The sequence below is a fragment of the Lacihabitans sp. CS3-21 genome (assembly GCF_024343675.1).
In the GTDB taxonomy this organism is placed as follows: domain Bacteria; phylum Bacteroidota; class Bacteroidia; order Cytophagales; family Spirosomataceae; genus Leadbetterella.
Map to the genome: position 1 here is coordinate 57,672 of NZ_RJUD01000001.1, position 230,686 is coordinate 288,357.

The window sequence follows — 230,686 nt, forward strand, 5'->3', positions numbered from 1 at the left end:
TTAGGTTTGGCCGTTTCGGTCGGGCCTTATTTTCTTTTTTTGGTGAATACGAGCTTAGTTGAAGGAAAATCTTCTGCAAGTTATCTTGCAACGGGCGTGGCATTGAATGATTTGGTATTTTTGACGGTAGCATTTTTAAGTGTAAATTTTCTAATTCAAAATGTCACTTTTATAGAAAGTGCTAAAGGCTATGCTGGTTTCTTTATATTGGCATACGGATTTTTTACGATTCTTAAAAAACCATCTGAGAAATCGGAAAAGCCAGTTAAACTCAATCCCAAAGAAAAACTAAAAAACATACTTAAAGGATTTGCTTTCAATGGGTTAAATCCTAGCGTATTTGTGTTTTGGTTTGCTACGGTAGGCATTTTAATAAGCAAAACAAATTTTACCAGAAACCAAACTTTGGCGGTATTTCTGAGCATCGTTTGCACTACCTACACGAGTGATCTCATCAAAGTTCGACTGGCTGAGTTTTTTTCTCATTACTTCACCGAAAGTGTCATTAAAAATGTGAACAGAATCGTCGGCTCTCTTTTGATTGTTGGTGCTTGTTATTTGTTGGTAAAGGCGTTTGTTCTTTGACCCCTATATTATCCCCAATTCCTTCTTCAAAAAATATCCCGTATAACTCCCTTTTACTTTAGCAACTTGTTCTGGAGTGCCTTCGGCTACTATTTTGCCGCCTTTGTTTCCACCTTCGGGGCCGATATCTATTACGTGATCGGAAATTTTTATAACGTCTAGGTTGTGCTCAATAATCAAAATTGTGTTGCCTTTGTCTGCGAGTTTTTGAATGACGTCCAAGAGCTTTTTGATGTCTTGAAAATGCAAACCCGTGGTAGGCTCATCAAGAATATAAAGCGTTTTGCCTGTATCTTTTTTTGAAAGCTCTTCCGAAAGTTTTACCCTTTGTGCTTCTCCTCCTGAAAGTGTGGTGGCGTGCTGTCCAAGTGTAATATACCCAAGGCCCACATCGTTCAAAATCTGTACTTTACGATTAATTCTGGGTTGCACTTCGAAAAACGGAATCGCTTCCTCAACCGTCATATCCAACACATCTGAGATAGATTTTCCTTTAAACCTTACTTCTAGGGTTTCTCTATTAAACCGCTTTCCTTTACAGGTTTCACATTCTACATGTACATCTGGCAAGAAATCCATCTCTATCTTTTTCATACCAGCACCTTCGCAAGTTTCACAGCGGCCACCTTTTACATTAAAAGAAAAACGTCCAGGTTTATACCCTCTAATTTTGGATTCAGGAAGTTCAGCATACAATGTCCGAATGTCAGAAAACATGCCTGTATAAGTAGCAGGATTACTCCTTGGTGTGCGACCGATTGGCGACTGATCTACCTCAATTACCTTGTCTATATGCTCAAGTCCTTCTACTTTTTTGTATTCTAATGGCTCTTTTTTTGCTCTGAAAAAATAGTGATTGAGGATAGGAAATAGTGTTTCATGGATCAATGAGGACTTTCCACTACCGCTTACGCCTGTTACACTGGTTATTTTTCCCAGTGGCAACTTAAGATTTACGTTTTTCAGATTGTGCCCAACTGCTCCCTTTATACTAAGGAAATTTCCGTTTCCTTCTCTTCGTTTTTTGGGAACTTCTATTTTAACCCTATCACTCAGATAATCTGCCGTTATGCCTCCTTTGGCTATAAACTCCTCTGGTGTTCCGTAGCTCACTACCTTGCCCCCATGGCGGCCAGCACCGGGACCTATGTCTAAAATATAATCTGACTCCAACATCATGTCTTTGTCGTGTTCAACAACTAAAACTGTATTTCCAAGGTCACGAAGATCTTTGAGAGCAGTAATGAGTTTTACGTTGTCTCTTTGGTGCAAACCTATACTCGGCTCATCCATGATATAGAGAACGCCTACTAGCTGAGTCCCTATTTGGGTTGCCAATCTGATACGCTGAGCTTCACCACCGGAAAGGGTTTTTAGTGGCCTGTTCAAAGTCAAATAATCCAAGCCAATTCCGAACAAAAAGCCTATACGCTTCTTTATTTCTTTTAAAATTTCGGTAGCAATCTGATTTTGACGATCGTTTAATCTTTTCTCCAAAGATCCAAACCATTCTGACAAATCAGCAATGTCCATTTCAGATAGCTCGGCAATGTTTTTGTCATCAATCAAAAAATGAAGCGACTCTTTTCTTAACCTTTGACCATTACATTCAGGGCATTTTTTGATAAGCATAAAGTCTTTTATCCAGTCCTGTATTTTGTCTGAATCCGAATCTTGTTGTTTTTTAAGGAAATTCATTATTCCCTCAAAATTGGTATTCCAATCTGTTCCTGGATATTTTTTTGAAGGTACTGCAACTGGTTCTTCACTGCCGTAAAGAATGGTTTTTAGAGCCTCCTCAGGTATTTTCTCTATCGGAACACTGATGGAAGACTTATAACTTTTAAGAATTATTTCTATTTGTTTAAAAATCCACAAGTCGCGATATTCGCCCAAAGGAGCTATTCCTCCACGAGTAATAGACAGTGTTCGGTCTGGAATGATTGACTCTTCGGTGATTTCCTCCACCACACCCATGCCGTTACAGCTTGGACAAGCTCCATAAGGTGAATTAAATGAGAAGGAATTGGGAGAAGGGTCTTCGTAACTTATGCCTGCCTCCGGATCTGTAAGGTTTTGCGAAAGATATTGCACATTGCCTTTTTCATCCAATAAAAGCACCGAACCCTTTCCGAGTTTTAGGGCTGTTCCCACCGACTGACTAATTCTAAATCTATCTTCAGCTTTAGGTAAAACTCTGTCAACAACGATTTCAATATCATGTATTTTATATCGGTCGAGCTGCATTTTTGGTGAAACGTCCAATACCTCATTATCTACCCTAACTTTCTGATATCCCATTTTGGATATTTGAACAAAAAGCTCTCGGTAATGACCTTTTCTTCCTTTAACCAAAGGAGCCAAAATACTCACTTTTTTACCTGTATATTGGTCAAATATTTGCTCAATGATCTGGTCTTGAGTTTGTTTAACCATCGGCTTGCCCGTTTCATAACTATAGGCTATCCCCACCCTCGCAAACAAAAGACGAAGGAAATCGTAAATTTCAGTAGTAGTGCCGACAGTAGAACGTGGATTTTTAGAAGTCGTTTTTTGCTCAATACTGATTACCGGAGAAAGTCCATTGATTTTGTCCACATCTGGTCTTTCCATGTCACCAATAAAACTTCGTGCGTAGGCAGAGAAACTCTCCATGTAGCGACGCTGACCCTCGGCGTATATTGTATCAAATGCTAAGGAAGATTTGCCACTGCCGCTAATGCCTGTAATAACTACCAATTTATTACGCGGAATAACTACATCAATGTTTTTGAGGTTGTGTTCACGAGCACCGAAAACTTCTATTTGTTCGTGTCCTGTAAGTTCTACGTCGTTGAGTTTTTTATCTACCACCTTAAAGTTTTTGCTGAAAATTGTAAGAACCTCAAAATTAAACAAAAATAAGGCAGAATGGTTTTTTGGGTTTGAAATAAAGACGGAATTGCTAAAAAAGGTGGAGTATTTGTTTCCTTCAATTTTTTAACTGTAAATATTGGTGTCGATGTCTTTCGCCCTTTCAGGGCTCATTTGTATTCAATTCTATATCCTCTCTCTCAGGCCATTCGGCCTGAGCTAAAACATTTCGCCCTTTCAGGGCTTTTGGAATAGATTACTTAATTTTCATACTAAAGGGCTAAAGGCCCGAAATATTCTAGAATTGTGCTTCGCCCAATTAATTTGTCCCCAAAAGAACATACACTAGCCCTGAAAGGGCGAAAGATAATGCTCATTTAGTTTAATGGTTTTTTCAATGGAAGTCGGTGAAGATTTATGAATTGTAATCTCAATCCCAAACATATTTTTCATCATACACAATATCATACTTTTTTAATATTATACGATATTCATCTTCAAACGACTTTTTTTCGTGATGCTGCTTTTGGTTGGCAATATAATCTACAACTCTTTGAAGTTGACTTGGATTGACACTGAATGAACCATAACCATTTTGCCAATAAAAATCCTGAAATGCTTCCCCCTTAGTTTTTATCCATTTTGAGGAATTAGCTTTTACTATTTCTAAAAGCTTAGCTAGTGCTATCTTTTTAGAAAGAGAACACAAAATGTGTACGTGATTTCTATATCCACCTACTTTTATCGGGATACAATCTAGGGAATTACAAATGCCTCCTATATAGGCAAATAGGTCAACCTCAATTTCATCATTAATAAAATTTTGTTGATTTTTTGTGCCGAAAACGATGTGGACATAGTTTTTAATTAAGGTTTGTCCCATGTGAAATTTATTTTTCCAAAAATATGAAATAAACTTATTTCTTCAAACCCTTCCTCCGTTCTGCCACCATCAAATCTATCACCAAATCGTAGCTTCGTGAGCCTTGTTCCTGACCGTTGGACTTTAAAAACAAATCGTAAAAAGGACTAACCACATAAACTTGGATAGGATTTCTGAATTTTTTCCAAACTTGTCTTTCTTTTTCTCGGTCGGCTTTTACTTCTGGACTTAATTTATCAAAAAGCTTTTTTGAATAGGTGCTATCTATTTCCCAAACTTTATTCAATGCCCTGAAAACTGTTCCATAATAGGCCGAATATTGAAAAACCAGGTCTGGGTTGTTTTTACAGGATAAATAGGCCAAATAATTAGCTTCTTCTTCAGAAGCAAAACCCATTTGGTGTGCCATTTCATGTGTGGTTACATACGGTGTGTCGTAAATCATGTTGTTTGTATTGACGTTCGCCTCGCCAGTTGGGAACATATACACACCACTCGTACTCATATAGGCCAAAAGGTTGCTCCCTGAAGCCATTTTAATGGATGGGGTTGTGTAAGTCAGAAAAGGATAACGGACCTGTAAATTTCTATACCCGATTGGTGCGAACTCAAATACTTTTTCGAAAGTCAGGTCCCTTAGATTTGATTCTAAAATCCTTGATCTGGTGACATTTGTTGAGTCTATTAATTCTTTACAAAGACCTATAACTTCTTGATTTATAATATTTTTAGTATTCAAATTTAAAATTCTTTCTAGAGGCTTTTTGTGATAGGCCAAACCCCAAGTGAGCATAAAAAATAAATAAATTGGGGAAATGTATGCCAAAAAGTTTATTACGATTTGCTTAATTGAAACTTCCTTTTCTCTTATTCTAAAAATGGTTTTGATAATAAAATAAACAAAAAAAGCACTTAAACCATAGACCAAAATTAAGCCAATGGAAATACTTGTCCAACTGGTTATTATTCTTAAAAACCGAGAGACTATCTTAAAAAAACCTCTTGAATAATAGTATTCTACCCATTCTTCATTGGAGGTAATAATTTTAAAAAGAATAAATTGTATGGGCAGCAATATAATACTGATAATTTTCCAGCTGAGATTTTTCATGGTTTTTTTAAAACAACTTTACAATACCATAAAAACAAAACGAAAGGATGGCAATAATGCTTATCCAAAGCAAAATATTATATAGGGTGGTTGATTTTTCGACGTCATTTTTTCTAAAATATTTATTAAAAATTACTGCCCAAATAACCAAAATGAGCAGAAATGAACCTACAATTCCACCCGAAATAACCATAATCATGGGCAACTTGATGTACACAAACAAAAACGCCCACAGAAATGGAAGTATCCAAGCTAGGCGAGTAATAAGTTTTTTCCGTTGAGCCATATCGCTAAAATCTATCCAGCCCATTTGACCAAAAATATCAGCAAACTGACGTGTCCAAGCTGCTAAAGCCGCAAAAACCGTAGAAAACAAAATTGTAAAAGAACCCGCTAAAAAGAAAGTTTTTGACCATGACCCAAGGCTTTCTGTAAACATAGACGAAAGTACTTCTATCATTTGGTAGCCCTCTGGAAGGTTGGCTTGGTGATGCAAAACTGCTGCTCCCAATAGGTAAAAAGCTGCTGTTACTGTTGTATAAATTAACATCGCCAAAAAAGCGTCGAGCTGCATTACTTTTACCCATCCTTTTACTCTGTCTTTCCAGGCGGCAGAGTCATCTCTCGGCCCTACAAACGATGCATACCCCTTTTCGAGACACCAATAGTTATAATGTATAATTTCATCGGCACCCACCCCTGTAATACCAAATGCACCGAATGCAAACGCCAAAGCAGCCTTGGGTAACTTCAAGGATAAGCCTTCTAGGATATTACCAAAGGAGATTTGGTAATGGGTATATTTCAAAAAATACAAAGAAGAAAATGTAAAAACAGTAAAGAAGGCAATCATTACCAAGGAGAGTTTTTCCAGGCTTTGATAATAACCTTGATAAACCAAAACGGCTCCTAATGCCGCCACCAAAAATGCAAAAACTGAAACAGATATTACAGGAAAAACCATGTTGAGGGTAATGGCTACACCGCCCACAATTCCGCCAACTTGTAGCAGTTTGAATATCATTATCACAAAAACTAACCAAACGCTCCACCTCGTATTTCGGATTTTTGGTCCTGGAAGTTTTGACATGATTTGCATTGACGTTTCGCCTGTACTGACCGTATGTTTGCCAAACTCTAACTGAATCATCACTTTGACCACACAACTGATCAATATGATCCAAAAACACACAAAACCTGCTTTTGCACCAAGTGTTGTTGTGGCTATGAGTTCACCAGACCCTACAATAGCCGCAGACAAAATCAAACTTGGGCCAAGATGTTTGAGTCTTTCCCTGAATGTTTCAGGAGCAAACTTAATTTTTTCTATACTTAAATGGTAAGGGTCGTTTTGCATTTTATAGGGTTGAATATTTTATAAAAATAGAAATATCTTAGCAAAACTCAACTCCATGACCAATAAATACATCAAAAAGCCCGAAGATAAAAATCTTCGGGCTTTGATTTCATTTCAATATTTTCAGAACCAATTTATCGAGAAGCTTACTCTACAGGAATTCCCACACAATAATTTCTAGAAGTACTTCCCTCATAAACACCACAAATCAATACACCTTCTTCACCATTTTTCTTGGCAGCGTTTATTTGGTCTTTTACTTCTTTTGTAGAATTAACTCTCACGTTACCAACTCTTGTAATTATAAACCCTTCCTCTATATTGGTTTGTTCTCCAAAGAAACCATCCTTTTCGATTTCCGATATTCTTACGCCATTTCTTAAACCAATCTTCTCTTTATCTTTGGCAGAAATGTCCTCTAGCGTAATTCCCAATTTACCATAAGCCGAAGCCAATTCAGGATCTTTCTTTACTATTCCTTCTCCGCCCTTGTTATTTCTAAGCGTTAATACATAATCTTTCTCCTTACCGCTTCTATTTACCGTTAGCGTCACTTTTTCGCCTGGCCTTTTTCTACCAATCAACTCTCTAAACTTAGGCTCTGATTTAGTTTCAATACCATCAACACGAACAATAACATCTCCTTTTTTGATACCTGCATCATTGGCTGCACCGTCTTCCGGCACTTCGGCAACGTATATACCTTCGTCCAAATCGGAGTCAAATTCTTTCGCGTTTTTGTTGTTTAATTCCACTGGAGCAAGGCCAATGAATCCTCTTTGAACATTACCGAACTTAATCAAATCTGTAGACACTTTCTTTACAATACTCGAAGGGACTGCGAAAGCATATCCTGCATAAGCACCGTTTGGTGACGCTATGGCCGTATTGATACCTATTAAATGTCCACGGAGATTTACCAATGCACCTCCACTATTCCCTGGATTTACGGCAGCATCAGTTTGTATAAATGATTCAATCGGAGTATCTGATCCTTTGGAGCTTTGTCCACCTCTCTGATTCTGACCTAAAATGTTGATATTTCTGCCAATAGCACTAATGATACCAGCCGTAACTGTCGATTCTAAGTTAAATGGATTACCAACGGCCAGAACCCACTCTCCTACTTTTACTTCGTCAGAATTTCCAAAAGTGATGGTGGGCAATTTTCTCTCTTCGATTTTGATAACCGCAATGTCCGTAGATGGATCTTTGCCGACTACAGTGGCATCATAAGATTTCTTGTTATAAGTCACTACTTCCAACTCACTTGCTCCATCCACTACATGATTGTTGGTCACGATGTAGCCATCCTCTGAGATGATAACACCTGAGCCTGACGACTCTTGATTTTGGGTACGTGGCCCTCCAAACATGTCATCATCCATGCCAAAAAATTGATCAAAAATAGAAGGCATTTGACGTACAGTTCTAGAACTTTTGGCCTTGATATGTACCACTGCTGGAGCCGATGCTCCTGCCGCAAAAGTAAAATCACCCGGCTGACCTGCTGGCAAATTGGCGAATTTCATCACAGAGCCGTTTGACCCAGCTTCGTTGATTACCACGTCGTTGCGATATCCATCGATGGCTCTGTAGCCAGCGATAGTTGCCACACTAGCCGAAACGGCGATGAGGGCAGTTTTCCAAGAGTTATTCAATGTCATTTTTTTAATAGCTTTGTTTTTATTGAATTTAAAACCTATAGAATTACAAATTTATTTTCAAGTAAAGCAATAACGCAAATTATTGAAATAAAATTTATTTCGCGTTCATTTGTTTAACAATTATTAACTAAAAAGCACCTTTTGGTAAATCCAAAAGATGCTGAGTTCCACTTTTCAACGCTTAATTTATCGAAATCAATTTTGGTTCTTTTGGTTTTGCTTCTTCTTTTTTAGGAATGGTCACTTGCATAACGCCGTCTTCATAAGTAGCCTCTATTTTGTCTGAATCAACGGTATTTGGCAATCTGAATGATCTGGTAAAAGATCCAAAGCTATATTCTTTTCTCAAAAACGTCTCTGTTTTTTCTTCAGTCTCGTTCTTTTCTTCTGCTGAAATGGTCAAGTTACGCTCATGAACTTCCACCTTAAAAGCTTCTTTCTTGAACCCCGGAGCTACCAACTCTATACCGAAACTATCTTCTGTTTCTTTGATGTTCGCAGCTGGAACATTCTTGTTAAATTTAGCAGCAGATTGTTCACCAAAAAGCTCATTGAAAAAAGCGGGAAAAGAATTCAAATTGTCATAGTTTCTTAAAACGGTTTTCATAATTATTGTTTGTTTTATGTTTTACAAATTTTATTTGGATGACAATGAACAAAACTTATTCCAATTGATTTTTCAAGACAAAATGGCCGAAATGCTGGTTTTGCTATAAATTTATTATGACAAAACGGCCGATTTTGAGTTTTATCATTATGACATTTTTTCTTGAGGAGCCAAAGCTGACTAATCATTTTGTTCCTAAACAATCTCTTTCAAATTTGTAAGGGCTCAAAATTGGGCGGGGAAAATACAAAATGGAATGTGGTGGAATGTTTGTGCTAACACAAACATTGGCACAAAAAAAACCTACAAGACACATCTTGCAGGTTTTTGATATATGAAGATTTCTACTCGAAATCGATATGTTACAAGTGAATTACCTCACCGTAAGCAGCAGCGGCTGCTTCCATGATGGCTTCTGACATAGTTGGATGTGGGTGAACCGACTTCACGATTTCCATACCTGTTGTTTCTAAGTTACGAGCAACAACGGCTTCTGCTATCATTTCAGTTACATTGGCACCAATCATATGACAGCCTAACCACTCACCATATTTCGCATCAAAAATTACTTTTACAAAACCTTCAGGCACACCACCAGCCTTGGCTTTGCCCGATGCTGAAAATGGAAACTTGCCTACTTTTATTTCATAACCAGCTTCTTTGGCCGCTTTTTCGGTATAACCTACAGAAGCAATTTCAGGAGAACAATACGTACATCCCGGAATATTTCCATAGTTCAAAGGCTGTGGATGATGTCCAGCCAACTTCTCCACACAAATAATACCTTCTGCACTTGCAACATGAGCCAATGCTTGTCCTGGAACCACATCACCGATGGCGAAATATCCTGGAACGTTAGTTTGATAATATTTATCAACTAAAATCTTGCCTCTATCTGTAGCAATGCCGACATCTTCTAAGCCAATGTTCTCAATGTTGGCTACTATACCTGCCGCCGAAAGTACGATGTCAGACTCAATTGTGATTTCGCCTTTAGGGGTTTTTACTGTAGAAACGCATCCAGCTCCAGAAATATCTACTTTCTCTACGCTTGAGTCTGTGTAGATTTCGATACCCATTTTTTTGTATTGCTTGGCCAATTCCTTCGAGACGTCCTCGTCTTCTACAGGAACAATATTAGGCAAAAACTCAACTATTGTAACTTTGGTACCCATGCTAGCATAGACATACGCAAACTCTACTCCTATCGCACCTGATCCTATGACTACCAATGATTTAGGTTGTTTTTCGAGCGTCATGGCTTTGCGATATTCAATCACTTTTTCGCCGTCTATAGGTACATTTGGCAAAGCTCTTGCTCTTGCACCAGTGGCAATAATGATATTTTTTCCTTCAACAATAGTTTTGGTACCATCTGCAGCAGTGACTTCTACTTTTTTGCCAGGCTGTACTTTCCCATATCCGTCTATTACGTCTATTTTGTTTTTCTTCATCAAAAACTGCACACCTTTGCTCATGCCGTCAGCTACGCTTCTTGAGCGACCAATCACTGCTGAAAAGTCTGCACTCGCTTCGCCCACGGTAATACCGTAGTCTTTGGCATGCTTAATATATTGAAACACTTGTGCCGATTTTAACAGAGCCTTGGTAGGAATACAACCCCAGTTGAGGCAGATACCGCCCAGATTTTCCTTCTCTATAACCGCTACTTTCATTCCCAACTGAGAAGCTCTAATAGCGGTAACGTAACCACCAGGGCCGCTTCCGAGAATCACAACATCATACTGTGCCATAAGAAATTTGATTTTTGGTATAATTTGGGTGCAAATTTAGTGAATAAAATCGAAAGCTAAATTCTGTGTACAACTTTTGCGACTTTATTAAACAAATAGTAAAAGTTTTGGGTGGGAAAGTACAAGTAAGATTAGGTGATACGTTGTTTCTAAACTAAGATAATACTTTATCTCAAACATCAAAGTTGGCTTTAAACCAAAATGGTTCATCAAACCACAATAGCAGATATTTTGCTAATACAAGAAATCTCGAAATCCGAGCATGATTCTGGAATTAAAAAGAGAGCACAAAAGTAGTACCTTCGTCTTGGTTGGATTTTACGGAAATATTACAACTTATAGCCTTGGCGAGGTCACGGATAAGGTGTAAACCGAGGCCAGATTTGATGCCAATAACTTCAGAATCATTAAATAAAGCCTTTATTTGATCTTCTGTGGCACCGGGGCCGTTGTCTGTGACGGAAATAAACTTCTTCCCTTGCACTTCCCATGCTTTCCAAGTTATTGTTGGATTTTCTGTCAAAGATAAAGCTCCGATAGCATTACCCGTTAAATTCCGAATTATCGTTTTTAGGTAGTTTTCGTCGGTATGTAATGTTAAATTTTCGGGACTTAGAAAATTTATTTTTATATGCTCTTGACTTTCGAAATGCCTTTGGGTGTCTTCAAAAATTGATTTTATCTCAATTTTTTTGAGAAAAGGCATAAAGTTTTGCATTTGCCCTTTGCTCCAAAGCAAGAGATCTTCCATAGAAACCAATAGGTTTTCTACACTCGTAATGGTCTTATTTTGGAGTCTTTTTTTGTTGGTTTCATCTAATAGATCTGGGCTTTCTTGCTGCAGTTGCAAAAACTGCAATAAACTGGCTACTGGACTTCGTAAATCGTGGTTTAGGATTCCCATGAATCGTATTTTGGCTTTATTGGCCTCCTCCAGCTCTGTGTTTAATGTTTGTAGTTTCTTATTGGCTTTTTGGCTGGTATTTCGTTGGTAAAACAACAAGCCTCCGATTATGCTCAAAAGAAGTAACCCACTGACATAAAACCATTTTTGGGTTTCTTTGGCGGCCAAATTGAGATTGGCAATCTCCACTTCCGTTTTCTTCAATTTCACCTCGTTTTCGGCGGCCGACAATTGTTTTTTATTCGAAATACCCAGAATCTGTTCGGCTTTTAAGTCGGCTTGGGTTTTTAAATAGTTAAGTTTTACCAAGTCTCGTTCTTTGTTGCTAACGCTCAGTTTAGCGTTGTTTAGGGCCAGCAACAATTGACCTTGTTTTAAGCTTTCGGTATCCAAAAGCTGCTGATTTTTATATTTTTCTTCCTTGTTATCAAACTCATACTGAATTTCAAGCCTGGCTAATTGCTTTTGATTATTTTCGTTGTCAATACTTTCTTTTATGTCAACGTATTTTTTGAAATACAAATAGGCACTGTCTACTATTCCCTTTTTTTCGTAGATATCGCTAAGTCCAAGGTAGGCGTCTCTTAGCACATCTCGGGTTCCTATTTCCAGAGCAATGTCCTTTGATTTCATCATAAAAGGCAAAGCCTCATCTAGCCTGTTTTTTTGTAGATAATATTCACCAACACCTGCATTGTTGATGGCCATTCCCTTTTTATTTCCTACCTCTTCAGATAGTTTAAGTGCCTTGCTATGGTTTTCAAATGACGCCTCAAAAATCTTTTGCCTTGCATATACAAGGCCCAAATTGCCATAATCGCGTGCCATACCCAGCTTATTATTCATTTCAATGTCTCTGGCTAAGGCTTTACTAAAAAATTCTAATGCTTTTTCGTAGTTTTTGGTATCCAAATACACCGAAGCGATGTTGTTGTAGCCTGCGGCCATTCCGTCTGTTGAGTTGGCGGTTGTATTGATTGTAAGGGCATCTTGAAAGTGTTTAAGGGCTAAATCATACTTTTTTTGTGTGGTATAAATAATCCCAATGTTGCTGTAGGCCAATCCTGCAAGTTTAGGTAATTTAGATTTTTCGGCCACTCTAATAGAGTTTTGAAAATAAAACAATGCCTCTGGATATTTATTTTGAACCAGGGCTACTGACCCTAAATTATTATTACAAATGATGATTCCAGAATATATTTTTGATTCTTCAAATAACTTTAGCGAGGTTTGGAAATTAGCTTCGGCTTTTTGATAATCACCGACCGATACGTACTTTGCTCCCAGCAACTTATAGCCTTCGGCCTGGCCTTTTTTAAAGTATAGTTTATTAGATAACTGAATAGCTTCTTCCGCATGCAACTGCATATTACTTGGATTTACGCCATAGTTTGCAACTGAAATTTTTAGCAATAACATTACCCTCGAAGTATCTGGAGTTGTATTTTTTTGGAGTTCGGCAGTGAGGTCTTCAATGGCTTTGTTTGACTGCGAAAATAATAATCTACTCCAAAGGAGCAAAAAGAAAAATAAAAATTTAGTCTTCATTGTAGTTGTAACAGATTTTCTCTAAAACTCCTTCCAATAGGTACTAGAAACTCATTCCGCAACATAACATCGTTGGTCTGAATTTTTAATACGTAGTGTTTCTGAATGGCGTAGCTGCGATGAACACGCACAAAACTACTAAAATATTGATCTTTGATAAGCACTCCTAAACTCGATAACACGCAATGTTGCTTGGTTTCTGTTACTATTTTGGTGTAGTCTTTAAGTGCTTCAAGATATAAAATATCATGAAGCTTTATTTTAACTTGGACTGTGCCTTCTTTAATATAAATTACATCACCACCCAAGCTCGCTTCAAAAAGATTGGCCTTTTGCTTAAGTTCCAAATAATCTCGAATACGATCAACCGTCTTGGTGAACCTATCAAATTTGAGTGGCTTTACTATAAAATCGAGCGTGTCCAAATCAAAACTTTCAACAGCAAATTCAGGATGTGATGTAATGAAAATGCAAATTGGAACATCCTTGGCAATTTTCCTGAAGTCAATCCCATTCATATTGGGCATATCAATATCCAAAAAAAGAACCTCCACTTTTTCGTTCTCCAAAACAGGAATGGCATCGAAGGCATTTTCAAAAACACCAACTACATGGAACGCCCCGCATCTGTTTACAAAAGAGCTTACGGTGAGTCTATCAATCTCTTCGTCGTCAATGATTATGCAAGTTATTGGCTTCATAAAACAAACATACCGATAATTTTCAAGCCTTGAAAACCTTGAATCGATATTTCTCAGTGTCGTTCGTCTATTTGTTGGGTTGTTTATCTATTGGCTATTTCAAGGAGCGACGCTTTCATGCAACTTTGGAAACTATTGAAGACCGAATTGATGTGAAAAATTATATAAAACAATGTAAAACGATTCTTCATCAAAAGATAAACAGGATTTAAACAAAGTGAAAATTAATCTCGAAACACACCATGAACAACAACATTATACCCATTGGCAGTCGTAAAAAAGTGCCCTCTGAAGATATTTTATATCTACAGTCAGACCTCAACTACACCAAAGTGTTTTTGGTAAATGGCCAAATGATTTTTTCGTCCACTACACTAAAAATCATCGAAAGTCGCCTTGCCGAAAACCCTGAGTTTTTAAGAATAAACCGCGGCGTGGTCATCAATCGACAACACGTAAAAACCTACCAAGAAGCCAGGGTGGAGCTTTCAAACAATCTGAGTTTCGTGGTTTCGAGGAGGCGTAAGGCGTTTTTAAATGTTATTTAAATTGTTAATTATTAATTGATTGTGATATGAAAAAAGTGTTGATTTTATTGATGTTTGTAAGTTTAGGATTGGTTGGCCAAACACCGAAAATGGAGATTGTGGTAGGTACTACCGAAAACGTTGATGGTATTAAAGTTACTTCAAAAAACACTTCTCCGAATGCCCACAACTATTCAATTTATGGTTTAAACAAATCCACAACTTATAATGGCATAGGCGTATATGGTGGCCACGAAGGCTCTGGCACTGGAGTGCATGGCTATTCCAAAAACGGCACTGGTGTATCCGGCTTTTCCCAAATGGGCACCTTTGGATCTGGCGTCTATGGATTAGCGTATGGAGCCGGAAAAAGTGGGGTAAAAGGATATTCCGAAAACGGTTACGGAAACGGTATTCTTGGTGAGGCAGAGTCAGGTATTGGTGTAAAAGGATATGCTCTGAATTTTTTCAGTACAACTGGTATAGGAGGGCATTTTTCTAATGCTTCACCAACAGGATATGCCCTTATAACGGGTACCGGTTTAGTAGGCATAGGAACAGAAACTCCAGCTGCCAAAATGGACATAAAGGGAACATCCTATTTAAGTCATTTTTATTATGACTCTGCCGAAGACACATATATAAGGGGGGGGAAAGCCGGCTCAAAAGTTTTAATTAATGACATTTCGGGTATGGGAAGTGTAGGAATTGGTTTGTCAAATCCAAATGAGTTATTGGATGTAAACGGTAGAATGAGAATCCGACACAATGTAAATACATCTGGTATCTGGATGAGTAATTCCACAAACAGCCTAAACGGAGCTGATGGGGCTTTTTATGGCATGATTACTGATACCCAAGCAGGAATTTATATTGGCAATGCTTGGCGATTTGCAGTAAATAGTAATGGAAATGTAGTAAATACTGGTTTTACACAACTAGGCAATACAGTACCCGCTGGTGCTGCCGCTGGTGCTACGGCACCCACAATCAAAGTCTTGAAGCTCATTGGAACAACCGCCGCTACCCAAGGTACGAGTGTTTCAGTAAATCATGGAATACCCGGAAATAAAATTTTAGATTATCAAGTAATTGTCAATCAAGCAGGTACCAATGGAGTTCCGCCAAATTATACTGTTTTAGCTGGTTTTCTATACAATATTGGAAGTGATTCAGGTGCAATATATGTTGCTAATGCTGCTGGCAATAGTGCAAATATTTTGAGTAAACCATTTAGAGTTTACATAACCTACGAAGAATAACATAAATCTAAAACTATTTTTCATATACATCAAAACAATAATCATAACTCTCTCATTATAAATGCTTATCACCATGAAAAAAATCTTATTTCTCTTACTATTTATTAGCCTCAAAATTTGCGGACAGTCAATTACTATTGCTCCTTCCAATATTGGAGGAACTCCAAATGGTGTTATCAAGACCGCTACTTCAAAAATAGGACTGGAACATACCGATGGAACAATACGATTGAATACTTATATCGGAACGGCAAGCCAAATAGGTGGCTGGCTACAAACCTATACTGACCACCCGCTGGTTTTTTCCACATCTAATGGAAGTGCTCAATTGTTTTTGAATAATGATGGAAATATTGTTTTGAATCCAAGTGATGGAAAAACAGGAAATGTAGGAATTGGAATTGAAAAACTTGGCATCCCCAACTATAAACTTGATATAAATGGTCGAAGCAGAATTCGACATAATGGATCAACAGCAGGTTTATGGTTTAATAAATCTGACAATACCGAAGGAGCATTTGCGGGAATGTACGACAACAATATTTTTGGTTTTTTCGGAATGGGTACCATTGCAAACTGGAGATTTGCCTTTGATTTGGTCAATACAAAAATGGGAATTGGCTCATTTTCGCCAAAACACCCACTTACTTTTTCAAGTAATATAGGTGATAAAATATCTTTTTGGGGAGGTGAAACAGCCGCATCAGACAACCACTATGGCATCGGAATACAAGCCTCTGCACTGCAACTATTTGTGCCTAGTGCAACCGAAAACATTATATTTGGAACAGGAAGAAGTGCCTTATTCACCGAAAACATGAGAATAAATGGCGGCGGAAACGTAGGAATTGGCACCAATAACCCACAAGAAAAACTACACGTTAATGGAAAAATAAGAGCTTCAAATCTGGTAGGTTCGGGCAATAGGTCAGTATCGGCTGATGCCAACGGAAATTTATTTATTTCGACTGAAAGGTTTGCTTTTTCAGCAAAAAAAGTGGGAGCAAGTAACTTGAGTGTTCTTTCTAATACTTCATATACTATACCGTTTTCGATTGAGGAATATGATTACCAAAGCAATTTCAATAATTCCACAGGTGAGTTCACCGCACCTCTTAGCGGGGTTTATCACTTTGATGCCTCTATTCAATGGGGTACCTCGGCTGTCAGCAATGGAGAAGGGTTCATGTTTTTGATGTTGAACAACGGTTTTCATCAAAGTGTTGCTACTCCGATTAATTTAAACAAATCTTTTACTACTCAAATAAGCCGGGATATTCAATTAACTAGTGGTGATGTAGTGAAAATTGACATTTTTCAGACTTCTTTAACAACCCAACTCATTACGAATACTGACTATTATGTTCGGTTTTCTGGTCATTTAGTTTTCCGTTTTTAAAAGTTCACCACCAGAAGAAAATGTTTGAAATACCAAGTATAGTACAATTTCCCCCCTCAAAACAACCCCAAAAACAAAGTCGGCACCTCCGTCTCAAAACGCATGGCTTCTTTTGTAACTGGGTGGGTAAATGATAAAACCCATGCGTGCAGCCCTAGGCGTTTGATGGGATTGGTCGTGGCTCCGTATTTGTCGTCACCTATCACCGAGTGGCCGAGGTCTTTCATGTGTACACGGATCTGGTTTTTGCGGCCGGTTTCAAGGTTCACCTGTAGCAAACTGTGCTTTTTTGAGGTTTTGGTTACTTCGTAATAGGTTACGGCTTTTTGCCCATGTTCGGGATTTTGTGATGAATACATGATCAAAGCTTTACTCTCTGTCAAATAGGAAATAATTTTACCCACAGGCTTCGCCACAATTCCTTCCACAACCGCTAAATAGGTACGTTCCAGAATGTTGTCATTCCAGTTTTCTTGCAGAGCCTTTTGGATTCTTTGGCTTTTGGCATACATCATAATGCCTGAAGTGTCTTTATCAAGGCGGTGAACTACAAATATTTTGTTGGCAGGATCCTGCCTTTTTACATATTCGCTTAATACGCTATAAGCCGTGTTTTCTTTTTGTTTTTCAGTGGCTATCGAAAGCAAGCCAGCCTCCTTGTCAATTACAATCAAATATTGGTCTTCAAAAATGATTTTCAACCCTCTAAATTTAATTTCTTCAGGCTGTTTTTCCCAACGGATTTCAACTTTTTGCCCTGGCACCAAAGGCTGATTAAACTGGCTGATGGCTTCTCCTTCAACAAAAACCTTCTTGTCTCTCAGCAAAACCTTCACATCGTTTCGGCTCTTTTGAGGCATTTTTTCCAACAAAAAAACCAGAAGTTCAGAATCCTGCTCAACTTCAAACTTGAGGTCGTTCGGCTTACCTTTTTTCTTTTGTGAAAATGTTCTTTTGATTTCTTTGGGTTGCCTCATTTACACTATATTTTAAAAAATCAAGCCCTATCCAAGTCGCTTGAATAGGGCTCAAAACTTATTTCTTAATTTTGTTTATTTCAAAGTCTCCACAGCCGACTTTATTCTCGCTACGGCTTCTTTCAAGGCCTCGTCTGATGCTGCAGTAGAAATACGAATACAGTTAGGAGCACCAAATGATCCACCCCCAACTGTGGCCACAAATACCTTTTCTAACAACCACATTGAAAGGTCGTCAGAGTTGTTTATGGTTACTTCACCGTCTGTTTTTCCAAAATAATAACTTACATCAGGGAATGCGTAAAACGCTCCTTCTGGTACGTTTACTTTGAATCCTTCTATTTCCTTCAACAAACCTATCACCAAATCTCTTCTTACCAAATACGCCCTTTTCATGGTTTCAGGGGCAGTCATATCGTCCCAAGCTACCACTGAGGCTCTTTGAGCGATGCTGTTGGTTCCTGATGTAACCTGACCTTGTAGTTTGTCGATACCATCCACAATCCACTTGGCTGCACCAATGAAACCAATCCTCCATCCTGTCATGGCAAATCCTTTGGCCATACCATTCACGGTAATTACCCTCTCTTTGATGGCAGGAATAGACCCGATACTGAAATGTCCTTCCTCACGGAAGTTGATATATTCATAGATTTCGTCAGCAAGGACGAATACATTTTCGTGTTTTTCGATAACCGCTGCAATCGCCCTTAACTCGGCTTCACTATAAACCGACCCAGTTGGGTTGTTCGGCGATGCATACATAACCACTTTCGTTCTGTCCGTGATGGCAGCTTCTAATTGCTCTGGCGTTACTTTAAAGTCATTATCAAAAGCTCCTTCCAAAATCACAGAAGTTCCTTCGGCCAATTTCACCATTTCAGAGTAACTTACCCAATATGGAGCAAAAATGATCACCTCATCACCCGGATTTACCATCACGGCCAAGGCATTGGCCAAAGAATGTTTGGCACCAGTAGAAACAATTACGTTCTCTGGTTTCCAGTCTATATTGTTGTCACGTTTAAATTTCTCAGCTATTACCTTTCTCAATTCTGGAATTCCAGCCACAGGTGTGTATGCGTGGAATCCATTGTCAATAGCCTGTTTTGCAGCCTCACAGATGTGCTTTGGCGTTTTGAAATCAGGCTCACCTATTGAAAGATTGATTACTTTGTGGCCTTGTGCAGCCAACTCTCTCGATTTTTTTGACATTGCAAGCGTTGCAGATTCTTCCAAATTGTTGATTCTGTCAGCGAGCAAATTTGCGGTTTCAACCATTACAGACATTTTTTAGATTTTTTTGTTTCCCAAAACTTATTGATTTTCAAAAAACTAAGTGTTTCTAGAAATCGGGTGCAAAATTACACAATAGCTTTTTAAATGCCTTGGGTTTTTTTATTTAATGTGACACTCTTAAAACTAAAATGTCATTTTATAATAACTACTAAAATCAAAATTTGCATTTCAAAAAAGAAATACAAAAAGACTCAAAATGTAATTATTTTTCTAAAATTTCATTAATCAGGTCTATTGCAGTGTCGTTGGTCGAGCTACTTAGAATGATTACCGTTGTTTTGGATTTCATGTTTCTAGAAATAAAATTTTCGAAACCTACCCAACTACCCGTATGTGAGATATTTTTGTTGTTTCCCTCAATTTCCCAACCAAATCCATATCCAAACTCTTCTCCATTTAAAAGTTTTCCGCTCGTAAAAGCCTCTTTCATGGTGGCCGCCGAAACCAACTTTGTGGTATACAATGCCTGATCCCATTTCAATAAATCCTCCATAGAAGAATAAATATTGCCATCGCCCACCACGCCATCCATATTGGTTAAATCATTAAGGTATTTTTTGCCATTTTTTACTTCAAATCCATAAACTCTTTGGTGGCCGATACTCGTATTATTCTTCATGTTTTTATAAAATACATAGGAATCTCTAAAACCTAGCGGGGCTGATATTTTAGTCTTGAAATAGTCTTCAATAGGTATTTTGGATGTTTTTTCTATAATATTGGCCAATAGTGCATAGCCAGTATTGCAATATTCCCATTGGGTGCCAGGTTCAAAAATGAGCTTTGGCTTTTTTGCAGATAACAAGAACAGCAATTTTTTGTTGGTCAAAATTTCGTCCTCGTCTAGATATTGTTCAACAAAATCGAAATACTCTGGCAATCCAGAAGTATGGTTGAGCAGGTGACGAATGGTCATTTTTTTATACGGAAACTCCGGGAAATATTGCGTCAATTTATCATCGTAATCAAGCTTTCCCGCTTCTTTAAGTTGCATGATCATCATCGCAAAAAACTGTTTTGAAACCGAAGCAAGATTAAACGTTGAATTGAACTTTAAGGCTTCATTGGTTTTAAAATTGGCTACTCCAAAGACTTTTTTATAGATTGGATTACCATTTTGAGCAATCAAAACTGCTCCGTTGAATTTGCCTTTTTTATACAAACCTTGCAGCTCAATATCAATTTCTTTTATCTGATAGGCAGAAGGTTGTGCATAAATTTCAACCGAAAACAGGAGTACAAGCGAAAGTTTAAAAATACTTTTCATGGTTTATAATTTATAAATTCGGCTAAGCTGGAAAACCCAGACAGATTGTAAAAAATTCATTTCTTTGAGTATCGACCCTTTTTACTTAAAACAAGGCAATATTAAGCAGTTAAATTGCCAATTTTAAGATTTAATGACTAATACCTTAAATTCTTTTTTAATTTTGAATTCGGTATAACTTTAGATGAATGGAAATCAATATAATTGGAGGTGGAATTGGTGGCCTTACAGCGGCTTTATGTCTGCACGAAGCTGGATTTGAAGTAAAAGTATTTGAATCTGTAAAAGAAATCAGGCCACTGGGTGTTGGAATCAACATTTTACCGCACTGCGTAAGGGTATTGACCAACCTTGGTTTGCAAGAAAAAATTGCCCAAAGTGCCATAGAAACCTCCGATTTGGTATATTTTAATAAATTTGGACAACAGTTTTGGACCGAGCCACGCGGCAGATTTGCCGGCTATAGGTGGCCGCAGTTTTCAGTTCATCGCGGGGTTTTACAAATGATTTTGTTGGATGCCGTAAAGGAGCGAATTGGGGAAAAATGCTTATTTCTTAATCACCATCTTTCGCATTTCGATCAGTTAGAAGGTCAAGTGACCGCTCATTTTATAGATAAAGAAACTGGCGAAAAAATATTAGAATCCACCTCTGACATCCTCATTGGTGCTGATGGCATAAATTCTGAAGTCAGAAAACAACTCAATCCGGAAGAGGGATTACCTGTGTATTCTGAGAATGTTTTGTACCGTGGAGCTAGCAAAATGAAGGGCTTTCTGAATAGCACATCTATGGTAATGGTGGGGCATTTGGGGCAAAAAATGGTGGCTTATCCTATCGCCAACCAACCTGACGAAGACGGAAATTATTTGATAAATTGGGTAGCGAACCTTAGAGAAGGAAAATCTAAACTCACTGCACGAGATTGGAATAGAGAAGCCGACAAACAACGACTGGTGGATATTTATAAAAACTGGAATTTTGATTGGCTAAATGTTCCTGAAATGATAGATAAAGCCGAAAAAGTATATGAGTTTCCGATGTCTGACCGCAATCCTCTGGAGAAATGGACAGAAGGTAGAGTGACCTTGTTGGGAGATGCAGCACACCCAATGTACCCCATCGGCTCCAACGGTGCTTCCCAGGCAATATTGGATGCTGATGCACTTTGCGAAGCTTTAAAAAGTGAAAAAACTGCCGAATTGGCACTTTTTGTTTACGAAGCAGAGAGATTGCCTGCTACTACAAGTGTAGTTTTGCAAAATCGTGCCAAAGGCCCAGACCAAATCATGGACATGATGGAAGAATGGTTTCCAGATGGTTTCACGAAAGAACAAATACCGCATGAGGCACTCAAAGAGGTAATGGACAACTACAAAAAAATAGCTGGTTTTGATATCAATACACTAAATCTAAAAAAATGAAAAGACATCTACTAATCATCTTGGTTCTAATTACCATACTGGCAAAAGCTCAACAACCGCCCGTTAAAATTAACGGCATACCGCAGCTTTTGTATTGGGAAAACTCACCCAACAGTGTTTCACTAAAAGCGGGCGTTTTGGAAATAGAAGCTGGAGCCAAAACCGACATGTTTCGTGACCCAAACGTGACTTACAACACCGATAATGCCCCAAAACTGATGTTTGTTCCAGACAAAAATTTTGTGCTAACGGCCACTATAGAGCAAAGTTTTGTCAACAAATGGGACGCTGGAGCTTTGGTGCTCAAAGCCGATAGCCTCAACTGGATAAAGTTCTGTTTTGAAAGGGACTACTTGGGTTACAGAAGGATAGTTTCGGTGGTAACAAAAGACGTGTCTGACGATGCCAATGCACAAAGTGTAAACGAAAACTTTGCTCATTTCAAGATAGCTAAAGCCGACAATGTGGTCACACTTTATGTTTCTACTGACGGAAAAAAGTGGCTATTAATCAGGCACTTACAGTTCAACACCGACGAAGAGGTAAAAGTGGGTTTCTTGGCACAATCGCCGCTGGGACAACGATGCAAAGTAAAGTTTTCGAACATAAAATATGAGGCCAAGAAAATAAAAGACCCTTATGCGGGGAATTGAGAGAATTATGAATCCAAGTTTCTAACATTTGAACTACTAATTCTACTTTCACACTCAAATGCTGCGGCAGGGATGGAGCCTTTGTTTGAGCTCCTTTGGTGGGCTGGCCAAGGCCAGCCCACCAAAGAGCGAGTGGCGACAGCCCGACCTTCGGGGCCGCCCAAAATATAATGATTACAAAAGAACCTTAATAAAACCTCAACCTATGAAAAAAAGAGAATTCTTAAAATCGGCTTCCGTTTTGGCTGCCGGAGCGGCATTTCCAGAATTAATGTCTTGCACTAGTAATACTTCTGAATCCACCCAAACCACTGAGACGGTGCATGTGGGCAGGACCAATTGGGCGGGAAATTATACGTACAGCACCGACAATTTGGTGGCTCCGAAAACTGTGGAAGAGCTACAAGAACTCATAAAATCATACAAAAAAGTCAAAGGGCTGGGTACAATGCACTGCTTCAATGGCATAGCAGATAGCAAGTTTAACCAGATTTCGACAGCGGCTTTAAACAAGGTGATTTCGTTAGACAAAGAGAACGAGACCATTACGGTGGAATCAGGCATTAAATATGGCGAGTTTTGTGAGTATCTTGATAAAAACGGTTTTGCCTTGCACAATTTGGCCTCTTTGCCACACATTTCTGTTGCCGGGGCCTGTTCCACCTCCACACACGGCTCGGGCATAAGCAACGGCAGTCTTGCCACGGCGGCAATTGCCCTCGAAATGGTAAATGGCAAAGGTGAAGTAGTGAGGCTCACCAAAGAAAAAAACCGTGAGGAATTTCTGATGGCCATAGTGAGTTTGGGTGCTTTGGGCATTATCACAAAGGTGACATTGAAAGTGCAGCCGACTTTTAAAATGAAGCAAGTGGTGTACCAAAACATGCCTATGGCCGCACTGGAGAAGGATTTTGAGAAAATAATGGCCAGTGGTTATAGCGTAAGTTTATTTACCGACTGGAAAAATAAAAACGTGAGTGAGGTTTGGATAAAAGTAAAATCTGACGACGTGAAGGAGTTTGCTCCCGAGTTTTATGGGGCAAAATTGGCCAATAAAAACCTGCACCCCATAGCGTCTGCCGACCCGGTGAATTGCACCGACCAAATGGGTGTGGACGGGACTTGGTTTGAACGCATGCCGCACTTCAAAATGGGTTTTACGCCGAGCAGTGGCAAAGAACTGCAAGCGGAGTATTTTGTAAATATCAAAGATGCTTATCAGGCATTTATGGCTGTAGAAAAACTGAATGAGAAAGTGTCTCCGCTCCTATTCATCACCGAAATTCGTACCATAGCGGGCGACGAAATACCGATGAGTCCATTTTATAAAAAGACTTGTTTGGCTATACATTTTACGTGGAAACAGGAAGTAAATGCCGTAATGGCACTGTTGCCGGAAGTCGAAAAGGCACTAGAACCGTTTGGAGCGAGACCACACTGGGGCAAGGTTTTTACACTTCAACCCTTTGTTTTACAAGGAAGAATCGAAAAACTCAATGAATTTAAGGCTTTGATGATCAAACATGATCCAGAGGGTAAATTCAGAAATGACTTTATCGAGACCAATTTGTTCGGTTAAAAAATTATTCTCAAAAACATTATTGAATAAACAATTGGATAAAGAACCCCCTTACCAAACGCTCAAAAATCTTATTGATAACAAACCGATGAGTGGCTTCCAAATTTTGATGGTCGCCATTTGTTTTGTGTTGAACATGAACGACGGCATAGACGTACTCATCGTGTCGTTTTCTAGTAGCGACATCGCCGCCGAAATGTCACTTTCGAAAGTGCAGTTGGGCTATATATTTAGTGCTGGCTTGGCAGGAATGACCATCGGAGCATTGGGCATAGCACCCATGGCCGATACTTTGGGCAGAAGAAAAATATTTATAATTTCATTGTTTCTCATTACTATGGGAATGCTATTGGTTTGGTTTTGTGACAGTTACAGCCAACTCTTGCTTCTTAGGCTAGTCACTGGCCTTGGTATCGGAGGTATTTTGCCTGCCATGGCGGCTACTGCTTCGGAATTTTCGAATACCAAGAATCGAGATTTCAATGTCGGCTTGGTACAGGCAGGTTGGCCTGTCGGTGCCATTTTTACAGGACTTTTCTGTGCTTATACCATTCCTGAGTTTGGCTGGCGTTATGCTTTTCTGTTTGCGGGTTTCGTGTCATTTGTTATGCTTATTGCCGTCATTATTTTCATGACCGACTCAGTGGAATATTTGGTGAAAAAACAACCCGAAGATGCGTTAGAAAAAATGAATGCCTTATTGACCAAGATGAAACTGGCAGCTGTGAATTTAATGCCAGAAAAACCCTTAGAAACGGCCACGAAACCATTCAGGAGTCTTTTTACTAAAGAATTCCAAGCGGATACCATCAAACTCTGGGTGGCTATATTTTTTGGTTTTCTTACGCTTTACACCATTATGAGTTGGGTGCCAAACATCGCCAAAGAGTCGGGTTTACCATTCCAAATGGCTACCTATGTGGGCATTGCACTAAACATTGGTGCGGCAATTGGCACCATAAGCCTTGGCTTGGTAGCCAAAAAACTTGGACTCCGTATAACTGTATTTACTTATATGCTTAGTGCATTCGTTATCATGATTATCTATGGTAACGTTGCCTTGTCTCCTTATTTGATTTTTGCCTTAATTTTCCTCATTGGCATATTTGTTCAGGGCGGCTTTAACGGCATATACCCCACACTTTCTAGGGTTTATCCAACAGAGATTCGATCTACTGGAGTGGGATTTGCTGTAGGCATCGGCCGTTTTGGAGCCATTTTAGGGCCATCGCTTTTTGGATTACTTTCAGATCAAAAACTCGGTATAGGGTTACTGTTCACGGTATTTTCTATCCCACTTATCCTAATGGGTGTCAGCGTTTATAGCCTTAAATCCAAACGTTTAGATTAAATTTTTTATGAAAGCTGCATTTTTAAAAAAACCTTTAGAAATAGATTTTCAAGAAATAGAAATACCCGAGCCGGGTTTTGGAGAAGTTAGGGTAAAACTTCAAAAAGTGGGTATTTGTGGCTCAGATGTTCACTTATTTTTTGGACACCGCTCATTGGAAAAACCGACTATCATCGGCCATGAAGGCATAGGTATAATAGATAAAATTGGTGCTGGTGTAGAAAACCGAAAAATGGGAGAAAGGGTAGCTGTTGAACCTAATATTCCTTGCCAAAAGTGTAAATTTTGTCAACAAGGCAGAGGAAATATTTGTGTGAATAAACGAGTAAAAGGACTTAATGAAAGTGGTTGCTTTGCCGAATATGTAGTACTTCCAGAAGCATTTGCCTGGAAAATCCCTAATGAAATAAGCGATGAAGATGCTGTGGTATTGGAACCAACCGCAGTGGCAGTACATGCGTTATTTAACAGTAATACCAAACCTGGAGATACGATAGCCATTATTGGCCTCGGAGCTATAGGTTTGTTAATTAACCATTTGGCCTTAGCCTTAGGATATAAAGTACTAGTTTGCGAGCCACAGCAAGAAAAGTTAAATTTGGCCATAAAAGAAGGAGCCATAGGTATAAAACCAGACGGAAATGCTGATAATCAAGTAGCTCAACTTTCAGAAGCCTGGGAAAAGCACGAAGTAGCGGCTGTGTTTGAATGTGCAGGGGTATCACAAACCGCATCGTTGGCAACGGCTGCGGCTCCGAGAGGTTCTGAAATTATATTGGTGGGACTTTCGGGAGGACTTTCGACATTTACTCCACTCAAAATCGCCCGAGAAGGCATTCATATCGTACCATCCATCATATATGATCATCCTGCCGATTTTAGAAGGGCGATTCAGCTAATCAAATCTGGAATTATCTCTCCAGGTAAAATCATTTCAAGAACATTGACTTTTGATGATTTGCAATCTGCATTGGAATTGGCCACGAAAGGCGATGAAAGCAAAATCATAATTGAATTTAATTGAACAAAAACTTCTTTTTTTAAATTATTCTCAACAGTTCGGAAGACAAAAAGAGTAAATATGACTCAAAAAATATTAAAAAAAGAAACGCCAGAAAGCAAGAAATCTAAACTCCAACAAAAATACGAGAGCTTACTAAAGGAAATTGAAAAACGAAAAAAGCAGCACAAAAACCTAACTGAAGGCTTGCGTGTGGCAATTCCGCGTGTCATAAATGAACTCCAGCCTTTGGCAAAAAATGAAAGCGAATGGCATATAAAGAAATTATATCGTTTAGATGAAATTGTAGACGAAATAGTAATCTCAAAAACAAAAAAAGAAATATTTGTCACCTATATTTTAGATGAAATTTGTTTGTTTTTAACCTCCTCGCATCCTGATAATGAAGAATTACAATATCTATATCAAAAATACGCCAAAGAAGCATTTAACTTTAACAACACTCCAAGACCGTTCGATTTGGAAGAAAATAAACAACCAACTTCAGAAGAAATAATTGATAAAAAGGAGGATAATAATTCGTTTGAAACAAATGGAAAAAATTCTAGCGAGAAGTTTAACAAAAAAGAAAAGCAACCAAACAAAAAGCAAAAGAAAGAATTAGAGGAACAAAAAATTCTTGCTCTTGATGCCAAAGCCATATATTTCAGGCTTATAAAAAAATATCATCCTGACCGCCAGCAGGACCTCGAAAAACAAAAAGAGTACACCGAAATTTCAAAACTGGTCACCAAGGCGTACAAAGAAAATGACTTTATGGCCTTATTGAGACTTCAGGTAGAATATATCGATGAAAACGAAAATGATGCACACGCTCTAGCCGATGATATGATTGAGCGATATAACAAAATATTGCTTGGCCAACTAACCGAACTCAACTTAACGGTTCTTCAAGCCAAAAGAAACGCTCACGGTTTGTTTGAAGACTTTTTCGATGAAAATTATACTTTTTCAGAAAAGCTATTTGAAAAAAAGAAAAGGGATATTGAAATTAGTATCTCCAAAATCAAACAAAATATTGAAGAATCTCATTTACAAAAAAAGGGCTGGTTTAAACAATGGCTCAGGGAGTTACAGGAACTTAATGACAAGAAAGCTTTGGATATATTTTATAATGGATTTTGATAATCTAGCTCAAGAACTTTAACCAAATAGAGATTGATATTTCGAAACTTTAGCGTCAACACTGAGTTGTACTTCTTGAGCACTATTTATATACTTTGATAACAGAATATTTTAACAGTTTTTGTCGTTTTCTTAAAAGCATTTAGGTTATTTTTGACCAATACAATAAAAACCACCCGATAACTATCGGGATTCCGTTAACCTTTGGGACATAAACAGCGTATTTGTAAGCACATAAGCGAAGCTTTACTATGAGAAAAACCTTTCACTTTCTTTTTATATTGATATTGGCCTGTCCATTTTGGAGTTATGCCACCCACTTGCGTGCCGGCGAAATTACAGCCAAACGGGTATCTGAAACCCAACTTACCTACAAAGTAACGTTGACCACATTCACGGATCAGGTAAATGGTAGAGCGGCTAACGACGGGCAGGAAACTGTAAGTTTCTATTTTGGTTTTTCTACGAATAAAGTGGAGTCGTATAATGTAACCCGAAAAAAGAAATTTCTGATCAGTCCGACCACCATGTGTAACGTTTATGACACCACATTTACGTTTCCAGCACCAGGCAGATACACCATAAGTTGCGGAATAGTTAACCGAAATGAACGAACCATAAACCTTCCTCAACCTTCCGAAAACATCAGTTTTTTTGTTCAAACTACCATCGTTATCAGTTCGAGTTTCGGTTTAAATAGCACACCCGTTTTGCTCAATATTCCTTTAGATTCCGCTGCAATAGGCAAAAGATTCATTCATAATCCTGGTGCTTTTGACATTGATGGAGACAGCCTTTCATATAAATTAACAACACCTCAACGAGACAAAGGCGTAGACACTGGGATAGGAGAGTTTATTGCGGGATACCTCGACCCTAGCACCGTTGGGCCATCCCCTGTACTCAATCAAGCAGGAACGGGTCCTGCAACTTTTAGAATAGACCCACGAACGGGTGACCTCATTTGGGATGCTCCAAGAGAAATAGGACAGTATAACGTTGCATTTATTATAGAAGAATGGCGAAAAGCTCCAGATGGAACTTATATAAAAATAGGGGAAATAGTCCGAGATATGCAGATAATTGTGGCAGAATCAGACAATAATAGTCCTGAACTCATTCTTCCACCAGATATATGTATAGAAGCAGGTAAAAAGCTGGAGTTTGAAGTAAAAGCAACAGACAAAGACGACCAACCTCTTAAAATAACCTCCACTGGAGGAGTTTATAATCTCGATGCCAATGGACTGTTTTTCAAATACGTAGAACCTGAAGCAGCGAAGTTTAAAGCCGCGGTTACGAAAAAACAAGCCAATGGAACTTTCACGTGGAACACCAACTGTCTGCATGTGCGTGAGCAAGCTTATGACGTACTTTTTAAAGTGGAAGACAATCCCGGACGATTTGATATTCAATTGGTTGATATTAAAACCATTAAAATAAGTGTACTCCCACCCAGGCCCCTAGGACTCACGGCACTTGAAACTGATGCTGGCATAAAGCTCACATGGCAGGCACAAAAAGTATGTAAGACAGCGGGCAAAATATTGGTTTACAGAAAAAGCGGTTGTAGTGGACTAAATCCAGGTGAATGTGCTTCTGGTATTCCGAATGATTGGGGATATTCCCTCGTAGGAGAAGTGAATGTAGCAGACAGCACTTACCTCGACACCAAAGCTGACAAAGGATCAATCTACAGCTACAGATTGGTGACCGAGCTAGCCGTGAATCAATTCTTAAACATGCAAAGTGCTCCTTCAACAGAGTTTTGTATTGGATCCGAAATAAAACAAGGCATGAATGTCATGACGAAGGTATCAGTCACTAAAACCGACCTTACGACAGGCGAAATATTGGTAAACTGGACAAAGCCTTTGGACCTGAAAATAGAGGAAAACAAAGGCCCATATGCGTACAAACTTTACAGAGCAATAGGAATTGGTGGTGAAAACTACACCCTAGTGCATACCCAAAACACGCTATTAAACACAGCAGCAGACACTATTTTTACAGACAAAAACCTCAATACCAAAGAGTTGGTTTACAGATACAAAGTGGAGTTTTATACAGAAACGAGCAAATTGTTCAGTAGTTCTGCAGTGGCTTCAAGTGTGAAGCTGGGTGTGTTGCCAGACGACAAGTCCTTGAAACTCTCTTGGGAAGCCAACGTGCCGTGGTCAAACGAAAACCGTACGCATTTTATCTACAGAGAAGATAAACTCAATTTGGGCAAGTTTAATCTGGTAAAAAAGGTTAATGTAACCCTAGCCAATACTTTTAGTTTTACTGATAATGGGTTAGATGAGGAAAAAGCTGATGGAGACATCTCGTATGACATCCAAAATGGAGAAACACACTGCTATTTTGTGGTTACCTATGGTGCTTATCCCGAGCTTCCACAGTATGGTGTTCTAGAGAACTACTCTCAAATAGCTTGTGGAAGTGCATCTGATAAGTCGCCACCTTGTCCACCTGCTATTGTAAATACACCAGGAGGAAGCGGCTCAGGTTGTGTGGGGCTTACCGCAAAAGATTTTTGTGATGACAATGTATTTGTAAATAAGATAAATTGGAACACCCCAACTACAAACGGCACAGCTGCATGCAGGCAAGATATTGCGTCTTACAGTATATTTTTCGCTAGATATGAAGACGAAAAACCAACTTTAATTGCTGTCCAAGATGCCTCCTCTGGTACTACGTTTTCGCATAGAAGAAATTCAAAAGACGGCTTTGCTGGATGCTATTATATTTCTGCCAAAAATTCGATAGGAATTGAAAGTGAAATTAGCAATAAAATATGCTTTGACAACTGCGAAGACTTGAGTTTCCCGAATGTGTTTTCACCCAACAATGATGGCAAAAATGACACTTTCTCTCCTTTGAATTGTCCTGCTTTCATCAATAATATAAATTTCGACCTTTATTCTTCTCAAGGATTAAAAGTGGCTACAAGCACTGGTGAAAGGCTCGAATGGGATGGTAAAGACCTAAAAGGCAAAGACTTACCTGCTGGCGTCTATTATTATTATATCTCGGTGAATTTTGAAAAGCTAGACAGGGCAGGACTTACCAAGACTTTCAAGGGTTATTTGACATTGATTAAGTAAAAATGAAACTTCATTTTAAAACTAGACTGTGAAACTTTAACATTAAGAAAATTAAGAGGTTAAGAACATTGGGACTAAAAACAACCCTACATGTCCCTTCATATTCTTCATCCCTTCATGTTAAAAAAATCAAAAACACTATAAAACAAAAAAGGGAGCAAAAGCTCCCTTAAATGTTCTTATAAACAATCGATTACATCGAAATCTCTACTACTTCAACCTCCACCATACCAGCAGGGGCTTGAATTTGTGCTTTGTCGCCTACTTTCTTACCTAAAAGACCCTTTGCAAAAGGTGAGTTGATGGAGATTTTGCCTTGTTTCAGGTCAGCCTCTTCCTCCGCCACCAAAATATAGGTCATTATAGCACCGTTTTTGGCGTTTTTGATTTTCACTTTGTTCATCAAAGAAACTGAAGAAATGTCTATCGTAGACTCATCCAAAATTCTTGCGTTCGAAAACAATATTTCTAACTTCGAAATCTCTCCTTCCATCAAACCTTGAGCATCTTTGGCAGCATCGTATTCTGCATTTTCAGATAAGTCTCCTTTGTCTTTGGCCTCAGCTATGGCTTTTGATATTTCTCTACGTCCACGCGTTTTGAGGTCGTTGAGTTTGTTTTTCAAATTATCATATCCTTCCTGTGTATAATATTGAAATGACATGTTTTTTTAAGTTTTAATGTTAATACTACTAAAAAAAATAACCCGCCCTCTCAGGCTGGGTAGAAAAAAAAAGAACGGCGAAAATCGACCGTTCCTGATATTAAATAAAATCAGAAACTCGGCTAAGTTTTGCTAGAAAATGTAAATTTCGTTTTTTGCATTCTTTTCATATAGGCAACAAAGATAACACTTTTTTTTGGTGTGTCAAGCTAATTTTTCACCTACCGTATCCAAGGCCCCTAACCACCATCCAGCCACCTATTTTACAAACTTACCGACGACAAAGGCCAATTAAACGTTGTTAAAAAGTAGTTTACGTTTATTTTGTCGAAATAAGTATCTATCAAAAATAAGCCGGCATGAGCTAAACTCCTCAGAAGTTTGCCGTCTGCAATGGGTACCAGAAGAACTTTCGAAAAAAAACACCTAGGAGCATAATCAGGCCTTTTGGCGAATGACATAGTTAACTGCTGTGGTGAAAAAATTACGCAAACATAGAATGCCCTATAGAATGCCGAACTGTCACCTCGGCTTAAGTCCAAACATATACCTGTACATGGTTCCGATGAGATAATGATGATTTTCAAGAATCTCGAAATTGTGTTCCAAACCAATCTCTCAAACTTTTCGGGTGTGATTTGGGTCTTCTTAGAGGCCTTTATGAAGCCAAAAGAGTCTTTTTCCCAACGTTTAATTATGCCGTAATAAATGAAATTAGGCAACTTGTGGAAGTAAGGTAATCGTGACCAAAGTTTGCTCTTCAGTACTTGTTGGTGACCACCAAAGGGATTTTACCAAGGTGGAAAACCGAATTATATCACTCATCTTGGCTACAAAATGTATTTGAAATTGCTGATCATCTCCTCATGACCATAAACGCGTTCTATTACATCCTTGAGTACAATTATATCAAACTTGGCCGACTGATTGTCTTTATTTTCGGCAATAAAGTCTTGCACATCTTTTACAAAAAACTGGCTTTACCTTGTTTTATATCTTCTGTATATATTTGCTGGGCACTTTCTACAGGGCCTCGGTCATGGTCGAAGCCTGTCACTATGCATCCTCACTTTATAAACGGCAATAACACGCCACCGTCACGACAGCCGATTTCCAACACTTTCATACCCGCATTAATAGGTTTTTGCATTTCTATCCAAGGTATAATATTGTCCTTGATGTAGTTGTACTAAAGTTTGAAGTAAATCGCTGGGTCAGAATGAAAATCGAAGGCCATCTTTTTATAATAGGTTTTGCAAAAGTAATATATTTTAGCTTTGCAAATGTCAAGCCAAAAGTATTATGCTTAATTGAACCAGCCAAAAACGCCAAAATTTTAGAAGCGGAAAGAGCTTTTTAGCAGAAAAAGGAAAGGATTTACTTAGAAGAATCCAATTAAGTCGATGGTAATTAGACTACTTAGTCAATTGGTACTTAAAATTCAAAGGAAAAGACCAAATAAGGATGTCCTTAAGTTGTAAATAAGAAAATGACAAACCAACTATTGCATTTTTTGAAATTGAATACTGACAATTTATATTTGCAGAAGGGCCAACAATTGTAGTTTTTAGTTTATCTTCAAAATAGATTTGATATATAGGTAAAGAGAAATCCGTAATATCAGGAAAAACAATAGAATATTCTTTCGGACTTGTTGTTATCAATCGTGAAACCGAGCCTGCAACACCAAGTGCAACTTTAATTTTTTTATTTACTAAAATGTAATTAACACCTAAATCTAGATGATTAATTAGAACTAAATGTCTAAATTCTGCTAATTGATCAAACGAACCCAAAGGAGTTGCTTTATAATAATATTCATCTGATTTAGAAAATTGATAACTTCCTAGCATTAAACTAGCTTCAAAGTTTTTTGACATTCTTTTCTGAAGACCAATTTGAAAATCATTTCCCCTAAAGTCACCTTTTGAATAAAAAGAGCGACCATATTTAGTATTTATGGAAATTTGAGAAAAAGAGGATATGGGAGAAAACGCCAGAAAAACTAGAAGTATACCATTTCTAAACATAACTACTTTATTAAAAAAAGTTTAACATTTTTTTGTTGAAAACAAGTAGGCAGATTACTTGTTTCTCATTTTATTGGTTTTCTAATTTATAAAAAATCCTATCATCACCTACCGTAGTTGGTGCAGAATCTAAATAATTAATTAGTCTTCCAGCCAAAACCTTATCCTGAGCCTTATATGTTATATTATACGAGGCTGTAATTCCTTGAGTCGAAGTTCCATTCACTCCAACAGTTAATGATTGGGTAGACCCAGCATCATCAATTTCAAAAGGATTTACTACATAATTTTGACCATGTGAAGTATTGAAATACCAATTAAACAAATTAAGATAAGCAGAATACCCCCCAGAAGCTTGATTTCTCGATGGAGTTGACCAAAGCGGATTTGGAGAAAATGCGGTTGAATACGAAACATTATAAACTACTACATTAAATCGTAATTCTGGCCCACCAAAGTACCACGACTCAATATCACTAAGGTTCGGGCATTGAATGTAGTTAATTATTTCTGCATTCCCCAAATTTCTCGCATAAGCAACTTTCGCTCCTTTTTTATCTAATTTATTAACATCTAAACCAATTCTTTCGTTATTACCAATTACTATTACAGGTTGATCCGGTTGTATTTTTGCATCAATTAAATACGTTTTTCCCTTGCTATCAAATGCTTTCAATTGCTTCGTTTCATTTTCAATTGCACCATTTGCAACCACAACTAAAACCTCTTTAGAAATTTCATTCCACTTTTCTATATTTAAAGGAATACTAATGTTTAATTTTTCATTTCCACTAATTAGTGATTCAATAGTCTCTCCTTCTTTATTTCTGTTATAAATATTTTTAAAGCTATCGTTTGAGAGATTTATTGATAAAAAAGTCTTCGCTAAAATATCAAAATCACCATCAAATTTTTTATTGGCTTCTGATTTAATAATTTGTCGTACTTCTTTGTCTTTCAATATTTTGGCAAGTGATTTAGCGAACTGCTCATATTGAAAATTTCCTTCCAAATAACTTAATTTAGCACCCTTTCCATCATAGAGCTTTGCTGTAGAGGGTATTAAAATTTTATTAGAATTTAGAGATTCAACTGGGGTTAAATCTTCTTGAATACTATTTTTGCATGAAAAAAATAGTCCTGTTAAAAATAAAATCATTGACAAATGTTTCATATTTTTACATGTTTAATTGTTAAAAAATTAAATATCCAAAGCCCCCTGCGTCTGCCAAGATCTTCGGGGGCTTTGTTGCTTGTAAAGTTCTGAAAGGTTTTTGAGACGAACAATTGCGAAATGACAAGAAATGGCTTGTCATTTTGCAATTCATGTAGCAACATTATTTTTTAAGTCTCCGTTTGCTGCGTACTTTGCTCAGGTGGCTGGGGGTGGTGTTCAGAAAAGAGGCTATCATCCACTGTGGTACTTGGTTAGCAAGGCCGGGCTGTAGTGCTTCAAACATAGCTAGGCGGTCTTCTACTTTACGCAGTTGGTGCAAGCGGTTACGGAACTCCAACTGCAAGAGGTAGTTTCGGTAGATTTTAAGAATCTGCAAAAGAACTTCCAAGCCTGATATGGCCAGTGCTTCAAAGGCCGCCTTTTTGATGTAGCGGGCTTTGGTTTTGGTTACCGCTTGTATATTGCTCTTAGACTTTATGCCTAATTCAAAACTCTCTACTTGGTAAATCCATTCCGAGTCTGTCAATATCCAATGTGTTATTTCAGATTCAGATTCAATATACGAAAATTCACGGAGAATTCCACTTTCTACAAAGTATATTTTGTCTGAAGTGTCTCCTTCTTTCAATAGAAACTCGTTTGGTTCAAAAATTACTCTTTCAAAGAGTGTATCAATGTTTTGGAGCAATTCGGTTGGTAAATTGTGATTTTGTTGGAAATATTCTATTAACTGCATTTTTGGTTGGGTGGTTTATAAAGATTTTGTGGAACACAAATATAAAACAAGAATTGGTAGATTTACAAAGGATTGAATATACAACCAATTCTACATCTGAGTTTATTTTTTAAACAGAATCTTTATACGTGTCTAAACCAAAATCACCATTTTTAGGTTATGAAATTATAACCACGACTATTTTGTCGCATTACGGATTTTAAAACTTCGATGTCGAAACTCGCTCCTGAGGACAAATTTATTGATTTTTCGGATTATGGTCGGCCTATTGCTAGAGGAATAGCAACCTTCTTAAAAAACACCCAGGTCACGCCTATTCATATTACATTGGCATTTGGGGTATCTGGTTTGTTGGCCATTTACCTGATTTTTGAAGAATATTATTGGGCTGCTGCATTTTTTCTTATTCTAAAATCGATACTAGACGCTGCTGACGGCGAACTTTCTCGCCAAAAAAATACGCCTTCGTATGTGGGTAGATATTTGGATAGCATTTTTGATATTGTACTAAATTTTCTTTTACTTTTTTCTATTGGATTTCTGAGCCATTCGCCTATTTGGATTACATTTTTGGCTTTCATTTGTATACAGTTACAAGGTACTTTGTACAACTATTACTACGTCATTCTCCGAAATATCAGCATCGGAGGAGACAACACCAGCAAGGTTTTTGAGCAAAAAGCACCAATAGCTTTTGCAGGTGAAAATCAGAAAACCGTAAACGTCATGTTTATGATATTCAATTTTTTATATGGGTTTTTTGATAGATTTATCCAAATGTTGGATGTCAATGCTCACCGCTCCAAAAACTACCCCAACTGGTTTATGAGCTTCGTTTCTGTATATGGTTTGGGCTTTCAGCTGATGCTTATTTCTGTATTATTAATATTGGGTTATTTGCACTTTATCCTTCTGTTTTTTGTTGCTTATACCGTTTTGTTACCCATTATGATTACCATAAGAAAGGCCTTGAATCAATATTCGAAAAGAAACGGGTGATTGAAGTTTTCAAGAGCTAATTTTTCAATACTTTAGTGAAAATAGTATAAATATTTTTAAATTGCAGTCGTTGTAAATTAAAGACCAAAAACTACAGCCCTTTAGGGCCAAGTTTGGTTTCCTTTTTTCAATTAAACACTTATAAAAATGGGAAAAGCACAAGACGCCAAAAAAGCTGTAAAAAAAGAACCTGCCAAAACAGCTAAAGAAAAAAAGCAGGAAAAACAAGAAAAGAAAAACAGAAAAGACTATTGAAAAACACCCTTTTGAGGTGTTTTTTTTATTAAAAAAGATGGCAATCAATAAAATTGAAATCGAGGAATTTGTTGCAATATTTAGGGAAAACTTGGTTTTAGATGTAAGAAGTCCTGGTGAATATGCTCATGCCCACATACCTACCGCTCATAGTTTACCCCTATTTACCAACGAAGAACGAAAAGTTGTAGGCACGGCATACAAGCAAGAAAGCAAAGAAAAAGCTATAAAAATAGGATTAGACTACTTCGGCCCAAAAATGAGAGCCCTGGTAGAAGAGGTAGAAGAATTAGTGAAAACCAAAAACACAAAAATACTGGTGCATTGTTGGCGTGGCGGTATGCGAAGTGGTGGTGTTGCTTGGCTATTAGATCTATATGGATTCGAAGTATATCAGTTGATTGGTGGCTATAAAGCATATCGCAATTGGGTTCTGAGCCAATTTGAAAGGCCTTATGATATTACCATTTTAAGCGGAAATACGGGAAGTGGAAAAACGCCTTTGCTTCATGAATTAGAGAAGTCAGGAATGCAAATGGTTGATTTAGAAGCCCTTGCCAATCATAAAGGCTCAGCTTTAGGTGGCATCAATCAACCTCCACAACCTAGCCAAGAGATGTTTGAGAACCTACTTGCACAAAAATTCTCCCTTAAAAATTTAGCGGAAATCATTCTCCTGGAAGACGAAAGTCAACGAATTGGTAATGTAAATATTCCAAATATTTTATGGCAAAAAATGAAAGAAAGCAATCTGATTTATCTCCAAATTCCGTTTGACGAACGCCTTAAATATTTGGTAGATGAATACGGAAAACTTCCATTTGGCGAACTGAAAAGTGCAATTTTAAGAATACAAAAAAGACTTGGCGGACTCGAAACCAAGAATGCCCTACAACATTTAGAGAGTCAAAATCTGAGTGCCTGTTTTGGTATTTTACTGCGATATTATGATAAATGGTACGAAAAAGGCCTTCATGCCAAAGAAAATGGAGAGGTTATTAAAATAGAAGGAGAAAGCGTGAATGTTGAAGCAAACGCAAAAAAAATCATAGAACAACAATGGAAGAAATTAGACTAACGCAATATTCGCACGGTGCAGGTTGTGGCTGCAAAATATCACCTCAAGTATTAGACGTGATTTTGAAAGGAAACATAGCCCTACCTAATAACGAAAATCTCATCGTAGGTAATCATAGCAAAGACGACGCCGCAGTACTGAATCTTGGCAATGGCTCCGCCCTAATTTCTACCACGGATTTCTTTATGCCCATCGTTGACGACCCCTATAACTTTGGTCGAATTGCCTCCTGCAATGCCATCAGCGACGTGTACGCCATGGGAGGTAAACCCGTTTTGGCCATTGCCATTCTGGGTTGGCCTATCAATAAACTTTCAGCAGAAGTGGCTCAAAAAGTAATAGATGGCAGCCGAAGCATCTGCCTTGAAGCGGGAATTTCTCTTGCAGGTGGACACAGTATTGACTCACCAGAACCCATATTTGGCTTGGCCGTAAACGGAATAGTCCCATTAGAAAATATCAAACAAAACAACCAAGCAAAAGAGGGCGATGTGTTGTTTCTGACCAAACCACTTGGCGTGGGAATTTTGACAACGGCCGAGAAAAAGGCCATCTTAAAACCCGCACATAAAGACCTGGCACCCCATCAAATGATGCGATTGAATAAAGTTGGCGAAGAGTTAGGAAAATTGGCTTGTGTTTCGGCCATGACAGACGTAACTGGATTTGGTTTACTCGGACATTTAACCGAAATGGCCGAAGGCTCAGGTTTGAGTGCAGTTATTGATTTTGAAAAAATACCCGTAATTACGCCTGAAATATATGATTATATAGCCCAAGGTTCAGTTCCTGGCGGAACCAACAGAAATATGGATAGTTATGGACACAAAATTGCCCCATTGACGGATCAGCAAAGAGCAATTTTGGCCGATCCACAGACCAGCGGTGGTTTGTTGATTGCTGTGGCTAAAGACCAAGCTTCGGAAGTTGTTAAAGTTTTGACAGAAAATGGATTAGCCGATTTCTGTGAACCGATGGGATATTTGACTGAAACTTCGGAATTTGTGGTGAATATTGGTGGCACAATTTTTTAAATTGTGTTATCTTTAAAGGCAATTTGATAAATTGCTCCACTGTATGAACAGAAAAACTTTCCTTCAAACCAGCCTTGGTTTTTTGATAGGCTCACAGGCTTTTTCAAAACCTAAAAACAAACGAAAGCTTTGTTTTAATACTTTGGCTTGCCCCGATTGGAGCTTAAAAGAAATTTTTGAAAATGCCCAAAAGTATGGCTTCAAAGCCATAGAAATCAGAGGAATAAAGGGCGATGTGGATATTTTGAACAGTCCTGCATTCGAACCAAGTAAATTATCTGAAATCAAACGAATGTCTAAAGATTTTGATGTAAAAATCTTAAATCTCAACTCCTCTGTCGTACTGCACGAATATGAATCTGAAAAACGCAACAAAAATCTAGATATAGCCAAAAAATACATAGACTTAGCACAAGAATTAGGGTGTCCTTTTATAAGAGTTTTTCCTGATAAATTCCCGAAAGAGAAACCCAAGGAATTTGCCTTAGATACTATAAAGTCTAATTACGAAACACTCATCGATTATTGCAAAGGTTCAAAAGTAAAAGTGCTGCTCGATGCCCACGGTGATTTGGTTTGGTCAGAAGACCTCCTTAAAATGATGCAAGGCTTTGATAAAAAGCACATTGGACTTATCTGGGATTTTTTTAATATGCATTTGATAACCAAAGAAAGTCCACAAAAAATGTATGAAACGCTCAAAAATTACATAGAAATCGTACAGATAAAAGACGGTTTTTTTAAATCCAATAATACCTACGAATATACCCTCACGGGCAAAGGCGAAGCACCTATTGCAGAAATCCTTAGCATAATTGAAAGCGAAAAGTATAAAGGCTTCATCAGTTTCGAATGGGAAAAACGCTGGCATCCTGAGCTACCCAATCCTGAGGAGGCTTTGCCAAAATTTGTAGAATTCATGAAAAATAGTTTTTGAAATAGTTTTATATTCCTAATTTTAGGGGTATTTCAAAACCCTAAAACACTATCAATCATGGATTTAAACATCAATTATTTGGCAATTACCATTGCCGTAGTAGCCCATTTTGTGCTTGGTTTTCTTTGGTACACGCCACTTTTCGGTAAAGCTTGGGCCAAAGAACTCAAAATGGATACAACTCAAACGCCTGACCCGAAAGTGATGATAAAAGGCATGGTCTTTAATCTCATCGGAAACTTCTTTATGGCTTATGTGTTGGCTCATAACAACGCCGCATGGAGTTTTGTGCCGGGGATGGATCAGATGGGAAAAGTTGGGACTATCCTCAATTCTGCCATTTTTACTTGGTTGGGTTTTTATGTTCCCTACCATCTTGGAGCCATCGTGTGGGAAAGCCGCTCTTGGAAACTGTTCTTTATCAACACGGGCTATGCTTTGGCTTCTTTATTGTTGGTTTCAGGAATTCTGACTTTCATGGGCTAAACTATAAATGATAATAAAATTGCCACAGATTCACTATTGTTTAAACTATTAACTTGTGAATCTGTGGCAAAAAAAATGACCCCATCAAAATCAACGGAGCCATTTAACCCTAACCATTATAATTTCCTACTTACACACTTCCAAATCCATTATTACCCCGAAAGCACTCCAATTCATCTTGAGGCTAGTTTCTGAAAAGGTCTCAATATCGTATTCCCAACCAGTTTTTGATTTCTTGTTATTGTCTAATACATTGCTGATTACAATTTTCTTTTTATTGGCAGACAAAGCCCACTTGCCCGTGTCGTTAAACCGACCGCCTTTAGAGCCTTGTTCCCAAGTACCGTCTGCTTTAAAATATTGCGAAGAAATGGTACCCGTACCAGCTTTTGCACACCACCATTTATTGGTTATTTGAGACGTGGGGTCAGGGCTTGTATCTTCATTTGTGCAAGAGTTTAAAAGTGCCGAGCATACCAGAAGAATTAGAATAAAATTTGTTCTCATTTAATTGAAATTTTAATTATTTTTCACGAATTAATAAATTGATAATCAGCATTTAAAATGTAAAAACCGTAAAGTTAAAAGAGGTCATCGGAAGGCTAATAGTAGATGTTGAAGTGTTGGTAAACCTTACTTCGATCCAATCATCACTCGAAACCATGGCTGATGCTATGCTCAGGCCTAATGGTAGAGCAACATTTGGTGAGACCATCACAGTGTTTCTTGCCTTTGTTATATTGGTTAAATTAAACAACACGGTTTGGGTTACTCCACTTGGGAGGTTCGAAAAAGTGGTTACTCTATCATAGTTTGTGATAGCAGTTATTTTATTACCTGTAGTTCCAATTTTTGCGGTACCATTTACTTCAAGCGAGTGGCTAACGTTGGCAGTGCTTGCAATACCGATAGAAACTGAATTGGGCGTAATTCGAGTTTCACCACCATTATAAAATGAGCGAATATCTTTTTCAAGAAAAATGAAATCGCCTTGACTATATGGATCCTTGTTCTCAAAAACTGTGTTTCCTGCTAAGCTATAACCACCCATAGAATAAGTACTCCTGGAGGGATATCTTTTGATTGAAAACTCTGATTGCGAAATATAACCTTGGGTTTGTAACCTTAAGCCCACGGTATTATTACGACTAATCGCTTCGAGGTTATAACTCACAAGATTGTCTAAAGTATTGGTGGTGTCATCTACGACAATTCGTTTATAGGAAACAATCGACCTATTGGTACTTAATTCTTCTCGAAACCTATAAAGGCTGTTTCCAAATGTACCAGACTCATTTAAATTTATCAAAAACTCAGAGTTGAGTTTTTTATTATTTAAGAAAGCTTTACCCGAATTGTCAATTCCAAACCAAAGGCCATTGTTGGCATTTGTACCAGTGGCTCCATTGGTAAACTGGATTTCTGAATTCACATTACCTGCCCGATTAATTTGAAGCTCGGAGTTGGGCTCAACCACATTGATTCCAACTTTATTTGCCGTGGTATTTAGAGCATTGCTAGTGGCATTGTTTGGTAAAATCGTAAAACTTTGTGCATTTACTATACTCTGCACAGCCATTAATAATATAAAAAGTTTAGTTTTCATGTATATAAAGTTTAATTATCTAAACAATGTGCATGTCAAAGTCCACCGCACTTCTGACAAGTTTCCCGATAATTTCTCCAGAAACTGACAAAGCCTCAGCACCTTCTTGATCCTCTTCAATTCCGAAAGTTTTCATTAAATCTAACCAACCTACAGGATCGTGAATATTCAGCCATTTGTTGGGTAGATTGCTGGGATTAGAAAATGTATGAACCGTGTTTGGCGGTATATTTACAAAGTCATTTTGCTTTAATAACTTCTTCTCACCAGCAAGTATAAAGTCCATTTCGCCCTCTAAAACCATAAAAAACTCCGTAAGTCCGGCATGATAATGTGGAGGAGGCCCAGAAGTCTCTCCGATAACCATATCATAATTTTCAGTGGTCATTATGGGTGAAATAAGATGACCAATTAACCAATATTTTTTTGACATTTCCATACAATTTGTATATTTGTGAGAAAATTTTCTCACAAATATAAACTAGAGAAAAAATAAATTCCAAATAATTATGAGAAAAATTTCTCACAAAAGCAAAAACCAACTGTCACTAAGTGTTGGTCGAGTAGATCAAAAGAAAAGAACACGCCAGCTTCTTTTAGATGCCGCCAATCAACTCTTGAGTGAAGGCATCGTATTTAATATTGACGACGTGGCCCAAAGAGCACAAATATCCACGGCCACAGCCTACCGGTATTTCTCCAACCCTGAGACCCTCAAACAAGAGGCAATACTGGCCATGAACACCAAAGACCCAGAAGAGATTTTCGCAAACTTCAAAAGTGCCAGCCTGGCTGATCGAATGTCAGAAGCCATAGATTATCATCTAAATATGACCCAGACTAACGAGGACAGGTTTCGAATATTCTTGAGCACCTCGCTTCAAGAATCTATAAAATCTCCTAAAACCAAACTCCGTGGTGCGAGACGAATTCCGATCATCAAAAAAGCTCTTGAGCCCTTCCAGAATGAAATTTCGATTGACCAATACGAACACCTCATAAACACTCTTTCAGTACTCATAGGATTGGAATCTTATTTGGTTCTTAAAGACATTTGTGGACTCAACCCTGAACAAATACGAGAAACCACACATTGGGCAATTCGTAATCTAATAAAATCTGTGTTGAACTATAAGGGTTAAATTCCCCTTTCCAGTCAAAACTTTTTGTCCATAAAATGTATCAAATATTTAATCCCCAAATAAACGAGTAGTAGGTCCTACCAGCCAACGAATGACCTTTTGCGGAAATAAAGGCACATCTGCCACCCAAGTGTCAAATTTGAGTCCCAAACTAGCCAACTTCAAAAGCACTTTGGGTGATTTAGTACCATGCTGATCCATGACTGGGTAGAGCTGACTTAGACCATAAGCGAAATGTGATGGCATGGTAGGATGAATATCTGAACTATCGTTCAAGATAACCATTTGGCCAGTTTCATTAAATGGTTTATGCGGTGTACCTTTCGGAATCAAAATACTATCACCGGCCTTTAAGGTCCGTTTTTGGCCATGGATGAGTAAACTCAGCGTTCCCTTCTCTACTGCAAAAAACTCATCGAACTCCTGGTGAATGTGTCCGGGAGGCCCTGCTGCATAAGGCTCAAGCGACACCTTCAGATAAACTTTTTTCTCGTCAAGCTTTTTTATGCTTAATTGCATTCCCTCTTCTTTACTTGCAAACTGTTGGTGTTTCTCGAAATATGCTGCGTAATCAATCGGTTTTGGTGGGAAAACATGGTTAAACAAAATACCTCCACCAACCAAATAAAGAATGAGAAAGCCGAGAATGTAAATTATTGTTTTTTGAATCATGGCTATAAAATTGTAATGATTATGTTACAAAGCTACGGACCACAAAAACTCAAAAATTGTATAAAATGAACCTCACAAATAAATAACCCGCGAAGTGATCGGAAGCGAAAGTTTTTTGAATTCTTTGGGTGTAAAACCCGTCATTTTTTTGATTTGATGTATGAAATGGGCTTGGTCAAAATAGTTTAATTCATGTGCTAAAGCCGTGAAATTCTCAATTTTTGAGTCCCCTTGGAGCATTTGAATAGCCTGACCTACTTTAAAAATATTTTGGAGGCTTTTGATACTTACGCCGGCATAAGACCGCAAGATTTTGTTGACATACTGATGCGAGTAACCTGTTTTGTCAATTATTGCGTTGATGTTAAGTTCGTTTCGGAATTTTACTAAGTTTATAAAATCCTGTGGTAAGGTTAGGCTGTCAAATTTTGAAAGAATATTTGTCAATAATTTTTCAAGGATCAATATCTTAGTTTCGCAAGATTCCTCTTCCCCCAAATCGTGATAGATGCTTTCGAAGAGGTTTTTGTTTATCAAATCGGCATCAATAGCTTGATTTTTAAACTCTTCTATCGGAATTTTTATGAAAGGATAGGCTCCTCCAGATTTGAAAATTACCCCAACTTGCTGATGAATTTCCTCTTCTGATTCATATTTCATAGAAATAAAATTGGTAAAAACCCCCGTAAAGACACAACGCTTAATGGGCAAATGTAACTTCCCACTAACGCTGGCGACAGGTTTTCCAAAATTAAAAAGCAACAGACAAGAGCCATCGGGAATAACTCGCTCCTCTTTGAAGTTAGGCTTGCCATTGCTCGCCCAGATAAGGTCAATATATGGCAAAAGAAGGGCGTTGGGCTTCTTAATAAAGAAATCCATGCCTTCGTTTACTTTTATATTGATCGGTATATCCATTCAGAAAAGAATTGAATTTCTGCAAGTTAAAAGAATTTTTGAATATGAAAATTGTAAAAAATGAAACTAACAAATAAATTAACCGGGAAGTGATGGGCAGCGAAAGCTTTTTTGAATTCCTTAGGTGTAAAACCGGTAATTTTTTTGACTTGATGTATGAAATTGGCTATGTCAAAATATTTTAACTAATATGCTAAGGCTATGAAATTGCCGATTTTTTGGCGGCTATTGCATATTTGAAAGGCCTGGCCCACTATAAAAAAATTCCTTTTGCTTTAAATATTTATGCTTAAAAGAGACCTCAAGAATTTGTTGAAGTCCAAGTGGGAGTACCTTATTTCGTCAAATTATTGTGTCATTTTTTTAGATTTGGTCTATGTGACATACACTTTGCTCTCTTTTTTGTTGGAAATTGTCTAAAAATCATAACTTTGTTTATGAAATAGGGTTATATCTCTGACCCTTCAACAAACTAACGCTATATGAAAAAAACTATTCTAAGTGCAGTAATTCTCGGCTGCTCAAGCCTTTTTTTACAAGCACAAAACAATTTACTACTCCGTCAGCCAGCAATCAATAAAGATGGCTCAGTAGTAGCATTTTCATTTCAAGGTGATATTTGGACAGTGCCAAGTTCGGGTGGAAAAGCTACTCGTTTGACCATACACGAAGCTTATGAAAGCAATCCAGTTTTTAGCCCAGATGGCAATCAGATTGCTTTTTCAGGGTCAAGATTTGGTAACAATGATATTTTCGTAATGCCAACTGATGGCGGAATGCCCAAGCGTCTGACTTATCATTCTGGCTCAGATAATATTTCAAGCTGGACTCACGCCGATAAAATTTTATTTTCTACCAACCGAGAATTCAAGCAAATCGAACGTCCAAGTGAAGTTTATACAATCAGCTCGAAAGGCGGTACTGAGTCCCGTTTTTTAGATGCCGTTGGACATGACCCAATATTTTCTCCTGATGGCCGTTTTTTGGCTTTTGTCCGTGGCGATATTAACCCAGTTGCTCGTCAAGACTACAAAGGAAGTTCTGACCGTGACCTTTGGTTGTATGATACTAAAAACAAAACTTATCAGCAACTTCCAAGTTTTGAAACCAACGATGTGTTGCCACAGTGGGGCGGAAACAATTCGCTGTATTTTTTGAGTAGTATTGATGGTGCGTACAATATTTATCGCCTAAAAATTGATACCAATGGCAAAGCTGCCGAAAAAGCTGAAAAATTGACCAATTTTAAAGATGAATCAATTCGTGCGTTTAGTGTGTCGGCTGATGGTAATTCGATAGTTTTCGAGAAAGACATGAACCTATATACGATGAAAACTTCGGGCGGTTCAACTCAAAAGCTCAACGTACAAATCAGTGCCGACGACCGTTTGGATGCCACCGAACAAAAAACATTTACCACAGGAGCAAGCCAATATGCAGTTTCTCCCAATGGAAAAATGTTAGCATACTCGATTCGCGGTGAGGTTTTTCTGAAAGAAGCCGATAAAGAAAAATCAAGAAGTATCAATGTTTCGGAACATGGTTTTCGTGATGTTGAACCAACTTGGTTGAATGATTCAACGCTACTTTTTACGAGCGACCGTGCCAATGGAAATTTTGATATTTACATGGTTCGTTCGGCCGATACAACCCAACGCAATATCTTCAAATCATTGAAGCACGAACTTACGCAAATAACCAAAACTCCAACCGACGAAAATGGTTTGAGTGTGTCGTCCGATGGTAAAAAGATTGCTTACGTGCGTGGAAGAGGGACTTTTGTAGTAGCCGATATTTCGGCCGATGGCAAATTATCAAACGAAAAAATCATGAATGATAGTTGGGCATCGCCAAGCAGTATCGTTTGGAGTCCAGATAATAAATGGTTGGCATATTCGCTCGAAGATTTGTATTTCAACGAAGAAGTTTTCATTCAGGCAGCTGATAATTCCTCAAAACCAGTTAATGTTTCGATGCACCCACGAGGCGATAGCCGTCCGTTTTGGAGTGCCGATGGTTCGAAATTAGGTTTTATTTCACAACGAAGTGTGGGCCGAAGTGCCGATGTTTGGTTTGTATGGCTCAAAAAAGAAGATTGGGAAAAGGAAATCCAAGATTGGCAAGAACGCGAAACGCCAGCCGAAGCTGCTCCAGCAAAACCAAACGACAAAAAAGATAAAACTCCGAAGCCAATCAAGATTGATTTCGATAAAATCTATGAGCGTGTGGTGCAAGTAACCAACTTCCCTGGCGATGAAAGCGACCTTGTAATCTCGAAAGATGGTGAAACTTTTTACTACACAACCACCAGCAGCAATGCCAAAGGTAGAGATTTGTTTAGCATCAAATGGGATGGAAAAGATTTGAAGGAAATCACGAAGGGCGGAGCAAATCCAAATGGCGTGACGATGGACAAAGAGGGAAAATTCTTATACTTTGCTAAACAAGGAGCTTTGGGTAGAATTGACATAAAAACGAGTGCATCCGAAAATCTACCTTTTGTTTCAAAAATGAAAGTTGATTATACCGCTGAACGTACACAAGTTTTTGAAGAAGCATGGCGTACTATTCGTGATGGTTTTTACGACCCTAAATTTCATGGAAATGATTGGATGAAATTACATGATAAATACAAAGAGCGTTGCGTAAATGCCAGCACGGGCAATGATTTTAGAGATATGTTTAACCTGCTTTTGGGTGAACTCAACTCCAGCCACATGGGGCTTACCGTAACCGACCGTGCCGAAACACAACGTGAAGCAACTGGACTGCTGGGTGCTGAAATTTCGCCTGTAATTGGTGGTGTGAAAATCAATCATATTGTGCCAGAAACCCCTGCAGATAAAGAAAAAAGCAAACTCAACGAGGGTGACGTAATTGTGGCGGTAAATGGTGAAAATGTAAGCGAAACTACTAACTTTCATGGTTTATTAAATGGTTTAGTCAACGAAAAAGTATTATTGACCATAAAAGCCGCCGATGGCAAAACTCGTGAAGTAGCTATTAGATTGGCTGCCAGTATTTCGAGCAATTTGTATGAAGAATGGGTAGAAAACCGCAAGAAATTGGTAGAAAAATATTCAAACGGACGTTTGGGTTATATTCATATCAAAGGCATGGATTTCCCGAGTTTTGAAGTAGTAGAGCGTGAATTTACCGCAGCAGGCTACGGAAAAGAAGGCTTGCTGATTGATGTGCGTTATAATGGGGGGGGCTCAACAACCGATTATTTAATGACGATGCTCAATTATAAGCAACATGCCTATACGATTCCAAGAGGAGCGAGTAATGATTTGGAAAAAGATAAGTTGAAGTTTAAAGATTATTATCCAACAGGCGAACGCTTGGTTTATGCCGCTTGGACAAAACCTTCGATTGCACTTTGTAATGAAGGCAGTTACTCAAACGCTGAAATTTTCTCACATGCTTACAAAACGCTCGGGGTCGGCAAATTGGTGGGCGTTCCAACCAATGGTTCGGTAATTTCAACTGGTGGAAAAGCCTTAATGGATGGTTCATTTGTGCGTTTACCATTCCGTGGCTGGTTTACGAAAGCCACTGATAAAAACCAAGAACTTGGGCCCGCCGTGCCAGATATTATCGTAGAAAATCAACCAGATTGGATTTCAAAAGGCACTGACGACCAACTCAAAACCGCAGTTGAAGTGCTTTTGAAAGATATTGATGCTAAGAAATAAAATTTAAGATTATCTTTTTAAAACGTCGGCATGGTTTTTTCAACCATGCCGACGTTTTTTTGCTACATATCGACTGAACCCATCTTTGGTCAATTTTAAACTGATCTACACATAAATTTGCCCAACAACCTCACTTTATTGATTTTATCTCTAAAAGCAAAGTTCAAAAAACTGTGTTTGACCTTTTGTAGATAGACACATTTTCTCTAACTCTGCCATCTTTTTCACGGCTTCACAGGCAAGTTCTATTATGTGTTTAAAATTCGCCGCCATGTGCCATGCCCAAACTTTAACAAACAGAAGAAAGAGCGATAAAATAAAGAGGCTTTGTAGTTTCAAGTGCCTATACTTTCTCAAATATAATGGCGGTACCTCCACCAAGAGAAGATTTTATTTCTAATTTAGCTTCAATCTCCTCTGCACGGGTTTTCATATTGTTGAGTCCATAAGACTCCGTGACTTTATTTTGCTCTAAATCAAAGCCTTTACCATTATCTGTTATTTCTAAAAAATAGTTTTTTTCAGAAAAATCGGCATTAATTTTCACCAAACTCGCCGAAGCATATTTTTGGGTATTATTAAGTGCTTCCTGCACGATCCTGAATAGATTTAGGCCCTGAATCGGAGTTAAAACTACCTCTTCACCTTTTATATAAATTTCAACGTTGAAGCTATTTTCATCACTGAATTTTTTTACAAATTCCTGGATCCTCGACCTCAAATCTGCAACTGAAATTTCAGAATTATACGTGGCCCAAATCGTATCTCGCAAACTCTGAGCAGCCAAGCGTACTTCACCAGAAATATTCTCAAGTTTTTCGGGCAGAAGCTTTTGGTTTTCAAAAAGATAAAAGGCATTGTCAAGACTTGTACTAACAACAGTCAGTTGAGAACCAACGCTATCGTGGAGTTCCTTGGCTATGCGTTGGCGTTCTATTTCTTTGGCAGATAATAGTTTCTTTTGGTTTTCTATTTCAATATTTTTGAGCTTTTCATTTTCTGTGGCTTTCCTTTTTATCGATGAAATCCTCCACAACAGTCCGCCAGAAACCAAAATCCCTAACAAAGCCAAACTCAAACCAATAATCCAATTACGTTTTTGGGCATTTTCAAGTTGTGCGGCTTTCAATTTGGCTTCTTTTTCTGCGGTTTTGTATTTTATGTCAAATTCGGATAATTGTTTGTTTTTTTCGGTGGTGTAAAGAGAATCTCTCATTTTTAGGATTAACTTTTGATATTTATCACCATTCTTGATATCGTTTTTTATATAATAAAATCGCTCTAATGTATAGTATAATTTTAGCATTGAACTATTGTCATTTAATTCCTTTGCCAAATTTTGTGATTCTTCAAAAAACATTGCTGCTTTTTTGAAATCTTTCGTTTCTGTATATAGCATTCCTAAAAATCTTGTACCATCAATTAAGCTCCACTTATCATTTATTTGTTTTTGAATCTTATAGGCTGCTAGTAGTGGTTTTTCAGCATTGTGAGATTCATTGATTTTACGGAATAAATTGCCATAAGTTGATAAATGGCTGGCATAACTCTTTAGGTTTTTCTTTTTTTTATAATAATTTGCGGCCTTCAAATATTGTTCTTGAGCATCTTCATATTTACCCATTGCGATGTAATTATTGGCAACATAAGTATTGATTTCGACAATTCTTTCCTCATCTTTTAAGTATTTAGCAATTGTTAATGCCTCTCTAAAATAATCTATCGATTCTAAGTGATTTCCCATTTCATGTGATAACCAACCCAAACCTTCATACGCTGAAATTTTATAATTTTCATTTTTTATTTGTGTAGCAAAATTCAATGATTCAATGAAATGTCTTTTTGCCTCAGGAAACTTATAAATATTTTTATAGCGATAGCCTAAAATAAGTTTTTCATAAGAAACCGCCTTCAAGTTCTTATTTCTTTTGTAAAAGTCTATTGCTAATTGTGAAAAATAAACAGAAGAATCAATCTGTTTTGCATCGGCATAGAAAGAACCTAAGCTACTCCACAATTTCACTTTTGAAGAATCCGATTTTATTAAAAGTAGTTGATTTTTGAGACTATCAATTTTATTCTTTTGTGAAAAAGATTGATTAGAAAACAAGAAAAAGGACGCAATTATAAGACACTTGACTACAAAATTCATACTAAATCATCATTTTACATTAAAATCATACCCACCTATTCTTTTGTGCCACTGACACAGCCTCCAATTTAGAGTGTACCTGAAGCTTTTGATAAATATTTTCTATATGCTTACGTGCAGTTTTGGCAGAAATAAAAAGTTGGTCAGCTATTTGGTTGTAATTAAGTCCGGCAGCAACTTTCTCAAGTATTTCTATTTCTCTCTTCGATAAATTATAAGATTCTGGGCTTAGATAAGATTCGGTCTTTTGGCCTACCACCTCCTGACTTCTAAGCATTTTAAGGGTTTTCATGGCTATAGTTGGCGACATCGGAGCACCGCCTTCCATCAATTCTTCTATGGCAGCTACAATTTTGGAGGGTTTTTCATCTTTGGTCAAATATCCCGATGCACCAGCTTTTATGGCCTCAAAAATTTTATCCTCGCGATCGAGCACGCTCAGCATCATTATTTTTATTTCAGGAAAAAGCTCTTTTACCCGTCTGGTGGTTTCTATGCCGTCCATTTCGGGCATTTCTATGTCCATCAGGAGCATGTCGGGGTGGTGATTGTTGAGCTTGTCTAAGGCATCATGACCACCATTGGCTTTAAACAACACCTGAACTTCGTCAAAAATCGAGAGATTCTGACTAATGTTTCGCAGCAATGTTGGGTTATCATCAACGAGGCCAATCGTAATCATGGACATTTGTTTTTATACAAATGTAGGATTTTATCATGGCAAAAAACAATAGGGCATTTGACGTATTTTTCAAAATAATCCAAATTCCCAAATTTCTTCTTTTTTTATAAGAATCATTTTTTCATGGCTTTCATTTCTCTTTTCAATGCATCAATTTCCTTTTGTTGCTGAATGGTGTAAAGCGTCAATTCCTCCACTTTTTCGAGAAGTTTGGAGACCATTTCGTCAACTTTAACTCCTTGTTTTACAACCTCTTCTGCAGAAGGAACTCCAGGCAAGTGTTTATTTTGCTGAATAAATTTATCTACTTTGGAAAGGGACATCAACGGGTAGTTTTTCTCAAATACCTTGTCAGACCACAAACCCACATTTTGGTATTTCATTTTGAACGAATTCAGAATAAACTCGCCCTGCTCGTCTAGTTCTAGAAAATTGCGGTCATTGATTTTATAGGCCGGATTACTGTAGGCCACTCTTGTATTGAAAACCCCTTTTACGTCTAATCTGTACTTTGGATTTGACATGCCAATGCCCACTTTTACCAACATAGTATCTCCCAAAACCAATCCGTCATCTACTGATACTTTGGCATTGAAGCCTATGGCCGAGGCTCTTTCCAGTTCAGCCTGATTCAAACCTACGGTACCGGCATATTTGCCAAAATAAGAACCTGATTGAGCCCAGGAATTTGCAACTACACCCAAAAACAGAATAAATAGTACTGATTTCTTCATTTTATAATCTATTAAATATTGTTTAAATAACTCATAATTAAAGGCATTCTTCTTCTCGAAATCCTTATTTGTTTACCGGTTTTTAACAAAATACTTTGGTGGTCTTCCATAAAACTGGCATAATTGACATTAACCAGATATGACCTGTTTGGCCTTACCATGTGTTTGAAATTACCTGATCGTTCTTCTATTTTCCCCAAATTTGTGGAGGTCAGGATTACTTTACCATCATTCATAAAGACTTTGGTATAGTTGGCATCTGAAACACAAAACAACATTTGGGATGCTTCTACTTCCGTTCTGCTTCCTATATTTATTTTCATGGCTATTTTATTTTATTCAAAATTATTGATAGATAGTCCTTCAAAAAATACCTCTTTGGAGGTAGTTGGGTTTATTTCTTAAGGATAAAAAATAGTATTAAGATGATTAACACAACAGCATCAAACAAAGCAAAGAAATTAGGATATTGGGTATAAAAACTCCTTTTGTTAACACAAATAACTTCCTGACTAGTAATATTTTCTGTAAACCAAGGAATCTCGCCATATACTCTACCAAAAGGATCAATAAATGCAGAAATACCACCGTTTGAGCATCGGGCTATGGTACGACGGTTTTCTATGGCTCTTATTTTTGTGAAGCTGCTCAGAAACTTGGCCCCGGTAGTTTTACCAAACCAGGAATCGTTGTTCATCAAAGCAATAAAATCGGCTCCCTGCTTGACCAAAGAAGCTATTTTAGCAGGGTAGGTTTGCTCCCAGCAGATACTCAAAGCCACCTGATGCACTTCTCCATCTTTATCGGCATACTTAAATGTGTAAGGTTCGTTGCCTCTGATAAGTTGCCTTTCCCGCACCGAAGGACAAGAGGCACAATAAGGCATAAATTCCATAAATGGTAGTCCATATTCTTTTTGGTAAACTTTTACGTCTTCTTCCTTAATATGCAAGGAATCCCAAAAAGCGGCCAGCTCCGGAGTAAAGACTACTGCCAGGTTTTTAAAGCCTTTGGTAGAATCCTGAAATTCAGCATAACCAATGGCTACGTTGGTGTTCCAGTTAAGGATATTGTTTCGGGTATAATCCAGAAAGTTTTTGTTTTTGAACAATGAAAATGGGAAAGCTGCCTCAGGTAAAATCAGCAAATCTGGAATTTGAGTTTTAACAGCTGAATCTGAAAGGCTCACCACTTGGTCTAAGGTTTTGGTGACAACCGAGGTATCGCCATCTGCGTAACTGTCAATGTTGGTCTGTATCAGCGAAACTTTGGTTTTTTGATTGCTAGTACCCAAAACTGACTTTGGGTTAATTTTCATCACCCACACTGAATAACTTACTGCCAGAAATATCCAGATTGCGGAAAATACGAAATGTTTTTTTGAGCGATAATTTATTCCAAAAGTGATGAAGACATTGAGTGCAATGACCCAGAAACAAATGCCCCACATGCCGGTAAAATCTGCATATTGAATAACATAAGGCATATTAGCCTGAGAATAAGCTACATAATGAACTTGCAAATTATGAGGTAAGAAATGAGTGGCCCAGTCAAGAGCAGTCCATTGGAACGGAAAAAGTATCAGAGCCCTGTGCCAACCCAGTTTTTTCTGCAAAAAATAATGGGCGATAAATGGAATATATAAAGAAAGAGACTGGGTTATAAAGCAGATAAAGAAAGTGGACCAAGTGTAATAGCTTGTCCACCAATACCCTATTGGACTACTGATTACAAAAACTGGAAAAACCAGCAAAAATGATTCCTTGAGTGTGGAAGTGTTTTTTAAAAGTAACAACAAAGGTACAAGGGCAAACCATGCCAATATTCCAACTGGAAGATTGGGGTAATTGGGGTAAGAGAGCCCCCATAGGATTCCGGAAAGTATAATGGCCAAAGATTTGTTTTTCATTTTATACCCCAGCTAAACTTTGCTTTAGACTTTCCTTTTTTCAATTCTTTTATTTCGAAACCTTCACGGGTTTTCTTTGAAATATACACGCCATTACAATCGCTTTCTAGCTGGATGTTGATAATCAAATCTTCAAAATCATCTCGTGATTTATCAAATTTTATAAATGTTGAGCCATTTTGGAGTTGCCCTTTACCTGAAAAAGTAATTGAAGTCCCTATCCTTGCATTTTGAGAAGCGATACTGGCCACTGGAGTTGTCGTACTTAACATTTGCCAATCTGTTCCATCAAAATAATAAAATCCAGGGGTATTATTTACTTGATAAATCAAAAGGCCTTCGGCGGGATCTTCGGGGCGATTAACTTCGGTGATTCTCGGAATCAATAGACCAAGAGAGTCACTATCAATATCTAAAATAGCAGAAGGATGAGCGTCAGCATCAGAGGTGTTAATTGAAATGCCTTTATTGTCATTATTGAGTTTTAAGTTGCTAGGTGCATTTAACAGGACGGTTGGCACAATTGCCTTAAAACTTAGGTTTTCTAATATGGCATTTTGACCAGTTTGAGAGACAATTTTTGCTTGAAAAAAATGACCCTGCTTAGTCATAAAACCTATACTATTTGAGCTATTTTGCAAAACAAATGCACTGGTTTCATTGGGTCTTTTATAAAATTGAGATTGATAAGTGCCTCTTAGACAGTCATATGTTCCATTTCCCGGAATAGTAAGTGTTCCGTAGGCATCAATAGTGAGTGTAGTAACAGTTCGATAAAGTAATTGGTCAGTTTCATAATCGAACTGATCAATGGTGTTGTTCATTACATCGCCTAAACTGAGCGGTACATCCATAAACTCATAATCGGGTTCATCAAAGGCGTCGTCATCAATGTCAAAATCAAAAGAACGACCTAAGTGATCAACGCTTGAGGCATTAATATTAAAGTGTTCATAAACCTCAAACTCTTCGTCGGTATCGGTTACATAAGTTGATTTTGTAATATTTGTTGCACCAGCTAATTGTAGGGGAACAGGCACACTACTAGGCGAAATAAAATCATCTTGGGTGTAATAGTCGAAAAATTCCTGAAAATTCGTAGGTAAAGACCAGTTTTGAGGACTTATATTATTAGCAACCCCGATATTCATATTCATGGCACTATTTCCACCTCCAAAAACCACCCATGAGTTACCATTAGAAGCGAGTTGAGTTACATCTGCCTGGGTGATTTCAATGGCTGAATTAATACTCACCAAATGATTTGTCTGAGTTTTTATGTTTAATAGATCCCAGTTGAGTGAGATTTTGCTAACATTGTTTTTTATTCTGCTATTCTGTTCTTGGTTTGAACAGCTTTGAACACTGTATGGATCATCAACACAATGTCTAATAGTTGAAGCAAAAGTGTTTTGATTTATTAGGAAGTATAAATAAACAATCCCAATTTTAAAGATTAAATTTTTTTTCAGCTTCATAATATTATTTTATTCAATTTTCCAGTTAAACTTAGCTTTTGATTTCCCCTTTTTCAATTCTTTTATTTCGAAACCTTCCCTTGTTTTCTTTGAAATATAGACGCCATTACAATCGCTTTCGAGCTGGATGTTGATGATCAAATCTTCAAAATCATCTCTTGGTTTATCAAATTTTATGAAAGTGGAGCCTTTTTGGAGCTGCCCTTTACCTGAAGAAATAATTGATGTCCCAATCCTTGCATTTTGAGAGGAAATAGTGGCTACCGGAGATGTGGAACTTAACATTTGCCAGCCAGTTCCATCGAAATAATAAAATCCAGGGGTATTGTCAACCTGATAAATCAATAGCCCTTCGGCGGGGTTTGACGGGCGATTGGCTTCAGTAATTCTTGGGATAAGAATTCCTTTGTTTGTACTGCTAACATCCAAAATGGCAGAGGAGTCAGGATCGGCTTGGTTGGTATTGATACTTACGCCTTGTTGATTGTTATTTAATTCAACTTTTCCACTGGCCGAAAGCATGGCTGTAGGCATAATCGTCTGAAAAGCAATATCTTCCAATGTGGCATTATTGCCGGAAAGACTTACCACCTTTGCATAAAAAAAGTGACCTTGTTTGGTATAAAATCCAATAGAATTTTTGGTGGATTTCAAAACGAAAGGACTAGATTCATTTGGTCGGGTAAAAAAATTCTCTACATATGAACCTCTCAGACAATTAAAATTGCCTTGACTTGGAATATTTATTGTACCAAATGCGTCGACAGTTAAAGTAATCTCTTTTTTAACCAAATTAAGATTAGAAATTGGGTCTTTTTTTTGAATTACAGCGTTGATTACATCTCCCAATTTAAAAGGGACCTTCATATATTCGAAGTCTGGTTCATCAAAAGTGTCATCTACATCGGTTTCCATATCAAAGGACGTCCCTAGGTGTGTTACGGTTGTTGACCCAATATTATAATAATCATAAATATCTATGTCATTGTCGTATTCGTCCAGACCTAAAGATTTGGTAACATGTGTAGCACCACTTATATTTAAACCAGCTGGTGCATTTGCCAGAGAAAGGAAATCATATTGGGAATAATATTCAAAATACTCCATAAAATCTGCTGGAAGTGACCATGTCTGAGCAACACTATTATTGGCTGAACCAATATTCATAACCATCAACTCATTGGCTCCATCAAATCTTACCCAGGAATTTCCCTGAGTAGCTGCATTTAGAATATCAGTTTGATTAATTTCAATAGCTGTCGTTATCAATTTAGCAGAGGTTGTCTGATTTTTCAGGTTTAACAACTCTTTTATTTGATTTAAATCTTTTTGAGGAGTTTTGGAGAGTATTTTTATCCTACCACCTCTGGTATCTCCTGGCTGAACGCAAATGTTGTTACTACCAGTAAGCGTACAAGTTTTTGAACTTGATGCTAACAGAATATTGGTTTTTAAAAAAAATAATGAAATAGCTATTGTCGCTCTAATAAAATTCATGAAAACATTTCCTATAATATATCCACAAAAGTCGATAAGACCATATTCCTAACATATACCTATTTGGAGGTATTTTGATAAATAATTTTATGAGATAGCTTTGTATTAAAATCCGGATAAATATTGAAAGTCGTTCAGGTTGTCATTTTGCTATTGATTCATTTTTATATTTCTGCTCAAAAACCCAAAGTTTTCGAGGTGGATGAAAATTTTCGTTCTGCAGACTTGGTAGGATATGTTTCAAGATTTGACACTGAAAAGGATGAAACAATCGAATATGTTTCTCAGAACACACAATTTAAATTATCGGCAGAAGTACCATCCTTCAAAGCAGATTCACAATACCACTGGCTGAAAATTGAACTGAAAGCTTCGGCCAGGAAGCCTATCGTTATTGAGTTTCAACAGATTTTTGTGGATGATATTTCATTCTTTTTGTTTGAAAATGATTCGCTAAAAGAGCAATTTTCATCTTCCTGGATGCTGCCTTTTGTAAAAAAACCATTTCCGAGCAGGTACCATGCCTTTGAATTTGAAGTCTCCAATAACAAATCATATACCCTATTTTTACGTTGCCATAATTCCCAAATAAAATACTCTAGTCGGGCATTTCTCAAGATTTTTGAGAGGAAAATATATGAAATAGAAAGTGATTCTTACTTACTGCAATACGCTTTTAGTGTAGGCTGTTTATGGTTTGTAACGGTCCTTTCTCTAGGGTTTTTCGGATATTCCCGCAAAAAGATTTATCTTTATTACGGACTCTATCTTATTTCGATGTCCCTCTATTTTTTGGTAGTAAATGGAGTCGTTAATCAATTTTCTAATCCTCAAACTGATTTTTTTGCAAAACCCGAATTTGGATCATTGCTGGTGGTTTTTAATTTAACATTTCATATTTTATATGTTTTCGAATTCTTCAAAATTAATCACAAAGCCTTACTTAGAGGCTACGGCATTTTCATTTTTTTAAGCATTATACAGGTTGGGTTTATAATATTTAATTCTCAAACCCATATGCCTTATAGCATAATTTATTTATATTTTTCGCTCCTGATTATTCTTACAATTCTTTACAATTTTCGCTCAAACAAGAAGGCTGTTCTGCTTTATTTATTAGCTTCTGGACCACTTTTTCTTACTTTTCTGCTGGTTATTTTAGGAGCAATTGGTATTACAAAAATCAACACTTTCTTTTATTACAATGCCCACATTCCGCTAACACTCGAAGGACTTGGTTTAGGTTTGGCGTTGTTATACCAATTTAATGATGACCAAAAAAAGGTTGAGAAAGAATTGGAAAAAAACCGATTGGATACAACGCACAAAATCCTTTTGGCACAAGAAGAAGAGCGGCAACACCTAGCTCGCGACCTTCACGACGACCTTGGTGGTAGCCTTTCTGTACTAAACCGCGAGTTGGACGAATTTAACGAAAATAACGGAAGGAAGATTTCAGACTCTGTAAAATTGACCCAAAAAATCGTGGAAGATTTGAGGCTCATTTCGCACCATCTAATGCCATCTTCTTTTCCTGAAAAGGGACTTACGGCTGTAATAAAAGAAACCGTAGAAATGGCCAACAGGCAAAATAAGTTAAAGTTTGATTTTATCACGAATGGGCAGGAGAAAAGACTTCACCCTGATAGCGAAATTAATATTTATAGAATAGTCAAAGAACTGATAAACAACACCTTAAAGCATTCTGGAGGTACAGCATCTACCATTCAGCTGTTGTTTTATGATGACTTTCTCTATTTCTCCATCGAAGACAATGGCCATGGGTTTGATATAAACCTTTCAAAAAATTGGGGAATTGGTTTCAAAAATATAAATTTACGGGCAAGATTTCTGAAGGCCAAACTCAACACGGAGTCAGGTCCTTCAGGTAGTCTTATTAGCCTTGAAATACCCTATACTGCCTCCTAAAATTAAGATTTTATTGGTTGACGACCACCATCTTTTTAGCGATGGAATAACTGGTTTGCTCCAAAGCGAAGGCTCATTTCAGGTGGTAGGACAAGTGTATGACGGAAACCATGTGCTGCCGACGGTACATCAAAAAAGTCCCGACCTAATTCTACTTGATGCCAATTTACCCAACATTAGCGGAAAAGATTTGGCAGAAAAAATAAAAGCTAATTTTCCCAAAATTAAGATTATGGTATTGACCATGTACGACGAAAGTCAGTTGGTCAGAGAATTTCAAAAAATAGGTGTAGAGGGTTATCTCCTAAAAAATTCCACCAAGAACGAATTGCTTTCGGCCATATTTAGAATTATGGAAGGGGAAACAGTTTTTGACGGTAAATTGTCTCCCGTATCTTCAGTACAGGCATTTGCAGGCGACGAATTTCAAAAGCGTTATTTATTAACTCCCAGAGAATTAGAGATACTTCGTCTAATCAGGAAAGGTCATAGTTCACAAGCCATTGCCGACTTGACGTCATTGAGCCTTATGACCGTAAAAACCCACCGCCGCAACATTCATTTCAAGCTCAAAACCGAAACTACGGCTGATTTGATAAGATTTGCTATGGAGAATAATCTTTAATTAACAAGTCTTCTCCTTTCACAAATTGGGTAAATGCCTTAATTATAGTTATATAGTATGCTCTCAATTTTGTAAGTATTTATTGTTAATTTTCGCTAAAAATTTTTCATGACTAATCTATTTTCGAAAAATACACCGATGGGCTGCTCGTGCTGAATCCTTGACCCACAAAATAAACAGAGACGGTCATTACCATACTTTTATTGCCAGAGGCGTCCCATGCTACATCAATAAAATTAGTAAGGCTTCTTTCACTCGATGTAATTGCTGTAATATACCCATCATAATAAAAAAGGCCAGAGCTTGCGAAAGTATCTTTAGAGGCATTTTGTGAAAGCCCCTTTGTAAGCCATTTGCCATTTTTGTAAAAAAACCCAAAAGCCTCATTACTTTCTGATAAACCTCCCGCTTGAATCATGACCGCCATTTCTCCATTTGGTCCTTGGTCTGCCTGAAAGCTTTGGATTTTGACTCCTGTCTTTTGAATTGAGGCCAAAACATTAGTTTTTCTTGTAGCAACATCGTAATCCCAGATTTGCTCGCTTTCTAAAGTAGAAGCGGGAGGCCTAAAAATGATGTGGTCGTTTCCTTTTTCATCATAAAGGAGTTCCGCTGGATTATTAAATGTGTTTCCTTCTTTATACAATGGGTATTGATATGCGATTTCAGCCTTTGTTCCATTGTATAGAAAAAGCGTTTTGACACCTGACTCGGCAACAAATTCACCAATAAAATGTAGTTTGTTTTGCTTATCATAATAACCGCTAAGATTTTGAAATCCCAAATTAGGAGGTGCCCCACCTGGATATTTGGGTTTGCCTGGAGTAGAATAGTCTTTAAAGTTTCCGAAACTGCCCCCATTTAATGTGGCTTCAGTGATTAAATCGGCATAGTACCAATAAGTATTCCAGCGGTTTTTTAAGGTTTCGTCACTGACTTGTGACCACACCACGTGTACCTTGCCCGCATTGTCAAGTGTCGCAAACCACGAAACCTGCATGAGTTCATTGCTTGCCAGCATAATGGGCTTGCCAAAAGTGCTCCCGTTTAAAACAGCATAGAAAAGTGTGCCCATATTATAGCCTCCAGTACCTTCTAGCGTAGTTTCAGCTATTGGATATTGTGACTTATCACTGCTTCCAAAGCGTTTCCAAATAGCGTAAATGGTACCGCTTCCATCTTGAATCAATTTCGGAATAGAGGCCCCATTTCCAGTACCGTCGTTGCTTACTGTTACAGGAGCAGACCAAGATTTGCCTTTATTGCTTGATGAGCTATAATACACAAAAACTGGTTTACCATAATCGAGGTTTTCAAGAAAAACCGCATGGTAGGTTCCGTCTTTGGCTATGAGTAAATCACAGTAGCCTGCTTTTTCAAATTGGGAGAGCTTTATCTCCTCTGCACCTGATGCCTTAATGGCATCAGGCAAAAGTTTGCAGCTGGATAAGGCTAAGATTAAAAATATTGAAGCTGCTATTTTTGTCAATTTTGTTTTCATGATTAACTGCTTGGTTTACAATACAAAATTGCATGAAAAAGCAAAACTGAAAATCACCTTAAATGGGTATATTGAAAACTACCACAAAAGGTGTAGTTTCACCAAAAAATTCAAAAGAAAAAAGCACTAAATTGTAAAAACTTAGTGCTCTAGGAAAGTTTATTTTCGACAAAAAGTGTTCTAACTGGTGCTACCTTCTAATCTTTTGAGGTGGCTTAGGGGCAATCGCTTTACCGTTAGCTATTCTGGCACCTTTATATTTTTTATAAATAGGGTGCGGTCCAGCAGAAAGTGTAGAAATTAAAAAGATATTGCAAAGAATGAAAATTAGAGCCTTTTTCATGATTATAAATGAGTTTTAGTTACAATTTGAGTAAGAAAATGTTTTGGAATAGGTTTTCTTTTCAACAGCATCAGTGTCGGTTCGCTCAATTACAAAATTATTCGAGTTGTACTTTCGGGTTGCTTTGTAATCATAATAGATGCGTGTTTTGTCAGTTAATTCCGACCAATCTTCATTATACTGAGTGGATAATGTACCAGAGGTAGAAAAAACATCGTTACTGACATTCAATGGGTCGCTATAAATCATATTATAAGTAGATTGTGCGGGATCAAATACATGTCCTTTAAATGCCATTCTATAAGATTTCTTGTTTTTGTCTTGTTCATAACTATTTATTACGAAGCGATCAATAACCTTGCCTTCCCACACTACCTCGCTTTTTGAAAGCAAACCATTTGGACCATTGTATTCGTAAGTGGAGGTTGTCCCGTCTGATTTTACAACAAGTTTTGTTATGCGTTTCTGAGCATCTGTTGTGAACGTAAACTGGTCGTAAAGTTCTCCTTTATCATCTTTAAAATCCATTCTTGATGGAGCTCCGTTTGCATCATAGAACCAGTTTTGGCTCCAACCAAAATTATCAGTTGTCTTAATTAAATTTCCAGTAGCGTTGTATTCATGGGTAGAAACCAAATCCACTAGTTTTCCCTCATCATCATAATTAAAAGTAGTCTCAACCAACCTTTGATTGGCGTCAAATTTGAAGATTTCGTAATATCCACCAGTATCATAAGAAATTTTTTGTATTTGGCATACAGTTTCGACTTGTGCCACTTCCTCCTCTGGTTTTTCACAAGAAATAGTTAGGGTGGCAATGATTAAAAGCAAATAGAGTTTTTTCATGGTTTTTAATTTAATATTCTTTTGCAAATTTCGTACTTTGTATAATGCTGAAAATCAACCAAAAAGAGTATATTAACAACTACCACAAAAGGTGTAGTTTCATTGCTGTGGAAATATGTTTTATTCTGTAAAAGCAAAAAAACCTCTCACAAAAAGTAAGAGGTATATTTTGTTTTGGGGAGAAATTTTTTAGTCTTTTAAATTAAAGGCTCTTTTTACTTCATTGTAATCTTTGAAGTTTATACTGCGTAATCTTGCACCCGAGGCTGGAGGAATTACAACTATACGGAATTCCTCATCTACAAAATACGTTTGAGGGTCTATTGCTTTCGAAAAATTGATGTCAATGATAGCCTTTTTAGGTTGTAGCCTTAGCGAATATGTTATGTGGTTGCTATCATGGTAGTAATCAAAAGGGACCAACCATACTTCAGAAGGTGAGCCAAAAACACGGTTATACGCCAACACTATACCTTCATCAAGTGTTTTTTGGGTAATATTATCGATTGCGGTACCGTTGATACCTATGTTTGTTGAAAATAAACCATCCTCAGTTGAGTAAGAACTTGCAAAAAGTTCTTTTGTTACTTTTATCCAAGCAGTTGATTGAATGTTGACAGTTCCAGCATCGCCTTTCGCACCTGTTTGCCCCGGGGCACCCGTAGACCCAGCTGGTCCGGCCGGACCTGGCTCACCTTGTGGGCCTTCACAAGAATTTAAAAAACTAATAGCAAGAATAGAAAATAGATAGATGATTTTTTTCATGGTATTAAATGATTTGATTTATTTCGCAAATATCTATTAATACATAATACAGAAAATCATCTTAAAAGGGTATATTAAAAACTACTATAAAAGGTGTAGTTTTTTTGTGATGAGAAAAGGGTATTTTTGGGAATTTATTATTCTTTTGTGATGAGAAAAACACTTCTACTTTTTCTTTTGATTTCCATAGTTTCTAAAGCTCAACTCAGAAAAAGTGAAGTGTACTTTTATATTGATACTACATCAAGTAAGGAACTAAAAGATATAACAGGCAACCAACAATTTAAAAAAGCAAGAAACAACATTCCTAGTGTAGGTATAAATTGTTTTCCTGTTTGGACTAAGATGTCTGTTAAAAATACCTCTAAAGATCCACAAAATCTTTATGCACAAATTTTGGTTCCAATCATGGATTCAGTACAATACTTTGTAGTAAAAAATAAGACTATGCTCTCCAAATCTGAAAAAATGGGTTGGTGGGCTGTTTTAAAAAACAAAAAATCTCCCAATCCAAATAATTCTTTTATTTTTAGCATAAAAGGATTGGAAACGATTGAAATCTATGCAAAAATATTAAAGACTCATGGCACGGTAAGAATACCTCTTCAAGTCGAAATAGAAAAAGATCACTACAAAGAAATGACCAAAAAAAGTGAGTTTTGGGGGTGGTTTCTTGGAATGGGCTTTGTGGTCATATTCTTGAATTTATTTCTTTATTCTTTGGTAAAAGAAAAGGTCTATTTATTCTATTCACTCTATGTGTTTTGTCAGATTTTCAATCTCGATAGCAGCGAGGGCGTACATTCAAGCTTATATATGAACGGTCTGTTAAGTATTTCGGGTAGAAGTGTATATTATTTTTCAATGACCTTATTGATTATTTCAAGTATTTTATTCGTTAAATCTTATCTCAAAATAAAAGAACTACAACCCAAAATATTCTCTAAAGTACTCTCTTTTTTGATTTCTGTAGGCTGTATTTATGTGCTACTATTGGCTACCCCTGAATCAATAATGGATTTAATTACGACCAAAAAAGTATTTATTTGGGTTTTCTTTGCTTGGTTTTTTGTGTCTATCACTTTCGGATTTTTTGTGATTTTTTACGCTATTATTAAAAATTTAGAACGAAAAACTGCCTATTTGTATTTAATAGCGGGGATGCCCCTTTTTTTGGTCGGAATTTCACAAATGTTAGGAAACATCACAGTATTGCCGGTTGAATCGTCAGCACAAAGAAGTTATATTTTAATACCCGCAATAATTTTTGAGATACTTGTACTTTGCTGGTGGTTAGCAATTAGATTTAAAATGTATTCTGATGATCGTAAAAATCTTTTACTTGAACGCAATAAACATCAACAAATAGTACTAGAGACCGGGACTAAATTTCAAAATCAAGAGAGAAATAGAATGGCAAAAGAACTGCATGATGGAGTCGGAATAGATATTTCTATAATTAAAATGAAATTAGAGGCTATAAATTTAGATTTACTAAAGAAAGGCCAAACCACTGAAACACATGAAATTGAAGATACCATAAAAAGCATTGATAATGTCGTAACCGAAATCAGAAATTTTTCACATAATCTTGTCCCTCCTGATTTAGAAAACAATGGTTTAGTGCATGTTTTACAAAATTTAATTCATAACCTGCAAAAAGTGATCCGAGCAGTTGAAATAAATTTTACAACCAACATAAAAACTAAAATACCAATTGAAATATCACACCATTTGTTTTTTATCGCCAAAGAGCTTATGAATAATGCCATCAATCATGCAAGTTCATCAATAATAGACATTGAGCTAATGGATTATCCATCGCGATTCGAACTGTGTGTCTCAGATAATGGCAAGCAATATGATTTCAATTCAGCAATAAAAAAAGGAGGACTTGGTCTAAGAAGTATTCAATCCAGAGTCGAACTATTAAATGGGACTTTTGAAGTAATCGCAAAAAAGCCTATGGGTAGTTTTCATCAAATTATTATTCCAAAATAGCGGTTTTTTTACATTACCAGTATCCTTTCCATTTTGTAATTCTACTCACCTAAAAACGAAATTTTACAATTATTTATTCAAACATAAATTATTTTTAAGAAGCATATTAAATTTATTATGCTAAGAAATTTTTCAAGAAAATGGTAAAATAGAATTTCAGTCTTAAATTTTTGCAAAATATAAAACGCTACTTTTATGATTATTTTTCAAAATAATATCTCAGGATAATCACCACAATATTTTACAAGCATTGCAGTGTTTTTGAGGTTAAGTTTTGACAAAACATTCTTACGGTGTGTACTCACAGTAAGCGGACTAAGAAATAACCTTTCGGCTATCAACTCATTGGTAAGGCCATCAATAATTAGTTTTATGACTTCCTTTTCTCGCTTGGTTAAATCGGGCACATAAGCCTGATTGGGTTTTCTCCCTGCCACACCCAATGCCAAGATTGTAGTGATTTCGGGACTCATATAAATCTGACCATTCATGACCGTTTCAATCGCATTTTGTAATTCCGAAATTCCGAGATTTTTCACCACATAGCCATCCATGCCACTCCTCAAAGCTTTTTTTATGGTGTTATAATCATTCAGCATTGTTACAGCCACGATTTTTATGTTCGGAAAGTCTCTTTTGATAATTTCGGTTGCCTCTATTCCACCCATTTGCGGCATCTCCAAATCCATCAGAATCAAGTCTATTTTCTGATTTTGACAATGCTCTATTACTTCCTTGCCATTTTTTGCATCGCCGACGATGTGCACGTCTTCAATTCTCGAAACGAGCATACTGAGCCCTTCGATAAATAAAGTATGGTCGTCGGCGATGAGGAGATTCATATTATTTAATTAATGAATATTTATAATACTACAATTTAACAAAACCTTGACTTATCTTTTTCTAACTTCTGGTTTTGGAGGAAGCGTTTTTCCGCTGGCTACTCTTGCGTTCTTTTGGTTCCTATATTTCGGGTGCGGTATAGCCATAGCCATTGAACCAAAAACCATTATGCAAATTAATAAACTTAGTGTCTTTTTCATGTTTTTGATATTTTTTTAGTTACAGTTTGAGTAAGCGTATGTTTTGATATAGGTCTGTTTTTCTATGGCATCTACAGAGGCTCGTTCTATAGTGAAATTATTGGAATTATACTTTCGGGTAGCCTTGAAGTCATAATAAACACGCAATTTGTTGGTAAAATCAGACCAATTTTCATCAAGCTGAGTGGATACTTTTCCTGCTGTTGCTAAAGAAGTTTTAGGGTTAAAATTAAATGGGGTTGAATAAATGAGATCACTAGTAAAGTAAGAAGGGTCAAAAGGATGTCCTTTAATCATGATTTCATAAGATTTCTTTGTTGCGTCTGTTTCATAACTATTCACTATATATTGGTCTAAGATCTTCCCTTCCAAAGTTGCTTCACTTTTCGAGAATACACCGTTAGGTCCATTATATTCAAAAACCGCTACCACACCATCTCTTTTTTGAACAAATTTTGTTATTCGTTTTTGAGCATCCATGGTTACCGTAAACTGCTCCGTAAGTTGTCCTTTTGGGTCTTTAAAATCAACCCTTGTCAACAAGCCATTGGCATCATAAATATAATCATCTGTATATCCGTCTTCACTAGTGGTTTTTAGCAAATTCCCTGCTGCATTATACTCATATTTTAATGGCACTTCAACGATTTTTCCATTGTCTTCATAAGTAAGAATCGTCGAAGTTAGGCGGTTGTTGGCATCGAATTTATAGACTTCATAAGTGCCGTCATCATAGGAAATTTTTTGAATGAGGCAGTTTGTTTCAACCGGTTCTGCATCCGCGTCAGGCTTTTTACAAGAGATTGATAATGCTATCATTATCAGGACAAATAGTGTTTTTTTCATGGTAATAATCTTGTTTTGATTTATATTACAAAGTTCTATATTTTGATAAAGTCATAAATCAACCTAAAAGTGTATATTTATAAATACCACAAAAGGTGTAGTGTATAGAAGAACTGAGGTTTTTAGTATAAAATATCGATTCGTTCTGTGTCAGGCTTTAGGCTACTTTACTGTATTGAAGTAACGTATCCCTGTTTTTTCTAAGACGGTTTCTGCATTCAATATTTTCGAAAAATCAGGAACAACAGTGTAGAAAATAGCATCCGTAAAATGAATTTCTTTAGAATTTAAAGATTCAAAGTTGAGCTTTTGCCAAAACTGGCAACCAGAAAGAAGTATTCTTTCCACCGAAACATTGTCCATCTCAAAGTCATCTCCGAATTTACTTCCATCAAAAAAGACGCCCTTTTTGAAGCGGCTAAAATTAAAGCTCATAGGCGAGAACGTTTTTTGAAGGGAAAAGTCGATATTTTCTCGAAATTCTGCTTCACGAAATATCGCTTCTCCTTCCCACTTACAGGATTGAAAATATCCAATTTCGTTAAAAATTGATTTATTGAAATAGGCATTTTTTCTAAAAACTGCATTTTGAAAAAACACTTTCCGTCCGAAAATGACATTTGAAAAATTTGCATCATGTCCGATCACTGCGTTTTCTAAGTGTAGTTCACCATGTAATCTACTTTCCGCGAATGCCAAAGAAGTGCCCACAATGGCCCCATTGAGCAATATATCACCATAAAAAGTACAATTATGAAAGCTCAAATTTGTTTCAAAATTCGAAAGGATAACCTTATTTTTGCCTTCGTTGTATCCTTTTATTTTACCTTTGAACTCACAATTCTGAAAATATAAGGGACTAGAGATTTTTACTCTACTCAGCAAGTTTGATTCCTCAAACGCCTGAAGTTTTGTAAAATCAAGGTCTCCTTCTATAGTTACATTTTGAAAAGAAACGGGCTTGTTCTTTCGTATTAATTTTATGATGCTTTCTGCTTTTACTACTCGAAGCTCTTGAGCTATAACAGTGCTTTTACTCAAAAATAAAACTATAAATATTCCACAAAAAACCTTGGTACTATTTTGGATTAATGTCATTGCTTGGGTCCATTTTTGCCTTGTTAAATGCGTCTACTTTCTTTTGAAAATCACCATTTAGTTTATGGCTTTTGATCATACCAAAAATTTCGTCTGTGGAGTAGGCGTTGGGGTTGATCTCGTTAGTAGCTGTGCGAAATTTTAATTTTTGCTCGCTTTGTTTACTATATTTTGTGTTGTTTCTAAAAGAAAAATCGGAGCCGTTGGTGCTCATACGAGCCCCTTGACCATTTTTAAATAAAATCGGGTTTTCTGTGGTATAAAAAAAGTTATCGTCCTCGTCATACTCTTTAAAAATATCGCTGCCGTCAGCAATTAATATCAAATAGTAGTTGCCGTTTAAGGTTGAAGGCAATGTATATTCCACTTGGATATTCTCTGTGCCAAAAAGCATGTTTGCAAAATCACCGTTGGGGGGAATCGTTACATTCAAATCGCATGATTTTTCGCTGCAAACAAATTTATTTTCGGCCACATTCTGATTTGTAAAATTATAATTGAAAATTATCCCATAGTCATTGGCATTGTAGGCATTATAGTATATGTAGAATGCATTCCACGGCTTGTTAACACGAGCTGGTTGTGTGCCATCATTATAAAAATTAAATAACAATTTTCTTGAGGCAGGATTTTTGGTTGTTGAAAAAGTAGAAATGTCTTCATCAACCCATGAAACTAACTCTACGCCAGTAAGTTGTGAATTATTTACTGGTGGAGGGTTGCTAACTTCTGTATTTTTTATGGCAGCATCGCTCATGGTAAGTAAAACACCATTGCCATTAGAATCTCTTTGTAAAAATGTGTTTATAAAAAAGTTATAATCAACCCAAATAAAACCATTATTCCCCCAATTGCTTCCCCAAGAATTTACTACCTTAAATGCTCCGTTTACGCCTTTTTTGTCGTCATATCCAACAATGGCCATGCCATGATAGGCATGTTGACCAACCGAATTAAAAGTAGTTTGCGATGAATAAACATTTGCCGAATTCCAAGACATGAAATTATCAGAAAGTCGAAAGCCCGCGATTACTGGAATTCTATTGGCTATTTGTTGTTTTATAGAAAACACGTCATCATCAATAATTCTATAGTTTTTAATTTTATGCTTTCCTGCTTCGGTCGTCCATGAGGATTGTATGGAAGACGACAAACAAGACCCCAGATTGGAATAAGGAACTGTTGCCATGGTGGCAGCTCCTCTGAACTGTAGCATTTCCATGTTTATCAAATATGAACTTCCATTACAATCGGCCCCTTTAGAGTTGCCTTCGGGTAATGAGGTAAACAAATCTTTGGCACTTATTTGATTGGTTGCCTTAGACAAATCTGATGCTTTGTACCCGAAAGATAGGGCTTCAGTAGCAGTCTTTCCATAATAGCCTGCTGCCCAAGAAATACAAGTTCCATAACTTCCCTGACTTGCCACAGGCGGAAGTAGCTCAGACAAATCAAAAGAGGTTGGTAAATTTGTATTTGAAGCAAAGCCAAACTTTACATTGTTGGGCACCTTTCCAAGGTTTTCGTTTCCAAGCCATCCAAATCCAAAAGCTGGTTTGTCGTCATCAGCCTGATCCGTCGGCGAAATAGTTTCGGCTAACTTACACGAAGACATGAAAATCATGTTCACCATAAAAAAGGCAATTAAAATCGAGGGTTTTTTCATTAGATTAATATTTATAAATGGCTATTTTTAAACATTTTACGAACATTGTTTTAATTATCATTTGCAAAACTCTTAAAAATTAAAACCCTATAAATCAACCAAAAGCAGTATTTTAAAAAATACCACAAAAGGTGTAGATAAGTAGAGCATCGAATGTGTAAATTTGGTTTTTTGTGAGAGATAATTTAAGAAAGGTAGGTTTACTATCTATTTCAATAATTATATCTATTACCATACCAGCCATTTTATAATGAAATCTTTCACCTCAATAGTAGTATTACTTTTTTTTACTTTGCAGCCTCTTTTTGCTCAAAAAAGTCAAAACATTCCTGTTTTTTATTTAAAAGATTCGAACTCCAATTTTAACATTGATAGCCTTGAATCAAAAAGTAAAGCGTTTTTAGTTTTTGAAAATAAGCGACTTAGCTATGGACATGAAAATAAACCCCATTGGCTCAAAATCTCTATAAGTAATAATGACACGATATCTCAAAAGAAATTGCTAGAAGTAGATTATGCTTTTTTAGAAGAAGTAAATCTATTTATTATTCAAAATGGAAAGGTAATCTTCAAGTCTGATACGATTGGTTGGAAATATCCTTATGAAAATCGAGTTTTTAAGCATTATAATCCGGTCTTTCCCATTACAATTGATGCCAAAAGCTCACAAACGGTTTATCTTCGAATTTTCCGTAGATACATTTCTTTAATACCTCCTATTAAAGTTTGGGACGAAGGCGATTTTTACCAAAACGAGATCAATCGTAAATTTATCTGGGGTGGTTTTGGAGGAATTTTGCTTTTAGCTTCTTCATTTGGAATGATCCTTTTTCTTAGTTTGGGCAAGAGGCTTTATCTATTGTATGCTCTTTATGTGACAATGGCATTATTGTATTCTTTAATAGACAGAGGGTTTTTTTTCGAATACTACAATGATGGTTTTTTGGGCTTCTATAAGAAAAACTTTCGTCAACTCTTAATGAATTTAAATATTCTGTTTACGCTACTTTATGTTAGAGCGTATGTATTTCCGAATTATAAACTTACGTTTTGGCTTCTTCAGATTTATAGATTTTGCATTCTTCTATGTTTTTTAGCCATATCGCTATTATGGTTTGAAAAGTATTCAAGTGAGCACCATATTATTATTTCTGATAAAGCAGCTCTACTTTATCCTTTTGCATTTATCACCCCGGCTTTATTTAGTTTTTACTTAGTTTTTTATAGTTATTTTAAAAAAATTGACGTGTTAGCCAGCAAATTCTATATGATTGGTGCTTTACCATTGGTACTCTTTACGGTTTTAACAAATTTAAGGCATTACAATTTAATCCCTAATTATTGGTTTCTCGAAATTGAAGGTGCCATGCTGGCTTATATTTTTGACGTTCTAATATTGGCTCTTGGATTAGGCTATCGTTATAAAATGCTACGGGTCGAAAAGGAAAAATTGGTAGAAGAAAAAAAACAAAATCAGCTATTGGTTTATGAAAAAGGGCTAGAACTGCAAAATCAAGAGCGTAGCAGACTGGCCAAAGAATTGCACGACGGTTTGGGAATTGACATCTCGATTATAAAAATGAAACTAGAAGCCCTGAATATGGACTTTGAAAAAAAAGGAATCAAAGTCAAGGAGTTTTATGAAACTATTGCCAACCTCGACAACGTGGCAAGCAATGTCCGGAGTTTTTCACACAATATTATGCCTCCAGATTTGAAAAAAAACGGCATTGCGATTGTCTTAGAAAACTTAGTTTATAGTCTACAAAAACTAAACGCCAATATTGAGATAAATTTTACGACCAATGTCACCGATAAACTCGATGATAAATTATCACAAAACTTATACTTTATCGCTAAAGAATTAATAAATAACGCCTTAAGGCATTCTAATGCTTCCATAATTGATGTGGAACTAATGAAGGAAAACAACCAAACCGAGCTAAAAGTCTCCGACAATGGTATAGGTTATGATTTTGAAAAGGCCCTAAAAAAAGATGGTTTGGGTTTAGAAAGTATTAATTCAAGAGTAGCTTTAATGAATGCTCAAATAGAAATAACCAAAAAACCTTTAAATGGCATTTCGCATAAAATAATACACCTTGGTAAATCGTGAAAACAGCTCTTCAATGTTAAGGTTTCTAGACTAAAAACCCTTTATTTGTTTTATAAACAACATTTATGTGTTCAAAAAAATGTTGGATTCTGCATGGAAATTCTGCAAAAAAATCATTTTTAATGTGCCGATTCATCGCTAAACTTAATTCTAGATTTATCTATTAATGTTTTTTTAAATATGTATTTCAAAATAAGGTTTGTATAAAATAGGGCAAATGCCTTATTGAGTTCTTTTTTTTTCATGGTCAAATTTGTAACATCATAAAAACAAAAGCCATGAAAAAATTATTGTTGATTCTTGTATTGTTTACTGCATTGACTTCTTGCGAGGAAGAATCAGACCCATCAGTAAAAGAAGTTGCGTGTAGAATACAAAGTCTTAAGATTGAATCTGTTGGAGACATACAGTATGTCTTTGATGCGAGCGATTTTTTAAAGGAAATAATTTTTTTAGCTGCCGATGGCACCAAATCTTCATCTGTTTTTGAATACAACGGCTCAGGAGATGTTACTAAAGCTACAAGCACAGATGGTAGTTATGACATCTATATCTATGACAACGGAAGGAAACTTACTCGAATTGATTTCTTTCAGGCCGACAAGTCTATGTCCAATCAGTTTGTAGTTACGATGGATGACAAACGTAGGATTACCAAAATTGTGTCTGAAACTTGGGGAGCTGAGGCCACCTATGAATACAACCATGCTGGGGGAAAACTTTCTAAGATTGTGGTTAAAGCCGACGGAGTAATATTTGATCAAACTGATGTAATCGCATATGAAACAGACCCAACAAAAAAACATTATGAATTGCATTTTAAAGGTCTAGCTTTTAATCCATCGTTGCCAACAAATGATATGCTATTATATGCTCCACTCAATTACAAACCCTATTCTGATCTTTGGACAGCTTCAAAGTTTTCGGATGAAGTAGACGATGATGGAAACCCAACTGGAAAACTTGAAGTTTATGCCGAAAATGAAGTAACCTATACCTACAACACCAATAACTATTTAAATGGGCTTACCATCAAAAATAAGCTTTCTCCCGATATAGTCAAACAAGTAATAAACTACACGAATTGTAAATAATTTGATATTCAAATTTAATGTTAGTATGAAAACAAATTTTCTAATAGTTTGTATGGTCTTTTTGGCATCATGCAAACTGTTCCCAGATACGCTTAACCCCAACAATACGCCAAAAGAAGTTTTAATTTCTCAATTCGAAAAAGTGGGTTATAGCGATTTGCTGATTGCGAAAAACGGAACATATCATGCTGTTTTTCAGGAAAGTCCTGCTAATGGAAAACCAATTTATATCTATTATTCACAATCTTCTGATAAAGGCAAATCATGGAGTAAACCAATAACTCTGAGCGATGATGGCACAGGCAATGGTAGTGGATATGCCCGAATTATTGAAGATGGTCAAGGGATAATTTATGCTATTTGGAAGAGATACGGCAGTTCAAAAGTCCCTCAGCCAGATGCAAGTCTTGATGGCCCTGGTGGTTACGTGGCCGGCACGCTCATGTACAAGGTACTACAAGGAAACTCCTGGAGTAGTCAAAAACGTCTTGCCGACAACGATTATACGCAGTTTTCTTGGTTTGCCAATGTTGACCCTGCTGGTACACTCCGGGTTGTTTGGTCGCAAATTAGCAATTTGTCTTCGGCTACAAATTGGATCAATTATTGGTACGCCGATTGGGTTCGAGAGGCAAAAATGAACGGTTCCAATTATTCAATTACAGCTTTAAACAACCCTCTTCCCGCAGAATATCCAACTGGGCCGCCAAAAAGAGCTGGGTATAACAATTTGGATGGATACTATGACAGCAATGGCAAGCTTCACTTTGTGGGTGAAACGCTCGACGACGAAGGTGTACAGAACGTTATTTATTTCAATGGAACGGGTGCTTTTTCTGTTTATAAATATCCCAAGTTTTCAACGAATAACACTTTCATGAATCCCCCGCGGTTGGTAGTGGATGATAATAACAGAGACCATGTGGTTTTCCAACCCAGCAGCTCTACGGTAAGTACTGACCAAATCTGGGACATCACTCCACACAATGGCCAAAAGAAAATAATTGGAGAAATAGCTGCAAAAGGGGCTGAAATCCAAGGTTTTCAGGTTAGTCAAGGCCCAGGTGGAAAATATGGTTTAGTTATACAAGCGGGGGGATTGGTAGAATCAAACCAAACCTTGGGGGTCTTTTATTCTAATGGAAAGTTTGAAAATTTAAACCTTTCAAACAACGAAGCCAAAGACTCTTTCTTTACTCAAGAATTTCAGACAATTTCTGGCAAATCCTCGTATCTATCGCTTCTCACTCTATTTCTGACAGACCATACCAGTGTAGAATACGATAATTCGGGAAACCGAAAAATCTTGATGACAATCTCCGAGCAATCTATTGGAGGCGGTTTTAGAATTAGTAGTCCTTCTTTATATTTTATAAATATTGACTAACATGAAAACTTTATCAATTTCAACTATTTTTTACTTATTGGTTTTGGGAATCACTTCACAAAGTTGCAAAATTACTGAAGCCCTTGAACCCGACGATGATGACACAGGCAACGAAACTTCTAGTGCATTGTATAAAACGGGTTGGCTTGGAAACGATAATTTGGCAGAAACTCCAAACAATATCCGTTTTGGTTTTGCATCTTCTACTACATTGCCAAGTTCATTCGATAATTCCAAGCTAATGCCTCCAGTAAAAAGCCAAGGCCAATACGGTACTTGTGTATCATGGGCTACGGGTTACTACGCCAAAACCGCAACAGAAGGTATAAGCTTCAACTATGGAACCGCCGAACTAGCCAACGAAAAAAATCAAATAAGTGCCAAAGACTTATTTACATCACTACCTGAAGGCAACTCAAAAGGTGACAAGTGCGACGGAAGCAGTTATATAGTCAATTTCGAAATGCTACAGAAACGTGGTGCGGCCACTTTGGATGTGGTACCCTATACAAACCTTGGCGACTGCTCTTCTTCAGCTATACAAACATCTTGGACCAAAAGTGCTGAAAATCACAAAATCAAAAACTACAGAACCATAGAAAGTAGTGTGGTGGCCATAAAACAGCAAATTGCAAACAGAGTGCCGGTAGTAATGGGGGCTAAACTTTCTGACAATTTTATGAGTTGGAACAGCGACAATGTCCTGTCTTCCAATACTACATTCAACAACACAGGGCAGCATACTTATCATGCACTTACTATTGTTGGATATGATAATAACAAAGGCCTCAACGGAGCATTTAAAATCATAAACTCTTGGGGCACTGGCTGGGGTAGTAAAGGATTTATATGGATAGATTATAATTTTCTGATAAACACATTTTTGCAGAGAGACCAAAACGGTAATGGCGTTCTGATGGTCATGAGCGACGGTGCCAGCAAGCCTAATGGCGACCCTACTCCTCCCCCACCAACAGAAGTTGACCAAGTGTCAGGTATAGAGTTGGTTTCTTGGGTAGAAGAAGACTATTCTACTGCTACTGAAACAAAAACGCCCAGTTCAAGGTCCGTAGTTTTTGATATTTACAACGACGGAGAGTTTACGGCCACACCTGTAAATCCTTGGAAAGTCTATTATTTATATTATAACTCAAAAAATGCCAACGACTACGGAATCATTTTTAATTACAATTTTACGACAAAAAATCTTGCTCCAAACAAGTATAATTGTGCTTCTGGTAATTCCTGCGACTTTAACCTATCCATTCCTTCGTGGAGTAGTTTTTCGGAGGAATTGTTTGGCTCAGCCGAAGGTGTTTTGGTAAATTATACGATGCCTTCAAATCTTACAGGGTCTTATTATATAGTATTGGTGTCAGATGCAGAAGATGTGTTTCAGGAATACGACGAGGATGATAATTTCTTCTACACCACAGACGACCCAATTATATTCAGAAATGGAGAAGGCGGAAAAATTAGTTTCAAAAGCTCAGGAAAGGTATTTTCGTTTAAAAATACACTTTCAAAGAACAGCCCCACAGAACAAAAAAAACAGTTTTATAGCACCATAACACCCAATAGGTTAAATGATTATTCTCCAGAAGAAATTGGAGACTTTATTGCACAAAAGAAAAAGTCTGGTGAGTTAGACAGAAAAATTAAAGCTTATGAAAACGATCACCGAAACAATATTTCAATTGAGCCCTACCTTAAAAAATAAATATTGGTTTTGGTTGCTAGTTTTGGGTTCATTCTTGAACACAACAGCCCAAAAATTCGAAATAATTGAAGCCAAGAGAATTATATCTCAAATAAAAAAAGGTAAACCCATAAATATCGAAAAAGTAGAAATTAAGGGAGACCTTGACTTTACAAAGGTCGGATATTTCAGAGAAACCAAACAAAACGCAAGGGTGTTTATAGAAACCCCCATATCTTTTAAAAATTGCAAATTTCGAGGTCAAATAATTGGTTTTAAAGAGATTAATGACTTAGCCATTGCTAGTACATTTACCAAAAATTTTACTTTTGTCGATTGTGTATTTTATCAAAATATTAATCTCAACAGCACTTCTATTAATTCTGTAAGTGATTTCTCTAGTTCACAATTTTATGGTGAAGTACATTTTGAGAACTCCATTTTTGACAAATCAAGTATTTTTAACAAAACCATTTTTGCCAAAGAATGCTATTTCCAAAATGCTAGGTTCAGATCTAATCTAGATTTTTCAGAAAGTATATTCAACCATAACGCCAACTTTCAAGGCACTGATTTCTATGATTTGGTTCTATTTAGATTAGCCGAGTTTCGTGAAAGTGTAGATTTCTCACTTTGCACATACTTCAAAAATGCCAGTTATAATTTTTGTAGCATCAAAAACAAAGGTCTATTTAATAACTGTCGTTTCGAAGCTAGGTTAGAATTTGAAAACATAAAAGCAAATAAAATAGAAATGGAAGAATGTGTTTTTGAGAATGAGGTGCTTTTCAATGAGATCGATAGTCCTTTTTTTAGCATAAACAAATCGTTGTTCTACAAAGAACTTCCAACCTTTAGCTTTAAACAAAAAAATTCCACTCTTTTTACATATGATGATGCCAAAAATTTAGGTCAAAAGTTACTGGAAATAAGGTAGATATTGATCTTTTCTATCCTGAGAAAACTAAAACACATTTGAAAATTTTATCTTTGAAAAAACTTACTTTATCGAATATTTAAAAAGTAATCGACCTTATCCCTCCTTTATTTTTTACTGACTTGTGAACAAACGCAACTCCTCTATCTACTATTTCATCAAGATTGAATTTTTGTTAAAGGATGGTTAAAAACATCCAACTTTGAATTTTCAGGATTAATATTGAACTTTGAAAGCCAAACTTTCAAGACCTAGCCATTAAAACCTAAAATTTTTGCATGAAAAAAACCTTCTTCTTCCTGATTCTCTGTGTCTTTATATCTAATATTTCTCATGCCCAGATCTACGTTTTAGAAACCCAAGGACAGGTTTCCCTAAATGGAAAAGCACTAAAAAAAGGAGACGAAGTTTCAGAAAAAGCAATCTTAATTTTCGGAAAAGAGAGCAAACTTAACCTCCTTTCTCCAAGCGGATTTATAAATATTAATAGCAATATCCCTAATATAAACACCACAGAATTAGGCATTTTGATAAAAAACCAAGAGCTTTCAAAAAGTACATCTACCCGCTCTTTTTCTGAATCAGAAAATATACCATTAGAAAAAGAATTGACCAACATGATGGATATTTTGGCAGGAAATGGCCAATCATTTGAACAAAACTATGGCAATTACATAGAACCCTATCTGAAAAGCCGATTCGATGAAAATGCCGTAAAAAAAGCCTTTGATTTTTTACAAAACAATTTCGACAAAAGCCCGCCCACACTCACTGGTTTGATGAGCGACGAAGCTCAATATCAATCCATTCCACAAGTTTCGAGACTCATTAACAGGTCTTACACAAGTCTACCAGAGCGGTTTTCGTTGAAAGAATATTGCCCGAAACCCGGTTTGCAACAATACAGCGACTGCGTAGGCTGGTCTACCACTTACGCCGCCCGAACGATTCTTTACGCCATCAAGAACAACATACAAAACAGACAAACCATTACCGCTGAGACCTTTGCTCCTTCGTTTACTTACAGTCAAATAAAATCTAGCCAAACCGAAGCTGCGTGTAACCAAGGCTCTTACATTCAAGATGCCGTCAAACTTATTAAAGATTTAGGATCCATCAAAAACGTTGACTTTGAGTACAGCTGCTCCCCTGTTATCGAAAATCAAGACGTAAGAATTGCATCAAAATTCAGAATCAAAAACTATAAACGTCTTTCGGGAGATTACAATTCTGACCGCAGCCAAATGATGGAAAACATCAAAAAAAGTCTATCAGAAAAACGCCCCGTAGTGATTGCCATGGAAGTTTATGATTCGTTCCAAAGACCAAGTGCTTCAGCCACCAAAGGGCTTTGGGAAGGCAAAAAGGGCAAAATGGTTAGCCGACATGCCATTACGGTGATTGGATACGACGACACAAAATATGGCGGTGCATTTGAAATCATCAATAGTTGGGGTACGTTTTGGGGAAACGAGGGCTTTATGTGGCTTAAATACAAAGACTTTGCAGCAGTAACCTACGAAGCCTATGAAATGGCTGATTATGAAGCCTCTACACCAAACAATACCAAGGCCGACTTGGCAGGAAGTTTTGAGGTAATATTAGACAATGGCAATAGCATGCCGGTGAGATTAAATAGTTCTACAACCGAAACCGTAAACTACACCGCCACCAAATCATACAGCACAGGCACACAGTTTCGTTTGAGTTTTACCAACAACCAACCCGCTTATGTATATTTACTAAGTTATGGCACCAACACCCAAAAAGTGAGTAATATCTTCCCTTTTGATGGATACAGTGCCCTTTTAGATTATTCCAAAAACGAAATTATGATACCCAACGAAGATTATTGGGTACAGATGGACAATAATATCGGTACGGATTATCTTTGTATATTGTTTTCGAAAGAAGAATTAGACATAAAGGCTATAGCCAAACAAATGCAAAGGCAGTCAGGAAGTTTTGATGCCAAACTAAAGGCCGCCCTTCAAAACAAAATGGTAGAAAACAGAAGCATAAAACTAATAAAAGACAAGATAAGCTTTGATGCCAAACTTAATGACAAAACAGTAATCCCTATTACGCTAGAAATAAAACATGTGAATTAAAACCCATGAATTCAATGAAAAACAAACTTTATATATTGATAATAATATTGCTGCCTTTGCTGAGTTTTGGACAAAGTTCTTACCAAAAAGGTGTAGAATATTACAAAAAAGCAGACTACAAAAATGCCCAGATAGCATTCGATGATGCACTAGATGAAGACATTGAACCGGCATACAATACCCTAACTTACAGAGGATTGTGTAAATATTACCAAAAACAATACAACGAAGCATACGAAGACTATAACCTTGCTGTAAAAGACCTCAACAAACTCGGATACACCAAAATCGGAGAAATGCCCGCCAATATTTTGAAAGCATATGGTTTGACGCTATATGACAGGGCTTTAGCCCAACACAAACGTGGACAATACAACGAAGCCATCAAAGATTTTAACTTTGCTTTGATGTACAAATACAGTTCTGGCGATTGCTACTACCAGATTGCAAACGCCTACTACGCTCTTTCTGATTTTGGTAAAGCTGCAGAGAATTATACGCTCAGTATGCCCTATAAACCAACAGATTACAGTTTGTATTACTGGCGTGGAAATGCGTATCTGAGCAATGGTAAATGGAAACAAAGCATAGCGGACTTTGATTTTTATATCAAGCAAAAACCCAATGATCCTTACGGATACCATTACCGAGGTTTTTCAAAAATCATGTTGGACAACATCGATGAGGCAATAGAAGATACCCAAAAATCTATCGACCTTAATATGAAAGACATCTATTTGGCTTTCAGAAACTTAGGCATGATATATATCAAATTGGAAGATTGTGAAAAAGCCAGAGAGAATTTTGAATATGCCATTAAATTAAATTCAAATGACAATTTCAGCAAAAACAAACTCGAAACCTTAAGTGTCGATTGCGGCGAAACTGAAGAAGAGAAAGTGGTTGTAAAAAATACCCCTAAATATTCAAAACCAACCATCAGCTGGGTATATCCAGCACAAGAAACTATAGAAACTTCAGAAAATGTAGTAACCATAAAAGCCTGTGTAAATAGCTCAGAAAAACCAACCATGAGTTTGTATGCCGACGGCGTTGAGTTAACTTCTAGAGATTTCGTAATTGTGCCGTCCAAACAACCCGACTGCCCATATAGATTTGAAAAACAAGTAACTATACCACCCAACGCCAATCTTACCAGCCTCAGATTTGTGGCTAAAAACTCTGGAGGAAGTGTGGAGTCAAGTCGAAAAATATACAAAATAAAATCGCAAAATCCAGAGGCTGAAGAGCGGAGAATAGCCCTTTTGATAGGCAACGCCGCCTACAAACACAAACCGCTCAACAATACGCTGAACGACGTGGACGACATGGCCAAAAAACTTGAAGGATTGGGTTTTAAGGTAATCAAACACAAAAACCTGAAAGCCGAAGAAATGAGCATGGCCTTCATAAAATTCGGTAGAGAACTGGCCAGTTATGATGTGGGCATGTTTTTCTATGCTGGCCACGGTTTGCAAAACGGCAGCGGCACCAATTTTCTGGTACCCATAGATGCCGAGGCCATCAAAACCGACCAAGATTTCAACAAATATTGTGTAGAAGTGGACGAGCTTTTTGGACAAATGAAAAAAGCCAACTCAAAAGTAAACATCATCATTTTGGATGCATGTCGCGACAATCCGCTAGATGCCAGAAACGCCACCAGAGGCTCAGGTTCACGAGGCCTGTCTGCACCTACCCAAAACCCACAAGGCTCATTTATATTTTATGCTGCATCGGCCAACCAAACGGCCTTAGAAGGCGAAGGAAGCCGAAACGGTATTTTCACGGGAGAATTGCTGAAGTTTATTGACAAACCCAACCTTAAGCTAGAGGAAGTAGTAAAAGAAACCTCAAAAGCCGTAAAACTCAAAACCAACGACCAGCAAAAACCCGCTTGGTATTCCGAGTTTGATGGAGATTTTTATTTTAGGCATTGATATTATTTTGCAAAATAGCTATTCATAGAATAGAGACTGCTTAGGATATTATTTTTTACATATAGAATTGCTACTGAGTTTTTCACAATTGCCTTAAAGTGTAAATTTCATAGGGTGGTTTTAAATCAACAAAGCTTGTCTCAATTTTGCCTAATCACCTTCATCGCTTCTTCAAGAATAGTATCTTTGCCTTTGTCCATATCTCCTTTGGTCATGTCTATTTTGATGTCGGGATCTACCCCATTTTCTATATTAAAACCATTTCGGTCTAAAGTTATTGAACCAGAAACTCGTAAAATCCAACCATTACTTAGCTCAGTGGCTGTAGGTAAGCCTCCGCCACCACCTGTTTTTCCACCAACCAGTGTTACGTTTTTAAGACCTTTCATAAATGCTGCAAACATATTGGTAGCACTGTAACACCCACGGTTTGTCAGAATTACAAGGGGTTTGTCGAGATAGGTTTCAACTTCTTTAGCAGGATAAATTTCAGACTTTTCTTCTACAAAATCATTTTTACCTGGTCCGTTTTTATGAAATTCAGTTCCCAATAACGTCGTATCGCTAATAAATCTGCTTGCCAACTTATCTATATTTATGACGGCACCTCCCCCATTATTCCGCACATCCAATATCAAGCCTTTTTTTGTTTTTGACTTTTCTAAAATATAATCGAGGGCTTCGTCCGAAATGCTATCTATGAACGAATCGTACCTAAAATAAGCCACATCGCCAAAATCAAAATAAGAGAACGGAGACACAATCTGAGTGCGGCCTTTGAAATAGTTTCTGTTCAATAAATCTCCAGAATAATTTTCAGGATAATCCAAAAATACTTCAGGATTTCGTGAGACATTAAACTTGGAAATGAGGTTGGTGTGTTCATCTTTTAGCTCATACAGCATGTCATAACATACTTGAAAAAGCTCTTCGTCAGACATATTATCACTTATCCGAGTCTGGTATTTGTTATAAATTTGCTTCCAATCCACATTTTTAAATTCAAAAAAAGCATACTTCTCATTTACGAAAGTCCATACTTGATCAAAGATTGATTTCGGGGTATTTTCAGGCTGAGGCTTCATGAAAAGGCTCTCGCATGACAACAAAAAAACGGCAAATACTAAAACGATATACTTTTTCATATTTACTTGACTTTATGAAGATTAGCTATTAAATAAATGGTGTGGGTGCCGTTGATTACACTTGGATATTTGCTTGGTTTAAGGGCTTGTAAGTTCCAACCATATCCCAGCATTGGACTTATACTTGTAATACGCTTTTTGTTCGGAAATCTCAACAAAAGCCTGCTATTGATGGCATTGTAAGTGTTTGGAAGAAAGCCGTCAAACTTGTTGTTGGTAAAATTAGAGGTAAAGGTTGGCGTCCAGAATCCTACACTTGCCATTGATGCCGAAAGACTATAATCGATGGCATAATTTCTTCTAAATAACCGAAATTCCCGAACATACTTCATTTTTGGGTTAAGACTTAAAAATACTTCAGATGCGATAGAATTGTTATCGTATTCGGGTCCAAACCTAGCCGATACATTTAAAGACATTTGGGCTCCTATTGCAAAGTTTTTACTCACTTTTCTCAAATAATGCCTTGCCAAAGACATATTTCCGGAGTATGAATTAGCTGTTCCGTTTGCTGATTTATAAAATGGCAAGGCACTAAAATATCGCTCAACTCCCCTTTCATATTTAGTTCTATCCACCACTTTGCTTCCAAAAATAGCCAGTCCAAAACCTCTAAATTGGTTTTGAGAAAAACTCTGCTGTTGTAGGTTTTGTTGAGCTAATCCCAAACCATTATACTTATAAATACTTTCGGAATTCCATTCTTTTTGTCGCCAATTATCCATTTCTTTTTTAATATCTTTTAAAAAATGTTGCGAATAACAATGGGTGGCCAAAAAAAGTAGTATTAACAGCTTCTTCAATTTCAATTATTTTTTTGTAAAAATAACCTTGATTTCAATTCTTCGAAATTCTAAAGCTTATTTTTAAGTATTATTTGTTCAGAAATTCAATCCTATCTCTTTTTGATGGAAAACTCAAATTGATTTAAATATTTGTTTTATATCTTTATAGCAAATTCAACCCCTTGTTTCAATGAAAATCAAATACCTCCTTTTATTTGCCCTTACGCTTTTTATGCTAATTTCTAAGTCTGCCGAATCCAAGAAAAAACCCATAAAAACGCTCATCGTAGATGGTCAGAATAACCATAGCCATTGGCCAAAGATTACCTACATGATGAAGAAATATTTGGAAGAATCGGGTCTTTTCAAAGTGGATGTGCAACGCAGTGCCTACACTTGGGGCGAAGCCGAAGGCCAAATAAATGATTTTGTGATAGCAGGTATGCCCAAAACAGAAGCTGAAAAAAAGCCAAAAGCTGACCCAAATTTTTCGCCAGATTTTAAAAAATATGACTTGGTAATTGTCAACTTTGGTTGGAATGCCGCCGCTTGGCCAGAAAACACCAATCAAGCCTTTGACAATTTCGTGAAAAAAGGTGGCGGAGTGGTAATTATCCATGCCGCAGATAATTCGTTTCCAACTTGGCCGGCTTATAACCAAATGATTGGTTTGGGAGGCTGGGGCGACCGCACCGAAAAAGACGGCCCTTATGTATATTTTGACGATGCTGGCAAATTGGTCAGAGACAACTCGCCAGGAAAAGCTGGCTCACATGGCCCACAGCACGAATACACCATAGAAGTCAGAGAAACCGAGCATCCTATAACCAAAGGTATGCCGATGAAATGGCTCCACGCCAAAGACGAATTGTATGATCGTTTGCGTGGCCCAGCCGAAAACATGAAGGTTTTGGCCACGGCATATTCTTCAAAAGAAAACAGAGGAACAGCTCGCCACGAACCCATGCTCATGACCATAGACTACGGCAAAGGTAGGATTTTCCATACACCGATGGGCCATATCGACTATTCTGTGGAGTGCGTTGGATTTATCACTACCCTACTCCGTGGCTCACAATGGGCAGCTACTGGAAAAGTGACTATTCCGATTCCCTCAGATTTTCCGGCTGTAGATAAGACCAGTTCGAGGGCGTTTGTGAAATAGGCTAAAAACAAATTATAGATTTATCTCCAAAATAATAGATTTAGAACCTAAAATGAAAAACCTAAAACTAGTTCTAACATTTCTCTTCGGTGCGTTTATGGTTTTGGGAGGAGTAAATCACTTTCTAAAACCAGAGATGTACTTTCCTTTTTTTCCTGATTTTTTGCCGAAGGAAATTATAAACTATTTTACTGGAATTGTCGAAATTGCTTTGGGAATTGGAACTTTCATTCCTTCTTTTAGAAAAATGGCAACTTTGGGCATTTTAGTATTGATGTTGTTCTTTCTACCTTTGCACATCTTGGACGTTTTCAAAGAAAGCCCAGCCATAGGTAGTCATCAAGCTAGCTTAATTCGCCTCCCGATACAATTTCTATTTATTGCTTGGGCTTGGTATATCAGCAGAACTAAATAGAAATTAAAACGAATTTTATGAAACGACTGGCTTTCTTGCTTATTCTTCAAGTTTTTTCTTTCCAAACTTTTGCACAAAATCGTGAAAAAGACAAGGCTGAAATATTGGCAGTACTTACAGACTTTTTTGAGACTTTCACTCATCCAGACATGAAGTATTTTGACAGAAATTGTAGTTCTGATTTTCAGCTATTAGAGGTAGGTGAGGTATGGGAAAGAAAGGAAATACAAGCTTATGTGGATAGGATGACCGCCAAACCCTTGACTTTTGAACGCACCAACCAGTTTGATTTTATTAAAGTCAAATTTTACAAAAATATGGCTTGGGTAAGCTACTACAACACCGCCACTATTAGATCTTTACAAGACAATTCTATAAAGAAAAGAGAATGGCTAGAAAGCATAATACTAGAAAAAGTAAAAGGCCGATGGGTTTTGCAACAAATGCACAGTTCGGTTAAAAAATAAAAAGGACAAGTAATTTTCCAGGAATGCACGAATCCAATAATTCGTACATTTCTGGCTTTTAAAACACTACTTTTTCATCGTTTTTAAATACTTCATTAAGTCCAAAATCTCTGGCTCTTCCATGTTGTCAAATAACCCTACTGGCATGAGTGAAGTTGGCATAACTTCTCTAGACTGAATATCTGATTTGTTGATAAATACCTTGTCTTGTCCAACAATCCGCATGGTCAATTGTCTATCATTCTCTGAAATTACGTTGCCAGAATAGGTTCGTCCATCACGGGTAATAACCACCACCAATTTGTAATCATCCTGAATTTCTCCGCTCGGATTCAGTACATTGAATAGTATGTAATCCGTATTCACACGGTTTGAACCTGTTAGTTCTGGTCCGATATTTCCACCCTTCCCATACATTTTATGACAGCTTCCACACACAGTTTGGAAGACTTTCTCTCCCTTTATTGGATTTGCTGTTACCAAAGCTTTATCATTTATCATCCTTTGGTATTTGGCATACGATTTTTCCAAAGAAGGCTCTTGCTCTATCGGCCCCCAAACTTCTATAAATCCACTTCCTACCACTCTCAAGAGTTGTCTGGCAGCATAAGGCGGCACATCACGCTTGGATATTTTTTGAGATTTGATAGCCTGCGTAAGTTCCCAACCATATTTTGATCTCGAAGAAAGCGTTTGAATGGCCTGTTGTTTCTCGGTAGCAGTGAATTCGTTATAATTGGCCACCAATAATTTCCCAAATTCGGGCCTATCGTATTCTGAAATAGCCTTAATCGTCTCTAATCTAAGTTTAGGGTCGTTCAACAAAGTTGGAATTTCAGCTACCAATTCTTCTCTTTTTCTTAAAGAAAGAGACTGAATAGCCTGTTGCCTTTGGAGAATTGGAGCGTTTTTGTTTTTCAATGTAGCCATCTGTTGTTCAGATGCTTGCGTATCACCAAATCGTTGCGAAATTTGGTTGGCCAAAGTCGCGGACTCTCCTTTCGTAGTTTTCAATTTTGTAGAAAGTCCAGCCCAATTTTTAGGAGCTTTTAGGTCAAATCTTCCCTCCAATCCATCTCTCATTCCTTTCAAAATCTCCACTTGGTTCGAAGGGTTTTTTACCAAAGAACTTACGATAGCTTCTGGATTATTAGCATCTACCAATCTTCTAGAAATATAATTTGAAATGAGCGGAATCTTAGCTTGATGTGCCAATGCCATAGCCCGAGCTGGATTTTCTTTTACTAAACCTTCCAGACCAAACCATATCATTTTGGGTAAATTATGATCCTCAGCATCTTCACCATGTAGTGCCAATCCTTCAGATATTTGCCAAGCGGTAGGGTTATCAACTCTCTGGATAGCAGAAGCCAAATACAATCTAACTACAGCCGAAGGGTCCTCTTTCGCCATTTTCACAAACTCCTCTTTGGCATTTTGATCAGCGTTTTTGTCTTCGCAAAGCATCTGAATAGCCCAAGCTCTTATGTGTTCATTTTTGTCTGAAAGCGATTTGTATAGTTCATCTTTGCTAATATTATTGGTGATAAACAAAGCCCAAAATGCCCTTAGTCGGTAGTCTGCATTACTATTAGTTTCAAATATAGTTTTCAAATCTGTCAACGCTGAGGCATCTAACTTACTTTTTAAAGCTCTATTTTGTAAAATCAACCTAGCCCTTCTGGAATGCCAATCACTGGTATTGGTTTGTAAAGCTACCAATTGCTTATCAGACATTTTGTTCAAATCCTCATATCTACCTTCCCAATTGATGGCCTTGTTCTCTTTAGGCATTATTCTGAAAACCCTACCCGTTTCGCCGTTCACCACTTCTTGGCCGCAAATGTCGGCATCGTGCCAATCTAACACATAGAGTCCTCCATCTGGCCCCACCTCCATACTAAAACCTACCCACTGAGCATTGTTGGCTGTCAAGAGTTCGTCGCCATGTTTGGCCACAAAACCAGAGCCTTTTTTCTCCAAAATATCAGACAAAACCGCATGCTCATGGATATTGGCCATAAATATTCTACCTTGATGCTCTGCCGGAAAAGCATCTGATTGATACACCCTGGCACCGCCATGGGCCGAGCGATGACTGTGGTCGGCAATGGTTCTGATGTCGCTGTAGGTATAAGGATTAAAATGCTGTCCACCTTGGCGGTGATAGATGCCTCCTGGTATGATGTGCCACATATGAGGTATCACACAAGCACTTATAAACAGTTGACCCTTAGCGTCATAATCGATTCCCCATGGATTACTAAAACCGTGTGAAACCACCTCAAACTTGTCTTTTGTTGGGTGGTATCTCCACACACCACCGTTAATGTCTACGCCTTCCCCTTGCAAAATATCTTCTGGAAATGGGTCTTTGTGTCGGTAAAGTCTGCCTTTACCTACTGGTTTTCTAACTTTAGATGGTGTAGCAAATCCTTGGCAACCATAAAGCCAGCCATCCGGACCCCAATGCAAACTGTTGAGCGTTTCATGTCGATCCCGAATTCCCCAGCCGGTTAGTCTCACTTCAATGTCGTCCATATCGGCTTGGTCGTCGTGGTTTTTATCTGGCACAAAAAGTAAGTTGGGCGGTGCTCCCAAATACAATCCATCAAATCCCACAGCCATGGCCGCAGGAAAAGCAATACCTTCTAAAAAGACTTTTTTAGAGTCCGCCACACCGTCGTGGTTGGTGTCTTCCAGTATCAATATTCTGCTGTTACCAGCGTTCGAAAATCCTTTGCCCCTTGACTCATAATCTCGGTTTTCAGCTATCCAAAGACGGCCTTTGTCATCCCAACAAAACGCCATTGGTTGCGTAATCATAGGCTCTGCTGCCCATGTGTTTACCTTGAAACCATCTTTTAGAGTCATATTGGTCACAGCTTCCTCTGGCGATAAAAACTTTGCGTCTCTTCCTTCTTTTTGGGCTATTCCCCAAAGTGCCCAAGTCAAATTCTGACCACTGTACTCACCCCACATATTGTTGATTTCGACATCATTAAGCTGACCCGTATATACAATCAACTGATGTTTTATGACCTCAACCTCTCCTTTTTTTATGTTCCAATCAGCTGTTCTGGCACGTGCGGGCCCTATTCCCAACTGACCGTCCACACGCCAGTATTGCGGAAATCCTTTGTTTTCGGGGTGGTCAAACACCGCCACATGAACTCTATCTTTTCTGCCTTCTATAGTCATGCCGGCATCTACCCACATGGCACGCTGCCCTTCGGCTTTTTCATTTTTCTGTCTTGCTGCATTTACTACTTCTCCGTCTATTCCTTCTCGCCATAGCATCCTTACAAACAAGCCACCATAATCATATTTACTTATCGTCACATCGGTTTGAGCATCACCTTCCCAGTCTACATTCAGTACATATTTCCCATCTTTTTCTTGCATAGTCCAAGTTTGGGTTTCTCTCAAAACGGCATTTCCTTTTTCGTCCAAAAGGTCGTAAACCGTTTGCCATTTCACCTCAGCACCCTTGGCTTTGATGATTTTGGCAGAAACTTTTCTCCAATAATCACCCTCTGGATGATGAAAATAATCTCGACCGTTTACTCGGGTATAGCCCCAGTAAATGCCCGTTTGGTGTTTGTGATGGCCAGGGCTATATTCGGTAATGACGCCTTTTCCGTCCGGAGCCATTATGGGGTGTAGGTACGGTCGAAAGTCCTTTTTGGCTACTTGTGTAAGTATCGGCGTAGTTCCTGAAAGCCGAAAAACAGAAATGGTTTGTGCTTTTTCGTCTTGGACAATCCTTAGTTGACTTATTTTTGGAGGAGAAAAAGCCTCTGGTTTATCGTTTTGTACAAAAAACAACAAAAGGCTAAAAATAGCCAAGTGAATGGCCAGAAAGAAGTTCTTCATAAAGGAAAAGGTTGAAATTGACCTAAATTTAGAAAATTTTGGGTAAAATCAAGAGTTTTAGAAAAATCAATCTTATTAGAACATAAAAAAGTGCATCCGAAATATCAGATGCACCTATTCAAAAAATCAAAGTATGTCGGTCTTAAAATCTTATTTCAACTCTTCCTTAAAAAAAGCAATGGTTCTGTCCCAAGCCAATTTGGCGACTTCAGCATTGTAGCGAGCAGGCGACGAATCGTTGTTGAAAGCATGTTGAGCTCCTTCGTAGATATAAAGCTTATAATCAATTTTATTTTCTTTCAAAGCTGCCTCATATGCGGGTATACCCTCGTTTACACGCTCGTCCATTCCAGCGTATTGTAGCATAAGTTTGGCTTTTATTTTAGGAACATCTACTGCAGCAGCTTGTCGGCCATAGTAAGGAACGGCGGCATTGAGCAATGGATCGCTCACAGCCATGGCATTGGCGATAGCTCCACCCCAACAGAAACCTACGCAACCGGTTTTCTTGTTGCTATTTTTCAATGCTCTCAAATAGTCCAAGCCACTTTTTATATTTTCTATATTTTGAGCAGGATCCAATTTTGGAAACATGGCTCTGCCTTCGTCTTCGTTGGCAGGAGTACCACCAAATGGCGAAAGTGCGTCTATGCCCAAAGCTATAAATCCTGCTTTTGCTATTCTTCTTGTAACATCCTTGATATGAGGCGTTAGTCCTCTGTTTTCATGTACTACCAATACCGCCCCAAGTTTACCTTTTGCTTTTTTGGGCATAACCAAATAGCCTTTCATGGTGCAGTTTTTCGAGGCATAACTGATGTCTTCCATCGTTAGGTCTTCATCTTCTTCTGAAACTTGATTGGCCAAGGCATATTTACCCTCTAGCATGGGCAGAATGGCCATTGCAGCAGCTGTGCCACCAGCAAGTTTGGTTAGTTTTGCTAAAAAATCCTCTCTTTTCAGAGGTTTGTGGGTGTATTCGTCAAAAAGGTTGATAATTCTCTGATCCATAGTGTTTTTGGTTTAAGAAATCAATTTAAATATTTTATTTGGCGTATCAACTTATAAATCGACAAAATCCTGTAAATAATCGCTGGATTGGAATTTTCCACTTACCCAAACTTTATGTTTTCAGTTTTTAAGTCTAACTTCACCCCCATATTCAACCATAAAATATGAAAATCACTCTTATTGCTTCTCTGTTTTTATTTTTTTCTATTAGTCTGGAGGCCCAAACCATCCCATTACCGGAGCATCCAAGGCCTGATTTTGAGCGAGTAGATTGGGTCAATTTAAACGGAAAATGGGAGTTCGAATTTGATAGCCTAAGCAAAGGCGAGGCCCAAAATTGGCAAAAAGGAACTGCTAAATTTTCTAAAACCATCCATGTGCCATTCCCTTGGGGAGCACCGCTTTCAGGGGTAAAAGATGAGGCGGATATCGCTTGGTATCAGAAAAGTATCACGGTCCCAGAGTCATTCAAAAACAAAAAATCTTTCGTGACCATCGGAGCTTCTGACTGGGAAACAACCGTTTGGTTGGATGGAAACCTTTTAGGAAAACACCAAGGAGGTTACACGCCGTTTTCTTTCGATATTACTTCCTTCGTAAAACATGGCTCAGCCCAGAAGTTGGTCATAAAAGTAGATGACAAACGCCGTGAATTTACACTTTACGGCAAACAAGGTTATGGCAATGCCAGAGGCATTTGGCAGACGATTTACCTTGAGGCACGTGGAAATAGTTATCTAGATTACGTTCATTTTACACCCGATATTGACCAAAATAAAGTAAAAGTATCAGGCGAAATTATTGGCGGGGATACTAAAGACAACGTATTGAAGATCAAAGTGAAAGACCGTTTGGAAACCCTAACTTTTACTGTTCCGAAAGGTCAAAAAATGTTTGAGTTTACTTTTGATGTTCCCAACGCTAAACTTTGGACATTGGAAAATCCTCATCTTTACGATACAGAGGTTTCTTGGGGAGATGATGTGGTGAAAACCTACTTTGCCATGCGTAAAATATCTGTCACCAAACTGCCTGGCACCGATATTCCTTATGTGGCCTTGAACAATAAACCCATTTATCTTCAACTTACGCTCGACCAATCGTACCATCCAGAAGGTTTCTACACTTTCACGACGGATGAATTTATGAAAAACGAGATTCAACTTTGTAAAAACATAGGCCTCAACGGCCTACGTACACACATTAAAGTGGACGTGCCTCGCAAGCTCTATTGGGCTGACAAACTGGGTCTTTTGGTAATGGCCGACTTACCCAATTTCTGGGGGGAGCCTGATGCACAAGCCCAAAAAGAATCGGAGTTTACACTTCGACAAATGATTAGGCGTGACTACAATCACCCAGCAATATTTTCTTGGATTGTTTTCAACGAAACTTGGGGACTAAGAACCAAAGTGAAAAACGAAACTACCGGAAAAGTGGAAAGTCAATATTTGCCAAAAACCCAAAACTGGGTGGCCTCGATGTATTATTTGGCCAAATCGCTGGACCAAACACGCTTAGCTGAAGACAATTCTATCTGTTGCGGTGCTGGCCATACAGAGACCGATATCAACTCATGGCATGAATATTTACCTGGCTACGAGTGGGAAGCCCACATGCAAAAAATAGACAAAGGCACCTATCCGGGTAGCAGTTTTCATTTCGAAAAAGGCTTTACCCAAGGCAACCAACCTATGATAAACTCGGAGTGCGGCAATGTGTGGGGCTATGATGGCAGTACAGGCGATGTGGATTGGAGCTACGACTACCACCGTATGATGAACACCTTCAGAGTTCACCCAAAAATGTCAGGCTGGCTATATACCGAACACCACGATGTGATAAACGAATGGAATGGATACTGGCGTTTTGACAGAACCATGAAATATACTGGGGTGGGTGATTTGGCAAAAGGCATGACAGACAAAGATTTTCATTCATTGGTATATTTATCTAATGGTCAAGACATTATGCATACGGTAAAAGCAAACGAAGAGGTGTCAGTACCTATTTTTGTATCTGTAATGGAAGATATTAATATGGTGGATAATGTGTTTTTGGTAGAATATTCACTTGAGGGCGTTAATCAAATCGGAAATACGGTAAAAGTGGGTGAAGGTAAACTCAATTTACCTTTTGAACCTTGGATGCAGAAAGCTTTTGATCCTCTAAAAATCAAAATGCCCGAAACCAACGGGGTTTACACGCTCACATTTACACTCAAAGACAGCAAAGGCGGTACGGTTTATCACAAAAACTTTGTGTCGTTTGTCGTGACAGACGGAAAACTTCCAGCGGGCGTTTCCATCATTGAAAAAGCAACAAATGCATATTCAGATGCCAAATGGTCTTTGAAAAAATGGGAGATTATGGGTGGTAAAAAAGTAAACGGTGCCGGTAATGGTAGCTTTACTTACACCTTCGAAGGCAAATCTGTAAAGGCAAAGTCGGGTTACTTGTTGATGGAATTGGGTGCGAAAGAGTTGTTTTTCAAAGATCGCGAAGGATCAGAAATCAAAAATAGCGACTACATGCTAGGAGCTAAAGCCGAGCCAAGTCAGAATCAGAATTCGTATCCAATGACAGATGAGAAGAAATTTCCTTCAAATCTGAAGGTTTTTGTGAATGATGCTTTTGTAAAAACGGTAACTTTAGAAGACGACCCAGCTGACCATAGAGGAATATTGAGCTGGCATAATCAGTTACAAAACAGGAAGTTGTCGGAAGCAGGCAGCTATGGTTACATGGTAAAAATACCTTTGACCAATAGCCAAATAAAATCTCTAGAAAAAACAGGAAAACTAAGCGTGAAACTGAGTGTGGACAACGGTGGAGGCTTGGCCGTTTATGGCAAAGAGTTTGGCAGATATGCTTTTGATCCATCTATTGTGCTGCTGAAGTAATATGAATAAATTTTTAATTGTATTCTTGTTTTCCTCGTTTTGGGCAAATGCACAAACGCCCAAAAACTTTGAATTCATAAAGGCCGACTCCTCATTTAATTGGCCTACTGATGTGTTTTCATTTCTACCTCCAGAAATTAAATTTGGAGGAATTTCAGGTATAGAATTTTACAATAATGCCCTATTTTTGGTATCCGACCGAGCTTTCAAGTCTGATACCAATCAAAATTCTTATCTTTTCAAGATGGACGCTGTCGGCCAAATATCGGCTGCTTTTAAATTTTTTGGCGTAGACAATGCCGAGTCGATTCGTTTTGATAATCTTTCTCAAAAAATGTTTTACGCCTTCGAAAGAGAGGACTCAACAGGTATCGGTTATACCAATGAAAACAATATTCCAACCAATCTGGTGGCATTTTCAATGAAAAACGACACCCTAACCGCTGAAAATCGAGGAATCGAAAGCTTGTGTTTTGATGAAAATAAAAACCTTTGGTTTGCATTTGAGTCGAGTTTGGGTTCGTCTGTTTCATTGTTTCAATGTCCTTATGAAGCAACAACGAACAACTATAATTACAAAAAAAAGAAGGTTTTTCAATACCCATTCGATGCCAGAAGTTGCATAAAATCCGAACAGGTACTCAATGGAAATGTTGGAAATGGAATAACAGAAATATTACCTTTTGAAAACAACAAACTTTTGGTAATGGAGCGGTGCTTTGATGGTAGTTTTATAACCATGCGATTATTTGTTGCAAGTATTCCATCCATCGGGAGTTCTATATCTAAAGAACAAGTGTTTGAATTTAGCATAAAAAACGAACTTCTCGGGCAAGGACACGCCCTAAGACCCGATAATTTCGAAGGAATGGCCTGGGGGAAAGAAGAAGACGGCCGAAGAATCCTTTATGTTATCAGCGACGATAATTTTAGCCCAAAAAGGCAACGGACATTGCTTTTGAAGTTGAGAGAAGTTGATATTCAAAAATCAGATAAATAGCGAAATTATGAATCTTGAAAAAGTAAATATTGCAGAGAAGTTTTCGCTTTTCCATGACCATTGGAACCCGAGAATTGTCGGAGAGCTCAACGGACAACACATTAAATTGGTCAAACTTCAAGGCGAGTTTGTTTGGCACAAACATGATATGGAGGACGAGCTGTTTTTAGTAATCTGTGGTATACTCAAAATGGAATTTAGAGACAAAACTGTCGAAATCCGCCCAAATGAATTTATCATCGTGCCGAGAGGTGTAGAACACAGACCTGTGGCCGACAATGAGGTGGAAATCATGCTTTTTGAGCCTGCATCTACTTTAAATACTGGCGATACGAAAGGAGAACTAACACGAGAGGTTTTAGAGAAAATTTAGGAGATGATTAGAAGCAGAATAATAACCTGTTCTTATTTTTAAACACATAGAAGCATAGATAGCATAGTTTAGGTTTTAAAACCCTAAGACGCTTAGAAATAGACTTAAGCAAAAAACGCAGTGAAACTCGATAACGTAAAGAATATAAAAAGAAAACTCTGATTAAACATTGCCAAAAAAACAATTACATATATGAAAAACAGAAGAGATTTTCTAAAAACATTGGGGCTTTCCGGAGCCGTATTTTTGTCTGGCGAAGCATTTTCGGCCGAAAGTTTTGTGGCTTCGAGAAGTAAGGTGAAACTCCGCTTTATCGTAGCTTCTGATGGTCATTATGGTCAGCCTAAAACTGAGTTTGATGCCATGCATGATTCTTTGATTGGCCATGTAAATATGTTTGCAGAAAAAGAAAAAGTAGATTTTTGTGTGATTAACGGTGATCTTTTTCACGACGACCCCAATCTTTTGCCACAAGTAAAACTTAAGCTTGACCAGCTCAAAACGCCTTATTACGTAACCCGAGGCAACCACGACAGAGTGCCGGATAACCGCTGGGAAGAAGTATGGAAAATGCCTTTAAACCATAGTTTTACAACAAAAAATCATGCAGTAATATTGGGAAATACTTCCAACATCAAAGGTGAATATCTGATGCCCGACCTCAATTGGATGAGAAGCGAACTCGAAAAGGCTAAGGCACAAACAAACACCTTTATTTTTCTACATATTCCACAAATTCCATGGGTAGAGCACTGCATCGACAGCCCCGATTTGATAAAACTTTTTGGAGAATACAAAAACATCAAAGCCATTTTTCATGGACATATCCATTCACTTGATGGCCTTAAAATGCACAATGGCATTCCCTACCTTTTCGATGCCCATTTTGGCGGCAATTGGGGCACCGAATACCGCGGTTTCCGAGTAGTAGAAGTCATGAAAGACAACTCCATACTTACTTACATGATGAATCCTACTGTTAGGATTTTGGAGGAGAAGATTTAGGTATGGGTTATTCCAGAAAGATAGTTAGATTTGGATTCATTATTTCATATATCCATGGTATTTAAACTTGAATTTAGTTAACTAAAAAATAATGTAATGAAGTACTTTCTCCTGTTCCTATTAGTGTCTTTGGGTACGAATGGTCAAAAATCCAACAACCCCAACGTTATTATTATTTTATCGGATGACCAAGGCTGGGGCGATTTAAGTTTAAACGGAAATACTAACTTATCTACTCCCCACATTGATAATTTAGCAAACACAGGCATATTATTTGAGAATTATTATGTAAACCCAGTTTGTTCTCCCACTCGAGCAGAGCTCCTCACTGGCCGATATCACCCTCGAGGAGGGGTATATAGCACCTCAGAAGGGGGAGAAAGATTAGACCTAGATGAGACTACTTTGGCTGACGTTTTTAAAAAAGCAGGTTACAAAACAGCCGCTTACGGAAAATGGCATAGCGGCATGCAACCCCCATATCACCCGAATTCACGCGGATTTGATGATTTCTATGGATTTTGCTCAGGCCATTGGGGTAACTACTTCAGTCCAATGCTAGAATACAATGGAGAAATAGTAAAGGGAAATGGCTTTTTGACCGATGATCTCACTAATAAAGGACTAGAATTTATCGATAAAAACAAAGATACTCCTTTCTTGCTATATCTGCCTTTAAATACCCCACATAGCCCTATGCAAGTACCTGAAAAATGGTGGGCAAAATTTGAAAAGAAAAATATAGAAATGAGGTACGGTGGGGAAGAAAAAGAAGATATCCTTTTTACCAAAGCCGCATTAGCCATGTGTGAAAACATAGATTGGAATGTGGGAAGAATTACTAAAAAATTAGAAGAGCTTCAGCTCGCTTCTAACACTATTATAATCTTTATGTCCGACAATGGCCCTAATAGTTTTCGATGGAACGGAGGAATGAAGGGCAGAAAAGGTTCTACCGATGAGGGCGGGGTGCGTTCGCCTTTTATTATTTCATGGCAAGGGGAAATACCAAAAGGTAAAAAAGTAAGTCAAATAGCAGGAAGTATAGATCTGCTTCCTACTTTGGTTGATTTGGCAGGAATTCAAATGCCGACACTCAAGGCATTGGATGGCGTTAGTCTTAAACCCCTGATGTCAAACAAAAACATAAAGTGGCAAGATAGACTTATTTTTAGCCATTGGGCTGGAAAAACAAGTGTAAGGAGCCAAAGATTTAGGTTAGACAGTGATAAAAAACTATTTGATATGGTTAATGATTTGGGTCAATCTAAAGCTGTAAATTATGAATATCCAACAGAAGCACAAGCATTAATAAACGCAGTAGCGAATTGGGAGAAAGAGGTTTTGTCTGAGTTGCCCAAAATAGACCATAGGAGTTTTCCGATAGGCCACCCCAATTATAAATTTACACAAATACCCGCCAGAGATGGAAAAGCCAGCGGTACCATCAAGCGATCTAGTCAACATCCCAATGATTCATTTTTTACCAATTGGACTAGCACCGCAGATAGTATTTATTGGGAAGGAGAAGTGTTAATGACTGGAATTTATGAAGTAGAGGTATATTATACGCTACCCTACGGAAATATTGGGACTGAACTGGAACTAAGTTATAAGGGGGAAAAACAATCCGGGTTAGTTACAGAAGCAAATAATCCACCATTAAAGGGAATGGAAAATGATCGAGTGAAAAGAACCGAGTCTTATGTGAAAGATTTCAAACCTTTAAAATTAGGAAACCTTTATTTAAAAAAAGGCTCAGGAACATTAACCCTAAAGGCAACCAAAATACAAGGAAATCAATCTATCGACTTTAGTTTATTGACACTGAAGCGAGTAGATTAATATAAATGTTTATGATCCCAAGCATTTAAATGACGCTTTGCTAGTAGCCCATTTTGTGCAAACATTCAGCAGATATAAAATTAATTTCTGCGGACTGAAAGAAGAAAGTTGTACAACGTCTCATACCCTGCTTTGAAGTTATTTCTGTCTTTAAATGAAGTCCGCAATTTTTTTATTTACGATGATTTTTAAAGCCAGACCGACAAGTCAGACTTCAAAAACGAGCATGCCACAGAATCAAAAAAATTCAATCTTCACCCCCACTTCTTCACCAATCCATCCAAAAGCTTATTGGTTACTGGATTGATAATCATTCTTTTGGGGTCGGCTTCAAACCACGCGATGGTTTCTTTGATACCTTCGGCGTATGGAATGGTGGCTACGTAATCGGGTACCAAACGTTTGATTTTAGTGTTGTCAAATATTGCACAATGCGATTTATCGCCCCAAAGGCCACCTTCTTCCGACTCAAAGCCGTTTTCGTTGGCGTATTCTATGATTTTCTTGGAAGGTACATGCACAATATCGGCCTTGGCTCCTGCCGCTTCTGCCAGTTGGGTGTATATTTGGTTCCAAGTAAGTACTTCGTCAGAGGTGATGTGATAGGCCTCTCCTATCGCTGCTGGTCTGCCCATCATCCCTAAGAACGCCTTAGCGAAGTCGCGGGCATGGGTAACTGTCCAAAGTGATGTGCCGTCACCTTGCACCACCACGGGTTGGCCTTTACGCATACGATCCACGGCATTGAACTCCGTCCACCCTCCCAATGAAAGCGGAAAGACAGAATAGTATGTATGCGAAGGGCGAATGATGGTCATCGGGAAATTTTGCTCTCTGAAGGCTTTTACCAGTAAATCTTCACATGTAATTTTATCTCTTGAGTATTGCCAATGCGGGTTTTTGAGTGGTGTAGACTCTGTGATGATGTAGTTTGTAGGTGGTTTTTCATAACAAGATGCCGAACTGATGAATACATATTGCCGAGTTTTGTTTTTGAAAAGATCGATGTCACGCTGGACCTGCTGAGGTATGTAGGCAATCCAGTTAACCACCACATCCCATTCGTGGGTTTTCAATACATTTTCGGTTTCTGCAATGTTTTCAATATCGGCCACAAGGTTTTTTACGCCCAGTATCGGCTCTCTATTTCCACGGTTAAGGTGATAAAGGTCTATGCCATGTGCAACCGCCATTTCACTTAATGGTGTACTGATATTGCCTGTACCGCCTATAAATAATACTTTCATTTTTTGATTCTATATTTTGTCAAACTTAGAAAATAATTGAGAATTTTTCGTGAAAATTAAAAACGCGTTTGTAAAAAAGAGCTAACCGATATCATAAAAAAAGGCTTTACGACAACGCTCGAAGTGACATTCTTCGGCCAAAATGAATATTTTGGACTTCCTGAATTAGTACAGATTAATAATAAAACCCTCAATATTCCCTCAGCTCCACTTTCCGGAATTCTACTTCGGAACCTTCAGCTTGTAAGGCTATTTGACCTTTGCTGGCCGTTGCCAAACCTTCGTTTACTAGGTCGCCGTTTACCCATACGGTTATTTTATTTCCATCGCACCTTACTTTCATCATATTCCACTCCCCTACTGGTTTTTCAGAATTATCCGTGAGGTTTTTTACACGGCGTTCTTTGCCTTCGGTTACCCCCCAATCTTCTTTTTTTCCTCGACGTGCTTCCATATTTGGTGTAACTACATCCTCACCGATACACCAAAAATCTCCAGCATTGGTATGCATGAGTTGGCATTCTATAGATTTGGGAAACATTTTGTATAGAATTCTTGGTGTAGAACAAAACACCAAAACGCCGCAATTTCCTGGCTTTCCAGCAAAACGATACTGCACTTCCAGCTCAAAGTTTTCATAGATTTTGTCGGTGATGATATGGCCCTGAGGTTCAGCGAGACTTACCAATTTACCCTCTCTGATAATAAATGGATTTTTACCCTTGGGGTTTTCATCCAGTTTGGGTACGTCAATATGCCATCCAGTAAAATCTTTCCCATTGAACAGGTTCACTACCGGCGGCTTTTGAGCGAAAACAGTGCTCGATAGTATTGAAAATAAAAATGCAAATCTTTTTATCATTGAAATTGAGATTGAATTTTAGCCCTAAATTTCAATAAATAATGGCATTCTTTTGAGTAAAATCGATTTTATTTACTAAAAATCAAGTTCAACTTAATAGGAACCTCCTCGGCTATCAAATCATTCTTTAAAGTCGAGAAAAAATCTGGAGCCTTGTAGTTTATTCCCCACCATGATCTGTAAAGGGTTAGTTCAGCCGTGGCTTTTGTGCTAGTTTGCATGGGTATCATTTTCAAGGCAAAAGAAACTTGCTTTATTACGCCTTTGATGGTCAAATTGCCCTGAACGTTGTAATTGTTCGGCACAGTGCTTTTCTCTATTTTGGTAGTAACAAAATACGCCTTTGGAAATCTTTTGACAGCAAAAAAATCCTCTGATTTTAAGTGTTCTGCCAACCCATCTTTATCTGGTCTAGCGTCCAATGTTTTGATGGTATTCATGTTTATTTCGAAGTACGCAGATAATATTTTTCCCGTTTTATCCATCGTCATATTTCCAGAAGAAAAATGAATAATTCCCTCATGACTATCTGTGGACATCCACATTTTTCCTTTCCAATTAATTGTACTTTCTGCTGTGTTTAGCACTAACTTTTGCTGAGAAAATGCTGGCAAAAAAGCTATTAGGAGGAGTAATATTGTTTTACTCATAATCAATAAACTAATATCTCGTTGTGCGGAAGTGCAAATTTATTATCTATCGTCATGATGATAATTGAGTCGCCTTTTCGGCATTTGGCAAGTACTTTCTCTGCCTCAATTTTCTTATATTCTTTGGGCGAAAATAGCATAATCGTTCCCGTATTTGCGTCTTTTATGGCCACACCAAACGCCAATTTCTCGGTGATCTCGAACGCCTTTTCACCTTTGCTCACATCACCCAAACTTACCGCACCAGCCGAAATCCATCCTGTAGCTTCTTTCGAAATTTTGGCTTTGGCCGTTGCAGTATATTCTTCTACAATCATCTGGTCGTTGAGAAATGCTGCTGAGCAACTGTTGTACAAATCTTGGGCAATCACAATGTTGCCAATGAATAAAAATGATAATAATAATAGCTTTTTCATAATGTTCTTTGCGTACCGTCGCCACGAATAGTGTTCTAACCAGCGTATTAAGTGAATTTGAAAAAAGGATTTAACTTCATTAGATTTTTTAAAATGATCTGCATTTAGCACCCTCCTATGCCCATACTAAACTCAAATCGTTGCTTTACCTTTTCGCCTGTGGCATTTTGGGCTGGTTTCCAGTTGGGCATGTTTCTAAATACTTCCAGTAGAAAATTATCCATGTTGGTGTCACCAGAGGGTTCTAAAATTTCTGCATCAACCAATTTGCCATTGGGGTCTATTTTAAATACTACCTTGCCTTTCTGAAACTCTGGTGGTGTGTTTTCGATTATTCTATCAATCAGATTATCTTTCAAATACTTTTTTAGATTTTCATATCCTCCTTCAAATTCGGCTTGAATGTCTGGTACTACAGTCATTTTCACAACCATTTCATTGTTTTCCTTTCGTTCGGTACCAGAATTGATACTTTTATAATGTACATTTATATGAACTTCTGAATCCAAATCCGCTTTGTTCAAAATCGATTTTTGCTCTGTGTTCAAAACTTGATTTTCTCCTTTTGCTATCTCGGTTTTACCATCCTTTTCAGTTAAAACGTCTACCGAAACATATTCTTTTACCCAGTTTACCGGATATCCAGCTATAATATCACTTAGCAAATTTGAATGCTCAAGTACATCTTTGGTAACGGTTCTCAAGTATTTTCCACGAACCTCATAAGCCAAATCTTGGGCGAAACCACTTAGAAATGTGGTTGATAACAAAAGCCCTAATATTAATTTTTTCATATGTCTTTGTTGTAAATTGCTCTAAATATTTAACACCCAACAAGCCTCTCAGCAGGAATGTTCTCCACTAAATCTCCCTGAACTCTATACAAGCCGCCCGAAAAACCCAGCCAAAGATTTCCTCTTTTGTCTTGCCAGATACTTTGGACATGATTTTTTGTAACGCCCTTAGTTTCTTTAAACGTTTTAAACGTTTTTCCATCAAAGCGACTTGCTCCACCACCGAGCGTTCCAAACCAAAGTTGATGTTTTTTGTCTTCGTAAATTGTCCATACATTCACACTACTCAAGCCTTCTTTTTCACCATAATTCGTAAACGTTTTTCCATCAAATCGACTTATGCCTCCACCTAACGTGCCTAACCAAACCGTCCCTTCGTGGTCTTCAAACACACTACTAATATTATTGCTACTCAACCCGCTTTTTTGTGAATAGGTATAAACTGTTTTGCCATCGAATTTCTTCAATCCTCCTCCATCTGTACCAAACCAAATATTACCCTTTTTGTCTTCTATCATACTCCAAACTACTGTTTGATTAAACCTTGGCACGCCGGGTTTTTCTAGTTTTGGTAAGTCTATTTTATGAAATTTCTTTCCATCAAATGTATTTACACCAGCTAATGTACCTACCCAAATATTGCCTTTTCTATCTAACAAAATACTCCACAATTCATTATTAGAGAGTCCATTCTTTGTGGTGTAATTAGTGAATCGCTTGCCATCATACTTGCTTAGGCCCTCATCTGTTGCAAGCCAAATATTGCCATTTTTGTCTTCTGTTATTCCATTGATTTGATTTCCTATCAAACCGTCTTTTTTGCTCAAAAACTTCATCTGCATACCATCATACCTACATACGCCGTCGCCATTGGTTCCAAACCAAAGCACTCCTGCTTTGTCCTCATAAATCTCTCTGATATACGCACTTACTTGTTTTTTTTGAATATTGTCAAAACAAGTATTTTTTAAAGTGTTTAGGGTAAAAAAACTATATTTGGTGCTGCCCTTGGGGGTTTCTTTCGAATTCTGACCCAAAGTTACTATACTTATTAAAAGCATTAATGTGGTTTTCAAACACAAATTTCTTTTCATTCTTTATTAAATTATTTAGATTAAATCTCCACTTATCGCTTTATTTCAACAGTCCAAAACTATTCCGAATAGCCCTAAAAAATGTAAATAGAATGTAAATAATTGCAAAACGAATATAAAACATGTGTAATATCAGCGTTTTTTGAAATATCTTGCAACACTATGTTAGGAAAGCGTTTCGTGTTTCTGTTTCTATTTTTAGGTTTTTCATGTGCCCAGCCGCAGGACGATGAAAAACATAGGATTGTGCTTTTTCGCACCATCGGGCATCGCCTTTTACTAGCTTCTGGTGATTCCACATCTAGAATATTGCCTATACAAAAAACCAATCCTGGAACTTATCGGATTCGATTTGAGAATAGTTTCGAAATTATGCCAGACAGCTTGGCGAATATTACCATTGAAAACCTGAAAAGCACCAATCCTGAAAACGAATATCGGGTGAGTGTATTTACTTGTCAAAAAACCGAAATGGTTTATGGCTTTGAATGGAGTCCAAAAAGTACCGATGATATAACATGTTTGGGTCGTAAGCTACCTGATAACTGTTATATTGTGGAGATTGAAGTAATTGCGTCTAGCATAAATCCAAATATTCTTTGGTCTATTGCAGTGCTAATTTTATTGGGTATAATATTTTACATTATTATCAAAAAAGACAAGAAAAAAACTATAATTGAAGAAGAGCATGGAGTGGATTTTCAAAAGATTGGAGCGTTCAATTACTTTCAACAACCCGGTTTTTTGGTGTTAGAATTGCAAAAGATTGAGCTTTCTGAAAAAGAAAATAAGCTCTTGAATATACTTCTTAGCAAACCTAACGAAACTGTTGCCAGAGAATATCTTCTAAAAGAAATTTGGGAAAACGACGGGGTGTTTGTCATCAGCCGAAACCTTGACGTATTGGTATCAAAACTTCGTAAGAAGCTCATTGCTGACCCCACGGTAAAAATCAGCAACAGTCATGGGAAAGGGTATAAATTGGAGGTTTGAATAAAACCAAACATTTAGAATTGTAAATGTTTGGTTAATTGACACATAATTAAATTTCTTTCACATCTTGGCCTTTGATTCCACCCACCACTCGTCTTGCTCCCAGTAATTGTCCCAACCTAAGTGCACATATTTTTCGTTGATTTGTATATCCCGCTCACCATAGCTGAAATCGGCCAAAATGTCGTTGGCAAACATAAATATATCCTTTCCAAAAATGAATGGTTTCACATTCGGCTTGCCATATTGCTGCCAGTTGCCAGCAGAGGCATATCCAGCACCTTTTGAGCCGATAGACGGTGAATAAAACCAAAGAAAACGGTCGCCTTTGGCCATATTGGCAAACTCCATTCTAAAGTCTCCACTAAATACGCCGGCGTGACCTAGCCTTTTGTCTTCTTCAAACTGTAATTTACCTATCAAACTATAGGTGCCTTTGAGAGAGTCGCCGTTTTCGTACTTCCATTCCGATAAATTAATTTTAGGATCTGTGAATTTCATCGCTTTTTCTAAAACCAATTTACCCTTGAAAGGTGCTATGTTATCTTTAAAATTACTTTTCCCTTCAAAATTATAAACTAAAGGATCCAGGCTGTCTTTCCAAACCTTTGAAAAATAAAACTGTATGCGATAATGATCTGTTCCAAAAAACCCATCCACTCGATTGTCATATGCTCCAAGTGAATCATGGTTACAAAATATTTTAGATAAATCACTTGTATCCAATAGTTTACGAATATCAATATTAGCAAATTTCACCAAAGTATCTTTTGATCCGGTACTTAAAGTATCTACGGCTTCTTTATGGGTTTGAAGCACCATTTTCTTCTTGTCAGCACACGAAAGTTGTGTTAAAAAAACAGCGATTACGGCAATCAATAGCAGTTTAGTCTTCATTTCAAGGGTTTTATAAATTTTACGAAATATCTGTCTATTTTGGTTAATAATAAAATTTCAGCAATAAAAAGATTTCCTACCCAACTCAACCATACCACTGTGAGGTAAGTTTCTATAGGTTTTGTACCAAAGAACTGATACATCACATAACTCTCTGTTCGTAAACTAAATGCAGCATAGGTTACCGCCAAACTTCTAATCATATATCGAACATGCTGAGCGATATCTCTTTCCTTGATATATAAAAATGCCCTTAGAGTAAGAAACCACCACACCAAACATTGCAAAGTAAATCCCACTTGGGCCGAAAGGCCCCCGTTGGCGAATTTGGCTAAAACCAAACCTGAAGGAGCCGCAAACACCAAAACACCAAAAACATAAATTTTTCCTAAGTTTCGGTGCCATTTCGGATATTTTTCGATAATTCGAGGCAAAAATTGGGGAATTCCGACCAACCAAACCACCAAAGCCGAACTGATATGTATATAAAACCCAATCTTAAAGACCAGCCTAGAAGTTACCTCAAACGTTTTTGTACCCAGAAAACCTTTTCGGGGAGCAAAGTCAAAATAAGGAATTGTATTTTCTGTCATCACCAAGGCAAAAACCACCCCAACAATACTGAGCAGAACCAATGGTAAGCTGAAATATTTACGAAAAGACTCTATTTGCAATTAGTTTTCTGATTGTAAAGCTACGTTTTTTTACCAAAGATTTTGGGGTAAAAAAAACCACTCCTATGTTAAAGAGTGGCTTAAGTACATTTTCTCTATTTGATCCTTGAAAAACCCGTTGGTTTCATATAAATAGATTCTACTTTTTCTACAATTTTTCCAGAAACTTCAGAAGCGTCACGTACTTTTATCCAGTTCGGATTGGCTCTGAAATCATCCCAAGATTTCTTGGCGGCCTCTGCGTCTTTATGAGCAAGAAAATAGAGTAATGTTGGCTGTCCGCCATCTTTCTCTATGGTTTCAAAGTACATGATGTTTTGCATTCCATGACCTTCAAACAACTTTCTTGTATGATCTCTAAAGCGTGCCACAATGTTTGGATATCTTCCGGGCAAGCAGTAGTACGTCCTCATTTCAAACAAACGCTCCGGGTTGGCTTGCTGAAATTTAATTTTCTTTGTGAGTTCAGGGTGTAAAGTCATAAACTTTGACTCCACTTTGGCAACAATTTTACCACTTTCCTCTGACTTTTTAGCCACCTCTTTCCATTCAGGATCTGCTACAAAAGCTTTCCAAGATGCATCTCTGGCCTCTTTACTTGGGTAACCCAATACATAATATAGGACATTATTGTCTACCGTTGTCGGTGTCCAATACCCTATGTTTTCCATACCATGTTTTTCAAAAATCTTGGTGGTATGATCAGTAAATCTTGTAATCAAATTGGGCAATTTACCTGGATGGCAATAATAAATCCGCAGCTCGTAGTATTTCGAAGGCTTTTTCTTTGCGAAGCTCAAAACAGAAATGGTCATAGCCATCAATAGCAATATTGTTTTTTTCATTATGGTTGAATTGTTTTTTTTATCAAATGTAAATCAAAGTTTGTATTTACCCAAACACAAGACCCATTTGTCTCGCCTATTTTTGTGTCCGAATCACCCGAGGTTCGTTCTCAAAATATGTTTCAACTCCCTTTCAGGTATTATCTTCGAATAAATTAAATATCTTGCATAGTAAATTTACTTCTTTGACCCAAAACCTTAGTGAAACTTAATGCATTCTTCGTGTCACTTTGTGTAAAAACTCAATTCAATATCATGAAAAAATTCAACATAAAAGATTACCAAATAACAGGCAGTGAGAATTTTAATCCTAGAAACCACCCAACAAAAATCAAAGACTTTTATGAAGATAAAGTTGATTATGAAGCGATTCTGAAAAGTCTACAAACCGAAATGGACGAGTTGCAAAGCATCATGTATGCCCATTCAAAATATGGAGTTTTAGCGGTTTTTCAGGCCATGGATGCTGCTGGAAAAGACGGCACCATGAAGGCCGTTTTCCAAGGAGTACATCCGCTCGGTATGAGTTTTTATTCATTCAAAAGACCTTCTGAAACTGAGCTCAACCACGATTACATGTGGCGTTGTTACAAAGAATTGCCCGAAAGGGGCAAAATGCAAATCTTCAATCGCTCCTACTACGAAGAGGTGTTGGTTGTTAAAGTACATCCCGAAATATTAGAAAATTACCAAAAAATCCCTAACGAACTTAAGGGCAATGATGTTTGGAAAAAACGATACCAAGACATCAAACATTTTGAGGATTATTTGGCCAACAACGGTATTGTGGTGATAAAGTTTTTCTTGAATGTTTCTAAAGAAGAACAAGGCAACCGCTTGATTGAGCGGATAGAAGACATAACAAAAAATTGGAAATTTGAAGAAGGCGATATAAAAGAGCGTGGCTTTTGGAATGAATACCAAAAAGCATACGAAGAAATGATAAACGAAACCTCAACAGAAAAAAACCCATGGTATGTTGTACCTGCCGACGACAAGAAAAATATGCGTCTGATAGTAGCCAAAATAATTGTTGAGAAACTGAAAGAACTAAGAATGAGCTATCCCGAACCCGACGAATCCAGAAAACTAACGCTTTTGGGCTTGATTGATACCATTAAGCAACAGAATTAATAGTAAAACAATTTTCCCAAATTGTAAGATTTACTAGGCAAAAAAGATGATAAAACTAAAACAGTACCAATTCATTAAATTATTTCATTCAATTAATTTCAACCTAAAATGAAAAGAAATCAATTTATCAAAACCCTCGGATTAAGCTCTTTAGCTTTGTCAACTAAAGCTAATTTCCAGCCTTCTGCATCATTTCAGGGACTCAAAATCGGTTTGGCTTCGTATACGCTAAGAAAATACTCAATCGACCAAGTCATAGAAATAATGAAACGCTTGGACTTAAAAGATGTTTGTCTAAAAAGTTTTCATTTGCCATTTGATGCTTCGCCAGAAGAACTAAAAAACATCACAGATAAGCTGAAATCCAATGGGCTTAATCCATACGCGGCTGGGGTTATCTACATGAAAACCAACGAAGAAGTAGAAAAACACTTTAAATATGCCCAAAATGCAGGTCTAAAAATGATTGTAGGAGCTCCCGAGCATCACGTATTAGCCAAAGTAGAAGAAATGGTGAAAGCCACTGACATCAAAATAGCCATCCATAACCATGGACCTGAGGATAATATCTTTCCTTCTCCTGCCAGTATTTATGAAAAAATCAAAAACTTGGACGCTAGAGTTGGCCTTTGCATAGATACAGGACACACTTTTAGACTTAAACAGGATCCCGCAGCCGAATTTAGAAAATACCGTGATAGACTTTTTGATATTCACCTCAAGGACCTTAATTCTCAAAAGCCTGATGCTGAAAACATGGAAATTGGACGAGGAGTAATGAACATTTCGCTGTATTTACAAGTACTTAAAGAACTCAAATACGACGGCATTATTGGTGTAGAATATGAAAAAGATGCAGATAATGCAGCATATGGACTTACCGAATCAATTGGTTATCTTCGTGGTATCCTCCGGATGTCTTGATAATTTAAATCGAAATTTCTCTCAAAATCATCTTTCTTAGTATCTTTGCTATAGTTTTCAAGTATGGCTCAAACTTTAGTAGCCAAAAAGAGTGCTTTTCAATAAAAATTTTAATCTCGGTAAAGTTCTTTTGATTCATTCAAAGGCACTTGCCAAATGAACTGGTCACTTTTGAACGCAGAGGATTTCCTAAAAATATACGCCGAAGATAGTTTTGTGCAGAACATCGTTTTGTCACAAAAATCGCATCCTAAAATCCACCTAGAAGGCACTTCTGGTAGTTTGGATGCTATTTTGGCTGCCGCTATTTATCAAAATAACCCACATTCGACCTTAATTGTACTTCCAGATAAAGAAGATGCTCTATATTTCTTCAATGATCTACAAAATATTTTTGGTTTTGAAAGTCCTAAGATTGCCTATTTTCCAGCATCCTTCAAACGACCTTATGAATATGAGGAAATAGAAAACGCCAATGTCATTCAGCGTGCAGAGTTGCTTAATCGCCTAAACAATTCTGCTGACCCTTTGCTTATAGTCAGCTATCCAGAAGCTCTTGCCGAAAAAGTTGTGAGTAAAAAAACGCTCATAGCCAACACTTTACGCATAAAAGTAGGTGATACGCTAGACTTAAACTTTGTAACAGAACTACTCGTTTCTTACGATTTCGAAAAGACCGATTTCGTTTACGAACCAGGTCAATTTGCGATTAGAGGTGGTATTTTTGATGTATATTCTTATGCCGCCGATACGCCCTTTAGAGTAGAATTGTTTGGTGACGAAATAGAAAGTATCCGTATTTTTGACACAGAAACGCAGCTTTCTAACAAAACCATGGATGCTATAAGCATTGTGCCCAATATCCATGAAAAACTACGCTTTGAAGAGACTGTACCGATTTTTAGTTTTATGCCCGAAAAAACTATTCTTTGGGTAAAAGATTATGTTTTTACGCTAGATAGGGTAGAGGACAACCTCAATCGTATTTCCGAAATTTATGACACCAAAAAAGCCAGTGGCGGAGACATCAACCTTTTGTTCAAACCCGACCATTCATTTTTAGCAAAAAAAGAGTTTTCTGACTTTCTAAAAAAATACTCAACCATAGAATTTGGCAGAAAGAGCTTTCTTAAAGAATCTCATAAAATCAGCTACTTGTCAAAATCGCAACCGTCTTTTAATAAAGACTTTACGATTTTGATAAACGACATTGCCGAAAACCAAGCCAACGGGTTTTCGTGTTATATAAGTTCTGATTCGCTCAAACAACTCAATCGCCTCGAAACCATTTTTACCGAAATTAACCCCACAATACGGTTTCTTTCTGTTTATGCCAATTTCAGAGAAGGTTTTATAGATTTACAAAACAAAATACTGGTTTACACTGACCACCAGATATTTGAGCGGCTCAATCGCTACAAAGTAAAAGACCGTTTCTCAAAGTCAAAAGCACTCACTATAAAGGAACTAAAAACCTTACAAACAGGTGATTATGTAACCCACGTGGACTATGGTATTGGGCGTTTTGCAGGTATGGAAACCATTGATGTTGGTGGAAAAAAACAAGAAGCCATCAGGTTGGTATACAAAGACAATGATCTTTTGTACATCAACATCCACAGTTTACATAAAATAGCCAAATACTCAGGCAAAGAGGGAGATGCTCCCAACATGAGTAAGCTCGGCTCTGGCGACTGGGAAAACAAAAAATCAAAAGCAAAACGACAAGTTAAAGACATTGCAAAAGAGCTCATTGCTCTTTATGCCAAACGAAGAGAAGTGCATGGTTTCGCATTCTCACCCGACAATTATATGCAGATTGAGCTGGAGTCGTCGTTTATGTACGAAGACACCCCTGACCAAGCCTCTGCCACTGCTAAAGTGAAAGAAGATATGGAAAAACCATATCCTATGGACAGACTCGTTTGTGGTGATGTCGGTTTTGGAAAAACAGAAGTTGCCATTCGTGCGGCCTTCAAAGCCGTAAATGACTCCAAACAAGTTGCTATTTTGGTTCCGACTACCATTTTGGCCATGCAACATCACCGAACATTCTCCGAAAGATTGTCTAAAATGCCTGTCAATGTTGATTATCTAAACAGATTTAAGTCAGCCAGCGACACCACAAAAACACTCAAAGCACTCAAAGAAGGCAAAGTAGATATCATTATAGGTACACACAAATTGCTCAACAAAAACATTGAGTTTAAAAACCTTGGGCTTTTAGTGATAGACGAAGAACAAAAGTTTGGAGTAAAGTCAAAAGACAGAATAAAAGAATTGAAACTAAATGTGGATGTTTTGACCCTCACCGCTACTCCCATTCCTCGTACCTTACATTTCTCACTCATGGGTGCTCGTGACTTGTCTGTCATTGCCACTCCACCGGCCAACCGCCAGCCAGTAACCACCCAAGTTGAAGTATTCAAAGAAGAAATCATTCGTGATGCCATTAGTTATGAGCTAAATAGGGGAGGGCAAGTATTTTTCGTTCACAATAGAGTTGCTGATATTGAATCAATCGCCAATATCATTTACAGATTAGTTCCAGAAGCCAAAATTGGTGTTGCTCATGGCCAAATGGAAGGTGATAAACTCGAAAAAGTGATGATGCGTTTCATTGAAAACGAGATAAATATCTTGATTTCTACCAACATCATTGAGTCCGGGCTTGACATTCCAAACGCCAACACCATCATTATCAACCAAGCCCACATGTTTGGACTTTCAGATTTGCACCAAATGCGGGGTAGGGTAGGACGTTCAAACAAAAAAGCCTACTGTTTTCTTTTGGGCCCTCCTAGTTCTGGTCTTACCAAAGATGCCCGAAAACGCCTGCAAACCTTGGAGGAATTCACCGATTTGGGTGATGGCTTCAAAGTGGCTATGCGTGATTTAGATATACGTGGTGCTGGCAATTTGCTCGGTGCTGAACAAAGCGGTTTTGTGAATGATTTAGGTTATGATATGTACCACAAAATTTTGGATGAAGCCGTTTCTGAGTTAAAAGAGAACGAATTCAAAAGTCTTTTTGAAGGAGAACTTTCCAAAAAAACCTTCAAAGTAGAAGACTGTCAAATAGAGACCGACCTACAAATCTTAATTCCAGACCATTACATTGTCAATATGTCCGAAAGGCTTTCGGTCTATAATGCCATTGATGATCTAAAAACAGAGGAGGAACTTAATAAATTCACCATTTCGTTGATTGACCGATTTGGAAAATTACCAGTAGAAGTTGAAGAATTATTTAGAATCGTAAAAGTGCGTTGGAAGGCCGAATACATCGGTTTTGAAAAAATAACGCTGAAAAATAATAACCTTAAAGGATATTTCGTTTCACAAAAGCATCAAGAATATTATCAAACAGATAAGTTTGGCAGAATTCTTGATTATATAAAATTGCATCCAAAAGAGTGCAGTTTAAAACAAATCAAAGACAAATTGATGTTTTCGGCCGAAAACACTGTTAATATCAATAAAATCAATGATTTATTCGAAAAAATTGTGGCTTTCATTGATGCCAAACAATGACTTGGTAATATATTTTAAACTATTTTTGTGTTTTAATTCGCAGAAAACAAAATAAAAAAAGAATGAAGAGACTTATTTATGGTGTAACAGTTCTTACACTTTCTCTTTTTGTAGCTACTTCTTGTAGTAAAGGTAAAAAAGCGTCAAGTTTGAATCCTGGTAAAAAAAGTAGAACCACAGGAGCTGCCTATGCCAAAAAAGGTAAAGAAGGATTCCAAGTAGCTTCTTTTGCTGGTCAACCTGCTGGACCCAACATGGTCTTTATCGAAGGTGGTCGCTTTACAATGGGAACCCTTGAAGAGGATGTTACCTACACACGAGATAACATCGAACGTACGGTTACGGTTGCTTCATTCTACATGGATGAAACAGAAATCGCAAATATCGACTATCTTGAATACATCTATTCTATCAGCCAAGACTCCACACGTGAGTTTGTGCAAGCAGCTTTGCCAGATACAACCGTTTGGGCTAACGAAATGTCATTCAATGACCAATACGTAGACCAATATCTTCGTTACCCTGGGTTTAGAAATTTCCCTGTTGTGGGGGTTTCGTGGATTCAAGCCAACGACTACTGTAAATGGAGATCGGCTATTGTAAATGCAGGCCTTTCTGAAAAGTATGGAGATGGTTCAAAGAAAAAAATGGGTTTGCCTTTTGGAAAGAAAAAGAAAGGTGCTGCTGAAGTAGCTTCTGCTCCTAAAGTAACGGGCAGGGTGCCTATTGAAACTGGAATCAATATTCCAGACTTCAGACTTCCAACAGAGGCTGAATGGGAATATGCTGCAAAAAGTATGATTGGCACACAATACATAGACGAAAATCAGTCGAATCAAAGAATTTATCCTTGGGATGGCTCAGCTATGCGTAAAGCCAAAGGCAAAAACAAAGGCAATATGATGGCCAACTTCAAAAGAGGTAGAGGTGACTACGCCGGTATAGCTGGAAAACAAAACGATAAGGCTATCATTACTGAAGAAGTTTACTCTTTTGCCCCTAACGATTTCGGTCTTTATAACATGGCTGGAAACGTGAACGAGTGGGTTTATGACCTATACAGACAAGGTTCTTATCAAGACTTTAGCGATTTGAATCCAATCCGTAGAAGTGACTTCCAAGACGAAGCAAAACTTTATGATAAAGAAAACTTCAACTCCCTAATTGACAACAAATTAAGAGTTTTCAAGGGTGGTTCATGGAACGATATCGCTTATTGGTTATCACCTGGAACTAGAAGATATCTGGATCAAGATTCTTCTACTGCTACTATCGGATTTAGATGTGCGATGATTTCAGTAGGTCCAAAAGGCAAGAAGTCTTTGTAAAAAATTAAGTTTTAGAAATATTTAATCGCCTCGGTTTTTTAATAAGCTGAGGCGATTGTTATTATATACAGTTCTCTACATCCTGCAGCGAGCAGTACACTTCCTGCTTCTTCCAAAGTTGATCCAGTAGTAAGCACATCATCCACCAGTGCAATTCGTCTCCCTTCAATATTTTCCATATTTTTCACCTCAAAAACACCTTCAATGTTTTTAAACCTTTTAAAACGACTTCCCGTCTTGGTTTGAGAAATAGTAAACGTTTGACGAACCAAAGACACCTCATCATAGGGCGTTTTTAAGACTTCTGAGAGCCCCTTAGCAAAGGCATCGGCCTGATTGTAGCCTCGGATCTTTTGTTTGTCTTTATGGAGCGGAATTCCTATTATTAAGTCTATCTTTTCTTCCAATTGTATCGCCTTCAAATCATTTGCATACATTTTTCCAATATATTCTGCTAATTCTGGCTTATTTTTGTACTTGAGTGTGTGAAGAATATTTTGAACTTTTCCCTTTTTCGAAAATTTAAGGAAAGAGTACACCTGTTTCACGTTTAATTTTCCCCAGAACTTTCGCTCTAAGAGTTCAATCGGGTGCAAATGAGAATTGGTTTTGGGTATAGCTAGGAGGCATTCAATGCATAAGTGGTTTTCTGAGCCTAGTATGTATTTCTCACAACTTACGCAAACTCTTGGGTAGATAAAATCCAAAAGTAGATTAATGTATCTTTTAAATGTGGTTTTCATTATTGTATGTCATTAGAAATCAAAGATAATAAAGAAATATGGGACAATTTAATTCGTTTTTTAAAACAAACAACGGGTAAAAAGCCTTCCGACCTAAATGCTGTCCTATTTTTAATTGGGATTCAGGAATTAGGAAAGGGAAATTTGCGTTTTTCTAAAGAGGAAAAGCAGGATTTAATGCATATCGCCATATGCAAAGTGCTAAGCTTAGGTGGTTTTTATGAACTAGAAGGTACAGACAGCGAAGGTTGGCCACATTGGAAACTCATAAAACCATTGCCACAATTTGATTTATTGAGTCAGGAACAATTGCTCAAACATTATGTCATAGAATATTTTAGAAATGATATCGGTTTGCACATATGAAACTTACAACATTCAACGTAAATGGCATAAGATCAGCCCTTAACAAAGGTTTAGAAGATTGGTTAAAAAGTCACGATCCCGATGTTTTGTGTTTACAAGAAATAAAACTGTTTGAAACCGAACTAGTTGAACCCATTTTTGAAAAATTAGGATACCATTGTCATTGGTTTCCTGCTCAAAAAAAGGGGTATTCGGGAGTAGCTATTCTTAGTAAACAAAAACCTGAAAGTGTGACTTATGGTTGTGGAATAGAGCAATATGATTTGGAAGGACGAACAATTGTTGCAACTTTTGAAAAGTTTCATGTTCTATGTGCCTATTTTCCATCAGGAACTATGGGCGACATCAGACAAGACGTAAAAATGGCTTTTCTGGACGATATGTTTGAGTTCATTCATCGATTTGACAGGGCAGAAAAGCCCATATTTGTATGTGGTGACGTCAATATTTGTCATAACGAGATAGATATCCATAATCCTAAATCTAACGCCAAGAGCTCTGGTTTTCTACCCGAAGAGCGGGCTTGGGTTGGCAAGTTTATTGATAGTGGATTTAAAGATTGTTTTAGGCTAAAAAACACTGATCCTCAACAATATACGTGGTGGTCATACAGAGCAGGAGCAAGGTCAAAAAATTTAGGGTGGCGGATTGACTACATCTTTGTAAATCATGAAGCCCAGGACTTTATATTAGACGCACAAATACACGCAGAGGTTATTATGTCTGATCATTGTCCTGTTTCAGTAGAATTGGTGTTTTAGAGTTTTTCAGTTATGTTATTGATATTCAATATTTTATGAAAAAAAATGTGGAGTTCTCGGGCTTAATAGAGAAAATATCTGAGTTTAAAAGCAAGTATTATAAAAACTTACTTTTAAAAGGTGCCTTAATTGGGCTATCACTCATATTATTCTCCTATATAGTAATCAATTTCTTAGAATACTTTGGAAGGTTTAGTTCTTCTTTTAGGGCAGTTCTTCTTATCGGATTCATTGCTGTATCAGCATACACACTATTTTTCTATATTTTAAAACCCTTGTTTTATTTACTGAACTTCAATAAGCCTATTTCAGACGAAACCGCTGCTCAGCAAATTGGCACATTCTTTCCCAACATAAAAGATAAGTTACTCAATACCCTCCAGCTGGCAAACGGATTGTCTGATACGGATAATGCCTTATTGGAAGCGAGTATTGCTCAAAAAACAAAAGAATTAAAATTGGTAAAATTTGCTGATGCTATAAACTTAAAAGAAAACAGAAAATATCTAAAATACTCACTTCCTCCTTTATTAGCCATTTTATTGATTTCAGCCATCGCTCCTTCATTTTTCAAAAGTACTGAGCGTATAGTCTATTTTAAAAGGAATTTTGCTGAGCCTGCTCCGTTTCAGTTCGAAATACTTAATAAAAACTTACAAGCAGTAAAAAACGAGGACTATCAACTAAATCTTAGATTGTTGGGCAACTCCTTGCCTGAAGATGTTTTTTTAGTCTATAACGACCGTAAATACAAGATGAATCTAAAAGATTCTAGAAACTTTGACTTTGTTTTTTCTAAAGTGCAAGAGGAAGCAGAGTTTCATTTTCTAGCCGGTGGATTCACATCTAATACCTTTAAATTAGCAATGATAGCCAGACCTAGTTTGCTCTCTTTCAATGTAGAGCTTAAATATCCGGCATACCTAAACAAAACCTCCGAAGATTTCGACAACGTTGGGAATCTTATTGTCCCTGAAGGTACGGTTGTGGAGTGGAAATTTAAAACAGATGAGACAGATTCATTAAAAGTAATTTTTGAAGGTAATAAGCCATTGAATATTTCCAAAGGATTCATCACTGATTTTAATTTTCAAAAACGATTCGCTAAATCTTCAAACTATGAAGTGATTTTAAAAAATGAGAACGCTACAACCAATGCCGAAAAAATATCTTATTATATCAATGTGATCCCTGATAAGTTTCCACAAATAAGTTTTGAACAAATAAAAGATAGTAGCTTATACAATTATATCGGAATAGGAGGGAGCATTTCTGACGATTATGGCTTGTCAGATTTTAAGTTTATGTATAGAACCAAGGCGGGCAATACCCCTTTCAAAGCGGTGGATATTCCATTTAACAAAACATCCCTTTCTCAAACATTCTTTTATCAGGTAAATATCAACAATCTTGGATTAGAAAAAAGCGATAGACTTGAATATTATCTTCAAGTTACAGACAATGACGGAGTAAATGGTCATAAATCAACAAAGTCGGGAACTATGACTTTTGGAATGCCTACCTCCCAGCAATTTGACCAAGAGGTAGAAAAACAAATTGAAAAAACAGAAGACAAGTTCGAGGATCTTTTACAAAAATCAAAAGAATTTAAGAAAGCCCTAGAAAACTTAGAGTCTGATCTGAAAAAGAAAAAGGAGATGGACTTTCAAGACAAAAAAGAGTTTGAAGAACTTCTGAAGAAAAAAGACGAAATGATGAAGGAACTCAAGGACCTTCAAAAACAACTTCAAGACCTAAAAGAAAAACAAAATAGATTTGAAAAACAAAGTCCAGAGATGCAGCAGAAAATGGATATGCTCCAAAAAATGCTTGACGAACTTATGAAAAACGAAGATTCAAAAGCACTCGAAGACTTGAAAAAGATGATGGAGGAGCAGCTCAATGATAAATCTTTGGACAAAATGAATGATTTCAAAAAAGACCAAAGGAACATTGACAAAGAAATAGATCGCACCATGAAACTCTTTAAGGATCTACAACTAAAACAAAAAGTGGAAGAAACCGTAAAAGAATTAGAAAAACTTGCTCAAAAACAAGAAGACCTAGCCGACAAAACCGAAAAAGAAAACAAAGATTCTCCAAAAAATGATGAGCTAAAAAAAGAACAAGAGAAGCTAAACAATGAATTTGAAGAGAAAAAAGAGAAATTAAATGATATAGAAAAGTTAAGTAAAGAACTCAAAAAAGAGGTCGATACCCAAAAAGAAGAGCAGAAGGACGTCTCAGAAGAGCAGAAAAAGGCTCAAAAAGAGATGGAAAATAAGGACAACAAAGCAGCCAGCAAAGCCCAAAAGAAAGCCTCAAAGTCAATGAAAAAAATGGCTGCGGAGATGTCAGAAAACATGCAAGGTGCGGAGATGAAACAATTAGACATAGACATAGATGCACTCAGAGATATTTTAGAAAACCTCCTAAAAATATCTCATGACCAAGAACGGGTTATGAAAAACTTTCGGTCTATCTCAGTATCGGACCCTCGCTTTGTTAATCTCTCTCAAGAACAATTAAAGATATCCGACGATGCCAAAGTTGTTGAAGACTCTCTATATTCACTTGCAAAACGAGTCATGCAAATAGAATCTTTCATAACCAAAGAAGTGACGGATATGAAAAACAGTATTGATGAATCTGTCAAATTTATTAAAGAACGTAAAACACCACAGGCTGCATCAAAACAACAGTTTTCAATGACTTCGATGAACAACTTGGCACTGATGTTAGGCGATACTTTCAAACAAATGCAACAAATGATGGCAATGGCCATGCCAGGATCAGGAAAAGGAGGCAAACAAGGAAATACACCGAGCGAAGGAATGGGTGAAAAACAACAGGAGCTAAACAAAAAAATTCAAGGAATGGGGCAATCGGGGATGGGTGGCAAACAATTGTCCGAAGAGTTAGCAAAAATTGCCAATGAACAATCCAAAATAAGAAAACAACTAAAAGACCTTCAAGAACAAATGAATGGTACAGAACAAGGCAAAAAACTTGGAAACAATCTAGATGAATTACAAAAGAAAATGGACGAAAGTGAGAATGACTTGGTAAACAAACGTATTACACCCGCATTATTAAAACGTCAAAAAGAAATAGAAATACGCTTACTTGAAGCTGAAAAAGCCATAAAAGAACAAGAGTTAGACACCAAAAGAAAATCAAATACGGGTGTCACTTTTAACAGGGTGAGCCCACCAGACTTAGAGAAATTCAAAAAAGAGAAAGAAAAACAAGTGGAACTGCTACGCACAACACCTCCAAACTTTACACCTTTTTATAAAAAACAAACAGATAGTTATTTTAAAAGAATCAATTAAACAATGTTTCACGTGAAACAATTAGAATTTGTTTCACGTGAAACATCAATATATATGTTCGAACAATACGATGTAATAGTAGTAGGAGCCGGTCACGCAGGATGCGAAGCTGCACACGCGGCGGCGACAATGGGTTCAAAGGTTTTATTAATCACCATGAACTTGCAAACAATCGCTCAAATGTCTTGTAACCCCGCAATGGGAGGAGTAGCAAAAGGCCAAATAGTAAGAGAAATAGATGCTTTGGGAGGAATGTCAGGAATTGTATCTGACGAAACCATGATTCAATTCAGAATGTTAAATCGTTCGAAAGGCCCTGCAATGTGGTCGCCTCGTTGTCAATCAGACAGAATGGAGTTTGCTATAAATTGGAGAGATAAACTTGAAAAAAACCACAATGTGTCCTTTTGGCAAGAAATGGTTACAGGACTATTGATAGAAAACAATCGCGTTACAGGAGTTAAAACGTCTCTAGGTTTAGACATAAAAGCTAAATCTGTAGTACTTACCAATGGAACATTTCTAAATGGGAAAATACACATTGGCGAAAAAAACTTTGGTGGTGGACGAACAGGGGAGTCGGCAGCTTACGGCATAACTGAGCAATTGGTAGCTTTGGGTTTTGAATCTGGCCGAATGAAAACAGGAACACCACCAAGAGTTGACAGTAGAACAGTGAACTACGAAGCCATGGAAGAACAACATGGTGACGAAAACCCGGAGAAGTTTTCTTATACCAATACACCTACTTTAGGTAAGCAAAACAGTTGTTGGATCAGTTATACAAATCTAGGTGTTCACGATGAATTAAGAAAGGGTTTCGATAAATCGCCTATGTTCAATGGCCGTATTCAAGGACTAGGTCCAAGATACTGCCCGTCTGTTGAAGACAAAATAAATAGGTTTGCTGACAAAGACAGTCATCAAATTTTTCTAGAACCAGAAGGAAGAACAACCATAGAAATGTATGTAAATGGATTTTCTACATCTCTTCCTGAAGATGTACAATATGCCGCCTTGAAGAAAATTCCAGGATTTGAAAATATAAAAATGCTTCGCCCTGGCTATGCGATTGAATATGACTTCTTTCCACCTACACAATTAAAGCTGACTTTAGAGACCCACTTAATTGAAAATCTATTTTTTGCTGGGCAAATAAACGGTACTACGGGTTATGAAGAAGCAGGTGCACAAGGTTTAATGGCTGGAATAAATGCACACAGAAAATCCAAAGAACTGGACGGCTTTATCTTAAAAAGAGACGAAGCATATATTGGTGTTTTGATAGATGACCTCGTAAACAAAGGCACAGACGAACCCTATAGAATGTTTACCTCAAGAGCAGAATTCAGAACTATCCTAAGGCAAGATAATGCAGACGTAAGATTAACTAAAAAAGGTAACGATATAGGATTGGCTTCAGACTTAAGATTGGAAAACGTAAATAAGAAAATTGAGAATTCTGAAAAACTATACAAAGTCTTAAGTGAAACCAAAGTTACTCCAGAAGAAATCAATGGTTTCTTAGAAAAGAATAATTCTGCAAACATAAGAGAAAAGGCAACTTTCTATAGTTTACTAAAAAGACCCGAACTTAACATAGAAATTCTAAAACCAGCAAATGATGCATATAATAAAATAATTTCTGAATACTCAAAAGACGAATTGGAGCAAACTGAAATTAAAATAAAATATGAAAAGTATATAGAAAAAGAACTACTTCTGGCGGAAAAACTGACGAAGTTTGATGATCTTAAAATCAATCCTGACTTTGATTATGAGAATCTTAAATCGATATCTATCGAAGCCAGACAAAAATTGAAGAAAATAAAACCAATAACATTGGGACAAGCATCAAGAATAAGCGGTGTTTCACCTGCAGATATTTCTGTTATTATGTTACATTTAGGAAGATGAAATATATTTTATACTGCACGTGCATTTTTTTACTGTTTGGTTGTGCTCAATTTGTCCCACCAACTGGTGGGCCTACAGATAAAGCCGCACCAAAACTTTTGAACTCAAATCCGTCCAACAAAACAAAAAATTTCCATGGAAACACCATAAGCATGGATTTTGATGAATACATAGATATAACGGCATTGAAACAAGAATTAATTATTGTTCCAGATCCGAACATATTATATCTAATAAAACAAAAGGACAAAAATGTTAAACTGGTCTTTGAAAAACAGTTTCCAGATAGTACCACATTCACTTTAAATTTTAGAAATGGAATAAAAGATCTAAGTGAAAGGAACCCATCAAAAAATCTCAAAATTGTCTTCAGCACAGGCCCAGAAATAGACTCTCTGACACTCAATGGCACCATCATAGACTTACACACAAAGCTGCCTGTTTTAGACGCTTTAGTGGGCCTTTATAAAAAAGACACACTTCCTTTAAACAAAAAAAAGCCTGATTATTTCATGAAAACTGATAGCTCCGGCAAATACCTATTTGAAAATATTAAAGCTGACAAATATTTTGTAATGTCGTTTACTGATAAAAATCAAAACTTAATATTTGACCAGAAAAACGAAAATATCGGATTTATTAAAGATACTGTAATAGTAAGCAAAAATACAGTTATCGACACTTTAGAAATCTACCCGGCCAACTATACAAAAAACAAAATCAAAAAAAATATCAGCAGAGAAAATGAATATATAATACAATTAGACAAACCCACTAAATCAGCTACTATTTCGTTAGACGACAGCTCAATAGTTACTAACTACGATAAATTAAATTTGAATTTTTTTAAAATAAAACAACCAGCAAACGACACACTTCTAGCTAAAATTATCTTGGTAGACTCATTAAACATATCTGATACTATTTCGCAGAAAATATATTTTGCAAACCCATCTAAAACAAAAAGAAAAGTTCAAAGCTTTCCAATAAATAGCTCTATAAAAAACAATCAAGAACTTACTCGAACTTCCACTTATACTATTACTTTTCAATATCCCATTACTAGATTTGATTCCTCCAAAGCAATTTTTAAAACAGACACTGTTAACTCAGAGAAACCAAAATATACCTGGATAAACCAAAACACACTTAACATTGAAATAAATACCAAAGCCAAAGCAAATACACAACTGACTTTTCCTTCAAATATATTTGAGAATTACAAAGGGGATACCAACTCATTATTCAGTATCAAAAATCCAATACTCAATAACGATGACCTCGGAAGTATAGAAGGAATAACAATTACAAACGCTGGAACAAAAATTGCCCAATTGATAAATGAAGACTCAGGAATAATTTCCAAGACTCAAACGTTCAGCAACAAATTTAGTTTTAAAAACATTATTCCAGGATCTTACTTTATAAAAATAATATTTGATGAAAATAATAATGGTATTTGGGATCCAGGAAATATCAACACAAAGCAACTGCCTGAAAAAATATTGGTAACCAAAGAATCAATAAGAATTAGGGCCAATTTTGAACTCAAAGACATTGAAATCAAATAATATGTGGATAACCAAGTGGATAACACAATAAATATGTGGAAAGACTCGTGAATAATACATGTTAAAAACATACTTACAAGAATATTCTAACTTAAAACACTAAATTCGTCAGAAAGTCATACAACAAGTACTTTTATAAACAGAAAGTAAACAATAAAATTACATTAAATTTATGTTAATTAATTCTTTAAAATAATGAACATAAATATTTAAAAATCTCAAATTCAATAGATTAAATGTGGAAAAGACCAATACTTTTCCACAAAAAAACAGAAGAATAAACAATTATAAATACCAAAAAAATTACTCCACATATTCACAGACATAATAAATAATAACAATAAATTTATATTAATAATCTTCTTTTATATTATATGAATTCTATAATAAGAAAAACGATTTTTATTTGGCTGGCTACTTGTCTTGCTGTCTTTTCACAGGAGCTGGATTTGGCCAATACATACTTCAAACAAGGGGAATATGACAAAGCCGCTGAGATTTATAAAAAATTGAGTACCAATAAAGATCAAGCGAGGCTTATACATAATGAGTATTTAGCTACTTTGATAAAGCTAAAAGACTTTGCGACTGCAGATAAATTTCTGAGAGCTCAAATAAAGAACAATAGCAATCAAATATCTTATAAGGCGGATTTAGCTCAACTTTTTGAAATATCTGGCAAAGGTGAAGTGGCCAATCAAGAATATGATAAATTGATTGAAGAAGCTGCTAAAGTAGATGCATATGTTTACGAACTTCAGAATTTTTTTTATAAAGCCAATAAAATTGATTTAGCCGTAAAATTACTTTTGAGTTCAAGATCAAAAAGCAAAGATCCTTTTAAATTTGATACTCAGCTTGCTCGTGCATATCTATATCTCGACCAGAAGGATAAGATGCTCGAAGAGGTGCTTGGCTTTGGCCAGAGGAGCAAAAACTATTCATATGTACAGGCTACCATTCAAGACAACATTAAAAGCGATAAGGAGATAGATATGTTAGAAAAAATGCTTTACGCTAAAATTCAGGCAGATCCCAACGAGAGCTTCAATACCGAGATATTGATTTGGCATTTTACTCAAAAAGCAGATTATGCCAGGGCTTTTATACAAGCAAGGGCATTGGACAGAAGACTAAAACTTGCAGGTTTTAAAATGTTTGAACTTGCAGGTCAGAGTTTTAATGCCAAAGATTTCAAAAATTCTTCGAAAATGTACCAGTACATTATGGAAGAATACCCCGATGGCGAATTGTATCCCTATGCCCGCAGATGGTTAATACAAAGCAAAGAAGAATTAGTAAAAACTACTTTTCCTATTGATAATCAACAGATTAAGGAATTAATAGGTCAATATCAACAACTTATAGCAGATGTTGGGATAACACAAAAAACCGTGGATGCTTTGCGTAATATGGCCTTGTTAAACGCCTTTTATTTGCAAGAACATGATAGAGCCATAGGAATACTGCAATCGGCCATTACAGGGGCCGGAAACAACCAAAAATTCAAAGATCAATGCAAACTCGACTTGGGAGATATATATATTCTCAAAGATGAGCCTTGGGAATCCACCTTGCTTTACATGCAAGTGGAAAAATCACAAAGAGAAGATAATTTGGGAGAGATAGCAAAACTTAAAAATGCGAAACTTCAGTATTATACAGGGCAATTTGAACTATCAAAAGAAATTCTGGATGTATTGAAAAAGGCTACAACCAGAGAAATATCGAACGATGCCATGCAGTTAAGTCTCTTAATTCAGGACAATACCGGATTAGATACTTCGGAGGTAGCCATGGCAGATTTTTCCAAAATAGATTTACTTATTTTCCAAAATAGATACGAAGAAAGTATTCTAAAACTGAATGCCCTGTTTAATCAATACAAGAGTCATAGTTTAGCCGATGAGATATTGTGGTTAAAAGCCAATACATTGCTGAAAATCAATAGAATAGATGAAGCAGTAACCGATTTAAAAAATATTCTAGAAAACTACAAGTATGATATCTTGGCCGACGACGCTTTGTTTACATTGGCTAAAGTAACCGAAGAAAATCTCAAAGACAACGTAAAAGCAATGGAATACTACAGACAGTTGTTAAGAGATTATCCAGGAAGTATATACGGAGCCCAGGCTAGAATACGATTTAGAGAATTGCGTGGAGACGGTGTTAATTAATTATTAGTCAATGTTTTGTGTGTGGATAAGTAAATAAATATTATGCCAATTTATTTTTCTTAGGCCAATTTTTAGATTTAAAAAAGCACCTTTTAACTACCTATTAAATCCAAGCTTTTTTAACACCATCAGTTTTTTATTTATCTTTGAAAAAAAATAACAAATCAACTTGAACAAGTCCTTAAAGATATTTCTGACCCTCTTTTTATTAAGCAATTTATTGTTTGCTCAAAGTAAAAGCTGTGTAATGACCGAAATGATTTTGACAAAAGGAGATCAGCCCCTCAACAAAATTTTGGTAGCATATGATAAATTTGACAATGTTCTTTCGAGAGAAACTATCCAGTATTTTGATGGAGTTGGCGTAAGTTCAAAGGTACTTTTTGAATACAACTCCAAAAATAAACCGACCAAAACAGAATATTATTTTAAAAATCAACTTACACGAACCGTCAACAAAACTTTTGATAATGTGGGTAACCTTTTATCCGAATCAGAGTCAAAAGAAAATAAAATAAGCAACAGAACGATTAAGGTTGACAATAAACTTGAGCAGGTTTTCCTGAATGAAGATGGAACTGTTTCTGCGAAACATGTATCAGAAACAAATGCTAATACAGAGTTATTCACGAAGTATGATGCTCAAAACAACATAATTTCTACAGAAAAAAAGATACTATCCACATCTGGAAAAACTGTGGAAAAGCAGTCAGAAGATTTATTAGGAAAGGTAAAAAAGACAGAAAAGTATCAATACAATAACAAAAATGATTTGACCAAAAAAGAAGATTTTCTGGATGGTCAACTGGAAAGTTATACGGTATTGGACTATACCAACGACCTATTGACAAAAGTAACGGCCTATACCAAAAACAATAAAGAAGATTATAGATTAGAATATAAATACGCGGGTTCTAACCAAACAGAAGAGCTAAGTTATTACCGAAACGAGCAGGCCAACAGAAAAGTAAAAGAGTACGACGCAAACAACAATTGCATAAAAGAGACCAGCTATACCAAAGACGGTCAAATCATAAACGTAGCAACATTTAAATATACTTGTAAATAATAAAGATGGATTTTGTAGCAGAGATAAACAGACTTAAAAAAGAGAAAAACGCCGTAATACTAGCACATTATTACCAAACTGCCGATATTCAAGATGTTGCTGATTATATTGGTGATAGTTTGGGTCTTTCGCAAGAGGCAGCCAAAACGGAGGCTGATTTAATAGTTTTTGCTGGTGTAAAATTTATGGCCGAAACTGCCAAAATTCTTTCTCCAAACAAAAAAGTCGTGTTGCCAGATATCAATGCAGGTTGTTCACTCGAAGAATCCGCTCCAGCAGATAAATTCAAAGCATTCAAAGCAAATTATCCGGATGCTGTGGTGATTTCTTATGTCAATTGCTCGGCAGAGTTGAAGACACTTACAGACATAGTATGTACGAGTACCAATGCCATCAAAATTGTAGAAAGTGTGCCGGCCGACAAACAAATTATCTTTGCACCAGACAAAAACCTAGGGGGCTACATCAATCGAGTAACAGGCCGAAACATGATACTTTGGGACGGAGCTTGTATGGTTCATGAGGCATTTTCAGCGAGAATGTTGAAGGACATGAAAGAAAAATATCCCGAAGCCTGCGTTATTGCCCACCCAGAATCTGAGAAACCTGTTTTAGATCTAGCAGAATACATTGGTTCTACCACAGGATTGTTGAAATATACCATCAACAGCCCGAAAAAAGAATTTATAGTAGCCACCGAATCGGGCATTTTGCACCAAATGCAGAAAGCTTCTCCAGATAAAGTGTTCCACGTGGCACCAACATCAAAAGACGGTCGAGCATGTCAGGCATGTCAAGATTGCCCGCACATGAAGCTCAACACCATGGAGAAACTCTACAATTGCTTGAAAGACGAAACCCCAGAGATTATATTACCAGAGCAAACCATAAAAGACGCCAGAGCGGCCATAGATCGCATGCTAGAGATCTCGGCAAGATTTGGGTTATAAAACACAATAAATCATGTCACAGACTCCATTACAACTAAAAAACATACTATTTATCGACATTGAGACGGTGTCGCTTACAGAAAACTTTTCGGAGCTGCCAGAAAGGCTTAAGGACCATTGGAGAAGAAAAGCGAGCAAACTCAAAAATGAGGGTGAGCGGGAGCCCGAGGATTTGTATTTTGAAAGAGCGGCTATTTACGCCGAGTTTGGTAAAGTGATCTGCATTGGAGTAGGAGGGTTTTATGAGCAAGATACCAAGTTCAGAGCCAAGACATTGGTCAATACAGACGAAAAACTATTGTTGCTCGAATTCAAAAACCTTGTAGAAGAACACACTGCCAAAGGAAATCTAATACTCTGTGCCCACAATGGCCGAGAGTTTGATTTTCCCTATTTGTGCCGAAGAATGCTCATCAATGGCATAAATTTACCTGCAGTTTTAGACATTACCGGTAAAAAACCATGGGAAGTAATGCACATAGACACCCTAGAATTCTGGAAATTTGGCGACTATAAAAACTATACTTCTCTCGACCTACTGGCCTCAGTTTTCGACATACCAGGCTCCAAAAGCCTCATGGATGGCTCAGAAGTAAACACCAATTATTACCACCAAAACAACCTCCAAAAAATAGCCGAATATTGCCGCGAAGACGTAGTTGTTCTGGCCCAATTGTACCTCAAAATCAATGGTAGGGATATTTTGGAAGAGGGGAATATTTACAGGGTATGAGATTGAAAATTAACCTCATAAAGTCAGTACAGCAGGTCAGACTTGAATAGACAACTGAACTAATTAAAAAGTACGGTTTGATAGGAATTTTGAATTGTAAAATGAAAACTATTATGTTTTGCTTTATTTAAAGACAGAAACATACGGGTACAAAGTAATATCATGTGGTTGGGAGTTTGACTTTTAATAGATATCAAAAAATAAATTATAAAATGAAAAAACACCAGCTTTTGGTAATTTTCTTAACAATCTCAAATTTAGCTTTTTCACAGGATTTGAGCTTATTAGGAGGTGTATCTGAAAGTACCTTGCTTTCCAAATTAACTCCTGGTCATATTGACAATTTTAGGCCAAAAACTGTATTTGGATTAAATAATTCCTTTAAGCTATCAAAAAATGGAAATTTTCTTTTAAATATGGGCATCCTAAATTTTCCTAGAAACTATAATTATAAAAACACACCTCCGACCACGGAAAAAAACATTGCTATTCCGTTCTATTTCAACAACAAATTGTACAAAAAATTTATCATTGATTATGGTACTACATTTTTCTTTATTTATGAGAAGAAAAGCCTTGATTGGGTCAAACCACAAAGTACCTCAGGTCTAATTGGGTTAGGGTATAAACTAAGTCCAAAAGTTCTTATAAATGCCCAATATTTCTTCAATTTTAAAGAAATCTCAAGTGTAATTTATAATCAAGCAGGACTAAAAGTATCAACCTTAGCCTTAACAGTTCATTTCTCCATATTCAAAAAGAAAGTAAATAACTATCCCAATATAATATTAAAAAAATAAATTAACCCAGGCACTTTGGGATGTCCGGCTCTTAGGGATGTTCCGCAAGACAATCCCGAAGCTAGATAAAAATGATTTTTAATCCGCAAAAATGGAGAATGAGATAAATAGAAAAACAACATTTGAACGCAAACAATATAATCTCCGCTTTGACACGGATACTTTATCCGTACTGTGTAATTGGCCTTTGGCCTGAGCAGTGTATGTTGATAGATTTTTGGAAGAAATGTTTGACACAATTGGCACTTAAAACTTTGATTTTAAAATGAAAAAGAGAAGAAATATAATGAGGAAAAAGTTGTTGAAAATAGCTTTAATGGTCGTTTTTCCATTAATAACTAATGCTCAATGGAGTATTACCGGCGGCCTAAGTTTGAATAAAAGTAATTTTGTTTTTGAAAAATGGACACCAGAAAAAGTTGGAGACCCTATAGTTAAAAGAACATTTTCAACAAACATAATACCTGATTTTTCAATAGGAATTAAAAAAAATATGATTATCGGTAAAAAAATAGGCCTATCATCAGAATTACGTTTTATCAAACGTTCTCTAGATTTTCCTTATCCTCCTGTTCAAAATATGGATTTCCAGCATATTTCCTTACATAATAACTTCTGCTATAATTTAACTAATAAGTTAATGTTTAAATCGGGTCCCCAGGTAGACTATTTATTAAATAGAAATAAATATGGCAATAGGTATTATGTAAAATCAACTTTGAACAAAATAAATTTATCTGGGGGTCTTGGTTTAGAATATAAACTATTTAAAAAGCTCTCAATAGACATGAGCTATAATAGAAATATTATTAGTGCTATTCGATCCTCAGAAAATAGCCTACATTATAATACAGTATTAATAAACTTATCATATTACTTTCAAAAATAAAAATAGCCACAATATTAAATACTTTAAATTAAGCCCTCTCATGAAAGCCTTACAGTTTCTTATTCTTTTAATTATTAGTTCTAAATTATTTAGTCAAGTTAACTCCACTGGTGTTTATAATGCAAACATACCAATTTATACCTTAACCAGCTCTGCGAAGGCTATTGCCTTCATAGGTGTGAAAAGCGGGTTTCACCCGCAGAAAATGTAAGTGAAACAATATAATTAAAAACCTAAAGTAAAATATGCCCAATAAAAACCGAATGCAAATACTAAAAACCCTACTATTTCTCCTCATTCTCTCAACCTCACCACTATTTGCCCAGCAAAAGCAAGTCTGTTTTAGCATTGATGACCTTCCGGTGGTGAATTACGGAATAAATACGCCCGAATTTCACAATCAGATTACCGACAAATTATTAACAGGCTTAAAAAAGTATGAAATACAGGCCATTTGCTTTGTAAACGAGGGTAAAATGTATGATGCAAAAAGAAAAGTCATAACTTTCCAAAAGGAGAATCTCGAGAAATGGCTGAAATATGGAATGGATTTGGGCAATCATACGCTTCGCCACAAAGATTTCAACAATGTGGATTTTAGTGATTTTACGGCCGAAATACTGAAAGGAGAGAAAATCACCAAAGCATTACTTCGCAAATACAACAAGGAAATGAAGTATTTTCGGCATCCCTTTTTGCATGTCGGGGACACTAAAAACCGAGCAGACTCTTTAGAAAACTTCCTAAATAAGCACGATTATACTACTGCTCCAGTTACGATTGATAACGAAGATTACCTCTTTGCCAATGCTTATCAAAAAGCACTGATAAAGAAAGATACGGTTTTAGCCCAAACGATAGGTAAAGACTATATCAGTTACATGGAGCAAAAGATGTTTTATTACGAAAAGATGTCTCAAGGGCTTTTTAACAGACAAATTCCGCAAATATTGCTCATTCACGCCAGCCTTTTAAATGCAGATTATATCCAAGCATTAGCCGAAATATATACCAAAAACGGGTATAAATTTACCTCAATGGACTTAACAGTGGCGGACGAAGCATATAAAACACCCATAACAAAATTTGGCAGATACGGCATTTCGTGGCTTGATCGCTGGGCCATTTCACAAGGCAAAACCGGTGATTTCTTCAAAGGAGACCCCGAAACCCCCAAATATGTGGCAGACTTAAGCAATCAGAAGTAATTCAAGAGGAAGGTCGGTACCGCAGGTCAGACCTGGTAAAGGACGATAAATTAAATTGTAGACCCAAAGGATGGAATAGCAGATTTAACCCCTCAAAAAAATCACTCGAAAACTGGAGTCACTTTAAAACCAGCTTTTCTGAGTAAGTTTATAACACCATTTTCTCCCGCCAAGTGAGCAGCCCCGAATGCGTACAACATCTGACCATTTTGAGAGTACTTTGAAATCCTTGGAATCCAGAGTTTATTTCTAAAATCTAATAATAATTCATTTTCTATAAAAGACTTGTCATTGGTAACATCCCTATACAATTCGTCTATTTTGCCCTCAAAATACAAACCTTTTAGTTTACTAAATTCACCAAAATAATCTTTTTTGGTATCAGGGTTGGTTATCAAATCATATAATTTCTCAGCATTTGCTTTAATAGTACTATCCGTTTCTGACTCAAAAGAATTGTGCTCTTCATAGGTTTTTAAACCCGAAACGCTAACCTTGTTTTTCTTGGCTATTTTCGATATTTCCGCTTCATAAGAAGTCCATTTTTGGCATTGGAATGCATTGGGTATGATAAACCCTAAAATTTCGGAAGGTTTAAAATTACTGTAAAAAGAAAGCCTAACATTTTTGGAAGCCATTTTCGTATTAAACATCTGTTCCAAAAGCTGATATTGTTCAGCTGTATAATAGCTTCTCAAGGTTTTCCCATTTTTCAAGTATGAGTCGTAATGCGATTTAAAATCGTTGAGTTCTTCGTCAAAAACAATCTCTAAAAACACTTTATTCGACGTCTTTATGATTTTCTCAAGTTTGGGTTTTACAAGTAAATTTGAATAACAAATTTGGTGTATGGTTCCATATAAAAACGACGGTTTTTCAAGTCCATTTCCAGAGATTTGCCATAAAAGGGTATTTTCTAATTGTCCAAATACGGAGAATTGGGAGAAAGTAAGTACTATTACTAATAATTTCTTCATTTTTTTAGGTAGTAAATGGTGTTAATAAGCACTTGCTATGGCTACTCTAATTGCTGTTAAGGCCAATGTTGCTAAGAATCCTTTTAATGCTTTATTGGCAATATTATTATCGACACCTTTGGTGTTGATAATAAAAGGAATAGCGGTTAAAGGAATATCATCGAGGTTATGAAAAATTTCCATTTGGTGTCGGCCTTGTTGAATGATTATTTTTTTGGGTACTGATTTATTCTCTGATTTACCATCTTGCAATTCCCATAATTTGTATTGCGTTTGACTATCAAGCTTTTCTAATTTAAATATTCGATTACCAATACCGACCAAGTGAACTTTACCATATTTCTTGCTCATTCCGACCACTTTCCCTGAATTATTCTTAATTAGTGCGATACCAATATTATAATTTTCAGGCATTGCCTTAAATGTTTCATTTTCAAATTTGACATCCAATACTCCATTGGAGACATAAATTTTTGATATTTCTTCTCCCTCAATAAGAAGTTTGCGATAATCGGAGCCCGATTCTTTCTTAATATTCACATTAGTTGCAAAACTTAGGGGTATAGTTTTTTCTAAAATAGTGCGAGATATTTGCGAGTAGCCACAGTTAGATGCAATTATTAAAATGGCAAGAAAATAGAGCGGATTTTTCATTATGAAATGGGAATTTCTTATTGAAATCCACACAAATTATGCCAACTACAAGTTTATCAATCAGATATAATTTATAAAGAGTTGTAAATCACATATTTTCAACGAAACTGCTTTAAGCACTTTGTTTCGGCATATTCAATGCCGGTAAGGTTTCCATAATGTTGGTTTGGCGGTGTTGTAAGCCCCAGGTTATCATAGATTCCATCACATGATGCAATTCCCTTCCTGATGGAGTCAATTCATATTCTACAGTTACTGGTGTGGTATTGTACACAGTACGGGTCACTATGCCATTTACTTCTAAGTCTTTTAATTCTTGAGAAAGCATTCTAGGGGTAATCTTTCTTACTTCTCGCTCTATTTCCTTAAATCGTTTTTTGCCGAAAAGTAATGTACCTATGATAGGCATTTTCCATTTTCCATGGAATGCATTTAGGGTATCCTGCACAGCCAAAACATAAGATACTGGACACTTTTTGACGTTTTCTAGTTTTTCAAAGAATTTCATCTTATTGATAATCAAATAACTATACTTTACTATACTGCTATACTTAAGTATATTGATATATTTTATATAGCAAAGATAATGTATTTTTGTGCATCAATAATCAAATTTAAAAAAAATGATACTAGTAACAGGAGCGACAGGACAATTGGGACAAATTGTTATAGAAAAATTATCAGAGAAAATACCAACCAACCAAATAGCAGCATTGGTAAGAGACGCAAGCAAAGCAGATCATTTAATTGCAAAAGGCGTCAATGTTAGAGTAGGAGACTATCAAAATGGCGAGAGTTTATTGGCCGCATTTCAAGGTATAGATAAATTGCTTTTGATTTCGTCAAATGATTTCAACGACCGACTTGGGCAACACAAAAATGCAATAGACGCTGCCGTAAAGGCAGGAGTTAAGCATGTGTTTTACACGGGCGTGACCATGAACAACATCAATTCATCACCGCTGAAACCGCTTTTGGAAGAACATTTTTTAACAGAAGATTATCTTAAAGCAACTGGCTTGAGTTACACATTTCTTCAAAATAGCCTTTATGCAGAGGTAATACCAATGTTTTTGGGAGAAAATGTAATAGAAACAGGTGTTTTCTTTCCTGCTGGAGAGGGTAAGGTTGCCTTTGCTTTAAGAGAAGACCTTGGCGAAGCCACCGCAAACATTTTGGTTAGCGAAGGGCACGTAAACCAAACATATAATTTGACAGGCTCAGAGGTTATTTCATTTGCTGAAGTAGCAGCTATATTATCGGAGCTCTCAGAAAAAGCCGTAAGCTACATAAATCCAGAAAGTGAGGTTTTTGAAGGAACATTGAAGCAGTTTGGTTTGCCAGAACCAATCATTCAAATGTCTGTAATGTTTGCCGCAGGTATCAAAAACAACGACTTCAACAAAACATATGACAGTTTAGAAAGGTTTTTAGGACGTAAGCCAACAAACATAAGAACATATTTGAAAGCCGTTTATAAGCTTTGATTTTTCTTAAGTTTCCAATTGAGTTCAGGTATTTCTAATTAAGATTGCCTGAGCTTCGTTTTTTATAATCAAAATAGACGAAATAATCTCAAATAGAAAACCCTAAACTCATACCAAAAATGTTAGTTGATCCGGTAATTGGATTCCAAGAGAAACTTCCTTTATAATATTTTGGGGTGTACTGCAGTTTCAAGAAAATAACTTTTGGTTTGGGAGGAATATCAAACACCACTTGTTGGCGGAGACCAATTATACCCGAAAAATTATGGCGAGGTTCTGAAATCCCATAAAAAACAGGCGTGTAAGCAGCACCAACTTCAGCAAACCATTCTATGGATATTTTTGAAGGGGTCGATTTGCATTTTAAGGATACCCGCTGTTTAATTCTTCGTTTTAAATTATTCACTAAGATATTCTGTGTAATGGACATAGGTAAAGATAAGCCATTATCACTCCAACCAAATGTATCTAGTTTTTTTGAACCAGGCACAAAACCGATGCCATATCTAATATCCGTGAATGACTTCATTCGGCGGTTTACGGCATGATCCATGTTAAAAGAAAAAATAGGGCTTACAGCAAAAGTTTCGAGAAACACAGCCCTTTGGTATCTGGTGCGATACGATATCTGTCCGATTCCTTCAAAAGAAAAAACCAGGATTAAAAGTGTAAATATGGTTTTTTTCACGAAAAATTTATGGGTATTAAAGCACAGTTTCTTCTATAAAACCCATCTTTTTCAAATTTAATTGAATCGTAGAAAGGTTAAAATCCTATTTTTTTGATATTAAAACGCCTGAATCCGAAACTTATTTTGGCGTCTTACGTTTCTATTCCGTCAACAAAATGTATTCTAAAGGTAAAAGTTTCATTTTAAAATATAGATGTTTGTTTTGAAAAAAATTAATTTCTTGATAAAATGGCATACATACTGGTCCAAAATATATAAGTTTAGACAAAAAAATAGGTAATTTGCGTTCTTAAGAATATCAATTTTCAATTTATTAAATGAGTTATCAAAACGATAAAAAATCTATTATTTTACCAATTGCGGTAGCGGTTTCACTCGTCTTAGGCATTATTTTAGGGGCCTCTTTTTTTGGCAAAAAAACCTTTATTTCTAATAGCGGGGGTACAAACTCAGTTTTTAAAGAAGTACTTATGCACATCAACAAAAGCTATGTGGATGAGGTAAACATTGACTCTCTTTCGCAATATGGCATCGAGAAAATGTTAGAAAAACTCGACCCCCATACGGCTTTTTTACCACCTCAAGATGCAGAATTGGCCAGTGCTGACCTACACAATGGTTTTGACGGAATAGGGGTAGAGTTCAATATTTTTAATGATTCACTTTTTGTGGTTTCTCCATTGGTTGGTGGACCTTCGGAGGCTATTGGTATAAAAACAGGAGACATTATTCTCAAAGCAGACACGGTGAACCTTACGGGGAAAAACCTTAATTCTAACGTAGTTTTTAAAAGTCTCAGAGGACCAAGAAACTCAATCGTTAAGTTGACCGTAAAAAGAAAAGGCACTAAAAGTCTTTTATCTTTCAATGTTAAAAGAGATAAAATTCCAACCTATTCTGTAGACGCTGCATACTTAATGGCCGATAAAAAGACAGGATACATAAAGGTCAACCGTTTTGCTGAAACTACCTACGATGAGTTTAAATTGTATTTAGGACAACTCAAAGCCAAAGGCATGACGCAGCTGATGCTGGATCTTAGAGGAAATCCAGGCGGATATATGGATAGAGCCACAGATATGGTAGATGAATTGGTGGGAGGCAATGATGTGATAGTTTATACCAAAGGCAAAGATCGATCAAACAATTATGAAGTAAAAGCCTCAAAATCAGGCATTTTTGAGAAAGGCAAAATAGTTGTTTTGGTAGATGAAGGCAGTGCATCGGCCTCTGAAATTGTGAGTGGTTCGCTTCAAGATTTTGACCGTGCTACTATAGTAGGCAGAAGAACATTCGGCAAAGGCCTCGTTCAAGCACCCATCCAACTTTCAGACGGTTCAGAGCTTAGACTGACGATTTCAAGATATTATATTCCAAGTGGAAGAAGTATTCAGAAACCGTATGAATTGGGCAAATCGGAGGATTATATGGAAGATATGCACAACAGATATACAAGTAAGGAGCTTTTTGTGAAAGATAGCATAAAGTCAAATCAAAAGCTTAAGTTTAAAACCAAAGGTGGTCGCACCGTTTATGGCGGCGGCGGCATAACCCCAGATATTTTTGTACCACAAGATACAAGTTATTACACCACATATTTGGTAGAGATGTTTTCTAAAAATATTTTTAGAGAATATAGCCTTAACTTTACAGTAAGCAACACTGCTAAAATACAAGCAATGGGCTTTGATAATTATCTTAAAAACTTCCAAGTTGATGAGAAAATGCTTGCGGATGTGAAGTCTTTGGGAACAAAAAATCAAGTGAGGTTTTCTGAAAAAGACTACGCAAAATCAAAAGCATTCATAAAAACCCATGTGAAGGCCTTGATTGCTCGAAACATTTGGAAAAACAACGAGAAGAGTGGCCTAACCAATGAATTCTATCAGATTATCAATCAAGACGACAGTATGATTAAAATTGGATTGACTAAGTTTTAAATAAGAAATGACAAAAAATAGAGGTGTTAAGGCTGTAATTCTGATTTTGTTTATACTTATAGTCATATTTCATTTTTTAGTGATATTTGGAATAGTACCATTTCAAAATGTTTGGGGCGGAAGATTAAAAACGCAGGAAGAAATGCTAAAGTTTGAGGCATTTTCCATTGTTTTAAATTTGATATTTATCGCCGTTGTTTTGGTAAAATCAGGATTTTGGAAAGTAAAAATCTCGCCCAAAATCATTTCTTTACTATTATGGATAATGACCATTTTGTTTGCCCTAAATACCATAGGAAATCTTTTTGCGGTCAATAATTTAGAAAAATATATAGCCACACCCATCACGTTTATATTGAGTTTTTTATGCTTTATTTTGGCAAGAGAAAAATAAACCCCAGACATAGATTATGAGAAAGCTTTTACTGGTTTTGAATTTATTGATTTTTAGTTTTTGTAATTCCCAAGCTCAAAAATTTGACTTTGAAAATGCTACAATAGAGTCTGTAGGCAAAGAGATTAGAAATGGAAAGCTAACAGCAGTTGAGCTTACGCAAATTTACCTAAAACGCATAGATTCTCTAAACCCTCTTGTAAACGCCATGCTCGTTATTAATCCTGACGCAATGGCACTGGCGAGAAAAGCAGACTTAGAGCTAAAAGCAGGATTGGATAGGGGCAAATTGCATGGAATACCCGTTATATTAAAAGATAATATTGATACCCATGACAAAATGCCAACCACAGCAGGCTCTAGGGCACTGGTAGAATCAATAGCCCTAAATGATGCATTTATTGTAAAAAAACTAAGGGATGCAGGAGCTATAATTTTAGGAAAAGCAAACTTGAGCGAGTGGGCAAATTTTAGGTCGAGCAAATCTTCAAGTGGGTGGAGCGGATTGGGTAATCAAACCCATAACCCTTACAAGCTAGATTGCAATCCTTGTGGCTCAAGTGCGGGATCTGGCGTGGCAGTTTCTTCAGATTTTTGCTTGTTGGCCATAGGAACCGAAACCAACGGCTCTATAGTTTGCCCAGCCAATGCAAACGGTGTGGTAGGTTTTAAACCTACAGTTGGCCTTTTGAGTCGATCAGGTATCATTCCTATTTCATATTCACAGGATACGCCAGGCCCAATGACTAGAAATGTCACCGATGCTGCCATTGCTTTGGGATTCATGACAGGAGTAGATACCAAAGACAGCTTAACGAAAGAATCAATAGGAAAATCGTATTTGGATTATTCCCAATTCTTACAAAAATCAGGATTAAAGGGCAAAAGGCTGGGCATATTTCAACCGCCTTTGGGCAAAATGAAAAGTGTTGATAGTTTGTTTTTTAAAGCCGTAGATTATATGAAATCACAAGGTGCGGAGGTTTTTGAAATACCCATAATAGGCACCAAAGAGACCGGCAGAAGTTCTTTTGAGGTTTTACTTTATGAGTTTAAAGACGGTTTGAACAAGTATTTTGCAGAATTGCCAGCTTCCGTAAAAATTAGAAGCATTGACGACTTATTTACTTTCAATGCATCTGACCAAACAGAAACAGGAATTTTTGATCAGAAACTGATAGGAGATGCCATAAAAAAGGGACCAATAACCGATCAGGCGTATTTAGATGCTAAAGCCAAAATGCATAAAGAAATGAGACAAGAGGGTATAGACAAGATAATGAATGATTTAAAGCTTGATGCATTTATAGCTCCAACAGGTAGCCCAGCATGGAAAACCGATTGGCAAAAAGGCGATACCTTTCATTTGGGAAGTTCTTCGCCAGCAGCCATAGCAGGTTATCCAAACATTTCTGTTCCTATGGGCTTTGTTGGTGAACTACCTGTAAACATCTCTTTTTTTGGTAAAGCATATTCCGAACCACAATTGTTGAGCATTGCTTATGCGTATGAACAAGGCACATTACATAGAAAATCGCCAAAGTTTTTAAAGTGATTTTGGCATAATTTCTACCCTAACTGCACTAAAAGCTGAGTTACCTGTAAGTCTGTCAATTACTTTTTCGTCAGAAAGGTCATTGATACTCACCCCTGCATATTGCTTCGCAATTTCCTGCTTTGTGCCTATTCTATGATGCCCATAGCCATGTGGAATACTTACTACGCCAGACATAATATCCGAACTGATTTCAATTGGAATTTCCACTTGTCCAACACGAGACTTTATCACGGCTATTTCATGCTCTTTTAAACCTAAAGACTCTGAATCTGCAGGGTTAATCAGAAGTGTACAGCGGTTTTTGCCCTTCATAAGTTTTGCAGAATTATGCATCCAAGAGTTGTTGTCCCGTAAATGTCGGCGGCCAATTAACCAAAATTGTTTAGAATCCGGCACAAAAAATTCATGTTTAGCATCCTGTAATCGAGAGAGATCTTTAGCCAATACCTCAGGACAAAGATTTATTCTTTGTTGAATGCGATTTTCAGCAATGGGTTTCAATGGCCCAAGATCAATTCCATGTGGGTTTTGTTTTAAAACAGCCATCGAAAGTTGGTATGGGCCGAATTTTAGACCCAAATCTAATTTAACTTCGGGCGGAACAGTAGCTTGATTTTCGTTTAAAAATAGGTTTCGTAATTCTTGAAAAATTTCCCAATCGTATTTTGCCCCTTCGGTTTTTTCAAAAAGCGGAGGGCTATATTTGGCGGAATTTCTAATGGCCAACACATGAAAAGTAAGGTCATAGTGCGGGTTTTCTAGTCCAGTGGCTGGGGGCAGAATTAAATCTGCGTGAGAGGTGGTTTCGTTGAGATAGATATCAAAAGACACCATAAACTCGAGAGACTCTAGGGCTTTTTCTAATTGAACACCATTTGATGTGGATAAAACAGGATTTCCACAATTGGTAAACAACATTTTAATTTGCCCATCGCCCTCTGTTAACATTTCCTCCGCCAAAGCAGCTACGGGTAACTCCCCTATAAACTCAGGATAGCCACTCACACGACTTTTCCATCTCGAAAACCTATCTTTGGGTTTAGCATTTCCAATAAAATCTATGGCAGGCAGCGTAAACATTACTCCTCCTTTTTTGTCAAAATTTCCCGAAATGATGTTGATAACATTGATTAGCCAGAGACAAATACCGCCAAAAGCTTGGGTAGATACACCTACTCTTCCATAACAAACTGCAGTCGGCGAACTACAGAAATCATTCGCAATTTTTTTTAATATTTCTTTAGAAATACCCGTTATTTGTTCAATGTCATTCAGGTCAAAATTGTTTATTTCGGTTTTTAGGTCTTCAAATCCTTCAAAAATAGTTTCGTCTAATTTTAAATCTTTTAAATCTAAAATTTCTTTAATCAAACCAATCAAGAAGAAGGCATCGGTGTTAGGCTTTATAAAAAAATGTTCAGAGGCGTGTTTTGCAGTTTCGGTCTTTCTGGGATCTATAACCACATATTTTCCACCACGACTTTTAATTGCCTCAAGGCGGTGAGCAACGTCAGGCACACTCATCATGCTGCCATTTGAGACATGTGGATTACCACCGATGATGAGCATATAATCGGTATGATCAATATCAGGTACAGGCAAAAGCATCGGATGGCCATACATCAACCACGATGCAAAATGATGTGGCAATTGGTCAGTAGAAGTCGCAGAAAACATATTTTTGGTCTTCATTAACTTGAAAAACTCAGGAGCAAACATGGTGGTACCAAGGTTGTGAATGGTTGGATTGCCTTGGTAAACCGCTATGGCATCTCGGCCATATTTTTCTTGAATTTCCTTCGTTTTACTTATCACCAATGCATATGCTTCATTCCAAGAAATTTGTTGCCAGCCGTTTTCGGTCTTTTTTATGGGGAATTTCAGTCGATCTTTGTCTAAGTAAATATCTTTCAGGCCATTGGCTTTCGGGCAAATATGCCCTCGGCTAAAATAATCCTCAAAGTCACCCTCTATTTTCAGTATTTCTGAATTTTCTTGGGTAATCTTTAAGCCACACATGGCCTCACAGAGATTGCAAGTTCTGAAATGCGTTTCCATTGATTTTTAGGTTGATTTGAAGCAAATTAGTTATTTTTTTGTAATTAATAATTTAAAAGAAGGTTTCAGCAAAACAAGTGCTTAATTTTCTATAATTTCATGCTTACAATTCAACCCCATAAATGAAAAAAACAGCGTTTTTAATTATTGCAATGCTCATTGCAAAACTCAGTTTTTCGCAAGAAACCAAAACAATCAACGTCGATTTTAACAAACCTATTGGCAAAATGTACCCTTTTTGGGCGTTTTTTGGAGCAGATGAGCCGAACTACGCCTATATGAAAGATGGCAAAAAGTTACTTTCGGAATTGTCGGCATTGAGTCCTGTTCCTGTGTATTTTCGTGCACACAGTATGCTCAATTCTGGTAATGATACGCTTACGCTAAAATGGGGGTCGACCAATGTATATACCGAAGATGCCAAGGGTAATCCAGTTTATGATTGGACTATAGTCGATAAAATATTTGATACCTATTTACAAAGAGGCATAAAGCCTTTGGCTCAGTTTAGTTTCATGCCAGAGGCAATGTCTACCAAACCACAGCCCTACGAACACGGTTGGAAGCCAGGAATGCCCTACAATGATATCTACAAAGGATGGACATTTCCTCCAAAAGACTATAAAAAATGGGCAGACTTGGTTTACGTTTGGGTAAAACATTCGGTAGAACGCTACGGAAAAGCCGAAGTAGAAAGTTGGTATTGGGAGTTGTGGAATGAACCCAACATCGGGTATTGGAGCGGAACGGTGCAGGAATATTGTAAATTATACGATTATACTGCAGATGCTGCCAAAAGAGCCTTACCAACTATCAGGATGGGTGGACCTGAAACCACAGGCCCGAGTTGGGTAAAAGCAGCAGACTTTCTGAAATATTTTTTGAATCATTGTAGTCCCGGAAAGAATTATGTCACTGGCAAAATTGGTTCACCCTTAGATTTCATAAGTTTTCATGCCAAGGGCTCACCAAAGATTGTAGATAACCACGTGCAAATGAACATGGGAACCCAGCTTCGTGATATTTCGGAAGGATTTAAGATTGTAACGTCCTTTGAGAAATATAAAAAACTTCCAATAATCATTGGCGAATCAGACCCCGAAGGTTGTGCTGCATGTGGCATGAAAACCAATCCACAAAATGCCTACAGAAACGGCACAATGTATTCGAGTTATACCGCTGCATCTTTTGCCAGAAAATATGATTTGGCTGACTACTTTAAAGCCAACCTTTTGGGGGCAGTGAGTTGGTCATTTGAGTTTGAAAATCAACCTTATTTCTATGGATTCAGAGACTTGGCTACCAACGGAATAGACAAACCCGTTCTAAATGTTTTCAGAATGTTTGGCCTGATGTCGGGACAAAGAGTGAGCATAAGTGGTAACCAGAGTTATAATTTCGAGATGGTGCGAGACTCAAGCGTTAGAGGGAAAAGTGCCGATATAGATGCCTTGGCGAGTAAAGATATAAATTCAGCAGCAGTGATGCTCTGGCATTATCACGACGATGATGTAAAGGCCCAAGATGCCATAATCGAAGTGAATTTGTCCGGCTTGCCAAACAAAACCATCAATTTGCATCATTACAGGATTGACGATGAAAACAGCAATTCTTATGAAGTTTGGAAAAAAATGGGCTCGCCAGAAAGTCCTAGTAAAGAACAAATTGCTATTTTGGAAAAAGCCGGACAATTAACACTTCTGACCTCACCAGCTTATCTAAAACCGAAAAATGGCATTTTGAAAATGAGCGTTATTTTGCCAAGACAAGGTGTTTCTTTGTTGAAGATGGATTGGTAGTTTACTATCTCTTCACCTCGCTGATATGATATTCCTGAATCAAAGCTGGTTTTTCGGGAGAAAGCGTGAAACTAATTTTAATGTTTGCGTTTTCTCCTTCTAGTATAAATGAGCCTCTAAGTGCATTTTCGGGCAACATTTCACCTGTTTTGATTATTTTTCCAGCTTTTTGATAGATGTCTTCGGCTTCTTTTCTGAGGCTATTTGTGAAATAATCTAAAAAGAAGTTTTCGGCAAAAATACCAGACGCTTCGGCTTTTTCCCAAGAAGGAAGCATTGAAACGAGCTGTTTTTGACGTTCTTTTAATACTTCAGAAACAGCCCAAGAAATAGGCTTTAAGTCAGCCAATGCGATTAAGGTATCCATAATTTGGGTATTCAAAGCATTAGCGGGAGCATAAGTTCTGTTGGCAAAGGACACAAACCCTATTCCATATTGTGGCAAAATTTTCCAGTTGCTTCCAAACCCAGGTAAGCCACCACTGTGGCCAATATTGACATTATGATCGCAGTCTTGTACCCAACGTAGGCCGTAGCCATAAGCTTGTACAAACGGACACGGGTTTCCTTGAGCGTTTTTGTTTTCTACATTCAGCAGAGCAAAATTCCAAGGTTGTTGCATCTCTCTTAGTGAGCTTTTTTTCAAAACTTTTGATTCTTGTTTGTCAGAAGAAGTGGCTGAAAGGTGAAAAGTCATATATTTTCCAAAATCTTCAATAGTTGTAAGCATACCTCCCATGGCACCATAGGCACCGTCTCCTAACATGGGTTGTTCTACCCACTGGTCATCTATCCAACGGTAGCCTAGGGCCAACTGCTTTTTGGGAACTTTGGTATAATCCCAGTAAGTGTCGTTCATGCCCAATGGCTTCAGAATATTTTTTATAGTGTAGTTTTGGTAGGTTTCTCCAGTTACTTTTTTGATGATATAACCAAGCATCGCAAAGCCCATGTTGCTGTATTCATAACTCACTCCTGGTGTATTGGAGAAAGAAATTCCTTTTTTAAACATTTTGAGCATAGTTTCGTCTGAAATAGCCAATTGCCTGTCGCCCCAAGGATTATCTTCTGGAAAACCTCCTGCATGAGTTAGCAAATGCCTAATTGTGATTTCTGGTGAATCTGTCGAAAACTTTTGTCCTTTTATTTCAGGAATGTATTTGTAAACAGGTTCATCTAATTGTAGTTTTCCAGCATCTCTGAGCTGCAAAATAGCCATCGCAGTAATGCTTTTTGACATAGAAGCTATTCTATAAACCGATTGTTTGCTTGCTAATATATTTTCAGTGGTGTTGGTTAGACCCAAAGCATTGAAATGTACCACTTGGCCATCCACTACCAAGCCATACACCAAGCTTGGCAGATGATTTTTCTCTGCATTTTCTCTGCAAATTTGATCTATGATTGGTAACGCAGATTTTATTTTTGCAATTTTTTCGTCGCTAATTTGTCCGAAAACGGATTGAGAAACATAAATGAATGAAATAAAATAAAGGAGGAAGTTTTTCATAGATTTTTTGGTTTGTTTATCGGAAAATTTAAATATTATAAGGCCTTTAGTTTACACAATTTTTTATTTCTGCTTTAAAAACACCTCCATTGCTTGCCTGAAATCCATTTTCCAATAGAATTGATTTACCGGCACTAAAGTTTACTCTTGTGCCATTTTGGAGAATACTTGATGCTGAAACAGCTTGATTGGCATTTAAGTTTAGGCTTGAGTTTCCTCCCACCACATTTGTCAATTGATAATTATTAACACAATTTGGGTTTACTTTAATCAAAAAAGTATCTTTTAAGCATTGGCGAGTATCTTCAACAAAATAACGCTGTCCAATTACAGGATTAATAGTCAATGTTCTTGATGTAATAGAAGAGTTTTGCCAAATGAAATCGCCTACCCACGATGCTTGAAGACTTAAACTTGTGGTATTTGGCATAATTACAACTTCATTATTTTTATTTACATCCTTCATAATAGTAAATTGATCTGCAACTGTTCCGTTTTCTGAAATCCACTTGGAGTCTAGCCTATTTCCTTCTATTTCTAGGTAAATCGACCCCCCCGTTTCAGAATTGGAATAGATTGTTGCATCATGTGGATAGTTTACTTGGGTAGAACTTGGCCAACCTGAAGACCCGGCAACCACATAAACTATGCCTTTGTTGGGTAATGTGGAAGATTTAATATAGGGACAAGAATCCGATGTGCCATCATATCGTGCCGATGAACTACTTTGGTTGTGTGTATTTGCACTAAATGTGCTTTCCAATCCATAGTGCCCTTTTATAAGGCGGGTTCTTTCGTAGTTATGGCTATGACCACAAAGAACCAAGTCAACATTGTTTCGTTCAAGAATGGGCAACACCTTTTCTCTGATATAACGAAGCTCAGATTCCGTATCGGAGTTGTGGCTTCCCATGGTGTATGGTGGGTGATGCCAATAAACAATCGTCCATTTTTGAGTATTTGTCGCCAAATCAGCCTTAAGCCAGGCTATTTGTGGACTATTCAGCGTATCTGATAATCGATATAAACTGGCGGTTTCTGTTCCATAAGAATCTAGGCTTATAAAGTGAATATTGGCGTAATTATAAGAATAATACCCCTCATTGTAGGAAGGAGGGCCACCGATTTCTCCGTTGATTGGAAGTGTAAAGTTTTGAAAATACGCCCCACTTCTACTGGCTTGTGAAGAACTGTAATAGTCATGGTTACCTGGTGCCGGAAATATCGGCGTCTGTTTCATTGTTCGGCTGTTTTGATAGGGCTCAAAAAACAATGTTTGATATTCATAATCGTAACCTGAGCTGTAAGCATTATCTCCTAGAAGTAGCCAAAGATCAATATAATTGTTTCCAACGTAGTTCAGAAAGGCATTTTTCACATTGGCTTGAGTGGAGGTTCCCGTTCCGCAATCACCCGTGACCCACACTTTGGTTTTCTTTTCTGTACCAATGCTTGGTGCTGTGTAAAAGAAATGTTGTGCCGAGCTTTGTATTATTTCAGTAGAATTAGCAATGTTGTAGTAGTATTTGGTGTTTGGAATAAGATTGCTTAAGTCCACTAAATGTTCGCTTTTAGATACATTATCCGAAACCTGTGTGTAAAGGTTATTGGGGTCCGTTCCGTAGTTGATTTTTGAGGTAGTTGCTACATTTGTTCTATACCGAATCTGCATGCTGTTGGAAGTTCCCATCTGCAAATATGGCCCTCTCGAAATAAAAGTGCTATTCTGACCAATCAACTCAAAATCGAATGAAATATCAGAACTATTAATAGCTGCTTGATGAATTTCCACCGCAATGGTATTCTGGCCAACTTGTAGAATATTGCCGGGCAATGTTGCACTCAACCATACTTGGCCGTCGTCAAGAGCATTAGTTGCTAGCGTGTTATACAAAATAGGATCGGAAAGTCCGTCTTTAAATATTTGTACGCCATTGAAATAAATCGCAACACCATCGTCTCTTTTTCCTCTTAAAATGAAGCTGCTGTAAGCACTAGAAAGGGTAATGACTTTCCTAAAATAAGTGGTTATGTGCTTTGAATTGGGATTTCCTCCAAAGCTTACCACAGTTGCCTCGTCGCTTTCTCCATATCCAAACTCAGAGTTTCCGGTTGACCAAGCAGCATCATTAAATCCCACATTTCGCCAGTTTGTTCCTTGGTCAGAGCCGTTGTCGAGGTATTTCCAAGTATCGCCAGAGGTCACGATTGTAGATTGTGCCAAAGTAATCGTTATAGAAACAAAAAAGAAAATCAATGATTTTAAAATTGACTTTTTCAAATCCAAATATATTTATTAAGTGCTTTTTCAAATTTGATTTTAAGAACGTTTCCAATGCCATTTTAAGAAGAAAAGAGTTTCCTAAAATCAAATTATCAATTTTTCAAGATTTATAGCTTCACCACACCACCTGTTTTCACCGATTTATAAATGGCTTCTACGACTTTAATATCCCTCAAACCTTCTTCTCCAGGTACAATCATGGGCTTTTTCTCAATAATCGAAAGAGCGTCGTCGTCTAATTGTTTAGGTTGTTGGCTGGCCAATGGGAAGTTTATCTGTGTACCGTCTGACATGCTGCCTTTGTTGTTTCCATAGCCACTTTGAGGTTCCATTTTTAGCCAACCTTTTTCGTAGTTTACTTGCAAGTGGTTCATATTTATTCCAAAACTCGACTGACACGCTGCTCTCGCTCCTGATGGAAACTCCAGCTGAAACATCATCGTTTCTTCTACTTCTTTGTATATCTCAGGGCGAGTGGTGGAGGCTTGTGCCATTACACTAATCGGCTCCTCGCCAGCAGCCATACGAGCTCCTTGAAGTGCATATACGCCCATGTCGCCCATTACGCCACCACCTAATGCTTTATTTTGTTTCCAATGTGTAGTTCGACCATCAAAATATCCAGCGGCAGAATTTATCATTTTCGGCTTTCCAAATGGTCGTTCTTTTGCCACTTTCATTACTTGCTGTAGGTTGGGGTCGTGTTGACAACGGTAGCCAATAGATAGTTTTACTTTGTTTTTGTTACAAGCGTCTATCATGGCTTGGCAATCGGCTACAGAGGGGGCCATAGGTTTTTCGCAAAAAATATGCTTGCCCGTAGCCGCACCTCTTACAGTAAACTCACGGTGCATCGATGGCGGTAAAATCACGTAAATGATATCAATGTCTGGATTATTGGCTATTTGGTCGTAATTGTTGTAATCGTAAATATTTTTATCTTCCAGACCGTACTTGTTTTTCCAGATTTCCACTTTTGAAGGAGTGCCTGTTACGATACCCTTCAGCTCGCAATGCTCGGTTTTGAGCAATGCTGGAGCAATCAGGTCGGTGCTGTAATACCCCAAGCCCACCAAGGCAATTCCCAATTTTGTTTTTTGTGGTTGAGTGGCTTTGAGCAAAACATGTGGTGAAAAAACTGCTGATGCGGCTATAAGTCCAGTGCTTTTTAAAAAGTCTCTTCTGTTTTTCATTATGAGGTTATTTTTGATTGAAATAAATTTCTGATTCTATAAATTTCGAAAAATCGTTTTTTATTTGTTTGAAATTTCTAATTTGCCAAAAATACAAAATTTCCTCATGAATGAAACACCAAATGCGGGTAAAGTGCTGATTGCAGAGCCATTTCTTGGAGACCCTAACTTCGAACGTAGCGTGGTGCTCATTTGTGAACACAATGATGAGGGCTCGTTTGGATTGGTACTAAATAATGTCTCAAAAAATACGATTGCAGATGTTGTCGACGACATTTATGTAGAATTTCCGCTTTTTATTGGTGGTCCTGTGGAGCAAAACACCCTGCATTTTGTGCATCGTTTGGGTCATTTGATTGAAGATTCAATCGACTTAGGCAATGGAATTTTCTGGTCGGGCGATTTCGAAACTGTTAAAAGTTTATTGAGTATTGGAAGTATTAAATCTGAAGATATTCGATTCTTTATTGGCTATTCTGGTTGGGGTGCAGGTCAATTGGCAAATGAATTGGCACAGAATACGTGGATTCTTTCAGATATAAATTCTGAAGTGCTTTTTGAAGAATATACCAATCAATTTTGGCGAACTGTTTTAAAACGTATGGGAGGAGACTATAAGGTTTTGGCCAATTATCCAGTTGATCCTCGATTAAATTGAGCTTCGAGTAGTGAATGTTGAATTGCGAATAATTAGTTCTGAGAATTGAGTTGAATGTTTTTAATAAATATGCCTTATGAAAAAAGTTGTCTGTCTTTTTTGTTTGATTTTTGCGGGAAACCTATTTGCTCAAAATGAGATTGTGACGCATCTCGAACAAAACTTTACGAAATATACCCAAATGTCCGACCAGATATGGCAATGGGCTGAGCCAGGTTATTTAGAAGAAAAAACCGCTGCCTTGTTAATAAAAGAATTGGAAGCCAATGGTTTTTCTGTAAAAAAAGGCGTTGGAGAAATGACAACGGCTTTTGTGGCGACTTACGGCTCAGCTTACCCGACTATCGGAATTTTGGCCGAAATGGATGCTTTGCCGGGTCTCTCACAGGAAGCGATTCCTACTAGAAAGGCCAAAGCCCTTAACGGTTATGGGCATGGCTGCGGACATAATTTATTCGGAGTAGGTTCGGTGGCTGCAGCTATTTCTACCAAATCATGGATGGAAAAGAACAAAATAAAAGGAACGATAAAGCTCATAGGAACACCAGCGGAAGAAGGAGCGGGTGGCGGGAAAACATATTTGGTTCAAGCGGGAGTTTTTAAAGACATTGATGCCGTAATTAACTGGCATCCTGGCGACAATAACAACGCCAGCCCAAACTCATCGTTGGCGTATCGAGTTACGAACTTTACTTTTGAAGGCCTAGCAGCACACGCTTCAGCGGCTCCAGAAAAAGGTAGGTCAGCATTAGATGCAGTGGAGGCCATGAATTACATGGTAAACCTCATGAGAGAGCATATTTCGCCCGAAACAAGGATTCATTATGTGATAAAGAACGGGGGCTTAACTTCCAACATTGTACCTGATTACGCCATGGTTGAATATACCGTTCGTCACCCGTCAGCCAAGGGTATGGAAGAAGTTTGGAACAGAGTTCAGAAAGCAGCCCAAGCGGCAGCTTTGGGAACAGAGACCAAAATGAGTTTCGAGATAATGGCGGGGTTGTATAATCTACTTCCCAACGAAACCCTGGCCAAAGTCATGCAAAAAAACCTTGAAATCGTAGGTGGCGTAAAGTTAACGCCCGAAGAAAAGAAGTTTGCTGAGGATATCAGAAAGACCGTTTTTTCAAGTTCTTTGTCCACAGTAGAGTCAGCAGATCAAATAAAACCATATACTTCAGGACTAGCTACACCCGCTTCTACGGATGTGGGCGATGTGAGCTGGGTTGTACCCACGGCTGGACTTTCTACTGCTACTTGGGTGCCAGGAGTACCTGCTCACAGCTGGCAGGCAGTGGCTTGTAATGGTATGAGTATTGGTCACAAAGGCATGATAAATGCTGCCAAAACTATGGCTTTAACAGCAAAAGATTTATTTATGAATACGAGTTTGGTAGAAAATTCTAAAGAAGAACTTTATAAAATGCGTGGTGGAAAAAACTTTGATTACAAGTCGCTAGCAGGTGACAGAAAGCCACCATTGGATTATAGAAAATAGCTATAAGTCGGTCACGAATGCACGTTTTTATTAGTGCATTCGTGGTAAAAATCACATAAATTATTCAACATTAACCGTCAAGGTATCTGTTTGGGCAGGAGCCACATCTTTTTCCCAAGACCTTTGATAGGTGAATAGTATTTGAGTACTCCCTGCTTTTATTCCTTTTATTTTGTATTTGAATTTCGACGGTGTTCCTACCATTCCGTCTTTGTTTTCGCTTACTATTTCTTCGGTTATTTTGACTATTTCTGGATTTTCTGCTTTGTATTGCCAAGTGTAACCAGTAGTTGGATTACCTTCTAATTCATGTGTAATGCTTTCTCCTACTTTGATGGTTGTTCCCATAAGTTTTGGTTTTTGTTGACAGCTCCATGTCGTGATAATGATGAGGGCGATGGCTAGTCTTGTTTTCATTGGTTTTTGTTTTTTGGTTTGAGTCGCATTGCTGCTTTGCGATACTTTAGCCGCAATGCATTGCGGCTTTACGGCTCAGCTTGAGACAGGCTACACTAGTCGTGCATGGGCTTTGTTCGCATTGCTTTCTTTTCCGCATTTACTTTCTTGGTTTTTAGTCTTTTTTCTATTTTTTCTAGTGTTGGCTTAGTGGGTTTTCGCTTCTTTTGAACACTTAGGGCAGATATCAATAATTCCTTGAATTTCTTTAAGGCCAATTCTTTGTTTTTCAACTGAGACCTACTTTCCTGACAAACCACTAAAAGTTCGTCTTCTTGGTTGATCTGGTTTTTGAGTTTTTCTCTGATTTTCTCTTTTTCAGCGTCGTCCAAAAAGACAGAAGCATTTATATCAAACCTCAATTCTACCTTTGTTTCTACCTTATTTACATTTTGCCCTCCGGCTCCGCTACTTCTTGAAGTATTAAAAACTACTTCATTTGTGAAGTCTATTTTTGCGATATTTTTCATTTCCAAAAATTACAAATCGGACGCTGCTGCCTTATCAATCCACAACAAACCGTAGCTGTGTTTTCTCAAAACAGTAGCAGGAAGCTTTTCGTTTATTTCTTCAGAAACTAACCTTTTCACAATCTCGGCTTTTGATTCTCCATTGGCCATAATCATGGCTTCCTTAGCTTCTAAAAGGTGTTTTATGCCTACAGTAATTCCTTTTGTTAATGGCGTTGATGAATTAAAATATTTTTGTCCAACAGTTGCAGTAATTTCTTCTAAATCAGTTACTTGGCAATAGGCATCAAACGACGAACCCGGTTCATTTAGCCCGAGGTGTCCATTTGTACCCAAACCAACAAGAATAAAATCAAGTCCACCTCGTGCAAAAATCAAGTGGTCCACTCGTTTACATTCTGATTCCAAATCGTCTGTCATTGAATCAAAAAAAGTATAATTTGATTCAGGAATATTTAGAGGTTTCAGTAGGTTTTGCTCCACAATATATCTGCAACTGCCTTCGCTTTCTCCAGAAATACCCACCCATTCGTCTAGACCTATGATGAAAGTCTGGGCAAAGTCTTCTGTTTTTGCCAATTCTGTTATTTTTTGATATGCCAAAATGGGTGTATTTCCTGAGGTCAAAACCAAGGTTGCGGTTGGTTTCTTTCTTACAATTTCTATAATGTGAGTCGACACGGCATCTGATAGGAACTCGTGGTTTTCGAAAATCTCAGTTTTCATTTTAACTTAATTTCTGTGTTTATATAAAGTCTTGGCAATATTAGCCAAATAAAATCATTTTTTACTAAACGCTTTTACAATCGCTTTTGCAATAATCTCGTTGCCTTGGTCAGAAGGGTGTAGTCCATCGTAGGTCATAGCAACCGCATCAACAGGATAAGGATATTCGTCTTTTTCAGGATTGAAAGCGATTTTTGTGTAAGCTGGATATTTAAATTTCTTGTTCAAGCTTGTTTCTGGGTCTTTAAGTAATTTATATTTCACCGCGTTTTTTACAGAGAGTTTTTTGTTGTGGTACAAATCCACCACTTGAATATTTTCAGATTTTCCTATTGCTTTTATTGCTTCTGCAAATTGTTCCAAAAACTGCCCATTTTTGTCTTTATATGACCCAAACGCATTGTTTTTCATGTTTGCCAAATATACAAAGTCGCTTCTTTGCATGGGCGTGATTAAGACGATTTTAGCAGCCTTATTAAGGCTTTTGAGTTTGTCAAGAATTACCCTAAAGGCACCATTTACCGTGCCGACACCGGTCTTTTGCTCATAATCAGCCAAAGTTCCAAGTGGTTTTCCGCCCCACCAATCGTTGGTACCAAGAAAAACCGTGTAAATATCTGCTTTCTCGATTTTCAGGTCTTCTATTTTTTCGGCAATCCTGATGGCTGTCCATCCATTATGACCTTGGTTGACATAAGAAATATGGGGAAGTTTTTCGTTTACCCTTGTCATGTAGCCTTTTTTCACCCGATTTCCAGTTTGTTCGGGGTGGTCGTTTAAATAGGTAATGGAATCGCCAATGGCTACCCATTTTACATTTTGAACAGATAGAGAACTCAGTCCAATAAATAGGACAAGACTAAATAGCAGTTTTTTCATTTAAAGGCTTGAATATTTAAAACGCTACGAAAGGTAATCTTTTGAGGGTAAATATGGCTAAAAGAAACTATTTTTGTTAATCATTTTGTTTAAAAATAAATAGCTTCGTCAAATTAGAGATTTCAAGAGAGTTGTCTTTTCTCCAAAATCTTGTTACATCAATAAAACATGAATCCGAACATACCAGAAACCAATCAAAAAAGAGTAGTCATAGTGGGAGCGGGCTTTGGAGGCCTCGTATTTGCTCAAAAACTCGCCAAGCAAAATTTCCAAATTGTATTAATCGACAAAAATAATTACCACCAATTTCAGCCGCTATTTTATCAGGTTGCGATGGCGGGGTTAGAGCCAAGTTCTATTTCGTTTCCATTGCGTAAGATATTTCAACACATGCCCAATGTACATATCAGAATAACGAAAGTAAATGCTGTGGACACGGATAAGCAATCGATAACTACAGAGTTGGGAGAAATTTCTTACGATTATCTTGTTTTGGGATTGGGCACGGACACCAACTTTTTTGGAATGCAAAACATGATGGACAAGGCCATTCCGATGAAATCTGTTTCAGAAGCCATTTTTCTTAGAAACCGTGTTTTGCAAAACCTTGAAGATGCTTTAACTACCCAAGATCCCTTAGAAAGAGAAGGCCTTATGAATATGGTTGTGGTGGGTGGTGGACCTACAGGCGTGGAGGTTTCGGGTACTTTGGCCGAAATGAAAAAGATTATTTTGCCGAAAGATTATCCCGAACTGGATTTCAATTTGATGAAAATCTACCTTTTTGAGTCGTCGCCTGAAGTATTGGAAGTAATGTCCGACGAGGCATCGGCTAAGGGGAAAGAATATCTTGAGAAATTGGGTGTAATCGTGAAAAACGGGGTAAGAGTAGTGGATTTTGACGGCGAATATGCCTACACCAGTACGGACGAAAAAATAAGAACCAACAATGTGGTTTGGGCAGCTGGTGTTAAAGCCAATGCCATAACAGGTTTTTCTCCAGAAATTTTTGGGCGTGGAGGAAGAATTAAAGTAAATGAATTTAACCAAGTAGAAGGTTTTCAAAACATTTTCGCTTTGGGCGATTTGGCTTTGATGACTGCTGATGCTGAATTTCCGAACGGACATCCTCAAATGGCTCAACCAGCCATTCAACAAGGCAAACTACTGGCTCAAAATTTCACGAAAATTATCAACAACCAAAGTCCGAAGTCATTCAAATATAAAGACTTAGGTTCAATGGCCACCATAGGGCGAAATTTGGCTGTAGTAGATTTGCCATTTTGGAAGTTCCAAGGCACATTCGCATGGTATGTATGGATGTTTGTGCACCTGATGTCTATTTTGGGTGTAAAAAACAAAATACTTATTTTCATCAACTGGCTCTGGAATTATATCACTTATGATCAGTCTTTGAGATTGATAATTAAGCCTAAGTTTAAGGAGTAGGAGGTTATTCTTCAAATAAAATTAACTATATAGGGTCAATAAACGGAGTGTTTTCACTGAGTGTAGCCGTGTTCACTGAGCGTAGCCGCGTTCATTGAGCGTAGTCGCGTTCACTGAGTGTAGTCGCGTTCACTGAGCGTAGTCGAAGTGAACTGCACGGAACGTTTCAACACCCCAACCGCCTCCCTCAACTCTTTAATAGTAGACGAAGCAAAGCCAAGCCGGGTATAGTTTTTAATCTTCCATTCTACATTGTGATGAACGCCATTGGAGATGTATAGTCCATTTTTGAGGGCCACTTCAGCAGTTTTCGGCATGTCTATTTCATCAGCAAATTTTACCCAAACAGACATTCCGCCTTCTGGTATTTGAAACTCAACTAGGTCTTGAAAAACTCGTTTTAGTTCTTCACAGAAAAAATCTCGCCGGATTTTATATTCTTTAAGTCCTTTGCGTAAGTGTTTCTGGATTATTCCTTCGTGCAAAAGTTGGGCAATGGCAGTCTCTAGCATATTGTCGCCTTGGCGGTCGATGATTCTTCTGTAGTGTGCCAAATGCTCAATCACATCTTCGGTGGCCACCAAATAACCTACCCGAAAGGCAGGAGAGATACTTTTTGTAAATGAGCCAGAATACAAAACCATGCCCTGATTGTCAGCACTTGCAAGTGGCATCAATGGCCTACTTTGGTAATGGAAATCATAGTCGTAATCGTCCTCGAAGATGATGAACTTATATTTTTGTGCCAACTGAAGAAGCTTAATTCTTCGGTCGGCTTTTAATGTCACAGTAGTCGGGTAGTTGTGGTGCGAGGTTATATAAATTAGTCTGATTGTATTACTTTTGCACAAATCTTCCAGAGCATCTACATCAAGGCCATTTTCGTCAATCGGCACTTTCAAAAGTTCTGCACCGGCTTGAAGAAAACTGATATTAGCACTTTGCCAACTTGATTCCCCAATGGCTACCTTGTTGCCAGGCTTGATAAAGGCCAAACTGGTTAGATATAGCCCCATTATCGTGCCTCTCACTATCAAAAGATTGTTTTCGCTTATATTCAGTCCTCGGGTTTCATTCAAATACTTTGCGAGCTCTTTTCTCAGCCAAAGACTTCCTTTTGTATCACTATAGCCAAGTTTTTGATAGGAGTTTCCATGTATTAAATTACTGCGATAGGCCCTTGCCAAATCAGCCAACGGAGCCAAGCGAGGGTCAGGAAAACCATCATCGAGGTGAAGTTTGTCTGTTGCTTTTATCACTTCTCTGATTAGGAAATCTTTCTTTTCAAATACAAACCCAGCACTTTTTGACTTTTGGTTTTTTTGATTTTCTTCCAAAAACTGAGGGATTATTTCAGGTAGATTCTGAGCTACGAATGTTCCATTTCCTTGTTTGGTTTCGAGCCAACCCTGGGTTATAAGTTCATCATAAACTTGAGTAATGGTTTTTCGATGAACGCCCAAAGCTTCACTTAAGGCCCTAGAGCTGAGTAGTTTTTGACCAAAAGACAGTTTTCCTTCACGTATCAAAACCATCAATTGTTGAGAAATCTGCTGATAAATCGGTGTTTTTAGTGATTTTTCTATCGTAATATTTGATTTGAAAGGAAACATAAATTGGACTACTCGTTTTGTAAATATTGGACGATTTGTGTCAGCCAGTAAAAGTATAGTTTTGTGATGTAATAAAAAACAGGATGGAAATAAAACTTGCAGAAACCGAAGAAGATTTAAAGAAATGCTTGGAAGTTATACAGGCTTTGCGACCGCATTTGACCTTGGATCGGTTCCTTTCTTTGATTCCAGAAATGAAGAAAGAATCCTACCGGCTTGCTTTCATTGAAGAAAATGGAAAAGCCGTTTCCGCTTGCGGATTCAGATACATGACTACGCTTTTTGAGGGGACGTTCATTTACATTGACGACTTGAGTACTTTGCCTGAGGGTAGGGGTAAAGGTTACGCAGGAGCATTATTTGATTTTGTTGTAGAAATCGCCAAAAAAGAGGGACTACCGGCAGTTCATTTAGATTCGGGTCATCAACGCTTCGATGCCCATAGGCTATATTTAAATAAAGGAATGAAGATTGTTTACCACCATTTTAGATTAGAAATCTGATTTAAATTTTTTTACTAAAAGAGAATAAACTCTTTTAAAACCAAAGAAAACCATGATACAACAAACCCCACGTACCACGACAAGCAGAATGCCGAAACGCACCCAATATGATGAAGAATTGGTGAATTCTATTTTAGATGAAGCATTATTTTGTACAGTTAGTTATGCACTTGATAATCAGCCCTATTCTATTCCAACGGCTTTCGTTCGGAAAGAAAACAGATTATATATTCACGGATCTGTGGGAAGTCATTTTTTGCGAAGAATAGAGTCAGGAATTCCCGTTTGTATTTCGGTTATGCTCACCGATGCATTGGTGGTGGCCAAGTCTGCGTTTCACCATTCTGTAAACTACAGGTCTGTTATTATCTTTTCAAATGCCGTAAAACACGAAAATTTCGAAGAAAAAGCATCGTTTTTTCAAGAATTGACAGAGAAAATAGTGCCGAACAGTTGGGATTATCTTCGTCCCATGAAGGCCAGTGAGGTGAATAAAACCACACTTTTGTCTTTCGAAATATCAGAAGCATCGGCCCGTATGCGTACAGGCATGCCCAATGACGACGAGGCCGACAAAGAACTACCCATTTGGTCGGGAATTATTCCTATACCGTGCAAAAGACAAACTCCACTTGCTGACGAAAACAGTGTGGGTATTCCTTTGCCAGATCATTTGAATCACTCTTCATAAATTATAAAAACCAATAATTTTCAGAAAGCCAGATAGCCAAAGCCATTTGTCGAAAGCAAATATTATATTTGTAAAAAAAACAAAAATCAACAAATGGACGCAAAGAAAATAACTCTCAGTGACTTTCACGAATCGATTGGTGGCAAAATGGTGCCTTTTGCCGGCTTTTATATGCCTGTTAGATATTCATCTGACAACGAAGAGCACCGTTGTGTGCGTGAAGGGGTGGGTGTGTTTGACGTGTCGCACATGGGTGAGTTCCACTTGAAAGGTGAAAAAGCCTTGGATTTGATTCAATATGTAACTTCAAATGACGCTTCAATTTTGTTTGATGGAAAAATTCAATATGCTTACTTACCCAATAAAGAGGGTGGCGTAGTAGATGATCTTTTGGTTTACAAAATCCAAGACAACGAATACATGTTGGTGGTCAATGCGGGCAATATCGAAAAAGATTGGAACTGGATTTCGAGCCACAACACATTTGGTGTTGAAATGACAGACCTTTCTGATGCAACAAGCTTATTTGCTGTTCAAGGACCAAAAGCTACCGCGACACTCCAAAAGCTGACCAGTATCGATTTGTCTGCAATGGATTATTATACCTTCGTTAAAGGCGAATTTGCGGGTCATCAAGGCATTACAATTTCGGCGACAGGCTACACCGGAGCAGGCGGATTCGAGATTTATCTGCCTAATGAACTTGCAGAAGAGGTTTGGAAGAAAATATTTGAAGCAGGAGCAGAGTTTGATATCAAACCAATTGGCTTGGGAGCAAGGGATACCTTGAGACTTGAAATGGGCTATTGTCTTTATGGCAACGACATCACAGATAATACATCGCCGCTTGAAGCAGGCTTGGGTTGGGTCACTAAATTCACCAAAAGTTTTATCAATAGCGAAAATCTTTTGGCTCAAAAACAAGCTGGTTTAAAGCAAAAATTGGTTGGCCTTGAAATGATTGACCGTGGAATACCTCGCAGTCACTACGAAATCTGTGACGCAGATGGAAACAGGATTGGAGAAATTACCTCAGGTACGCAATCACCAACTTTGAATAAAGGTATTGCGATGGGTTTTGTAAAAACCGAATTCTGCAAAGCAGGAACAGAAATCTTTGTAAAAATCAGAGAAAAATTGGTGAAAGCACAAGTGGTGAAACTGCCTTTTGTGAAGCCTGGTGTATAATATAGTCGCCAAAGTCCGTGTCCTCACAGACTTTCACCGCACAGGCTAAATGCAAAAAACAAAATAAACATCAACCAAAATAAAAAATGAAACTAAACAACAAAGTTGCCATCATCACTGGCGGAGCCAGAGGAATCGGCAAGTCTTCGGCCGAATTATTTGCACATGAAGGAGCAACGGTTATCATCTGGGATTTACTTGACGCTGGCCAAGAAACTGCTGATGAAATAGTAAAAGCAGGAGGAAACTGTCATTTCATGAAAGTGGCAGTAACAGACCCTGCGGCTATCGAAATTGCCGTTTCTGCAATCATCAAACAACATCATAGAATAGATATTTTGATCAACAATGCGGGCATCACCCGTGACAAAAGCATGCTCAAAATGACCCAAGATGAGTGGCAATCGGTGATTGATGTGAATTTAACAGGGGTTTTTAACTGCACAAAAGCCGTTGTTCCATACATGGTAGAACAAAAGTTTGGTAGAATAATTTGCACCTCGTCAATAGTCGGAATTTCAGGTAATTTTGGTCAAACCAATTACGTAGCCACAAAAGCTGCGATAATCGGCATGGTAAAAACTTGGGCCAAGGAATTCGGAAAACACAATATCACAGCAAATGCTGTAGCTCCAGGATTTATAAAAACCGATATGACAGATCTTATGCCTCAGGAGGTTATAGATAAAATGGTGGCCGAAATACCTTCAAAACGTATGGGTTTACCTTTAGATATAGCCAATGCATATCTGTTTTTGGCATCTGAGGAGGCTTCATTTATCAATGGCCACACCCTTTCGGTGAATGGTGGGATGGTGTAAATGGTTTTGAAAGGCCTTTAAAATGATTTTAATTAACTTAACGAAATTTTTTCAATCCGTGTCTTATTTATAAAATCCGTGTTCTATAAAATCACTTCTCAAAAACCATTTTCTCAAATTCAAGAAAATCGTTTTCCATTTTCTTCAAAATAGAAGTTTTCATACTTTCCTCTTCAATAAAAGAGAAGCGGATACTGTTGAAAACCAATTGTTTAATTTCTGAATAAGAAAACTCGGGATAGCGTTTGGCGAGTAAAACGTATTGCTCGGTGAGGTTGGTTCTTAAAACGCCGGCATCGTCGGTAGAAATGACTATTGGCACTCCGTGTTGATGATATAGTGAAATGGGGTGTTCGTCGTTTTTGACATTCAGAATAAATTCGTTGCTCGTCAGATTTATTTCTACAGCAATTTGTTCCTCTTTCATTTTTTTCAAAAGTGAAAACGCATCTTTTTCAAACGGTAAATCTATTCCATGCCCAATTCTTTTGGCATTGGCTACTGAAACAGCCTCATTGATATGCCAAGAGAGTTCCTCGGGTTTGACCAAGCCAAGTGTCAATTCACCTGCATGAAGGGCGTTTTTGGTATTCGGATACTTTTCGTTCAGATATTTATACATCTGCATATGCAGCCAATAATCTTGCATAGATACTTCTCGGTCCTCTTGACCAACAATATTTACGCCGTTGACCAGCGGACTGCTTTGATCAGATAGATAACACACCACTAAATCGCCAAAAACTTCTGCTGGTTGTTTTAATCGAAGGATAGCATTTTGGTAGCGAAGCGTAAATTTTTCATTGTCTATAGCGTTGGAAGTGTGAATTCTTTGTAAATCTTCATTGTATTTTTGGGCTTGTTTTTGGGCTCCATTTGCAATGAAGAAAGCATACATTTCATCCAAAATAGTCTTTAGAGTTTGCTCATCCTTCTTTTGTTGTGTATTTTTCACTCTTTGATTCAAGGCCTGCATTTTCTGAGCATCTCCACCCTTGAAAAAAAGCAAAAACATGGTTTCTATATAACTCACGTTTTCTTTTAAGGCTCTTTCTTTTAGTTCCAAGAGGCCAGTAGCAAGGTTGGGGTCTTTAGCTGGCATAAAACCATCGAAAGTGCTAAAAAAGTGATCATCCGATGGGCCTTTTGAAGGATGAAAATCTTTGCTTGACCATTTCTCTAGAAGTTTCTGTTTGTAGAATTCAAAATGATTTTTCTGAATAAGATCAGAAATTTTTCTCCAGTTTTTATCTTTTTGTAAATCAATAGAGCGTTCTTTTTGAATTATTAAAGTATTGATATTAAGCCAGAAATCATTTTTTACGGCGTACTCAATAAATGTTTCGGTATAAATGGAGCCGTCATAGTGGTGGTGCAAATCTCCGCCTTTGGGCATGGCCGAAAAGAAAGCTCTTAATTGAGCAGTATGATTACGAATTTTATCAAATTGACTGTCGAGAGATTGACTTTTTGCAGAAAAAAAACTGAAAACGAAAAGAACGAATATTTTCTTCACTTGTCTGATTTTTGAGTTTAAACTGTAGTTTAAATTCTCTGCAAGTTACGGATTTTTTTTGGTTCTAGAAAAATGGGTTTTTAGGAGGAAAGGTGAAATGTGAATGAATCACTTAAATACTCCCTTAGGATCGGCTTTTCTTTTCAAAAGTTCGGCCAGAATCTCAAAGTTTATTTCTTTAGGGTTTAAATCATAACCTTGATGGAAACTCACCCAAGCATCATCTAGTTTATTTTCTATGATACTCACAAGTGTGAGCTGCATGTAGGCTGGTGTATATTTGGGCTGAATTTCTAAGGATTTAGTTAGAAGGTTCCGAGCATTCGCTGTTTCAATCATCGAATTTGGATTGTTTAATGCCGTTTTTATATAAACTGTGGCGAGGTCAGCCATCAGCACATAGTTGGGCTCACTCGGAATCTCTAGGCCCTTATTCATTAGTTTTATAGCATTCGAAAAATTCTCAGACTGAAACTCTATAACGCCCAATCCCCAATAGGTCTCTACGTTTTCGTTGTTCAAAAGCCAAGAAAGATTGAATCGGTGGATGGCGGTATTTTTGTCTCCTTCTGCCAGATAATCCCAACCCATTTTTGAAAAAAACGCACTTGCTTCAGCTCGAGACTTAAACTGCTTATCGCAATCTGATATAAACATCTGGTCATCAATTTCTTGAGACTCTGTTTTTGTGAAACCGCCATATAAAGGAATAAGGTTGATGTCTATTCCAATAGGAGCCGTTTTGTTTACAATCACTACCTCTGCAATGCTCTCAAGCATAGAAGGAGCCTCTTGCTTTGTTTTAATTACAGAAGAGTTAGAAGTCGTTTTTTTTTCATTAGCCAAATTGGTACCCTTAACCAAGGAATTGCTTCCTGTGGTTTGAGACTTAAGTACAATTTGTTGGGCAAAACCCCCAATACTTAAGGTTGAACAAAAACCGAAAATTATTATATTTTTTAGCAAGGTCTTATTTTTTCTTAAAAGCATAATGTAAACGCTAATTTTCAAAAAATATTTAAAATTTAATAATATTCTTTGAAAATTTCGTGCCAAGTTTTAAATATAACAAAGTGCACTGATAATGAGAAAGTTAAACATGTATAGAAACAAAAAAGCCACTTGGATTTCAAGTGGCTTAAATACAAAATGAATTCAAAATCAATATATCTCTTTTCTTTGTCCTTTGATTCTTTCGTCGGTCAAGAATTCGTCGAAAGTCATCATTTTATCTAAACAACCTTTTGGTCCTATCTCTATGATTCTGTTGGCCACGGAGTTGGTCAGTTGGTGGTCATGACAAGCAAACAGAATGTTACTGTCAAAGTCTTCCATACCTTTGTTCAGTGCCTGAATCGACTCCAAGTCTAAGTGGTTGGTAGGTTCATCAAATATCAAAACGTTTGAATTGGAAAGCATCATTTTTGAGAACATACAACGTTGTTTTTCTCCTCCAGAAAGTACTGAACTCTTTTTCAAGGCTTCTTCGCCCGAAAACAGCATTCGTCCCAAAAACCCTCTAATAAACGATTCATCTTTTTCAGCAGAATATTGTCTTAGCCAATCTACCAATATCATGGTGCTGTCAGAGAAATAGTCCGAGTTATCGTTAGGTAAGTAGTCATTGGTGATGGTTACGCCCCACTTAAATCCTCCTTCAGTGGCTTGTTTTTTGCCACTTAAAATATCAAAAAGTGCAGTTACCGCTTGGCCGTCTTTGCTCAAAAACGCAATCTTATCGTTTTTACCTACCCAAAAACTTACGTCTTTGAAAAGATAAACGCCTTCCTCGTTTTTGTAGCTCATGCTATCTACTTGCAATATTTGATCCCCAACCTCTCTTTCTGGCTTAAACCCAATAAACGGATAACGTCTTGAAGAAGGCTGGATAGCCGTAATATCCAATTTCTCAATCATTTTCTGACGAGCAGTAGCTTGTTTAGACTTGGCCACGTTGGCAGAGAAACGACGGATAAAATCCTCCAATTCTTTCTTTTTCTCTTCTGCTTTCTTATTCTGATCAGCTTTTTGGCGGGCTGCTAACTGGCTGGATTCATACCAGAAAGAGTAATTTCCACCAAAAATCGATATTTTTTTGAAATCCAAGTCTGCCACGTAGGTACATACGTTGTCCAAAAAGTGCCTATCGTGTGATACTACTATTACGGTATTTTTGAAGTTCATCAAGAAATTCTCCAACCACAAGATGGACTCAATATCCAAGTTGTTGGTAGGCTCATCCAAAAGCAATACGTCTGGATTTCCAAATAATGCTTGAGCCAACAATACTTTTACTTTTTCTGTTGGGTTGATGTCTTTCATTAGCATGTAGTGCAGGTCTTCGGTTACTCCCAAGCCTGAAAGTAATGAGCCAGCATCAGATTCAGCCTCCCAACCATTCATTTCTGCAAACTCACCTTCTAGTTCAGCAGCACGATTACCATCTTCTTCACTAAAATCAGGCTTTAAATATATAGCGTCTTTCTCAAGCATTACCTCATAAAGTCTTTCGTTACCTCTCAAAACGGTATCGAGCACTGTAAACTCATCAAAGGCGTTCTGATTTTGATTCAAAACAGACATTCTTTCACCAGGATCCAAAGAAACCCTGCCGGAAGTGGGGTCAAGTTCTCCAGAAAGTATTTTTACGAAAGTAGTTTTTCCAGCACCATTTGCACCGATAAGTCCGTAAACATTACCTGGAACAAACTTCAAATTTACATCTTCAAACAAAACCCGCTTACCAAATTGAAGCGAAAGATTAGAAACAGTCAGCATATTTTTTGTTTATATTATTGTCTTGAAAAAACGATGTTTCAAAACCAAGGTGCAAATTTACGAAATTTCTAAGTAGTCTGAAAAATATATCACTTCTTCCTGAAAAACAGCAATACTATCTTCACAAATCGACCTTTTAGGGAGTTTTTCCTACATGGAAGGGTCAAAAATTTTTAAATCTTTGATAAATATTGCTTTTTTGTATTTCGAAACTTCTTTATCAATGAAAAAATCCCATTATTTTTTTGCAACAATTTCTATACTAATGGGAATTTTGACTCTTTTCACTTCTGCCAGGAATCCATATAATATACAAACACAAGATTTTAATTCAGAAAAACCGATTGATTTTAAACAAAAACAAATTTTATGGGCAGATAGCGTTTTGGCAACAATGTCGTTAGAACAAAAAATCGGTCAGCTTTTTATGATTTCGGCATTTACGAATAGAAACGAAAATGACTATAGGCGAGTAGAAGAACAAATCAGAAAATATCACTTGGGAGGTCTTATTTTTTTTCAAGGAAATCCTCTAAAACAAGCCGAATTGACCAATAGATACCAAAACGCTGCTTCACATCCTATGTTAATTGGGATCGATGGAGAGTGGGGCTTGGGCATGAGGCTGGATGATGCTTTCTCTTTTCCCAAAGCAATTACTTTAGGAGCAACTGCTGATGCAGAATTAATAGAAAAAATGTCTTTTGAGATAGGGAAACAATGTAAAAGATTGGGTATTCACATAAATTTTGCTCCAGATGCCGATATTAATTCTAACCCTAAAAATCCGGTTATCAACTTTCGTTCATTTGGAGAGTCTGTGTCTAATGTTACAAACCTTTCTTTGGCCTATGCCAGAGGACTCCGAAAAGCCAATGTTATGGGCAGTGCAAAACATTTTCCAGGTCATGGAGACACGGGCGAAGATTCTCATTATGCCTTACCTGTTCTTAATCACACCTTAAAGCACATCAACGAAGTAGAAACCATGCCTTTCAGGGCTCTGATTGAAGATAGCATAGCCAGCGTAATGATAGGACATTTACATGTACCACAGCTCGATGACTCGCCGAATACGCCAGCGAGTGTTTCAGGAAAAATCATTAACGAATACCTAAAAAAAGGAATGAATTTTAATGGTTTAGTTGTAACCGATGCTCTAAACATGAGGGGATTGCTAAAGTACTTTCCAACAGGATTGGCGGAGGTTAGGGCTTTTCAAGCAGGAAATGATCTGCTATTACAAACTGGAAATATAGACATTGCCTTTGAAGCTTTACATAAGAAGTTTTTGGATAGTACCTTGTTGGTGAGTGATCTCGACCAAAAGGTGAGAAAAATTTTAATGTCTAAATATTGGGTGGGCCTTAATAAATATAAGCCAATAGACCTTAGGAACCTCCTTGCTGATCTAAACAATCAAAAATCAAAAGACATCACCCAAAAGATATTCGACCAAGCCAGCACCATTGTGAAAGATGAAGAAGGCTTGCTTCCATTGGCAAACTCTCCGAATGTCGCTTATGCCACTTTATCAATTGCTGGAAAAGGAGATAATACTTTTCAAAAAACAATGTCAAATTATTGCAATATCGCCAATTATAATATTCCATTCAAACCCTCAAAGTCGAGCGATTGGACCTGGGTGGTAGAACAAGCCGCACAAAAAGATTTGGTAATTGTTGGTGTCCATGGAATGCACAATCTGGATAGTAGAAACTTTGGAGTTGTTCCAGAAACTATTAAAATCATCAGAGAACTTCAAAAACAGACCAAGGTAATTGTTTGTGTATTTGGAAATCCTTATAGTTTGAAATTATTCGATGAGTTTGAAACGGTAATTTGTGGTTTTGAAGACGAATCAGAAGCCCATATTGCAGTGGCCAATATTATTTTTGGAGTTAATGGGGCTAAAGGAAAAATACCTGTAAATACGCTTGCTTTGGACGGAAAAGTAGATTTTGGTATAAATACCGAGCCACTAGGTAGGGTTGGTTTAGGCATTGCCTCAGAGGTAGGAATGGATGTTAGTAAGTTGAATCAAATTCGTCTAATAGCCAACAATAGTATTTCCAATCAAGAATTTCCTGGTTGCCAAATTTTGGTAGCAAGAAAAGGGAAAGTGGTTTATTATGAATCTTTCGGGAATCTTAAATATGGGGCAGATGAACCCGTTAATAGCCAAACATTGTTTGACTTGGCGTCTCTTACCAAAGTTACTGCCACCTTGCAAGCAATAATGATACTTTATGATCAGAAAAAAATAGATATAAATTTAAAAGCCTCACAATATTTGCCAGAATTATCAAAAACAACCAAGAAAGATATTACAATAAGGGATATACTACTTCATCAGGCGGGTTTAAAAGCATTTATTCCTTTTTACGACAATACAAAAGATAATATCAACAACCTTAACCCAAAGTATTTCAAAAAGGAAAACCTGGACAATTCCTTTCTAAAGGTATCTGATAGTCTTTTTGTAAAACCATCAATAAAAGATTCTGTTTTTCAATGGATTGCCAAGAGTGATTTAATTCCTTATGGTAGTTCCAAGAAGTTCCTTTATTCAGACTTGGGATTAATTATTTTGCAACAAATCGTTGAAAAAATTTCAGGACAAAGTTTGGATGCTTATGTTGATTCTAAAATCTACTTACCTTTGGGCATGTATAATACGGGATTCAATATTTTAGAGAAGAAAAATACAACAAACGTTGCTCCGACAGAAATAACAAAGGACTACAGAAACGCTCTAATAAAAGGAACCGTACATGACCCCAATGCTGCACTTTTAGGTGGCGTAGCGGGTCACGCAGGCTTATTTAGTAATGTTTGGGACTTGGCGAAGCTTTTTCAAATGAATCTCGACAAAGGAGAATATGAAGACACACATTTCTTTTCTGAGAACACGATTGACTATTTTACTGCAAAACAATCGAGCGTGAGTCATAGAGGTCTTGGTTGGAACAAACCCACAAAAGATGACCCTAGCGTGTCTCAGTATGCATCAGAGTCTACTTATGGCCATACGGGCTTCACAGGAACAGCAGCCTGGGTTGACCCAGAGAAAGAACTTATATTTATCTTTTTGTCAAATAGGGTATATCCTTCTTCTGAAAATAATAAGATAATAAAAAACAAAACAAGAAAAAGGATTCACGACATTGTCTATGAATCCATAATTGAATAAATGCTCGGAGGGGTATTAAAGAAAAATGAAGCGTCGCACAGCAACACTTCATTGTTTGTAACCCAAAAAGTAAAAATTAACGTCTAAGTGCTTATTTCAAGACACTCTCAGTTTAGTCTTCATCTTTATCGTAGAACTCACGTTTTTACCGGAAGCGGTCAAAAAACGCCTATAATGCCTTCTAAAGTCAGCAGCCTTTCTACGAGAGATATTAATAATTTCATTGTCCATAAATAACTCGCCACCGCGACAGTTGAACAATAGATCTTTAACAAAATCAAAATTAACGATATAGGATCTGTGAGGCCGAACAAAATTTGATACCCCCTTCAACTCCTCTTCAAATAAACCGAGGGTCTTAGAGCTTATCACTTCTTTGCCACTTTTAAGCTTGAATATGGTATAGTTTTTTGCACTTTTAAGATAAACTATATCATTCAGGTCAATGAGCTTTCTTTTGCCGGCAACACGCATTTGCATTTCTGTCTCTGTAGACAGAACTCCTATAGACGGTAATCTCATCGGATTACTTGTCATCAAAGGTTTTGAGTAAAGTAGTTTCATGTTTTTTCTTGTTTAGCAGGAAAGCTTTTATTATAAATAGTGTTGCAATATTGGTGTTGCTTTTCTACTAATCATAATGTAATTCGATAAATGGCAGAGAATTTAGGATAAGTGACGGTGTTTATTTAAAAAAAACTATTAAACGGTACCATTTATAGCTTTGGCCTCTTTCAATAATTATTAAAAGGATAAACGAGAAAAATAGGAGGGATTATTGGCGGTCTATTAGCGACTTAAGAAATAGAATAAAGTAAAAAAACTACACTTGATACATATTCTTTAGGGCAGCCCATAATAATCTTTTTTCATCTTTAAGATTCGATTGAATGGCAGGAAAATCGTCTACTAGAAGATACTTAACATTTTGATGGAGATGTATTTGATAAGGATAAAGCAACAAGTCGTTTCCTAATTTACTCATTCCAATACCGAAGCTAATAATTTCTTTGGCAGAAGGATAATTTGATAGGCGTGTGTCTGGGGTCTTGGATAATTCAATTATTTCAGCATTTTCAATATGCTTTTTAATAGAAATTAATATTTTGGACAAAAGGTCTCTTTCTGACTCCGAAAGAGAATTTGTAATAATAATTAAGCTTTTATTTGAATGAAACGCTTTGGTTGAAGCTTCAGCATTACTAGGGGAAATTTCATTTGGGATGTTAGCAATTACAACAGGTTTAAGTGGTTCAACTACAGGATTAACAGCAGATTCGACAGATACACTTTCGTGGAATGTCGAATCTACTGTTTTTATGCCGAAGATAGTTTCTCCAGCAAATAAATAACCTGCTAATTGCTTGTTCATAAACCAGATGCTCTGGTAAGTGTTGCAGTTCTGTCTGGGCCAGTAGAAACATATGTAACAGGGACGCCAACTTCTTTTTCTATATAGGCCGTGTAAGCTTTTAACTCTTCTGGCATTTTGTCAAAGTCAGAAATGTTTTCAAGAGAACAATTCCAGCCTTTGAAAGTCTTGTAAATTGGTTTTACTTCCACATCACAAATATCAAACGGAAGCTCTTCGGTGGTGCTTCCATCTGGCAATTCGTAGTGTGTACAGATACTGATTTCGTCAAAAATATTCAGTACGTCTACTTTCATCATAACCAACTGCGTAACGCCATTGAGCATAATGGAGTATTTCAGTGCTGGCAAATCCATCCATCCGCATCTGCGTGGACGGCCGGTGGTGCTTCCGAACTCTCTTCCTTCCTTACGCATTTTCTCGCCAGTTTCTTCCAATAGTTCTGTTGGAAATGGACCCGAACCTACTCTAGTGCAGTATGCTTTGAAGATTCCATACACTTCGTTTATTTTTGAGGGAGCTACACCCAAGCCAGAGCAAACACCCGCCGCTGTCGTGCTTGAACTTGTTACAAATGGGTAAGACCCAAAGTCTATATCAAGCAACGAACCTTGAGCTCCTTCTGCCAATACTTTTGTGCCTTTTTCGGCTAATTGGCTGTTTATCAAATATTCGCCATCAACCAAATTGAATGTTTTAATGAATTCTAAAGCAGCAAAAAACTCTTTTTCTGCTTCTTCAAGTGTATATTCAAATTTGTAAAAGTCTAAAATTTGCTTGTGACTATTTACGAGTTTTTGATATTTTTCTTCAAAGTTTTTCGAAAGAATATCTCCAAGTCTTAATCCTTGACGTGAAACCTTGTCAGAATATGTTGGTCCGATTCCTTTCAATGTTGAGCCAATTTTCGCACTTCCTTTGGCTTGCTCATAGGCGGCATCAAGGAGTCTATGCGTAGGTATGATAATGGCTGTTTTCTTGGAAATAAACAGGTTTTTCTTAAAATCAATGTTGTAAGAAGCCAGACCATCAATTTCCTTTTTGAAAATTATGGGGTCCAATACCACGCCGTTTCCAATAATATTTATACAGTCATCACGAAATATTCCTGACGGAATCTGGTGCAACACATGTTTTTTGCCATCAAATTCAAGGGTATGACCAGCATTTGGACCGCCTTGAAAACGTGCAACTACTTTATAATCAGGAGCCAAAACGTCCACAATCTTCCCTTTGCCCTCGTCGCCCCATTGAAGTCCCAATAAAATGTCAACCATTAATTTACGTTATATTTTAGTATTAATTCTTTACTCGATTTTCGCATTCAGCATTTTTGCAGTTTCCATAAAAAATCAAAGAATGATGCATCACTTCGAAATTTAGGAAATCGCCTACCATATTTTGGATATTTTGAATCCTTGGGTCACAAAACTCCTTTACTTTGTTGCAGTCCATACATATCAAGTGATCGTGCTGCTTAAACCCATATGACTTTTCGTATTGGGCCAGGTTTTTACCAAATTGGTGTTTGGTGACCAAGTCGCATTCTACCAACAAATCAAGGGTATTGTAAACGGTGGCTCTGCTTACTTGGTATTTTTTGTTTTTCATAGAGATATACAAGTCCTCCACATCAAAGTGGTCGCCTCTGTTGTATATTTCTTCAAGAATAGCATACCTTTCGGGGGTTTTTCTCAACTGTTTGTTTTCAAGGTAAGCCGTAAAAATCTGCTTAGCTGCCTGAAAATTTTTGTTATTTTCTAATACCATAGCGTTTGTGAGCCCAATTGCGTCTTAGGTAATTTTTAAAATGCAAAATTAAGGGTTTTAATGGTAGAAAAAATAAAATTGTTAAAAGTTAGCATAAAGGCCAAAGTTTCTACTGGGAGTTAACCCAAGTTTTAGGTCTAATTCTTTTGACTTTGCTTTACTTTTTAGCTTTTCATTGTAAAGGTCTACAGACTTTGCTTTAAACTCGTTGGCATATTCTATCATACACACTCCTACAGCAAATATGGCAATTCCACCTAATAGCTGCTCTATGGGTCGGACGTAGTAGGTATAAAGTTTTCCATCTATTTCAGTTTGCATTTTTGTGCCTTTTATGGCATCATAACCTAAATAAAATCCTCCTAAAACAAGTGGAGGGCCAGCTGGAAGAAAGTATTTTGATTTTTTGTAAAGTTGAATTGATTTCTTTGCATTATCGTTAATGTAAAAACCCAATATTTCCTTTTGTTTAATTATGCTACCTAAATGGAAGATTTTTGTGTCTAAAATTCCTCTTTTATATGTCATGGCAGCTACAAAACTCGAATCTTGTGCATTAGCAAACAGGTTAATTGTTATAAAAAACAGGAGGAGCTGTGCTTTTTTTATTTTTGATTTATTCATACTAAATTTATTCGGTTTGTCCTCTTGATACGTTACTTACGCCATCTATTTCTTCCAATTTTGACATCAGAATATCCAAATGCTTCGTATCAAACACATATACTTTTATTTTTCCCTCAAATATGCCGTCGAAAGTTTCTACAGATAAGCCTCTCATATTAATGTGCAGCTCTCCCGAAATAACTTTTGAAATATCTTGAATCATACCTACTCTGTCGATTCCACTGAGGTCTATTGATACCAAATAAGACTTTTCAATTTGGCTTGCCCATCGAGCTTTTATTACCCTATTTCCATAGTTTGAAAGTAATTGCTGGGCATTTGGACAGAGGTTTCGATGAATTTTTATCCCTTCATTTATTGTTAAAAACCCAAAAACGTCATCGCCAGGTATGGGATTGCAGCATCTTGAAAGTGTGAAATCGATGTGCTGCATATCGTCACCAATGAGTAATGTGTCGTTACCCTTGGTTTGTTTTATTTCTTTTTCAAAACTCTTGGCATCTTTGAAGGCCTTTTCATCTATGACAATTTTTTTCTGGCGATTAACCAGAGCTTCTCTTTCGTGTTTGAACTTCTTTATTTCATCAGGTAGAATATAACCTTTTCCGAAGAAGTAAAATAATTCGTTGTAATCTTTCTTGTTAAAAAAAGCTCTGAGTTGGTTAAAAGTTTCTAGGTTGTTTTCTAAGCCAAGATGTTTCAGTTTCTTTATTATTAACTCTTTGCCTTCGGTTACATATCCTTTATTGGACTCTTTGAGGGTATCTTTTATTCTTGCCTTAGCTTTTGAGGTCACCACAAACCTCAGCCAATCCTCAGATGGTTTCTGGTTTTTGGTCGTTAGAATTTCCACTTGGTCGCCATTTTGCAAAACATGGCTAATAGGCACCAAATGGCTGTTCACCTTTCCTGCTGTACATTTCCTACCGATTTCGGTATGTACGTCAAACGCAAAGTCCAACACAGTGGCCCCTTTTCTGAGCACTTTTAGGTCACCTTTTGGCGTAAACACAAATATTTCTTCGTTGAAAAGATTCCCTCTAAAGTCTTCTAAAAATTCAATGGCCGAGCTATCTTTTGATGCGAGTGTGTCTCGCACCTGATTCAGCCAATTGTCGAGGGGTTTGTCGAGGGAAGTGTCTGCTCCTTTGTATTTCCAATGGGCTGCATAACCTTTTTCGGCTATTTCATCCATGCGTTCGGTACGGATTTGTACTTCCACCCAAACACCAGCATTGCTCATAACGGTGGTGTGCAAGGATTCATAACCATTAGCACGAGGAGTAGAAATCCAATCTTTTAGTCGGTCGGGGTTTGGTCTGTACTCATCTGTGACTATAGAATATGCTTGCCAACAGGCAGCCTTTTCTTTCTCTTTTTCTTGCGGAGGTATACCCCTCAGGATTATTCGTATCGCAAAAAGGTCGTAAATGTTCTCGAAGGTTACATTTTGGGCATTGAGTTTTTTCCAAATAGAATATATGTGTTTGGGTCTGCCTTTGATGTAAAAATCAAGTTTAGCTTCTTTAAGTCGCTTTGAAATTGGCCTCATGAAACCGTCAATTAACTTCTTTCTGGCAGTCTTTGAGGTATTTAGCCTTGAAGAAATGTCTTTGTAAACCTCTGGTTCGGTATATTTCAAGTACAGATCTTCGAGTTCTGACTTTATTTGATACAAACCTAATCTATGTGCTAGAGGAGCATAAATGTAAATAGTCTCGTGGGCAATTTTCAGTTGCGAATTTCGAGCCATGCTACCCAGCGTACGCATATTGTGTAGTCTATCTGCCAGTTTTATCAAAATCACTCGCACATCTTGCGAAAGCGTCAAAAGCATTTTTCTGAAATTCTCAGCTTGAGCAGATTGTGTTTGCTCAAAGTTTTCAGCGATTTTGGTTAGTCCATCTATAATTTGTGACACTTTTGGCCCAAAGTCCTTTTCTATTTCGGCCAAAGTTATTGCGGTATCTTCAACCACATCATGAAGCAAAGCACATATAATAGACGTAGGTCCAAGCCCGATTTCTTCCACACAAATAAAGGCCACCTCAAGTGGATGATAGATATACGGCTCGCCCGATTTGCGACGCATTTCTTTGTGTGCCTCCATAGAAATGTCTAGGGCCTTTCTTATCAATTTGGTATCACCCTCTTTGATATGCTCCTTGGCTCCACGCAAGATTTTCTTATACCATTTCGTTATTTCCTTTTTTTCGGCCTCGGTATAATATTCATGTGGCGACTCAACGGGTAAAATGTTTTCTTTGCTCAATCCCATCAATTATTTTCCTATTTCTAAACAGACTTAATTTCTGCTAATGTATGCAAAAACTAATATTTTCTAAAACAAAATCGCGTTTAGGTTTGCTCAAAAAGAAATTTCATTAAAATTCTTAAAAAACATTTCGGGTTTTTTTGATTAATAAAAAAATAAATCTAACTTTGCACCCCGAATAATCGAAAGACGTATTCATTTGCGGGCGTGGCGGAACTGGTAGACGTGCTAGACTTAGGATCTAGTGCCGCAAGGCGTGGGGGTTCGATTCCCTCCGCCCGTACTTCTAACCCTTCAATCCTCAGACATGGTTGAAGGGTTTTTAAATTTTATAGAGTTCGAACAAAAATTCAAGTAAATGCAAACAAAATTTGACAAAGTTTCTTCTACAATAGCCAACCTTACAGTAGAAGTTGGCGAGGAAGATTACAAAGGTTTAGTAGATAAAAAACTCAAAGAATACGCTAAAACGGCTCAAGTAAAAGGATTCAGACCAGGACATGTGCCACTTCAATATATCAAAAGTATTTATGGTAAAGGTGTATTGGTGGATGAGGTTATCAAAATTGCGAGTGATGAGGTAAATAAAACCATCACTGACAATAAATTGAATGTGGTAGGTGAGCCTACACCAAAAGAAGACGCATATAAAATAGATTGGTCTGCCCAGAAAGAATTCATTTTCGAATACGAAATCGGCTTTGCTTCTGATTTTACCGTAGACTTAGAAAAACTTCCTGTTCTTACTCAATATGAGATTCAACCTTCTGATAAACAGGTAAACGATACCATTGAAGATCTTAAAAATAGATTTGGTGTAGAAACAGAACCTGAAGAGGCGGAAGTAGGTGACATTATTTTTGGAAAACTTAGCCAAGAGTCAAGTGATTTTATGTTTCAGTCAGGAATCCCGACTGACAAAGTAAAACCAGAAACTCAAAAACTATTTGTAGGCCTTGAAAAAGGCAGTTCATTAAAGTTGGATATTCAGACTATTTTTGAAACAGACAAAGAGTTGGGTTTTGCGACAGGAAAATCTGACGAAGACGCTGCCGCCTTACAAGGCGAGTTTGAGTTTGTGGTAGAAAAAATCACGAGAATGAAACCTTCGGAATTGACTCAAGAACTTTTTGATAAAGTATTAGGGCCAGGAAAAGCAGCAAGTGAAGAAGAGTTTTTGAGCCAGCTAACAGAAATAATCAAAGGTAATTATAACAGAGAATCTGACTTTTTGTTAGACTTTGATGTAGATAAAATGCTGATTGAAAGTACCCCAATAGAACTTCCTACGGAGTTCTTAAAAAAATGGTTGGTAGAAATCAACCAAGGAAAAGCTACTGTAGAAGACGTAGAGAAAGAGTATGACGCCATAGCGAGAGGTCTTAAATTAGATTTGATTAGGACTGAAATAGCCAAACAAAACGACTTGAAAATACAGTATGATGATGTTCTGGAAGAAGTGAAAAACGAAATCAGAGGATATTTTGGACAGCAGGGAGGTTTTGAAGGTATGGAAGAATTCATTGACAGCATGGCCAAGAAACAATTGGGCGAGAAAAATAATGAAGCGACAAAGAAACATTACGAGAAGGCTTTTGGCAGAAAGGTCTTGAATTTTGTGAAAGATAAAGTAAAGAAAGAAACCAAAACGGTGATGGTGGAAGAATTTAACGAGATAGCTTCAGAGAAATATAAAGTATAATTTTTTAGAAAATAAGGAAAAAAAATCGGGTACTGGGTTCGCTCAAACCCGATTTTTTCGTTTTAGGGTATTGAACTTTTAGATAATTTAGATAGTTTTAAGATAAACAAATTTAATAAAATGCATTTAGGAGAAGAATTTAGAAAATATGCGGTGCATCACCAAGGAATGAGTGGTCTGATGATAGACGACTACATGAAGCACAATGTAACCAACATGACTCCCAACATTATCGAAGAAAGACCGATGCGTTTTGCGGCCATTGATGTATTCTCTCGTTTGATTATGGACAGAATCATATTCTTGGGGACTGGTGTTGACGACCAAATCGCCAATATCGTTGTGGCTCAGTTGTTGTTTTTAGAATCAGTAGATGCCAAAAAAGACATTTTAATGTACATCAATAGCCCAGGTGGATCGGTTTATGCCGGATTGGGAATGTACGACACCATGCAATATGTAAGACCAGAAGTTGCTACTATTTGTACATCCTTGGCGGCTTCTATGGGAGCGGTGTTGCTAGCAGGTGGTGCAGCCGGTAAACGTACGGCATTGCCCCATGCACGTGTGATGATTCACCAACCTAGTGGCGGTGCTCAAGGACAATCTCGCGATATGGAGATTACCGTAAAGCAAATTATTGAGCTTAGAAAAGAGCTTTATGAAATACTTGCAAAACACTCAGGCAAAACATTTGAAGAAATAGAAGCAGACTCAGATAGAGATTACTGGATGAAAGCAGAAGAAGCAAAAGCATACGGATTGATAGACGAGGTTTTGTACAGAACCTAGTAATAATGATTAAACGAAAAAGCTCTTCAGAAATGGAGAGCTTTTTTGGTTATCATATTTGTAGCTAATTATATTTTCATTTTTAATGAAATAGAAAAATTTCCTAATTAAATGATAAATAGCAAATTAAATTAGAATTTTATGAGAGAGAATGTATCAGTTTTAGAATTTGGAACATTAATTTTTTTTGCCACATTGCTAAGATATATTCTTTTAGCCGGAACAGCTTTTTTGGTTTTTTATGTGATTTTTAAAAAAAAGTTGTTGCTTTCCAAAATCCAACAAAAATTTCCAAAAAATAAAGATTATTTTAGAGAAATCGCGTTTTCCTTTATTACATTTTTGATTTTCACTTTGGTGGGTGTCGGGTTATATAATCCAACAGTTAGGCCTTACACGAATACCTATTTTCAGATTTCAGATTATGGGTATTTTTATCTGTTCTTATCCTTTTTTCTTATGATAATAGTGCACGATACTTATTTTTACTGGGCACATAGGTTGATGCATCATCCAAAAATTTTCCGTTTTTTTCATCATGTCCATCATCAATCTACTAATCCATCGCCTTGGGCTTCGTTTTCGTTTCAACCATTAGAGGCTATGGTGGAGGCCGGAATATTCATAATTTTTGCGTTTAGTATCCCTTTACATTTTTATGTTTTGATAGCATTTTTAATATTTATGACGGCTTATAATGTTTATGGACATTTGGGATGGGAGCTTTACCCTAAAAAATTCGAGAAATCCTCATTGGGAAAATGGATAAACACTTCGATAAGCCATAATCTCCACCACCAGTATTTTAAAGGTAACTATGGGTTGTATTTTATGTTTTGGGATAGGTGGATGGGCACAGTAAGTAAGAATTACGCCGAAACATTCGAAAGCACACCAAGGCCATAATTTTTCCTACATTGCAAAAGAATTTAGAAACCAGGTTTTAGGTGCCTTCATATTGAAACAGTAATTGGTTTCACGGCCAAAAACCATTATTTTTGTAAAAATTTTACCAAATGGCATCAAATAAAGAACCCAACTGCTCTTTTTGTGGGAGAAAGAAGAACGAAGTAGAGCTTCTACTTTCTGGAACAGATGGGCACATATGCAACCTTTGCATAGAGCAAGGATACGAACTGATTCAGCAAGAATTATATGGAGTAGGTCCCAAAACCAAAAAAAGCAAGAAAAAAGGGGATGCACCTAAGTTTGACATTAAACCTCCAATTGAACTTAAAAAGTATCTTGATAAATTCATTATCGGTCAAGATGAAGCAAAAAAAGTCTTATCAGTAGCGGTTTATAATCATTACAAAAGACTTTCTCAGCCTAAAAATGACGAGGATGTCAATATAGAAAAGTCAAATATAATAATGGTGGGCGAAACGGGTACAGGTAAAACATATCTGGCCAGAACCATCGCTAGAATGTTACAAGTACCTTTCGCTATTGCTGATGCCACGGTTTTGACGGAAGCAGGTTATGTGGGGGAAGACGTAGAGAGCATTTTAAGTAGGTTGCTCCAGGCCGCTGATTTCAATGCAGAACTTGCCGAAAGGGGCATTGTATATATAGATGAAATTGACAAAATTGCAAGGAAGTCTGATAATCCGTCTATTACACGTGATGTAAGCGGAGAAGGAGTTCAGCAAGGTTTATTGAAATTGTTAGAGGGTTCCATAGTAGGAGTACCACCCCAAGGAGGTAGAAAACATCCAGATCAACAGCTAGTACAAATTAATACAGAGAATATTTTGTTCATTTGTGGCGGAGCTTTTGACGGTATAGCGAGGCATATTGCTAAAAGAATTAATAAAGCACCAATTGGATTTAAAGTAGATTCGAAAGGGCTTGATTTTAATAACGAAGACAGCCTTCTGAAGTTTGTTACCCAGCAAGACTTAAAGTCATTTGGATTGATTCCAGAATTGATAGGTCGTTTGCCCCTTTTAACCTATCTCAACCCTCTAGATAAAGAGACATTACGTAAGATTCTTACGGAGCCTCAAAATGCTCTCATCAAACAGTATAAAAAGCTTTTTGACATGGAGGGAATCAAGTTGGAGTTTGAAGATGACGCTCTTGATTATATTGTAGATCAAGCAATTGTTTTCAATTTAGGAGCTAGAGGCTTACGATCAATTTGTGAAGCCATTTTGACAGATGCGATGTTTGAGCTTCCTTCAGACAAAAGCATAAAATCATTTAATGTTTCGAAAGATTACGCACAGCGTAAATTTGAGCACTCTACTTTTTATGAAGTAAAATTAGTGGCATAAATTTAAAAGTAAAATTAAAAACGGAGCCTTTAAGAATTATTCTTGAAGGCTCTGTTTTTGTACAAGAATTCATATAATTGAAATCGTTTTTACCTAATGTCTTGTGCTTCTTTATGTTAAGTTTGAAAAACTATGGTAAATTTATTCAAACATATTTCTATCTTTGAAAAAAACATACCCTAATTACCATGTCACAAAAAATCGAAAATCATTTAGCTAACGGTTATGAAGTAAAGATTGGAGACTATATTTCTCGTGGATACGAGATTTTTAAAGCCAATATGGGTGCCTATATTGGTTATACAGTCTTATATTTTGCTATTAGTTTTATCGTAAACTTTATTCCCTTTCTAAATATTATCAGTTCTCTAGTTATTTCTCCCTGTTTGATTTTTGGCTTTCATTTGGTGTCAAAGCAGATTTCTCAAAACAATGGAATCCCTATCTTCAATACTTTTTTCAATGGTTTTAATTTTGCTGGAAAACTTATAGTCATTTCGATTATTATGTTTGTGGTTTTTCTGGTTTGTATGATGCCATTTATAATATCAGTAGGCGTGAGTATTTTTGCTTTAAGAGATAGCAGCTCTGAGGAAATTTTTGCTGCGATCTTAGCTGGTCCGCTTCCAATTCTCGGAATTGGGATGTTAGTAATGGCCTATTTTGCAGTGAGTTGGACTTTCTCGTCTTTACTGGCTGTTTTCCATAACAAAGAATCTTGGGCGGCCATGGAGTTAAGCCGAAAAATGGTAGGTAAAAATTGGTTTATGATTTTTTTGTTTGTATTTGTTGTGGGAATAATAGTCGGTGCTGGTGTGCTGTTTCTTGGTATTGGAATTGTTTTCACACTTCCCCTAGGCATGTGCAGTCTTTATGCTGCATTTGAAGACATTTTTGGTTTGCCTGAAATGGAAAAAACGACAGAAGAAACTAGTCCAATAGCGGGGGGCATTTAAAAAAGATAATAAGATTGTCGCAAACAAAAAAGCCTTTGAATAGAGATTCAAAGGCTTTTTTCGATTATTGGTAAACTAAGCGTACACATTTAAGGCAGAAGCTACATCTTTTACGCCACAAATCATCATGTTGGACAAGTGATTTTCTACATTGCTTTCAAAACCCTTGAGGGTTGTTAAGTCATAACCCCACAAATCCTTATTTTTTAGAACATTTGATACTACTTCACGGGTTGAGTCGCGTTCCCAAACGGCTTTAAAGTATGGGGCAGAGTCACAATTTATCAGGTAAGACTCTCCCTCTGATTCTCCATAAAACTTGCCGTTTTCTTCTTTCGTTACTTTCATGAAAAGTAAATATGCAGCAAAACATCTTGCAAAATACTGAGGAACAGAGTCAAAGGTATTGTAATAATTCAATAAAAGTGGAATAGCCCTTGACTTCATTTTCAAGGTATATTGAAGCGTAATACTCAGCCATTGGTGTTCTAAATAGGGGTTTCTGAATCTATCCATCACCTCTCGGCCGTATCTATGCGTGGTTTTTTGGTCGAGGTTTAGTGGAATCGCTGGCCCAAGTTCAGTCAACATCAAGATAGTGATGTATTTTTCCATCATCTCATCGTTGAGGGCATCTTTTACAAGCCTAAAACCAGATAAATACGCCATGCCACAAAGCAGCGTATGTGGGGCGTTCAACAAGCGTAGTTTAAGTTCGCGATATTTTTCTATATTTTTAGCTATTTTTACGCCATTGTCTGCTTCTGCAAATTCCAAAAAGTTTTCAATATTTTCTCCTTCAATTGCCCAAAGTCTATACACTTCGGCCTTTATGATTAGGTTGTCTTTATAGCCAATTTTTTCAAACAGTTTGTCAGCTTCCTGTTGGTTTGGTTTACCTGGCACAATTCTATCCACTAGCGAACTGCAGAACTTCACTTTTTGGTTTAGCCAAGATGAAAATTCATTACCTAAATTGTTGGCAATTACATGTTTGTAAACGATTTCCTTTAGAATTCCACCGTTGTTTACAATCAGTTCGGTAGGCACCACCAAAGTTTCGGCTTGATTGGTCATAAATCTTTTATGCAGCCAAGCGGTAAGTTTTCCAGGAAAAGACTCTGGACAGCCAACCAAAACATTTTCTTCTACATATTGTAATCCTACTTCAGTAGTATTGGACACAACCAATTGTATTTCAGGATTTTCAGCAGTCTTTAGAATTTCCTCCCAATGCGTTTTTGTACTTAGTGTTCGGCTAATACAATCTACTATTATATCCTCCTCTATGGCCTGTCCGTTTTCTAAGCCCCTTACTGATATGGTATAAAGGTTATCTTGATTGGTAAATTCAGAAACATCTGGGCCAGTCGTTTTTACCATTACAACGCTGCCATTATAAATTCCTTTTTTATTGGCTTTGTCTATGAAATAATCTATCAATCCTCGGAGTAATACTCCTGTACCAAATTGTAAGACTTTTTCGGGGTATTCTGAGGTAATATTTTTAGTGGTTCTATTAAGCATTGAATATTAATTTGAAAGTCCAAAAATATCTAATTTTTAGCTTAAATTTTAGTAAAATCCAACTATTGTTTGGTGAAAAATTGACAACAAACGAGAATCGGCGGTCATATTTGTATCATTGTGGACGGTTGGTATCAAAATCGTACTATTTTCTAATGGAAACGACCAATAAAAAATAAAACGACTTGCAAATGTTATGCAAGCATACTATTTTTGTTTTAAATCTCAATTAATTATGGATTACAAAGTAGCAACAATGGCCGAAATGGCTGCAGATGGTCAAGAGCCTGAAATCCTTTTTTGGGTTGGATGTGCAGGCTCTTTTGACGATAGATACAAAAAAGTAACAAGAGCATTTGTTAAAATTTTGAATCATTTGGATATAAAATTTGCTGTTTTGGGTACCGAAGAGGCTTGTACCGGCGACCCAGCTAGGAGAGCTGGAAATGAGTTTACCTTTCAAATGCTTGCTCAACAAAACATACAAGTATTGAATGGATATGGAGTAAAAAAAATTGTTACCGCTTGTCCGCATTGCTTTAATACCCTCAAAAACGAATATCCTGAACTGGGGGGAAGTTATGATGTAATTCATCACTCTACTTACCTTCAAGAATTGATAAATTCAGGAAAGCTTAAAGTAGAAGGGGGGGCGTTTAAGGGACAAAAAATCACCTACCACGATTCATGTTATCTTGGTCGAGCCAACGATATTTACGAAGCTCCACGTGAATTGATAAAGGCCCTAGATGCTGAGTTGGTTGAGATGAAAAAATGCAAAACGAATGGCCTTTGTTGTGGAGCAGGTGGTGGCCAGATGTTTAAAGAGCCCGAAAAAGGAACAAAAGACATCAACATTGAACGCATCGAAGACGCTATAGCCACTGGCTCAAAAGCCATAGCTGTAGCTTGTCCATTCTGCATGGTAATGATGTCTGATGGCGTAAAAAACAAAGAAAAAGAACACGAAGTAAAAGTGTACGACTTAGCCGAGCTTTTGGCGGAGGGCTTATAAGTATCAGTCAGACTGCAGGTCGGACCTATCTAGCATAGAGGATGAGAATTGCTCTGTTTTCGTATTCTAAATTTACTTATAAGTCTCATTACCGTTTCTTGCCATCCAAGCATTAACAATTTAGGAAAATTGTTTTACTTGAAAAAAAACGCTACTTTCATATTCAAAATAATTCAACCCTATTTTCAATATGAAAAACATTTCATCAAGAAGAGAATTCCTTCAAAAAACCGCATTGGCCGCACTTGGTATGGCAGCTGTTCCAAGTTTTGCTAGAAGAGTTGCTGCTAGCGATAAAGTCCGAGTAGCTCACATTGGCCTTGGTGGTATGGGCAATGCCCACCTCAATTGGTTCGCTGCCTTGCCCGAAGTTGATGTTGTGGGTATTTGTGATTTGGATTCCGAGCATCTCAATAGCACCGCCAAAAAATACGCTGAAAAATATCCAGACAGAAAACTCGAGCTTTTCGATGATTTTCGAAGGGTTTTGGATAGAAAAGACATTGATGCCATTACAGTAGCTACGCCTGACCATTGGCATGCCCAACTGGCTATTCTGGCATTTGAAGCAGGCAAAGATGTATATGGCGAAAAACCACTTTCATACAGTGTAAAAGAAGGCCAAATGATGTTGGCGGCTCAAAAAAAACACAACAAGATCTTTCAACTAGGTACACAAATACACGCAGGAGACAATTATCACCGCGTGCAGGAAATCATCCAGTCGGGCGTTTTAGGAAAAATAAAAACGGTTAGACTTTGGAAAACAGGCCTCCCCCCAGTTTTAGGCCCATCGAATTATCAAAAACCACCTGCCAATCTCAACTACGACATGTGGCTCGGGCCAGCTCCATATCATGCGTATTCGGCCGAAAGAGTTCATTTTAATTACCGATATTTTCTAGACTATTCAGGCGGCGTTTTTCAGGATTTCTGGTGTCATATTGCAGATATAGTTTGGATGTCATTGAATCCTCAAAATCTCCGAAAAGTGACTGCTAACGGAGAAAAACCCGACGGAGTAGGAGATGCACCAAAAACAATAGAAATAGAATATGAATTTGACGATTTGAAAATTTTCTGGTCATCAACTCCTCCAAACGTCCCAGGTGCCGCAGCAAGAGGTATTGGAGCGTATTTTGAAGGTGAAAAAGGCTCTTTGATTTGTGATTATGGCTCTAAAGAAATTACCATTAATGGCATCACAATGTTGGATGTGCCGGAAGTTCCTATTTCTATTATTCGTTCTCCAGGGCATCAGCAAAACTTTGTGGACTCCGTTAAAAGTAGAAAACAACCGGAAAGTAATCTCGAATACGCCCGAAAAATGACCATGCCGATGCATCTAGGTTTGATTTCGTATAGATTGGGTAAATCGCTAAAATGGAATCCCGAAACAGAGCGATTTATTAAGAATAAAAAAGCGAATAAATTGCTCTGGAGACCTTACCGTAAAGAATGGAATTTAATTAATGCTTAAGACTCGGTTCTTTTAATCTTAATAATGGATTCGATTTTTTAAGAAGAAATAGTGAGTTTCCTTCAAAACAAGCTAATTTTGGCAAAAAAAATCGGAATATTATGGAAGGACTTCTAGTTCTTATTTTCATTGTTGGGTATGCTGCCATAGTCATGGAGCATAAGTTATCTATAAATAAGTCGGCATCGGCTTTGTTAACAGGTGTATTATGCTGGACAATTGTGGCTTTGGTTTCAACAAACATTGAAGAAACACAACATCATCTCAATGAGCATCTGAGTGAAATTGCGGGCATTTTGTTCTTTTTAATGGGAGCAATGACAATCGTTGAGTTGATAGCAACCTATGGTGGTTTTGAAATCATTACTGACAAAATAACTACCACCAGTCAATCAAGGTTGTTGTGGATTATTTCTATGATTACGTTTTTTATGTCTGCATTGCTAGATAACCTTACCACCACAATTGTAATGGCGGCCTTGGTAAGTAAAATAGTACACGATTCTAAGTTGCGACTAATGTACGTAGGCTTAATTGTTATTGCCGCAAATGCTGGTGGAGCATGGTCACCCATTGGAGATGTAACCACCACGATGCTTTGGATTGGCGGGCAAATTTCTACGATAAGTATTATTTCTCAGTTGTTTTTACCTTCTTTTTTTAGCTTATTAATTCCAACTTATGTGCTTTCCACCCATATGAAAGGAGTATTGCCTAAACCACTAGGCAGTAAAGAAAACGCAACGCATGCACATGGAGATTTTGGCAAAAAAACAATATTTTGGGTAGGTTTGATAGGGTTATTATCGGTGCCTGTTTTTAAGTCACTTACACATTTACCGCCATTTATGGGTATGTTATTGGCCTTGGGTGCTATTTGGGTGGTGTCTGAATTGTTAATAAAAGATAAAGAAGAACATGTAAAAAGTACGCTTTCCATTTTTCGTGTTCTTGAAAAAATAGATTTACCCAGTATTCTGTTTTTCTTGGGTATTTTACTGTCTGTGGGAGCATTACAGACCATGGGTATGCTAACCTCGGCAGCAGATTGGCTAACCGATAATGTTAAAAACCAAACAGTAGTTGTTACTGTAATTGGCCTACTATCCGCAATTGTAGACAATGTGCCATTGGTAGCGGCGGCAATAGGCATGTATGGCTTAGAACAATTTCCGATGGATGACCCATTTTGGGAGCTTTTGGCCTTTTGTGCTGGTACCGGAGGAAGTATTTTGATTATAGGCTCAGCGGCTGGAGTAGCTGCAATGGGAATAGCCAAAATAGAGTTTTTCTGGTATCTCAAAAAAATGAGTTGGCTGGCTTTAATAGGTTATTTTGCCGGAATTGGCGTGTTTTTATTGCAAAAAATGATATTTTAATTTATCTATCGAAAAAGACCTTTGGGCATCAGCTCAAAGGTCTTTTGTGTTTAAGAATGACCAATTACCAAATCTTTTTGTATTTTTGAAATCAAATATTCAACCAATCAAAATATTATGAAAAATAAGTATTTTTTATCTTTGGCCGTGCTATTACTATGTAGTATTTCGGCATTTTCTCAAAAACAATTCAAAGTATTACTTTTTACAAAAACCGCTGGCTGGCACCATGAGTCTATTCACGAAGGAGTGGAGGCCATAAGAAAAATGGGCGAACGTCATTTTTTTGATGTGGATTGGCAGGAAAATACCATGTTTATCAATGAAAAGAACTTGGAGAAATATCAGGTGATTATTTTCTTGAATACCACAGCAGATGTTTTGAACGATGAACAACAAAAAGCCGTGGAGAAGTTTATTCAAGCCGGCAAAGGCTGGGTGGGTATACACTCTGCATCAGACACCGAATATGAATGGCCTTGGTACACCAAAATGGTGGGCATGATGTTCAAAATTCACCCAGCCAACCAAACAGCCTATTTAAGAGTACAGGACAGCAATTTCCCAGGCATGGAGCGTTTCCCTAAGAAACTACTTTGGACTGACGAATGGTATGAATTCCAAACTCCTGCAAAGTCAACAGACTTGAAAATTTTGGTAACAGTTGATGAAAAAACATATAACCCAAATACTAAATGGGGACCAAACGAAGGCAAAGGTATGGGAGCAGTTCACCCAATCAGTTGGTATCACCCATACGATGGCGGAAGAGCATTTTATACAGCTTTAGGTCATATTCCTTCCACTTTCTCAGACCAAACCTTCCTTGACCACATCTATGGTGGCATTTACTGGGCAGCCACGGGTAAGGGGATTGAGTGAGTTTTTTTTGAACACAATGAAGGCAATGAGGCATTTATGTATTGAGATAGTAAGGCATTGATTCATAAAAGGCAATAGACCCATACAGGCAGTGAGGCAAAAAGCTTAGGTTTCTATGTTAACTATGTGCCTATGTGTTAAAAAAAACCAAAATGAGTAAAGCGAAAACTTTGTGAAATTCAAAATCGCAAAAGGAGTAAAACGTAACCTCAGTGTAACTCTGTGACAGAATAAAAAATGGAAATAACTAAGATAGAATTAGACCAAAAAGAAACTCTTGATGAGGTCTTCAAAATCTATCAAAATTCATTTCCAGCCAACGAGCGTCAGACTTTAGAAACATTAAAAATCAGACTTAAAGAAGAGAAAGAAGTACTTTTTGCAGCCAAAATTAATAATGAAATGGTGGGCATTGGGTTCTTGTTTGACTTACTTGGGTCTGATTTTTTGCTTTTAGACTACTTGGCGGTTAAACAAAACCACCGAGGAAAGCAGATTGGGGAGGCTCTTTTTTCTCATCTAAAAAATTACGCCAGACTTCAGGAAAAACATCTTTTAATGGAAGTAGATGACCCCGAATTTGGAGATGACAAACCATATAGAGTTAAACGCTTAGCTTTCTATCAAAAAAATGGGGCATTTTGGCTCAAAGACATTAAATACATTTTGCCAGCTTTGGATGGCACCAATCCAACAGAGCAGATTCTTATGTTAGTTCCAAAGAATTCGAAAAGTGAGTTTTCGGGAGAAGAAATAAAGGATTTGGTAAAACGACTTTATGCTGAGCTTTATGGGATTTCGGGGGAGGATACAAATCTTGCTAATATTAATTCTTCTATTACTGAAAAGGTGGTGGTTTTACCATTTTTATAATGAAAAGTCTATCAAATCGGGCTCAACATATTCCAACTTGGTTCTTTTATCTTTTATAATATCAAAACTATAATGTTTTGAAACCAAGGTTTTGAAATCGTATTTCAATGCAGGGAATACTTGAATAAAATCTAAAAAATTATCAGTTTTGACTGTTTGGATAAAATGATGAACTAGGTTCATGGAAGCAACGGTCAAAGTTGTATTAAATTTTTCTTCTGCTCCAAGAGGTTTTACAAAAGCCAAAATCTGTTCACAAATCATTTCTGAACCCAGTTTTAGTCCATATGATTTGATCATAATCCAAGCCAATCTTAAGTGTGCTTCGTGAGTAAAAATTTCAGGATTTAGGGTTTTGTCAGAAAACTGCTGAGCAAATTCTTCATCAGATAGCAAATGATGTTTTTCTAAAAGAAAGGCTGTTTCGTTATCCTTCGGAAGTTTTTGCAAATCGGATTCTATCCATCCTTTTCTGGCTTTTAGCGAAAACAAAACTTCGTGCGAGTAATAATCCAAAGCCAAACTTCGACTTGCCCAATTTGAATTTATAAACGCTTCAGCCGTTTCTTCAAATGTTTTTGTTTCGTTTAATTTCACAAAATTTGCTGCTATCAAAAGCCAAAATCTGGTTAAAGTCTCGTGATAACCTTGCGTGTCGGAGTTTGGCGTTCCAACAGAAATATTATAAGTTTTTATTTGATAACGAAGCAAGTTCAATGCCTTTGGCAATTCATAGGTTTTACAAAACCAAACGGCTACTATTAAATGGGCTTCGTGCGTCCATTTTTCTTTGGGCAAAGAGCAAGAATTGAATTTGGCTATTAAATCTTCTAAATCACTCATTTCAAATAATCGTAGGTGGCTTTGGCTATTTCAGCAATTATTTTTTCGTTGGTTTCGATTTTTTCTTTCGAATTGCTTACAAAAACGGCTATGGCAAAATGATTTCCGTTTGGCAAAGTTATTACACCGATATCGTTTACGGCTGCCATTTCGCCAGTTTGTTTATTGGTTCCCGAAGTTCCAGTTTTGTGTGCAACGACAGTTCCTTTTGGCAACAATCCTTTCAATCTATTTGGGCCAGTGGAGGTTTCTAAAAGCATTTTTTGAACATAGGCTCTGCTTTTCGGAGATAATATTTTTCCATTGTTTAAAGCTTTCAAAAGCTCAACAGCTGAGTTGGGCGTAGAGTAATTTTCAAACTGTGGCTCCCAAGAAGCCTGCATAATGGTCTCATTATGTTTTACTTGAACATCTTTCATGCCTATTTTTTTAAGATAATCGTCCACCGTCTTGGGGCCTCCGATGAGGTCAAGCAGAACCTCACAACCTACATTGTCACTTTCAGAAACCGTGGGTTTCAGGATTTCGGCAATTGTGAGTTTTACATTACCGTTTGGGTATTTATCTCGCAATGGGCTGTACCAATCTGCTTCCATTCGTTCTTTTGAAATATAAACCTTTTCTGAAAGGCTTAATTTACCCTTGTCAACCAAATCCAGAACTGCCAAAGCAATATGAAATTTGAAGACACTTTGCATCGGGAAATGTTCTTTTAGATTAATGCCATAGAAATTTTTGGTCTTGAAATCGTAAACACAGATGCCTACTTTGACTTTTTTGTCTCCTATGATTTCCGAAAACTGTTTATTTAAGTCTGTGGTTTGGGAAAAAGACTTTATAGAAAGCACAATAATTAGTAGAAAGAATAATTTTCTCATTTATGTATTTTTACCATAAAATTAAAGTTTTTGTAAGATTTTAAAACTATTTGATTTTGAAAGAATTCAAATCTCACTTTTTGTCCAATTTTTTACAAAAAAAATCCCGCCAATTGCTAAGCGGGATTTTAGTATAATTGATTAACGTCTAAATCAAATCATCCCTTTTTTCAAAAGGTATTCAGCTATTTGAACTGCGTTTGTAGCCGCACCTTTACGAAGGTTATCAGCTACGCACCAAAGGTTTAGCGTATTGGCTTGTGATTCGTCTCTTCGAATACGACCAACAAATACCTCGTCTTTCCCATGTGCTGTAATAGGCATTGGATAAAGGAAATTGGCCGGGTCGTCTTGAACAATCACACCTTCAGTAGCAGCCAAAAGCTCACGAACAGTAGTTAAATCAAAGTCGTTTTCAAACTCAATATTTACCGCCTCAGAGTGTCCGCCGATAGTTGGGATACGAACAGTAGTGGCCGTAACTTTAATACTATCGTCGCCCATGATTTTGTTGGTTTCCTTAATCATTTTCATTTCCTCTTTGGTATAACCATTTTCAAGAAACACGTCGATATGAGGCAATACGTTCAAATCGATTTTGTGCGGATATACTTTCGCCACGCTTTCGTCACCAGCTCTTTCGGCAAAAAGTTGGTCAACTGCTGCTTTGCCAGTTCCCGTAACTGACTGATAGGTAGATACTACCACACGTTTGATTTTATATTTTTCATGCAAAGGCTTCATTACCACAACCATCTGTATGGTTGAGCAGTTTGGATTTGCAATGATTTTGTCTTCTGCAGTCAACACATCAGCGTTTACTTCAGGTACTACCAATTTTTTGGTTGGATCCATACGCCATGCCGATGAATTATCGATAACCGTAATTCCGGCCTCGGCAAACTTTGGGGCCATTTCAAGTGAAGTACCACCTCCTGCTGAGAAAATAGCCACGTTTGGCTTCATCTTAATGGCTTCATCGTAACCGACAACGGTAAATTCTTGGTCCTTAAATTTGATTTTTTTCCCGATACTACGCTCCGAAGCGACTGGGATAATTTCTGTGACAGGGAAATTTCTTTCCGCTAATACTTTTAAGATTTCGCCACCCACTAGACCGGTAGCTCCTACTACTGCAACTTTCATGATAATTAATGTACCCCCCGACCCATGGCAGAGCATTTAAATTATTGATAAAGAGAGAGGTCTATTCTCTTTTTGTTGAATTTGTTGTAAATGTATTGATGGGTGTAAATGGGCTGCAAAATTAAGAAAAAGATTTTTTAATAAAAATAGGTTGGCCATATTAGTACAACGATTTTTCAAATCGTTGAAATGTAAATCGATTTTCTAAATCGATCACTAGATTTAAGACCCTGAAAAATTAAGTTTTTCACAACGATTTAAAAAAATCGTTTTATGATGTAATCACAAAACAATAGACCGAATCACCAAGCCCACATCCGCTCGTGCGTAACACAAAAATTCATTTTTACATCAAAAGCGTCCGCATCTTCTATCAGTTCTATTGGCTCGAAAAGCGAAAGGCCAACTATCGTGGTGTCTTTGGTAGCGTACTGTAGAAATTTATCATAATATCCTTTGCCATAACCCACTCGGTTGCCTTTTTTGTCGAAGGCTAGCAGTGGTACAAATACTAAAATATCTTCATTTCGATATTTTTCAAAAAATGTTTCTGAGTTATAGGAGTAGTTGAGGTTTTTGGGTTCTTCTATGCCCCAAGCGTTGGATTCTAAAACAGTGGTAGGGTCATATTTTACATGTAACATTTCGCCATTCTCCAAACTTTTACTTATATACAAATCAGGGGCAAAATCTTTTCTAAGTGTATTGATTATCAGACGAGTATCAGGCTCATTGTTTCTTAAAATAGGTAGAAATAGGTGAATTGGCGAATACCGATGAATTGCTAGCCTGCTGAAGACTAAATCATGTATCTTTTTATTGAAGTTTGCACAAGTTTCTTCGGTAAGAGCCCTTCTTTTCTCTTTATATATTTTTCTGATTTCTGCTTTAGTCACAGTTTCAATGTTTTTAGTTTAAATAGCGAAGAATTCAACTGTTTCGCCTTTCAAAAATAATCCAGACTCCCGAAATGGCAATTCGATAAATCCATCTGCATCAGCCAGACTTATAAAATCACCCGAACCATTATGTTTTAATGGCGTTGCATAAAGACAACCTTTGTCGTTTTGTATTTTTACTTGCAGAAAATAATTCAATTTGGGCTTAAAAACAATGTCTTCAGTTAAAATAACACTTGGGGTTTTTTTTTCAAGAATTCCCAAATATTTTTTCAGCCAAGGCAAAACATATTTTATAGTACACAAGTAAGTTGAAACAGGGTTTCCAGGTAGAGCAAACACAATAGTTGTATCATTTTTGCCAAACCACATGGGCTTACCAGGTTTTTGGGCAATTTTGTGAAAAATCTCCTTTACATTGTTTTCAGCAAGAGCTTGCGGTATAAAATCTTTTTTTCCCATCGATACTCCTCCGGAAAATATTATGACATCGTAGTTTTTGAGCAATTCTTCTATTTTTGAAATCGAGCCATCCAATGTGTCATGGATGTGGAAAATATCCACTTCGGCTTTCACTTTTTTGAGAATGGCTGCAATGGCAAATACATTCGAAAGCCGGATTTGGTGTGGCAGCGGAACTTCAGAAATACCTACTAACTCATCTCCAGATGAAGCAATCGCTATTTTTGGCAAAGCCAATACTGCCAAATCTTGTTTACCGATAGAGGCAGCAATGGCTACATGTGAAGCACTTATAACTTTCCCTTTCCGAACCAAAACTTGGCCAGACAACTTGTCATGTCCCTGAAAATGCACATTTTGATTTGGCTTTATTTCTGCTAATATTGTTGCAAAACCATTTTCAATCTCCAAATCCTCATACCGAATAACGGTATCCGTATTTTTGGGTAAAACAGCCCCAGTCATTATTTCTATACAGTTTTGGTTAGATTCTAACGTTTTTTGTTCGTCTCCAGCAGCTTGCATTTCCTGCATTTTGAAGGTTTTTAGTCCATCAGCAAAAGCTGAAAAATCTATCGCTACGCCGTCCATGGTAACCCTGTCAAACGGAGGAAAATCACGTTCAGCCACCAAATCTTCAGCCAATATTCTGCCCAAAGATGCTTGAAAATCAACACTTTCTATTTTAGTAGAAATGCCGTTTTCTAAAACCAGATGTAAAGCTTCTTCTACCGAAACCATTCAATTAAAATTAAAAATTTCTTGTGTTCTTTCGTTTATTGGCAAAGTTCTTTCTTTTAAAAACCCACCTTTTCTATCACTAAATACAGCTTTAATTTCAGCCACAATAGAAAGTGCAATTTCTTCTGGCGTGGTGGCCCCCAAATCTAAGCCAGTTGGGCCAAAAATTTGACTTGGATTAATTTCTATACCTGATTCTTTTAATTCGTCCACCATTTTTAATGAGCGTATTTTCGGCCCCAACAGTCCAATATATTTCAAGTTGCTTTTGGCTAGCAATCTCAAGTTATTTTGATCTGTTTTTAATGAATGTGACATTAAAATGGCGGCTGCTGATTTTGAAAACGAATGAATGTCTAAGTTTTCTGGGCTGATGATATTAATACCTGTCTTATGTTCTATTTTGTTAGGTTCACTTACCACCGTAATGTTCCAATTTAACCATTTTAATATTTCCATGAAAGGATATATATCGTATTGATTTCCAAACAAGTACACATCAATAGCTGAAGGCAATACTTCAAAAAACAACCTTGTATGATTGTCAATATGCAGATTTTTAGATTTATCTAGTGTATCGAATTCTTTCTGAAGGTTTACGATGCTACATATCTCTTCTAAAAATTTTAAATCCTCATCATTTCTATATTGAAATATTTTTCCAAGAAGCTCGGGCTTTTGTTCTGACTTAAAGACCGTAATAAGTGGAATTTCTGGTTCTAAAATTGCTCTTTTTAAAATCTCAACGGGGTTTTGATTTGAAATAAAATCGACAGGCAAAAAAAGAACTTCTATAATGCCGTTGCATCCCAAGCCAACACCAATCTGATGGTCATCGCCTTTAGTGGTATCGTATTTGGCCAGGTTTGGTTTGCCTTTGAGTATTGAAAAGCGAGCTTTTTTTAGTGCGTCGCCTTCCAGGCAGCCTCCACTTATTCCACCTTCCCATCTTCCGTCTTCAGATACCAGCATTCTTGCTCCAGTTCGGCGGTACGATGAGCCCTCCACATAAACAACTGTTGCTAAGGCACATGCAACATTTTGCTCAGATTTTAGTTTGTCGTAAAATGCAACTATTTTATTTATTTCTTTCATTTCAAGAGCAATTTCCATATTTTTTTTGAGTGTGAGCAAAAAAAAACCATTTTTGTACTTGAAAACATGCCCCTCTATTGGAACTCGTATTTCAGAACATTGAATTATTATTATTGTTTTTTGGTATAGCTTTACTCTATTCATCAGTAGGATTTGGTGGTGGGTCAAGCTATTTGGCTATTATGGCATTGTTTAATTTTGATTTCAAGGTTTTGCGAGCAGTTTCTTTACTTTGTAATATTACAGTGGTCTCTAACGGTACTCTACAGTTTTATAAAAAAGGGCTGCTTAATCTTAAAAAAGTGATGCCGCTCGTTTTTGCTAGTGTGCCCATGGCATTTTTGGGAGGTAAAATGACTATTTCAGAGAAAACATTCTTTATCCTGTTGGGTATTACTTTGCTGTTGGCAGCTATATTGCTTTGGTTTCAGCCACAAAAAAAATTAATAAGCATAACTAACCTTTCAGATAAAATTGGATTTAATGCCTTTTTGGGTGGAGCAATTGGTTTCTTGTCAGGAATGGTTGGCATTGGTGGAGGGATATTTTTATCCCCAGTTCTGAATATGCTGAATTGGGACAATCCCAAAAACATTGCGGCTACTGCTAGTTTCTTTATTTTGGTAAATTCGGTGGCGGGATTGCTCGGACAAGCAACTACTTTTCCTTCCGATTTGCCATGGATGTTGGTGCTTTTTTTAATGATTTCAGTTGCTATTGGAGGTTTTATGGGTACATATTTGGCAACCAATAAGTTTTCTCAAACATGGGTTCGAAAGGCAACGGCAATATTGATTGCATATGTGAGTTACACGGTTTTGATTAAAAATCTATGAAAGTAAAATTGCTCAGTTTTGGCATCACAAAAGAAATGGTTGGAGGCTTTGAAAAAAACATTGAACTACCTTCAGGGACTAGTGTGGAGGCTTTTTTAGAAATTTTGAAAAAAGAATATCCAGCACTTAAAAAACTGACTTCGCTTAGGGTGGCAGTAAATGAAGAATATGTAGAAGGTAGCCATGAAATAATGGAGCGTGATGAAATTGTTCTTGTACCGCCTGTAAGTGGTGGATAATTATTAAAAAGTTTGTCCAAGTGGTATAATTCTTAGGGTATATATGGAGCAGAATAATATAGATATAAAATTGACTCAAGAGATATTGTCACTAGACATTTGTTCTGCTTTTGTGGCTGCAGACGATGTTGGCGGAATTGTTTCTTTTGTAGGGACTGTTAGAAATCAAACGAAAGGCAAAAGCGTTTTAAAACTAGATTTTGAGGCCTATGAAACAATGGCTATTTCGGAAATGAGAAAAATTGCAGAGCAAGCTCTCTCGAAATTTGAAATTAAAAAAATAGCAATTCATCACAGAACAGGATCTCTAAAAGTAGGAGAAGTTCCTGTAATTATTACCGCATCTTCAGCTCATCGCAAGGCTGCATTTGAAGCTTGCCAGTTTGCTATTGATACACTGAAAGAAACAGTACCCATTTGGAAAAAGGAGATTTTCGAAGATGGCGAGGTATGGGTAAGTGCAACCCCCTAAATAAAAGCTATTTTTACAAATTGCCATTAATTTTACTAAAACAAAACAAGCTTGATGCTTTGTTTTTAATAATAAATTTCACCAAACCCAAAAAACTTTATAACTTGTAAATCGATATTCAACCAATTACAATATGCGATTTGCTAAATTTATTTTAGTCTCTCTTTCTTTCGTTTTTTTATCATCTTGCAGCTTTTTTCAGAAAAAAATCGATTTTAATGCACAGGTAAAACCAATCATCAATAAGAACTGTATTGCATGTCACGGAGGAGTAAAAAAACAAGGGGGCTATAGTTTGTTATTCAAAGAGGAGGCCTATGCAAAAGGGAAGTCGGGAAAAATTGGCATTGTACCAGGCGACGCTTCTGCAAGTGAATTTATCCGGAGACTTACCTTAAGTGATCCAGATGAACGGATGCCACATGAAAAAGACCCTTTGAGTTCGGATGAAATTGATATTCTAACCAAATGGATTGACCAAGGAGCCGAATGGCAAGAACACTGGGCATATATACCTGTAAAACCCCCATCTGTTCCAGAAATATCCAACGATTGGGTAAAAAATGATATTGATAAGTTTATTTTTGAAAATGCAAAAAAATATGATTTAAAACCATCCGAGAGAGCAACTAATGAAGATTTAGCAAGAAGAGCCTCTCTTGATGTTATTGGTTTTCCAGCTCAGGAAAGTACCCGGAATATACTTTTGCAAAAAGGAAATTTCGAAACTTATTTAGATAGCTTGTTGGAGTCACCAAATTATGGTGAAAAGTGGACTTCTATGTGGCTGGACATGGCCAGATATGCAGATACAAAAGGTTATGAAAGAGACGGTAGACGTAATATTTGGAGATACAGAGACTGGCTTATCAAGGCTTTTAATGCTGATATGCCCTATGATAAATTCTTAACTGAGCAACTGGCAGGAGATTTGCTCCCCAATTCTAACGAAAATCAGTATATAGCAACGGCTTTTCACCGAAACACCATGACCAATGACGAAGGTGGTACCGATAATGAAGAGTTCAGAACCGCTGCGGTATTAGACAGAGTTAATACAACTTGGGAAACCCTCATGGGAACTTCTTTTTCTTGTGTTCAATGTCACAGCCATCCTTATGACCCCTTCAGGCATGATGAATATTATAAGTTTTTGGCGTTTTTCAACAATAGCAGAGACGAAGATACTTATGCAGAATACCCTGTCTGGAGACATTTTGATGAAAAACAAAAAACGGAACTTACGAGATTATCTAGTTGGCTTTCGAAAAAAGTTTCAGAAAAAGAGAAAGGAGAGCTTGTCAATTTCTTGCAAACCTTGCAACCGTCTCACAACTCCCTAAAATGCGATGATTTTGTAAATGCCGAACTAAGCGATACGAAATGGTTAGCCATGCGAAATCATTCTTCTGCCAGACTCAAAAGCGTGAGCTTGGATGGTAAAAAGAAACTTATCATGCAATACAAAGATTTTGCAAATGGAGTTTTTGAAATTAGATTAGACAACCCCAAGGGCAAAGTTTTGACCAAATTAAATATCAACAAAAAAGGAGAAAATAAAGGCTGGAAAACCACCGAATTGTCTTTGGAAAATGCCCAAGGCGTTCATGATATTTATTTTGTTTATAACAGTGGTACATTAGACAACCCAAATGCTAGCGGCATAATGTTCGATTGGTTTTATTTTACACAAGGATTTCCGATGGGAGAAACGCCTGAATACACGCATCAGAAGCAGTCTTTTTGGAATTTGTTAAACGCTCAGGTAGAAAGTACACCCATCATGTACGAGAATCCTCAAGTTTTTAATAGAAATACACATGTGTTTGAAAGAGGAAGTTGGTTGTCGCCAGGAAAAGTAGTTTCTGCAGGAGTTCCAGCCTCATTGGGTAAACTACCGCCCAATGCACCAAATAATAGGCTCGGATTAGCCATGTGGATGACCTCAAAAGATAATCCTTTAGTGTCCAGGACAATGGTAAACCGAGTATGGGAACAATTATTTGGCAATGGCCTTGTTGAAACCTTAGAGGATATAGGCTCTCAAGGAGCAATTCCGTCAAATAAAGAGCTTTTGGACTACTTGAGTTATAAATTCATGCATGAATATCAGTGGTCTTTAAAAACATTAATCAAGGAAATTATGATGTCTGCCACTTATCAACAAAGTTCTAAAGTAACAAAGGAAGGATTAGAAAAAGACCCCTCCAATAGGTATTTGGCTAGAGGACCGAGGGTCAGGCTTTCATCTGAGCAAATAAGAGATCAAGCTCTTGCTGTGAGTGGAATATTAAATTCTGAAATGTATGGACCCCCAGTTATGCCTTATCAGCCCGACGGCATTTGGAGTTCTCCATATAATGGAGATAAATGGATAAAATCTGAAATTTCGCAACAATATAGAAGAGCGATTTATACTTTTTGGAAACGAACCAGTCCTTATCCTAGTATGATATCTTTTGATGGCGTTGGTCGAGAAGTGTGTGTTTCGCGAAGAATTCGTACCAATACACCTCTTCAGGCTTTGGTTATTTTGAATGATTCTGTTTATGTAGATATTTCGGCAAAGCTTGCTCAAAGGGCTTTGCGTGTTTCCAAGAAAAACTATTTGGAGAGTATCAAAATAGCCTACTTGTTAGCCTCAGGCAAAAAAATAAGTGAATCAAACTTCGCAATTCTTTCTAGGTTATATCAGGAAACCTTAAACATTTATAAAAAAGAGAAACAAAAATCCAAAGCACTTTCTGGTGAAGAAAACCCAGAATTGGCAGCATTGATTTTGGTAAGTAATACAATTTTAAACCTTGACGAAGTAATTACAAAAAGCTGATGGAGAAATTGATACACGAGGCATTTTTGAGGCATTTGGAAAAAGACACCCGTAGAAACTTCCTTAAAGGCAGTTTTTTAGGCTTGGGAGGGTTGGCATTGGGTTCCATGATGTCTTGCAATAGCGACAAAGGAAAGGCCAATAACTTATTTGATCCTCAAAATCCGTTGGCACCCAAGTCGCCCCACTTTGCTCCTAAGGCCAAGTCTGTTATTTATTTACATATGGCAGGTGCCCCGTCGCAGTTGGAATTGTTTGATTATAAGCCCGAACTCGCTAAACTCGATGGGCAAGATTGTCCTCAATCTTTTTTGGAAGGGAAAAAGTTTGCATTTATTCGTGGAGTACCTAAAATGTTGGCTTCTCAAGCTGTTTTTAAGCAACATGGTCAGTCTGGAGCCTTTATTAGTAATTACCTTCCTCATCTGTCAACCATTGCCGATGATTTGAGTTTTTTGAAAGCCGTAACAACAGACCAATTTAACCATGCACCAGCACAACTACTTATGCAAACAGGGAGTGCTAGATTAGGTAGACCAAGTATGGGTTCTTGGGTAACTTACGGTTTGGGTTCTGAAAACAACAATTTGCCTGCTTTCGTTGTGCTTACTTCGGGAGGAAATAATCCTGATGCAGGCAAAAGTGTTTGGGGGAGTGGGTTTTTGCCTTCGGTTTACCAAGGTGTACAATGCAGGTCAGAAGGAGACCCTGTATTGTTTATAAAAGACCCCGATGGTATAAGCCGAGATATACGAAAGGCTTCGATTGAAGCTATTAATGAAATCAACCAAAATGAATACAAAGCCTACGGAGATCCCGAGATTTTGAGTAGAATTAGTCAGTATGAAATGGCCTATAAAATGCAGATATCGGCACCAGAGGTGATGGATATAAAAAGTGAGCCTGCCTATATTCATGAAATGTATGGAACAAAACCTGGTCAAGCCAGCTTCGCAAATAATGTGCTTTTAGCTCGAAAATTGGTAGAAAACGGTGTCAGATTTATCCAACTTTACGATTGGGGTTGGGATACCCATGGCACTGATGCAGGTGGGGCAATTGACATTGGTTTGATAAACAAATGCAGGTCTGTGGATAAGGCCATTACTGCCCTTATTCTGGATTTGAAGCAAAGAGGGTTACTCGACGAAACGCTAATCGTTTGGGGTGGAGAGTTTGGAAGAACACCCATGGCCGAAAATAGAGAGGGAAAACCCAATGCTTTTAAAGGCAGAGATCATCATGCTGAGGCTTTTACTATGTGGATGGCCGGTGGAGGAATAAAGGCCGGTGTTAGCTATGGAGAAACAGATGATTTGGGTTATTCTGCGACTTCTGGCAGAGTGAGTCCCCACGACATTCAAGCCACAATAATGAACCAACTCGGTTTTGACCATGAAAAACTAACTTTCGATTTCCAAGGTCGTTCATTCCGTTTAACCGATGTTGAAGGAAAGTTGATTCAGGAATTGGTGGGATAATTGGATGGAACGCGGATGGAAAGGAAATGCTGATCATCACGGATTATGGTAAAAATAAACTGTTACATCACCTGAGTTTTTTGTACATCTAAACTAAAAATCAAATTGTAAATATTTGATACCTAAAACTTAGAAATTTTATTTGATAAAATAAGTAAAAATATGAATCGAAGAAACTTTATAAGCAAGACGATAGCTTCTTCTACGGCATTGGTCGCTTCAAAAGAAGTTTTCGAAAAGAAAACAAATCTTGAAGTGATTGTTCTAGCAACAAATTGGGGTTTTGAAGGCACCGTTGAAGAATTATGTAGCAATGTAAAGAAAGCTGGTTATGACGGCCTTGAACTTTGGTGGCCAACCAAAGAAGCTGACCAAAAAGACCTTTTTGTTGCCTTAAATAAATACGATCTTAAAATAGCGTTTTTGTGTGGAGGAAATGGTCCTGATTTTGAGAAACACTTTACTCAGTATAAAAAAGCAGTGAATGAAGCCTTAGTCACGAAACCTTTGTATATCAATAGCCACTCTGGCAAAGATTATTTCAGTTTTGAGGAAAACGCCCAAATTGTGGAATTTACGATTGAAAGAATGGAAGCAACAGGCATAAAAGTATTGCACGAAACACATCGAGGTCGTATGTGTTATTCGGCACCTATTACTCGAAACTTATTAGAAAAACACCCTAAAATGAAATTGACCCTTGACATCAGTCATTGGACAAACGTACATGAATCCATGTTGACAGACCAAAAGGTAAATGTGGATTTGGCTTTGTCTCGTACATATAATATTCATGCTCGAATCGGGCACGAAGAAGGGCCTCAAGTAAATGATCCTCGCGGCCCTGAGTGGAAATACACCTTGGATCAACACTTGGCATGGTGGGACAAAGTTGTGGCCCTCAGAGAAGCTGAAGGAGCAAAGCAAATTACTTTTCTCACTGAATTTGGTCCCCCAAATTATTTGCCTACAATACCTTATACACGTCAACCTGTTGCCAATCAATGGGACATCAATTTGTATATGTTGAATCTCATCAAAACTAGATATAACAAATGATTGTTGAGTTTTTCGGGAAATTTCACCCCTTATGGGTTCATTTACCCATTGGATTCTTTCTTTTGGCTGGCATTATAAAAGTTTATTCTTTCTGGAAAAATAAGGAAGCCGTTGATAGCCTATTACCCATGATGCTTATTTTGAGTTTTGTGGCATCCGCTGTTTCTTCCTTGACAGGCTATTTACTTTCCCAAAGTGGAGATTACGATTCAGAAATGGTGGCTAAGCACCAATGGACAGGAATTGCGTTTACAATTCTTATATTGGTAGTTTATTTTTCTAGAAATTTTAAGAGATTTAATGTAACGCTTTGGGCTATTTCAACTATACTTTTGATGATTGTCGGACATCTTGGTGGTAGTTTAACCCATGGGGAAGATTTTTTGAGCTTTGCCAAAGAGACAAAAAAGCCTCAAGTTTTGGATGTACAAAACGCAGCGGTGTATCATGAGATTGTTCAACCAATTTTGAAAGAGAAATGCTACTCTTGCCATTCTTCAAAAAAACAAAAGGGAAATCTTAGATTAGATACGCCAGAGTTTATTATGAAAGGCGGCAAAGAGGGCAAAGGTGTTGTTCCTCATAATACGGGTAAAAGTTTGATTTCTAAAAGAATTTTTTTGAAGGAGTCCGAAGAAGAACATATGCCACCCAAGGGCAAACCACAGCTAACAGAATCAGAAACAAAAGTATTGGAATGGTGGATTAAAGAAGGTGCTTCTTTCGATAAAAAGGTAAATCAGTTGTCTCAAAGCACTGAAATTCAGAAAGTATTAGCGAGTTTTCAATCTTCGGACAAAGAGGGAAAAACCAAAACAACCAATAAGATTCCAGAAGCAGAAGTTGAAAAAGGTTCAGAAGTAAGCATTCTTTCTCTCAAAAAATCAGGAATATTGGTTCTGCCTGTGGCTTCAAATTCAAACTATCTATTGATCAATCTTCGGGGGATAGACCCCTCAGCATCAGATATTGAAGCTTTAAAAACATTAAAAAAACAGACTATTTGGCTAAATGCTACAAACATAAAAAAAGCTGAAACATTAGCTTTAATTTTAAGGGAAATGAAAGAAATCAGGATTCTTCATGTAAATAAAACTAGTTTTTCAGACAAAGAGATGGGGATATTAAAAGATATTAGCCATTTGCAGTTTTTGAATTTGTCTAATACAATGGTTTCTGAAAAAGGTTTAGAAAACTTGAAAGGATTAAAGAATTTAGAAAAACTATATCTATATAAATCTAAAGTGGATTTTAAAAATCTTAATTTCAAAAATTTTCCCAAAACCAAAATTGACACTGGAGGATATGTGGTACCCACATTTGAAACGGACACCGTAACAGTTAATATACCTATTTCTGAGTAGACGCTACTGGGTTTACACAAATAACCCTACAAGTGAGTGGTTTCTCTAGTTTGAAATATTCCATTTCAAATTCCTTGGATAAAAAATCTATTTTATTTTCTTTGGTAAAGAGTCTATACAAGATAGAATTGGGCCTCCTAAATCCATTTAGAATGATTGCCTTATTATTTTTGTCGATTAATTGGATGAAATAAGTTTCGCTCGCTGGAAATGTTCCGTATATAAATATTTTGTTTAAAACGGTCTTCTTACCTCCCCAATCTGATTCAAATGTTGGATCAAAATCGACATATTTCAAGGTCACTTTTTCAGGATAAAAAATGGTTCCGTTTTTTATCTTTAGCAAGACTTCATTGTAAAGTTCATTGGCATTAAAATACCCGTTTTTTTTCAAATAGTCATATTTGTATCTTGCTTCAAAAGTATTATTTGCTACATCGTTTCTGACCATTCCTTTCTCTAGATTATAGGCATCTATCATTTGAGTTTCTTTTTTGAGCGTAATTAAATACCAAGATTTAAGTAGCCAAAATATATACATAATTATAATAATAAGCGTAATCGAAGCTTTGACTGTTGTGCTATTTATTCGTTTAAAAACAAATGAAATTGCCAGTATGAGAATTATTACTCCGTAAATTTTATATCTCGGAACCAAAACGCTTTCATATCCGATTACCCAATAGTTATATCTATTCAAAACAATTATGGCCAAAGAACTCGCCATAAATAAGAAAACCAGCTTTTCGAAATCTAAGTCTTTTTCTTTCCAATGTTTCAATAAAAACCATGAGCAACCTGTAAAAATCAGTATGCCAAGAACTCCAGAAACAGCAAAACCCTGATAGTTTGAAATATACTGAAACACCCCTCCTAAGGACAGAAAATAAGCCCAAATAAGCTCAAATTTATATTTGAATACATTTTGAATAAAACTACTAGACGCTACATCGTCTGAAGCCAAGTGAAAGTATAGATATAATTGAAAAATTAAGAGGGCTAAAATATAATACCAGCGAAGATTGGATTTTCTAATAAATGTATAAATTATTACAAAAAACACAGTAATAAATCCGATTGCACTACCGAAAGGTACTAAAAATAGACAAATAATTATTAAGCAGTTTTTGAAAGAAGAAGGTGCATGATTAATATTTGAAATCAGGGAAAAAGCTAGAATAGACAAAGAAATAGTAGCCAATTGATAAGATGCAACATCACTTCTAAAAAACAACTCCCAATTGCACAAACTAAGCAAACTGAAACAAGAAATTATGACTAAATATGGGTTTTTCCAATACTTTTTTATGAAAACCGCGGCTAGGATAAAGGTGTAAAGATTAAATGCAAAGAGTAAATATCTGAAGTTTATTTTATCAAAAAGGCCTAATTGAATAAGAAGAGATATTCTTATGAGAAATGGGCGACTTTCATTATCAGGGGTTAAAAAAAGGGTAATTTTCTCTTTAATATTTTGAGCATTTAGGTAATTGTACGAGAAATCTAAAAATACTCGATGGCCATCTTCGAATGGAAAATTTAAAGAGAATGTATCTAATATATAAAGATGGATAATAACTGGTATGAGGATAAATAACCAGAGTAGAATATTTTTTTTACCTTTCAAAGTTTAATTTGTTCAAAGAATGAACTGAAAATTACCTGACAATCTTATCGTTATTTTCAGAAACTTTCATCTGGGAATATTTGCAAAAATAAACTTTATTTATGAAAAATACTTTTCTATTTCAAATTTCTCATCGGGCGTATTAACATTGGCTAAAACTTCGGGTCTTGACAAATGGATTAATTCTATATCTGAATTAATCAAAACCTTCCTTGGGCAAGAATAACCTATTGCAAGATAGCTCAATAAGGTCTGATAAGCCTTTGGTTCCCAGATGGTAAAAAGGGGATCCGGAAAATTAGTTTCAGGGTTGAAACAAGCTGTCGCTATTTTTTTATGGTTTCTATTTGATACCAGATACTCAAATTCGGATGTTTTAAGTAAGGGCAAGTCGCATGCAACCACAAGCCATGCTGCATTTGGGTCTTCTTGAAACGCAGTAAGAATGGCTCCATACGGTCCAAGGCCTACAAATTTATCGGTTATTGGATTGTCGAATTCTTCTTTCTGCTCATCTCTGCAAGAAATGTATGTTGGTATTAATAAGCTATCCAAAGTCTTCTTTAAATATGCATGTTGTGGCATCCCATGATAATCTAGGTTGCTTTTGTCAATTCCCATTCTTGTACTTTTTCCACCGGTTAAAATGAGGGCTTTTAAAACAGGATTTTCGATTTCAGTTAAAATCAAGCTTGAAATTTTATCTGTTTCTGAAATATTTATAACAGGAATTTCGGGTGATTTTTCAATCCAATCAAAGACTTCATCTACACCTTCAGACAATACATATGCTTTTACATTTGTTAATTGCAAAATACGCCTTTTTAGAGATTCTTCTTTCTTGGGGTCAATAATTACTATTTGGCTTTTAGCTTCAAAATGATTCCCATTTACTAATATCATATCCTGATCAGAAAGGAGAAATTTTTGTTCAAACGTAGAAAAAGATTTCTTCTCAAACCTTTTATGGCTAATTTTATCTTGTAATAGGTTGTTTTTAAAAGAGACATTTTCGTCATTACCGTGGTCTGCGTCAACATAAGTTATTTTGATATCTCCAGATATAGAAGCAATAAATGCATCAACGAGTGATTTGATAACTCCACATGGAGCCCCAAGAAATGCGATTTCGTTTCTACCGAAAAACCCAATTTCAGGCTTAATTAATTTGGCATGTTTTTCGTGTTTTTTCATTGTGCAAACTTAAAATCTTTTTTTCCACCGGTCTTCTCAATCAGTCTTGTTTCTTTTATTAAAATATTGTGCGACATGGCCTTGCACATATCATAAATAGTGAGGGCAGCTACACTCGCACCAATGAGTGCTTCCATTTCAATCCCAGTTTTGCCCGAAAGTGATGCCATACAAAGAATTTCTATCTCGTTTGTGCCTATAACTTTTATCGAAATTTGACAGTTTTCAAGCCCAAGTGGATGGCAAAGTGGAATCAAATCGCCCGTTTTTTTGGCGGCCATAACACCAGCAATAATTGCAGTTTGAAAAACAGGGCCTTTTTTGGTGAGAATATCCTCTCCAACAAACTTAGCCATGATATCGTTATCAATCTCCACAATACTACGGGCAGTTGCGGTTCGTTTGGTTACGGATTTTTCACTTACATCCACCATTGATGGATTTCCGTTTACGTCTAGGTGAGTGAATGAGGACATATATTATCTGAATTATTTCATCAAAATTAATGATATTTAATAGAAATAATCAGATAAAAATATAAAAAGCAGAATTATGCATTCAGGTCAAAACTTCAGTATTAAGAGCGTTTTGTCCAGCCTTTCATCGTCAAATAATCAATAAAATAGATTACTTTAAGAGAAATATTGTTGTTTTGGTCCGAATTCATGCTGTTTCTGAGGTTTTCTCCATAAGAAATTAGCGAGGCGTTGTCGTTTGTAAATGCGGCATCTTTCCAAACAATATTCAAGAAACTACCAGGGGCAAACTGCCAAGTGTAGACCATGTCGATGTTAAAATAGTTGACATTTCGGTTATAATTTCCATTCACAGACGCTCTTTCACTTAGCAAACCATTATCTTCAAGATTAAAATAGGACTTGTTGGTAACACGGCTATTGTAATGGCGTGTTCTGAAAGTCAAACCCATTTTGTTAGTAAAATTGTATTTCAAGAAAAGAATATTTTCGAAGGTTTTTACATCCCGTTTGGCAAAAATGATTTCTCCGTCTTCATTGCCTGAAAACCCAACACTATTTTTTCTAGGCAGAATACCTATTTGGTGATTTACCGAAAACTTGGTGTTAAATCTGTAAGTTTGGTTTACCGATGCGTCGTAGGCAAATAGATCGTAGAAGTTGAAGTATTTCCTCATAAATATTTCTCCGTTTAGATAATATTTCTTGGCTGAATTGCCTTCCACAAAAACACCTACCAAGCCGCTATTTCCTCTTTCAAAAAACTTTCCTTCTACTCTCGGCTCATAAAAGTCATTTTGTTTTGGCATAAAATCGTTTATTAAGCCAAACCAAACCAGTTTTTTCGTTTGGGTAACTATGCTGGTCTGAATTCTGGCATTTTGGTACTTGGAGGCAATTTGGCCTATTGTAGAGAAAAGTGTACTGTAGGTCAAATTGAGATTGTATTGAAGCCTATTGTAGAATTTCTTTGGCGTTGTATATCTATAACCCACATAGCCTCTGTGTGTTATGAAATTATTGTTTGTAAAATATCCCAGATCGTTGTTATTAAACTTGGTGTCTGTAAGTTCTTGGTTGTATTGCCAATTAAACCTTCCACTAGATTTGCCAAGCCCAAATGCATGTGAGTATCCGAGTTTGTTTTCATCTACGAACTTTTGGTGGCTGAGGGCTGTTTTACCTGAAACAAAATACGTGTTTTTCTTGTCAAAAATACTAAACATAGCAGAGCTCACATTGGCGTCATAGGCTTGGCCTGTTCGTGTAACGTTGGCGTTGAGAAATGTAAGACTAGAGTTATTTTTCAATGTTTGGTCTAAAACCACCAAGCTATAATTAGTGGCAGGATCGGTCTCATATTCTCTTATTTCACCAGTTTCTTTGTTTAGAATTTGTGCATGTTGGGTTTTAGTTATGGCATTCAGAATACCAATTCCGAGGCCTGATTTGGTTCTTCCCGATATTTTTGAAGCATTTATGAGTTTTGATTCTGTTGGATTGTTTATGACTTCTTCGTTTTCTTTGAGATTATCATACACCTCGTTTTGGTTAATAGGAGAGCCTCCAATTCGTCGAGAATAGAAGAAATCGCCTTTGTTGAAGAGCTCCGTTCCTTCTGTGAAGAAATTCCGATATTCGTTAAATTTCACTTCAAATGGTGTAAGATTCAAGACTCTATTATCGCTTTGTACTTGCCCAAAATCGGGAATAAGCGTAGCATCTAGTGTAAATGCCTGACTAATACCAAGTTTTAAATCTAAACCTCCAGAGTATTGATTACTCCAATTCTTGATTTTTGGATCTCCACTCGGAAAATGATTTTCATAAAGCGAGAAATAAGGAAATAGTTGTAAACGAAGTGGAGGTTTGATGTCAGTAATTCCCGTCCAAAGGCCTTCTTGCGTCAAAAATCCGTTAATGTTCATGTCCACTGGGTTCCAGGTGTATTGTTGTTCTGTTTTTCTCCGTCTTCTGGTAATATTTATACCCCAATTTTGAACTTTATCTTTGCTGAACCTAATGGCAGAGTAGGGGAGAAACATCTCGAAAGCCCAGCCAGACTTGTCCAATATCACTTTGCTTTTCCATACAGCGTTCCAAGCAAAATCTTCGCCACCATTGTTGGAGTTTTGAACTGACGACATTTTAGAATCCCACTGTTCACCCAATGGCGTCAAGAAATATTCAAACGCATTGAGTTTGTCGTTGTAGGTGTCAAAAATAATCCCGATGTAGTCGTTGGTGCCGAATCCGTCTCGACCCGTAAGTTCACGAGAAACACTATCCAGGTTATTTTCGTGGCAAATTCCGCCAAAATATATGCCTTCATCGTCATACATCAGATAAGCCTCCGTTTGATTTCCCTCTGCTTCTTTTCGGCCAAAAGTCGGTCTAAACTCAATCAATTCATCAAATTTCGCTGCATCCTTCCAGGCGGCTTCGTCTAATTTACCATCTATTAATACTTTCTGCGATGTGCGTTTGGCAGGAATGTTTTTAATGGTGTTTTGTGCATAGGCGGCATTGCCTACGACCAGTAGAATGATTAATAGCTTTTTCAAAATGTAATGACTTTTAGAGTAATAGCTCGCAAAAGTAGCAAACTGGGCTTTTCCAATCTTTTAAAAAAGGTTAAACGGTTGATAGTTTAGCTTTTTTTAACTTTTGAGAAAGATGAAGAGAAGCATCGAATAGTTGCATTCAAATGTCGAAAAAATTGAATGATATCATCATATTTACCATAAATTAGTGTTTTATTTACTTTGCTTGCTTTAAGTTGAGCAATAAAGTATTGGAATCTTAGAAAAGTTCAATGAATAATATCACCATAAAAGATATTGCGAGAAAATTTAAGTGTTCGCCTTCAACGGTTTCCCGAGCCTTGAACGACCACTCAAATATCAACGTAGATACCAAGGAAACAATACAAGAGTATGCCCAAAAAATGGGGTACCAGAAAAACTCAATTTCGCTCAGTTTACTCAACAAGTCCACAAAAACTATTGGAGTTTTAGTGCCATCTATAAATCATTCGCACGAAACCTTGATGATCCAAGGCATACAATCGGTTTTTAATAGCCTAGGCTACATGTTGATTTTCTGTGTGACCGATGAAAAACACAGTTTAGAGCAAGAGCACATCAAAAGACTTTTGTCAAATAGAGTGGATGCTATCCTAGTTTCTATTTCACAAGAAACGGCTAGTATCAGAGACTTTTCGCACTTTGAAATGGTGAATAAAAGAAAAATACCTTTGGTTTTTATAGATAGGGATATTATTGAAAACTATGGAAGCAGCGTAGTTATTGACGATTATGCAGGGGCGTATTTGGCTACCAAACATTTGATAGAAAAAGGATGCCAGCGAATAGCCCATTTGGCAGGACCACAAGGCTTATTAGTTTCGAAGCTTAGATTGGAAGGATATTTGGATTGTCTTAAAAATAATGGTATTACTCCCAGCGACGATTGGATCAAGCACGTGGAGTTTAATATAGAGAGTGCCATCGGACCAACCAAAAATTGGTTTGAAGGAAAAATCCTCAGCCCTGATGCAATTTTCGGGGTAAACGACTATGTTTGTTATGGAGCCATTAATGTGCTGATGAGTTTGAACATAAAAATCCCAGAAGAGGTATCTGTAATAGGCTTTGACAATTGTCCTATTTCTCCTTATTTCTCGCCCAAACTTACTACCATTGATAGAAAAAGTTATGAAATAGGTCGCTTAGCAGCTGAACAAACCTTAGAAATGCTTTCGTCAGATACTTATTTGCCAGGAAAAAGTGTATTAAATCCACACCTCATAGAGCGAGACTCCACCAGGCAAGCCAGTTGATAATGGTATAAAATCTTCAAAAAAAAATACTTCTTTGACACAAGGAATACTTATTAAAATTTCTTAAAAACCCTCTTTTGAATAGTTTTAATGATGTTTTTCAGAAAATAATTTTTTTGAAAACGATTTCAAACGTTTGCATTAATAATTTGCATTATACAATTTTTCTGTAGAAAAGTTATATTCTATAATTGCATCGAAACAAATAAATCGTTTTTTATGCAAAAAAATTACCCTAAATTGAAATTACTCTTTTGTTTGGTGTTTTTGGCGTGTACATCTTTTGGTGTTTTTGCCCAAAATACAATAAGAGTATCCGGAATCGTAAGTTCTTCTGATGGAGAAAAACTCCCTGGCGTATCTGTTACAGTGAAGTCTTCTTCTACTGGAACAATGACTGATCCAAATGGCAAATTTAGTATCGACGCAGGTACTAATGCCTCTTTGGTGTTTAGCTACATTGGGTTTGAAACCCAAACTGTAGAAGTAAATGGCCGCAGCCAAATTTCCGTAAAATTAAAAGAATCAGACACTTCGCTTGATGAAATCGTGGTAGTGGGTTATGGCCAGCAAACTCGGAAATCGTTGACGAGTTCTATCAGCACCATTAAAGCAGAAGACCTCAACCGTGGTGCTATTACAGACCCAACGCAATTATTGCAAGGTAAAGTAGCAGGATTAAACATCACGAAAACAGGAGACCCAAATGGCCGTCCGTCAATTATTTTGAGAGGGGCTTCCACTTTACGTGAAGGTGAGGCTTCGCAACCTTTGTTTGTGGTTGACGGTGTGGTTGGTGCTGATTTGGCTACGGTAGCACCTGACAATATTTTGTCTATGGATGTTTTGAAAGATGCTGCTGCAACAGCCATTTATGGCTCACGTGCTGCCAATGGTGTGATCATTATCACGACAAACAGACCAAAAGATGGTCAAACCTTTGCAAGCTACAAAGCTTATGTGGCAACAGAGTCGGTTTCTAATACCATCAAAATGATGTCTGGCGACCAATTGAGAAGCTACCTAACTAAAAATGGTAAATCTCTTGGGCCAGCAGACGATACAGGTGCTAATACCGATTGGCAGGATGTTGTAAGTCAAAAAGGATTTTCACAAAATCACAATTTGTCATTTGGAGGCGGAAGTAAATCAACCAATTACAATGCGAGCATCAACTATTTTGATCAAGACGGAATCATCAAAGGAAGTGGCTTGAACCGATTCATTGGAAGGCTCTCAATTGAGCAATATGCCTTGAAAGACAAATTGAAAATGGGTGTTACCTTGGCTTCGACGCAAACAAACTCACAGATTGTTCCTTTTCAAGATGTGGTTTTGATAAACCGATTGAGGTATTTGCCAACGGTTAGCCCACTAAATGAAGATGGTTCTTATTATGAAAACTTGGCACGTTCAAACTATTACAATCCTCTGGCAGTGATTGACAATGCCACGGTAAAAAATAACTCAAAAACGTCTTTGGCTAACTTCAAGGCAACCTTGAAACTTCCGGCTGGATTTTCGTACGATGTTTCGGCTTCAATCCAGAATAACCAAACCAACGGTTCGGAGTTTTACAACGACTATTATACGACCAACTATAACAACATCGCGTTTACAACAAATTATACAGTAGTAGGAGGCAGAAATGGCCTTGCCGTAAGAAATACTTACGAAAACAAAAATACTTTGTTTGAAAACTATTTGACTTATAATAAAACATTTGGTAAACACAATGTAAATGCAATTGCAGGGTATTCGTGGCAACAGACACTCAATGGAGACGGTTTTCAGGCTAATAACACCAATTTCCCAACCAATGATACAGAAGCCAATTACTTAGGCTTAGGAAATTCACAAGCGGTGTCAGGCTTTGTGGTTGATTATGGTGGCAACAATTATTCGAAGCTTCGTTTGATTTCGGATTATGCCAGACTCAACTACAGTTATGCGGGCAAATACTTCGTCCAAAGTTCATTGCGTAGAGACGGTTCGTCGGCATTTGGTGCTAACAACCGTTGGGGTTATTTCCCTTCTTTATCAGCTGCTTGGGGAATTGACGGAGAAAACTTCATGAAAAATCAGAATATTTTCTCTGAATTAAAACTTAGAGTGAGCTATGGACAAACAGGTAACTCACTTGGATTTAATCCTTTGGTCTCCTTGTTGAGATACGGAAATGTGGGCACATTTTTGGTGAATGGTGTTACCTTATCAGCCATTGGTGTTGTGCAAAACCCAAATCCAGACTTGAGGTGGGAGAAAACAACCATGTCGAACATCGGTTTGGATTTCGGCATAATGAAGGGCAAAATCACGGGTACCTTGGATTTGTACAATAAACGTACTACTGACCTTATATGGACTTATGACGTTGACCCATCGGTATATTTGTACCGTCAGTTGACGGCTAATGCTGGAGAAATGAGCAACAAGGGAGTGGAATTAACTTTAAATTATTCGCCCGTAAAAACCAAAAGCTTTACTTGGAATACTTCTGTGAACTTTGCTCATAACAAAAACCTTTTGGTATCCCTTAAAGGCGAAGGTCTACAAGCTGATAGTTTGCTGATGGCTGCTCCAAACGGTGGCGGACAGACAGGTTCAACGGTGCAAATATTACTCAGTGGTCAGCCAGTTGGACAGTTTTACACATTCCAATATGCAGGAAGAACTGAAGCTGGTGTGTCGCAGTTTGATGCCAAAAAAGGTGGAACGACTCTAGTGCCACAAAACAAAACCGATTATTTCTTGGCAGGAAGTGCCCAACCAAAACTATTGATTGGCTGGAATAACTCATTTACCTATAAACAATTCGATATGAATTTCTTCTTTAGGTCGGTATTGGGTAATAAAATCATGAATACTGTAAGAGCAGATTTCAACAGACCGCAGGAAGCTGGTTCGTACAACGTCTTGGTTGAAACAGGCGACGAACCAATTGCAGATTATAATGCATTTAAATATTCAAACAGATACATCGAAAGCGGAAGCTTCCTAAGACTTGACAATGCCACTATTGGATATTCGATAAACACCAAAAAGGACTACATCAAAAACCTTAGATTGTTTTTATCTGGCAATAACATTTTCATTTTAACAAAATACTCAGGAATTGACCCAGAAGTAAACATGGGCGGACTAACCCCTGGCGTTGACTGGACACGTTTTGGAAACGGATTTTATCCAAAAACCAGAACTTTTATGTTTGGTGTAAACGCAAGTTTCTAATTTATTAAAATTTAAAGTTTTTAGAAAAATGAAAAAAATAAAATATGTAATTACGTGTGCCGCAGCCTTATTTTTGGCTTCGTGTCACGACTTAGAAGTACCAGTTGAAAATGCACTTACTTCAGATAATTTCCCGATAAAAACCGAGCACTTTATTCAAGCTTCGGGACCAACTTATACCAACTTTAGAGGTTCTATAGCTCTTTCATATTGGTTTTTGCAATCGCTGAGCTCTGATGAGTCCATTTTGCCAGCAAGAGGTGGAAACTGGTACGATGGTGCTAGATATTTTCAATTGCACCAGCACAATTGGAACCCAGACAACGGTCAAGTAGATGGAACCTGGAACTGGATTACAGGTACCATAACTACCATAAACCAAAACATAGCCGTGGTAGAAACTGCTCCCGAGTCACCAGCAAAACAACAAGGATTGGCCGAATTGAAAGCCATGAGAGCGATTGCCTACTGGGTAATGCTGGATCTTTGGGGAAATGTGCCTTTACTTACCAAGTTTGGTGTAACCGAAAAACCAACTACTACGCCTAGAAAAGACATCTTCGCATTTGTAGAAAAAGAAATGTTGGATGCTATTCCTAGCCTAAGTGGGGATGTAAATGCCTCTACTTATGGTCGCCCTACAAAATTTGTGGCATATGCACTTTTGGCTAAATTATACATCAACTCTGAAGTATATACGGGTCAGAAAAGATATGACGATGTAGTAAAAATGTGTGATAACATCATTAGTTCTAAGAAATTTGCTCTAGAGGCCAATTTTGCCAAGATGTTTGACATAGACAATGGCCCACAAATCAAAGAAACGATTTTTGCTGTGCCGTTTGACAATATTTCTGGAGGTCAATTTCTGGCTAGATATTATTTGCACAGGGCGATGAGAGCAAAATACGAATTGCCATTTACACCATCAGGTGCCATAAGCGTGCAAGAAGAGTTTTTGGCAAATTTCAATGAAGAGGATGATGTAAGAGCAAAACTACTTTTGAAAGGAAAGCAATTCTTGAGCAATGGTTCGCCAATTATTGTTAAAACTTCGAAAAAAGGATTTGACGAAGATTATAAAGGTACGGATGGAGCTACAGCTGTCGATTATCATTTGGAATTGGTTCCTAAATTAGAGTACCGCAATGTGGCGGCTTTTGATTTGGGTAACGACGAGAAGGCATGGGCACAGGGTTATCGTTACATCAAATTTTCTCCTGATAAAACCTCTACAACACGAAATCAAGGGAACGACTTTACTTTTTTTAGATACTCTGATGTATTGTTGATGAAGGCCGAAGCCATCATGAGAGGTGCGGCAGCTACATCTGGAGACACGCCTTTGGCTTTGGTCAATTCACTTAGGAAAATTAGAAACGCAAGCGAAATAAAAGAGCTAAACTTTGATGTGATGTTGGCAGAGCGTGGTCGTGAATTCTGTAATGAAAACTGGAGAAGAAATGACTTGATTCGCTTTGGGAAATTTGAAGGTAAGTGGGGTTTAAAAACAGACTCAGATCCAAACAAAAGATTGTATCCAATACCAAGAAGTATCTTGAACATCAACCCAAAACTTACACAGAATCCAGGATATTAATATTTTTATAAACCGAGACCGATTTGAGTCTCGGTTTACATTTTAAATACTTTTGATATTACAATGAATACAAAGTTTTCAGAAAAAGAGCTAAATCCACTGGGAAGTCTTGATGAATGGGAAGCCGATGTGGTGCTCAGATATCCTGAGCCAGGCACAAAACAAAAAGAAAATTATCGCAACTATGTTGATACGGACAGAGTAGCGACAGTGAAAAAATTCTACGAAATGAATCATACCTACCAAACGTATGACTTCGTAATAGATAAAGAAAGAGAATTTTTAAAGTTTGATAAACGCCAAATGAGCGTTTGGGATGCTGTTGATTTCCTAAACACTTTGGTGGATGATAGCGATCCTGATACGGACTTGGATCAGTTTCAACATCTTTTGCAAACTTCAGAAGCCATTCGTCAAGATGGGCACCCCGATTGGTTTGTGCTTGTGGGTTTTATGCACGATTTAGGAAAAGTACTTTGCTTATTTGGTGAACCGCAATGGGCGGTGGTTGGTGATACATTTCCAGTGGGCTGCCAACATTCCGATAAAATAGTTTATCCCGAATACTTCGAGGCAAATCCTGACAGCAAAGATCCTCGATATAAAACCAAATACGGTGTTTATGAGCCAAACTGCGGATTAGATAAGGTAAAAATGAGTTGGGGGCATGACGAGTATATTTACCAAATCATGAAGAATTATATTCCTGAAGAAGGCTTGTATATGCTGCGTTACCATTCGTTTTATCCACAACACCGTGAAAACGCCTATAATCATTTGATGAGTAAACACGATCATGAGATGTTTAAATGGGTGGATAAATTTAACCCATATGATTTATACTCTAAAGTACCTGTGCCACCAGATGCCAAGGCTTTGAGGCCTTACTACGAGGATCTTGTGGCTAAATACTTACCCAATGTTCTGAACTTCTAGGTTAATAATAGGTTGAATGATAAAGGGCTGCATTTTGTGCAGCCTTTTTTTATGATAGTTTCAAAGTATGTACAAAAGGCGTTCGGCCAGTAATATAAATATGCATCCCGTTTGAACGTAATGAACCAAAATGGGTGCTGTACATTTCGCCTTCCATATTGTTGATTGTTTGGTGAGTAAACTCTCCCGGACCAAATGAGATTTTGTCGCCTTCAAACTCGTATGAGGCTTCTTTTTCCTTAATTGAAAAATTCTCCTCACTGCCAGCTATTGAATCACAACCAAGCAGTTTTCCTCCTTTTGCGAAAGTAAGTTCTATTACCAAAGGAACTCCAGTGGTTCCTCTTACATCAAAATTTATTACTTTTTCATCATTTATTTCTTCAAAAACTACTTTGTATTCGAGTAGGCTGATGTTACTTTTCGGTCGATTTTTGAAGTCCATTTTGTTCCAAAACCGGCGGTCTGTACTTTGGCTTAGTTCGTAATCGCCATTGACTTTTTTGAATTTATCTGGCAGTGGCTGATAGTATGGTGCCTCTATTTTCTGGTATAAATGATACTGATTTCCTACTTTTTTTATGCCTTCACTCCTAAAAAAACCTGTACTAAAAAAACTGGAGGACATTCTGATATGCTTCAAAATGGCTTTTCCTTTTTGCATTCCGAAAAAACTTGGATTGGTAGACCTGCCTGATCCAATGATTATCGGCTGGTCAGCTCCCCCAAACAAGGAGAATGTTTCTTCACCTTTGCGGCCTCGCAACATGTTTATTCCTTCATAAAACCTCTGGAAATCTGTAGGAAGTGGTTTAGTAGGATATTTTTTTGCCAAAATTTCGTCTTCCAAAAACAAATACAGTAAGTCTTTCGAAATAGTGGGGTCAAAACCCGGCATGCTTTCTATAAATGCCGCCACACTTCCCATAAATCCATCGCTAAATTTATTGGCCATAAATCTATATTGAGGATAAAAAAGAAGGATGTTCCATTGCATGTAAGCATCTTGTCGGCGGGACGGGAAAGTTACCAAATTACCGTTGGGTTCCATACATTCATACACCCAGTGGAGGTTTCTTTCCACCATTTTTAGCAGTTCGGGCCTGTTGGTGTAAGCGGCAACGGTTATCATCGAGCGGTCAATTACCTCGGCGTAAGTCATACTTCTTTCGAGATAAATTCCGTCTTTGTCACAAAAAACACCTTCAGAGAGCCATTCAGCTATGCGTTTGGTATATTTTGGGTTGGGGTAGAGGTGATTTATTTTGGCCAAAGCGGCACAAACTACCCAGCGATGGTTGGGGGTATGTACACCGCCGACTGCCAATCCAGCACCCGATTTTTCAATTATTTTTTTAATTAAAAGATTCACCTCCTGGCATTTTGAATTTCCTTTTAGGATATTTCCAGCAGCACAAATAGGCTCAATTATAAAGGCAGTATCTGGCGGAGAAGACAAATTTCCGAAGTCCAGCGTTCCGTCGGCCTTTTGTTGGGATATTATAAATTCCGAAATGACTTTCATACCGCTTATGAGTTCTTCTTTCTCATAATAATTTGAGGTTTTTTCAGAAAAACCAGCTGCAAGATTGGCCAAATCAAATCCGAGACTTCGTTTAAGAGTTTTTAAGCCCGCTTGCGTAGCCTTTAATATGTCTGAAACCGCCTTATTGTTTGCTTCTACTATTTTTGGCCAGTCATAATTGGCTTGGTTTTGAGCAAATAAATTATTAAATTTTAAAGCTACAGCAGCGGCCGAAACACTTTTTATAAATTGAGAACGATTCATTTTTTTGGTAAATATGTTTTTAATTTCTTAGAAATGAGATTTATTTCACGATTTCGGTTCTATAAACCACTTTTCCTTGGTGATTGATAACCTGCACATTCATGGATTTCGGACCTATTGAAAACGCCATAAAGCCATATTCGGCCAATGCTAGTTTTGATATCGGTAAGGTGCCTATTTCAGTCACTTCAGAGCCTGAGCCAGATACAAAATAATGCGTTTTTCCCTCTGGAAGCAGATGTTGCAAGTCGTGGTCATGGCCACATAGGTAGGCATCTACTCGGTATTTGTCCAAAATTCCTTTCAGTGAATGTCTTACCGCTCGGGTGTCATAGCTTTCTCTACGCTTTAAGGTGGCGGTGTAAAGTGGATGATGGCCTACCACTATTTTCCATTTAATATTCGAAGATTTGTTGGCCAAGGTTTTTTCCAGCCAAATTTTCTGAGCAGTACTGTCTTGACTGACCACATTTGGCCCATAAGTTTTGTTCTTATAAAAATCGGGAATGAGCGGGTTGGTGTCGATAAAAGCGATGAGCACTTGGTTGGTGGTATCGCCGTTTATAGCAAAAGTCTCACTAAAATACCTCGCTGGCATCCTCCATCTTCTGCTGATTTTAGAGTACGCCACTTGTGCATCTGGATTTCCAATATAATCGTGGTTGCCCAAAACAGAATACCACTCCCAATGTAAAGCAAATTGTTTATAAACATCTTCATAGGATGTTTTCCATTGTGGGTCATCTATACTTGCCACCCCATGTGGATAAAAATTGTCTCCAGTAGAAATGATAAAATTTCGGTTGATTTTATCTGCCACTTTGGCCATTTGGTTGGCTACTGGAGTTTGGTGATCTTCGCCAAACCGTCCCCAATCTCCTACAACCAAAAAGTTGAGAGTTCCAGGAAAAACCCGTACGATGGAGTCTGTTTTAGGATTATTTTGTGCAAAAATAAGCCCCTGAAAAAATACCAAAACCATCGAAAATACGAATGTAAATCTAGGTGATAATTTCGGTTGAAGAAATGAATTGAAAATGTTCGGCATACGTATGATTTTAACGTAAAAATACGAAAATCAGAGTCACGGTTTTATGCTAATTTCGCCCGAAAATAGTAGTTATTTGATTTGAAAAAGACATTCGAAACTTCGGTTTTTCTAAAGGGGGTAAAAAACGCATAAACTAGCCTCCAATGGTAGTCATACTTTCTGAAATAGCGTCTTTTCGACCAGCTTCGGCTTCGAAACCATCTTTTGCTCTGTGTAAAATAGATTCCTGAAGTTTTTCTTTGATGTCTTCGTTGCTAAGTCCTGCTCTGATCATGTCTCGGAGGTTCATTTCGCTGTCGGCATAGAGACAAGTTTTGAAATCTCCAGTTGGCGTGATGCGGAGACGGTTGCAGGTGCCACAAAAAGTGCGACTGAAAGCCGCAATTACACCGATTGTTCCCTCAAATCCGTCAATTTTGTAATTGTAAGAAGTAGAATTGGCCTCGTCATCTATTTTGTAAAGTGTTGGATATTTAGTCTTTATGGTTTCTATTATTTTTTTATAAGACATAAAATACTCTGGCTTTTCGCCTTCACCATTGAATGGCATTTCTTCTATAAATCGTACGCCAACAGGGTGTTTTTTGGCTAAATCTACCAAACTAAAAATATCTTCTTCATTCTTACCCGCCATCATTACCGAGTTGATTTTCAGTGGGATATCGTTCTCGATAATAGCATCAAAAGTTTTCAAAACATTCGGAAGTTCGTCACGACGGGTCATTTCAAAAAACCGTTTTCTGTCTAAGGAATCCAAGCTGAGATTGATGGACGAAATACCCAATTGTTTAAGCTCAGGAATGTACGGAGCGGTAAGCACACCGTTTGTCGTCAGGTTGATTTTCTGGATGCCCTCAATCTCTGAGATTTTCCAAAGAAAGGCCATCAATTCTTTACGCACAAAAGGCTCTCCGCCAGTAATTCTTACTTTAGAAACACCCATTTCAGCCAAAATCTCTATCAGTCTGAGCATTTCTTCAAAGCTCAACAAATGCGTTTTGGGCAGAAAATCAATGCCTTCGTGTGGCATACAATAGAAACAACGGAGATTGCATCGGTCGGTCACTGCCAATCGAAGATAGTTTATCGGACGTCCGTGGTTGTCTATGAGCATTCTCCAGCGTTTTCGTCAAAATTAGTTTAAATTTTTTCAGAGAAAAAACTCTAACGCATAAATCACTTTGCAATTCGCTTTTCCAAATTATTTGGACCAAGAACCATTTTTGATTTATGGTCTTCAATTAATTTATTTATATCAGCTATTAAATCAGGATGCTTTTCGGATATTTCAAATCTTTCAGATGGGTCAACTGAAAGATTAAAAAGTTGAGGCTTCTCTAACATTTCAAGTTTTTCGGGATAACCATCTGGGTTATTTTTCAAAAAATACAACTTATAAGACCCTTTTCTTACCGCAAAAAGTTTCGTGCCGTGGTAATATAACATTTCGTTTCTCGGACTTCTATTTTTTTTTTCCAAACCTCCGAAAGGTCATATCCATCAATAGTTCTATCACTGGGAACAGAAATTCCTGCCAGTTGGCAAATGCTCGGAAGCATGTCCAGGGTACTTCCAATATCTGAAATGACGGCAGGTTTAATATTTTGAGGCGACCAAACCAAAAAAGGCACACGCATACCTCCCTCGTAACAAGTGCCTTTTCCACCAAATAATGAACCTGCAGAACCGCCATGCTCATTGAATATTTTCCAAGGGCCATTGTCAGAAGTAAAGAGTACATAAGTATTCTTATCTAAATGGAGACTTTTAAGCGTTTTTAAAATTTCGCCAACACTCCAGTCTATTTCTTCAATCACATCACCATAAACCCCCCTTTCGCTTTTTCCTTCAAATTCCTTGGAAGAAAATAAAGGTATATGTGGCATTGAATGAGCTAAATATAAGAAAAAAGGCTTGTTTTTATTTTCTTTTATAAATCTTATTGACTCATCAGTATATCGTTTTGTAATGGTGGTTTGATCAGTAGGTCTTTCAATTTCTTTTTCATTTTTAATCAAAGGCACCTTGTAATTTTTAGACTCCGGACTAAAAAACTCATCTCTGGATAAACCTGCGGCTCTATCCATGTCGTTGGAATAGGGTATGCCTAGGTAGGTATCAAATCCGTTTTTGGTAGGCAAATATTGTGGTAAATGGCCCAAATGCCATTTGCCAACCATACCTGTTGCATAGTTTGCGGTTTTTAGCATTTCCGCTATTGTTAACTCAGAGGCGGGCAGTCCTCCATCAGAGTCAGGAAAAAGCACCCTTCTTTGGTTACTTTCCATGCCGTTTCTGACTGGAAGCCTACCGGTTAATAAAGCCGCACGAGAAGGCGTGCAAACATTGGCAGCAGAATAAAAGTTGGTCCATCTTTGACCTTCCGAAGCCATTTTATCCAGATTGGGCGTTTTAATGGTTGGATGTCCATAACAGCCCAAATCACCATATCCTTGGTCATCTGTGAAAATGACAATAAAATTGGGTTTTTGAGAGTAAGCACTAACTAATCCAAAAATCAGATTGGTAATTAAGTAGAATAGTTTTTTTTTCATAGTTTTATACTTTAAAGCAATTATTTTCATAGGCCAAAAAATACCAAATAGCCCCAGCCACCAGCAACAACAAACCATAAAATGGCCAAACCGACTTTGACTTTATTTGATAAAAAATGTCAAGTTTATCTGCAGGACTTTCCTTTTCATACACATTGAAAATATCTATTTTCCCCTCATTATATTTTTGTTTCAAATGATGGTATTTCTGGCGAGAAAAAGTCTCCTAAGGCAAATAATTCATATCCAAAGCCAATATCTTGTTGAGGTAGACTCAATGCAGTTTCACCTATATGTGTAATCGTAAAGTCTTTCATGTGTTTAAAGGGGATATGAAAAGACTAAACTAACAAATAATTCTGAGGAATGAAAGTGGTGCGATTTTTCAAATCGCATACCAAAATATAAATCAGTTGATTTGATAAAAACTGTTTACTGCGATTTGAAAAATGGCTGTATTTAAATAATCCTTCTGCCTACACCCCCCTTAAGACTCCCAAGATCCAGCACTCCATCAATACTTTGTTGGTTGCAGATTATATTATAAGTGTCACAGAGATTGAAGCTGCTATTATGTATCAAAGCAAGGAATGATGGCATTAAATTTGAAGCAAAATTTTAAAAAAAACAGCTTATATGTCATTAAAAACACACATTTTAATATCCATAGTACTTTTCTTTTTCATTTTATCCTGTAATAAGGATGACATAAAGGCTTTGGAATCAGAACTACCTGAACAAACTACTTTAGGTTTGAATACATTTGGGTGTTTGATAGATAACCAAGTTTGGATGCCAAAAATTGATAGAAGCCTAAATTCAACAACAGATTCAACGCTTCTTTACATGGATAAAAAAACAGGGCTAATATATGTGGAAGCAATTAGACTTTACAAAGACAAAGATATGATTTTCACTACCGAAAGAGTCAGTTTTTCGGTTAAAGGAATAACTAAACCTGGGAAATATTCCTTAAGCGGGCGAAGTACTATAGTTGGTACATCAAGATTTTATTTTTATAAGCCTTCCGATTCTAACGCACCTATTGAAATGGTGGGTGGTGGAACCTACTATAAACGTGGAAGCATTTTTAAAATGTCTGGCAATGCAATAAGATTACTCCAAACGGGTAGTGAAAATAATAATGAGACAAATTTGAATATTGAAATAACAAGAATGGACTTTGAAAATTTTGTTTTTTCAGGAACATTTGAGTTTAGTCCAACAGCGTTTTATACCTCAATTGCCATTGATAAAATGAAAATAACAAAAGGCAGATTTGATTTAAAAGGGAAACCATTTCCGATTAATTTTTTTTAAATTCAGATAAAAAAATGACTGGTTAATTTTATTAATAGCATCTTTAAACAAAATTTCATATTCTTAAAACTGTGCTTTTAAGTGTAGAGATTGACCAAAAATAGTTGGAGAATTAATTCAGAGTTTTGAAAAAAAAACAATAATCTGAAATTTTTCCAATGTTTTATGTATAAATTTAGAATTCAATTCAACCATTAAATTTAAAATGAAAAATCAAAGATTCTTGCTGTTGTGTATATTTCTCTTATTCAGTTTTTTAGGTTTCGCCCAGAAAAAATTGTACACTTATCCGCTTGGTGTACAAGCCTATACGTTCAGAAATCACTTCCCGAAAGGCGTGGAACAGACACTGGACATCATTCAGAAAATGGGTTTTACTGAGTTGGAAGGCGGTCCACAAAAAGGCCAAACTGCGGCGGAATTCAAAAAAATGTGCAATGACCGAGGTATCAGTATTCCTTCTACAGGCTGTAGTTTTGAAGAATTGCAAAAAAACCCTCAAGCTGTAGCTGACAAAGCCAAGGCTCTGGGAGCAAAATATGTGATGTGTGCTTGGATACCTCACAAAGGCAATGATTTTACTTTGGAAGACACCAAGAAAGCCGTGGAGGTTTTCAATGCCGGTGGCAAAGTGTTGGCAGAAAATGGCTTGATCTTTTGTTATCACGACCACGGATACGAATTTAGACCTCACGAAAAAGGCACTTACATGGACTATATAATCCAAAATACAGACCCAAAATACGTGTCTTTTGAAATGGACGTACTTTGGACTATTCACGGAGGCGGGGCGGCATCACCACAAGAATTGCTAAAGCGATATGGAAATCGCTGGAAACTGATGCATGTAAAAGACCTCAGAAAAGGAGTGAATGGAGATAAATCTGGACATGAGCCAGCAGAAAATGACGTGGTGCTTGGAACTGGTCAAGCAGATTGGAAAAAGATATTTAAACTATCTAAAAAAGCAGGGATTCAGCACTATTTCATTGAGGACGAAAGTAATAAAGAGCTTGAAAATGTACCCAAAAGCATTGAATATTTGAAGAGTTTGTAAAATAGGTATTCTGAGTTTTATATACTAAGAATTAATTGTACAAAAAGATATGAAAAGCCCGCATATAATTATGCGGGCTTTTTTTTCTTAAAACTGATGAAAATCACACAAATGCAGCGTGTTTAGGTAACATTCATTACAATTTAAGAATTTTAGATGCTCTAATTTTGCATTAAAATTAGAACACCAAAATGAACAACAGAATAATAATCATAGGCGGACTTTCGGCTGGGCCATCGGCAGCAGCCAAAGCCAGAAGAGAAGATGAATTTGCCGATATAAAACTATTCGAAAAAACAGCCGACATTTCTTATGCTACGTGTGGTATACCTTACGCCCTATCAGGTCATATAGCTTCAAGAGAAAAACTCTTGGTCACAGATGTGGAAATGCTCAGGAAAAGATTCAAGATAGACGTACACACCAACGAAGAGGTGACAGACATAGACATTGATAATAAAACAGTTATAACGCCACTTGGCGAGTATCCTTATGACAAATTGGTATTTACAACAGGTGCCAAAACATTCGTGCCGCCGATTACCAATCTTGAAAAAGCCACCAACTGGTCGGCCTGCAGGAGCTTGGGAGATTTTGACCACATCATGAAAGAGGGCCTCGTAGATTCCGTAAAGCATATTACGGTGATGGGTGCGGGCTTGATAGGTGTGGAGGTTGCCGAAAATCTGATAAATGTAGGCAAAAAAGTAACTATTATCGAGGGTGGAGCTACGGTTTTGCCCATGTGGCAGCCCAAATTCAGTGCCTTTGCTCAAAATGTTTTGGAAGACAAAGGCATAGAAATTATCAAAAACACTTTTGTAAAAAATGTAATAGTTGAGGGCGAAAAAATAAAACAGATAGACTTAGGAAACGGCAAATTTCTGGAGACAGAATTTGTGGTAATGAGCGTAGGTATAAAACCGAACACTGAATTGCTATTGAAAAAAGGAGCGGCCGCTATTGGAAATGGAGCTTTGATAGTAAACCAAAACATGGAAACTTCATTACCAGGCATTTACGCTGCTGGGGACAATGTAAGTATTGAAAATCTTATCACACATCAAGCCGATTACTTACCGCTTGGAACACACTCCAATAAAGGCGGTCGTGCAGCGGGATTCAACTCCGTAGGGGGTAATGAGAAACTTTTTGGTGGTTATAAAACGGCTATCATTCAGTTGTTCGATTATACCTTGGCTCGTACTGGACTTGGGCCAAGAGATTTAGAAAAAGCTGGAATAAACTATAAAAAAACACTCATTGTAGCTGGTTCAACACCGAGTTATTATCCCAATCCCCAAGACATAACGGTGGAGGTTTTTTATGAGGATTCTGATTTTACGATATTGGGAGCGGAGGTTTTTGGCCAAGTTGGGGTGGATAAACGAGTAGATGTTCTGAGTACTGCTATCTATGCCAAGCTCAAAATTACGGATCTTCCACAGCTAGACTTGGCTTACGCACCACCATATTCTCCCGCCAAAGACCCAGTATTGGTGGCTGGGTATGTTGCCGAAAATGCCATAAATCGTGGCTGTTCGCCTCTTAGTGTGGAGGAGTTACATCAGTTGATTTCTGAAAATGCGGAAATGTACATTATTGATGTCCGAAATCCTTCAGAAAGAGCTAACGGCCAATTTATTGAATGTTCCATAAATATTCCTTTGGACGATTTGCGTGAAAACCTACATAAGATTCCGATAGACAAACCCGTTATTTTACACTGTGCTAGAGGTATGCGTGGTTATATTGCGGCCAAAATTTTGGCACAACATGGTTTCAAAAATATCAATAATCTAGCGGGTGGATTTAAAATATGGAAAGAATATGTAAGGCAATATCCAATGGTCTTTTCTGAGGTTTTGTAAGACTGAAATTAATTAGAAAACGCTTTAGATTTTCTGAAAATGTTGATTCAAATTTCTTCTGAGGTTTTAAGTTTTGTTCTTTTGAATAATTCTTTGTCAGAGAAATATTTTAGCTGAAAGTAGTTATTGATGACCTAATTACAATCCTTTGATTTTAAAGTGAAGCAACTTTGAGGCATAATTTCACCACTATATGTGTGTTTTGAGGTAGCCTTTGAGCTACGTGAAGGTTAGTTTTGTCTAAAATCTTGTTTAGCATAAATAATATTGGTTAAACTTCGGTTTTAAGTGTAAAATCAACCAATCCTTTACGTTTTTAAGGCATGTATAAATTCAATAAAAAGCAATTAGCTTGTTCTTTAATTTCATTATCACTTATAGTTTTCGCATTTTTAGGCTTCAAAAAAATTGAGATTTTCGAGCCAAACATTTCATTGGACGATTACATCATCGAAGAAGGTTTTGATTTGAAAGTTATCGCTTCAGAAAACTTGATAAAAGCACCCGTTGCCATGGATTTTGATAATAAAGGCCGCATGTGGGTGGTAGAAATGACAGGATATATGCCCAATTTAGAAGGAATAGGGGAGGAGGAACCAACAGGAAAAATTAAAATTTTAGAGGATCTTGACAAAGATGGCGTTGTGGATCGGTCAAAAGTGTTTTTGGATAAACTTGTGCTTCCTCGTGCTATGGCCTTCGTTTATGGAGGCCTGCTTTATGTGGATGGCCCCAAGCTTTGGTTTGTAGAAATTAAAAATGACAAACCGGGCAAAAAGACACTCGTTGATCCAATATATGCTGAAGGAGGGAACGTCGAACATGCGTCCAACGGTCTAATGATGAATGTAGATAACTGGATTTATAATGCAGACTATAACTTCCGGTATCGCCTTCAGAACGGAAAATGGCTCAAAGAGCCAACTTCACTTCGTGGCCAATGGGGGATCACAAAGGACAATTTTGGTAGGCTTTTTTATAACAACAACAGCACACATCTACAAGGGGATTTTATATTGCCCAATAGAGCCATTAAAAACAAATACTTCAGACCCAAAGCCGCTGAAAACCAAGTGTTAACAGATAATCTGGTGTATCCAATACATGCCACTTCAGTAAATAGAGGTTATATCAAGGATGTTTTAGATAAAAATGGATTCCTTAAAGAAGTTACGGCTTCTTGTGGGCCGATGATATACAGAGGATCGGCTTTTCCAACTTCTTATAATCAAAACGCCTTTGTGTGTGTTCCTGAAGCTAACCTCATTACCCGAAGTATCCTAGATGTAAAAAGCACAAGTATTAAAGGTAATAGGGCAATTGCTGGTAAGGAATTTATTGCTTCCAAAGATGAAGGTTTTCGTCCAGTTAACCTTTTTAATGGACCAGATGGTGCCATTTATATTGTAGATATGCACCGAGGAATTATTCAGCACAAGGCATATATTTCCCAATATTTGACCGAACTTTTGGCAAAAAAACAGTTGGATACCCTTCAAAATGCTGGAAGAATTTTAAAAGTAACACACAAAAACACCAAAGCTTTTGAAATTCCAGATTTTACCAAAACAACCAGCAAAGATTTGGTGAACCTTTTAAGTCACCCCAATGGATGGATTAGAGACCGTGCTCAGCAATTATTAATTCTCAAAAAAGACTTAAGTATTTTAAAAGATTTAAAAGCACTAACACTTAGCAATAGCGAATTTGGGACCGAAATTCATGCCTTATATGTTTTGGAAGGCCTCAATGCTCTTTCATTTGGTTTTCTGGAAGAAAATGCCAAAAAGTCTAAACAGCCAGAAACCGTAGCCCATGTTTTGGGGCTTCTCGAAAAGTATGCAATTCAGGACAATATTCTGAAATTCAAGCAATTGGCCAAAGTATTACAAACTCAAAATAACGAGACAATTGATCTTTATTTGGCCAGCTCTTTAGGCTCTTGGATCAAAATATCAGAAAATAATTTCTTGCCAATTCTTTCAGAAATAGAAAAGAAATATTCAACAGATAAAGTATTTCAAGATGCATTAACAAGTAGTTTAGAGGGTAAAGAGACAATTTTTATCGATAAAATGACTCCGAATGAGTTATTGAAAACCAATTTGAATCTGGCGAGAACCAACAGACAAAAGAAGGAGCTCAATCCCATATTTGTAAAAGTAAAAAACGAAGTTGATGGCCGAACCAAAGGTTTGCAGTTGTTCAGATCTATTTGTGCTACTTGTCACGGTGCGGATGGGAAAGGAATCGAAAACTTGGCTCCTCCACTAAAAGGATCCGAGTATATTGATGGTTCTACTAAACGGTTAGCAGCTATAATTTTGCATGGTATTGGCGGTCCGATGAGTGTTGGTGGAAAGCGTTACGAACTGAATAACGAAATGCCCGCATTGCTCAACAACAGTTCTATCAGTGACCAAGACATTGTTGATATAATAGGTTTTACACAAAATGCCTATGCCAAAGAGCCCAAAAGAATTTCTGCAGCTGATGTTAAGAAAATGAGACTCAAAAAACCAGAAGGAACCGGAGTATTTAATGAAAAATTATTGCTAGAAACGGATTTCGAAAAATAGCTGGGATTTAGACCAACATTCGATTAAATAGCTGAACAAAGTTGAAACTTTAGATTTTAGCCAAGTTTTCCATGACTGAAAGTTTTATTATTTCAAATGGTAATTGCTAAATTCCTTCTTTGCTGGCAATTCTTACCAATTCTGCGGTGTTGCTGAGATTGGTTTTTTTGAGCATATTCGCTCTGTGATTAGAAACTGTACGGATGCTTAAATTTAACAGGTCTGCTATTTCTTTACTGTTTTTACCTTCGGTAATAAGTTTCAAAATTTGCTTTTCTTTTTTCGAAAGAACATCCGTTTTCAAGTTGTTTTTTGGCCCTGAAACTGACTTTCCTTTGGTTTGAATGGCCCCAACCAATGTAGCCGAAATAGAAGGGGGGAAGTATTTATTTCCTTCATAAACTGTGTTTATTCCCAACAAAATCTCGTCTTTCTCACTGTCTTTTAGCAAATACCCATCTACACCATTTTCGATACTTTTCAGTACATAATCGGCATCGTTGTGCATCGAGAAAACCAATATTTTTATAGCAGGAGCAAGTTTTTTAAGGTGTTTTGCGGTTTCCATACCTGACATTTCTGGCATGTTCAAGTCCAACAAAATAATTTCTGGCTTTAGTTTTGGTATTATCTCTAAAGCTTCTTTTCCGCTACCAACGTCGCCTACGACTTCCAGGTTTTCTTCGTCTTCTAGTAACGAAATGAGCCCTTTTCTTACTACAGCGTGGTCGTCAACTAACAATATTCTTATTTTCCCCATTTTGGTCTGAATTATCAATCGGCAATTTAATGAAAATATTCGTTCCTTCTTTGGGAGCGGAGGTTAGTTTGAAACTTCCTTGCAAAAGTTCACAACGAGTTTTTATGTTTGCCACCCCGTTGTGTATCAGCGATTGCTTTCTATAAAATATCTGATTGGGGTCGAAACCAATGCCGTCATCACTGATTTCCACGAAAACAATACTTTCTTTTTCTAAAATTCTGATGGTGATATTTTTTGCTTTTGCGTGTTTTATAGTATTATTGGTTGCTTCTTGTATAATTCGGTAGATATTTATTTCTAGGCTTTGGGACAAACGCTGGTTTATAAGCTTTATGTCCAGCTTTACTTTTGTTTTGGTAGATTTCTCCACGGAGTCTTTCAGGATATTTATTACGGGTTCTAGACCAAAATCTCCTAGTACTGGTGGCATGAGGTTAAAAGAAACAATTCTGGTTGCTTCTATCGTTTCATTTATGAGTTGATGTAGGTTGTTTAAGATGGGTTCAAACTTTGGACTATTCGTTTCAAGTGATTTAAGTTTACTTGCCGCCAATTTCACACCCGTTAACATTTGCCCAACGCCGTCATGCATTTCCCTTGACATACGCTTACGTTCTTCCTCTTGGCCTTCCAGTAGCGAAGCCGAGCGGGTTTTTTCTTCTTGTAGCTTTGCTTCGTATTTTTCCCTTGAGGCTTTTTCTAGTTTTTCTTGTGCCTGAAAAAGCATTCGGTTCGAAAAACGCAATTGGTCATTCGTTTCTTGCAATTGTTTTTCAGAGCTGGTTAGTCTTGAAATCACTTCTTTTACATAATAAGCAAGGGGATTAAATATCATAAAGGCTTCAACAAGGAGTGTTCCGATGGTCAAAAACAAAAGAATAAGCTCGAAGGATTTAACAGAATCTACACGTTTGGTAGCCTCGGCGTCATAACTAAACACGATTTTTTCCATCAATTCTAAATACAATCGCTCGTTTTCAAGAATTTCCGCTTTGCTAACTTCATTTAAACTATTTCCTGAAGCCAAAGTGAACAATACCAACAGTCTAGAGTAAGTGGGTTGTAAACGCTCATACAATCCTTTAATTTCTCGGCTGTTTGTTACGTTATACTTTTTCGGTTTTTCTAATTTATTGTTTTTCAAAGCCTCATGGCTGTCTTTCCAAAGTTTAAATGCGGAAGGGAAGATTTTAAGATAAACTGCTTTTTCTGTTGAAGAGATGGTGGGGTCGTTGAGAATCAGAGAGATTTTGGTCAGACGTTGGCTGAGCATACGTTGGCGGCCAGCAATATTTATAACATGTGAGTCGTCTAACGAACTTGAGAGGGTGGATTGAATTATTATTTGCCCCAAAATGGTCAAAGATGCCACCACAACTAATGCAAAAATGTATTGGACTTTTAATCTTTGCCCAACGGTTTTGTCCAATGTCTCCATTCTGAATCTGTTATTGAGACCAAAATTAATTTAAATGACTGTAGGATTGTCTTATTTTAAAAAGATTCTGATATAGGCTTTATAAATTGCTTTTTTTGAAAAACGATACTGACATTCTAGGCCATTTATAATGTGAGCAATTTTTCAAAACTAGAATTTTATGAGCAAAAAATGGCAAGTGTTTGATCAAAAAGCCACAAACACCTGATTGTCTTCTACTTTTACAGCATAAGTTTTTATTTCATAGTCGTCTCCACTCAAACAAGCCCCTGATTTTAGCGAAAACGTTTTCTTGTGAAAAGGACACGCAACTTTGGGTTCGTCTCCCGTAGAACCTATCATTCCTCTCGAAAGAGCCATTTGTTGCTTGTGAGGGCAAAGGTTTTGGGTAGCATACCATTCACCTCGTTTTTTAAAATTATAAATGGCTACTTGTTCTCCTTCAAGCAAAACACAGGCTCCTCCGTTTTCGGGTATGTCCTCTACTTTACAAGCCAAAATCCACGATGTTAATGTTTCGGTATTATTCATGTTATTCTTTGGTTTCATCATTGCACGATATAATTCATACAAGTGTATCATTTTTTCTTATTTTAAAACAGCGTTCCAGTCTTCGGCCTTTATTTGCTCACGAAGTGTTTCAAACTTCACGGTTGGGTCTTTTTCCTCAGGAGCATTTACAAAATGCACAAATCTTTTTCTGATCTCAGGTGTTTCTACGGCTTCTTTCCACTCACATTTGTAAGTGTCAACAAGGGAATCCATGTCGGCTTCAAATTGAGCATTTAATCCAAGTGCGTCATCGAGTACTACTGATTTCAGATATGCCAGTCCGCCTTCCATTTTGTCGAGCCATGGAGCTGTCCTTTGAAGCGGCTCAGCTGTTTTGATATAAAACATCAAGAATCTGTCGATGAGTTTTAGGCACATTTCGCTGCTAACATCGGTGGCCAAGAGTTCTGCATGACGAGGTTTTGAACCGCCGTTTCCGCATACATAAAGATTCCAACCCTTTTCAGTAGCGATGATTCCGAAGTCTTTGCTCTGGGCCTCAGCACATTCTCTAATACAGCCAGACACAGCAGATTTGAGTTTGTGTGGTGAGCGAAGTCCCTTGTATCTGTTCTCTACTTCTATGGCAAAACTTACGGCATCCTGTACACCAAACCTACACCATGTTGTTCCTACACAGCTTTTTACGGTTCTTAAAGATTTTCCATAAGCTTGACCACTTTCAAAACCCGCTTCTATTAACAGTTTCCAAATGGCGGGTAAGTCGCCTACATGAGCACCAAACAGATCAATACGTTGGCCACCAGTTATTTTGGTATAAAGACCATATTTTTGAGCTACTTCGCCAATTACTATGAGTTTTTCAGGGGTTATTTCCCCACCTGGAATTCTTGGAACTACGGAGTATGTACCACCTCTTTGGATATTGGCCAAAAATCTATCGTTAGAATCTTGGGCTGTCAAACGACCTTTTTCAAGCACATTTTCGTTCCAGAGACTGGCCAAAATAGAAGATACAGCTGGTTTACAAGTTTCGCAACCATCTCCACATCCCAAATCTTCCAAAACGTCATCATAAGTTTTCAGAGCTTTAATTTTTACCAAACTCAACAATTCTTGACGTGTATACTCAAAATGCTCGCAAAGTATATTTCTAACTACTTTTCCTTGAGTTTTAAGAATGCTTTGAATTAAATCCTTCACCATAGGCGTGCATCCTCCACAACCAGTGCAAGCTTTTGTTGATTTTTTAAGAGCATCCACGGTATCGTTGCCATTTTCCATTACCTCATGGCAAATTTGCCCTTTCGTAATGGCTTCGCAAGAACAGATAAGAGCATCATCTGGAAGAGACATTACGCCTGACTCCCCGCTCGATTCGCCACCTCGTGAACCCAATATTAAATCCTCAGGATCGGCAGGGATTGGCAGTTTATTGTTCACCGTTTGCAAAAGCATATTGTATTGCTCGGCATCGCCCACCAATATTCCTCCTAAAAGATATTTATTGTCGTTGCTGATGTTTATACGCTTGTAAACACCCTTGGTTTTGTTTTCATATATAATCGTTTGACAATCTGGCTCTTCGGCAAATACGTTTCCAAAGCTTGCCACATCTACACCGATAAGTTTTAGTTTGGTGGACATGTCAAAACCTGTAAATTCTTTAGTGGCATTTCCCACTATTTCTGAGGCAACAATGTCGGCCATTTCATAACCAGGAGCTACTAAGCCGTAAATCATGTGTTCATGTAAGGCACATTCTCCAATCGCAAAAATGCTTTCGTCAGAAGTTTGGAGCTTGTTGTTTACCAATATTCCACCTCTTGAACCCACTTCAAGTCCAGCTATTTTGGCCAATTCGTCACGTGGCTTTATACCAGCCGATATCACCAACATATCTACTTTCAGTATTTCTCCATCGGCAAATACCATTTTTTCAATCGTATCACCCCCATCTATTTCTTGGGTATTTTTGTTACAATGAATCTTTATGCCGAGTGTACTCAATTTGCTTTTTAAAATGTCAGAACCTGCCTGATCGATTTGCCTTGGCATAAGTCTCGGGGCAAATTCTATTACGTGTGTGTCTTTAATACCTAGGTCAAGCAAAGCCTTGGCGGCTTCTAAGCCCAAAAGACCTCCACCTATTACAGCTCCTATTTTCGACTTTGCGGCATGAGATTTCATCATGTCGAGGTCTTCTATGGTTCTGTAAACAAAAACTCCGTCTTTTTCTACGCCTGGAATTGGTGGCACGAAAGGTGCTGAGCCCGTGGCGAGTATCAAATAGTCGTAATTGACCGAAACACCTTGGTGGGTATTGATGGTTTTCTTTTCTCTATCAATATTAGTTACTGGATCGCTGAGGTGTAGTTGTATTTGGTTTTCAGCGTACCATTCTAGAGGAGCCATAGTCAATTCTTCTATGGTTTTTTCACCGAAATAAGCACTCAAATGAACCCTGTCGTAAGCAGGACGAGGTTCTTCTCCAAACACTATGATGTCAAATTGCTCCTTTCCACCTTTGGCTACCAATTTTTCACAAAATTTGTAACCCACCATTCCGTTACCAACAACAACTGCTTTCTTTTTCATAAAATCAAATTTGTATTTTGATAAAAAATACTCAATTGTACTTATCTAATATTATTTATAAAATGAGTATTAATAAGCAATTAAATATGAAACAATATTAGATAATTGCAATTTAAAATTCTAAGATTGTTGAATATATTGTATGAAAAAACATGAAAAAGGCTTGATATTTAAATTAATATCAAATTTTAACTAAGAATAGTACAATTGAAGAATTCAAACTTTTTATAAGTATTAATACTCATTTTTATGAAACCGAAAATATCACTTGTAGGAGCGGGCCCTGGAGATGCCGAACTTATTACACTTAAAGGAATAAAGGCTTTAGAAAAAGCAGATGTAGTATTGTTTGATGCTTTGGCAAACGAGGAACTTTTGAAGTACACAAGAGATGACTGTAAACATATATTTGTAGGCAAAAGATTTGAGAACCATAGTTTATCCCAAGACCAGATAAACCAGCTTTTGATAGCTTCGGCATTTGAATATGGCCATGCGGTAAGACTCAAAGGCGGTGATCCGATAGTATTTGGAAGAGCGACAGAAGAATTGGAATATGCAGAGGCTTTTGGGATAGAAACAGAAGTTATTTCTGGAGTATCAAGCTGTATAGCTGTGCCTACGGCACAGGGAATTCCGGTAACGAAGCGTGGACTTTCTGAAAGTTTTTGGGTGATGACTGGTCACACGAAAGCTAAGGAACTACCGAAAGACATATTCTTGGCTGCACAGTCAAGTGCTACTATTGTAATATTGATGGGTCTGAGTAAATTGGAAGAAATAGCCGAAATTTTCACTACTTATGGCAAATCCGAAACTCCAGTAGCAATAATACAAAACGGAACCTGCCACAATGAGCGATTTGTGATAGGTAAAATAAAAGACGTAGCCGCTAAAGTAAGAGAAGAAAATATCAAATTGCCGTCTGTAATAATTATTGGCGAAGTGGTGAGTGTGCATAAAGAGTATATTCTAAAATATGGATCGGAGATATTGTGCGACTGAATCTCATAAACCTATAGGTTACCTTCAGACTTTTCAATATTAATTATCAAGAATAGTATTTTCAGAGGTAAAAAGAGAACACCCCCAGTCAGGGTCGAATTATATTAGCTAAGTAAAAGTTGAACATTGGTCGCTACTCAGTCAAGGTCGCATTTTGTCGGCTTTTGAGCTATTTCATTATCAAAAACCTAAGTAAAATTTATTAAGAACTAACCTAAACAAAACAGTAGGGGCTAAATCCTGCTTTAAAGAAACACAAGAATAAATCTCAGACTATTCAAAAGTCATAAATAATTGTACCCACAAGATTTCTTCTCAAAACGCAGTCTTCTTTTAAGAATGTAAATGTGAATTTTTTTAAAACAGGTTTCAAAAATCAAACATTTAAAGCCAAAAAGTGAAATTTTTCCAAAAACTAGTTTCAAAAATAACGCATTCGCGTAAAAAAAACATTAAATGAAGAAAAATAAGTGAAATCAAAAAATCCTAAAAACGAATGATTTTTCAAGTTTCAATTTACAAAATATAAATTTTCGAATGTTAAATTAAAAAATGTAAAGAAATTTTAAAATAATAGTCAAATAAATACTTAAATATTTATGAGTATTTATACTTAATTCTAATTTCGAATCGTCATCATGATATAAATAATTTAAGACGAATGGATTAAAGCTAAATCCTGTTTTCAATTTATAAATAAATAGATTTCAAAAAAGGTGTTGGAGCACCAAAAACTCTTGGATGCATACAAGAGAAAAAAAGGCCGAAGGGGTATTGGAGTACCGCCAACGGCCAAAGGAATTGCCTACGATGTTGAAACAGATAGACGGATGTAAAGAAAATCAATAAAATTTCGAATTACAAACTGTCTTCAGAAAAACGAGTTCTCTCGTCCGTGTTTCTTCTTGTTTATGAATGCAACTAATTTGTTGTTGTGTATACCTAAAACTACTATTCAGGATTTTATCTTTAAAAATTAGAACGATGGAAAAGAAACTTCTATTTTCAAAAAAGCTTTGGTTATTTATACTTATTTATTTTTTAAAAATTTCCACATATGGCCAGTTCAGCTTAGTAGGCCAGGTACGTACCCGTACAGAGGTACGTGATGGCTTGGGAAACTTGGCTCCTCTAGACGCAAAAGTAGCGGCTTTTACATCGCAGCGAACTAGGTTAACATTTGGCTATAAATGGGATAGAGTGGTTTTTACAACTGCCATACAAGATGTAAGAGTTTGGGGACAAGACGCTTCAACCATCAGCAATGCAGACGGAAACAGACTAATGATGCACGAAGCCAATGCGGAACTCATTTTGGCAAACTCTGCAGACACTACTATAAAATTTAGACCGATTCAGAATCTTTCACTTAAAATAGGAAGGCAAGAATTGGTCTACGACGATGTACGTCTATTGGGCAATTTGGACTGGCTACAACAAGCTCGTAGATTTGATGCGGCTATTTTTAAAGCACAGCACCTAGGCTGGGCATTGGATTTTGGTGGTGGATTTAATCAAAATACCGATGGATTTGGAGTAACAGGTACAAATTATACTGCGGGAAATGCCCCGGCTTCGGCACTATCTAATAAAAATGTAAGTTTGGCCATTCCACTTGGGTTTATTCCTACTGTTGGAAAAGGAGGAGCATTGGTTTTGGCAACTCCATTGAGTACAAATGGTCAAAATCAACAGTTTAAGTCTTTCCAAATGGCTTATTTGACAAGAAAATTTAAGCAAACAAAACTCTCAGCTTTGTTTTTCAAAGATGATTTTTCAAAGTATGTTTCTGACAGTATTGGTAACGCTACTCAAGGCTACATATATGGCCGAAGATATAATCAAACAGGCGTAAATTCTAGATTAACTTATGGCTTGATGGCCAATAGCCAATTTGGAAATGCTTCTGCAATGTTTGGTAAAATATCTGCTCAGGCTTGGTATTATGGCCAATCGGGTAAAGATCGTGACGGCTTAATGATCAAAAACGCCTATCACTATGGAGCATTTGCTATGATGCAAAAAGGCAAGTGGTCGTTTGGGCCAGGTTATGAAGTACTTACTGGGAATAATGCTTTGAAAGCTGTGACTGGTCAGACCTCTAAATTTGATCCGCTTTACGGCACACCGCACAAGCATTGGGGTTACATGGACTACTTTTATGTAGGCACAGGCTCACCTGCTGGTGGATTGCAAGATGCTTACTTAAAACTCAAATACGTAAACAAGGTATTCACTCTTATGGCTGATGGACATTATTTCAGCCTAGAATCTGCTACACT

General features: G+C 37.2%; 191 protein-coding genes and 1 tRNA gene (2 of these 192 only partly in view). 95 read left to right on the forward strand and 97 right to left on the reverse strand.

Annotated features, from left to right (window positions below):
- Nucleotides 1-585: the 3' portion of a LysE family translocator gene (locus tag EGI24_RS00230; RefSeq protein WP_255046134.1), read on the forward strand. It extends 36 nt beyond the left edge of the window; only the last 585 of its 621 coding nucleotides appear in the window; its start codon lies beyond the left edge, outside the window; it ends in the stop codon at nucleotides 583-585.
- Between the two features lie 3 nt (nucleotides 586-588).
- On the opposite strand, the gene uvrA is transcribed toward EGI24_RS00230, so the two are convergent.
- The 9 genes from uvrA to EGI24_RS00275 all read right to left on the reverse strand — a co-directional run bounded on the left by uvrA (nucleotide 589) and on the right by EGI24_RS00275 (nucleotide 13,970).
- Nucleotides 589-3,438, reverse strand: coding sequence for an excinuclease ABC subunit UvrA (uvrA, locus tag EGI24_RS00235; protein WP_255046368.1), 2,850 nt, complete (start codon nucleotides 3,436-3,438; stop codon nucleotides 589-591).
- Nucleotides 3,439-3,868: 430 nt separating this feature from the next.
- A complete protein-coding gene (locus tag EGI24_RS00240; RefSeq protein WP_255046135.1) occupies nucleotides 3,869-4,321 on the reverse strand; it encodes a transposase in 453 nt (150 codons plus the stop codon).
- Between the two features lie 34 nt (nucleotides 4,322-4,355).
- Complete coding sequence (locus EGI24_RS00245) at nucleotides 4,356-5,432, reverse strand: DUF3810 domain-containing protein (protein WP_255046136.1); 1,077 nt, start codon at nucleotides 5,430-5,432, stop codon at nucleotides 4,356-4,358.
- A 7-nt stretch (nucleotides 5,433-5,439) separates the two neighbouring features.
- Nucleotides 5,440-6,789, reverse strand: coding sequence for an Nramp family divalent metal transporter (locus EGI24_RS00250; RefSeq protein WP_255046137.1), 1,350 nt, complete (start codon nucleotides 6,787-6,789; stop codon nucleotides 5,440-5,442).
- A 146-nt stretch (nucleotides 6,790-6,935) separates the two neighbouring features.
- Nucleotides 6,936-8,456: a trypsin-like peptidase domain-containing protein gene (locus tag EGI24_RS00255; protein WP_255046138.1), complete on the reverse strand. Its 1,521-nt coding sequence runs from the start codon at nucleotides 8,454-8,456 to the stop codon at nucleotides 6,936-6,938.
- Nucleotides 8,457-8,637: 181 nt separating this feature from the next.
- Nucleotides 8,638-9,063: an Hsp20/alpha crystallin family protein gene (locus EGI24_RS00260; RefSeq protein ID WP_255046139.1), complete on the reverse strand. Its 426-nt coding sequence runs from the start codon at nucleotides 9,061-9,063 to the stop codon at nucleotides 8,638-8,640.
- A 362-nt stretch (nucleotides 9,064-9,425) separates the two neighbouring features.
- Complete coding sequence (gene lpdA / locus EGI24_RS00265) at nucleotides 9,426-10,817, reverse strand: dihydrolipoyl dehydrogenase (protein WP_255046140.1); 1,392 nt, start codon at nucleotides 10,815-10,817, stop codon at nucleotides 9,426-9,428.
- 274 nt (nucleotides 10,818-11,091) lie between these two features.
- Entirely contained in the window at nucleotides 11,092-13,269 is a 2,178-nt protein-coding gene (locus EGI24_RS00270; protein ID WP_255046141.1) for a tetratricopeptide repeat-containing sensor histidine kinase, read from the reverse strand.
- Nucleotides 13,266-13,970, reverse strand: a complete 705-nt coding sequence (locus EGI24_RS00275) for a LytTR family DNA-binding domain-containing protein (protein ID WP_255046143.1) — start codon at nucleotides 13,968-13,970, stop codon at nucleotides 13,266-13,268. Before EGI24_RS00275 ends, EGI24_RS00270 begins: the two co-directional genes overlap by 4 nt.
- Before the next feature lie 242 nt (nucleotides 13,971-14,212).
- Between EGI24_RS00275 and EGI24_RS00280 the strand changes: the two genes are divergently transcribed.
- From EGI24_RS00280 to EGI24_RS00290, 3 genes are all read left to right on the forward strand, one after another.
- Entirely contained in the window at nucleotides 14,213-14,518 is a 306-nt protein-coding gene (locus EGI24_RS00280; protein WP_255046145.1) for a LytTR family DNA-binding domain-containing protein, read from the forward strand.
- Between the two features lie 26 nt (nucleotides 14,519-14,544).
- Nucleotides 14,545-15,759: a hypothetical protein gene (locus EGI24_RS00285; protein ID WP_255046146.1), complete on the forward strand. Its 1,215-nt coding sequence runs from the start codon at nucleotides 14,545-14,547 to the stop codon at nucleotides 15,757-15,759.
- 73 nt (nucleotides 15,760-15,832) lie between these two features.
- Nucleotides 15,833-17,158 (forward strand): C1q-like domain-containing protein, encoded by a 1,326-nt coding sequence (locus EGI24_RS00290; RefSeq protein ID WP_255046148.1) that lies wholly within the window; start codon nucleotides 15,833-15,835, stop codon nucleotides 17,156-17,158.
- 56 nt (nucleotides 17,159-17,214) lie between these two features.
- On the opposite strand, the gene EGI24_RS00295 is transcribed toward EGI24_RS00290, so the two are convergent.
- From EGI24_RS00295 to EGI24_RS00305, 3 genes are all read right to left on the reverse strand, one after another.
- Complete coding sequence (locus tag EGI24_RS00295; protein ID WP_255046149.1) at nucleotides 17,215-18,135, reverse strand: RluA family pseudouridine synthase; 921 nt, start codon at nucleotides 18,133-18,135, stop codon at nucleotides 17,215-17,217.
- A 75-nt stretch (nucleotides 18,136-18,210) separates the two neighbouring features.
- Nucleotides 18,211-19,425 carry a pyridoxal phosphate-dependent aminotransferase gene (locus EGI24_RS00300; RefSeq protein WP_255046150.1) on the reverse strand — a complete coding sequence of 405 codons (1,215 nt, stop codon included), beginning with the start codon at nucleotides 19,423-19,425 and terminating at the stop codon, nucleotides 18,211-18,213.
- A gap of 211 nt (nucleotides 19,426-19,636) precedes the next feature.
- Nucleotides 19,637-20,701, reverse strand: a complete 1,065-nt coding sequence (locus EGI24_RS00305; RefSeq protein WP_255046151.1) for a serine hydrolase — start codon at nucleotides 20,699-20,701, stop codon at nucleotides 19,637-19,639.
- Between the two features lie 188 nt (nucleotides 20,702-20,889).
- On the opposite strand from EGI24_RS00305, the gene EGI24_RS00310 reads away from it, so the two are divergent.
- From EGI24_RS00310 to EGI24_RS00340, 7 genes are all read left to right on the forward strand, one after another.
- A complete protein-coding gene (locus tag EGI24_RS00310; protein ID WP_255046152.1) occupies nucleotides 20,890-22,125 on the forward strand; it encodes a flavin-dependent oxidoreductase in 1,236 nt (411 codons plus the stop codon).
- Complete coding sequence (locus tag EGI24_RS00315) at nucleotides 22,122-22,778, forward strand: DUF1349 domain-containing protein (RefSeq protein WP_255046153.1); 657 nt, start codon at nucleotides 22,122-22,124, stop codon at nucleotides 22,776-22,778. The genes EGI24_RS00310 and EGI24_RS00315 overlap by 4 nt, the downstream gene beginning before the upstream one ends.
- Before the next feature lie 205 nt (nucleotides 22,779-22,983).
- Nucleotides 22,984-24,357, forward strand: a complete 1,374-nt coding sequence (locus EGI24_RS00320; RefSeq protein ID WP_255046154.1) for an FAD-binding protein — start codon at nucleotides 22,984-22,986, stop codon at nucleotides 24,355-24,357.
- A 34-nt stretch (nucleotides 24,358-24,391) separates the two neighbouring features.
- Nucleotides 24,392-25,708, forward strand: a complete 1,317-nt coding sequence (locus EGI24_RS00325) for an MFS transporter (protein WP_255046155.1) — start codon at nucleotides 24,392-24,394, stop codon at nucleotides 25,706-25,708.
- 7 nt (nucleotides 25,709-25,715) lie between these two features.
- On the forward strand, nucleotides 25,716-26,732 hold the full coding sequence (locus tag EGI24_RS00330) for a zinc-binding dehydrogenase (protein ID WP_255046156.1): 1,017 nt from the start codon (nucleotides 25,716-25,718) through the stop codon (nucleotides 26,730-26,732).
- A gap of 57 nt (nucleotides 26,733-26,789) precedes the next feature.
- Nucleotides 26,790-27,854, forward strand: a complete 1,065-nt coding sequence (locus tag EGI24_RS00335) for a hypothetical protein (protein WP_255046158.1) — start codon at nucleotides 26,790-26,792, stop codon at nucleotides 27,852-27,854.
- Nucleotides 27,855-28,105: 251 nt separating this feature from the next.
- On the forward strand, nucleotides 28,106-30,964 hold the full coding sequence (locus EGI24_RS00340) for a gliding motility-associated C-terminal domain-containing protein (protein ID WP_255046159.1): 2,859 nt from the start codon (nucleotides 28,106-28,108) through the stop codon (nucleotides 30,962-30,964).
- 193 nt (nucleotides 30,965-31,157) lie between these two features.
- On the opposite strand, the gene greA is transcribed toward EGI24_RS00340, so the two are convergent.
- The 3 genes from greA to EGI24_RS00355 form a co-directional block, all read right to left on the reverse strand.
- Nucleotides 31,158-31,628 carry a transcription elongation factor GreA gene (gene greA, locus EGI24_RS00345; protein ID WP_255046161.1) on the reverse strand — a complete coding sequence of 157 codons (471 nt, stop codon included), beginning with the start codon at nucleotides 31,626-31,628 and terminating at the stop codon, nucleotides 31,158-31,160.
- A gap of 263 nt (nucleotides 31,629-31,891) precedes the next feature.
- Nucleotides 31,892-32,350, reverse strand: a complete 459-nt coding sequence (locus tag EGI24_RS00350; RefSeq protein ID WP_255046163.1) for a hypothetical protein — start codon at nucleotides 32,348-32,350, stop codon at nucleotides 31,892-31,894.
- Between the two features lie 108 nt (nucleotides 32,351-32,458).
- A complete protein-coding gene (locus EGI24_RS00355; RefSeq protein ID WP_255046164.1) occupies nucleotides 32,459-32,587 on the reverse strand; it encodes a hypothetical protein in 129 nt (42 codons plus the stop codon).
- Nucleotides 32,588-32,847: 260 nt separating this feature from the next.
- Here EGI24_RS00355 and EGI24_RS00360 point away from each other — a divergent pair, with 260 nt between their 5' ends.
- On the forward strand, nucleotides 32,848-32,988 hold the full coding sequence (locus EGI24_RS00360; protein WP_255046165.1) for a hypothetical protein: 141 nt from the start codon (nucleotides 32,848-32,850) through the stop codon (nucleotides 32,986-32,988).
- Between the two features lie 55 nt (nucleotides 32,989-33,043).
- On the opposite strand, the gene EGI24_RS00365 is transcribed toward EGI24_RS00360, so the two are convergent.
- The 3 genes from EGI24_RS00365 to EGI24_RS00375 all read right to left on the reverse strand — a co-directional run bounded on the left by EGI24_RS00365 (nucleotide 33,044) and on the right by EGI24_RS00375 (nucleotide 35,571).
- The gene (locus tag EGI24_RS00365) at nucleotides 33,044-33,658 is read right to left on the reverse strand and encodes a hypothetical protein (protein WP_255046166.1); all 615 of its coding nucleotides are present in this window, start codon (nucleotides 33,656-33,658) and stop codon (nucleotides 33,044-33,046) included.
- A gap of 70 nt (nucleotides 33,659-33,728) precedes the next feature.
- Nucleotides 33,729-34,832, reverse strand: a complete 1,104-nt coding sequence (locus EGI24_RS00370) for a hypothetical protein (protein ID WP_255046167.1) — start codon at nucleotides 34,830-34,832, stop codon at nucleotides 33,729-33,731.
- A 163-nt stretch (nucleotides 34,833-34,995) separates the two neighbouring features.
- Complete coding sequence (locus EGI24_RS00375; protein ID WP_255046168.1) at nucleotides 34,996-35,571, reverse strand: Crp/Fnr family transcriptional regulator; 576 nt, start codon at nucleotides 35,569-35,571, stop codon at nucleotides 34,996-34,998.
- A gap of 210 nt (nucleotides 35,572-35,781) precedes the next feature.
- Here EGI24_RS00375 and EGI24_RS00380 point away from each other — a divergent pair, with 210 nt between their 5' ends.
- From EGI24_RS00380 to EGI24_RS00400, 5 genes are all read left to right on the forward strand, one after another.
- On the forward strand, nucleotides 35,782-36,570 hold the full coding sequence (locus tag EGI24_RS00380; protein WP_255046170.1) for a CDP-alcohol phosphatidyltransferase family protein: 789 nt from the start codon (nucleotides 35,782-35,784) through the stop codon (nucleotides 36,568-36,570).
- A 292-nt stretch (nucleotides 36,571-36,862) separates the two neighbouring features.
- Nucleotides 36,863-37,903: a tRNA 2-selenouridine(34) synthase MnmH gene (mnmH, locus tag EGI24_RS00385; protein WP_255046171.1), complete on the forward strand. Its 1,041-nt coding sequence runs from the start codon at nucleotides 36,863-36,865 to the stop codon at nucleotides 37,901-37,903.
- Nucleotides 37,885-38,937: a selenide, water dikinase SelD gene (selD, locus tag EGI24_RS00390; protein ID WP_255046172.1), complete on the forward strand. Its 1,053-nt coding sequence runs from the start codon at nucleotides 37,885-37,887 to the stop codon at nucleotides 38,935-38,937. Before mnmH ends, selD begins: the two co-directional genes overlap by 19 nt.
- Nucleotides 38,938-38,980: 43 nt before the next feature.
- Complete coding sequence (locus EGI24_RS00395) at nucleotides 38,981-39,874, forward strand: sugar phosphate isomerase/epimerase (protein WP_255046173.1); 894 nt, start codon at nucleotides 38,981-38,983, stop codon at nucleotides 39,872-39,874.
- Nucleotides 39,875-39,931: 57 nt separating this feature from the next.
- On the forward strand, nucleotides 39,932-40,360 hold the full coding sequence (locus tag EGI24_RS00400; protein WP_255046174.1) for a DUF1761 domain-containing protein: 429 nt from the start codon (nucleotides 39,932-39,934) through the stop codon (nucleotides 40,358-40,360).
- Nucleotides 40,361-40,486: 126 nt separating this feature from the next.
- Here the strand turns inward: EGI24_RS00400 and EGI24_RS00405 are convergent, their stop codons facing one another.
- From EGI24_RS00405 to EGI24_RS00415, 3 genes are read right to left on the reverse strand one after another with little or no spacing between them, the layout of a single operon-like run.
- Nucleotides 40,487-40,867 carry a hypothetical protein gene (locus EGI24_RS00405; RefSeq protein ID WP_255046175.1) on the reverse strand — a complete coding sequence of 127 codons (381 nt, stop codon included), beginning with the start codon at nucleotides 40,865-40,867 and terminating at the stop codon, nucleotides 40,487-40,489.
- Nucleotides 40,868-40,919: 52 nt separating this feature from the next.
- The gene (locus EGI24_RS00410; RefSeq protein ID WP_255046176.1) at nucleotides 40,920-41,966 is read right to left on the reverse strand and encodes a hypothetical protein; all 1,047 of its coding nucleotides are present in this window, start codon (nucleotides 41,964-41,966) and stop codon (nucleotides 40,920-40,922) included.
- A 19-nt stretch (nucleotides 41,967-41,985) separates the two neighbouring features.
- Nucleotides 41,986-42,399, reverse strand: a complete 414-nt coding sequence (locus tag EGI24_RS00415; RefSeq protein WP_255046177.1) for a cupin domain-containing protein — start codon at nucleotides 42,397-42,399, stop codon at nucleotides 41,986-41,988.
- Nucleotides 42,400-42,475: 76 nt separating this feature from the next.
- On the opposite strand from EGI24_RS00415, the gene EGI24_RS00420 reads away from it, so the two are divergent.
- Complete coding sequence (locus EGI24_RS00420) at nucleotides 42,476-43,108, forward strand: TetR/AcrR family transcriptional regulator (RefSeq protein WP_255046178.1); 633 nt, start codon at nucleotides 42,476-42,478, stop codon at nucleotides 43,106-43,108.
- Nucleotides 43,109-43,156: 48 nt separating this feature from the next.
- Here the strand turns inward: EGI24_RS00420 and EGI24_RS00425 are convergent, their stop codons facing one another.
- Together EGI24_RS00425 and EGI24_RS00430 are read right to left on the reverse strand one after the other, a co-directional pair.
- Nucleotides 43,157-43,780 carry a cupin domain-containing protein gene (locus tag EGI24_RS00425; protein WP_255046179.1) on the reverse strand — a complete coding sequence of 208 codons (624 nt, stop codon included), beginning with the start codon at nucleotides 43,778-43,780 and terminating at the stop codon, nucleotides 43,157-43,159.
- A gap of 72 nt (nucleotides 43,781-43,852) precedes the next feature.
- Nucleotides 43,853-44,698 carry an AraC family transcriptional regulator gene (locus EGI24_RS00430; RefSeq protein WP_255046180.1) on the reverse strand — a complete coding sequence of 282 codons (846 nt, stop codon included), beginning with the start codon at nucleotides 44,696-44,698 and terminating at the stop codon, nucleotides 43,853-43,855.
- Between the two features lie 482 nt (nucleotides 44,699-45,180).
- Between EGI24_RS00430 and EGI24_RS00435 the strand changes: the two genes are divergently transcribed.
- Nucleotides 45,181-48,396 carry a S41 family peptidase gene (locus EGI24_RS00435; RefSeq protein ID WP_255046181.1) on the forward strand — a complete coding sequence of 1,072 codons (3,216 nt, stop codon included), beginning with the start codon at nucleotides 45,181-45,183 and terminating at the stop codon, nucleotides 48,394-48,396.
- A 343-nt stretch (nucleotides 48,397-48,739) separates the two neighbouring features.
- Here EGI24_RS00435 and EGI24_RS00440 read toward each other — a convergent pair whose 3' ends face one another.
- The 7 genes from EGI24_RS00440 to EGI24_RS00470 form a co-directional block, all read right to left on the reverse strand.
- A complete protein-coding gene (locus tag EGI24_RS00440; RefSeq protein ID WP_255046182.1) occupies nucleotides 48,740-50,548 on the reverse strand; it encodes a sensor histidine kinase in 1,809 nt (602 codons plus the stop codon).
- Between the two features lie 25 nt (nucleotides 50,549-50,573).
- Nucleotides 50,574-51,230 carry a response regulator transcription factor gene (locus tag EGI24_RS00445; protein WP_255046183.1) on the reverse strand — a complete coding sequence of 219 codons (657 nt, stop codon included), beginning with the start codon at nucleotides 51,228-51,230 and terminating at the stop codon, nucleotides 50,574-50,576.
- A gap of 113 nt (nucleotides 51,231-51,343) precedes the next feature.
- Nucleotides 51,344-51,964: a SlyX family protein gene (locus EGI24_RS00450; protein ID WP_255046184.1), complete on the reverse strand. Its 621-nt coding sequence runs from the start codon at nucleotides 51,962-51,964 to the stop codon at nucleotides 51,344-51,346.
- An 11-nt stretch (nucleotides 51,965-51,975) separates the two neighbouring features.
- A complete protein-coding gene (locus EGI24_RS00455; protein ID WP_255046185.1) occupies nucleotides 51,976-52,287 on the reverse strand; it encodes a LytTR family DNA-binding domain-containing protein in 312 nt (103 codons plus the stop codon).
- A gap of 71 nt (nucleotides 52,288-52,358) precedes the next feature.
- Nucleotides 52,359-53,873 carry an apolipoprotein N-acyltransferase gene (gene lnt, locus EGI24_RS00460; RefSeq protein ID WP_255046186.1) on the reverse strand — a complete coding sequence of 505 codons (1,515 nt, stop codon included), beginning with the start codon at nucleotides 53,871-53,873 and terminating at the stop codon, nucleotides 52,359-52,361.
- On the reverse strand, nucleotides 53,870-55,351 hold the full coding sequence (locus EGI24_RS00465) for a hypothetical protein (RefSeq protein ID WP_255046187.1): 1,482 nt from the start codon (nucleotides 55,349-55,351) through the stop codon (nucleotides 53,870-53,872). The genes lnt and EGI24_RS00465 overlap by 4 nt, the downstream gene beginning before the upstream one ends.
- Nucleotides 55,352-55,360: 9 nt before the next feature.
- The gene (locus tag EGI24_RS00470) at nucleotides 55,361-56,848 is read right to left on the reverse strand and encodes a hypothetical protein (protein ID WP_255046188.1); all 1,488 of its coding nucleotides are present in this window, start codon (nucleotides 56,846-56,848) and stop codon (nucleotides 55,361-55,363) included.
- 123 nt (nucleotides 56,849-56,971) lie between these two features.
- On the opposite strand from EGI24_RS00470, the gene EGI24_RS00475 reads away from it, so the two are divergent.
- Nucleotides 56,972-58,777: a 7TM diverse intracellular signaling domain-containing protein gene (locus tag EGI24_RS00475; protein WP_255046189.1), complete on the forward strand. Its 1,806-nt coding sequence runs from the start codon at nucleotides 56,972-56,974 to the stop codon at nucleotides 58,775-58,777.
- On the forward strand, nucleotides 58,752-59,402 hold the full coding sequence (locus tag EGI24_RS00480; protein WP_255046190.1) for a response regulator transcription factor: 651 nt from the start codon (nucleotides 58,752-58,754) through the stop codon (nucleotides 59,400-59,402). Before EGI24_RS00475 ends, EGI24_RS00480 begins: the two co-directional genes overlap by 26 nt.
- Before the next feature lie 112 nt (nucleotides 59,403-59,514).
- Here EGI24_RS00480 and EGI24_RS00485 read toward each other — a convergent pair whose 3' ends face one another.
- From EGI24_RS00485 to EGI24_RS00500, 4 genes are all read right to left on the reverse strand, one after another.
- On the reverse strand, nucleotides 59,515-60,903 hold the full coding sequence (locus tag EGI24_RS00485; RefSeq protein ID WP_255046191.1) for a sialidase family protein: 1,389 nt from the start codon (nucleotides 60,901-60,903) through the stop codon (nucleotides 59,515-59,517).
- Between the two features lie 190 nt (nucleotides 60,904-61,093).
- Entirely contained in the window at nucleotides 61,094-61,246 is a 153-nt protein-coding gene (locus EGI24_RS00490; RefSeq protein ID WP_255046192.1) for a hypothetical protein, read from the reverse strand.
- Between the two features lie 15 nt (nucleotides 61,247-61,261).
- Entirely contained in the window at nucleotides 61,262-62,092 is an 831-nt protein-coding gene (locus EGI24_RS00495) for a hypothetical protein (RefSeq protein ID WP_255046193.1), read from the reverse strand.
- Nucleotides 62,093-62,281: 189 nt separating this feature from the next.
- Nucleotides 62,282-62,857 carry a collagen-like protein gene (locus EGI24_RS00500; protein WP_255046194.1) on the reverse strand — a complete coding sequence of 192 codons (576 nt, stop codon included), beginning with the start codon at nucleotides 62,855-62,857 and terminating at the stop codon, nucleotides 62,282-62,284.
- A gap of 150 nt (nucleotides 62,858-63,007) precedes the next feature.
- On the opposite strand from EGI24_RS00500, the gene EGI24_RS00505 reads away from it, so the two are divergent.
- Nucleotides 63,008-64,858, forward strand: coding sequence for a 7TM diverse intracellular signaling domain-containing protein (locus EGI24_RS00505; RefSeq protein ID WP_255046196.1), 1,851 nt, complete (start codon nucleotides 63,008-63,010; stop codon nucleotides 64,856-64,858).
- A gap of 206 nt (nucleotides 64,859-65,064) precedes the next feature.
- On the opposite strand, the gene EGI24_RS00510 is transcribed toward EGI24_RS00505, so the two are convergent.
- From EGI24_RS00510 to EGI24_RS00530, 5 genes are all read right to left on the reverse strand, one after another.
- Nucleotides 65,065-65,700 carry a response regulator transcription factor gene (locus EGI24_RS00510; RefSeq protein WP_255046197.1) on the reverse strand — a complete coding sequence of 212 codons (636 nt, stop codon included), beginning with the start codon at nucleotides 65,698-65,700 and terminating at the stop codon, nucleotides 65,065-65,067.
- Nucleotides 65,701-65,751: 51 nt separating this feature from the next.
- Entirely contained in the window at nucleotides 65,752-65,901 is a 150-nt protein-coding gene (locus EGI24_RS00515) for a hypothetical protein (protein ID WP_255046198.1), read from the reverse strand.
- A gap of 15 nt (nucleotides 65,902-65,916) precedes the next feature.
- Nucleotides 65,917-66,747, reverse strand: coding sequence for an RHS repeat domain-containing protein (locus EGI24_RS00520; protein WP_255046199.1), 831 nt, complete (start codon nucleotides 66,745-66,747; stop codon nucleotides 65,917-65,919).
- A gap of 162 nt (nucleotides 66,748-66,909) precedes the next feature.
- Nucleotides 66,910-67,845 carry a pentapeptide repeat-containing protein gene (locus EGI24_RS00525; protein WP_255046200.1) on the reverse strand — a complete coding sequence of 312 codons (936 nt, stop codon included), beginning with the start codon at nucleotides 67,843-67,845 and terminating at the stop codon, nucleotides 66,910-66,912.
- Nucleotides 67,826-69,511: a C1 family peptidase gene (locus EGI24_RS00530; RefSeq protein ID WP_255046201.1), complete on the reverse strand. Its 1,686-nt coding sequence runs from the start codon at nucleotides 69,509-69,511 to the stop codon at nucleotides 67,826-67,828. The genes EGI24_RS00525 and EGI24_RS00530 overlap by 20 nt, the downstream gene beginning before the upstream one ends.
- A gap of 250 nt (nucleotides 69,512-69,761) precedes the next feature.
- Here EGI24_RS00530 and EGI24_RS00535 point away from each other — a divergent pair, with 250 nt between their 5' ends.
- The 7 genes from EGI24_RS00535 to EGI24_RS00565 all read left to right on the forward strand — a co-directional run bounded on the left by EGI24_RS00535 (nucleotide 69,762) and on the right by EGI24_RS00565 (nucleotide 80,795).
- A complete protein-coding gene (locus EGI24_RS00535) occupies nucleotides 69,762-71,627 on the forward strand; it encodes a 7TM-DISM domain-containing protein (protein ID WP_255046203.1) in 1,866 nt (621 codons plus the stop codon).
- A gap of 278 nt (nucleotides 71,628-71,905) precedes the next feature.
- Nucleotides 71,906-72,721, forward strand: a complete 816-nt coding sequence (locus EGI24_RS00540) for a hypothetical protein (protein ID WP_255046205.1) — start codon at nucleotides 71,906-71,908, stop codon at nucleotides 72,719-72,721.
- Between the two features lie 25 nt (nucleotides 72,722-72,746).
- On the forward strand, nucleotides 72,747-74,108 hold the full coding sequence (locus tag EGI24_RS00545; protein WP_255046206.1) for a sialidase family protein: 1,362 nt from the start codon (nucleotides 72,747-72,749) through the stop codon (nucleotides 74,106-74,108).
- A gap of 1 nt (nucleotide 74,109) precedes the next feature.
- Nucleotides 74,110-75,828 (forward strand): C1 family peptidase, encoded by a 1,719-nt coding sequence (locus EGI24_RS00550; protein WP_255046207.1) that lies wholly within the window; start codon nucleotides 74,110-74,112, stop codon nucleotides 75,826-75,828.
- Nucleotides 75,776-76,744, forward strand: coding sequence for a pentapeptide repeat-containing protein (locus EGI24_RS00555; protein WP_255046208.1), 969 nt, complete (start codon nucleotides 75,776-75,778; stop codon nucleotides 76,742-76,744). Before EGI24_RS00550 ends, EGI24_RS00555 begins: the two co-directional genes overlap by 53 nt.
- 278 nt (nucleotides 76,745-77,022) lie before the next feature.
- Nucleotides 77,023-78,855, forward strand: a complete 1,833-nt coding sequence (locus tag EGI24_RS00560; protein ID WP_255046209.1) for a C1 family peptidase — start codon at nucleotides 77,023-77,025, stop codon at nucleotides 78,853-78,855.
- Nucleotides 78,856-78,869: 14 nt separating this feature from the next.
- Nucleotides 78,870-80,795, forward strand: a complete 1,926-nt coding sequence (locus EGI24_RS00565; RefSeq protein WP_255046210.1) for a caspase family protein — start codon at nucleotides 78,870-78,872, stop codon at nucleotides 80,793-80,795.
- Nucleotides 80,796-80,935: 140 nt separating this feature from the next.
- On the opposite strand, the gene EGI24_RS00570 is transcribed toward EGI24_RS00565, so the two are convergent.
- Both EGI24_RS00570 and EGI24_RS00575 read right to left on the reverse strand, forming a co-directional pair.
- Complete coding sequence (locus EGI24_RS00570) at nucleotides 80,936-81,940, reverse strand: S41 family peptidase (protein WP_255046211.1); 1,005 nt, start codon at nucleotides 81,938-81,940, stop codon at nucleotides 80,936-80,938.
- 2 nt (nucleotides 81,941-81,942) lie between these two features.
- Nucleotides 81,943-82,665 carry a hypothetical protein gene (locus EGI24_RS00575; protein WP_255046212.1) on the reverse strand — a complete coding sequence of 241 codons (723 nt, stop codon included), beginning with the start codon at nucleotides 82,663-82,665 and terminating at the stop codon, nucleotides 81,943-81,945.
- A gap of 250 nt (nucleotides 82,666-82,915) precedes the next feature.
- Here EGI24_RS00575 and EGI24_RS00580 point away from each other — a divergent pair, with 250 nt between their 5' ends.
- From EGI24_RS00580 to EGI24_RS00590, 3 genes are read left to right on the forward strand one after another with little or no spacing between them, the layout of a single operon-like run.
- A complete protein-coding gene (locus EGI24_RS00580; protein WP_255046213.1) occupies nucleotides 82,916-83,890 on the forward strand; it encodes a ThuA domain-containing protein in 975 nt (324 codons plus the stop codon).
- A gap of 52 nt (nucleotides 83,891-83,942) precedes the next feature.
- Entirely contained in the window at nucleotides 83,943-84,305 is a 363-nt protein-coding gene (locus tag EGI24_RS00585) for a hypothetical protein (protein ID WP_255046214.1), read from the forward strand.
- 17 nt (nucleotides 84,306-84,322) lie between these two features.
- Complete coding sequence (locus tag EGI24_RS00590; RefSeq protein ID WP_255046215.1) at nucleotides 84,323-84,772, forward strand: nuclear transport factor 2 family protein; 450 nt, start codon at nucleotides 84,323-84,325, stop codon at nucleotides 84,770-84,772.
- A gap of 66 nt (nucleotides 84,773-84,838) precedes the next feature.
- Here EGI24_RS00590 and EGI24_RS00595 read toward each other — a convergent pair whose 3' ends face one another.
- Nucleotides 84,839-88,648: a PVC-type heme-binding CxxCH protein gene (locus EGI24_RS00595; RefSeq protein WP_255046216.1), complete on the reverse strand. Its 3,810-nt coding sequence runs from the start codon at nucleotides 88,646-88,648 to the stop codon at nucleotides 84,839-84,841.
- Between the two features lie 150 nt (nucleotides 88,649-88,798).
- Nucleotides 88,799-89,659 (reverse strand): dienelactone hydrolase family protein, encoded by an 861-nt coding sequence (locus EGI24_RS00600; protein ID WP_255046217.1) that lies wholly within the window; start codon nucleotides 89,657-89,659, stop codon nucleotides 88,799-88,801.
- A 164-nt stretch (nucleotides 89,660-89,823) separates the two neighbouring features.
- Between EGI24_RS00600 and EGI24_RS00605 the strand changes: the two genes are divergently transcribed.
- The 5 genes from EGI24_RS00605 to EGI24_RS00625 all read left to right on the forward strand — a co-directional run bounded on the left by EGI24_RS00605 (nucleotide 89,824) and on the right by EGI24_RS00625 (nucleotide 96,785).
- A complete protein-coding gene (locus EGI24_RS00605; RefSeq protein ID WP_255046218.1) occupies nucleotides 89,824-92,562 on the forward strand; it encodes a glycoside hydrolase family 2 protein in 2,739 nt (912 codons plus the stop codon).
- A gap of 1 nt (nucleotide 92,563) precedes the next feature.
- Nucleotides 92,564-93,562 (forward strand): esterase-like activity of phytase family protein, encoded by a 999-nt coding sequence (locus tag EGI24_RS00610; RefSeq protein WP_255046219.1) that lies wholly within the window; start codon nucleotides 92,564-92,566, stop codon nucleotides 93,560-93,562.
- A gap of 7 nt (nucleotides 93,563-93,569) precedes the next feature.
- A complete protein-coding gene (locus EGI24_RS00615; RefSeq protein WP_255046220.1) occupies nucleotides 93,570-93,935 on the forward strand; it encodes a cupin domain-containing protein in 366 nt (121 codons plus the stop codon).
- Between the two features lie 192 nt (nucleotides 93,936-94,127).
- Nucleotides 94,128-94,940 carry a metallophosphoesterase gene (locus tag EGI24_RS00620; RefSeq protein WP_255046221.1) on the forward strand — a complete coding sequence of 271 codons (813 nt, stop codon included), beginning with the start codon at nucleotides 94,128-94,130 and terminating at the stop codon, nucleotides 94,938-94,940.
- 96 nt (nucleotides 94,941-95,036) lie between these two features.
- Nucleotides 95,037-96,785 (forward strand): arylsulfatase, encoded by a 1,749-nt coding sequence (locus EGI24_RS00625; RefSeq protein WP_255046222.1) that lies wholly within the window; start codon nucleotides 95,037-95,039, stop codon nucleotides 96,783-96,785.
- 254 nt (nucleotides 96,786-97,039) lie between these two features.
- Here EGI24_RS00625 and EGI24_RS00630 read toward each other — a convergent pair whose 3' ends face one another.
- From EGI24_RS00630 to EGI24_RS00655, 6 genes are all read right to left on the reverse strand, one after another.
- Nucleotides 97,040-98,032, reverse strand: coding sequence for an SDR family oxidoreductase (locus EGI24_RS00630; RefSeq protein ID WP_255046223.1), 993 nt, complete (start codon nucleotides 98,030-98,032; stop codon nucleotides 97,040-97,042).
- Between the two features lie 190 nt (nucleotides 98,033-98,222).
- Nucleotides 98,223-98,891 carry a DUF1080 domain-containing protein gene (locus tag EGI24_RS00635; protein WP_409035461.1) on the reverse strand — a complete coding sequence of 223 codons (669 nt, stop codon included), beginning with the start codon at nucleotides 98,889-98,891 and terminating at the stop codon, nucleotides 98,223-98,225.
- A gap of 71 nt (nucleotides 98,892-98,962) precedes the next feature.
- Nucleotides 98,963-99,544 carry a YceI family protein gene (locus EGI24_RS00640; protein ID WP_255046226.1) on the reverse strand — a complete coding sequence of 194 codons (582 nt, stop codon included), beginning with the start codon at nucleotides 99,542-99,544 and terminating at the stop codon, nucleotides 98,963-98,965.
- Between the two features lie 2 nt (nucleotides 99,545-99,546).
- Nucleotides 99,547-99,960 (reverse strand): hypothetical protein, encoded by a 414-nt coding sequence (locus tag EGI24_RS00645; protein ID WP_255046227.1) that lies wholly within the window; start codon nucleotides 99,958-99,960, stop codon nucleotides 99,547-99,549.
- A 104-nt stretch (nucleotides 99,961-100,064) separates the two neighbouring features.
- The gene (locus EGI24_RS00650) at nucleotides 100,065-100,754 is read right to left on the reverse strand and encodes an energy transducer TonB (RefSeq protein ID WP_255046228.1); all 690 of its coding nucleotides are present in this window, start codon (nucleotides 100,752-100,754) and stop codon (nucleotides 100,065-100,067) included.
- Between the two features lie 29 nt (nucleotides 100,755-100,783).
- The gene (locus EGI24_RS00655) at nucleotides 100,784-101,848 is read right to left on the reverse strand and encodes a two-component regulator propeller domain-containing protein (protein WP_255046229.1); all 1,065 of its coding nucleotides are present in this window, start codon (nucleotides 101,846-101,848) and stop codon (nucleotides 100,784-100,786) included.
- Between the two features lie 162 nt (nucleotides 101,849-102,010).
- Between EGI24_RS00655 and EGI24_RS00660 the strand changes: the two genes are divergently transcribed.
- A complete protein-coding gene (locus EGI24_RS00660) occupies nucleotides 102,011-102,841 on the forward strand; it encodes a helix-turn-helix domain-containing protein (protein WP_255046230.1) in 831 nt (276 codons plus the stop codon).
- Nucleotides 102,842-102,901: 60 nt separating this feature from the next.
- Here the strand turns inward: EGI24_RS00660 and EGI24_RS00665 are convergent, their stop codons facing one another.
- The 3 genes from EGI24_RS00665 to EGI24_RS00675 form a co-directional block, all read right to left on the reverse strand.
- On the reverse strand, nucleotides 102,902-103,738 hold the full coding sequence (locus EGI24_RS00665; RefSeq protein WP_255046231.1) for a hypothetical protein: 837 nt from the start codon (nucleotides 103,736-103,738) through the stop codon (nucleotides 102,902-102,904).
- Nucleotides 103,735-104,412 carry a DUF2306 domain-containing protein gene (locus tag EGI24_RS00670; RefSeq protein WP_255046232.1) on the reverse strand — a complete coding sequence of 226 codons (678 nt, stop codon included), beginning with the start codon at nucleotides 104,410-104,412 and terminating at the stop codon, nucleotides 103,735-103,737. Before EGI24_RS00670 ends, EGI24_RS00665 begins: the two co-directional genes overlap by 4 nt.
- A 95-nt stretch (nucleotides 104,413-104,507) precedes the next feature.
- Nucleotides 104,508-105,257, reverse strand: coding sequence for an NIPSNAP family protein (locus EGI24_RS00675; protein WP_255046233.1), 750 nt, complete (start codon nucleotides 105,255-105,257; stop codon nucleotides 104,508-104,510).
- A 255-nt stretch (nucleotides 105,258-105,512) separates the two neighbouring features.
- Between EGI24_RS00675 and EGI24_RS00680 the strand changes: the two genes are divergently transcribed.
- The 4 genes from EGI24_RS00680 to gldJ all read left to right on the forward strand — a co-directional run bounded on the left by EGI24_RS00680 (nucleotide 105,513) and on the right by gldJ (nucleotide 112,177).
- Complete coding sequence (locus tag EGI24_RS00680; protein ID WP_255046234.1) at nucleotides 105,513-106,391, forward strand: PPK2 family polyphosphate kinase; 879 nt, start codon at nucleotides 105,513-105,515, stop codon at nucleotides 106,389-106,391.
- Between the two features lie 108 nt (nucleotides 106,392-106,499).
- A complete protein-coding gene (locus EGI24_RS00685; RefSeq protein WP_255046235.1) occupies nucleotides 106,500-107,315 on the forward strand; it encodes a sugar phosphate isomerase/epimerase in 816 nt (271 codons plus the stop codon).
- A 156-nt stretch (nucleotides 107,316-107,471) separates the two neighbouring features.
- Nucleotides 107,472-110,849, forward strand: a complete 3,378-nt coding sequence (mfd, locus tag EGI24_RS00690) for a transcription-repair coupling factor (protein ID WP_255046236.1) — start codon at nucleotides 107,472-107,474, stop codon at nucleotides 110,847-110,849.
- A 62-nt stretch (nucleotides 110,850-110,911) separates the two neighbouring features.
- Complete coding sequence (gene gldJ, locus EGI24_RS00695; RefSeq protein ID WP_255046237.1) at nucleotides 110,912-112,177, forward strand: gliding motility lipoprotein GldJ; 1,266 nt, start codon at nucleotides 110,912-110,914, stop codon at nucleotides 112,175-112,177.
- 38 nt (nucleotides 112,178-112,215) lie between these two features.
- Here gldJ and EGI24_RS00700 read toward each other — a convergent pair whose 3' ends face one another.
- Nucleotides 112,216-112,920, reverse strand: coding sequence for a ComF family protein (locus EGI24_RS00700; RefSeq protein WP_255046238.1), 705 nt, complete (start codon nucleotides 112,918-112,920; stop codon nucleotides 112,216-112,218).
- A 6-nt stretch (nucleotides 112,921-112,926) separates the two neighbouring features.
- Here EGI24_RS00700 and EGI24_RS00705 point away from each other — a divergent pair, with 6 nt between their 5' ends.
- From EGI24_RS00705 to EGI24_RS00760, 12 genes are all read left to right on the forward strand, one after another.
- Nucleotides 112,927-113,286 carry a hypothetical protein gene (locus tag EGI24_RS00705; RefSeq protein WP_255046239.1) on the forward strand — a complete coding sequence of 120 codons (360 nt, stop codon included), beginning with the start codon at nucleotides 112,927-112,929 and terminating at the stop codon, nucleotides 113,284-113,286.
- On the forward strand, nucleotides 113,283-114,047 hold the full coding sequence (locus EGI24_RS00710; protein ID WP_255046240.1) for an exodeoxyribonuclease III: 765 nt from the start codon (nucleotides 113,283-113,285) through the stop codon (nucleotides 114,045-114,047). Before EGI24_RS00705 ends, EGI24_RS00710 begins: the two co-directional genes overlap by 4 nt.
- Before the next feature lie 35 nt (nucleotides 114,048-114,082).
- The gene (locus tag EGI24_RS00715) at nucleotides 114,083-117,382 is read left to right on the forward strand and encodes a DUF4175 family protein (protein WP_255046241.1); all 3,300 of its coding nucleotides are present in this window, start codon (nucleotides 114,083-114,085) and stop codon (nucleotides 117,380-117,382) included.
- A 54-nt stretch (nucleotides 117,383-117,436) separates the two neighbouring features.
- A complete protein-coding gene (mnmG, locus tag EGI24_RS00720; protein ID WP_255046242.1) occupies nucleotides 117,437-119,299 on the forward strand; it encodes a tRNA uridine-5-carboxymethylaminomethyl(34) synthesis enzyme MnmG in 1,863 nt (620 codons plus the stop codon).
- Complete coding sequence (locus EGI24_RS00725; RefSeq protein WP_255046243.1) at nucleotides 119,296-120,870, forward strand: Ig-like domain-containing protein; 1,575 nt, start codon at nucleotides 119,296-119,298, stop codon at nucleotides 120,868-120,870. The genes mnmG and EGI24_RS00725 overlap by 4 nt, the downstream gene beginning before the upstream one ends.
- Before the next feature lie 374 nt (nucleotides 120,871-121,244).
- Complete coding sequence (locus tag EGI24_RS00730) at nucleotides 121,245-123,050, forward strand: tetratricopeptide repeat protein (protein WP_255046244.1); 1,806 nt, start codon at nucleotides 121,245-121,247, stop codon at nucleotides 123,048-123,050.
- Between the two features lie 247 nt (nucleotides 123,051-123,297).
- Nucleotides 123,298-124,119 carry a hypothetical protein gene (locus EGI24_RS00735; protein ID WP_255046245.1) on the forward strand — a complete coding sequence of 274 codons (822 nt, stop codon included), beginning with the start codon at nucleotides 123,298-123,300 and terminating at the stop codon, nucleotides 124,117-124,119.
- Between the two features lie 5 nt (nucleotides 124,120-124,124).
- Entirely contained in the window at nucleotides 124,125-125,069 is a 945-nt protein-coding gene (gene nadA, locus EGI24_RS00740) for a quinolinate synthase NadA (protein ID WP_255046246.1), read from the forward strand.
- 13 nt (nucleotides 125,070-125,082) lie between these two features.
- A complete protein-coding gene (locus tag EGI24_RS00745; RefSeq protein ID WP_255046247.1) occupies nucleotides 125,083-125,802 on the forward strand; it encodes a 3'-5' exonuclease in 720 nt (239 codons plus the stop codon).
- Between the two features lie 212 nt (nucleotides 125,803-126,014).
- On the forward strand, nucleotides 126,015-126,602 hold the full coding sequence (locus EGI24_RS00750; protein WP_255046248.1) for a hypothetical protein: 588 nt from the start codon (nucleotides 126,015-126,017) through the stop codon (nucleotides 126,600-126,602).
- A 265-nt stretch (nucleotides 126,603-126,867) separates the two neighbouring features.
- Entirely contained in the window at nucleotides 126,868-127,491 is a 624-nt protein-coding gene (locus tag EGI24_RS00755) for an outer membrane beta-barrel protein (RefSeq protein ID WP_255046249.1), read from the forward strand.
- 263 nt (nucleotides 127,492-127,754) lie between these two features.
- Nucleotides 127,755-128,699 carry a polysaccharide deacetylase family protein gene (locus tag EGI24_RS00760; RefSeq protein WP_255046251.1) on the forward strand — a complete coding sequence of 315 codons (945 nt, stop codon included), beginning with the start codon at nucleotides 127,755-127,757 and terminating at the stop codon, nucleotides 128,697-128,699.
- A 101-nt stretch (nucleotides 128,700-128,800) separates the two neighbouring features.
- On the opposite strand, the gene EGI24_RS00765 is transcribed toward EGI24_RS00760, so the two are convergent.
- From EGI24_RS00765 to EGI24_RS00775, 3 genes are all read right to left on the reverse strand, one after another.
- Nucleotides 128,801-129,676 (reverse strand): TraB/GumN family protein, encoded by an 876-nt coding sequence (locus EGI24_RS00765; RefSeq protein WP_255046252.1) that lies wholly within the window; start codon nucleotides 129,674-129,676, stop codon nucleotides 128,801-128,803.
- 21 nt (nucleotides 129,677-129,697) lie between these two features.
- Nucleotides 129,698-130,330 carry a hypothetical protein gene (locus tag EGI24_RS00770; RefSeq protein WP_255046253.1) on the reverse strand — a complete coding sequence of 211 codons (633 nt, stop codon included), beginning with the start codon at nucleotides 130,328-130,330 and terminating at the stop codon, nucleotides 129,698-129,700.
- Between the two features lie 112 nt (nucleotides 130,331-130,442).
- On the reverse strand, nucleotides 130,443-130,838 hold the full coding sequence (locus EGI24_RS00775) for a helix-turn-helix domain-containing protein (protein WP_255046254.1): 396 nt from the start codon (nucleotides 130,836-130,838) through the stop codon (nucleotides 130,443-130,445).
- 115 nt (nucleotides 130,839-130,953) lie between these two features.
- Between EGI24_RS00775 and EGI24_RS00780 the strand changes: the two genes are divergently transcribed.
- Complete coding sequence (locus tag EGI24_RS00780; protein ID WP_255046255.1) at nucleotides 130,954-131,817, forward strand: SDR family oxidoreductase; 864 nt, start codon at nucleotides 130,954-130,956, stop codon at nucleotides 131,815-131,817.
- Between the two features lie 88 nt (nucleotides 131,818-131,905).
- On the opposite strand, the gene EGI24_RS00785 is transcribed toward EGI24_RS00780, so the two are convergent.
- Nucleotides 131,906-132,505, reverse strand: coding sequence for a hypothetical protein (locus EGI24_RS00785; protein WP_255046256.1), 600 nt, complete (start codon nucleotides 132,503-132,505; stop codon nucleotides 131,906-131,908).
- A 320-nt stretch (nucleotides 132,506-132,825) separates the two neighbouring features.
- Between EGI24_RS00785 and EGI24_RS00790 the strand changes: the two genes are divergently transcribed.
- From EGI24_RS00790 to EGI24_RS00800, 3 genes are read left to right on the forward strand one after another with little or no spacing between them, the layout of a single operon-like run.
- Entirely contained in the window at nucleotides 132,826-134,448 is a 1,623-nt protein-coding gene (locus EGI24_RS00790) for a S41 family peptidase (RefSeq protein WP_255046258.1), read from the forward strand.
- A gap of 7 nt (nucleotides 134,449-134,455) precedes the next feature.
- Entirely contained in the window at nucleotides 134,456-134,842 is a 387-nt protein-coding gene (locus EGI24_RS00795) for a hypothetical protein (protein ID WP_255046260.1), read from the forward strand.
- A gap of 16 nt (nucleotides 134,843-134,858) precedes the next feature.
- Nucleotides 134,859-136,397, forward strand: coding sequence for an amidase (locus EGI24_RS00800; RefSeq protein WP_255046262.1), 1,539 nt, complete (start codon nucleotides 134,859-134,861; stop codon nucleotides 136,395-136,397).
- Here the strand turns inward: EGI24_RS00800 and EGI24_RS00805 are convergent.
- Nucleotides 136,389-138,458: a molybdopterin-dependent oxidoreductase gene (locus tag EGI24_RS00805; protein ID WP_255046263.1), complete on the reverse strand. Its 2,070-nt coding sequence runs from the start codon at nucleotides 138,456-138,458 to the stop codon at nucleotides 136,389-136,391. The genes EGI24_RS00800 and EGI24_RS00805 overlap by 9 nt on opposite strands.
- Before the next feature lie 122 nt (nucleotides 138,459-138,580).
- Here EGI24_RS00805 and EGI24_RS00810 point away from each other — a divergent pair, with 122 nt between their 5' ends.
- Nucleotides 138,581-140,257 carry a GH39 family glycosyl hydrolase gene (locus tag EGI24_RS00810; RefSeq protein WP_255046265.1) on the forward strand — a complete coding sequence of 559 codons (1,677 nt, stop codon included), beginning with the start codon at nucleotides 138,581-138,583 and terminating at the stop codon, nucleotides 140,255-140,257.
- Between the two features lie 4 nt (nucleotides 140,258-140,261).
- On the opposite strand, the gene EGI24_RS00815 is transcribed toward EGI24_RS00810, so the two are convergent.
- From EGI24_RS00815 to EGI24_RS00825, 3 genes are all read right to left on the reverse strand, one after another.
- On the reverse strand, nucleotides 140,262-141,767 hold the full coding sequence (locus EGI24_RS00815) for a serine hydrolase (protein ID WP_255046266.1): 1,506 nt from the start codon (nucleotides 141,765-141,767) through the stop codon (nucleotides 140,262-140,264).
- A 46-nt stretch (nucleotides 141,768-141,813) separates the two neighbouring features.
- The gene (locus EGI24_RS00820; protein ID WP_255046268.1) at nucleotides 141,814-144,048 is read right to left on the reverse strand and encodes a metallophosphoesterase family protein; all 2,235 of its coding nucleotides are present in this window, start codon (nucleotides 144,046-144,048) and stop codon (nucleotides 141,814-141,816) included.
- Nucleotides 144,049-144,158: 110 nt separating this feature from the next.
- On the reverse strand, nucleotides 144,159-145,244 hold the full coding sequence (locus tag EGI24_RS00825) for a Gfo/Idh/MocA family protein (protein ID WP_255046270.1): 1,086 nt from the start codon (nucleotides 145,242-145,244) through the stop codon (nucleotides 144,159-144,161).
- A gap of 106 nt (nucleotides 145,245-145,350) precedes the next feature.
- Between EGI24_RS00825 and EGI24_RS00830 the strand changes: the two genes are divergently transcribed.
- Complete coding sequence (locus EGI24_RS00830) at nucleotides 145,351-145,902, forward strand: YqgE/AlgH family protein (RefSeq protein ID WP_255046272.1); 552 nt, start codon at nucleotides 145,351-145,353, stop codon at nucleotides 145,900-145,902.
- Nucleotides 145,903-145,978: 76 nt separating this feature from the next.
- On the forward strand, nucleotides 145,979-147,403 hold the full coding sequence (locus EGI24_RS00835) for an amidohydrolase (protein WP_255046274.1): 1,425 nt from the start codon (nucleotides 145,979-145,981) through the stop codon (nucleotides 147,401-147,403).
- A gap of 60 nt (nucleotides 147,404-147,463) precedes the next feature.
- Here the strand turns inward: EGI24_RS00835 and EGI24_RS00840 are convergent, their stop codons facing one another.
- The 4 genes from EGI24_RS00840 to EGI24_RS00855 all read right to left on the reverse strand — a co-directional run bounded on the left by EGI24_RS00840 (nucleotide 147,464) and on the right by EGI24_RS00855 (nucleotide 149,934).
- Nucleotides 147,464-147,820 carry a protease inhibitor I42 family protein gene (locus tag EGI24_RS00840; protein WP_255046275.1) on the reverse strand — a complete coding sequence of 119 codons (357 nt, stop codon included), beginning with the start codon at nucleotides 147,818-147,820 and terminating at the stop codon, nucleotides 147,464-147,466.
- 95 nt (nucleotides 147,821-147,915) lie between these two features.
- Nucleotides 147,916-148,329, reverse strand: a complete 414-nt coding sequence (gene arfB, locus EGI24_RS00845) for an alternative ribosome rescue aminoacyl-tRNA hydrolase ArfB (protein WP_255046276.1) — start codon at nucleotides 148,327-148,329, stop codon at nucleotides 147,916-147,918.
- Nucleotides 148,330-148,338: 9 nt separating this feature from the next.
- Nucleotides 148,339-149,055 (reverse strand): glucosamine-6-phosphate deaminase, encoded by a 717-nt coding sequence (locus EGI24_RS00850; RefSeq protein WP_255046278.1) that lies wholly within the window; start codon nucleotides 149,053-149,055, stop codon nucleotides 148,339-148,341.
- A 54-nt stretch (nucleotides 149,056-149,109) separates the two neighbouring features.
- Entirely contained in the window at nucleotides 149,110-149,934 is an 825-nt protein-coding gene (locus EGI24_RS00855) for an SGNH/GDSL hydrolase family protein (RefSeq protein WP_255046279.1), read from the reverse strand.
- Nucleotides 149,935-150,102: 168 nt separating this feature from the next.
- On the opposite strand from EGI24_RS00855, the gene EGI24_RS00860 reads away from it, so the two are divergent.
- Nucleotides 150,103-151,383 carry an NAD(P)/FAD-dependent oxidoreductase gene (locus EGI24_RS00860; protein ID WP_255046280.1) on the forward strand — a complete coding sequence of 427 codons (1,281 nt, stop codon included), beginning with the start codon at nucleotides 150,103-150,105 and terminating at the stop codon, nucleotides 151,381-151,383.
- A 110-nt stretch (nucleotides 151,384-151,493) separates the two neighbouring features.
- Here EGI24_RS00860 and EGI24_RS00865 read toward each other — a convergent pair whose 3' ends face one another.
- Nucleotides 151,494-152,996 (reverse strand): PLP-dependent aminotransferase family protein, encoded by a 1,503-nt coding sequence (locus EGI24_RS00865; RefSeq protein ID WP_255046281.1) that lies wholly within the window; start codon nucleotides 152,994-152,996, stop codon nucleotides 151,494-151,496.
- 83 nt (nucleotides 152,997-153,079) lie between these two features.
- On the opposite strand from EGI24_RS00865, the gene EGI24_RS00870 reads away from it, so the two are divergent.
- The 4 genes from EGI24_RS00870 to fabG all read left to right on the forward strand — a co-directional run bounded on the left by EGI24_RS00870 (nucleotide 153,080) and on the right by fabG (nucleotide 156,199).
- Nucleotides 153,080-153,499 (forward strand): GNAT family N-acetyltransferase, encoded by a 420-nt coding sequence (locus EGI24_RS00870; protein WP_255046282.1) that lies wholly within the window; start codon nucleotides 153,080-153,082, stop codon nucleotides 153,497-153,499.
- Nucleotides 153,500-153,551: 52 nt separating this feature from the next.
- The gene (locus tag EGI24_RS00875) at nucleotides 153,552-154,190 is read left to right on the forward strand and encodes a pyridoxamine 5'-phosphate oxidase family protein (RefSeq protein WP_255046283.1); all 639 of its coding nucleotides are present in this window, start codon (nucleotides 153,552-153,554) and stop codon (nucleotides 154,188-154,190) included.
- A gap of 93 nt (nucleotides 154,191-154,283) precedes the next feature.
- Nucleotides 154,284-155,378, forward strand: coding sequence for a glycine cleavage system aminomethyltransferase GcvT (gene gcvT / locus EGI24_RS00880; RefSeq protein WP_255046284.1), 1,095 nt, complete (start codon nucleotides 154,284-154,286; stop codon nucleotides 155,376-155,378).
- Between the two features lie 86 nt (nucleotides 155,379-155,464).
- On the forward strand, nucleotides 155,465-156,199 hold the full coding sequence (gene fabG, locus EGI24_RS00885; protein WP_255046285.1) for a 3-oxoacyl-[acyl-carrier-protein] reductase: 735 nt from the start codon (nucleotides 155,465-155,467) through the stop codon (nucleotides 156,197-156,199).
- Nucleotides 156,200-156,290: 91 nt separating this feature from the next.
- Here the strand turns inward: fabG and EGI24_RS21860 are convergent, their stop codons facing one another.
- The 3 genes from EGI24_RS21860 to EGI24_RS00900 all read right to left on the reverse strand — a co-directional run bounded on the left by EGI24_RS21860 (nucleotide 156,291) and on the right by EGI24_RS00900 (nucleotide 160,493).
- Nucleotides 156,291-157,715, reverse strand: a complete 1,425-nt coding sequence (locus tag EGI24_RS21860; RefSeq protein WP_255046286.1) for an adenosine deaminase — start codon at nucleotides 157,713-157,715, stop codon at nucleotides 156,291-156,293.
- A 108-nt stretch (nucleotides 157,716-157,823) separates the two neighbouring features.
- Nucleotides 157,824-158,705, reverse strand: a complete 882-nt coding sequence (locus EGI24_RS00895; protein WP_255046287.1) for a hypothetical protein — start codon at nucleotides 158,703-158,705, stop codon at nucleotides 157,824-157,826.
- 171 nt (nucleotides 158,706-158,876) lie between these two features.
- Nucleotides 158,877-160,493, reverse strand: a complete 1,617-nt coding sequence (locus EGI24_RS00900) for an ABC-F family ATP-binding cassette domain-containing protein (protein ID WP_255046288.1) — start codon at nucleotides 160,491-160,493, stop codon at nucleotides 158,877-158,879.
- Nucleotides 160,494-160,887: 394 nt separating this feature from the next.
- Here EGI24_RS00900 and EGI24_RS00905 point away from each other — a divergent pair, with 394 nt between their 5' ends.
- Entirely contained in the window at nucleotides 160,888-163,686 is a 2,799-nt protein-coding gene (locus EGI24_RS00905) for a glycoside hydrolase family 3 N-terminal domain-containing protein (protein ID WP_255046289.1), read from the forward strand.
- 96 nt (nucleotides 163,687-163,782) lie between these two features.
- On the opposite strand, the gene EGI24_RS00910 is transcribed toward EGI24_RS00905, so the two are convergent.
- The 6 genes from EGI24_RS00910 to EGI24_RS00935 form a co-directional block, all read right to left on the reverse strand.
- A complete protein-coding gene (locus EGI24_RS00910) occupies nucleotides 163,783-164,250 on the reverse strand; it encodes a LytTR family DNA-binding domain-containing protein (protein ID WP_255046290.1) in 468 nt (155 codons plus the stop codon).
- 259 nt (nucleotides 164,251-164,509) lie between these two features.
- Nucleotides 164,510-165,058 (reverse strand): hypothetical protein, encoded by a 549-nt coding sequence (locus EGI24_RS00915; protein WP_255046291.1) that lies wholly within the window; start codon nucleotides 165,056-165,058, stop codon nucleotides 164,510-164,512.
- Nucleotides 165,055-166,335 carry an adenylosuccinate synthase gene (locus tag EGI24_RS00920; protein WP_255046292.1) on the reverse strand — a complete coding sequence of 427 codons (1,281 nt, stop codon included), beginning with the start codon at nucleotides 166,333-166,335 and terminating at the stop codon, nucleotides 165,055-165,057. Before EGI24_RS00920 ends, EGI24_RS00915 begins: the two co-directional genes overlap by 4 nt.
- Nucleotides 166,336-166,357: 22 nt before the next feature.
- Nucleotides 166,358-166,828 carry a Fur family transcriptional regulator gene (locus tag EGI24_RS00925; RefSeq protein ID WP_255046293.1) on the reverse strand — a complete coding sequence of 157 codons (471 nt, stop codon included), beginning with the start codon at nucleotides 166,826-166,828 and terminating at the stop codon, nucleotides 166,358-166,360.
- Between the two features lie 81 nt (nucleotides 166,829-166,909).
- Nucleotides 166,910-167,452, reverse strand: coding sequence for a hypothetical protein (locus EGI24_RS00930; protein ID WP_255046294.1), 543 nt, complete (start codon nucleotides 167,450-167,452; stop codon nucleotides 166,910-166,912).
- Nucleotides 167,453-167,459: 7 nt separating this feature from the next.
- The gene (locus EGI24_RS00935) at nucleotides 167,460-169,733 is read right to left on the reverse strand and encodes a bifunctional (p)ppGpp synthetase/guanosine-3',5'-bis(diphosphate) 3'-pyrophosphohydrolase (protein WP_255046295.1); all 2,274 of its coding nucleotides are present in this window, start codon (nucleotides 169,731-169,733) and stop codon (nucleotides 167,460-167,462) included.
- Nucleotides 169,734-169,931: 198 nt separating this feature from the next.
- Between EGI24_RS00935 and EGI24_RS00940 the strand changes: the two genes are divergently transcribed.
- The 6 genes from EGI24_RS00940 (at nucleotide 169,932) to EGI24_RS00965 (ending at nucleotide 175,459) form a co-directional block, all read left to right on the forward strand.
- A tRNA-Leu gene (locus EGI24_RS00940) sits at nucleotides 169,932-170,013 on the forward strand.
- 75 nt (nucleotides 170,014-170,088) lie between these two features.
- Nucleotides 170,089-171,432 (forward strand): trigger factor, encoded by a 1,344-nt coding sequence (locus EGI24_RS00945; RefSeq protein ID WP_255046296.1) that lies wholly within the window; start codon nucleotides 170,089-170,091, stop codon nucleotides 171,430-171,432.
- Nucleotides 171,433-171,552: 120 nt separating this feature from the next.
- On the forward strand, nucleotides 171,553-172,224 hold the full coding sequence (locus EGI24_RS00950) for a ClpP family protease (RefSeq protein ID WP_255046297.1): 672 nt from the start codon (nucleotides 171,553-171,555) through the stop codon (nucleotides 172,222-172,224).
- Nucleotides 172,225-172,365: 141 nt separating this feature from the next.
- A complete protein-coding gene (locus EGI24_RS00955; RefSeq protein WP_255046298.1) occupies nucleotides 172,366-173,130 on the forward strand; it encodes a sterol desaturase family protein in 765 nt (254 codons plus the stop codon).
- A gap of 110 nt (nucleotides 173,131-173,240) precedes the next feature.
- Nucleotides 173,241-174,503: an ATP-dependent Clp protease ATP-binding subunit ClpX gene (clpX, locus tag EGI24_RS00960; RefSeq protein ID WP_255046299.1), complete on the forward strand. Its 1,263-nt coding sequence runs from the start codon at nucleotides 173,241-173,243 to the stop codon at nucleotides 174,501-174,503.
- Nucleotides 174,504-174,691: 188 nt separating this feature from the next.
- A complete protein-coding gene (locus EGI24_RS00965; protein ID WP_255046301.1) occupies nucleotides 174,692-175,459 on the forward strand; it encodes a hypothetical protein in 768 nt (255 codons plus the stop codon).
- Nucleotides 175,460-175,534: 75 nt separating this feature from the next.
- On the opposite strand, the gene EGI24_RS00970 is transcribed toward EGI24_RS00965, so the two are convergent.
- On the reverse strand, nucleotides 175,535-176,986 hold the full coding sequence (locus EGI24_RS00970) for a tagaturonate reductase (RefSeq protein WP_255046302.1): 1,452 nt from the start codon (nucleotides 176,984-176,986) through the stop codon (nucleotides 175,535-175,537).
- A gap of 235 nt (nucleotides 176,987-177,221) precedes the next feature.
- Between EGI24_RS00970 and EGI24_RS00975 the strand changes: the two genes are divergently transcribed.
- From EGI24_RS00975 to EGI24_RS00995, 5 genes are all read left to right on the forward strand, one after another.
- Nucleotides 177,222-178,001 (forward strand): (Fe-S)-binding protein, encoded by a 780-nt coding sequence (locus tag EGI24_RS00975; protein WP_255046303.1) that lies wholly within the window; start codon nucleotides 177,222-177,224, stop codon nucleotides 177,999-178,001.
- A gap of 190 nt (nucleotides 178,002-178,191) precedes the next feature.
- Complete coding sequence (locus EGI24_RS00980; protein WP_255046305.1) at nucleotides 178,192-179,481, forward strand: Gfo/Idh/MocA family protein; 1,290 nt, start codon at nucleotides 178,192-178,194, stop codon at nucleotides 179,479-179,481.
- A gap of 101 nt (nucleotides 179,482-179,582) precedes the next feature.
- Nucleotides 179,583-180,860, forward strand: coding sequence for a sodium:proton antiporter NhaD (nhaD, locus tag EGI24_RS00985; protein WP_255046306.1), 1,278 nt, complete (start codon nucleotides 179,583-179,585; stop codon nucleotides 180,858-180,860).
- Between the two features lie 117 nt (nucleotides 180,861-180,977).
- On the forward strand, nucleotides 180,978-181,742 hold the full coding sequence (locus EGI24_RS00990) for a ThuA domain-containing protein (protein ID WP_255046307.1): 765 nt from the start codon (nucleotides 180,978-180,980) through the stop codon (nucleotides 181,740-181,742).
- Between the two features lie 237 nt (nucleotides 181,743-181,979).
- Nucleotides 181,980-182,615, forward strand: coding sequence for a GNAT family N-acetyltransferase (locus EGI24_RS00995; protein WP_255046308.1), 636 nt, complete (start codon nucleotides 181,980-181,982; stop codon nucleotides 182,613-182,615).
- On the opposite strand, the gene EGI24_RS01000 is transcribed toward EGI24_RS00995, so the two are convergent.
- The 6 genes from EGI24_RS01000 to EGI24_RS01025 form a co-directional block, all read right to left on the reverse strand.
- Entirely contained in the window at nucleotides 182,610-183,458 is an 849-nt protein-coding gene (locus EGI24_RS01000; RefSeq protein ID WP_255046309.1) for a hypothetical protein, read from the reverse strand. The two genes, EGI24_RS00995 and EGI24_RS01000, sit on opposite strands and share 6 nt — an antisense overlap.
- Nucleotides 183,455-184,336, reverse strand: a complete 882-nt coding sequence (gene bla / locus EGI24_RS01005) for a class A beta-lactamase, subclass A2 (RefSeq protein WP_255046310.1) — start codon at nucleotides 184,334-184,336, stop codon at nucleotides 183,455-183,457. Before bla ends, EGI24_RS01000 begins: the two co-directional genes overlap by 4 nt.
- 153 nt (nucleotides 184,337-184,489) lie before the next feature.
- A complete protein-coding gene (locus EGI24_RS01010; RefSeq protein ID WP_255046311.1) occupies nucleotides 184,490-185,482 on the reverse strand; it encodes an aspartate-semialdehyde dehydrogenase in 993 nt (330 codons plus the stop codon).
- Between the two features lie 302 nt (nucleotides 185,483-185,784).
- Nucleotides 185,785-186,378, reverse strand: coding sequence for a 5-formyltetrahydrofolate cyclo-ligase (locus EGI24_RS01015; RefSeq protein ID WP_255046312.1), 594 nt, complete (start codon nucleotides 186,376-186,378; stop codon nucleotides 185,785-185,787).
- An 18-nt stretch (nucleotides 186,379-186,396) separates the two neighbouring features.
- Complete coding sequence (locus EGI24_RS01020; RefSeq protein ID WP_255046313.1) at nucleotides 186,397-187,584, reverse strand: molybdopterin molybdotransferase MoeA; 1,188 nt, start codon at nucleotides 187,582-187,584, stop codon at nucleotides 186,397-186,399.
- Nucleotides 187,585-188,697, reverse strand: a complete 1,113-nt coding sequence (locus EGI24_RS01025; protein ID WP_255046315.1) for an XdhC family protein — start codon at nucleotides 188,695-188,697, stop codon at nucleotides 187,585-187,587.
- A gap of 59 nt (nucleotides 188,698-188,756) precedes the next feature.
- Here EGI24_RS01025 and EGI24_RS01030 point away from each other — a divergent pair, with 59 nt between their 5' ends.
- From EGI24_RS01030 to EGI24_RS01060, 7 genes are all read left to right on the forward strand, one after another.
- Nucleotides 188,757-189,515, forward strand: a complete 759-nt coding sequence (locus tag EGI24_RS01030) for a sulfite exporter TauE/SafE family protein (RefSeq protein ID WP_255046316.1) — start codon at nucleotides 188,757-188,759, stop codon at nucleotides 189,513-189,515.
- Nucleotides 189,512-189,754 (forward strand): MoaD/ThiS family protein, encoded by a 243-nt coding sequence (locus EGI24_RS01035; protein ID WP_255046317.1) that lies wholly within the window; start codon nucleotides 189,512-189,514, stop codon nucleotides 189,752-189,754. Before EGI24_RS01030 ends, EGI24_RS01035 begins: the two co-directional genes overlap by 4 nt.
- Nucleotides 189,755-189,797: 43 nt before the next feature.
- On the forward strand, nucleotides 189,798-190,226 hold the full coding sequence (locus tag EGI24_RS01040; RefSeq protein WP_255046318.1) for a molybdenum cofactor biosynthesis protein MoaE: 429 nt from the start codon (nucleotides 189,798-189,800) through the stop codon (nucleotides 190,224-190,226).
- Nucleotides 190,227-190,359: 133 nt separating this feature from the next.
- On the forward strand, nucleotides 190,360-193,056 hold the full coding sequence (locus EGI24_RS01045; protein ID WP_255046319.1) for a DUF1553 domain-containing protein: 2,697 nt from the start codon (nucleotides 190,360-190,362) through the stop codon (nucleotides 193,054-193,056).
- Entirely contained in the window at nucleotides 193,056-194,537 is a 1,482-nt protein-coding gene (locus EGI24_RS01050; RefSeq protein ID WP_255046320.1) for a DUF1501 domain-containing protein, read from the forward strand. Before EGI24_RS01045 ends, EGI24_RS01050 begins: the two co-directional genes overlap by 1 nt.
- 162 nt (nucleotides 194,538-194,699) lie before the next feature.
- On the forward strand, nucleotides 194,700-195,596 hold the full coding sequence (locus tag EGI24_RS01055; protein ID WP_255046321.1) for a sugar phosphate isomerase/epimerase: 897 nt from the start codon (nucleotides 194,700-194,702) through the stop codon (nucleotides 195,594-195,596).
- Nucleotides 195,593-196,960, forward strand: coding sequence for a c-type cytochrome domain-containing protein (locus tag EGI24_RS01060; RefSeq protein ID WP_255046322.1), 1,368 nt, complete (start codon nucleotides 195,593-195,595; stop codon nucleotides 196,958-196,960). The genes EGI24_RS01055 and EGI24_RS01060 overlap by 4 nt, the downstream gene beginning before the upstream one ends.
- On the opposite strand, the gene EGI24_RS01065 is transcribed toward EGI24_RS01060, so the two are convergent.
- The 4 genes from EGI24_RS01065 to EGI24_RS01080 form a co-directional block, all read right to left on the reverse strand.
- Nucleotides 196,947-197,924, reverse strand: coding sequence for a hypothetical protein (locus tag EGI24_RS01065; RefSeq protein ID WP_255046323.1), 978 nt, complete (start codon nucleotides 197,922-197,924; stop codon nucleotides 196,947-196,949). The genes EGI24_RS01060 and EGI24_RS01065 overlap by 14 nt on opposite strands.
- 762 nt (nucleotides 197,925-198,686) lie before the next feature.
- Entirely contained in the window at nucleotides 198,687-199,781 is a 1,095-nt protein-coding gene (locus EGI24_RS01070) for an NTP transferase domain-containing protein (RefSeq protein WP_255046324.1), read from the reverse strand.
- A complete protein-coding gene (moaC, locus tag EGI24_RS01075) occupies nucleotides 199,778-200,257 on the reverse strand; it encodes a cyclic pyranopterin monophosphate synthase MoaC (protein ID WP_255046325.1) in 480 nt (159 codons plus the stop codon). Before moaC ends, EGI24_RS01070 begins: the two co-directional genes overlap by 4 nt.
- 101 nt (nucleotides 200,258-200,358) lie before the next feature.
- Complete coding sequence (locus tag EGI24_RS01080; RefSeq protein ID WP_255046327.1) at nucleotides 200,359-202,821, reverse strand: DUF5916 domain-containing protein; 2,463 nt, start codon at nucleotides 202,819-202,821, stop codon at nucleotides 200,359-200,361.
- 251 nt (nucleotides 202,822-203,072) lie between these two features.
- On the opposite strand from EGI24_RS01080, the gene EGI24_RS01085 reads away from it, so the two are divergent.
- The 4 genes from EGI24_RS01085 to EGI24_RS01100 all read left to right on the forward strand — a co-directional run bounded on the left by EGI24_RS01085 (nucleotide 203,073) and on the right by EGI24_RS01100 (nucleotide 209,865).
- Nucleotides 203,073-204,098 carry a LacI family DNA-binding transcriptional regulator gene (locus tag EGI24_RS01085; protein WP_255046328.1) on the forward strand — a complete coding sequence of 342 codons (1,026 nt, stop codon included), beginning with the start codon at nucleotides 203,073-203,075 and terminating at the stop codon, nucleotides 204,096-204,098.
- Between the two features lie 240 nt (nucleotides 204,099-204,338).
- Entirely contained in the window at nucleotides 204,339-207,329 is a 2,991-nt protein-coding gene (locus tag EGI24_RS01090; RefSeq protein WP_255046329.1) for a TonB-dependent receptor, read from the forward strand.
- A 28-nt stretch (nucleotides 207,330-207,357) separates the two neighbouring features.
- A complete protein-coding gene (locus tag EGI24_RS01095; RefSeq protein ID WP_255046330.1) occupies nucleotides 207,358-208,929 on the forward strand; it encodes a RagB/SusD family nutrient uptake outer membrane protein in 1,572 nt (523 codons plus the stop codon).
- Between the two features lie 63 nt (nucleotides 208,930-208,992).
- Complete coding sequence (locus EGI24_RS01100) at nucleotides 208,993-209,865, forward strand: inositol oxygenase (protein ID WP_255046331.1); 873 nt, start codon at nucleotides 208,993-208,995, stop codon at nucleotides 209,863-209,865.
- A gap of 49 nt (nucleotides 209,866-209,914) precedes the next feature.
- Here EGI24_RS01100 and EGI24_RS01105 read toward each other — a convergent pair whose 3' ends face one another.
- The 7 genes from EGI24_RS01105 to EGI24_RS01135 all read right to left on the reverse strand — a co-directional run bounded on the left by EGI24_RS01105 (nucleotide 209,915) and on the right by EGI24_RS01135 (nucleotide 215,577).
- Complete coding sequence (locus tag EGI24_RS01105) at nucleotides 209,915-211,654, reverse strand: hypothetical protein (protein WP_255046332.1); 1,740 nt, start codon at nucleotides 211,652-211,654, stop codon at nucleotides 209,915-209,917.
- A 40-nt stretch (nucleotides 211,655-211,694) separates the two neighbouring features.
- A complete protein-coding gene (locus EGI24_RS01110) occupies nucleotides 211,695-212,702 on the reverse strand; it encodes a tartrate-resistant acid phosphatase type 5 family protein (protein WP_255046333.1) in 1,008 nt (335 codons plus the stop codon).
- A gap of 136 nt (nucleotides 212,703-212,838) precedes the next feature.
- Nucleotides 212,839-213,819, reverse strand: a complete 981-nt coding sequence (moaA, locus tag EGI24_RS01115) for a GTP 3',8-cyclase MoaA (protein ID WP_255046334.1) — start codon at nucleotides 213,817-213,819, stop codon at nucleotides 212,839-212,841.
- Between the two features lie 62 nt (nucleotides 213,820-213,881).
- Nucleotides 213,882-214,151: a hypothetical protein gene (locus EGI24_RS01120; protein ID WP_255046335.1), complete on the reverse strand. Its 270-nt coding sequence runs from the start codon at nucleotides 214,149-214,151 to the stop codon at nucleotides 213,882-213,884.
- The gene (locus EGI24_RS01125) at nucleotides 214,115-215,260 is read right to left on the reverse strand and encodes a sulfatase (RefSeq protein ID WP_255046336.1); all 1,146 of its coding nucleotides are present in this window, start codon (nucleotides 215,258-215,260) and stop codon (nucleotides 214,115-214,117) included. The genes EGI24_RS01120 and EGI24_RS01125 overlap by 37 nt, the downstream gene beginning before the upstream one ends.
- A gap of 4 nt (nucleotides 215,261-215,264) precedes the next feature.
- Complete coding sequence (locus EGI24_RS01130; protein ID WP_255046337.1) at nucleotides 215,265-215,456, reverse strand: hypothetical protein; 192 nt, start codon at nucleotides 215,454-215,456, stop codon at nucleotides 215,265-215,267.
- On the reverse strand, nucleotides 215,440-215,577 hold the full coding sequence (locus tag EGI24_RS01135; RefSeq protein ID WP_255046338.1) for a hypothetical protein: 138 nt from the start codon (nucleotides 215,575-215,577) through the stop codon (nucleotides 215,440-215,442). Before EGI24_RS01135 ends, EGI24_RS01130 begins: the two co-directional genes overlap by 17 nt.
- A gap of 319 nt (nucleotides 215,578-215,896) precedes the next feature.
- On the opposite strand from EGI24_RS01135, the gene EGI24_RS01140 reads away from it, so the two are divergent.
- The 4 genes from EGI24_RS01140 to EGI24_RS01155 all read left to right on the forward strand — a co-directional run bounded on the left by EGI24_RS01140 (nucleotide 215,897) and on the right by EGI24_RS01155 (nucleotide 222,087).
- Nucleotides 215,897-216,580, forward strand: a complete 684-nt coding sequence (locus tag EGI24_RS01140) for a hypothetical protein (RefSeq protein WP_255046339.1) — start codon at nucleotides 215,897-215,899, stop codon at nucleotides 216,578-216,580.
- 205 nt (nucleotides 216,581-216,785) lie between these two features.
- Complete coding sequence (locus tag EGI24_RS01145; protein WP_255046340.1) at nucleotides 216,786-217,637, forward strand: sugar phosphate isomerase/epimerase; 852 nt, start codon at nucleotides 216,786-216,788, stop codon at nucleotides 217,635-217,637.
- A gap of 191 nt (nucleotides 217,638-217,828) precedes the next feature.
- Complete coding sequence (locus EGI24_RS01150) at nucleotides 217,829-219,508, forward strand: FAD-dependent oxidoreductase (RefSeq protein WP_255046341.1); 1,680 nt, start codon at nucleotides 217,829-217,831, stop codon at nucleotides 219,506-219,508.
- A gap of 323 nt (nucleotides 219,509-219,831) precedes the next feature.
- Nucleotides 219,832-222,087 (forward strand): c-type cytochrome, encoded by a 2,256-nt coding sequence (locus EGI24_RS01155; RefSeq protein ID WP_255046342.1) that lies wholly within the window; start codon nucleotides 219,832-219,834, stop codon nucleotides 222,085-222,087.
- Between the two features lie 106 nt (nucleotides 222,088-222,193).
- Here EGI24_RS01155 and EGI24_RS01160 read toward each other — a convergent pair whose 3' ends face one another.
- From EGI24_RS01160 to nirB, 4 genes are all read right to left on the reverse strand, one after another.
- Nucleotides 222,194-222,847: a response regulator transcription factor gene (locus EGI24_RS01160; protein WP_255046343.1), complete on the reverse strand. Its 654-nt coding sequence runs from the start codon at nucleotides 222,845-222,847 to the stop codon at nucleotides 222,194-222,196.
- Entirely contained in the window at nucleotides 222,819-224,288 is a 1,470-nt protein-coding gene (locus EGI24_RS01165; RefSeq protein ID WP_255046344.1) for an ATP-binding protein, read from the reverse strand. The genes EGI24_RS01160 and EGI24_RS01165 overlap by 29 nt, the downstream gene beginning before the upstream one ends.
- Nucleotides 224,289-224,474: 186 nt before the next feature.
- Nucleotides 224,475-224,819 carry a nitrite reductase small subunit NirD gene (gene nirD / locus EGI24_RS01170; protein ID WP_255046369.1) on the reverse strand — a complete coding sequence of 115 codons (345 nt, stop codon included), beginning with the start codon at nucleotides 224,817-224,819 and terminating at the stop codon, nucleotides 224,475-224,477.
- A 57-nt stretch (nucleotides 224,820-224,876) separates the two neighbouring features.
- Nucleotides 224,877-227,399, reverse strand: a complete 2,523-nt coding sequence (gene nirB, locus EGI24_RS01175) for a nitrite reductase large subunit NirB (protein ID WP_255046345.1) — start codon at nucleotides 227,397-227,399, stop codon at nucleotides 224,877-224,879.
- Nucleotides 227,400-227,648: 249 nt separating this feature from the next.
- On the opposite strand from nirB, the gene cobA reads away from it, so the two are divergent.
- Together cobA and EGI24_RS01185 are read left to right on the forward strand one after the other, a co-directional pair.
- Nucleotides 227,649-228,404, forward strand: coding sequence for a uroporphyrinogen-III C-methyltransferase (cobA, locus tag EGI24_RS01180; RefSeq protein WP_255046346.1), 756 nt, complete (start codon nucleotides 227,649-227,651; stop codon nucleotides 228,402-228,404).
- Between the two features lie 984 nt (nucleotides 228,405-229,388).
- Nucleotides 229,389-230,686 carry the 5' portion of an alginate export family protein gene (locus EGI24_RS01185; protein ID WP_255046348.1) on the forward strand. 250 nt of this gene lie beyond the right edge of the window, so only the first 1,298 of its 1,548 coding nucleotides appear in the window; the start codon lies at nucleotides 229,389-229,391; its stop codon lies beyond the right edge, outside the window.

Coding starts and splice junctions, on each gene's coding strand:
- EGI24_RS00240 (WP_255046135.1), bottom strand. CDS start 4,321: ATGGGACAAACCTTAATTAAAAACTATGTCCACATCGTTTTCGGCACA.
- EGI24_RS00245 (WP_255046136.1), bottom strand. CDS start 5,432: ATGAAAAATCTCAGCTGGAAAATTATCAGTATTATATTGCTGCCCATA.
- EGI24_RS00250 (WP_255046137.1), bottom strand. CDS start 6,789: ATGCAAAACGACCCTTACCATTTAAGTATAGAAAAAATTAAGTTTGCT.
- EGI24_RS00255 (WP_255046138.1), bottom strand. CDS start 8,456: ATGACATTGAATAACTCTTGGAAAACTGCCCTCATCGCCGTTTCGGCT.
- EGI24_RS00260 (WP_255046139.1), bottom strand. CDS start 9,063: ATGAAAACCGTTTTAAGAAACTATGACAATTTGAATTCTTTTCCCGCT.
- lpdA (WP_255046140.1), bottom strand. CDS start 10,817: ATGGCACAGTATGATGTTGTGATTCTCGGAAGCGGCCCTGGTGGTTAC.
- EGI24_RS00270 (WP_255046141.1), bottom strand. CDS start 13,269: ATGAAGACTAAATTTTTATTTTTCTTTTTGCTCCTTTGGAGTAGATTA.
- EGI24_RS00275 (WP_255046143.1), bottom strand. CDS start 13,970: ATGAAGCCAATAACTTGCATAATCATTGACGACGAAGAGATTGATAGA.
- EGI24_RS00280 (WP_255046145.1), top strand. CDS start 14,213: ATGAACAACAACATTATACCCATTGGCAGTCGTAAAAAAGTGCCCTCT.
- EGI24_RS00285 (WP_255046146.1), top strand. CDS start 14,545: ATGAAAAAAGTGTTGATTTTATTGATGTTTGTAAGTTTAGGATTGGTT.
- EGI24_RS00290 (WP_255046148.1), top strand. CDS start 15,833: ATGAAAAAAATCTTATTTCTCTTACTATTTATTAGCCTCAAAATTTGC.
- EGI24_RS00295 (WP_255046149.1), bottom strand. CDS start 18,135: ATGAGGCAACCCAAAGAAATCAAAAGAACATTTTCACAAAAGAAAAAA.
- EGI24_RS00300 (WP_255046150.1), bottom strand. CDS start 19,425: ATGTCTGTAATGGTTGAAACCGCAAATTTGCTCGCTGACAGAATCAAC.
- EGI24_RS00305 (WP_255046151.1), bottom strand. CDS start 20,701: ATGAAAAGTATTTTTAAACTTTCGCTTGTACTCCTGTTTTCGGTTGAA.
- EGI24_RS00310 (WP_255046152.1), top strand. CDS start 20,890: ATGGAAATCAATATAATTGGAGGTGGAATTGGTGGCCTTACAGCGGCT.
- EGI24_RS00315 (WP_255046153.1), top strand. CDS start 22,122: ATGAAAAGACATCTACTAATCATCTTGGTTCTAATTACCATACTGGCA.
- EGI24_RS00320 (WP_255046154.1), top strand. CDS start 22,984: ATGAAAAAAAGAGAATTCTTAAAATCGGCTTCCGTTTTGGCTGCCGGA.
- EGI24_RS00330 (WP_255046156.1), top strand. CDS start 25,716: ATGAAAGCTGCATTTTTAAAAAAACCTTTAGAAATAGATTTTCAAGAA.
- EGI24_RS00335 (WP_255046158.1), top strand. CDS start 26,790: ATGACTCAAAAAATATTAAAAAAAGAAACGCCAGAAAGCAAGAAATCT.
- EGI24_RS00340 (WP_255046159.1), top strand. CDS start 28,106: ATGAGAAAAACCTTTCACTTTCTTTTTATATTGATATTGGCCTGTCCA.
- greA (WP_255046161.1), bottom strand. CDS start 31,628: ATGTCATTTCAATATTATACACAGGAAGGATATGATAATTTGAAAAAC.
- EGI24_RS00360 (WP_255046165.1), top strand. CDS start 32,848: ATGAAAATCGAAGGCCATCTTTTTATAATAGGTTTTGCAAAAGTAATA.
- EGI24_RS00365 (WP_255046166.1), bottom strand. CDS start 33,658: ATGTTTAGAAATGGTATACTTCTAGTTTTTCTGGCGTTTTCTCCCATA.
- EGI24_RS00370 (WP_255046167.1), bottom strand. CDS start 34,832: ATGAAACATTTGTCAATGATTTTATTTTTAACAGGACTATTTTTTTCA.
- EGI24_RS00375 (WP_255046168.1), bottom strand. CDS start 35,571: ATGCAGTTAATAGAATATTTCCAACAAAATCACAATTTACCAACCGAA.
- EGI24_RS00380 (WP_255046170.1), top strand. CDS start 35,782: ATGTCGAAACTCGCTCCTGAGGACAAATTTATTGATTTTTCGGATTAT.
- mnmH (WP_255046171.1), top strand. CDS start 36,863: ATGGCAATCAATAAAATTGAAATCGAGGAATTTGTTGCAATATTTAGG.
- selD (WP_255046172.1), top strand. CDS start 37,885: ATGGAAGAAATTAGACTAACGCAATATTCGCACGGTGCAGGTTGTGGC.
- EGI24_RS00395 (WP_255046173.1), top strand. CDS start 38,981: ATGAACAGAAAAACTTTCCTTCAAACCAGCCTTGGTTTTTTGATAGGC.
- EGI24_RS00400 (WP_255046174.1), top strand. CDS start 39,932: ATGGATTTAAACATCAATTATTTGGCAATTACCATTGCCGTAGTAGCC.
- EGI24_RS00405 (WP_255046175.1), bottom strand. CDS start 40,867: ATGAGAACAAATTTTATTCTAATTCTTCTGGTATGCTCGGCACTTTTA.
- EGI24_RS00410 (WP_255046176.1), bottom strand. CDS start 41,966: ATGAAAACTAAACTTTTTATATTATTAATGGCTGTGCAGAGTATAGTA.
- EGI24_RS00415 (WP_255046177.1), bottom strand. CDS start 42,399: ATGTCAAAAAAATATTGGTTAATTGGTCATCTTATTTCACCCATAATG.
- EGI24_RS00420 (WP_255046178.1), top strand. CDS start 42,476: ATGAGAAAAATTTCTCACAAAAGCAAAAACCAACTGTCACTAAGTGTT.
- EGI24_RS00425 (WP_255046179.1), bottom strand. CDS start 43,780: ATGATTCAAAAAACAATAATTTACATTCTCGGCTTTCTCATTCTTTAT.
- EGI24_RS00430 (WP_255046180.1), bottom strand. CDS start 44,698: ATGGATATACCGATCAATATAAAAGTAAACGAAGGCATGGATTTCTTT.
- EGI24_RS00435 (WP_255046181.1), top strand. CDS start 45,181: ATGAAAAAAACTATTCTAAGTGCAGTAATTCTCGGCTGCTCAAGCCTT.
- EGI24_RS00440 (WP_255046182.1), bottom strand. CDS start 50,548: ATGAATTTTGTAGTCAAGTGTCTTATAATTGCGTCCTTTTTCTTGTTT.
- EGI24_RS00445 (WP_255046183.1), bottom strand. CDS start 51,230: ATGATTACGATTGGCCTCGTTGATGATAACCCAACATTGCTGCGAAAC.
- EGI24_RS00450 (WP_255046184.1), bottom strand. CDS start 51,964: ATGAAGAAATCAGTACTATTTATTCTGTTTTTGGGTGTAGTTGCAAAT.
- EGI24_RS00455 (WP_255046185.1), bottom strand. CDS start 52,287: ATGAAAATAAATATAGGAAGCAGAACGGAAGTAGAAGCATCCCAAATG.
- lnt (WP_255046186.1), bottom strand. CDS start 53,873: ATGAAAAACAAATCTTTGGCCATTATACTTTCCGGAATCCTATGGGGG.
- EGI24_RS00465 (WP_255046187.1), bottom strand. CDS start 55,351: ATGAAGCTGAAAAAAAATTTAATCTTTAAAATTGGGATTGTTTATTTA.
- EGI24_RS00470 (WP_255046188.1), bottom strand. CDS start 56,848: ATGAATTTTATTAGAGCGACAATAGCTATTTCATTATTTTTTTTAAAA.
- EGI24_RS00485 (WP_255046191.1), bottom strand. CDS start 60,903: ATGAAAACAAAATTGACAAAAATAGCAGCTTCAATATTTTTAATCTTA.
- EGI24_RS00490 (WP_255046192.1), bottom strand. CDS start 61,246: ATGAAAAAGGCTCTAATTTTCATTCTTTGCAATATCTTTTTAATTTCT.
- EGI24_RS00495 (WP_255046193.1), bottom strand. CDS start 62,092: ATGAAAAAACTCTATTTGCTTTTAATCATTGCCACCCTAACTATTTCT.
- EGI24_RS00500 (WP_255046194.1), bottom strand. CDS start 62,857: ATGAAAAAAATCATCTATCTATTTTCTATTCTTGCTATTAGTTTTTTA.
- EGI24_RS00505 (WP_255046196.1), top strand. CDS start 63,008: ATGAGAAAAACACTTCTACTTTTTCTTTTGATTTCCATAGTTTCTAAA.
- EGI24_RS00510 (WP_255046197.1), bottom strand. CDS start 65,700: ATGAATCTCCTCATCGCCGACGACCATACTTTATTTATCGAAGGGCTC.
- EGI24_RS00515 (WP_255046198.1), bottom strand. CDS start 65,901: ATGAAAAAGACACTAAGTTTATTAATTTGCATAATGGTTTTTGGTTCA.
- EGI24_RS00520 (WP_255046199.1), bottom strand. CDS start 66,747: ATGAAAAAAACACTATTTGTCCTGATAATGATAGCATTATCAATCTCT.
- EGI24_RS00525 (WP_255046200.1), bottom strand. CDS start 67,845: ATGACATTAATCCAAAATAGTACCAAGGTTTTTTGTGGAATATTTATA.
- EGI24_RS00530 (WP_255046201.1), bottom strand. CDS start 69,511: ATGAAAAAACCCTCGATTTTAATTGCCTTTTTTATGGTGAACATGATT.
- EGI24_RS00535 (WP_255046203.1), top strand. CDS start 69,762: ATGAAATCTTTCACCTCAATAGTAGTATTACTTTTTTTTACTTTGCAG.
- EGI24_RS00540 (WP_255046205.1), top strand. CDS start 71,906: ATGAAAAAATTATTGTTGATTCTTGTATTGTTTACTGCATTGACTTCT.
- EGI24_RS00545 (WP_255046206.1), top strand. CDS start 72,747: ATGAAAACAAATTTTCTAATAGTTTGTATGGTCTTTTTGGCATCATGC.
- EGI24_RS00550 (WP_255046207.1), top strand. CDS start 74,110: ATGAAAACTTTATCAATTTCAACTATTTTTTACTTATTGGTTTTGGGA.
- EGI24_RS00555 (WP_255046208.1), top strand. CDS start 75,776: ATGAAAACGATCACCGAAACAATATTTCAATTGAGCCCTACCTTAAAA.
- EGI24_RS00560 (WP_255046209.1), top strand. CDS start 77,023: ATGAAAAAAACCTTCTTCTTCCTGATTCTCTGTGTCTTTATATCTAAT.
- EGI24_RS00565 (WP_255046210.1), top strand. CDS start 78,870: ATGAAAAACAAACTTTATATATTGATAATAATATTGCTGCCTTTGCTG.
- EGI24_RS00570 (WP_255046211.1), bottom strand. CDS start 81,940: ATGAAAAAGTATATCGTTTTAGTATTTGCCGTTTTTTTGTTGTCATGC.
- EGI24_RS00575 (WP_255046212.1), bottom strand. CDS start 82,665: ATGGATAATTGGCGACAAAAAGAATGGAATTCCGAAAGTATTTATAAG.
- EGI24_RS00580 (WP_255046213.1), top strand. CDS start 82,916: ATGAAAATCAAATACCTCCTTTTATTTGCCCTTACGCTTTTTATGCTA.
- EGI24_RS00585 (WP_255046214.1), top strand. CDS start 83,943: ATGAAAAACCTAAAACTAGTTCTAACATTTCTCTTCGGTGCGTTTATG.
- EGI24_RS00590 (WP_255046215.1), top strand. CDS start 84,323: ATGAAACGACTGGCTTTCTTGCTTATTCTTCAAGTTTTTTCTTTCCAA.
- EGI24_RS00595 (WP_255046216.1), bottom strand. CDS start 88,648: ATGAAGAACTTCTTTCTGGCCATTCACTTGGCTATTTTTAGCCTTTTG.
- EGI24_RS00600 (WP_255046217.1), bottom strand. CDS start 89,659: ATGGATCAGAGAATTATCAACCTTTTTGACGAATACACCCACAAACCT.
- EGI24_RS00605 (WP_255046218.1), top strand. CDS start 89,824: ATGAAAATCACTCTTATTGCTTCTCTGTTTTTATTTTTTTCTATTAGT.
- EGI24_RS00610 (WP_255046219.1), top strand. CDS start 92,564: ATGAATAAATTTTTAATTGTATTCTTGTTTTCCTCGTTTTGGGCAAAT.
- EGI24_RS00615 (WP_255046220.1), top strand. CDS start 93,570: ATGAATCTTGAAAAAGTAAATATTGCAGAGAAGTTTTCGCTTTTCCAT.
- EGI24_RS00620 (WP_255046221.1), top strand. CDS start 94,128: ATGAAAAACAGAAGAGATTTTCTAAAAACATTGGGGCTTTCCGGAGCC.
- EGI24_RS00625 (WP_255046222.1), top strand. CDS start 95,037: ATGAAGTACTTTCTCCTGTTCCTATTAGTGTCTTTGGGTACGAATGGT.
- EGI24_RS00630 (WP_255046223.1), bottom strand. CDS start 98,032: ATGAAAGTATTATTTATAGGCGGTACAGGCAATATCAGTACACCATTA.
- EGI24_RS00640 (WP_255046226.1), bottom strand. CDS start 99,544: ATGAGTAAAACAATATTACTCCTCCTAATAGCTTTTTTGCCAGCATTT.
- EGI24_RS00645 (WP_255046227.1), bottom strand. CDS start 99,960: ATGAAAAAGCTATTATTATTATCATTTTTATTCATTGGCAACATTGTG.
- EGI24_RS00650 (WP_255046228.1), bottom strand. CDS start 100,754: ATGAAAAAATTAATATTAGGGCTTTTGTTATCAACCACATTTCTAAGT.
- EGI24_RS00655 (WP_255046229.1), bottom strand. CDS start 101,848: ATGAAAAGAAATTTGTGTTTGAAAACCACATTAATGCTTTTAATAAGT.
- EGI24_RS00660 (WP_255046230.1), top strand. CDS start 102,011: ATGTTAGGAAAGCGTTTCGTGTTTCTGTTTCTATTTTTAGGTTTTTCA.
- EGI24_RS00665 (WP_255046231.1), bottom strand. CDS start 103,738: ATGAAGACTAAACTGCTATTGATTGCCGTAATCGCTGTTTTTTTAACA.
- EGI24_RS00675 (WP_255046233.1), bottom strand. CDS start 105,257: ATGAAAAAAACAATATTGCTATTGATGGCTATGACCATTTCTGTTTTG.
- EGI24_RS00680 (WP_255046234.1), top strand. CDS start 105,513: ATGAAAAAATTCAACATAAAAGATTACCAAATAACAGGCAGTGAGAAT.
- EGI24_RS00685 (WP_255046235.1), top strand. CDS start 106,500: ATGAAAAGAAATCAATTTATCAAAACCCTCGGATTAAGCTCTTTAGCT.
- mfd (WP_255046236.1), top strand. CDS start 107,472: ATGAACTGGTCACTTTTGAACGCAGAGGATTTCCTAAAAATATACGCC.
- gldJ (WP_255046237.1), top strand. CDS start 110,912: ATGAAGAGACTTATTTATGGTGTAACAGTTCTTACACTTTCTCTTTTT.
- EGI24_RS00700 (WP_255046238.1), bottom strand. CDS start 112,920: ATGAAAACCACATTTAAAAGATACATTAATCTACTTTTGGATTTTATC.
- EGI24_RS00705 (WP_255046239.1), top strand. CDS start 112,927: ATGTCATTAGAAATCAAAGATAATAAAGAAATATGGGACAATTTAATT.
- EGI24_RS00710 (WP_255046240.1), top strand. CDS start 113,283: ATGAAACTTACAACATTCAACGTAAATGGCATAAGATCAGCCCTTAAC.
- EGI24_RS00715 (WP_255046241.1), top strand. CDS start 114,083: ATGAAAAAAAATGTGGAGTTCTCGGGCTTAATAGAGAAAATATCTGAG.
- mnmG (WP_255046242.1), top strand. CDS start 117,437: ATGTTCGAACAATACGATGTAATAGTAGTAGGAGCCGGTCACGCAGGA.
- EGI24_RS00725 (WP_255046243.1), top strand. CDS start 119,296: ATGAAATATATTTTATACTGCACGTGCATTTTTTTACTGTTTGGTTGT.
- EGI24_RS00730 (WP_255046244.1), top strand. CDS start 121,245: ATGAATTCTATAATAAGAAAAACGATTTTTATTTGGCTGGCTACTTGT.
- EGI24_RS00735 (WP_255046245.1), top strand. CDS start 123,298: ATGACCGAAATGATTTTGACAAAAGGAGATCAGCCCCTCAACAAAATT.
- nadA (WP_255046246.1), top strand. CDS start 124,125: ATGGATTTTGTAGCAGAGATAAACAGACTTAAAAAAGAGAAAAACGCC.
- EGI24_RS00745 (WP_255046247.1), top strand. CDS start 125,083: ATGTCACAGACTCCATTACAACTAAAAAACATACTATTTATCGACATT.
- EGI24_RS00750 (WP_255046248.1), top strand. CDS start 126,015: ATGAAAAAACACCAGCTTTTGGTAATTTTCTTAACAATCTCAAATTTA.
- EGI24_RS00755 (WP_255046249.1), top strand. CDS start 126,868: ATGAAAAAGAGAAGAAATATAATGAGGAAAAAGTTGTTGAAAATAGCT.
- EGI24_RS00760 (WP_255046251.1), top strand. CDS start 127,755: ATGCAAATACTAAAAACCCTACTATTTCTCCTCATTCTCTCAACCTCA.
- EGI24_RS00765 (WP_255046252.1), bottom strand. CDS start 129,676: ATGAAGAAATTATTAGTAATAGTACTTACTTTCTCCCAATTCTCCGTA.
- EGI24_RS00770 (WP_255046253.1), bottom strand. CDS start 130,330: ATGAAAAATCCGCTCTATTTTCTTGCCATTTTAATAATTGCATCTAAC.
- EGI24_RS00775 (WP_255046254.1), bottom strand. CDS start 130,838: ATGAAATTCTTTGAAAAACTAGAAAACGTCAAAAAGTGTCCAGTATCT.
- EGI24_RS00780 (WP_255046255.1), top strand. CDS start 130,954: ATGATACTAGTAACAGGAGCGACAGGACAATTGGGACAAATTGTTATA.
- EGI24_RS00790 (WP_255046258.1), top strand. CDS start 132,826: ATGAGTTATCAAAACGATAAAAAATCTATTATTTTACCAATTGCGGTA.
- EGI24_RS00795 (WP_255046260.1), top strand. CDS start 134,456: ATGACAAAAAATAGAGGTGTTAAGGCTGTAATTCTGATTTTGTTTATA.
- EGI24_RS00800 (WP_255046262.1), top strand. CDS start 134,859: ATGAGAAAGCTTTTACTGGTTTTGAATTTATTGATTTTTAGTTTTTGT.
- EGI24_RS00805 (WP_255046263.1), bottom strand. CDS start 138,458: ATGGAAACGCATTTCAGAACTTGCAATCTCTGTGAGGCCATGTGTGGC.
- EGI24_RS00810 (WP_255046265.1), top strand. CDS start 138,581: ATGAAAAAAACAGCGTTTTTAATTATTGCAATGCTCATTGCAAAACTC.
- EGI24_RS00815 (WP_255046266.1), bottom strand. CDS start 141,767: ATGAAAAACTTCCTCCTTTATTTTATTTCATTCATTTATGTTTCTCAA.
- EGI24_RS00825 (WP_255046270.1), bottom strand. CDS start 145,244: ATGAAAAACAGAAGAGACTTTTTAAAAAGCACTGGACTTATAGCCGCA.
- EGI24_RS00830 (WP_255046272.1), top strand. CDS start 145,351: ATGAATGAAACACCAAATGCGGGTAAAGTGCTGATTGCAGAGCCATTT.
- EGI24_RS00835 (WP_255046274.1), top strand. CDS start 145,979: ATGAAAAAAGTTGTCTGTCTTTTTTGTTTGATTTTTGCGGGAAACCTA.
- EGI24_RS00840 (WP_255046275.1), bottom strand. CDS start 147,820: ATGAAAACAAGACTAGCCATCGCCCTCATCATTATCACGACATGGAGC.
- arfB (WP_255046276.1), bottom strand. CDS start 148,329: ATGAAAAATATCGCAAAAATAGACTTCACAAATGAAGTAGTTTTTAAT.
- EGI24_RS00850 (WP_255046278.1), bottom strand. CDS start 149,055: ATGAAAACTGAGATTTTCGAAAACCACGAGTTCCTATCAGATGCCGTG.
- EGI24_RS00855 (WP_255046279.1), bottom strand. CDS start 149,934: ATGAAAAAACTGCTATTTAGTCTTGTCCTATTTATTGGACTGAGTTCT.
- EGI24_RS00860 (WP_255046280.1), top strand. CDS start 150,103: ATGAATCCGAACATACCAGAAACCAATCAAAAAAGAGTAGTCATAGTG.
- EGI24_RS00865 (WP_255046281.1), bottom strand. CDS start 152,996: ATGTTTCCTTTCAAATCAAATATTACGATAGAAAAATCACTAAAAACA.
- EGI24_RS00870 (WP_255046282.1), top strand. CDS start 153,080: ATGGAAATAAAACTTGCAGAAACCGAAGAAGATTTAAAGAAATGCTTG.
- EGI24_RS00875 (WP_255046283.1), top strand. CDS start 153,552: ATGATACAACAAACCCCACGTACCACGACAAGCAGAATGCCGAAACGC.
- gcvT (WP_255046284.1), top strand. CDS start 154,284: ATGGACGCAAAGAAAATAACTCTCAGTGACTTTCACGAATCGATTGGT.
- fabG (WP_255046285.1), top strand. CDS start 155,465: ATGAAACTAAACAACAAAGTTGCCATCATCACTGGCGGAGCCAGAGGA.
- EGI24_RS00895 (WP_255046287.1), bottom strand. CDS start 158,705: ATGCTTTTAAGAAAAAATAAGACCTTGCTAAAAAATATAATAATTTTC.
- EGI24_RS00900 (WP_255046288.1), bottom strand. CDS start 160,493: ATGCTGACTGTTTCTAATCTTTCGCTTCAATTTGGTAAGCGGGTTTTG.
- EGI24_RS00905 (WP_255046289.1), top strand. CDS start 160,888: ATGTCGTTAGAACAAAAAATCGGTCAGCTTTTTATGATTTCGGCATTT.
- EGI24_RS00910 (WP_255046290.1), bottom strand. CDS start 164,250: ATGAAACTACTTTACTCAAAACCTTTGATGACAAGTAATCCGATGAGA.
- EGI24_RS00915 (WP_255046291.1), bottom strand. CDS start 165,058: ATGAACAAGCAATTAGCAGGTTATTTATTTGCTGGAGAAACTATCTTC.
- EGI24_RS00920 (WP_255046292.1), bottom strand. CDS start 166,335: ATGGTTGACATTTTATTGGGACTTCAATGGGGCGACGAGGGCAAAGGG.
- EGI24_RS00925 (WP_255046293.1), bottom strand. CDS start 166,828: ATGGTATTAGAAAATAACAAAAATTTTCAGGCAGCTAAGCAGATTTTT.
- EGI24_RS00930 (WP_255046294.1), bottom strand. CDS start 167,452: ATGAATAAATCAAAAATAAAAAAAGCACAGCTCCTCCTGTTTTTTATA.
- EGI24_RS00935 (WP_255046295.1), bottom strand. CDS start 169,733: ATGGGATTGAGCAAAGAAAACATTTTACCCGTTGAGTCGCCACATGAA.
- EGI24_RS00945 (WP_255046296.1), top strand. CDS start 170,089: ATGCAAACAAAATTTGACAAAGTTTCTTCTACAATAGCCAACCTTACA.
- EGI24_RS00950 (WP_255046297.1), top strand. CDS start 171,553: ATGCATTTAGGAGAAGAATTTAGAAAATATGCGGTGCATCACCAAGGA.
- EGI24_RS00955 (WP_255046298.1), top strand. CDS start 172,366: ATGAGAGAGAATGTATCAGTTTTAGAATTTGGAACATTAATTTTTTTT.
- clpX (WP_255046299.1), top strand. CDS start 173,241: ATGGCATCAAATAAAGAACCCAACTGCTCTTTTTGTGGGAGAAAGAAG.
- EGI24_RS00965 (WP_255046301.1), top strand. CDS start 174,692: ATGTCACAAAAAATCGAAAATCATTTAGCTAACGGTTATGAAGTAAAG.
- EGI24_RS00970 (WP_255046302.1), bottom strand. CDS start 176,986: ATGCTTAATAGAACCACTAAAAATATTACCTCAGAATACCCCGAAAAA.
- EGI24_RS00975 (WP_255046303.1), top strand. CDS start 177,222: ATGGATTACAAAGTAGCAACAATGGCCGAAATGGCTGCAGATGGTCAA.
- EGI24_RS00980 (WP_255046305.1), top strand. CDS start 178,192: ATGAAAAACATTTCATCAAGAAGAGAATTCCTTCAAAAAACCGCATTG.
- nhaD (WP_255046306.1), top strand. CDS start 179,583: ATGGAAGGACTTCTAGTTCTTATTTTCATTGTTGGGTATGCTGCCATA.
- EGI24_RS00990 (WP_255046307.1), top strand. CDS start 180,978: ATGAAAAATAAGTATTTTTTATCTTTGGCCGTGCTATTACTATGTAGT.
- EGI24_RS00995 (WP_255046308.1), top strand. CDS start 181,980: ATGGAAATAACTAAGATAGAATTAGACCAAAAAGAAACTCTTGATGAG.
- EGI24_RS01000 (WP_255046309.1), bottom strand. CDS start 183,458: ATGAGTGATTTAGAAGATTTAATAGCCAAATTCAATTCTTGCTCTTTG.
- bla (WP_255046310.1), bottom strand. CDS start 184,336: ATGAGAAAATTATTCTTTCTACTAATTATTGTGCTTTCTATAAAGTCT.
- EGI24_RS01010 (WP_255046311.1), bottom strand. CDS start 185,482: ATGAAAGTTGCAGTAGTAGGAGCTACCGGTCTAGTGGGTGGCGAAATC.
- EGI24_RS01020 (WP_255046313.1), bottom strand. CDS start 187,584: ATGGTTTCGGTAGAAGAAGCTTTACATCTGGTTTTAGAAAACGGCATT.
- EGI24_RS01025 (WP_255046315.1), bottom strand. CDS start 188,697: ATGGAAATTGCTCTTGAAATGAAAGAAATAAATAAAATAGTTGCATTT.
- EGI24_RS01035 (WP_255046317.1), top strand. CDS start 189,512: ATGAAAGTAAAATTGCTCAGTTTTGGCATCACAAAAGAAATGGTTGGA.
- EGI24_RS01040 (WP_255046318.1), top strand. CDS start 189,798: ATGGAGCAGAATAATATAGATATAAAATTGACTCAAGAGATATTGTCA.
- EGI24_RS01045 (WP_255046319.1), top strand. CDS start 190,360: ATGCGATTTGCTAAATTTATTTTAGTCTCTCTTTCTTTCGTTTTTTTA.
- EGI24_RS01050 (WP_255046320.1), top strand. CDS start 193,056: ATGGAGAAATTGATACACGAGGCATTTTTGAGGCATTTGGAAAAAGAC.
- EGI24_RS01055 (WP_255046321.1), top strand. CDS start 194,700: ATGAATCGAAGAAACTTTATAAGCAAGACGATAGCTTCTTCTACGGCA.
- EGI24_RS01060 (WP_255046322.1), top strand. CDS start 195,593: ATGATTGTTGAGTTTTTCGGGAAATTTCACCCCTTATGGGTTCATTTA.
- EGI24_RS01070 (WP_255046324.1), bottom strand. CDS start 199,781: ATGAAAAAACACGAAAAACATGCCAAATTAATTAAGCCTGAAATTGGG.
- moaC (WP_255046325.1), bottom strand. CDS start 200,257: ATGTCCTCATTCACTCACCTAGACGTAAACGGAAATCCATCAATGGTG.
- EGI24_RS01085 (WP_255046328.1), top strand. CDS start 203,073: ATGAATAATATCACCATAAAAGATATTGCGAGAAAATTTAAGTGTTCG.
- EGI24_RS01095 (WP_255046330.1), top strand. CDS start 207,358: ATGAAAAAAATAAAATATGTAATTACGTGTGCCGCAGCCTTATTTTTG.
- EGI24_RS01100 (WP_255046331.1), top strand. CDS start 208,993: ATGAATACAAAGTTTTCAGAAAAAGAGCTAAATCCACTGGGAAGTCTT.
- EGI24_RS01105 (WP_255046332.1), bottom strand. CDS start 211,654: ATGAATCGTTCTCAATTTATAAAAAGTGTTTCGGCCGCTGCTGTAGCT.
- EGI24_RS01110 (WP_255046333.1), bottom strand. CDS start 212,702: ATGCCGAACATTTTCAATTCATTTCTTCAACCGAAATTATCACCTAGA.
- moaA (WP_255046334.1), bottom strand. CDS start 213,819: ATGCTCATAGACAACCACGGACGTCCGATAAACTATCTTCGATTGGCA.
- EGI24_RS01120 (WP_255046335.1), bottom strand. CDS start 214,151: ATGTTATATTACCACGGCACGAAACTTTTTGCGGTAAGAAAAGGGTCT.
- EGI24_RS01125 (WP_255046336.1), bottom strand. CDS start 215,260: ATGAAAAAAAAACTATTCTACTTAATTACCAATCTGATTTTTGGATTA.
- EGI24_RS01135 (WP_255046338.1), bottom strand. CDS start 215,577: ATGAAAGACTTTACGATTACACATATAGGTGAAACTGCATTGAGTCTA.
- EGI24_RS01140 (WP_255046339.1), top strand. CDS start 215,897: ATGTCATTAAAAACACACATTTTAATATCCATAGTACTTTTCTTTTTC.
- EGI24_RS01145 (WP_255046340.1), top strand. CDS start 216,786: ATGAAAAATCAAAGATTCTTGCTGTTGTGTATATTTCTCTTATTCAGT.
- EGI24_RS01150 (WP_255046341.1), top strand. CDS start 217,829: ATGAACAACAGAATAATAATCATAGGCGGACTTTCGGCTGGGCCATCG.
- EGI24_RS01155 (WP_255046342.1), top strand. CDS start 219,832: ATGTATAAATTCAATAAAAAGCAATTAGCTTGTTCTTTAATTTCATTA.
- EGI24_RS01160 (WP_255046343.1), bottom strand. CDS start 222,847: ATGGGGAAAATAAGAATATTGTTAGTTGACGACCACGCTGTAGTAAGA.
- EGI24_RS01165 (WP_255046344.1), bottom strand. CDS start 224,288: ATGGAGACATTGGACAAAACCGTTGGGCAAAGATTAAAAGTCCAATAC.
- nirD (WP_255046369.1), bottom strand. CDS start 224,819: ATGAATAATACCGAAACATTAACATCGTGGATTTTGGCTTGTAAAGTA.
- nirB (WP_255046345.1), bottom strand. CDS start 227,399: ATGAAAAAGAAAGCAGTTGTTGTTGGTAACGGAATGGTGGGTTACAAA.
- cobA (WP_255046346.1), top strand. CDS start 227,649: ATGAAACCGAAAATATCACTTGTAGGAGCGGGCCCTGGAGATGCCGAA.